At 41.8% G+C, this 227,546-nt stretch carries 219 protein-coding genes, 4 riboswitches and 1 other annotated feature (1 of these 224 cut by a window edge); of the genes, 135 read left to right on the top strand and 84 right to left on the bottom strand.

Annotated features, from left to right (window positions below; translation table 11 throughout):
* Nucleotides 1-132: 132 nt before the first annotated feature.
* Nucleotides 133-1,263, bottom strand: coding sequence for a collagen-like protein (locus JOC54_RS23510; RefSeq protein ID WP_437183534.1), 1,131 nt, complete (start codon nt 1,261-1,263; stop codon nt 133-135).
* Between the two features lie 285 nt (nt 1,264-1,548).
* On the opposite strand from JOC54_RS23510, the gene JOC54_RS10555 reads away from it, so the two are divergent.
* From JOC54_RS10555 to JOC54_RS10515, 9 genes are all read left to right on the top strand, one after another.
* Complete coding sequence (locus tag JOC54_RS10555; RefSeq protein WP_204466236.1) at nt 1,549-3,453, top strand: TcaA NTF2-like domain-containing protein; 1,905 nt, start codon at nt 1,549-1,551, stop codon at nt 3,451-3,453.
* 334 nt (nt 3,454-3,787) lie between these two features.
* Complete coding sequence (locus tag JOC54_RS10550; RefSeq protein ID WP_204466233.1) at nt 3,788-4,336, top strand: maltose acetyltransferase domain-containing protein; 549 nt, start codon at nt 3,788-3,790, stop codon at nt 4,334-4,336.
* A 21-nt stretch (nt 4,337-4,357) separates the two neighbouring features.
* A complete protein-coding gene (locus tag JOC54_RS10545) occupies nt 4,358-4,972 on the top strand; it encodes a DUF1349 domain-containing protein (RefSeq protein ID WP_204466231.1) in 615 nt (204 codons plus the stop codon).
* Nucleotides 4,973-5,064: 92 nt separating this feature from the next.
* The gene (locus tag JOC54_RS10540; RefSeq protein ID WP_204466228.1) at nt 5,065-5,211 is read left to right on the top strand and encodes a hypothetical protein; all 147 of its coding nucleotides are present in this window, start codon (nt 5,065-5,067) and stop codon (nt 5,209-5,211) included.
* Between the two features lie 266 nt (nt 5,212-5,477).
* On the top strand, nt 5,478-7,220 hold the full coding sequence (locus JOC54_RS10535; RefSeq protein WP_204466226.1) for an ABC transporter substrate-binding protein: 1,743 nt from the start codon (nt 5,478-5,480) through the stop codon (nt 7,218-7,220).
* A gap of 63 nt (nt 7,221-7,283) precedes the next feature.
* Complete coding sequence (locus tag JOC54_RS10530; protein ID WP_204466224.1) at nt 7,284-8,240, top strand: ABC transporter permease; 957 nt, start codon at nt 7,284-7,286, stop codon at nt 8,238-8,240.
* Between the two features lie 12 nt (nt 8,241-8,252).
* Complete coding sequence (opp4C, locus tag JOC54_RS10525) at nt 8,253-9,182, top strand: oligopeptide ABC transporter permease (protein WP_204466221.1); 930 nt, start codon at nt 8,253-8,255, stop codon at nt 9,180-9,182.
* Nucleotides 9,183-9,187: 5 nt separating this feature from the next.
* Nucleotides 9,188-10,177 carry an ABC transporter ATP-binding protein gene (locus tag JOC54_RS10520; RefSeq protein WP_204466218.1) on the top strand — a complete coding sequence of 330 codons (990 nt, stop codon included), beginning with the start codon at nt 9,188-9,190 and terminating at the stop codon, nt 10,175-10,177.
* Nucleotides 10,174-11,139 carry an ABC transporter ATP-binding protein gene (locus JOC54_RS10515; RefSeq protein WP_204466216.1) on the top strand — a complete coding sequence of 322 codons (966 nt, stop codon included), beginning with the start codon at nt 10,174-10,176 and terminating at the stop codon, nt 11,137-11,139. Before JOC54_RS10520 ends, JOC54_RS10515 begins: the two co-directional genes overlap by 4 nt.
* Before the next feature lie 43 nt (nt 11,140-11,182).
* On the opposite strand, the gene JOC54_RS10510 is transcribed toward JOC54_RS10515, so the two are convergent.
* A complete protein-coding gene (locus JOC54_RS10510; RefSeq protein ID WP_204466213.1) occupies nt 11,183-12,682 on the bottom strand; it encodes a UDP-N-acetylmuramoyl-L-alanyl-D-glutamate--2,6-diaminopimelate ligase in 1,500 nt (499 codons plus the stop codon).
* 168 nt (nt 12,683-12,850) lie between these two features.
* Here JOC54_RS10510 and JOC54_RS10505 point away from each other — a divergent pair, with 168 nt between their 5' ends.
* From JOC54_RS10505 to JOC54_RS10475, 7 genes are all read left to right on the top strand, one after another.
* Nucleotides 12,851-13,276 (top strand): DMP19 family protein, encoded by a 426-nt coding sequence (locus JOC54_RS10505; RefSeq protein ID WP_204466210.1) that lies wholly within the window; start codon nt 12,851-12,853, stop codon nt 13,274-13,276.
* A 13-nt stretch (nt 13,277-13,289) separates the two neighbouring features.
* The gene (locus tag JOC54_RS10500) at nt 13,290-13,880 is read left to right on the top strand and encodes a GNAT family N-acetyltransferase (RefSeq protein ID WP_204466208.1); all 591 of its coding nucleotides are present in this window, start codon (nt 13,290-13,292) and stop codon (nt 13,878-13,880) included.
* Between the two features lie 169 nt (nt 13,881-14,049).
* Nucleotides 14,050-14,319 carry a 30S ribosomal protein S14 gene (gene rpsN, locus JOC54_RS10495; RefSeq protein ID WP_204466205.1) on the top strand — a complete coding sequence of 90 codons (270 nt, stop codon included), beginning with the start codon at nt 14,050-14,052 and terminating at the stop codon, nt 14,317-14,319.
* A 62-nt stretch (nt 14,320-14,381) separates the two neighbouring features.
* On the top strand, nt 14,382-15,587 hold the full coding sequence (locus JOC54_RS10490; RefSeq protein WP_204466202.1) for a GTP-binding protein: 1,206 nt from the start codon (nt 14,382-14,384) through the stop codon (nt 15,585-15,587).
* A 219-nt stretch (nt 15,588-15,806) separates the two neighbouring features.
* Nucleotides 15,807-16,568 (top strand): class I SAM-dependent methyltransferase, encoded by a 762-nt coding sequence (locus JOC54_RS10485; protein WP_204466199.1) that lies wholly within the window; start codon nt 15,807-15,809, stop codon nt 16,566-16,568.
* A 207-nt stretch (nt 16,569-16,775) separates the two neighbouring features.
* Complete coding sequence (locus JOC54_RS10480) at nt 16,776-17,375, top strand: nitroreductase family protein (protein WP_148297829.1); 600 nt, start codon at nt 16,776-16,778, stop codon at nt 17,373-17,375.
* A gap of 619 nt (nt 17,376-17,994) precedes the next feature.
* Nucleotides 17,995-20,316, top strand: coding sequence for a GAP1-N2 domain-containing protein (locus tag JOC54_RS10475; protein ID WP_204466197.1), 2,322 nt, complete (start codon nt 17,995-17,997; stop codon nt 20,314-20,316).
* A 10-nt stretch (nt 20,317-20,326) separates the two neighbouring features.
* Here the strand turns inward: JOC54_RS10475 and JOC54_RS10470 are convergent, their stop codons facing one another.
* From JOC54_RS10470 to JOC54_RS10460, 3 genes are all read right to left on the bottom strand, one after another.
* Nucleotides 20,327-21,637, bottom strand: a complete 1,311-nt coding sequence (locus JOC54_RS10470) for an alpha/beta hydrolase family protein (protein ID WP_204466195.1) — start codon at nt 21,635-21,637, stop codon at nt 20,327-20,329.
* Nucleotides 21,638-22,207: 570 nt separating this feature from the next.
* Complete coding sequence (locus tag JOC54_RS10465) at nt 22,208-22,423, bottom strand: hypothetical protein (RefSeq protein ID WP_204466193.1); 216 nt, start codon at nt 22,421-22,423, stop codon at nt 22,208-22,210.
* Between the two features lie 155 nt (nt 22,424-22,578).
* Complete coding sequence (locus JOC54_RS10460; RefSeq protein ID WP_204466191.1) at nt 22,579-23,091, bottom strand: hypothetical protein; 513 nt, start codon at nt 23,089-23,091, stop codon at nt 22,579-22,581.
* 396 nt (nt 23,092-23,487) lie between these two features.
* Between JOC54_RS10460 and JOC54_RS10455 the strand changes: the two genes are divergently transcribed.
* The 6 genes from JOC54_RS10455 (at nt 23,488) to JOC54_RS10430 (ending at nt 28,793) form a co-directional block, all read left to right on the top strand.
* A complete protein-coding gene (locus JOC54_RS10455; protein WP_204466189.1) occupies nt 23,488-24,627 on the top strand; it encodes a dicarboxylate/amino acid:cation symporter in 1,140 nt (379 codons plus the stop codon).
* Between the two features lie 96 nt (nt 24,628-24,723).
* Nucleotides 24,724-25,296, top strand: coding sequence for a DUF2087 domain-containing protein (locus JOC54_RS10450; protein WP_035417822.1), 573 nt, complete (start codon nt 24,724-24,726; stop codon nt 25,294-25,296).
* 61 nt (nt 25,297-25,357) lie between these two features.
* Nucleotides 25,358-26,590: an MFS transporter gene (locus JOC54_RS10445; RefSeq protein ID WP_204466187.1), complete on the top strand. Its 1,233-nt coding sequence runs from the start codon at nt 25,358-25,360 to the stop codon at nt 26,588-26,590.
* A 106-nt stretch (nt 26,591-26,696) separates the two neighbouring features.
* Entirely contained in the window at nt 26,697-27,116 is a 420-nt protein-coding gene (locus tag JOC54_RS10440) for a VOC family protein (protein ID WP_204466185.1), read from the top strand.
* A 13-nt stretch (nt 27,117-27,129) separates the two neighbouring features.
* The gene (locus JOC54_RS10435) at nt 27,130-27,849 is read left to right on the top strand and encodes a class I SAM-dependent methyltransferase (protein ID WP_204466183.1); all 720 of its coding nucleotides are present in this window, start codon (nt 27,130-27,132) and stop codon (nt 27,847-27,849) included.
* Nucleotides 27,846-28,793 (top strand): RNA polymerase sigma factor, encoded by a 948-nt coding sequence (locus tag JOC54_RS10430; protein WP_204466180.1) that lies wholly within the window; start codon nt 27,846-27,848, stop codon nt 28,791-28,793. The genes JOC54_RS10435 and JOC54_RS10430 overlap by 4 nt, the downstream gene beginning before the upstream one ends.
* A gap of 22 nt (nt 28,794-28,815) precedes the next feature.
* On the opposite strand, the gene JOC54_RS10425 is transcribed toward JOC54_RS10430, so the two are convergent.
* Entirely contained in the window at nt 28,816-29,334 is a 519-nt protein-coding gene (locus JOC54_RS10425; protein ID WP_204466178.1) for a GNAT family N-acetyltransferase, read from the bottom strand.
* Nucleotides 29,335-29,695: 361 nt separating this feature from the next.
* Here JOC54_RS10425 and ectA point away from each other — a divergent pair, with 361 nt between their 5' ends.
* From ectA to JOC54_RS10365, 12 genes are all read left to right on the top strand, one after another.
* Nucleotides 29,696-30,190, top strand: coding sequence for a diaminobutyrate acetyltransferase (ectA, locus tag JOC54_RS10420; RefSeq protein ID WP_035417817.1), 495 nt, complete (start codon nt 29,696-29,698; stop codon nt 30,188-30,190).
* A gap of 29 nt (nt 30,191-30,219) precedes the next feature.
* Nucleotides 30,220-31,503, top strand: coding sequence for a diaminobutyrate--2-oxoglutarate transaminase (gene ectB / locus JOC54_RS10415; protein ID WP_204466175.1), 1,284 nt, complete (start codon nt 30,220-30,222; stop codon nt 31,501-31,503).
* 12 nt (nt 31,504-31,515) lie between these two features.
* Nucleotides 31,516-31,911: an ectoine synthase gene (locus tag JOC54_RS10410; protein WP_035417815.1), complete on the top strand. Its 396-nt coding sequence runs from the start codon at nt 31,516-31,518 to the stop codon at nt 31,909-31,911.
* Nucleotides 31,912-32,246: 335 nt separating this feature from the next.
* Nucleotides 32,247-33,848, top strand: a complete 1,602-nt coding sequence (locus JOC54_RS10405; RefSeq protein WP_204466173.1) for a long-chain fatty acid--CoA ligase — start codon at nt 32,247-32,249, stop codon at nt 33,846-33,848.
* 333 nt (nt 33,849-34,181) lie between these two features.
* Entirely contained in the window at nt 34,182-35,285 is a 1,104-nt protein-coding gene (locus JOC54_RS10400) for an ABC transporter ATP-binding protein (RefSeq protein WP_054792832.1), read from the top strand.
* The gene (locus JOC54_RS10395; protein WP_204466171.1) at nt 35,282-36,220 is read left to right on the top strand and encodes a carbohydrate ABC transporter permease; all 939 of its coding nucleotides are present in this window, start codon (nt 35,282-35,284) and stop codon (nt 36,218-36,220) included. The genes JOC54_RS10400 and JOC54_RS10395 overlap by 4 nt, the downstream gene beginning before the upstream one ends.
* A 2-nt stretch (nt 36,221-36,222) precedes the next feature.
* Nucleotides 36,223-37,035 (top strand): carbohydrate ABC transporter permease, encoded by an 813-nt coding sequence (locus JOC54_RS10390; RefSeq protein WP_204466272.1) that lies wholly within the window; start codon nt 36,223-36,225, stop codon nt 37,033-37,035.
* Nucleotides 37,036-37,053: 18 nt separating this feature from the next.
* Entirely contained in the window at nt 37,054-38,373 is a 1,320-nt protein-coding gene (locus tag JOC54_RS10385; RefSeq protein ID WP_437183533.1) for an ABC transporter substrate-binding protein, read from the top strand.
* Nucleotides 38,374-38,434: 61 nt separating this feature from the next.
* A complete protein-coding gene (locus JOC54_RS10380; RefSeq protein ID WP_204466167.1) occupies nt 38,435-39,307 on the top strand; it encodes a glycerophosphodiester phosphodiesterase in 873 nt (290 codons plus the stop codon).
* A 600-nt stretch (nt 39,308-39,907) separates the two neighbouring features.
* Entirely contained in the window at nt 39,908-40,849 is a 942-nt protein-coding gene (locus tag JOC54_RS10375) for a glycosyltransferase (RefSeq protein WP_239586664.1), read from the top strand.
* A 3-nt stretch (nt 40,850-40,852) separates the two neighbouring features.
* Nucleotides 40,853-41,533, top strand: a complete 681-nt coding sequence (locus JOC54_RS10370) for an N-acetyltransferase (protein ID WP_204466165.1) — start codon at nt 40,853-40,855, stop codon at nt 41,531-41,533.
* Nucleotides 41,530-42,768: a glycosyltransferase gene (locus JOC54_RS10365; RefSeq protein WP_204466163.1), complete on the top strand. Its 1,239-nt coding sequence runs from the start codon at nt 41,530-41,532 to the stop codon at nt 42,766-42,768. The genes JOC54_RS10370 and JOC54_RS10365 overlap by 4 nt, the downstream gene beginning before the upstream one ends.
* A 14-nt stretch (nt 42,769-42,782) precedes the next feature.
* On the opposite strand, the gene wecB is transcribed toward JOC54_RS10365, so the two are convergent.
* Nucleotides 42,783-43,868: a non-hydrolyzing UDP-N-acetylglucosamine 2-epimerase gene (wecB, locus tag JOC54_RS10360; RefSeq protein WP_204466161.1), complete on the bottom strand. Its 1,086-nt coding sequence runs from the start codon at nt 43,866-43,868 to the stop codon at nt 42,783-42,785.
* Nucleotides 43,869-44,795: 927 nt separating this feature from the next.
* On the opposite strand from wecB, the gene JOC54_RS10355 reads away from it, so the two are divergent.
* The 3 genes from JOC54_RS10355 to JOC54_RS10345 all read left to right on the top strand — a co-directional run bounded on the left by JOC54_RS10355 (nt 44,796) and on the right by JOC54_RS10345 (nt 48,536).
* Nucleotides 44,796-46,019, top strand: a complete 1,224-nt coding sequence (locus tag JOC54_RS10355) for a glycosyltransferase (protein WP_204466158.1) — start codon at nt 44,796-44,798, stop codon at nt 46,017-46,019.
* Between the two features lie 100 nt (nt 46,020-46,119).
* On the top strand, nt 46,120-47,415 hold the full coding sequence (locus JOC54_RS10350) for a nucleotide sugar dehydrogenase (protein WP_204466156.1): 1,296 nt from the start codon (nt 46,120-46,122) through the stop codon (nt 47,413-47,415).
* Nucleotides 47,412-48,536, top strand: coding sequence for a DegT/DnrJ/EryC1/StrS family aminotransferase (locus tag JOC54_RS10345; RefSeq protein WP_204466153.1), 1,125 nt, complete (start codon nt 47,412-47,414; stop codon nt 48,534-48,536). The genes JOC54_RS10350 and JOC54_RS10345 overlap by 4 nt, the downstream gene beginning before the upstream one ends.
* Nucleotides 48,537-48,611: 75 nt before the next feature.
* On the opposite strand, the gene JOC54_RS10340 is transcribed toward JOC54_RS10345, so the two are convergent.
* Entirely contained in the window at nt 48,612-49,859 is a 1,248-nt protein-coding gene (locus JOC54_RS10340; RefSeq protein ID WP_204466151.1) for a glycosyltransferase family 2 protein, read from the bottom strand.
* Between the two features lie 176 nt (nt 49,860-50,035).
* Here JOC54_RS10340 and JOC54_RS10335 point away from each other — a divergent pair, with 176 nt between their 5' ends.
* Both JOC54_RS10335 and JOC54_RS10330 read left to right on the top strand, forming a co-directional pair.
* Nucleotides 50,036-50,293: a DUF2642 domain-containing protein gene (locus tag JOC54_RS10335; protein WP_204466149.1), complete on the top strand. Its 258-nt coding sequence runs from the start codon at nt 50,036-50,038 to the stop codon at nt 50,291-50,293.
* A gap of 38 nt (nt 50,294-50,331) precedes the next feature.
* Nucleotides 50,332-50,541, top strand: a complete 210-nt coding sequence (locus JOC54_RS10330) for a hypothetical protein (RefSeq protein ID WP_054794010.1) — start codon at nt 50,332-50,334, stop codon at nt 50,539-50,541.
* Between the two features lie 238 nt (nt 50,542-50,779).
* Here the strand turns inward: JOC54_RS10330 and JOC54_RS10325 are convergent, their stop codons facing one another.
* The gene (locus JOC54_RS10325; protein WP_204466146.1) at nt 50,780-51,727 is read right to left on the bottom strand and encodes a Gfo/Idh/MocA family protein; all 948 of its coding nucleotides are present in this window, start codon (nt 51,725-51,727) and stop codon (nt 50,780-50,782) included.
* Nucleotides 51,728-52,250: 523 nt separating this feature from the next.
* On the opposite strand from JOC54_RS10325, the gene JOC54_RS10320 reads away from it, so the two are divergent.
* Nucleotides 52,251-52,598, top strand: coding sequence for a hypothetical protein (locus tag JOC54_RS10320; protein ID WP_054794012.1), 348 nt, complete (start codon nt 52,251-52,253; stop codon nt 52,596-52,598).
* Between the two features lie 37 nt (nt 52,599-52,635).
* On the opposite strand, the gene JOC54_RS10315 is transcribed toward JOC54_RS10320, so the two are convergent.
* Nucleotides 52,636-52,944, bottom strand: a complete 309-nt coding sequence (locus tag JOC54_RS10315; protein WP_035441111.1) for a hypothetical protein — start codon at nt 52,942-52,944, stop codon at nt 52,636-52,638.
* A gap of 185 nt (nt 52,945-53,129) precedes the next feature.
* Here JOC54_RS10315 and JOC54_RS10310 point away from each other — a divergent pair, with 185 nt between their 5' ends.
* The 11 genes from JOC54_RS10310 to JOC54_RS10260 all read left to right on the top strand — a co-directional run bounded on the left by JOC54_RS10310 (nt 53,130) and on the right by JOC54_RS10260 (nt 64,914).
* On the top strand, nt 53,130-54,179 hold the full coding sequence (locus JOC54_RS10310) for a 2,3-butanediol dehydrogenase (RefSeq protein WP_204466144.1): 1,050 nt from the start codon (nt 53,130-53,132) through the stop codon (nt 54,177-54,179).
* Between the two features lie 144 nt (nt 54,180-54,323).
* Entirely contained in the window at nt 54,324-55,277 is a 954-nt protein-coding gene (locus tag JOC54_RS10305; RefSeq protein WP_204466143.1) for an ABC transporter substrate-binding protein, read from the top strand.
* Complete coding sequence (locus tag JOC54_RS10300; protein ID WP_437183532.1) at nt 55,274-56,278, top strand: FecCD family ABC transporter permease; 1,005 nt, start codon at nt 55,274-55,276, stop codon at nt 56,276-56,278. Before JOC54_RS10305 ends, JOC54_RS10300 begins: the two co-directional genes overlap by 4 nt.
* 66 nt (nt 56,279-56,344) lie before the next feature.
* Nucleotides 56,345-56,668 (top strand): heme oxygenase, encoded by a 324-nt coding sequence (gene isdG, locus JOC54_RS10295; protein ID WP_035422368.1) that lies wholly within the window; start codon nt 56,345-56,347, stop codon nt 56,666-56,668.
* Between the two features lie 31 nt (nt 56,669-56,699).
* Nucleotides 56,700-57,365 carry a heme uptake protein IsdC gene (gene isdC / locus JOC54_RS10290; RefSeq protein ID WP_204466141.1) on the top strand — a complete coding sequence of 222 codons (666 nt, stop codon included), beginning with the start codon at nt 56,700-56,702 and terminating at the stop codon, nt 57,363-57,365.
* A gap of 12 nt (nt 57,366-57,377) precedes the next feature.
* Nucleotides 57,378-60,233 carry an NEAT domain-containing protein gene (locus JOC54_RS10285; RefSeq protein ID WP_204466140.1) on the top strand — a complete coding sequence of 952 codons (2,856 nt, stop codon included), beginning with the start codon at nt 57,378-57,380 and terminating at the stop codon, nt 60,231-60,233.
* 19 nt (nt 60,234-60,252) lie between these two features.
* Nucleotides 60,253-61,161, top strand: a complete 909-nt coding sequence (gene isdE, locus JOC54_RS10280) for a heme ABC transporter substrate-binding protein IsdE (protein ID WP_204466138.1) — start codon at nt 60,253-60,255, stop codon at nt 61,159-61,161.
* The gene (locus tag JOC54_RS10275; RefSeq protein WP_204466137.1) at nt 61,158-62,141 is read left to right on the top strand and encodes a FecCD family ABC transporter permease; all 984 of its coding nucleotides are present in this window, start codon (nt 61,158-61,160) and stop codon (nt 62,139-62,141) included. Before isdE ends, JOC54_RS10275 begins: the two co-directional genes overlap by 4 nt.
* Nucleotides 62,128-62,946, top strand: coding sequence for an ABC transporter ATP-binding protein (locus JOC54_RS10270; protein WP_204466136.1), 819 nt, complete (start codon nt 62,128-62,130; stop codon nt 62,944-62,946). The genes JOC54_RS10275 and JOC54_RS10270 overlap by 14 nt, the downstream gene beginning before the upstream one ends.
* Nucleotides 62,930-63,682 carry a class B sortase gene (gene srtB, locus JOC54_RS10265; protein ID WP_367617789.1) on the top strand — a complete coding sequence of 251 codons (753 nt, stop codon included), beginning with the start codon at nt 62,930-62,932 and terminating at the stop codon, nt 63,680-63,682. Before JOC54_RS10270 ends, srtB begins: the two co-directional genes overlap by 17 nt.
* A 137-nt stretch (nt 63,683-63,819) precedes the next feature.
* The gene (locus JOC54_RS10260; RefSeq protein ID WP_204466133.1) at nt 63,820-64,914 is read left to right on the top strand and encodes a D-alanyl-D-alanine carboxypeptidase family protein; all 1,095 of its coding nucleotides are present in this window, start codon (nt 63,820-63,822) and stop codon (nt 64,912-64,914) included.
* Nucleotides 64,915-64,935: 21 nt separating this feature from the next.
* Here JOC54_RS10260 and JOC54_RS10255 read toward each other — a convergent pair whose 3' ends face one another.
* From JOC54_RS10255 to JOC54_RS10245, 3 genes are all read right to left on the bottom strand, one after another.
* Entirely contained in the window at nt 64,936-65,679 is a 744-nt protein-coding gene (locus JOC54_RS10255; RefSeq protein ID WP_204466131.1) for a polysaccharide deacetylase family protein, read from the bottom strand.
* A 79-nt stretch (nt 65,680-65,758) separates the two neighbouring features.
* Entirely contained in the window at nt 65,759-66,676 is a 918-nt protein-coding gene (locus JOC54_RS10250; protein WP_204466130.1) for an aminoglycoside phosphotransferase family protein, read from the bottom strand.
* Nucleotides 66,669-67,583, bottom strand: a complete 915-nt coding sequence (locus JOC54_RS10245) for an EamA family transporter (RefSeq protein ID WP_204466129.1) — start codon at nt 67,581-67,583, stop codon at nt 66,669-66,671. The genes JOC54_RS10250 and JOC54_RS10245 overlap by 8 nt, the downstream gene beginning before the upstream one ends.
* Nucleotides 67,584-68,007: 424 nt before the next feature.
* Here JOC54_RS10245 and JOC54_RS10240 point away from each other — a divergent pair, with 424 nt between their 5' ends.
* Together JOC54_RS10240 and JOC54_RS10235 are read left to right on the top strand one after the other, a co-directional pair.
* The gene (locus tag JOC54_RS10240; protein ID WP_204466127.1) at nt 68,008-70,197 is read left to right on the top strand and encodes a type IA DNA topoisomerase; all 2,190 of its coding nucleotides are present in this window, start codon (nt 68,008-68,010) and stop codon (nt 70,195-70,197) included.
* 155 nt (nt 70,198-70,352) lie between these two features.
* Nucleotides 70,353-71,126, top strand: a complete 774-nt coding sequence (locus tag JOC54_RS10235; protein WP_204466126.1) for an SDR family NAD(P)-dependent oxidoreductase — start codon at nt 70,353-70,355, stop codon at nt 71,124-71,126.
* Between the two features lie 83 nt (nt 71,127-71,209).
* Here JOC54_RS10235 and JOC54_RS10230 read toward each other — a convergent pair whose 3' ends face one another.
* Nucleotides 71,210-72,079, bottom strand: coding sequence for a TetR/AcrR family transcriptional regulator (locus JOC54_RS10230; protein WP_204466125.1), 870 nt, complete (start codon nt 72,077-72,079; stop codon nt 71,210-71,212).
* Between the two features lie 197 nt (nt 72,080-72,276).
* Between JOC54_RS10230 and JOC54_RS10225 the strand changes: the two genes are divergently transcribed.
* The 3 genes from JOC54_RS10225 (at nt 72,277) to JOC54_RS10215 (ending at nt 75,865) form a co-directional block, all read left to right on the top strand.
* A complete protein-coding gene (locus tag JOC54_RS10225; RefSeq protein ID WP_051992009.1) occupies nt 72,277-73,722 on the top strand; it encodes a DHA2 family efflux MFS transporter permease subunit in 1,446 nt (481 codons plus the stop codon).
* 117 nt (nt 73,723-73,839) lie between these two features.
* Nucleotides 73,840-74,676: a phosphotransferase gene (locus tag JOC54_RS10220; protein ID WP_204466123.1), complete on the top strand. Its 837-nt coding sequence runs from the start codon at nt 73,840-73,842 to the stop codon at nt 74,674-74,676.
* A gap of 67 nt (nt 74,677-74,743) precedes the next feature.
* Nucleotides 74,744-75,865, top strand: coding sequence for a DNA alkylation repair protein (locus tag JOC54_RS10215; protein WP_204466122.1), 1,122 nt, complete (start codon nt 74,744-74,746; stop codon nt 75,863-75,865).
* A 137-nt stretch (nt 75,866-76,002) separates the two neighbouring features.
* Here JOC54_RS10215 and JOC54_RS10210 read toward each other — a convergent pair whose 3' ends face one another.
* Genes JOC54_RS10210 through JOC54_RS10195 form a run of 4 tightly spaced genes read right to left on the bottom strand, consistent with a single transcriptional unit; the run spans nt 76,003 to nt 79,737 of the window.
* A complete protein-coding gene (locus tag JOC54_RS10210; protein ID WP_204466121.1) occupies nt 76,003-77,070 on the bottom strand; it encodes a sulfate/molybdate ABC transporter ATP-binding protein in 1,068 nt (355 codons plus the stop codon).
* Between the two features lie 4 nt (nt 77,071-77,074).
* Complete coding sequence (gene cysW, locus JOC54_RS10205) at nt 77,075-77,884, bottom strand: sulfate ABC transporter permease subunit CysW (protein ID WP_204466119.1); 810 nt, start codon at nt 77,882-77,884, stop codon at nt 77,075-77,077.
* Nucleotides 77,884-78,711, bottom strand: coding sequence for a sulfate ABC transporter permease subunit CysT (gene cysT / locus JOC54_RS10200; RefSeq protein ID WP_035421669.1), 828 nt, complete (start codon nt 78,709-78,711; stop codon nt 77,884-77,886). The genes cysW and cysT overlap by 1 nt, the downstream gene beginning before the upstream one ends.
* A gap of 15 nt (nt 78,712-78,726) precedes the next feature.
* On the bottom strand, nt 78,727-79,737 hold the full coding sequence (locus JOC54_RS10195; RefSeq protein WP_035442075.1) for a sulfate ABC transporter substrate-binding protein: 1,011 nt from the start codon (nt 79,735-79,737) through the stop codon (nt 78,727-78,729).
* A 506-nt stretch (nt 79,738-80,243) separates the two neighbouring features.
* Here JOC54_RS10195 and JOC54_RS10190 point away from each other — a divergent pair.
* On the top strand, nt 80,244-81,137 hold the full coding sequence (locus JOC54_RS10190) for a YitT family protein (RefSeq protein WP_204466117.1): 894 nt from the start codon (nt 80,244-80,246) through the stop codon (nt 81,135-81,137).
* Nucleotides 81,138-81,182: 45 nt separating this feature from the next.
* Here the strand turns inward: JOC54_RS10190 and JOC54_RS10185 are convergent, their stop codons facing one another.
* From JOC54_RS10185 to JOC54_RS10160, 6 genes are all read right to left on the bottom strand, one after another.
* Complete coding sequence (locus tag JOC54_RS10185; protein ID WP_204466115.1) at nt 81,183-82,046, bottom strand: aminoglycoside phosphotransferase family protein; 864 nt, start codon at nt 82,044-82,046, stop codon at nt 81,183-81,185.
* Nucleotides 82,047-82,115: 69 nt separating this feature from the next.
* Nucleotides 82,116-82,340, bottom strand: coding sequence for a hypothetical protein (locus tag JOC54_RS10180; protein ID WP_054794037.1), 225 nt, complete (start codon nt 82,338-82,340; stop codon nt 82,116-82,118).
* A gap of 108 nt (nt 82,341-82,448) precedes the next feature.
* Nucleotides 82,449-82,922 carry a GyrI-like domain-containing protein gene (locus tag JOC54_RS10175; RefSeq protein WP_204466113.1) on the bottom strand — a complete coding sequence of 158 codons (474 nt, stop codon included), beginning with the start codon at nt 82,920-82,922 and terminating at the stop codon, nt 82,449-82,451.
* A 536-nt stretch (nt 82,923-83,458) separates the two neighbouring features.
* Nucleotides 83,459-84,499, bottom strand: coding sequence for a lysylphosphatidylglycerol synthase transmembrane domain-containing protein (locus JOC54_RS10170; RefSeq protein ID WP_204466111.1), 1,041 nt, complete (start codon nt 84,497-84,499; stop codon nt 83,459-83,461).
* Nucleotides 84,492-85,532, bottom strand: a complete 1,041-nt coding sequence (locus JOC54_RS10165; protein ID WP_204466109.1) for a glycosyltransferase family 4 protein — start codon at nt 85,530-85,532, stop codon at nt 84,492-84,494. Before JOC54_RS10165 ends, JOC54_RS10170 begins: the two co-directional genes overlap by 8 nt.
* The gene (locus JOC54_RS10160) at nt 85,529-86,752 is read right to left on the bottom strand and encodes a glycosyltransferase family 4 protein (protein ID WP_204466107.1); all 1,224 of its coding nucleotides are present in this window, start codon (nt 86,750-86,752) and stop codon (nt 85,529-85,531) included. Before JOC54_RS10160 ends, JOC54_RS10165 begins: the two co-directional genes overlap by 4 nt.
* A gap of 337 nt (nt 86,753-87,089) precedes the next feature.
* On the opposite strand from JOC54_RS10160, the gene JOC54_RS10155 reads away from it, so the two are divergent.
* Nucleotides 87,090-87,440 carry an immunity protein CdiI family protein gene (locus tag JOC54_RS10155; protein WP_054794044.1) on the top strand — a complete coding sequence of 117 codons (351 nt, stop codon included), beginning with the start codon at nt 87,090-87,092 and terminating at the stop codon, nt 87,438-87,440.
* On the opposite strand, the gene JOC54_RS10150 is transcribed toward JOC54_RS10155, so the two are convergent.
* Both JOC54_RS10150 and JOC54_RS10145 read right to left on the bottom strand, forming a co-directional pair.
* Entirely contained in the window at nt 87,417-87,890 is a 474-nt protein-coding gene (locus JOC54_RS10150) for an NUDIX hydrolase (protein WP_239586663.1), read from the bottom strand. The two genes, JOC54_RS10155 and JOC54_RS10150, sit on opposite strands and share 24 nt — an antisense overlap.
* Nucleotides 87,871-88,101, bottom strand: coding sequence for a helix-turn-helix domain-containing protein (locus JOC54_RS10145; RefSeq protein ID WP_035421683.1), 231 nt, complete (start codon nt 88,099-88,101; stop codon nt 87,871-87,873). Before JOC54_RS10145 ends, JOC54_RS10150 begins: the two co-directional genes overlap by 20 nt.
* Nucleotides 88,102-88,308: 207 nt before the next feature.
* Between JOC54_RS10145 and JOC54_RS10140 the strand changes: the two genes are divergently transcribed.
* The 3 genes from JOC54_RS10140 to JOC54_RS10130 are packed head-to-tail and all read left to right on the top strand — an operon-like array spanning nt 88,309 to nt 90,452.
* The gene (locus JOC54_RS10140; RefSeq protein WP_035421684.1) at nt 88,309-88,731 is read left to right on the top strand and encodes a MarR family winged helix-turn-helix transcriptional regulator; all 423 of its coding nucleotides are present in this window, start codon (nt 88,309-88,311) and stop codon (nt 88,729-88,731) included.
* Nucleotides 88,715-89,053: a DUF3147 family protein gene (locus JOC54_RS10135; protein WP_035421686.1), complete on the top strand. Its 339-nt coding sequence runs from the start codon at nt 88,715-88,717 to the stop codon at nt 89,051-89,053. Before JOC54_RS10140 ends, JOC54_RS10135 begins: the two co-directional genes overlap by 17 nt.
* A 55-nt stretch (nt 89,054-89,108) precedes the next feature.
* Complete coding sequence (locus JOC54_RS10130; protein ID WP_437183531.1) at nt 89,109-90,452, top strand: amino acid permease; 1,344 nt, start codon at nt 89,109-89,111, stop codon at nt 90,450-90,452.
* Here the strand turns inward: JOC54_RS10130 and JOC54_RS10125 are convergent.
* Together JOC54_RS10125 and JOC54_RS10120 are read right to left on the bottom strand one after the other, a co-directional pair.
* The gene (locus JOC54_RS10125) at nt 90,440-90,988 is read right to left on the bottom strand and encodes an RNA 2'-phosphotransferase (protein WP_204466101.1); all 549 of its coding nucleotides are present in this window, start codon (nt 90,986-90,988) and stop codon (nt 90,440-90,442) included. The genes JOC54_RS10130 and JOC54_RS10125 overlap by 13 nt on opposite strands.
* Nucleotides 90,989-91,007: 19 nt before the next feature.
* Nucleotides 91,008-91,523 carry a GrpB family protein gene (locus JOC54_RS10120; RefSeq protein ID WP_204466099.1) on the bottom strand — a complete coding sequence of 172 codons (516 nt, stop codon included), beginning with the start codon at nt 91,521-91,523 and terminating at the stop codon, nt 91,008-91,010.
* 105 nt (nt 91,524-91,628) lie between these two features.
* On the opposite strand from JOC54_RS10120, the gene JOC54_RS10115 reads away from it, so the two are divergent.
* The 5 genes from JOC54_RS10115 to JOC54_RS10095 all read left to right on the top strand — a co-directional run bounded on the left by JOC54_RS10115 (nt 91,629) and on the right by JOC54_RS10095 (nt 96,469).
* Entirely contained in the window at nt 91,629-92,414 is a 786-nt protein-coding gene (locus JOC54_RS10115) for a glucose 1-dehydrogenase (RefSeq protein ID WP_035421690.1), read from the top strand.
* Between the two features lie 166 nt (nt 92,415-92,580).
* Nucleotides 92,581-94,017 (top strand): N-acetylmuramoyl-L-alanine amidase, encoded by a 1,437-nt coding sequence (locus JOC54_RS23505; RefSeq protein ID WP_204466097.1) that lies wholly within the window; start codon nt 92,581-92,583, stop codon nt 94,015-94,017.
* 323 nt (nt 94,018-94,340) lie between these two features.
* Nucleotides 94,341-94,868 (top strand): DNA topology modulation protein, encoded by a 528-nt coding sequence (locus tag JOC54_RS10105; protein WP_204466266.1) that lies wholly within the window; start codon nt 94,341-94,343, stop codon nt 94,866-94,868.
* Nucleotides 94,861-95,673, top strand: a complete 813-nt coding sequence (locus JOC54_RS10100; RefSeq protein WP_204466095.1) for a pentapeptide repeat-containing protein — start codon at nt 94,861-94,863, stop codon at nt 95,671-95,673. The genes JOC54_RS10105 and JOC54_RS10100 overlap by 8 nt, the downstream gene beginning before the upstream one ends.
* A 13-nt stretch (nt 95,674-95,686) precedes the next feature.
* A complete protein-coding gene (locus JOC54_RS10095) occupies nt 95,687-96,469 on the top strand; it encodes a nucleotidyltransferase domain-containing protein (protein WP_204466093.1) in 783 nt (260 codons plus the stop codon).
* Between the two features lie 42 nt (nt 96,470-96,511).
* Here JOC54_RS10095 and JOC54_RS10090 read toward each other — a convergent pair whose 3' ends face one another.
* Entirely contained in the window at nt 96,512-96,712 is a 201-nt protein-coding gene (locus JOC54_RS10090; RefSeq protein WP_035418254.1) for a cold-shock protein, read from the bottom strand.
* Nucleotides 96,713-96,985: 273 nt separating this feature from the next.
* Between JOC54_RS10090 and JOC54_RS10085 the strand changes: the two genes are divergently transcribed.
* Together JOC54_RS10085 and JOC54_RS10080 are read left to right on the top strand one after the other, a co-directional pair.
* Nucleotides 96,986-97,360 carry a hypothetical protein gene (locus JOC54_RS10085; RefSeq protein ID WP_035418253.1) on the top strand — a complete coding sequence of 125 codons (375 nt, stop codon included), beginning with the start codon at nt 96,986-96,988 and terminating at the stop codon, nt 97,358-97,360.
* Between the two features lie 139 nt (nt 97,361-97,499).
* On the top strand, nt 97,500-98,111 hold the full coding sequence (locus tag JOC54_RS10080; protein WP_035440412.1) for a hypothetical protein: 612 nt from the start codon (nt 97,500-97,502) through the stop codon (nt 98,109-98,111).
* Nucleotides 98,112-98,210: 99 nt separating this feature from the next.
* Here the strand turns inward: JOC54_RS10080 and JOC54_RS10075 are convergent, their stop codons facing one another.
* The 3 genes from JOC54_RS10075 to JOC54_RS10065 all read right to left on the bottom strand — a co-directional run bounded on the left by JOC54_RS10075 (nt 98,211) and on the right by JOC54_RS10065 (nt 100,882).
* Entirely contained in the window at nt 98,211-98,546 is a 336-nt protein-coding gene (locus JOC54_RS10075) for a VOC family protein (RefSeq protein WP_035418251.1), read from the bottom strand.
* A 163-nt stretch (nt 98,547-98,709) separates the two neighbouring features.
* Nucleotides 98,710-100,206 (bottom strand): glycosyltransferase family 2 protein, encoded by a 1,497-nt coding sequence (locus JOC54_RS10070; protein ID WP_239586662.1) that lies wholly within the window; start codon nt 100,204-100,206, stop codon nt 98,710-98,712.
* A gap of 262 nt (nt 100,207-100,468) precedes the next feature.
* Complete coding sequence (locus JOC54_RS10065) at nt 100,469-100,882, bottom strand: YhjD family protein (protein ID WP_148297853.1); 414 nt, start codon at nt 100,880-100,882, stop codon at nt 100,469-100,471.
* A gap of 149 nt (nt 100,883-101,031) precedes the next feature.
* Here JOC54_RS10065 and JOC54_RS10060 point away from each other — a divergent pair, with 149 nt between their 5' ends.
* Nucleotides 101,032-101,931, top strand: coding sequence for an acetamidase/formamidase family protein (locus tag JOC54_RS10060; RefSeq protein ID WP_204466091.1), 900 nt, complete (start codon nt 101,032-101,034; stop codon nt 101,929-101,931).
* Nucleotides 101,932-101,965: 34 nt separating this feature from the next.
* Here JOC54_RS10060 and JOC54_RS10055 read toward each other — a convergent pair whose 3' ends face one another.
* The 3 genes from JOC54_RS10055 to JOC54_RS10045 are packed head-to-tail and all read right to left on the bottom strand — an operon-like array spanning nt 101,966 to nt 103,763.
* Nucleotides 101,966-102,607, bottom strand: a complete 642-nt coding sequence (locus JOC54_RS10055) for an ABC-2 transporter permease (RefSeq protein ID WP_204466089.1) — start codon at nt 102,605-102,607, stop codon at nt 101,966-101,968.
* Nucleotides 102,604-103,458 carry an ATP-binding cassette domain-containing protein gene (locus JOC54_RS10050; RefSeq protein ID WP_204466087.1) on the bottom strand — a complete coding sequence of 285 codons (855 nt, stop codon included), beginning with the start codon at nt 103,456-103,458 and terminating at the stop codon, nt 102,604-102,606. The genes JOC54_RS10055 and JOC54_RS10050 overlap by 4 nt, the downstream gene beginning before the upstream one ends.
* Before the next feature lie 20 nt (nt 103,459-103,478).
* The gene (locus JOC54_RS10045) at nt 103,479-103,763 is read right to left on the bottom strand and encodes a YfzA family protein (RefSeq protein ID WP_204466085.1); all 285 of its coding nucleotides are present in this window, start codon (nt 103,761-103,763) and stop codon (nt 103,479-103,481) included.
* A 374-nt stretch (nt 103,764-104,137) separates the two neighbouring features.
* Here JOC54_RS10045 and JOC54_RS10040 point away from each other — a divergent pair, with 374 nt between their 5' ends.
* From JOC54_RS10040 to JOC54_RS10015, 6 genes are all read left to right on the top strand, one after another.
* Nucleotides 104,138-105,157: an extracellular solute-binding protein gene (locus tag JOC54_RS10040; RefSeq protein ID WP_035440410.1), complete on the top strand. Its 1,020-nt coding sequence runs from the start codon at nt 104,138-104,140 to the stop codon at nt 105,155-105,157.
* A gap of 68 nt (nt 105,158-105,225) precedes the next feature.
* Nucleotides 105,226-106,320 (top strand): ABC transporter ATP-binding protein, encoded by a 1,095-nt coding sequence (locus tag JOC54_RS10035; RefSeq protein ID WP_204466083.1) that lies wholly within the window; start codon nt 105,226-105,228, stop codon nt 106,318-106,320.
* Nucleotides 106,321-106,322: 2 nt separating this feature from the next.
* A complete protein-coding gene (locus tag JOC54_RS10030) occupies nt 106,323-107,978 on the top strand; it encodes an ABC transporter permease (RefSeq protein WP_204466080.1) in 1,656 nt (551 codons plus the stop codon).
* A 67-nt stretch (nt 107,979-108,045) separates the two neighbouring features.
* Nucleotides 108,046-109,710 (top strand): sensor histidine kinase, encoded by a 1,665-nt coding sequence (locus JOC54_RS10025; RefSeq protein ID WP_204466078.1) that lies wholly within the window; start codon nt 108,046-108,048, stop codon nt 109,708-109,710.
* A 5-nt stretch (nt 109,711-109,715) separates the two neighbouring features.
* Nucleotides 109,716-110,480 (top strand): response regulator transcription factor, encoded by a 765-nt coding sequence (locus JOC54_RS10020; protein ID WP_035418239.1) that lies wholly within the window; start codon nt 109,716-109,718, stop codon nt 110,478-110,480.
* A 68-nt stretch (nt 110,481-110,548) separates the two neighbouring features.
* The gene (locus tag JOC54_RS10015; protein WP_035418238.1) at nt 110,549-110,797 is read left to right on the top strand and encodes a hypothetical protein; all 249 of its coding nucleotides are present in this window, start codon (nt 110,549-110,551) and stop codon (nt 110,795-110,797) included.
* 43 nt (nt 110,798-110,840) lie between these two features.
* Here JOC54_RS10015 and JOC54_RS10010 read toward each other — a convergent pair whose 3' ends face one another.
* Together JOC54_RS10010 and JOC54_RS10005 are read right to left on the bottom strand one after the other, a co-directional pair.
* A complete protein-coding gene (locus tag JOC54_RS10010) occupies nt 110,841-111,485 on the bottom strand; it encodes an SGNH/GDSL hydrolase family protein (protein ID WP_204466076.1) in 645 nt (214 codons plus the stop codon).
* 98 nt (nt 111,486-111,583) lie between these two features.
* Entirely contained in the window at nt 111,584-112,081 is a 498-nt protein-coding gene (locus tag JOC54_RS10005; RefSeq protein WP_035418235.1) for a L,D-transpeptidase family protein, read from the bottom strand.
* A 176-nt stretch (nt 112,082-112,257) separates the two neighbouring features.
* On the opposite strand from JOC54_RS10005, the gene JOC54_RS10000 reads away from it, so the two are divergent.
* The gene (locus JOC54_RS10000; RefSeq protein WP_204466074.1) at nt 112,258-112,965 is read left to right on the top strand and encodes a hypothetical protein; all 708 of its coding nucleotides are present in this window, start codon (nt 112,258-112,260) and stop codon (nt 112,963-112,965) included.
* A 40-nt stretch (nt 112,966-113,005) separates the two neighbouring features.
* Here the strand turns inward: JOC54_RS10000 and JOC54_RS09995 are convergent, their stop codons facing one another.
* From JOC54_RS09995 to JOC54_RS09980, 4 genes are all read right to left on the bottom strand, one after another.
* On the bottom strand, nt 113,006-113,815 hold the full coding sequence (locus JOC54_RS09995; protein ID WP_204466072.1) for an MBL fold metallo-hydrolase: 810 nt from the start codon (nt 113,813-113,815) through the stop codon (nt 113,006-113,008).
* 443 nt (nt 113,816-114,258) lie between these two features.
* On the bottom strand, nt 114,259-114,684 hold the full coding sequence (locus JOC54_RS09990) for a hypothetical protein (RefSeq protein ID WP_204466070.1): 426 nt from the start codon (nt 114,682-114,684) through the stop codon (nt 114,259-114,261).
* A 117-nt stretch (nt 114,685-114,801) separates the two neighbouring features.
* A complete protein-coding gene (safA, locus tag JOC54_RS09985) occupies nt 114,802-115,428 on the bottom strand; it encodes a SafA/ExsA family spore coat assembly protein (RefSeq protein ID WP_204466068.1) in 627 nt (208 codons plus the stop codon).
* A gap of 504 nt (nt 115,429-115,932) precedes the next feature.
* The gene (locus JOC54_RS09980; RefSeq protein ID WP_204466066.1) at nt 115,933-116,634 is read right to left on the bottom strand and encodes a metallophosphoesterase family protein; all 702 of its coding nucleotides are present in this window, start codon (nt 116,632-116,634) and stop codon (nt 115,933-115,935) included.
* Nucleotides 116,635-116,788: 154 nt separating this feature from the next.
* Here JOC54_RS09980 and JOC54_RS09975 point away from each other — a divergent pair, with 154 nt between their 5' ends.
* Nucleotides 116,789-117,121, top strand: a complete 333-nt coding sequence (locus JOC54_RS09975; RefSeq protein WP_204466064.1) for a hypothetical protein — start codon at nt 116,789-116,791, stop codon at nt 117,119-117,121.
* 92 nt (nt 117,122-117,213) lie between these two features.
* On the opposite strand, the gene JOC54_RS09970 is transcribed toward JOC54_RS09975, so the two are convergent.
* From JOC54_RS09970 to JOC54_RS09955, 4 genes are all read right to left on the bottom strand, one after another.
* Nucleotides 117,214-117,372 (bottom strand): YvrJ family protein, encoded by a 159-nt coding sequence (locus JOC54_RS09970; protein ID WP_204466062.1) that lies wholly within the window; start codon nt 117,370-117,372, stop codon nt 117,214-117,216.
* A gap of 78 nt (nt 117,373-117,450) precedes the next feature.
* A complete protein-coding gene (locus JOC54_RS09965) occupies nt 117,451-117,897 on the bottom strand; it encodes a VanZ family protein (RefSeq protein ID WP_367617788.1) in 447 nt (148 codons plus the stop codon).
* 98 nt (nt 117,898-117,995) lie between these two features.
* Complete coding sequence (proS, locus tag JOC54_RS09960; protein ID WP_204466060.1) at nt 117,996-119,435, bottom strand: proline--tRNA ligase; 1,440 nt, start codon at nt 119,433-119,435, stop codon at nt 117,996-117,998.
* Nucleotides 119,436-119,480: 45 nt separating this feature from the next.
* Nucleotides 119,481-119,676 (bottom strand) — a binding site (T-box leader).
* Nucleotides 119,677-119,812: 136 nt separating this feature from the next.
* Complete coding sequence (locus tag JOC54_RS09955; protein WP_204466056.1) at nt 119,813-121,276, bottom strand: MDR family MFS transporter; 1,464 nt, start codon at nt 121,274-121,276, stop codon at nt 119,813-119,815.
* Between the two features lie 162 nt (nt 121,277-121,438).
* Here JOC54_RS09955 and JOC54_RS09950 point away from each other — a divergent pair, with 162 nt between their 5' ends.
* Both JOC54_RS09950 and JOC54_RS09945 read left to right on the top strand, forming a co-directional pair.
* Nucleotides 121,439-122,074: a TetR/AcrR family transcriptional regulator gene (locus JOC54_RS09950; RefSeq protein WP_204466051.1), complete on the top strand. Its 636-nt coding sequence runs from the start codon at nt 121,439-121,441 to the stop codon at nt 122,072-122,074.
* 121 nt (nt 122,075-122,195) lie between these two features.
* A complete protein-coding gene (locus JOC54_RS09945; RefSeq protein WP_204466049.1) occupies nt 122,196-125,132 on the top strand; it encodes a beta strand repeat-containing protein in 2,937 nt (978 codons plus the stop codon).
* A 46-nt stretch (nt 125,133-125,178) separates the two neighbouring features.
* Here the strand turns inward: JOC54_RS09945 and rsgA are convergent, their stop codons facing one another.
* The 3 genes from rsgA to JOC54_RS09935 all read right to left on the bottom strand — a co-directional run bounded on the left by rsgA (nt 125,179) and on the right by JOC54_RS09935 (nt 126,915).
* The gene (gene rsgA / locus JOC54_RS09940; RefSeq protein ID WP_239586661.1) at nt 125,179-126,027 is read right to left on the bottom strand and encodes a ribosome small subunit-dependent GTPase A; all 849 of its coding nucleotides are present in this window, start codon (nt 126,025-126,027) and stop codon (nt 125,179-125,181) included.
* Nucleotides 125,955-126,218, bottom strand: a complete 264-nt coding sequence (locus JOC54_RS22910; RefSeq protein WP_239586660.1) for a ribosome small subunit-dependent GTPase A — start codon at nt 126,216-126,218, stop codon at nt 125,955-125,957. The genes rsgA and JOC54_RS22910 overlap by 73 nt, the downstream gene beginning before the upstream one ends.
* A 238-nt stretch (nt 126,219-126,456) precedes the next feature.
* Nucleotides 126,457-126,915: a GNAT family N-acetyltransferase gene (locus tag JOC54_RS09935; protein WP_035440396.1), complete on the bottom strand. Its 459-nt coding sequence runs from the start codon at nt 126,913-126,915 to the stop codon at nt 126,457-126,459.
* A gap of 119 nt (nt 126,916-127,034) precedes the next feature.
* Here JOC54_RS09935 and JOC54_RS09930 point away from each other — a divergent pair, with 119 nt between their 5' ends.
* From JOC54_RS09930 to JOC54_RS09905, 6 genes are all read left to right on the top strand, one after another.
* A complete protein-coding gene (locus JOC54_RS09930; protein ID WP_239586659.1) occupies nt 127,035-127,814 on the top strand; it encodes an SDR family NAD(P)-dependent oxidoreductase in 780 nt (259 codons plus the stop codon).
* Nucleotides 127,815-127,873: 59 nt separating this feature from the next.
* Nucleotides 127,874-128,911, top strand: a complete 1,038-nt coding sequence (locus tag JOC54_RS09925; RefSeq protein WP_367617787.1) for a serine hydrolase domain-containing protein — start codon at nt 127,874-127,876, stop codon at nt 128,909-128,911.
* Between the two features lie 37 nt (nt 128,912-128,948).
* Nucleotides 128,949-129,632 carry a response regulator transcription factor gene (locus tag JOC54_RS09920; protein ID WP_035440393.1) on the top strand — a complete coding sequence of 228 codons (684 nt, stop codon included), beginning with the start codon at nt 128,949-128,951 and terminating at the stop codon, nt 129,630-129,632.
* Nucleotides 129,632-130,633, top strand: coding sequence for a sensor histidine kinase (locus JOC54_RS09915; RefSeq protein WP_204466045.1), 1,002 nt, complete (start codon nt 129,632-129,634; stop codon nt 130,631-130,633). The genes JOC54_RS09920 and JOC54_RS09915 overlap by 1 nt, the downstream gene beginning before the upstream one ends.
* An 83-nt stretch (nt 130,634-130,716) precedes the next feature.
* A complete protein-coding gene (locus JOC54_RS09910) occupies nt 130,717-131,400 on the top strand; it encodes an ABC transporter ATP-binding protein (protein WP_035418218.1) in 684 nt (227 codons plus the stop codon).
* Nucleotides 131,397-134,036, top strand: a complete 2,640-nt coding sequence (locus JOC54_RS09905) for an FtsX-like permease family protein (RefSeq protein ID WP_204466043.1) — start codon at nt 131,397-131,399, stop codon at nt 134,034-134,036. The genes JOC54_RS09910 and JOC54_RS09905 overlap by 4 nt, the downstream gene beginning before the upstream one ends.
* A gap of 32 nt (nt 134,037-134,068) precedes the next feature.
* Here the strand turns inward: JOC54_RS09905 and JOC54_RS09900 are convergent, their stop codons facing one another.
* From JOC54_RS09900 to JOC54_RS09875, 6 genes are all read right to left on the bottom strand, one after another.
* Nucleotides 134,069-135,211, bottom strand: coding sequence for a GerAB/ArcD/ProY family transporter (locus JOC54_RS09900; protein WP_204466041.1), 1,143 nt, complete (start codon nt 135,209-135,211; stop codon nt 134,069-134,071).
* A 13-nt stretch (nt 135,212-135,224) separates the two neighbouring features.
* Nucleotides 135,225-136,355, bottom strand: coding sequence for a GerAB/ArcD/ProY family transporter (locus tag JOC54_RS09895; protein ID WP_204466039.1), 1,131 nt, complete (start codon nt 136,353-136,355; stop codon nt 135,225-135,227).
* Nucleotides 136,355-136,570 carry a hypothetical protein gene (locus JOC54_RS09890; protein WP_204466037.1) on the bottom strand — a complete coding sequence of 72 codons (216 nt, stop codon included), beginning with the start codon at nt 136,568-136,570 and terminating at the stop codon, nt 136,355-136,357. The genes JOC54_RS09895 and JOC54_RS09890 overlap by 1 nt, the downstream gene beginning before the upstream one ends.
* Before the next feature lie 3 nt (nt 136,571-136,573).
* Entirely contained in the window at nt 136,574-137,770 is a 1,197-nt protein-coding gene (locus tag JOC54_RS09885; RefSeq protein ID WP_204466035.1) for a Ger(x)C family spore germination protein, read from the bottom strand.
* A 21-nt stretch (nt 137,771-137,791) separates the two neighbouring features.
* Complete coding sequence (locus JOC54_RS09880; protein ID WP_204466032.1) at nt 137,792-139,294, bottom strand: spore germination protein; 1,503 nt, start codon at nt 139,292-139,294, stop codon at nt 137,792-137,794.
* Nucleotides 139,295-139,407: 113 nt separating this feature from the next.
* The gene (locus tag JOC54_RS09875; protein WP_054794076.1) at nt 139,408-140,244 is read right to left on the bottom strand and encodes a class II fructose-bisphosphate aldolase; all 837 of its coding nucleotides are present in this window, start codon (nt 140,242-140,244) and stop codon (nt 139,408-139,410) included.
* A 160-nt stretch (nt 140,245-140,404) separates the two neighbouring features.
* On the opposite strand from JOC54_RS09875, the gene JOC54_RS23370 reads away from it, so the two are divergent.
* The 5 genes from JOC54_RS23370 to JOC54_RS09850 all read left to right on the top strand — a co-directional run bounded on the left by JOC54_RS23370 (nt 140,405) and on the right by JOC54_RS09850 (nt 145,675).
* Entirely contained in the window at nt 140,405-141,250 is an 846-nt protein-coding gene (locus JOC54_RS23370; RefSeq protein ID WP_204466030.1) for a MurR/RpiR family transcriptional regulator, read from the top strand.
* Nucleotides 141,251-141,296: 46 nt separating this feature from the next.
* The gene (locus JOC54_RS09865; protein WP_204466028.1) at nt 141,297-142,664 is read left to right on the top strand and encodes a GntP family permease; all 1,368 of its coding nucleotides are present in this window, start codon (nt 141,297-141,299) and stop codon (nt 142,662-142,664) included.
* Between the two features lie 107 nt (nt 142,665-142,771).
* Nucleotides 142,772-143,677, top strand: a complete 906-nt coding sequence (garR, locus tag JOC54_RS09860) for a 2-hydroxy-3-oxopropionate reductase (RefSeq protein WP_204466026.1) — start codon at nt 142,772-142,774, stop codon at nt 143,675-143,677.
* A complete protein-coding gene (locus JOC54_RS09855) occupies nt 143,674-145,107 on the top strand; it encodes a four-carbon acid sugar kinase family protein (protein ID WP_204466024.1) in 1,434 nt (477 codons plus the stop codon). The genes garR and JOC54_RS09855 overlap by 4 nt, the downstream gene beginning before the upstream one ends.
* Before the next feature lie 76 nt (nt 145,108-145,183).
* Nucleotides 145,184-145,675: an HIT family protein gene (locus tag JOC54_RS09850; protein ID WP_239586658.1), complete on the top strand. Its 492-nt coding sequence runs from the start codon at nt 145,184-145,186 to the stop codon at nt 145,673-145,675.
* 25 nt (nt 145,676-145,700) lie between these two features.
* Here JOC54_RS09850 and JOC54_RS09845 read toward each other — a convergent pair whose 3' ends face one another.
* A complete protein-coding gene (locus JOC54_RS09845) occupies nt 145,701-146,615 on the bottom strand; it encodes a ketopantoate reductase family protein (RefSeq protein WP_204466020.1) in 915 nt (304 codons plus the stop codon).
* Between the two features lie 266 nt (nt 146,616-146,881).
* Between JOC54_RS09845 and JOC54_RS09840 the strand changes: the two genes are divergently transcribed.
* The gene (locus JOC54_RS09840) at nt 146,882-148,240 is read left to right on the top strand and encodes a DUF6612 family protein (RefSeq protein ID WP_204466018.1); all 1,359 of its coding nucleotides are present in this window, start codon (nt 146,882-146,884) and stop codon (nt 148,238-148,240) included.
* Between the two features lie 39 nt (nt 148,241-148,279).
* Here JOC54_RS09840 and JOC54_RS09835 read toward each other — a convergent pair whose 3' ends face one another.
* Genes JOC54_RS09835 through JOC54_RS09825 form a run of 3 tightly spaced genes read right to left on the bottom strand, consistent with a single transcriptional unit; the run spans nt 148,280 to nt 151,294 of the window.
* Nucleotides 148,280-149,632, bottom strand: coding sequence for an MFS transporter (locus JOC54_RS09835; protein WP_204466016.1), 1,353 nt, complete (start codon nt 149,630-149,632; stop codon nt 148,280-148,282).
* A 13-nt stretch (nt 149,633-149,645) separates the two neighbouring features.
* The gene (locus tag JOC54_RS09830; protein WP_204466014.1) at nt 149,646-150,836 is read right to left on the bottom strand and encodes a hypothetical protein; all 1,191 of its coding nucleotides are present in this window, start codon (nt 150,834-150,836) and stop codon (nt 149,646-149,648) included.
* The gene (locus tag JOC54_RS09825; protein ID WP_051991014.1) at nt 150,833-151,294 is read right to left on the bottom strand and encodes an RNA polymerase sigma factor; all 462 of its coding nucleotides are present in this window, start codon (nt 151,292-151,294) and stop codon (nt 150,833-150,835) included. Before JOC54_RS09825 ends, JOC54_RS09830 begins: the two co-directional genes overlap by 4 nt.
* Before the next feature lie 169 nt (nt 151,295-151,463).
* Between JOC54_RS09825 and JOC54_RS09820 the strand changes: the two genes are divergently transcribed.
* From JOC54_RS09820 to JOC54_RS09745, 16 genes are all read left to right on the top strand, one after another.
* Nucleotides 151,464-153,122: an FAD-binding dehydrogenase gene (locus JOC54_RS09820; protein WP_204466012.1), complete on the top strand. Its 1,659-nt coding sequence runs from the start codon at nt 151,464-151,466 to the stop codon at nt 153,120-153,122.
* 12 nt (nt 153,123-153,134) lie between these two features.
* On the top strand, nt 153,135-153,806 hold the full coding sequence (locus tag JOC54_RS09815; protein WP_054794089.1) for an MOSC domain-containing protein: 672 nt from the start codon (nt 153,135-153,137) through the stop codon (nt 153,804-153,806).
* A 17-nt stretch (nt 153,807-153,823) separates the two neighbouring features.
* On the top strand, nt 153,824-154,774 hold the full coding sequence (locus JOC54_RS09810; RefSeq protein WP_204466009.1) for a 2-hydroxyacid dehydrogenase family protein: 951 nt from the start codon (nt 153,824-153,826) through the stop codon (nt 154,772-154,774).
* 187 nt (nt 154,775-154,961) lie between these two features.
* A complete protein-coding gene (locus tag JOC54_RS09805; protein ID WP_204466007.1) occupies nt 154,962-155,690 on the top strand; it encodes a phosphoadenylyl-sulfate reductase in 729 nt (242 codons plus the stop codon).
* Nucleotides 155,687-156,829 carry a sulfate adenylyltransferase gene (sat, locus tag JOC54_RS09800; RefSeq protein WP_204466005.1) on the top strand — a complete coding sequence of 381 codons (1,143 nt, stop codon included), beginning with the start codon at nt 155,687-155,689 and terminating at the stop codon, nt 156,827-156,829. The genes JOC54_RS09805 and sat overlap by 4 nt, the downstream gene beginning before the upstream one ends.
* On the top strand, nt 156,826-157,422 hold the full coding sequence (gene cysC / locus JOC54_RS09795; RefSeq protein ID WP_204466003.1) for an adenylyl-sulfate kinase: 597 nt from the start codon (nt 156,826-156,828) through the stop codon (nt 157,420-157,422). The genes sat and cysC overlap by 4 nt, the downstream gene beginning before the upstream one ends.
* Nucleotides 157,423-157,441: 19 nt before the next feature.
* Entirely contained in the window at nt 157,442-158,929 is a 1,488-nt protein-coding gene (gene cobA / locus JOC54_RS09790; RefSeq protein ID WP_204466000.1) for a uroporphyrinogen-III C-methyltransferase, read from the top strand.
* A complete protein-coding gene (locus JOC54_RS09785) occupies nt 158,856-159,611 on the top strand; it encodes a sirohydrochlorin chelatase (protein WP_204465998.1) in 756 nt (251 codons plus the stop codon). The genes cobA and JOC54_RS09785 overlap by 74 nt, the downstream gene beginning before the upstream one ends.
* Nucleotide 159,612: 1 nt before the next feature.
* Entirely contained in the window at nt 159,613-160,218 is a 606-nt protein-coding gene (locus JOC54_RS09780; protein WP_239586657.1) for a precorrin-2 dehydrogenase/sirohydrochlorin ferrochelatase family protein, read from the top strand.
* A 10-nt stretch (nt 160,219-160,228) separates the two neighbouring features.
* The gene (locus JOC54_RS09775) at nt 160,229-162,055 is read left to right on the top strand and encodes an assimilatory sulfite reductase (NADPH) flavoprotein subunit (RefSeq protein ID WP_204465994.1); all 1,827 of its coding nucleotides are present in this window, start codon (nt 160,229-160,231) and stop codon (nt 162,053-162,055) included.
* A gap of 12 nt (nt 162,056-162,067) precedes the next feature.
* A complete protein-coding gene (gene cysI, locus JOC54_RS09770; RefSeq protein ID WP_204465991.1) occupies nt 162,068-163,804 on the top strand; it encodes an assimilatory sulfite reductase (NADPH) hemoprotein subunit in 1,737 nt (578 codons plus the stop codon).
* 320 nt (nt 163,805-164,124) lie between these two features.
* Nucleotides 164,125-164,835 carry a VanR-ABDEGLN family response regulator transcription factor gene (vanR, locus tag JOC54_RS09765; protein ID WP_204465989.1) on the top strand — a complete coding sequence of 237 codons (711 nt, stop codon included), beginning with the start codon at nt 164,125-164,127 and terminating at the stop codon, nt 164,833-164,835.
* Nucleotides 164,836-164,860: 25 nt separating this feature from the next.
* The gene (locus JOC54_RS09760; RefSeq protein ID WP_204466256.1) at nt 164,861-165,952 is read left to right on the top strand and encodes a sensor histidine kinase; all 1,092 of its coding nucleotides are present in this window, start codon (nt 164,861-164,863) and stop codon (nt 165,950-165,952) included.
* 95 nt (nt 165,953-166,047) lie between these two features.
* Nucleotides 166,048-166,953: a D-alanyl-D-alanine carboxypeptidase family protein gene (locus tag JOC54_RS09755; protein ID WP_204465986.1), complete on the top strand. Its 906-nt coding sequence runs from the start codon at nt 166,048-166,050 to the stop codon at nt 166,951-166,953.
* 188 nt (nt 166,954-167,141) lie between these two features.
* A complete protein-coding gene (gene rlmN / locus JOC54_RS09750) occupies nt 167,142-168,212 on the top strand; it encodes a dual-specificity RNA methyltransferase RlmN (RefSeq protein WP_204465984.1) in 1,071 nt (356 codons plus the stop codon).
* A gap of 133 nt (nt 168,213-168,345) precedes the next feature.
* Nucleotides 168,346-169,977, top strand: a complete 1,632-nt coding sequence (locus tag JOC54_RS09745) for a BCCT family transporter (RefSeq protein WP_204465981.1) — start codon at nt 168,346-168,348, stop codon at nt 169,975-169,977.
* Between the two features lie 44 nt (nt 169,978-170,021).
* Here the strand turns inward: JOC54_RS09745 and JOC54_RS09740 are convergent, their stop codons facing one another.
* Nucleotides 170,022-171,113 (bottom strand): metallophosphoesterase, encoded by a 1,092-nt coding sequence (locus JOC54_RS09740; protein ID WP_204465979.1) that lies wholly within the window; start codon nt 171,111-171,113, stop codon nt 170,022-170,024.
* A gap of 222 nt (nt 171,114-171,335) precedes the next feature.
* Here JOC54_RS09740 and JOC54_RS09735 point away from each other — a divergent pair, with 222 nt between their 5' ends.
* The gene (locus JOC54_RS09735; protein ID WP_204466253.1) at nt 171,336-172,058 is read left to right on the top strand and encodes an amino acid ABC transporter ATP-binding protein; all 723 of its coding nucleotides are present in this window, start codon (nt 171,336-171,338) and stop codon (nt 172,056-172,058) included.
* A gap of 63 nt (nt 172,059-172,121) precedes the next feature.
* Nucleotides 172,122-172,224: riboswitch (TPP riboswitch) on the top strand.
* A 72-nt stretch (nt 172,225-172,296) separates the two neighbouring features.
* Nucleotides 172,297-172,968, top strand: a complete 672-nt coding sequence (gene tenA, locus JOC54_RS09730) for a thiaminase II (protein ID WP_035418182.1) — start codon at nt 172,297-172,299, stop codon at nt 172,966-172,968.
* 47 nt (nt 172,969-173,015) lie between these two features.
* On the opposite strand, the gene JOC54_RS09725 is transcribed toward tenA (JOC54_RS09730), so the two are convergent.
* The gene (locus JOC54_RS09725; protein ID WP_204465977.1) at nt 173,016-174,068 is read right to left on the bottom strand and encodes an acyltransferase family protein; all 1,053 of its coding nucleotides are present in this window, start codon (nt 174,066-174,068) and stop codon (nt 173,016-173,018) included.
* A 217-nt stretch (nt 174,069-174,285) separates the two neighbouring features.
* Entirely contained in the window at nt 174,286-175,182 is an 897-nt protein-coding gene (locus tag JOC54_RS09720) for an AraC family transcriptional regulator (protein WP_204465975.1), read from the bottom strand.
* Nucleotides 175,183-175,376: 194 nt separating this feature from the next.
* Here JOC54_RS09720 and JOC54_RS09715 point away from each other — a divergent pair, with 194 nt between their 5' ends.
* From JOC54_RS09715 to JOC54_RS09695, 5 genes are all read left to right on the top strand, one after another.
* Nucleotides 175,377-176,645 carry an ABC transporter substrate-binding protein gene (locus JOC54_RS09715; protein WP_204465973.1) on the top strand — a complete coding sequence of 423 codons (1,269 nt, stop codon included), beginning with the start codon at nt 175,377-175,379 and terminating at the stop codon, nt 176,643-176,645.
* 59 nt (nt 176,646-176,704) lie between these two features.
* Nucleotides 176,705-177,586 carry a carbohydrate ABC transporter permease gene (locus tag JOC54_RS09710; protein WP_035418177.1) on the top strand — a complete coding sequence of 294 codons (882 nt, stop codon included), beginning with the start codon at nt 176,705-176,707 and terminating at the stop codon, nt 177,584-177,586.
* Nucleotides 177,567-178,436: a carbohydrate ABC transporter permease gene (locus JOC54_RS09705; protein WP_051990996.1), complete on the top strand. Its 870-nt coding sequence runs from the start codon at nt 177,567-177,569 to the stop codon at nt 178,434-178,436. The genes JOC54_RS09710 and JOC54_RS09705 overlap by 20 nt, the downstream gene beginning before the upstream one ends.
* Nucleotides 178,437-178,553: 117 nt before the next feature.
* Complete coding sequence (locus tag JOC54_RS09700) at nt 178,554-179,231, top strand: response regulator transcription factor (RefSeq protein WP_204465970.1); 678 nt, start codon at nt 178,554-178,556, stop codon at nt 179,229-179,231.
* Nucleotides 179,228-180,604, top strand: coding sequence for a sensor histidine kinase (locus tag JOC54_RS09695; protein ID WP_204465968.1), 1,377 nt, complete (start codon nt 179,228-179,230; stop codon nt 180,602-180,604). The genes JOC54_RS09700 and JOC54_RS09695 overlap by 4 nt, the downstream gene beginning before the upstream one ends.
* A 26-nt stretch (nt 180,605-180,630) precedes the next feature.
* On the opposite strand, the gene JOC54_RS09690 is transcribed toward JOC54_RS09695, so the two are convergent.
* The 3 genes from JOC54_RS09690 to JOC54_RS09680 form a co-directional block, all read right to left on the bottom strand.
* Nucleotides 180,631-181,158: an isochorismatase family protein gene (locus JOC54_RS09690; RefSeq protein ID WP_204465966.1), complete on the bottom strand. Its 528-nt coding sequence runs from the start codon at nt 181,156-181,158 to the stop codon at nt 180,631-180,633.
* A 21-nt stretch (nt 181,159-181,179) separates the two neighbouring features.
* Complete coding sequence (gene thrS / locus JOC54_RS09685) at nt 181,180-182,370, bottom strand: threonine--tRNA ligase (RefSeq protein ID WP_367617785.1); 1,191 nt, start codon at nt 182,368-182,370, stop codon at nt 181,180-181,182.
* 562 nt (nt 182,371-182,932) lie between these two features.
* Complete coding sequence (locus tag JOC54_RS09680; protein WP_239586656.1) at nt 182,933-184,447, bottom strand: Na+/H+ antiporter NhaC family protein; 1,515 nt, start codon at nt 184,445-184,447, stop codon at nt 182,933-182,935.
* Nucleotides 184,448-184,654: 207 nt separating this feature from the next.
* Here JOC54_RS09680 and pepT point away from each other — a divergent pair, with 207 nt between their 5' ends.
* From pepT to JOC54_RS09645, 7 genes are all read left to right on the top strand, one after another.
* Nucleotides 184,655-185,878 (top strand): peptidase T, encoded by a 1,224-nt coding sequence (gene pepT / locus JOC54_RS09675; protein WP_204465964.1) that lies wholly within the window; start codon nt 184,655-184,657, stop codon nt 185,876-185,878.
* Nucleotides 185,879-185,898: 20 nt separating this feature from the next.
* Nucleotides 185,899-186,747: a GNAT family N-acetyltransferase gene (locus JOC54_RS09670; protein ID WP_204465962.1), complete on the top strand. Its 849-nt coding sequence runs from the start codon at nt 185,899-185,901 to the stop codon at nt 186,745-186,747.
* A 232-nt stretch (nt 186,748-186,979) separates the two neighbouring features.
* Nucleotides 186,980-188,647 (top strand): extracellular solute-binding protein, encoded by a 1,668-nt coding sequence (locus JOC54_RS09665; RefSeq protein WP_239586655.1) that lies wholly within the window; start codon nt 186,980-186,982, stop codon nt 188,645-188,647.
* Between the two features lie 127 nt (nt 188,648-188,774).
* Nucleotides 188,775-190,487 (top strand): sensor histidine kinase, encoded by a 1,713-nt coding sequence (locus JOC54_RS09660; RefSeq protein ID WP_204465959.1) that lies wholly within the window; start codon nt 188,775-188,777, stop codon nt 190,485-190,487.
* Nucleotides 190,488-190,492: 5 nt separating this feature from the next.
* A complete protein-coding gene (locus tag JOC54_RS09655; RefSeq protein WP_204465957.1) occupies nt 190,493-191,680 on the top strand; it encodes a response regulator in 1,188 nt (395 codons plus the stop codon).
* A 14-nt stretch (nt 191,681-191,694) separates the two neighbouring features.
* Nucleotides 191,695-192,642 carry an ABC transporter permease gene (locus JOC54_RS09650; RefSeq protein ID WP_204465954.1) on the top strand — a complete coding sequence of 316 codons (948 nt, stop codon included), beginning with the start codon at nt 191,695-191,697 and terminating at the stop codon, nt 192,640-192,642.
* A gap of 12 nt (nt 192,643-192,654) precedes the next feature.
* Nucleotides 192,655-193,536, top strand: coding sequence for a carbohydrate ABC transporter permease (locus JOC54_RS09645; RefSeq protein ID WP_035418168.1), 882 nt, complete (start codon nt 192,655-192,657; stop codon nt 193,534-193,536).
* 13 nt (nt 193,537-193,549) lie between these two features.
* On the opposite strand, the gene JOC54_RS09640 is transcribed toward JOC54_RS09645, so the two are convergent.
* The 3 genes from JOC54_RS09640 to JOC54_RS09630 all read right to left on the bottom strand — a co-directional run bounded on the left by JOC54_RS09640 (nt 193,550) and on the right by JOC54_RS09630 (nt 195,843).
* Nucleotides 193,550-193,786 (bottom strand): hypothetical protein, encoded by a 237-nt coding sequence (locus JOC54_RS09640; RefSeq protein WP_051990986.1) that lies wholly within the window; start codon nt 193,784-193,786, stop codon nt 193,550-193,552.
* Between the two features lie 24 nt (nt 193,787-193,810).
* Nucleotides 193,811-194,365 carry a sigma-70 family RNA polymerase sigma factor gene (locus JOC54_RS09635; protein WP_204465952.1) on the bottom strand — a complete coding sequence of 185 codons (555 nt, stop codon included), beginning with the start codon at nt 194,363-194,365 and terminating at the stop codon, nt 193,811-193,813.
* A 176-nt stretch (nt 194,366-194,541) separates the two neighbouring features.
* On the bottom strand, nt 194,542-195,843 hold the full coding sequence (locus JOC54_RS09630; protein ID WP_035440379.1) for an alpha-glucosidase/alpha-galactosidase: 1,302 nt from the start codon (nt 195,841-195,843) through the stop codon (nt 194,542-194,544).
* Between the two features lie 163 nt (nt 195,844-196,006).
* Here JOC54_RS09630 and JOC54_RS09625 point away from each other — a divergent pair, with 163 nt between their 5' ends.
* Both JOC54_RS09625 and JOC54_RS09620 read left to right on the top strand, forming a co-directional pair.
* Nucleotides 196,007-196,885 carry an AraC family transcriptional regulator gene (locus JOC54_RS09625; protein ID WP_204465950.1) on the top strand — a complete coding sequence of 293 codons (879 nt, stop codon included), beginning with the start codon at nt 196,007-196,009 and terminating at the stop codon, nt 196,883-196,885.
* Between the two features lie 5 nt (nt 196,886-196,890).
* Complete coding sequence (locus JOC54_RS09620; protein WP_204465948.1) at nt 196,891-198,513, top strand: YndJ family protein; 1,623 nt, start codon at nt 196,891-196,893, stop codon at nt 198,511-198,513.
* A 50-nt stretch (nt 198,514-198,563) separates the two neighbouring features.
* On the opposite strand, the gene fni is transcribed toward JOC54_RS09620, so the two are convergent.
* The 5 genes from fni to JOC54_RS09595 all read right to left on the bottom strand — a co-directional run bounded on the left by fni (nt 198,564) and on the right by JOC54_RS09595 (nt 203,665).
* Nucleotides 198,564-199,610 carry a type 2 isopentenyl-diphosphate Delta-isomerase gene (gene fni / locus JOC54_RS09615; RefSeq protein WP_204465946.1) on the bottom strand — a complete coding sequence of 349 codons (1,047 nt, stop codon included), beginning with the start codon at nt 199,608-199,610 and terminating at the stop codon, nt 198,564-198,566.
* 97 nt (nt 199,611-199,707) lie between these two features.
* Complete coding sequence (mgtE, locus tag JOC54_RS09610; protein WP_035418163.1) at nt 199,708-201,075, bottom strand: magnesium transporter; 1,368 nt, start codon at nt 201,073-201,075, stop codon at nt 199,708-199,710.
* A gap of 193 nt (nt 201,076-201,268) precedes the next feature.
* Nucleotides 201,269-201,435, bottom strand: a riboswitch (M-box (ykoK) riboswitch).
* Between the two features lie 105 nt (nt 201,436-201,540).
* Nucleotides 201,541-202,266: a nitroreductase family protein gene (locus tag JOC54_RS09605; protein ID WP_204465944.1), complete on the bottom strand. Its 726-nt coding sequence runs from the start codon at nt 202,264-202,266 to the stop codon at nt 201,541-201,543.
* Nucleotides 202,263-203,204 carry a ring-cleaving dioxygenase gene (locus JOC54_RS09600; protein WP_204465941.1) on the bottom strand — a complete coding sequence of 314 codons (942 nt, stop codon included), beginning with the start codon at nt 203,202-203,204 and terminating at the stop codon, nt 202,263-202,265. Before JOC54_RS09600 ends, JOC54_RS09605 begins: the two co-directional genes overlap by 4 nt.
* Nucleotides 203,201-203,665, bottom strand: coding sequence for a MarR family winged helix-turn-helix transcriptional regulator (locus JOC54_RS09595; protein WP_035418161.1), 465 nt, complete (start codon nt 203,663-203,665; stop codon nt 203,201-203,203). The genes JOC54_RS09600 and JOC54_RS09595 overlap by 4 nt, the downstream gene beginning before the upstream one ends.
* Before the next feature lie 203 nt (nt 203,666-203,868).
* On the opposite strand from JOC54_RS09595, the gene JOC54_RS09590 reads away from it, so the two are divergent.
* Entirely contained in the window at nt 203,869-204,216 is a 348-nt protein-coding gene (locus tag JOC54_RS09590; protein WP_035418160.1) for a hypothetical protein, read from the top strand.
* Nucleotides 204,217-204,244: 28 nt separating this feature from the next.
* Here the strand turns inward: JOC54_RS09590 and JOC54_RS09585 are convergent, their stop codons facing one another.
* Together JOC54_RS09585 and JOC54_RS09580 are read right to left on the bottom strand one after the other, a co-directional pair.
* On the bottom strand, nt 204,245-205,051 hold the full coding sequence (locus tag JOC54_RS09585) for a DUF1206 domain-containing protein (protein WP_204465939.1): 807 nt from the start codon (nt 205,049-205,051) through the stop codon (nt 204,245-204,247).
* A 110-nt stretch (nt 205,052-205,161) separates the two neighbouring features.
* Nucleotides 205,162-205,665 (bottom strand): GNAT family N-acetyltransferase, encoded by a 504-nt coding sequence (locus JOC54_RS09580; RefSeq protein WP_051990976.1) that lies wholly within the window; start codon nt 205,663-205,665, stop codon nt 205,162-205,164.
* Nucleotides 205,666-205,869: 204 nt separating this feature from the next.
* Here JOC54_RS09580 and JOC54_RS09575 point away from each other — a divergent pair, with 204 nt between their 5' ends.
* The gene (locus JOC54_RS09575) at nt 205,870-207,153 is read left to right on the top strand and encodes an aspartate aminotransferase type Ic (RefSeq protein WP_437183527.1); all 1,284 of its coding nucleotides are present in this window, start codon (nt 205,870-205,872) and stop codon (nt 207,151-207,153) included.
* 43 nt (nt 207,154-207,196) lie between these two features.
* Here JOC54_RS09575 and JOC54_RS09570 read toward each other — a convergent pair whose 3' ends face one another.
* Nucleotides 207,197-208,276, bottom strand: coding sequence for a PstS family phosphate ABC transporter substrate-binding protein (locus JOC54_RS09570; protein WP_204465937.1), 1,080 nt, complete (start codon nt 208,274-208,276; stop codon nt 207,197-207,199).
* 79 nt (nt 208,277-208,355) lie between these two features.
* The gene (gene map / locus JOC54_RS09565; protein ID WP_204465935.1) at nt 208,356-209,123 is read right to left on the bottom strand and encodes a type I methionyl aminopeptidase; all 768 of its coding nucleotides are present in this window, start codon (nt 209,121-209,123) and stop codon (nt 208,356-208,358) included.
* Nucleotides 209,124-209,349: 226 nt separating this feature from the next.
* On the opposite strand from map, the gene JOC54_RS09560 reads away from it, so the two are divergent.
* Nucleotides 209,350-209,802: a flavin reductase family protein gene (locus JOC54_RS09560; protein ID WP_035418154.1), complete on the top strand. Its 453-nt coding sequence runs from the start codon at nt 209,350-209,352 to the stop codon at nt 209,800-209,802.
* A gap of 379 nt (nt 209,803-210,181) precedes the next feature.
* On the opposite strand, the gene JOC54_RS09555 is transcribed toward JOC54_RS09560, so the two are convergent.
* Entirely contained in the window at nt 210,182-210,355 is a 174-nt protein-coding gene (locus tag JOC54_RS09555; protein WP_204466240.1) for a glycerate kinase, read from the bottom strand.
* Nucleotides 210,356-210,374: 19 nt separating this feature from the next.
* Nucleotides 210,375-211,433: a DUF3900 domain-containing protein gene (locus tag JOC54_RS09550; RefSeq protein ID WP_204465933.1), complete on the bottom strand. Its 1,059-nt coding sequence runs from the start codon at nt 211,431-211,433 to the stop codon at nt 210,375-210,377.
* A gap of 217 nt (nt 211,434-211,650) precedes the next feature.
* Between JOC54_RS09550 and JOC54_RS09545 the strand changes: the two genes are divergently transcribed.
* Nucleotides 211,651-212,415 carry a hypothetical protein gene (locus tag JOC54_RS09545; protein ID WP_204465931.1) on the top strand — a complete coding sequence of 255 codons (765 nt, stop codon included), beginning with the start codon at nt 211,651-211,653 and terminating at the stop codon, nt 212,413-212,415.
* A 21-nt stretch (nt 212,416-212,436) separates the two neighbouring features.
* Nucleotides 212,437-213,108: a peptidylprolyl isomerase gene (locus tag JOC54_RS09540; RefSeq protein ID WP_204465929.1), complete on the top strand. Its 672-nt coding sequence runs from the start codon at nt 212,437-212,439 to the stop codon at nt 213,106-213,108.
* Nucleotides 213,109-213,203: 95 nt separating this feature from the next.
* Here the strand turns inward: JOC54_RS09540 and JOC54_RS09535 are convergent, their stop codons facing one another.
* Complete coding sequence (locus tag JOC54_RS09535) at nt 213,204-214,751, bottom strand: CocE/NonD family hydrolase (RefSeq protein ID WP_204465927.1); 1,548 nt, start codon at nt 214,749-214,751, stop codon at nt 213,204-213,206.
* A gap of 165 nt (nt 214,752-214,916) precedes the next feature.
* Here JOC54_RS09535 and JOC54_RS09530 point away from each other — a divergent pair, with 165 nt between their 5' ends.
* The 4 genes from JOC54_RS09530 to JOC54_RS09515 all read left to right on the top strand — a co-directional run bounded on the left by JOC54_RS09530 (nt 214,917) and on the right by JOC54_RS09515 (nt 220,076).
* Entirely contained in the window at nt 214,917-215,933 is a 1,017-nt protein-coding gene (locus JOC54_RS09530; RefSeq protein WP_204465925.1) for a zinc-binding alcohol dehydrogenase family protein, read from the top strand.
* A 489-nt stretch (nt 215,934-216,422) separates the two neighbouring features.
* Nucleotides 216,423-218,807, top strand: a complete 2,385-nt coding sequence (locus JOC54_RS09525) for a S8 family serine peptidase (RefSeq protein WP_239586669.1) — start codon at nt 216,423-216,425, stop codon at nt 218,805-218,807.
* Between the two features lie 29 nt (nt 218,808-218,836).
* Entirely contained in the window at nt 218,837-219,388 is a 552-nt protein-coding gene (locus tag JOC54_RS09520) for a signal peptidase I (RefSeq protein ID WP_204465921.1), read from the top strand.
* Entirely contained in the window at nt 219,369-220,076 is a 708-nt protein-coding gene (locus tag JOC54_RS09515; protein ID WP_204465919.1) for a hypothetical protein, read from the top strand. Before JOC54_RS09520 ends, JOC54_RS09515 begins: the two co-directional genes overlap by 20 nt.
* Before the next feature lie 52 nt (nt 220,077-220,128).
* On the opposite strand, the gene JOC54_RS09510 is transcribed toward JOC54_RS09515, so the two are convergent.
* The 3 genes from JOC54_RS09510 to JOC54_RS09500 form a co-directional block, all read right to left on the bottom strand.
* Nucleotides 220,129-220,713: a hypothetical protein gene (locus JOC54_RS09510; RefSeq protein WP_204465917.1), complete on the bottom strand. Its 585-nt coding sequence runs from the start codon at nt 220,711-220,713 to the stop codon at nt 220,129-220,131.
* Nucleotides 220,706-221,383 carry a thiaminase II gene (gene tenA, locus JOC54_RS09505; protein WP_204465914.1) on the bottom strand — a complete coding sequence of 226 codons (678 nt, stop codon included), beginning with the start codon at nt 221,381-221,383 and terminating at the stop codon, nt 220,706-220,708. The genes JOC54_RS09510 and tenA (JOC54_RS09505) overlap by 8 nt, the downstream gene beginning before the upstream one ends.
* Before the next feature lie 64 nt (nt 221,384-221,447).
* Nucleotides 221,448-221,547: riboswitch (TPP riboswitch) on the bottom strand.
* 52 nt (nt 221,548-221,599) lie between these two features.
* Nucleotides 221,600-222,412 (bottom strand): TerC family protein, encoded by an 813-nt coding sequence (locus JOC54_RS09500; protein ID WP_035418140.1) that lies wholly within the window; start codon nt 222,410-222,412, stop codon nt 221,600-221,602.
* A 45-nt stretch (nt 222,413-222,457) separates the two neighbouring features.
* Nucleotides 222,458-222,629: riboswitch (yybP-ykoY riboswitch) on the bottom strand.
* 131 nt (nt 222,630-222,760) lie between these two features.
* Here JOC54_RS09500 and JOC54_RS09495 point away from each other — a divergent pair.
* The gene (locus tag JOC54_RS09495) at nt 222,761-223,648 is read left to right on the top strand and encodes an alpha/beta fold hydrolase (protein WP_035418139.1); all 888 of its coding nucleotides are present in this window, start codon (nt 222,761-222,763) and stop codon (nt 223,646-223,648) included.
* Between the two features lie 265 nt (nt 223,649-223,913).
* Nucleotides 223,914-225,173 (top strand): GTPase HflX, encoded by a 1,260-nt coding sequence (hflX, locus tag JOC54_RS09490; protein ID WP_204465912.1) that lies wholly within the window; start codon nt 223,914-223,916, stop codon nt 225,171-225,173.
* A gap of 47 nt (nt 225,174-225,220) precedes the next feature.
* On the opposite strand, the gene JOC54_RS09485 is transcribed toward hflX, so the two are convergent.
* A complete protein-coding gene (locus tag JOC54_RS09485; protein WP_158332280.1) occupies nt 225,221-225,370 on the bottom strand; it encodes a hypothetical protein in 150 nt (49 codons plus the stop codon).
* 248 nt (nt 225,371-225,618) lie between these two features.
* Between JOC54_RS09485 and JOC54_RS09480 the strand changes: the two genes are divergently transcribed.
* Nucleotides 225,619-226,761, top strand: coding sequence for a S8 family peptidase (locus tag JOC54_RS09480; RefSeq protein ID WP_094190329.1), 1,143 nt, complete (start codon nt 225,619-225,621; stop codon nt 226,759-226,761).
* A gap of 119 nt (nt 226,762-226,880) precedes the next feature.
* Here JOC54_RS09480 and JOC54_RS23365 read toward each other — a convergent pair whose 3' ends face one another.
* A protein-coding gene (locus tag JOC54_RS23365) for a helix-turn-helix domain-containing protein (RefSeq protein ID WP_204465910.1) crosses the window boundary here: on the bottom strand, nt 226,881-227,546 show its 3' portion. 594 nt of this gene lie beyond the right edge of the window; only the last 666 of its 1,260 coding nucleotides appear in the window; the start codon falls outside the window, past its right edge; it ends in the stop codon at nt 226,881-226,883.

Genomic DNA, 227,546 nt, shown 5'->3' with positions numbered 1-227,546 from the left:
TTCCGTTCTTTTTTCCATTATAACAAGAGTATTTTTGTTTAGGTGTCTATAAATAAGAAAAAGCTGTTGAGAAATTACTTTCTCAACAGCCTGAAACTCTTCTAACAGAAGAGTTTCTTTCTTGCTCGTAACTTAAGAGTCAACCGTCAAGGCAGCAATCCATGGTGTAAGCGATAAACTTACATCAGTTGTGCTCAGTATCTCTCCACCAACTAGTGGGTTTACAACATTCTGCTCTCTAAAATTAATGGGTGATCCAGCAACTGTTGTACCATAACCAGCTGTTATCCCACCATAGGCAGAACCGTTGTCTTGGTCCTTGATAATCAAGTAATAAGGCGTATCTTCTTGGATTGCAACCGGTGTTGTAAGCGGAAGAATAAACAAACCACCAGGTAAGGTTCCAGTATAATTTGCAGTAACACCAATTATTTGGACAGTCGTTGTTGAAGTTGGAAGCCCAACGGCTAATTGAAATTGACCTGCTGTTCCAATTTGTGTGATGTAACAAGCTAAGCGATCAACAACGGTAGGAACTTCGCTATTGTAAACTAACGCACCTAAAACTTCATTATTTCCAGCTCCGACATTAAAAGGAATTTGCGTATTGACGCTACCGAGTGTGGTGGTCTGAATGAAAACAGATCCGCCACCGCCGCCACCAGCAGCTCCAGTCGGTCCAGTCGGTCCAATACCAGTGGCACCAGTAGGGCCTGCGGGACCAGTCGCACCAGTCGAACCGCTTAATCCAATCCCGGTCGGTCCAGTGTTTCCTGTTGGGCCGGTCGCTCCTGTCACACCAGTTAAGCCAGTCGCACCAGTGGGTCCTTGTGGTCCAACGGGTCCTGGTCCAGTTGGTCCAGTGGCACCAGTCGCTCCAGTAGGAGAACCAGGAACGCCCTGTGGTCCCGTAGGTCCGGTATCCCCGGTACTACCAGTAAAACCTGTTGCTCCGCTAAGTCCAATGCCAGTCGCCCCGGTACTGCCTGTAGGTCCTGTGACGCCAGTATTTCCTGTTGACCCTGTAGCCCCACTAAGCCCAATACCAGTCGGTCCAGTTGGTCCTACTGGGCCAGTTCCACCCCTTGGTCCAACGGGCCCTGGTCCGGTCGGTCCAGTCGCTCCGGTTATCCCTGCCCCAGTTCCTGGAGGACCAGTAACCCCCGTGGCACCTGTAGCACCTGTAGGTCCAGTAGCCCCAGTCATTCCAGTAACTCCTGAAGGTGTCCCGGCAGGTCCAGTCGGCCCGGTTGGACCAGTCATTCCGATTGGTCGGGCACGTGTATGCTTGTTAAAGTATTGGACATTTTGCTTGCATATGCATGCTTCAAGTTGACAGTATTGGCATCTTTTCATAAATATCAACCTCTCTGAGCTTAATCCTGTTCTATAGGTATGCGCCCTTGGTTTAGGTGGTGCACTTAATACGTAGTTAGCCCTGTAAGTAAATTTGGAAAACATAATAGTTAATTTATTCGTAATAAACGTTCTTTTTTTGTGAACGTGTTATACTTTTACCAGCATTTTGTACGTTAAGGGGGATTTATGTTGAGAACGTGTTCAAATTGTGGAGCCGAGTTAAAGACAGAAAGTCGGTTCTGCGGCAGCTGTGGTCAAGAACAAATAAAAAACACTGAAAATGATGAAACAAAGGGAAATGAACTTCTTAATGAGGACGCAAGTTCAAATGAGGAAGGCGAGTCGAAACTTGAAGAACCAGGCATAGAGGACGAAGAATCATCGGAAACAACAATTCGAGAACCGAAGTGGCGGGCGGTTTCTCCTGTAGAAGATCATATACGGAGAAAGCGGATTCTGATGGCCATTGCAGGATTTGTGGCACTGGTTGCTGTGACTATCGGTCTTTATTTTGCCGGAAAGCAGTATGTATCGGAAAGTGCAACAATTGATCGTTTTGTGCAGGCACTAGAGCGAGATAACAACCGCACGATCGAGCGGCTTTCTATTTATGAAGATGGGTCAGGCGTGCAACCATATGAAGCAAGTGGACTCACTGCTTTATATGAAACAGAGCAACAGTTAGCAGAGCTTAGTCGAGCTTTACAAAATCAAGAGGAAGGTAGCTTGTTTTCGGTTGTGCAGGAAGGCAAGTGGCTCGGAATTTTTGACCAGCATTTGATTCAAGTAACGGGAAGCTACATAACCATTGCGTATCCGCACCCTGAAGCAACGTATTTTTTAAATGAGGAAGAGTGGGTTGAAGAAAAAGAACAGGAAAACGATGGCTCCTTAACGTATGGCCCACTTATTCCTGGTATTTACAGCTTATCTGCAAGTCTTGATACCGAGTTGGGAGAAGCTGAAGCTGTGGCGGAATTTACAATGGACGGAATCAGTCAGGAAGAGTTAGTGCTTGACTATGAACCGGGTTTAGCGATTTTTGAGCGTGATGAGTTTGATTCGTACCCAACGTCAATTGTGTTTGAAGATGAGACCTATACTCTGGAGGGACAATCGCTTGTTCTGGGACCGGTCGATCCAGCAAGCGAGCATCATTTTCATATTAAGAGAGAATTGCCTTGGGGGACGTCAACTTCTGAACCGATTCAATTAGAAGAAAATCGCTACGACATCGATTACAGGGCTATCGTCTTACCTGAAGATGAGCGTGAACCGCTAGTTGAGACGGTCCGTGCTTATGGGGAACGATGGTTTGAAGCGGAAGCGAATCAGGAGTTAGGTTTTCTAGAAAATCAATCAGGTGATGGGGCAACCGTCTGGCCTAAGCAAAACTTTGGTGGACAAATTGACGAGGTCGGCATTGCGTTTGAAGGAGCGAAGGTGACGTTTCTTGACCACGATCTTAGTCAATTGCGTATTCCAGTTGTCTACCATGCTCAAATAAGTGACGCCGAAAATGAGTTAGAGCAGCATGGTTTGTACTGCCTGCTTAATGCCGATTATGTTGACGGCGAATGGTCTGTTCGTGACTGTGATCTGTACAGTGGTGAGAGGCAGGCGGACAATCCATACGAATCGTTTAGTGGATCTGATACATTTTTTGGGCGCTACCCCGGAGAAGAAGTAAGCACAGTTGATGAAAGACAATCTGTATTAAGCGATGGAGCGATCACGACAGCGTCTGATTACTTTGGCTCTTTCTATTCGATTAGCAGAGGTGGGGATGACTCAATACTTAGAGCGTCAACTACTGCTGATGGACCTGCTTATGACCAGGCAGTGACGTATATTGAACAGTTAAATGCAGCGGATATTACTGAGGAATTAATTAGTCAACCGACTTATATCGGGCAAGAACAAGTTTCAGACGGAGAGTGGCTTGTTTCAATTTACGAAGAGCTTAATTGGTACAACGAACAATCAGATGAAGATATGCAGCAAGAGAGACGAACCGAGTTCATTATTAGGAGCGTTGATGGTACCTATAAGATCCATGAGGTCATTTCGGAAGACCGCTTTGAGATTAATTAAAGATTAGGCGGGGCTGGGACAAGAGTAGATAGACAGACACAAATGACGAACATTCCTGAAAATAGGAACGTTCGTCGTTTAGTTTATACTAAAATGAGCGGAAGGAGAATCCGAAGACTGCTAGGGGATCAGCACGTGTCTGAAGACTCTGGAGTGGCTGTTTTCCACGAAGGAGGCTGAGGCAGTGCCCCCCGGAAAGCGACGAATTCTCCTGTAGTTAGTGTGTTAACAAAAGTAACGTTTTAGCAAAGGCTATTTTGCATTTGCTCATTGAAGCGGAACAACTTAAACTAATGGGGTGAAAGCACCTCATCGAAAGAAGGAGTTGGACAAGTTGAAAACAGAGAAAGAGAAAATGATCGCGGGGGAACTATACGCTCCTACTGATAAAGAACTGCAGGAGGGTCGCTTACGTTCGCGTAAGTTGATGTATCAATTTGAGCGCTCAACGGATGATGGAGAGCGTAAGGCAATTATTAAAGAATGGCTCGGCCAAACAGGTGAAGAAGTGATGTTTGAAGGAACGCTGAAGTGTGATTATGGCTACAACATTTCTGTTGGAGAAAACTTCTTTGCTAACTTTGACACGGTCATGCTCGACGTCTGTCCAATCCGAATTGGTGATGATGTCATGTTTGGACCGGGTGTTCATGTTTATACAGCCACACATCCATTGGATGCAGAGGAACGCATTTCCGGTGTGGAATACGGCAAACCCGTAACCATTGGCGACCGGGTCTGGGTTAGTGGCGGCGCGATTATTAATCCAGGCGTCACTATCGGTGATAATGCTGTAATTGCTTCGGGTGCCGTGGTTACAAAAGACGTGCCAAGTAATGTGGTAGTTGGTGGGAATCCCGCACGAATTATTAAAACACTTTAAAAGCGGAGTGAGGCGAGGCAGATGGACAAGACGATTCTGAAGGAATCATTTACGCAAAAAACAATAAGTGACAAGCTCAACTGGCTGAATGAACCATCGCATTGGGTTGTAGAGAATGGGTTAAAGATACGATCAGATGCAGACACCGATTTTTGGCAACGAACGCACTATGGCTTTCGGCGAGATAATGGCCATTTTCTTTATGCGGAGATTGAAGGTGATTTTCGGATAACGACAAGGGTGGTGACGTCTCCTGTTAATCGCTATGACCAAGCCGGTCTTATGATTCGTTTTGACGAGAACAATTGGTTAAAAACATCAAGCGAATTTATCCCAGCTGAAGCAAATAAGCTTGGTGTAGTTGTGACGAACAATGGCTACTCGGACTGGTCAAGCCAGCCCATTGAAACGATTGAAGCGATGTCGTACCGAATTACGCGAAAAAAGCAGACGTACTATGTTGATGTATCAAGCGATGAGATTCATTGGACGCAAATACGTATTGCTCATTTGTGCAGTAAGAATCAGCAAGTCCACGCTGGATTGTATGGATGCAGTCCTCAAGGGAAAGACGCGGAATTCGCTTTTCAATCGCTGGTAATTGAAGAATTTGCTGAGGAAGAGTCGGCTTATTAAACTCAAACACGACAGGAAACGAGTAGCCAACTTTTGTGAAATGACATCCCTCACAATTTCCTTTTCACTGACAAAAAATTAAGAGGTAGGACTTGTCAAATCTTTATCGTGTGGGGGACGATATGGGTTATTCTCAGCTTAAAAAAGAGTGGTCGAGAACGTGGCGGCCGTTGTCCATTATCAGACGGAAGTACTATGTTGATGAACAGAGTCAATTGTATCGAAAAGTGGAGAAATAACGGTTAATAATCGTAAAAAAACGTTCCAATAGTTGATGTGTGAAGTCGATGAAATATGAATAAGAGAAAGCTTTTCACAAATTAGTGAAAGGCTTTTTTTGTTTGTATGATGAGCTTTTTTGCACAAATAGGATAAACCGACTTTTATACTAAGAATTTAATCTCTTGTTGACTAATCGGAATAATGTGGTTTAATGAATGAAGATCACTTTTTTTACATAAAGTTGTGAAAAATCATGAGACAAAAGGGAAGAGTGGGAGAAAAGATGAAAAAACGATGGTCTTTAACGATACCTGCAGTTGCACTTACGGCGGTGCTGGGGGCCTGCAATACGGAAATGGGCAGTGATGAGCCAACGCCTCCAACTAGCAGTGACAGCGGAGAAGAAGAAGTAGCTGATGTTCAGCTTGTCGAAGATACGCAAGTGGAGGCAAGTAACCCAGCTGCATCACCTGCACTTGCAACGAACCGGGGGGAGACGGTTGTCGTTGGACTGCAAGAACCGGGTGGTGTGTTTACACCCTACTTTAATACAAGTGGCTACGATGGGAATGTGCAAGCTGTTATGTTTCCACCTTTAATTGACATTAATGAAAACGGTGAACCGTTTGGCCGCTTAGCTGAGACATGGGATGTTTCAGATGATGAATTAACATTCAGCTTCACGCTGCGTGATGATCTATTGTTTGATGATGGGACGCCACTAACAACTGAAGACGTCGCGTTTACGATTACGTTGTTGTACGATCCTAGCTATCCAGGAACAACGGATATTTCGGAAACGAATCTTGTCGGGGGGCTTGATTACAAAGAAGGCGACGCAACGGAAATAGCAGGCATTACCATCGTTGATGAACAAACAATAGAGTTTGAGGTGGAAGAGCCGAATGCGCGGGCGCTGACAATGCTTGGAGGGCAAGTGTTAAGCAAAGCTTATTACGGAGAACAGTATGAAAAAGGCGATCTCGATTATATAAGTGATTTCCACCTTCGTCCTCTTGGCGCTGGCCCGTTTAAGTTTGAGGCCTATAACCCAGGCGAAGAAATTCGTTTTACATCTAATGAGCATTATTACAATGGTGAACCAGATGCGGATGCGTTTATCTACCGGACAACCGAGGGGGATTCCCAGCAGTTCTTCCAAACTGGCGAGCTTGATTACAGTGCTTTTGCAGCAAATCAAGACAACTTTGACATGTTGCAATCGCTTGAGTTTGCCAATATTGATTTATATACGTCGTCAAACTACAGCTATATTGCGTTTAACCATGAATCAGAGATCTTCGAAGATGCCAATGTTCGGAAAGCTTTTAACTATGGATTTGACCGTCAAACCTACGTAGATATTCGTTTCCAAGGGTTTGCACAAGTAGCAAATGTTCCGGTTGCGCCTGTATCTTGGGCACATACCGATGAGATCGAGGGCTTCCCATTTGACCCAGAAGAAGCTGAGCGCTTGCTTGAAGAAGCTGGCTGGGTTGAAGGATCTGATGGAATTCGTGAGAAAGACGGAGAGAAATTGCGCGTCTATTTCTTCACAACTGAAGCAAGTGGTGCGAGTGATGTCCTTGTAACGCTGCTGCAAGAAGACTATCAGCGGATCGGTATTGATTTGCAAATTGAACAGATGGACTTTAACGCTTTGCTTGCTCGCGTTGATAATGGGGACCATGACTTAGTTAGCTTCTCGACGACGATGCAGCCAGACCCACATATTGGTGTGCAGACATTCCATTCAGAGCATACAGGGAATACCTTTAAAGCGTATGGAAATGAAGAGATTGATGCGTTAATTGATGCAACGGTAGCTGTTAGTAATTTAGATGAACGGGCTGCTGCTTACCATGAGCTCTATGAGGCACTTGAGGATGATCCACCAATGATTCTCTTAAACTACAACAAGGTGTTATCTGCGACAAATGCTCGAGTCGAAGGATTTGAACCGAACGGTTTCCGCGGCATATCTCTTAGTCTTGAAAACTTGAATGTCATTGATGTTGCAGAGTAAGGATGAACGGAGGACGGATCATCTGTCCTCCGTTTCCATTTTCACTAAAGGGGGGACCGTTCGTTGAGTAATTATGTAGTCAAACGATTGCTCTATCTAATCCCAACATTAATTGGTGCTTCTGTACTTATCTTTTTCTTATACTCACTTGTACCCGGAAACTTCATTGATGCCGATCCGAACTTGACTGCTGAACGCAAGGCCGAGCTGTCAGCACTTTATGGATTTGATCAACCGACGTTTATTCGTTACTTTATTTGGGTTGGAAACTTGTTTCAAGGGGACTTAGGCTATTCGCTACAGTTCCAGCGTCCAGTTACGGAAGTACTAGGAAATTACATATGGAGCTCATTTATTGTTGCCTTTGCTTCGCTTTTTTTAACGTGGGGCATTGCTGTTGTGGTTGGCGTTGTATCAGCAACAAAGCAGTATTCATTCTTTGATGGTTTTGTCACGTTTCTCGTGTTCGCGGCAATGGCAACTCCGTCGTTTTTCCTTGGATTGATTGTAATTAAGTTTTTTGCGGTGGACCTCGGTTGGCTTCCGGCAGGAGGAATGACTAGCTCGGGTATGAACTACAGCGGCTGGGAGCACATCAAGGATATTGCAGAGCATATGATTCTGCCCGTTCTTGTCTTAACGATGCTCGGGATTGGCGGACTGACGAGGTATTTTAGAACAAACATGCTCGAAGTCATTAAACAAGATTTTGTGCGAACCGCCCGGGCAAAAGGGCTTAAAGAAAAAGTCGTTATTTACAAACATGCTTTGCGCAATGCGCTTTTGCCAGCAATTACGCTGTTTGCGTTTGAGCTGCCTGCGCTTTTTAGTGGGGCGATTATCATTGAACAGATTTTTAACTGGCCAGGCATTGGCGCAATCTACATGCAGGCATTTTCCGTACGGGATTATCCGTTGTTAATGGGCTTTACGATGTTTATTGCGTTGCTTACCGTCATTAGCAACTTAGTTGCGGATTTGCTCTATGGTGTTGCTGATCCACGAGTTCGAGTGAAATAAAGGAGGAGCAGGATGGAAAATCGTCCAGATACCCGGTCATCGCTTGCGCTTGACCTTGAAAAAGGACAGAAATCCTCTCTCTGGAGAGAAGTAGGACGTCGCTTTATTAAAAACAAAATGGCGATGTTTGGGCTCCTTTTTCTGTTGTTTATTTTTTTGTTTAGCTTTGTCGGACCATTCTTCTCACCTTATATGACGAGTGGGACGAACCCACAAATGATTCACCAGTCACCTAGTGGAGCGCATTTGCTTGGCACCGACCACTTAGGACGGGATGTGCTGACGCGCCTAATGCTTGCTGGGCGAATCTCCCTTACGGTTGGCATCGGCGCCATGGTTCTAGCTGTATCGATTGGCGGTATTCTCGGGATCCTTGGTGGGTACTACAAAGGCATTATTGATCAAATAGTGATGCGTCTTGCTGATATATTGATGACTCTCCCTGGTATTCCACTTCTTTTTATTATGGCTGCAGTGATGTCGGAGTGGAGAGTACCGGCGGAACAACGACTTTATGTCGTGATGATCATGCTTAGTCTCGTTAACTGGCCAGGGCTTGCCCGCCTTGTTCGAAGTCAGGTGTTAAGCTTGCGTGAACGTGAATTTATGCAGGCAACGGAAGCACTTGGCTTACGAGACAGGAGAAAAGTAGTAAATCATCTTTTGCCAAACGTTGTGCCGCTTCTGATTGTGACAGCTACGTTAAGCGTTGGTGGCGCGATTTTGAGCGAATCGGTTTTAAGTTTCTTTGGGCTTGGTGTTGTGCCACCGACAGCATCTTGGGGCAATATGATTAATACGGCGAATAGTTTAATTGATTTTACCAACCGGCCGTGGCTCTGGATCCCACCTGGTGTGGCAATCTTTGCGACTGTGATCTCCGTTAATTTGCTTGGGGACGGGTTGCGTGATGCGATTGATCCGAATATGAAAGGACGTTGATGATAATGGAGAAGCAGACACCTCTGTTAGAAGTAGAAGAAGTCCGCACCCATTTTCAGACGGAAAGAGGACTTGTTAAAGCAGTGGATGGCGTCAGCTTTACGGTTGGTCAAGGTGAGACCGTTTGTATTGTTGGCGAGTCAGGCTGTGGAAAAAGCGTAACCGCATTATCAATAATGGATTTGATTACAGGCAACGGCGTCGTTTCCGGATCAATGAAGCTAGCAGGTACCGACCTGCGCACTCTCTCAAAAGGAGACATGCGTCGAATCCGTGGAAATGAACTCGCGATGATCTTTCAAGAGCCGATGTCCTCGCTTAACCCGGTGCTGACAATTGGAGAACAGCTGAAGGAAACGATTTTAAATCATACAACGCTCTCAAAAAAAGCAGCGACTCAAAAAGCGCTTGAGCTAATTGCGCTTGTTGGAATTGGACGAGGGGAGCAAATTCTCAAATCTTACCCCCATCAGATGAGCGGGGGGATGCTCCAGCGCATTATGATTGCGATTGCCCTCTCCTGTGATCCGAAAATGCTGATTGCCGATGAGCCGACAACTGCACTTGATGTAACGATTCAAGCGCAGATATTAGACTTGCTTCGTTCGTTAAAACAAGAGCGGAACATGTCGATGCTGTTAATCACCCATGACCTTGGTGTAGTTGCAGAAGTGGCTGATTATGTTGTTGTCATGTATGCCGGTAAAGTCATTGAACAAGGTGGCGTTGAAGAAATTTTTGAGAATCCAAAGCACCCCTATACAAAAGGACTGCTTGAAGCCAAACCAATTCTCGGTGCGCGCAAGCAAAAGCTTTACACGATCCCAGGTCAGGTGCCCCAGCTCGTAGACTTGCCTGACTCCTGTTATTTTGCTGATCGCTGTGAACACTGCATGGATATTTGTACAAGCAAAGCACCTACGCTAAAACAGGAGGGACAGGAGACACATGAAGTTGCCTGCTGGCTTTATGAAGAGAGGGAGGCTGTCCGATGAGTACGTCGTTTATTGAAGTGAAGAACCTCGAAAAAGTATATGCAGCTAAAGCCTCCTTCCTGAATCGAAAGCCCGAGCGGGTAATTGCCGTTGATAACGTCAGCTTCTCCATTAAACGAGGCGAAGCTTTCGGTCTTGTTGGTGAATCGGGGAGCGGAAAAAGCACAATTGGCAAGTCGCTGCTTCGCCTGCATGAGATTACGGCTGGCTCGGTTACCTATAAAGACCAAGACATTCACGAACTATCAAAAAAAGACATGCGCCGTTTACGCCCTAAACTACAGTTTGTCTTTCAAGACCCATTTAGCTCACTTAATCCTCGCTTGCGAATTGGTGAGGCTCTTGCGGAACCACTGCTTGATCATGGATTGGCTACTAAGGAAACAGTCCGTGAAAAAGTGTTAAGTGTGATGGAGCTGTGCGGTTTGCCCCATTACCACATTGATAAGTTTCCTCATGAATTCAGTGGTGGACAGCGTCAGCGAATTGGAATTGCCCGTGCCGTTATTATGGATCCGGAATTCATTGTTGCGGACGAACCGGTCTCTGCTCTGGATGTGTCCATTCAAGCGCAAATCATTAATTTGTTTCAAGAGCTACAAGAAAAGAAAAACATGGCTTATTTGTTTATCTCCCATGATTTAAGCGTAGTTGAACATTTGTGTACGCGAATTGGCGTGCTTTATCTTGGGACGATGATGGAGCTTGGTTCCCGCGATCAACTTTATCAAAACCCGCTTCATCCCTATACAAGAGCACTGCTTGCTGCCGTTCCAGTACCCGATCCTAAGCGAAGACGGGAGCATGTGCCACTAAAAGGAGATGTGCCTAATCCAGCTGATCCTCCGAGCGGCTGTAAGTTCCATACGCGCTGTCCGCTTGCGACGGAAGCGTGTGCAGCAGAAGTGCCTGCTTTTCGCGAAGTGGAACCAAGACATTATGTTGCTTGTCATTTTGCTTAATGGAAAAAGCGCTAACCCAGCTTCATTCGGATTAGCGCTTTTTTTAACAAGTTGTTATGGCATGGTGTTTGTGTAAAAAGGATTTAATTTCATCAAAATCATGGTAGGGAACCCGTTCTCCTTTTACAATTTGGAACGTTTCCATGCAGATGCCAGTGATGAGAATCAAATCGCCTTTTTCGGCTAGTGACATCGCTTTTTGAATCGCTTGTCCCCGTTTTGCCTCGAGATGTAGGTTTGCGGGTACTTCCGTGAACCCGGATACAACATCGGCCATGACGATTTCCGGATCCTCATCACCTGGATGATCGACCGTTACCACATATGCATCGGCTTTCCCTTCAACAGCTTGAGCGATCTCAGGTCGTAAATGGCGCTCGCGGATGCCAATTCCGGTAATCAGGAGAATGATGCGGTTATAAGAAAATGGTTCAATCGTCTCGAACAGCGTTTCAAGAGCACGAGGCGAATGAGCAAAATCCAAGACCAGCTGTCTATCTGGGTAGTTGTTGACCACTTGAAAGCGCCCAGGCGGCCCTTGTATCAGCGGTAAAACACGAAGAATGTTCTCGATGCCATGTCCTTGCGCTAAACAAGTCGTGACTGCTGCTAAGAAATTGGCGACGTTGTGATTTCCAAAAATCGGAACGATAACGGAATGTACCTTTCCATCAACAAGTAAGTCAAAGGAAGTACCTGCAGCTACGCTCTTCATATTTCGAGCTCTGACATCTGCATCCCGCTCCATTCCATATGTCCAAAGCTCTCCTTCAAACATCCGGATGATATCAGGAGCCATTCCGTCATCGTCGTTATTCACAACGGCTATATCGGCCTGCTCAAATAAACGTAGTTTTGCTTTTTTGTAGTCTTCCATTGTATGGTGAAAATCGAGGTGTTCGGGCCAGAGATTGGAATGAACGGCTAGATTAAACTGTATACCATGCAGACGTTCTTGATCGAGTGCAATTGAAGTAGCTTCCATAACAACATGGCTTGCTTTTTTTTCGTATAGGTGGGAAAAAATAGAATGTAGATCAGATGATTCTGGTGTTGTTGGTGTTGATTTGTTAAACTCCAACTTCTGCTGCTGATCCCAAACACCTGCTGTTCCAATTGATCCAGTCGGATTTCCAAGCGCGTTTAGGAGTGAGCGGATATATGCGGTAATCGTTGTTTTTCCATTTGTCCCCGTTACGCCTATTAAACTCATTTTTTCATGGACATTTTGATAGAAGGTCGTTGCGTAGCGAGCCAACGCTTTTTTTGTGTCTCGTACAAGCACAAAGGTTAAATCAGGTCGCTTGTAGTACCAATCCATCAGGATGTTCTTCTTGCTTCCGATAATGACATGTGCCCCGTTATGTATAGCAGATTCAATAAAAAGATGACCGTCTGATTGATGCCCATCAATACAAACAAAGCAACCGTCCTTTTCTACTTTTCTAGAATCATAGGTTAGTGCCGTAATGGGAGCAGGTTTTGGTCCAACAATAAATACAATGTTATCGAGAGCGTCTGTGTTTCCGCTGAAATGTGTCAATCAATGGTACCTCCGAAATTGGCTAGTTAGTAGAGTTAGTCGATAAAAAAAAGACTAGTCTGTACTCATACCTTTTTTTGAAGAATTTAAAACGTAAATTATTAAAATACTTATTTTCCAAGATGTGCAAAAAACGGTATGATAAGAAAAAGGATGAAGGAGGATGACGTGGGATCAGCAGATAAATGGAACGAAATGGTTGAGCGTTTAAGTGAATTAGAGCTTCCGGTAGAAAAACCACGGCTGCAGCAAACGCTGTTGGTTTATCACTACTTTTCAGAGATGGAAAGCGGAGGTCATGAAAGTGTGTGTAATTGGCTTGAATCCTATATCAAGGAAACGGGGATCGATTTTTTTGTCGCTGAGCTTAGTCTCGCACTTGAACAGATATCTGCAACGAATTATGCCGAGTTAATCCAATTTTATTTTATGCCAATTTGGCAAGCTTACGAAGCGCTAGAGAAAGACGAAACGGTTGAAGATGCCTTTATTGAAGTTGTTGAGGCGGCTGATGAGCGCTATTATCAAATTGGAACGTTAGCGCAGCTGTTAGAAGTGCATTATTTGCGTCATGAGGAAGAGTTATTTGGATAAGGAGGGATGAGCTTTGCATGTTCGGACTTATCAAAAAACAGATGAACAAGGATGGCTTCGCTGCCGTGTGCTCGCTTTTTTAAATACTTCTTATTTTGACAATGTGTTAATCAAAAAAGAAACGTACGTCAATTCGTCTATAGAGCTCGTTGCCATCATAGATGATCAGATTGTCGGATTACTTGATCTTGAATATGAAGAAAGCGATCACACTGTCTGCACGTTAGGGACTGGCAGAGGTGGAATGATCTGGCATGTGGCGATTCATCCTGATTTTAGACGAAGGGGAATCGCACAAACGATACTTGGTGAAGCCTTAAAGCGAGCAGATAAGCTTGGTTTAGCATACTTAGAGGCGTGGACTAGGGATGATGATTGGGTCCACGCCTGGTACGAAAAGCAAGGATTTACGAAACGTTCATCGTATCTTCACGTTTATGCGGAAGGGGCAAATGAAATGGATCGGTGGTTTGACGGTGTTGAGATCGAAACGAAACCACAATTTCTCTTTGCCCACTATCTCGGTGATGAAAAAGAGCAAATCAAGCAGTCGTTTCAACGTGTATATGAATGCAGCGGTTATGTCAAAACATTGCTGGACTAATAAAGTCGTCCTTTTGTAACGGACGACTTTTTTTACTAATCGTTACGTAATAAATCTGTCCTTCACGCTATGATCTGTTCGTTAATGAATAAATTGAGGTTGCCAAGGTCATAAGTAGCTGTTATAATTCGTAATCATTACGATTTGGAAAATGAGAGGAATGGTTTGGATGGCGAAAAAAGCCAAAATCGCAAAAGAACAAAAGCGACAGGAATTAGTTGAGAAGTATGCAAGTCTGCGGAAAGAGTTAAAAGAAAAAGGTGATTACGCAGCCCTGGCAAAACTGCCACGAGATTCATCGCCATCAAGGCTTACGAGAAGATGTCGCGTAACAGGCCGACCTAGAGGGGTTCTACGTGATTTTGAACTATCTCGAATTGCATTTCGCGAACTTGCGCATAAAGGTCAAATTCCAGGTGTGAAAAAAGCAAGTTGGTAAACGGTTCTTTTTTTTGTTGTTTTTAAAACGTAATAATTACGATTTGTAGGAGGGTGATTGACATGAAGAAAATTCCGGTGACGGTATTGAGTGGGTATTTAGGGTCTGGCAAAACAACGCTATTGAATCATATTTTGCAAAATCGCCAAGGGTTAAAGATAGCTGTCATTGTAAATGACATGAGTGAAGTGAACATTGATGCAGGTTTAATTGAGCAAGGAGGAAACTTTTCACGAACGGAAGAAAAACTAGTGGAGCTTTCCAATGGCTGCATTTGCTGTACGCTGCGCGAGGATTTATTAATTGAAGTAGAGAAGCTTGCCAAGCAGGGCGATATTGACTATCTTGTAATTGAATCAACGGGTATTAGCGAGCCGGTACCGGTTGCGCAAACATTCTCTTATATTGATGAAGAGTTAAACATTGATTTAACACGGTTTTGTCAATTAGATACAATGGTAACCGTTGTTGACGCGAATCGTTTCTGGACAGATTTTCGCTCCGGTGACTCGTTGCTTGATCGAAAGGAAGCTCTCGGTGAGGAGGACGAGCGAGAGATTGCCGACTTACTAATCGACCAAATCGAATTTTGTGATGTGCTTATTTTGAATAAATGTGATCTTGTACAACCGAATCAACTTGAGCAATTAGAAAGCGTGTTGCGTAAGCTTCAGCCTACTGCTCGAATCATCCAGTCAACTCAAGCGAAAGTAGATCCATCCGAGATTCTACATACAGGGCTGTTTGATTTCGAAAGAGCGAGCGAGTCTGCGGGGTGGCTTAAAGAACTAACAGCTGGTCCTGAAGCCCATATGCCAGAAACAGAAGAGTATGGGATTGGGTCGTTCGTCTACGAGCGCTATCTTCCTTTACATGCTGAGCGCTTTGTTGAGTGGGCAGATTCCATGCCTGAAGAAATTGTCAGGGCAAAAGGAATTGTCTGGTGCGGCACGCATCATGACGTCGCGCTTACGTTTTCACAGGCAGGAACATCTGTTCAATTAGAGCCAGTTACGTATTGGGTTGACTCTCGGTCTCCAGAAGAACAGAGGAAGATTATGGCTGCCAATCCTCATTTAAAGGAAGAGTGGAGAGCCCCGTACGGAGACAGGCACATCAAGCTTGTTTTTATTGGTGTTTCGCTCAATCAAAAAAAGATTGAAGCTGAGTTGGATGCTTGTTTGATGACGGAAGCGGAGCGTATCGGTCATTGGCAGCCAGGACCTGACCCATTCGGCTGGACGATTGAGGAAGTGAGTTCGAATTGATAAGACTATTCAAAACTTTCGATTGTAATTAGAGCCGTTCACCCTTAGACTAATAGGAAAGCAAGAGAGGGATGACGAAACATGAAACGAAGTAATTTCTCGATACAGTTAAGGAATCTGATGGATTCTGTATCGAGTATCGTTAGCTAACAATCCATCAGTTAACTGTATCGCCCCACATCATAAAAGAACAAAAAATTAGATGGAGGCGCTATTCAAATGAATATACAGTTACTAAAAGAAGAATGGTTAAAAAACGAACAAATCAACTTCTCGGGCTGGGATTTTTCTGCACTTGATGGTGAGTGTGAAGAAGAACGTACACCATGGAGTTACCGCACCATTGTTCGCGAGCACCTGTCCGAACAGATGGAGTTGCTAGACATGGGAACAGGTGGGGGAGAGTTTTTGTTAACGCTAAACCATCCGTATGGTAAAACGGCAGTAACGGAAGGGTGGGAACCAAACGTTGCGCTATTAAAAAAGAAAGTGGTTCCTCTTGGTGTGAAGCTGGCCTTTGTAGGTGCTGATGATTGCTTAGCATATCCGGATAATCGGTTTGATATCGTATTAAATCGCCATGAATCGTTTTCCGTGTCTGAAGTAAAGCGCGTATTGAAACCAAACGGTATTTTTATTACGCAACAAGTAGGAGAACGGAACGGAAAACGGTTGGCGGATTTGTTACTCGGAGATCATCAACCTGCCTTTGAAGGATTAAACTTGCGTAATACGGTGGAAGAACTTGAGGGAGCGTCTTTTGAAATCGTGCAGGCAGAAGAGTATTTTCCGGACCAAACGTTTTTCTCAATGAAAGCCTTAATTTACTATGTCAAAGTGATTGAATGGGAGTATCTTCATTTCAGTGTAGACGTTCACTTTGAAGGGTTAGTAAAAGCCTATAAGGAATTAACGAGCAAAGGGTTTGTGCTTAACAATCAACACCGCTTTTTAACAGTTGCCCGCAACGTAAAAGAATAACAAAACAGGCATGTTCCACTTTGGGGCATGCCTGTTTCGTGCACATACATAAGAAGAACGTTTAAGGGCATCCTAGTTTTGGTCAGTTCCATCAATTGGTATCCTAAAAGATACTAAGCCACTATCAAGTGCGTACTAGTCAAGGTCACTTGGTAGGAGTAACATGAGCATTACATACAAAGATAAAAGAAAATTAGGAGTGAAACCATTATGACAAATTTCTTCGAAGCCATTGAAAACCGTCGTTCTTCATATGCGATCTCAAAAGAGAAGGTCGTTTCAGAAGAGCGTATCCAAGAAATCGTTGAGCACGCGGTTAAATACGTACCATCTGCATTTAATTCACAAACTGCTCGCGTTCTTATCTTGCTAGACGGTGAGCACGACAAGTTCTGGAACAATACGACAGACATTTTAAAAGGTGTTGTCGGTGACGGTGATTTCACAGGAACACAAGAGAAAATGGACGGATTTAAAGCGGGTTATGGTACGGTCTTATTTTTTGAAGATCAAGAAATCATTCACGGTCTACAGGAAGCATTTGCCCTTTATGCGGATAATTTCCCTGTATGGTCGGAACAATCGTCTGGTATGCATCAATTCGCGGTCTGGACAGCGTTTGCGAATGAAGGACTAGGTGCGTCGTTGCAGCACTACAACCCACTTGTTGATGGAATGGTTGCAAAAGAGTGGAATGTTCCTGAAACGTGGAAGCTTCGTGCGCAAATGCCGTTTGGCAAGCCGTTACAAAGCCCTGGGGAAAAAGAATTTAAGCCGCTTGATGAGCGCGTGAAAGTTTATAAATAAAAAAGGAAACAGAGGTAGCTGTAGCTGCCTCTGTATTTTTTATGTCTATGCTTTCCTAGATATGGTAATCTAAGGAGGCGTTAGATTAGACCTATTTCCTCGCTTGGAATGAGATGTGGAGCCCAGCTGAAAATTAAGGGGCATGGAGTTTGTTTAATGATCCGTGGGTGCGAAACCGTGACCGCGTCTGGGAAGGTGATTACTTAGCGCCTTAAGCAGTTAAACGTCAAGGCAGGTCTGTTGAACCTAGCCCTTATAAAAAATTGAATAGAAGGAAGAGGCGGATGATCCTATGGGGGCATCTGCCTTTTCCTTGTTTTTTCATTAGCAAGGGTTCTTTATTTAGTGTATGTTAACCCCTTATGTAAGCATTATTTCTAGTACTTACTAATGAAGTCTGTATATAGAAAGATTTCTATTGTGGGTAATAAGTCATTTTCTGTTTATAAATTACGGTTTTAAGTTGTGTCTTTTGTCGTAGTCATATATACTAATTCTATTATGTGGAAATGATTCTGTTGCGGTTTAACAAGCGTTGCTTTGGAAACTGAGGAAGGAAGTCTGAACGCAATGAGTTTTCAGATTTGTGTGATGGGATCATTGGAAGAGAGGGATTTTTGTGAGGTTATTACAGCTCTACTATACGTCCTTTAATCGAAAACACTCTGCTGGAAAACGTCAACAGATTTTTTCATCATCGGAAGGTTTTTCGGACGGTGAGCTAAAAGAATTAGAACGAATTTGTCTGTATAAGCCACCAAACCATTTACCGACACAGCCAATTCGCTTTGAAATTGATGCGTATTTCCCTATTAAATTTACCTCATTTCAGTTACAGAGCGGGCGCTACGGCATTTGCCAAACGGTATATAGTGGAAAAGACTTGTCGGGAAAATACGGGAATTATTTTTCTCACGTCCTTGTGCTGGAAAAAGGAGCTTGGCCAATCCCATCGATTCAATTTTACCGTTCTTCACTATTTCGAAAAAAATTATCAATGAATGAGCTCGATTTTAGTCACAAGCCGAGACCATTGCCTGTGCTGGAAGCTTCCATACCAACTGGCTATTTTTCTGAAGATGTCATGGATGCTTTTATAAATAGGGAGGATAATGCCCTTAGGCTATCGCAGATGGTCCGTGCATTAATTGAAACGGGAGCTAGACAAGAAGCACTGTTGCTTGTTAATAAGCAGGAGGAATTGCCAACGTGGATTGCCGCAATTCAGCTAAATCTACCTGCGTCTTTGCAGCGGAAAGCGCATTTCTCAACGTATGTACATGATCTGGAGCGGGAGCGCTATCCGATCATGGCAACGCTCGGAGAAGGAACACGCTATTATCAAGAAGATATTGATCAAGGTGTATATGGTTATGTATTCGATTTTATTCAAAACCGCTTTGACACACCGGCGCAAAACGAGTATCAAGTGCAAGCGCGTAAGGAATGGCATGACTTTATGAACGAGTGTACGATTCAAGAAGTCAAGGAAGATCTTGAAAGCGCAACCTTGCTTTATCAATTTCTAAATGAACACAAACAGCTGCAATCTACTAACTATGAGCGCATGCTAACTTTTGCACGAACAAAAGCGAGTTTGGCGAGAGTAAAGCAGGTAATGGATACGATATCGGTAGATTTACTTCTCTATGAAAAACGTCATTTAGAGGATACGAAGCAATTAGCGTTATCCTTGCTTTATAGTAGTGAGAAAACAAAAGCAGACGTGCACAAGAGAAAAGCAGTATCCTACTGGGTTGAATCGTTAAAAGGGTTGCTTGTTGATACAAAGGAATCAGAATTTGATCAACTTATGGCTTATGCAGATGCCTTTCTACTCCATTTTTATGCGTCTCATAATTGGAATGAGTTGTTGTTTACCGATGAACAGCTAAAGGATAGTTGCAAACATCTACAGCAACTAAACAACGGAAAGAAGGACGTATTTTATGTGGAATTGTTGTTTAAGCAGCTGGCGTATGAAGACAATGGCAAACGTGGATTAAGTGAGAGTAAACGACGTTTAGCACAGTCGATTTTAGATCGCAATGGGCGAGAGCCTGATGCAGAGAAGCGACTACAGCTCTGGTCATTGTGTCAAGCTCACCCGGCCTTGTTTGCGAAAATGTTTGGTCAATGTGAATTGACTAACTGGACGGATGAGGGATTACGAAATATGCGTAACTCTTTTCGCGCTATATTACAGGAGCAAGCTCCAGATTTAAACTGGTCGAAGGTGCTGTTAACGGAATTAAGCTTAATACGTGTGGACGAGTTGTATCCTCATCGTTTAACGAATGAGTTAGCGGAATTGCTTTTTACCGAACTCAAAGCACGAATCGATTGGGGAGAGCGCTCGATTAATCAACAAATTGACCAGTATAAAGAATGGCTTAATCTGTCTAATCGAATGAAGCGGGATGATCCTTGTCTTGATTGTCTGATTTCAACATTTGAAGTTAACCAACGTGTGGAATTAAAGGACACGGTTGGGTTACTTCATACCATTACCATCCAGATGAAGCGCATTAAGTCAGATGAACCAGCGCTGTTTAGGCGCTACTACCACTGGGCCATGCCGCTTCTCGCAAATAAGTTTGGACAGGCAGGCGGAACGATGTTTAGACGCTTCATTTACAATGATGTAGGAATGACAATTGATTGTTTAACGCGTGAATATAAGCGCTTTGAAGAAGAGACAATCATTCATGTGCTAAGAGCAATCATCCCTGATGTATTAGCTAGACGAGAGTATCAGACAGAGCGATTAAAGCTCATCGCTTATTTTGCTGAAAACCCAGATTTATTCGAGCGAGTCTATCATCAATTAGGTGGAAAACTTGAAGCAATTGAGGCATTGAGGCAAGACATTGAGAAGCCGTTGCATCGAACACCTCGATTTTATAAAAGAATTACACTTGACCGTCTCCCAGCAAGGTGACGGTCTTTTTTTAGTTTAGTGTATCGTTAAAAAACTCTAATGTTAGTTTATTAATGAATTTATGTTGATTATCCTTACCAGTCATGCCAAACCAAGAAGTAATGGGGGATAAGAGAGGAATGTCACTGAAGTCCAGATGCATTGCGCCAGGAATAGCATGTACTTTGTCAGGACCGCTAATTGCTTCCACTTGTTGAAAATAACGGGATAGGTATTCTTCGTCTTCAATATAAGATGTGAGTATATCCTGATCACTTGTTAATGTTAAGAAAGGCTGAGTAACTCCAAGTTCAGCAGCATCTCCGTAAGGAAAACCATCCATGTTTATACCCGCGTGAAAACGTTCATCAACAGCGAGCGTGTGGCTAGCGGAAGCTCCGCCAAACGAATGGCCTAAATAACCAACTCTTGTGAGATCGAGATTGCCGGAGAATTGACTGACAAGAGCTGTATCCATGTAATGGCCTGATTCAACATCTTCTAGCCAGTTCATAACGCTTCGGGCATCTGCGCTCCATTCGTAGGCGTAGTCGTCCATGACGCTCTCATCTTCATTAAACTCGATTGACGCAACTCCTGGGTTTGACCCATCGGCAAAAACGGTGCCGGGGGAATAGTAGGTATGATCAATGGCAATAACGATGTAGCCGTGGCTAGCAAGCTCAGCTACTTGAAACTGACTTTGTCCACGATTGCTACCGAAACCATGGGAGAAAAATAAAACTGGATAAGGCTGCTCCTGATTTAACAGTGTTGCGTCACTGTGAGCATGGGTTCGTTGCTTGGCAAAAGACTGGAGTAAGAAACCGGGAATGCCATTTTCTTTTCCAAACTCGTTCATAAACAAGGCAGGGTGATTATGATAGCGGGCTTGCTCCTTTCTTGTATCATCCGTTGGGTACCAGAATTGAACCATTAGGCGACGATTATCCTCATTGTTTAACCAACGCTCTTCCCGGGTCGAGTCAACTACTTCATACGAAGAGGTACCTACGGCATACTCTCCAGTTGGTTCGCTAAATGAATACCACGGAAACAGAATTCCAGGCAAAAAAAGCGCAAATACAACGAAAGTAGCGAGGATGACCTTATTTCTAATTGTGCTCGCTTTAGCAGTGGGAATCATTTTAACCGTTACAAAAAGCGTAAGGAAGTAGAGTGGAATCATTGGCCAACGCCAGCCATAGTCAACAAACAAAGCGATTAACGTCACCCATTGTCCAATTATTGTGATCAGAATAAGCTTTTTTCGCACATTCGTCCATTGGAGGAGGATGGTGAATAAAATTAGTCCTGCAAGTACCATTTCTAAAAGAATCATTGCGTCAACTTCTTTCTATCAATTATGTATGTCTTGTTATACGAAATAGGCGTGATTTTGTTTCAGGAATAGTTTCAACATTGGCATAGTGGCTAGACAATGACAGCAAGAGTATCGTATTGACGTTTACGAATGATTTAATATGGGTAATTACGCCATGAGGTGACGATTTACATGGGTGAATTAGTGTTTATAAAGTATTGCGGGTATTGTAGCTCACCGGTGCGAAGAAAAGGTAAGTGTAGAAATTGTTTGAAGGGACCAGTCCGTCAAGAATAGATAATGGCTTGGACAGCGACGACAGACAGATGAAGCGTACATAGTGAGGGAAAAGTCCAATGACGACGTCAAAGGGCTTTTTCTTATTGCAGACATAAAAAGAAGAGGCCTGCAGGGATGCAGGACTCTAAAAAGGGGGATTACACCAATTAGCTTACTCATTTCACTTTAAAGCGTCAACGCATTCATGGGAATAAGCAGAAAATCAGGAATAAGGGCACACGAGTTAGCCAGTATGCTGTCTGATTTCTGTGAGCGTCAGCCTATGTAAAAAAGCCTGGATACAAGAGGTTAAGCACTCTCATCTTTATTGTTATCAATCAGCTGTCGCTTCATTGTAGTTAATCGAATGAAGTAATAGATTGTTGAAATGAACAGGAATCCAAAACTAAAAATAATGATTCGCTCCCATTGAATGGCATCAAAAAAGAGTGCCATAAACAATAAACTGAAGAGAAAAACGCCAAAGGTCGAAGGGATGCTTTTAACAATCGCTGCAAGTAACATGGAAAGCCTCCTAGAATCGTGTTCCAAATCTGCTATTTTTAAAAGAGAATATCAACTTCGTAAAATAACGAATCGATCTATAGTAAGAATAGCATAGCGCAAGGAGAAGGCAAATGAGTGAATGTGAAAAAGCTCCGCAGCCGGAGCTTTTATTCCTATTCTTCAATCGTTACAAGAAAGTAGAGGGCCATGCTACCGAGTATTTCGCCTTCGTCATCAGCAAAATTCGTTTGAACGATATGAAGAGCGTCTTCAACAGGATTAAACGAATAGACGTCTTCGATTGCGTACTCATCCCCGTCAATTTCAGCTGGACTATACAGATTGGAAGACGTGCGATAGCCGACGAGATGTGTTGGTTGCACGGATTCCGGTGTTTCTTCCCATACAATGTCAAAAGATACTACGTCTGTGCTGCTTACAGGAATCGGCTCAAACTCTTCAAGAGCGGCTTCTGTGTCTATTTCTCCAGTGAAATCATTGTCACAATTAAGCCAGCAAATCATTTCTGATTGATAGTCATTCATTGCTTCACCGTTTACATAGAGCTGTACTTGTGGATTTGTTTCAGGTAAATCCGTTGTTTCGTTTGGTGCATCCTCCTCATCTCCGTTGCTACAAGCAGCTAGAAAAAGAACCATGAATAAGAGCGTTACTCGTTTTCCCACTATAAAAACCTCCTTTGTTGTCTCTTACCCGCCACAATAGAAGAGTATGTGTCCAATTGGCAATATAAGTAATTTTATATTGAAAAAAGTTTTTGAGAAAAGGTTTAAGATTGATTAAAGGCGGTTATAAGAGAATTACAAATCAAAAAAGATTTGCTATCCCTTTTCCTTTTGACACATACCGAATCGTGTTTTCCCCCAAATGCGATTCACCTTAAAAATCTTTGTTTTGCAAGAAAGAGCCAGCTCGGTAGCTGGCTCTTTCTTTTTTTGTGATAAAAACGAAAAGTCTACACTTCCAACTATTTGTAAAAAGTCAATCATCTTTTATTGGTTTGTTCGTGCTATAATGACACTTGTATTCTTAAGAGGGACATCACGAGAAAGGAGAAGCAGATGAAATTAATTATTCGTATCTTACTAGGAATTGGTGCTGGGGTTGTTATTGGTCTCGTTGCGAATGAGTGGGTTGCTCGTCTAATGGTAACGATTAGTGATTTAATTGGTAGCTTTATCTTTTTTATGGTGCCATTGATCATTCTTTTCTTTATTACGGCTGGAATTGCCGGTCTTGGAAAAGGAGGAGGAAAGCTGCTCGGCTTCACGGTGGGAATTTCCTATCTATCGACGATTCTTGCCGGCCTTCTTGCTGTTACCGTTGCAATGTTTGTTATTCCGACGCTTGGCATTGGCGCAGAAGGAGTTGCTAGCCCATCTGAGCTTGAGCGTTTTGTTGACTTTGAATTAGAGCCGATCTTTGGCGTTCTAACAGCACTTACTTTGGCATTCGTACTGGGGATTGGTATTGCTGCCACAGGAGCTTCTACTTTTAAACGAGTAATGGAAGAGGGCCAAGGAATCATAGAATTGATTATTCGTAAAGCGATTATCCCTTTGCTCCCGTTTTATATCGCAGGGGTGTTAGCTGAAATGAGCTATGATGGGACAGTGTTTGAGACGTTAGGTGTATTTGGCATCGTGCTGCTACTAGCGATTTCGATGCACTTGTTCTGGCTCGTCATCCAATACAGTGTTGCTGGCGTGGTAAATGGAGCAAATCCGTTTCGGCTATTGAAATCCATGCTGCCAGCCTATATTACGGCACTCGGAACGATGAGCAGTGCGGCGACGATTCCGGTTACCGTAAGCTCCGTTAAGAAAAACAACATTCGAGACTCAATTGCCGATTTTGTTGTGCCGCTATGTGCAAACATTCATCTGTCTGGCAGTACGATTACGATCGTGACGGCAGCTACAGCGGTGATGTACGTAACTCCAGGTCTCGACTTCCCAGGGTTTGTTGGCACGATTCCGGTTATTTTAATGTTGGGTGTCATAATGATTGCCGCTCCAGGTGTTCCAGGAGGAGCGGTTATCGCAGCGACTGGAATTTTATCGTCAATGCTTGATTTTAATGAAGCGGCAATTGCCCTAATGATTGCGATCTACCTCGCGCAAGATTCATTTGGAACGGCGACAAACGTTACGGGAGACGGGGCAATAGCTTTGATTGTAAACGGCGTTAAAAAGGATTAACTAATGGAGCATCTCTACATTTTTTTGTAGAGATGTTTTTAGTGTTTCAATATCTATCTAATTAGATTATAATCTAATTAGATAAGGAGGTAGCTGATGCAGTTAAGTAGAATTGTAAACTTTCATAATACATTAGGAGACAAAACGCGAATTCGCATAATCACTTTGTTGAAATCAGGCCCTTTACATGGGCAGGCGATTGCCGGGAAATTAGGCTTGAAACCACCAACGATTTCCCACCATCTTAGCAAATTAAAAGAAATCGATGTTGTTTATCAACGCCGAGATAAAAATACGATTTACTTTTACTTGAATGAACGAAAATTAGAGCAAATGGCAACGGCCATCGTGCGAATTGGAGGATCAGAGATGTTTGAGAGCTTTGAGGTGAGCGTGGAAGAGAAGACTAGTATTATAGACAATTTTACAGACAAAACGGGGCAGCTTAAGACACTACCCGCTCAACGAAAGAAGAAATTAATTGTACTAGAATACATGCTACGTGGTTTAGAAGACGGGAAAGTCTATCAGGAAAAAGAACTGAACGAGTACATTCAACGCTATCATGAAGACTTTGCCACAATAAGAAGAGAGTTTGTGATGGCGCAGTTTATGTACCGTAAAGACGGACTGTATGAACTTAATCCGAAAGAAATGTGGCCTGTGTAAGCAGGTCATTTTTATGAGAATCTAATTAGATATATATCTAATTAATTACAGGAGGTGGATGATGCTCGGCCTATCCGTATTAAAAAAAGAAGAGAAATATAAATGGATCTTCTGGAGCTCTTTGTTAAACGGAATTGGATCTCGGTTTGCACAAGTGGGGTCGTTAGCTTTGCTCTATGTGTTAACAGAATCGGCAATGGCACTTGGTTTTTTGCTGGCGCTCCGTGTCTTGCCGACGATCTTTTTTGCGCCAATCAGTGGTTATTTGGCAGATCGTTTTCACAAGGCAAAGCTGTTATTCTGGACGGATGTTTGGCGAATTCCATTTGCCCTTATGCCGGTAGGCGCGGCAGTAGCTCAAGAGGTTTCGTTGCTCTATATCAGTACGTTTCTGATCGCAACTGGGGAAGCAATTTATCGGCCTGTCCGCTTTGCTAGTATTCCGGATATTGTTCAGAAAAAGAACTTAACCAAAGTCAATGGTTTGGAACAGACTGTGGTCGGTATGACGCTTGTAGTTGGTTCGCTTTTAGGAGGAATGACGGCCTTTTTAATAGATGTTACCATGCTGTTTTGGCTACACGCTCTTTTCCTCTTACTCGCCGCTCTTTGGGTTATACCTCTAACGAAGCTTGAAAGCACTCCGTTGGAAAAAAAGGATGTGAATTCTTCTGATAAGAGCGTTACCCTGCTTATCCAAGTTGCGCTGCTGCGCGTATTCTTATTAGTGATGTTCGTTATGCCGCTGGCCAACGGAGTCGATAACGTCATTTTTAACTTGATAGCCCTTGATGTATTTGGAAAAGGCGATTTGGGTGTTGGCATTATTTATGCTGCACTAGGTTTGGGGTTTGTTTTAAGTTCAGGGTTAACAAAGTGGATTCGGGGACGTTATCTAGCAATTGGGGTCGGTATGATTTTTTTTGAAGGGATTGGACATTTGTTTTTAAGTCAATCTCACTTTTTTATGCAAGCCGTATTTCTCGCCATCCTGATTACGTTTGTCGGTGGAATTAGCAATATTTGCTTTGATACGGTGTTAATGCGGATTTTGCCCCCTGCAAAACGAGGGCTTTTGTTTGGGACATTGACGATGATTCAGAATAGCTCAATGGGGCTTGCAATGATTGGTGCTGGCTTTTTAACCGAATGGTTCACCCCGCTTCAGTTAGCTTTCTCAGTTGGTATAGCGTATATGTGTTTGGCGCTGTTGTTTTTTGTTTTATTTAAGCGTGTTCATCTACGCAAATCATTGGTAAAGTTAAAGACGTTAAGCTACGGCTTTGAGACTTAATACAGGCATGCCGTGCTAATGAAAAACATTTTTTAAAGATAAAGTGTAACATTTTTGCTCTTGTATTCGTTCTATCTATGAATCTACTTAAAAAGGAGTGTATCATATGTTTCGCATTGGCAGTGTATTTATTCCTGTAACAAACTTGGAGAAGTCCAAGAAGTGGTATGAAAAGCATTTGCACGTAACGTTTATCGACCGTTGGGAAGGAGGGGCAGGATTTTATTTTGCCGGTAGCCGGACGCAGCTTGGTCTTGTTCAGGTGAAATCGCCGCAGCCAGCCGAGTTTGTGATTCAAGGAAAGCAAAAAAATGTGTACTTCAACTTTGTAGTCGACAATATAGACGAGGCTCATCACCGTCTTCAGCAAGCAGGTGTCGCCGTAACGCCGAATGATGACTTTGGTGGTATGAAAGGATTCGACTGTTTTGATTTAGATCAGAATGTACTTAGTATTGTCAGTGAAGAGATCGACTCTCCTTTTCATTCCGCTCACATTCAAAAAGCACAAGACGAAAACAAGTAGGAGATGATGATCTATGGATAACCAAGTAAAAGAAGCCTTTAGTCATTTAGCCACAGCGTATGCAAACACTGTTGATACCGAGAATCTTTATAACTCCGCGTATGAGCGACCTGCGATGTTGCAACAGCTTGAATCTGATTTAAGTGGACAGGAAATTCTTGATGCGGGTTGCGCGGCTGGTTGGTATAGTTCGGAATTACTTAAGCGTGGTGCCTCCGTCACGGCATGTGATGGCAGCGAAGAAATGGTTGCAGCTGCAAAGAACCGCTTACAGGGACAAGGCAACGTCATTTGCTTAAATTTAGAAGAACCACTGCCGTTTCCAGATCAATCTTTTGACACCATTGTTTCTTCACTAACGCTGCATTACATAAAAGATTGGCGTGGTTTATTTAGTGAATGTAAGAGAGTATTGAAGCCAGGTGGAACCTTCCTGTTCTCCGTTCATCATCCATTTACAGATATTCGTTTGCTGGAGAACCCGAACTACTTTGCAGTGGAGCGAATCGTCGATCATTGGACAAAGGACGGGAAAACGGTAGCTGTTCCTTTTTATCGGAGGTCGCTGCAAGAGATTGTAAATGATACAACAACATGGTTTTCGCTTGAAAAAATAATTGAACCAGAGCCGACAGAGGAATTTAGAGTTAGAAACGAGCGAACCTATGAAAAACTATTGAAAGCACCAGCGTTTTTGCTTGTGAAAGCAAGGAAGGGAGATTACCCTTCATGAATGTAGACGGAGTAAATATGGAATTGAAGAAACTTGAATTCCAATTTAAACAGACAATTGAACCGTACCGATCCGATTTATGGAAGTACTGTTTTACATTAACTAGGTCTCCTTGGGATGCAGAGGATCTCGTTCAAGAAACGTTACTTAAGGCATTTTCCATGTTGACTAAGGTTTATCAGCCAATTCAACCAAAAGCATATTTAATGAAAATCGCCACAAATCTTTGGATTGATCAATGGAGAAGAGAGCAGAAACGATCGCAATACGACCATGAACATGTATTAAATGGTGCAACTGAAGAGCAAGGTTTTACCGTTCTGGAGAATCTTGAAATACTAATGACCCACCTGTCTCCAAAACAGTATGTTGCGCTTGTTTTAAGTGATGTATTTGATTGTAAAGCTAAGGAAGTAGCAGAACTTATTGGGACATCCGAGAATGCTGTAACAACCAATGTGCACAGAGCACGACAGAAGCTTCGGAAGCAGTCAGACTGGACTGAAGTTGTTCTGCCGCCTACAAGGCGTGTTGAACCAAATAGTCGATTGTTTCAGCTGTTACTGGACGGATTTAAAAGCAAAGATCCAAAGATAATTGCTTCGGTACTTAATGAGAACGTCGTAACGGATATTATTCATTCAGGTTATGAAATGGGGAAAGATGAGACTGAAAACCAATCGTTACAAGATTGGGCAGAAATTGTGCGAAACCATCATGAGGTAAAGGCTGAGTATGTGGAACTGTGGGGCCGTTATGTATTAATTGAATACGACAAGAAAAAAGACAATCAGCTCTACCTCACCAATATCCATACATTTAATGACAACGATGGGGAAATTACGTTGTGGCGTTTTTATTGTTTCTCGTGGGATTTTATGCAACTAGCTGCAAAAGAGCTTGAAGTTGAATTAGGGGCAGCCTATTTCTACAACAGACATTGAGAAAGTACTTGCGCCATTCTTTTTAGCGCGCAAGCACTTTCTCAATGTCTGTCCAAACATAAATCTCTTCATCGAGTGTAGCTCCACCAATCTCAATTTGTTTCGTCTCGTGTAGGTCGGCCCCGTAATAGCTGTAAAACTGGCGCGTGCGATTGTCTTTCAAGACTTCAACATAGACTTTCGTACAGCCTGCGCCTTTTAAGTGGGCGAGTTGTGCCTGCAGAAGCGCTTTGCCAATGCCTTTACCGTGGTGGACATCCAGTAAATAGAGCGAAGTGAGGTCTCCCGCTTGTCCATTAGCCGTTTTTTCTCTTAGACGGGAATCGGCAAAACCAATGATTTTTCCGTCTAAGCTTTCAGCTACTGTGACGTAGCCATTCTCACTCGGAATAATCGTTTTCCACATGTCGGCACGTTTTTCATGAGATAGTTTTTGTAAAAAGGACGCGGGTACAATGCCTGCATAAGTTGTTTTCCAGCTGTCGACATGCACATGGGCAATTGCTTGAGCATCGTCAACCGTTGCTTCACGAATAATCATCTTGTTCTTCCTCCTAGAAGTTTAATCTTTCTTTCATTCTAACGTAAAAGCGATTATATGAGTGGTGGTTTTTAAATTTGTTAAGGGTAATCTGGTTTTTATGTAAGTCTTTTTCCAATTAAGGGTGAGCGCCGTCACTGCAGCTCTACAGACCTCCTAAGCATTTCGGCTTTATCGGGAGGATATAGCAGGAGAACGATGTTAAATAGGGGGAAGGATCTTCGTTATTTTCGCTTAAGCGCTTATATTCAGATATTAGACGTTTGCAGAAACGGCGTAAGCATCCTATGATTAGAAAGGGTTAAAACGTAAGAAAAAAATAAAGTGCAAAAGCGCACTCATTCCAAAAAAGGAGGATTTTATGGCTCAAACCCCCGTATTAACGCTTGAAAAGCCAACCGTTGAAGACGGAGCTGCAATGTGGCAGCTGGCAGAGGAGTCGTCGCTTGATTCTAACTCGTCATACAAGTATATAATGATGTGTGAATATTTCGACGAAACTTGTATTGTCGCGAAAGAAGACGATGAGCTAGTTGGCTTTATTACAGGTTTTATCCCGCCAAAACAGCCTGACACATTGTTTATTTGGCAAGTGGGAGTGGCTGAATCTCAACGTGGAAAAGGTTTAGCGCTCGATCTGCTGCTAACCTTGTGCGAGCGTCATGCATGTGAAGCGGTCAACTATGTAGAAGCAACGGTTACACCGTCCAACATTGCCTCTCAATCGTTGTTTAAAAAGCTGGCTCGAACACGAGGAACATCTTGTCGCATCACGGATTGTTTTGGAGAAGAGCTATTTCCGGATGAAAACCATGAGGAAGAAAAAACATTTCGCATTGGACCACTTAAGTCTTAAAAAAAGATTCTAGGGAGGAACACCATAACGTGAATAAAACAAATATGACTATTTTTGAAGATTTAGAATCAGAAGTACGAAGCTATTGTCGTGCTTTTCCAACCGTATTTACAAAAGCAAAGGGTTGGAAAATGTGGGATGAAGAGGGGAACGAATACATTGATTTCTTCTCAGGAGCAGGTGCCCTGAACTATGGTCACAATGACGATAAAATGAAACAGGCGCTTGTTGGCTACATCATGGAGGATGGCGTGACTCACTCGCTTGATATGGCGACAAAGCCGAAAGCAGAATTTCTAACGGCATTTCAAGAAATCATTTTAAAGCCTAGAAAACTAGATTATAAAGTCATGTTTCCAGGTCCAACAGGGACGAACACGGTTGAAGCGGCTTTAAAGCTTGCCCGAAAAGCAACGGGTCGTACCGATATTATCAGCTTTACAAACGGATTCCATGGAATGACAATTGGTTCTTTAGCCGTGACGGGTAATGCCTTTAAACGAAAAGGAGCAGGGATTCCGCTAACTAATGTTGTAACGATGCCGTATGACAATTTTGTCAATGAAGGTCTAGATTCACTTGACTATCTTGAACAGTTTTTAACAGAGGGTGGATCTGGAGTCGATATTCCAGCTGCCGTTATTCTAGAAACGGTTCAAGGAGAGGGCGGACTGAATGCCGCGCGTACGGAATGGTTACAGCGATTAGATCGAATATGCAAAACACATGATATCTTGATGATCATTGATGATGTCCAGGCTGGGGTTGGACGAACTGGAACCTTTTTCAGCTTTGAAGAAGCAGGTATTAAGCCAGATATTGTCTGTTTGTCGAAGTCGATTGGCGGTTACGGAACGCCGTTCGCGCTAACGTTATTTAAGCCTGAACTCGATCTTTGGGAACCGGGCGAACATAATGGGACATTCCGTGGAAACAACCACGCGTTTGTCACTGCAACAGTGGCGTTAGATTATTGGAAAGATACGACCTTTGAGCAGTCAATTAAAGCAAAGTCTGGTACGGTCCATGCCTTTTTGACAAAGCTGGTCGACACATATTCGGAAATTCAAGGGCATGTAAAAGGACGCGGCTTGATGATTGGGATTGAATCTCAAGTTGAAGGACTAGCAAGTAAGGTGGCGCAGGAGGCTTTCACAAGAGGGTTAATTATGGAAACCGCTGGGGCAAACGATGAGGTCTTTAAGCTGTTCCCTGCTTTAACGATTGATGAGGGAGCATTGGAAAAAGGACTAACCATTCTTGAAGACAGTGTGCGGGCTGTGCTCGGAGTGAAAGAAGCAGTAACAAACTAGGAGGGTATTTTCATGAAGGTAGTAAAACTAGAAGAAATCATAGGAACAGAAAGAGATGTTGACGGAGGGAACTGGACGAGTCAACGGATTGTTGTTGAGAAAGACGGGATGGGTTATTCGGTTCACGATACGCAAATTAAAGCGGGTACGGAGACGCATCTATGGTATAAGTATCATCTAGAGTCTGTTTATATCATTGAAGGTGAAGGAGAAGTTGAAACGGTTAAGGACGGAAAAGTATGGCCAGTAAAGAAATTCGAGTGCTATGTACTTGATGAGAATGATGAACATTACCTCCGTGCAAAAACGGATATGCGGATGGTATGCGTCTTTAACCCAGCCACAACTGGCAAAGAAATTCATGATGAAGACGGGGCCTATCAACTGCCTGAACATATGCTTAAATAAGCTTGAATGCGTCAAGTCCCATGACAGTAAAGCAAAACCAATCTTGACTATATGAATCGATTAGAAATCGCCTTGTTTCCTAAATGGTCGGTGTGATACCGACATTTAAAACGATAAGGCGATTTTTTTGCGAAGAATAAGTTGATGGAACAAAGGCTCAGTCATATTCCTGCGACAAGCGCGTTTTTACTATGCTTAATAGGAAACTACATTAGACTAAGAAACAAAAGTACGAATCTTTTAACAATAGTTTGCTAGTTTTACTCGTACTTGATAAAATGAGAAATAGCAAAGTGTGAAAGCGCATTCAAATATGTTGAAAAGGGGTTTTTCAAATGATGAATACACCATTAACCATTCCGCCGATGTTGGAACGTGCGGAACGCTACTTCCCAGCAAAACAAGTTGTCTCACGAACACAGGAAAAGACTCATCGATTAACCTACAAAGAAATAGGGAAGCGGACAAGAGCTTTAGCGAGTGTGTTAGTGGAACTTGGGCTGAAGCGAGGAGAACGAGTTGGAACGGTGGCGTGGAATCATCATCGCCATTTGGAAGCGTATTTTGCCGCACCTGGGATCGGCGCTGTGTTACATATGATCAATATGAGACTTTCTCCTGATCATCTGGTGTATGTGATTAATCATGCCGAAGATCGAATTTTACTTATTGACGAAGACCTACTCCCGCTGATTGAAGCAGTTCAAGACCAATTAACGACAGTGCACACATTTATCCTGCTGTCTGATAAAGAGCAGCTTCCTAAATCAACGCTTGCACCTTTATATTCATATGAATCGTTGCTTGAAAAGGGCAATTCGGCATTCCCATTTTTAGATGATATTGATGAAAATGAGCCTGCGGCGATGTGCTATACATCCGCTACAACAGGAAAACCAAAGGGAGTTTTGTACTCTCATAGAGGAATTACGCTTCATAGCTTGGTCCAAGGTATGGTCGACACGACGGCAATATCGGAACGGGATGTGTGCATGCCTGTAGTGCCGATGTTCCATGTAAATGCTTGGGGACTGCCTTTTAGCGCTACATTTTACGGGGCAACACAAGTTCTTCCTGGGCCGCAGTTTACGCCCCAACTGCTTGCGGAATTGATCGAGCAAGAAAAGGTCACTTTTACTGGCGGTGTCCCTACAATTTGGCTTGGTCTGCTTCAGGTCATAAAGAAAGGAAATTATGATCTGAGCAGCCTAAGAGGCGTTGTTTGTGGTGGTTCGGCTGCACCGAAAAGCATGATTGAAGCCTTTGAAAAAGAATTGAACATTCCATTTTTCCACGCGTATGGAATGACGGAAACATCACCAATCGTATCCTTTTCCAGCTTAAAGAGCCATCAGCTTAGCTGGGCAGAAGAAGATCGCTATAACGTCCGTGCTAAACAAGGCATGGCGGTACCGCTCATTGAGATAAAAGGTGTGAATGAGAATGGCGAGATTGCTTGGGACGGCAATGAAATGGGTGAACTGTTAATTCGTGGCCCTTGGATTGCTGATCAATACCATGAAGATGAGCGAAGTAAAGAAGCCTTCCGAAATGGCTGGCTTCATACGGGCGATGTTGTCACAATTGATGAAGAAGGGTCAATTAAGATCGTCGATCGTACGAAGGACTTAATTAAGAGTGGTGGAGAGTGGATTTCTTCCGTTGATTTGGAAAACGCGATCATGGGACATAAAGCCGTACTTGAGGCGGCTGTTGTTGCTGTTCCCCACGAAAAGTGGCAAGAACGACCTGTTGCTTGTGTTGTATTAAAAGAGGGGGAGCAGGCTACAAAAGAAGACATTAATGCCTATCTGGCAACGCAATTTTCAAAATGGTGGCTGCCGGATGATGTTATCTTTATGGAACAACTGCCACGAACATCGGTCGGTAAGTTTTTGAAACGGGCATTACGTGATCAAGTCGTAAAAGCAACTTAATGAATGAAAAACAAAAACAGGCAGCCGACTAGGCTGCCTGTTTTTGTGGTGCTAAATGAAATGTTCAACGTTATGATCGCTTTATTGAGGGTGGATAATGATTGCGCTTACATATTGTTGTGGTACGTGCATATAGTTGATTAGAAGAGTAGTCCAAATTCTATTCGTTTACACGAAAATCACTAACTTTTTGTAAAAATTGTAAACAATTTAAGTGAGGTATGTTCTCAATACGTTAATTTTAAAGAAGATGTATGGCTTCTGTAAACGAAGCAAAATTCTATCAAACTTATGTTTAAATGAACGTACATTGTGACAAGGAGGCACGGCAGCATGAAGCAAGTGGAGTTGATTGATCTAACTAAATCCTATGATAAGCAAAAAAATGTGCTTAATGAAATTAGTCTATCAATTGAGAAGGGGGAATTTTTTGTACTAGTTGGTCCGTCTGGTTGTGGCAAAAGCACGTTGTTGCGAATGGTTGCGGGACTTGAGGAGATTACAGGGGGTACGTTGCTACTAAATGGAGAAGAGGCAAACATGTTGGCTCCAAAAGACCGGAATCTATCAATGGTTTTTCAAAATTATGCCTTGTATCCCCACTTGACTGTTGAACAGAACATTGTTTTTGGGCTGGATGCAAAACGGGTGAAAAAGCCCGAACAAAAACGGCGTATGAAAGAAGCTGCAGAGATGATGGGATTAACCGACCTGTTAGAAAGAAAGCCAAAAGAGTTGTCTGGTGGACAACGGCAGCGTGTTGCGCTAGCTCGAGCTGTCGTCAGTGAAGCCCCTCTTTGTTTAATGGATGAGCCTCTTTCCAATTTAGATGCCAAGCTCCGTGCTCATATGCGAATCGAGATTCGTAGATTGCAAAGAAAATTAGGACTGACAATGATTTATGTTACCCATGACCAAGTTGAAGCAATGACAATGGGTGACCGCATAATGGTATTAAATGATGGAGTCATCCAGCAAGTCGGTAGTCCGATTGATTTGTACAATGAACCTGCTAATCTATTTGTCGCTACTTTTATAGGTTCGCCGAAAATGAACACAGCAAATGCCCTTGTGAATCATCAGTTAAATCAGGTTGAAATAGGAAACACGCTTACTCTCTCTCTACCCGACAGTCTTGCCGGATTGGGTGAGCACGTAACAGCAGCTATTCGCTCAGAGCATATTCAGTATGAGCCATTGGAAGCCGCACAGCAGCTTGATGTTGCGAGCGTGGAACAACTAGGGAATGAAACATTAATTACGTTTAGTGTTGGTGAAGAACTATGGACAGCCAAATGGCCAGGGCAATGGGCGATAAAAACAGGTGATCGAGTGCCTGTTAAGCTGGAACCAAGTCACTTCCATTTCTTTGATTCAACGACCGGGGCGCTTTTGAAATCCGCTGAAGTGCAAACCGTACAAAAGGTTCTGTTATGACGAAGACGCAGACATCCGCGTACGTTTCGCAAGCGCATTTATTTAAACAGCAAAAACGAAAGCGGAGCCGGTTAAATTTTGGGAAGGGAATGCTTTTTCTATTTCCATCGCTGCTGTTATTTAGTGTGTTTTTGTTTTACCCAATGGCGCGGACCCTTTATTTAAGCTTTTTCTTAACGGATAACCGTGGTATGGCGACCGTGTTCGTAGGATTTGAGAACTTTACGAGAATTTTCTCGTCGGATTTATTTATAAAGTCCTTAACATCGACTTTCTTGTTTGTTTTATATACGGTTCCTGGGACGATTTTAATTGCGTTGTTTTTAGCGATTCTTGCCAACGAAAAATTACGTGGCATCGGTATTTTTCGCATGATATTTTCATCTACGATGGGGATTTCAGTCGCTGCGGCTTCTGTGTTCTGGTTGTTTTTGTTTCATCCAAGCATTGGTTTCCTAAATCAAATTCTTAGCTGGTTTGGGGTTGGTGCAATTGGTTGGCTTACCGATCCAAGCTGGGCATTGTTCTCTGTTTCCATCTCAACAATATGGATGAATCTAGGCTTTACTTTTTTAATCTTGCTTGGTGGACTGCAATCGATCGACCGCTATTTATATGAATCTGCTGATATTGACGGGGCGGGATACTTTTATAAACTGCGGCGTATTACGATTCCGATGCTGTCACCTACTTTGTTTTTTGTCGTGACGGTAACGATGATTAATGCGTTTCAGACATTTGGTCAAATCGACATGTTGACGCGCGGAGGACCGCAAAATGAAACGAACTTGCTTGTTTATTCGATTTACAGAGAGGCGTTTGTCAATTATCAATATGGAACGGCAAGTGCGCAAGCCGTTATTTTGTTTGCGATTATTCTACTGATGACGCTAATCCAGTTTAAGCTTGGCGAAAAGAAGGTGCATTACCAATGATGATGACGTGGAAACGTAAATTACTGTTCTACTTGCTATTAATCGTCTCAGCGGCCGTGCTGTTCGCCCCGGCTATTTTAGCCTTTCTAATGAGTTTTATGACGAGCCAGGATACATTGACCGGCCAGATTATTCCAAGCGCTTGGACGTTTGAAAACTACATTCAAGCGTTTCAACGATTTCCGCTGATGAACTATTTATTAAATAGCCTTATTGTGTCTTTTGTTATCATGATCGGGCAGCTTATCCTATGTAGCTTAGCGGCCTATGCCTTTGTATTTTTGAAATTTAAAGGGCGGGACGCCTTGTTCTTTGTGTTTATTGCAACGATGATGATTCCTTTTGAAGCGTCAATCATCCCTAATTTCCAAACCATTCGTGAATTAGGACTTTTAAATACGTATCCAGGTTTGACCTTGCCGTTTTTTGCGATGGCGTTTGGTACATTTCTGCTGCGGCAGACATTTAAGCAAATTCCAATTGAGTTAAAAGAGGCGAGTCAAATTGCTGGAATGGGCGATTTTAAATTTTATTTGACGGTCGTATTGCCTGTTGCCCGCACAAGCTTGGTGACGCTTGGTATTTATGGATTTTTAACATCATGGAATATGTACTTATGGCCATTGCTCGCGACGACAAATGATTCGGTGCGAACGGTTCAAATAGGCTTAAAACAGCTGCAATCGCAGGAGACATTAAACCAATGGGGAGTCGTGATGGCAGGAGCCGTCATTGTTATTCTTCCGACATTAATTCTTCTGTTTTTAGGGCAGAAGAAACTTCAGCGCGGACTGGCTGAAGGAGCGCTTAAATAAGAACGAGGAGATGGAATGATGAAACGAAAATTAGGGATATTGATTAGCTCAATGAGTATAGTTGCGCTTGCAGCGTGTGGATCATCGGATGGTACAGGCGGAGATGAAAAGACGATTGTCACGTTCTGGCATTCAATGGGTGGCCCCGCGCAAGTAGCGTTAGATCAAATTGTATCTTCATATAACGAATCGCAGGATGAGGTACAAGTGAATGCAGAATTCCAGGGGACCTACGAGGAGTCATTGCCTAAATTCCACAGTGTAGGTGGAACAGAAGATGCTCCGACGATTATTCAAGTGCAAGAAATCGGTTCAATGTCGATGATCAACAGCGGTAATATTGAGCCAATTCAGCGATTTATCGATGAAGAAGAGTATGATATGAGCGGTTTAGAAGAAAATATAACCAATTACTATAACATTGACGGTCAGTTCTATTCGATGCCGTTTAATTCATCGACACCTGTTATGTATTACAACAAAGATGCTTTTGAAGCGGCTGGTCTTGATCCGGAAGCCCCTCCGCAAACGTACGAGGAAATTGAAGCAGCCGGTCAAACAATTGCTGAAGCAAATGACGGTATGCGTGGATTTGCCCTTCAAGCGTATGGCTGGTTGTTTGAAGAACTTTTGGCTAACCAAGGTGGGCACTTACTCAATAACGACAATGGGCGGAGCGATCTAGCAACAGAAGTGGCATTTGATGATGAAAAAGGCAGATCGATTTTTAAATGGGTGGAACGAATGATTGAAGATGAAACGTTCATGAACTACGGAACCAACTCTGACAACATGGTCGCAGGCTTTTTATCTGGTGAAGTAGCGATGTTTATGCAATCATCGGCTCAATCGAGGGACGTCATTGATAATGCGCCATTTGAGGTCGGAGTTGGATTTATTCCTTATCCAGAGCAGGAGGAAAGAGAAGGGGTTGTCATCGGCGGTGCAAGCTTATGGATGTCTGCTGGCAAAGAGGACGCGGAGCAAGAGGCCGCTTGGGACTTTATGAAGTACATGGCAACTCCGGAGATTCAGGCGGAATGGCATGTCGGAACGGGCTATTTTGCCATTAACCCAGCAGCATATGATGAACAGGTTGCCCAAGATGCCTACGTAGATATGCCGCAGTTGCAAACAGCTGTCCAGCAGCTTCAAGCAACAACACCTACTGTTGCGACACAAGGGGCATTAATGGATATGATTCCAGAAGAAAGAAAAATTATCGAAACGGCTCTTGAGTCTGTTTACAATGGTGAGAATGCTGACGCAGCTTTTGATGAGGCGGTTAATCAAGTTAACGCGGCGATTGAACAAGCAAATAAAGCAAGAGGCAACTAAGCAAAAAAGGGAACGGTGTCACTCATCGTCCCCTTTTCTTTTTTGAAGGGAGCGGGAACAGTTGACGAAATGGCAAATAATTGTTCTGGTTGGGTGTTGTCTCCTTGTTGGTTTTGTGCTCGCGTTTGAATTGAATACGCTCGGAAAAGAGACAAGTGGTCTGACGGAACAAGGTGAAGAAGAGCTTGTACTTAAGGACAAACCTGTTCAAATTTATGCGCATCGCGGAGCAAAGGACCGAGCAAATGAAGCAACTCTTGCGGCCTACGACATAGCGGCAAAAGACGGGGTAGACGCGCTCGAAATTGACTTGCGCATGACAAAAGATGGTGTGCTTGTCGCTATGCATGACAAAATGATTGACCGGACAACTGACGGAATAGGAAACGTTGAAACGTATACACTTGAGCAGTTAAAGCGTTTTAACACAGTAGGCGTTTTTAATGGGAGCGAAATGAGAGAACCGATTCCGACCCTTGAAGAAATTTTGCAGCGGTATGGAAAAAGGGAAACGTATTATATTGAAACACGCCTTGTTGGAGATCAATTAAAAATGGAAGAAACGCTTATTCAGCTTTTAAACGACCATGACGTACTAGCATCTCAATTCGTTATGCTGCAGTCTTTTTCAGATGCGAGCCTTGCGAGGCTGACAGAACTTGCCCCAGAGATACCGTTAACCAAACTGATTCGACGTGGGGAATTTAAGCTTGATGAAGCTCTACAATCTCCGTACCAAACGATTGGTGCGGAAGCAGGCGACTTGCATGAAGCAGACGTGCAGGCGTTACGAACTGCCGGTAAAGCAGTGCATGTTTACTTCACCGATAGCGACACGGAGAGAGAAGAGCAGCAACGAGTGAACGAATATGGAATTGATGGATTGTTCACAGACCAAATTGAATTTACAAAAAAGCTGTTAGAGACAGAATGAAAGGTAACGCTTGTTACAATAACGATAAGAATTGTGAAACAGTAGTTTGGAATGTAAAAAGGCATGCTTGTTGTTATTCATGATTCACTGTTGACGGGGTTGGATTTGTCCGAGGCATGATGCTGGAAGAAATTAAACAATATACTGCTGGAACCTAGTTAATGAGAATGATGAAAGCAAGAGCCTGGTACAAAAGTAGATAGACAGACAAAAATGACGAACATTCCTGAAAATAGGAGCGTTCGTCATTTGTTTTATATTAAAAGTAGCAGAAGGAGAATCCGAGACTCCTGGGGCCAGCACGTGTCTGAAGACTATGGAGTGGTGGTTTTCCACGAAGGAGGCTGAGGCCGCGCCCCCGGAAAGCGAGGAATTCTCCTGTAGCGGTTCAGTATCAGTATTCATGTTCTCTGGTCTAACTACTAGCTTTAGCCCAACCTGTTAACGTGTCGAGTCATCCTTTTTCTCAGTCTGTACAAAAGCTCTAAAAAATCGGACCACCCAAGTCTGTCAGAAAAGGGGCAAAGGTTGAATCGGTCAATCGAGCACAAACATACGATGGAAGAGGCAATGAAGTTGTGTGCAAACGGGAGTGAGTGAATGGCAGAAAGGCGACTGTTTCATCTATTGTTTATTGCAAAGGATACCTCAACTTATATTGATCGTAACTATTCGTATCTAGAGAGAGAACTTGCGACACATGTCCAAGTAACGGTTTGGCGAAAGTCAGGTCATCTCCAGTCTATTTTAAAGCAACTGACTGTGGTGCCTGATTTCATCATAATCGTCAATGATATCGGAAAGAAGATGGAGCCTGTTGTGCATGGACTTGCTACAACCTTGATTCCATCTGCTCTGTTTGTAAACGATGTGCATCGATTTACGGAAAAGAGACGCCAGTTTTTAAGGAAGAACCCGAATACGTATGTATTTAGTGTAACTAGGGACGCTTGCTATACGGCGTACCCGGAATTCGCAGATCGAATACGCTGGCTGCCTCATTTTGTTGAGCCTCGTATCTTTAAAGACTATCAATTAGAGAAGAACTATGAGCTGCTCTTGCTTGGGGCAGTGGGTGCGGCGTATCCATTTCGCGAGCATCTATTAAAAACATTCGCCAATGATTCCAACTTTATCTATCGACCTCATCCAGGCTATACCTTTGATGAAACAGATCGGAAAGGATTGGTCGGTAAACGTTATGCAATGGAATTAAACAAAGCGAAACTGTTTTTTACCTGTCCCTCTCTATATGGTTATCCCGTAAAAAAATACTACGAAGCCCTTGCCTGCCATACACTTCTGTTAGCCCCGAGTTTTAACGAATTAGAAGACCTCGGATTCAAGCCTGGTACACATTTTATCAAAGTCGATGAAGAAAATGTTGCTGAGGCAACTGCGTATTATTTGCATCAGCATAAGGAAAGAGAATTGGTTGCACAGCAAGGTCATTTATTTATTCATAAAAACCACTCAACGGCTGTGCGGACAAAGCAGTTAATCGACCAGATTGAAGAAATACTTTATATGAAGGGAAAATAAAGGATGACAGAAAAAGCAAAAGTAGGACGCAATGTTGTAATTGAGGAAGGTGTTGTGCTCGGAAATCATGTAGTGATTGGCGACAACACGGTTATTTTAAGTGGAACAGAGCTTGGAGATGAAGTTGAGGTGGGGGCGAACTGTGTGCTGGGCATTCAGCCGGGCGGTAATAAGCGGATGAGAAAAACAGGTGAAGGAACACGCAAGCTCGTGATTGGCAAAGGCACAAAACTTGGTTCGCTTGTCTCTGTTTATGCTGGAACGAAGCTTGGAGACCATGTTTTCGTTGGAGATCATGCAAGCATAAGGGAAGCGGTCACGGTTGGAGCAGGAACCGTGATTGGCCGGTCTGCTATCGTTGAATTAAATACAACAATCGGCGCCAACTGCACGATCCAGACGTCGGCTTATGTAACAGGTGACACGATTATTGAAGACAATGTGTTTATCGGTCCGTGCGTGTCGATGTCCAATGACAAATATATGGGAGCAAAAGCATACGAGATGAAGGGGCCACATATTGAATCGGGTGCTAAAATCGGGAATAATGCAACGCTTTTACCTGGTGTCCGAGTTGGTGCGGGAACAATTGTTGGAGCTGGTGCCGTTGTTACAAAAGACACGGGCAATCATGTTGTTGTTGCTGGAGTACCTGCGCGGCTGCTGAAGGAGGAAGGCAAGTGACAAAAGTATGCATGCTTGTGCATACCCATTCGTTTCTCGATACGCGTATCTTTCAAAAAGAGGCAAAGTCGTTACAGAAACATGGGTATGAGGTTGTCATGATTGTACCCCGAATAAAAGGGAAATTATTTCGCATCAATAAGGAACCGTTTGAAAATGAATTGTTGGAAACCTCTTTTATGTATGAAGGCATCAAAATCGTCACCTATGATTTTGAGACGTTTAAACCAACCGTTGAACATATGCAGGAATATATCGATTCTGATACGTTGTCATTCAATAATCCGCTTGTAAAGCTAGGGCTGGCTGAAAATGCTGATGTGTACCATGCTCATGAAGTCGCTTCTTTGTTTGCGGGCATCGGCATTAAACGCCTACGTAAAAAAAATGGGAAGCCTGTTAAATTGATTTTTGATAGCCATGATTTGATCCCGGATCCCTTTGACAAAAAGCCTAAATTTATCGCAATGGGAAAATTGCTTGATGATATGTTAACGGAAATTGATCAACTGATTACCGTATCGCCTTCAATAAAAGCGTATTACATTACGAAACAACCGCTTCTGCCGATCGAGATTCTGTATAATTCTCCGCCGCTAAATCATGATTATCAGGCGCGAGTACCAAAAGAAACGGAGTTGACTGTAGGCTACGAAGGGCATGTTGCTGACAACAAAAAAGGAAGCAGCGATAAGATCTATAAAATAACGGAACTTGCTAAGCAACAGGTCAATTCCTTTACGTTCAAAATTATTGGGGGCGTTTTGCATGGTCATAAGCTTGACGTTCCAAAAGATTTACAGCCTCATATCTCTCTGACTGGTTGGGTTCCTTTTGAAGGCATTGCGAAGGAGATGGCTGAGGTTGATATTGGCTGGATCGATTTTGATGATTTATCAAACTCGTTAAACCGTTCCTATGCGCTACCAAATAAGTTTTTTAGTTATTTAAATAACGGAATACCGGTTATCGTCAATAAATGCCATGATATGGAGCAGTTTATCCAGACACACCAATGTGGCATTGTATTAAACAAACAAAAAGCAACAGGAGACGATTACGCGGAAGCTGTGTTGTATTTGCATCAAAATCGAGATTTATTAAAACAAATGAGTGTGAATGCACGCAAAGCGATGGAGAATTTGTACAACTGGGAGAAAATGGAGCAACGAATGCTGCAGCTGTATGAAACGTTACTAGCAGACAAACCAAAAAGCTTTTATATCGAAAAATAAAAAACACTTTCCTTCTAACTAGAAGGAAAGTGTTTTCTTATAATCGTATAAATTTGGTTTGCGGAGTGGCCGTCACCGAATAGAGCTGGATAGACTGGCTGTTCCTTCGCCTGATGCACCGTTTTTACAATTGCTGCAGGATCACTTGCGTCAACGAGTTGGTTCCAATGAGATTCAACAGTTTCGATCCATTCTGTTTCATCGCGCAAAGTGACACAAGGAATGCGCAACATATAGGCCTCTTTTTGTACGCCACCAGAATCGGTTAAAATCGCCTTGGCTTGACTCATAAGTGCAAGCATATCGAAATAATCCAGTGGGTCAATAAAGAGTAGATTTCCCTTTTTATCAGAGACTGGAGAATCAAGTAGCTGTAATTGTTTCTTCGTTCGGGGATGGAGTGGCAGAATAACTTTCTTCCCCAGTTTTGAGAAGGATTCCATGATGGCGGCAAGCCTTGGTAAATCATCGGTATTTTCGGCGCGGTGAATGGTTGCGACATAATACTCTTTTGAAGTTAGGTTTAATTGATTAAGAATCGTTGATTGTTCTTGTGCTATGTCTTTGTAATGAAGGACGGCATCATACATAATGTCGCCTGTCGCGTATACTCCTTTTGTAATGCCTTCGCTTTTTAACTGAGCAGCTGCCGCTTGCGTCGGGCAAAACAACAGACTTGATAGATGGTCGGTGACAATTCGATTAATTTCTTCAGGCATCCGGCGGTTGAAGCTACGCAAGCCAGATTCAACATGAATAATCGGAATGTGGAGCTTGGACGATGCAAGGCTGCCAGCAATGGTTGAATTGGTGTCGCCATATACTAATACTGCATCTGGGTTTTCTTTGACAAGTACTTGTTCAAGCTCCATCAACATTTTGCCAGTTTGTTCTCCGTGTGACCCAGAACCAATTCCGAGATGGTAATCCGGTTTGGGAATATTCAATTGGTCGAAGAAGACGTCGGACATATTGGCATTGTAGTGCTGACCTGTATGCACGAGCACTTCTTGAATTGAAGCGTCTTGACGTAACCGTTTTGAAACCATACAAGCTTTTATAAATTGAGGGCGTGCCCCGATGACGGTAACGAGTTTCATTGTTGCCTCCTATTAGTTGCACCAATCAGGTGTTAGTTTCATTCGATATTAGAGGACGTTCATAAATTCCGGGAAAAATAGCAGTCGACTATCGGCGTCAGCTTGCTTCTGCGTTCCTCACGTACCAAAAACGTACGCTCCGGTACTCGAAGCTGCGCTTCCTTGATCTTCTCGGCTCTTTTTGTCCTCGTTTTTGAACCGATATTACTAGAGGACGTTCAAAAATTCCGGGAAAAATAGCAGTCGACTATCGGCGTCAGCTTGTTTCTGCGTTCCTCACGTACCAAAAACGTACGCTCCGGTACTCGCAGCTGCGCTTTCTTGATCTTCTCGGCTCTTTTTGTCCTCATTTTTGAACCGATATTACTAGAGGACGTTCAAAAATTCTGGGAAAAATAGCTGTCGACTATCGGCGTCAGCTTGTTTCTGCGTTCCTCACGTACCAAAAACGTACGCTCCGGTACTCGCAGCTGCGCTTCCTTGATCTTCTCGGCTCTTTTTGTCCTCATTTTTGAACCGATATTACTAGAGGACGTTCAAAAATTCTGGGAAAAATAGCTGTCGACTATCTGCGTCAGCTTTGCTTCTGCGTTCCTCACGTACCAAAAACGTACGCTCCGGTACTCGCAGCTGCGCTTCCTTGATCTTCTCGGCTCTTTTTGTCCTCATTTTTGAACCGATATTACTAGAGGACGTTCAAAAATTCCGGGAAAAATAGCAGTCGACTATCGGCGTCAGCTTGCTTCTGCGTTCCTCACGTACCGAGAACGTAGGTGCTGGAAGCAGAAGTTGCGTTCGTCATGTTCTCAGCTCTTTTCTTCTCTTCTCTCTTGAACATGCACTACTAATAAATGTATGGCGAATACGGTTTTATGCCACGGCATTAAGCATAAATAGATGGCTACCTTGAGGACGAAGGAGGAGACAATGAGCAAAACAATTTGTTTTCTAGTGGCGGAACATCCTTTTTTAGATGCGCGGATTTTTCAAAAAGAAGCAAAAAGCCTTGTGCGAAAAGGATACAACGTCACGATGATTATACCGAGGCGAGAAGGGTTTTTATTTGATATAGATGGATCTTTGCTAACGGATTGTTTTTTGGAAACTTCATTTATGCATGAAGGCGTTCGAATCATTGCCTATGATCCGCCACGTGCAAAACGGCAGATTGCGAGGCAATTGTATTATGCAAAATCAGGCAAACTAGACCCCTTGCCTAGTCCATTAACAACACTCGGAGTGGAGCTTCAGGCTGACCTTTATCACGCGCATGAATTCTCTTCTTGCTATGACGCGCTTATGATCAAGCGGGTACTTAACCAAAGAAAGCAACGGACTCGAATCATTTATGACAGCCATGAACTGGTGCCGGACGCGCTGGAGAAGATGAGTCGGATAACACGAGTGAAGATGACAGAACTGCTGGAGCAAATGTTTAAGGAGTTAGATACGGTCATTACTGTATCCAAGTCGATCCAACAAAGGTACGAGCAAATGAACGCTATTGTGCCGGTTGAGGTGCTTTTTAATTCTCCTTTATTGTCACCATTCGAACAGAAAAACAAAGATGACCATTCCCCGCTTGTTCTTGGCTATGTCGGGCGGATGGATGAAGATAAAGGCAGTTTAGCGAGGTTAATTCAAATCGTTGAGTATGCGAATCGTTTTATTAATTTACGGGTGAAAGTGATTGGTGGGCTAGCAGAACCAGCCAGAAATAGAGTGCCTGAACATATACGGAAGAAAATTGATTGGGTCGGCTGGGTCCCCTATGAAAAACTGGCGGAAGAATTACGAGATATAGACATAGGTTGGATCGACATAAAAACGGAAAACTCACTTAATCGGATGTATTCGATGCCTAATAAGTTTTTCAGCTATTTAGAAAGAGGCATTCCTCCACTTGTTAACCGAGGGAAGGATATGAAAGCATTTATCAGTGAGTACCAGTGTGGTTTTGTGCTAGAAGAAAATGCTTCACCAGTCGATTTTGCTAAAGCGCTGATTCGATTAAACGAAGACCGAGCACAAATCACAGAGAGAGGTTTGCGTGCGAGGAAAGTGATGGAGGAAAGGTATGGCTGGGAAAAGATGGAGCAACATCTCTATGAGATTTACGAGCGACTTTTGTCAGAACCAGCGAAAAGATGAATTTCCACTTTTCTCTTGATTTAGTAGTCCAGTCATCTAAAAAACCCCTACATACAGTAGGTAATGAAGACTGGAATCAATCGAGAAGAGGAGACGCTTTATGAAAAAAGTACAGAAGAGAGAGACCGTGGCAGTTGTCGGTCTAGGGAAAATAGGGCTGACAATGGCTGCCATTTATGCGAGCAATGGCTTTGATGTTATTGGTGCTGATGTAAATCAAGCAGTAATTGAGTCTGTAAATGCTGGAATATCACATGTGAAAAATGAGCCAGGACTTGATGAACTTGTTATACAAGGTCACCAAAACAAACAATTGAGCGCAACACTTGATACAAAAACAGCTGTTTCCCAAGCTGATATTGTCGTTGTTGTTGTACCAGTTCTTATCTATGAAAATAATGATGTGGACTATACGTATATGGACGCCGCTGTTGAACAGATTGCGGCAGGTTTAACGAAACATACAACGGTTATTTTTGAAACAACTTTACCAACCGGAGATACAAGAGATCGATTTGGTGTGAGGTTGGAAGCTGTTTCTGGCTTAAAAGCAGGAACGGATTTCTTTTTAGCGTATAGTCCAGAACGAGTTTATTCAAATAAAATCTTAAGTGACTTAAAAAAATACCCTAAAATTGTTGGTGGTATAAACGCTGAGAGTTTACAGCGTGCTTCAGCGTTTTATAAGCAAGCGATTCAAGCAGACATTATTGAAGTAGAGTCTACTGAAACAGCTGAGTTTGCTAAAGTAGCAGAATGTGTTTACCGTGATGTGAACATCGCTTTAGCGAATGAACTAGCTGTTTACGCTTCAGAAAAGAACGTCAATATTGTTGAAGTAATTCAAGCAAGCAACACCCAACCTTATTCGCATATTCATTCACCTGGAATTGGTGTTGGAGGCCATTGCATTCCGATTTATCCATACTTTTTTATGAAACGAGGTTTGTCTGAGGGACTCGCCCATTTAGCGAGGGAAGTAAACGATGGTATGGCCGGTCGTGCGGTCAAAGAAATCGATGATTATATGGACGGGCTAAAAGACAAACGAGTGCTGATTCTTGGTTTGTCGTATCGCGAGAATGTAAAAGAAGAAACAAAATCAACGACTTGGTTATTGGTAGACCAATTAAAGCAAAAGCAAGCAGACGTTTTTGTGCATGACCCAATGTTTACTGATGCAGAAACAAAAAAACGAGCACTCACGCCGTTTTCGTTAACCGAAGAAGCAGCGAAAGAGATCGATGTCATTATTGTGCAGGCGTTCCATGATGAATACAAAAGTTTGGACTTTGGCTGGTTTACTCAGTGTAAGCTCGTATTTGACGGTCGAAATGCACTTGATCAACATGCAGTAAAAAAACAGGGAATTGCCTATAAAGGACTAGGCCTATGAGTGGGCAGGAAAAACGGACGCCGATTCCAATGGTCGATTTGCAAAGCGAGTTCTCTCTGCTTAAACCTATGCTCCTCAAAGAGATCATGGAGGTGCTTGAAAGTGGCCATTATATATTAGGTAAAAAAGGCCAGCTGTTCGAACTGCGCTTGGCAGACTATGTGGATGCAGGATTTGCCAGTGGTGTTGCAAATGGGACGGATGCGCTTTATATCGCGTTAAAATCGCTTGGAATCGGCGCTGGTGATGAAGTAGTGACAACCCCGTTCACTTTCTTTGCGACTGGTGAAGTGATTGCCCAAACAGGGGCTACCCCGGTTTTTGCAGACATTGAAAGCGATACGTATAATCTCGACCCTAAAGAGATAGAGTCAAAAATAACCGATAAAACAAAAGCAATTATTGTGGTCCATCTATTTGGGCAGGCAGCAAATATGGATGCGATTCAAGAAATAGCGAAAAAGCATCATCTCTATGTGATTGAGGATGCCTGCCAAGCAATTGGTACCGAATTTAAAGGGGAGCGCGTTGGTGCACTAGGAGATATCGGCTGTTTTTCCTTTTTTCCTTCCAAAAGCCTTGGTGCATTTGGTGATGCAGGGATAATTGTAACCAATCAAGAATCATTGAGTCATAAAGTCACGCAACTGCGAAACCACGGAAGCACGAGTAAATATATGCATGAGTCGATTGGTCAAAACAGCCGTCTTGATGAGATTCAAGCAGCCGTTTTACTTGTTAAACTAACGTTTCTTGATTTGTTTTTGCATAAACGAAAGGAAATCGCCAAGCGGTATTCTGAAGGATTAGTTGATTCAATTAAAAAACCGATTGTTCCAAACTCGCGAGCGCATACGTTTCATCAATATTGTATTGAGCTCGACGAACGGGACCAGCTAGCCGACTATTTAAAACAAGAAGGAATTGCGTCAGCTGTTTATTATCCTGTGCCGCTTCACTTACAGAAGGTATTTGCAGGACTTGGCTATAAAAAAGGAGACTTTCCAGTGGCGGAACAGGCAGCGAACCGCATCTTAGCCTTGCCAATTTCGCCCGAGCTATCAATCGATGCGCAATATACGATTATTGAATGTGTTAATCAGTTTATAAAGAAGGGTTAAGCGTTCGCGTTCAAAAAATGTAAAGGCGAAAGGAACTAAGTTGAAGTAGACCCTAAAAGCCATTTAACCTGAACTTTAAGGGTCTAGTTGATCAAGAAAACCATTCCATTTGGAGTGGTTTTTTTGCGTAATGCTTTCCATGTGGTCACGCACATTATAAATCGTAAAGTCTTTGTAGAGAAGTGGACCCACTTCAAGGAGTCGATCAAGAACAGCCACATCTTCGTATAGACGTCCTTCCTCGTAGGAGGAAATTGGGAAGCCGCCTACTTCTTTCAGGGCGGAGGTCCGATAAATGCGTGGTCCAAGCGGAAAACGATAGCCGAGCAAATCCTGCTTTGTTTGGATTTGTCTACCTTTTGTGATTCCTTTATAACGCACTTGATTGAGGTTTTCGGCTTTCCATCTGCGGAAATTTCCGTAGAGAAGTGGTGATTCCATAGGCATATCAACCAATTCATTAGCCAAGATGGAAAATGCATCTGGGTCAAGCCAGTCATCGGCATCGAGTTCAATAATGTAGTCACTTTTGACAAAGGGGAGCAAGCGGTTTAGCGCACGGGCTTTGCCTTCATTATGGGGATTAAAAAGAATATGGATCTTGTCTACGTTCCATCGATTTAATTTAAATACAGAGTCATCGGTAGAGCCATCGTCGACCACAAGAATTTGTTCAGGGATGGAAGGTCCAATAAGGCATGATGCAATCGCGTTGTCTAAATAAGGATGCTGATTGTAGTTTGCAATAAGTACCGTTATTGAGAGTTCAGAACTGGTCTCTGAGGTCAACGCATAGTTATTGGTCCATTCTTGTTTTTGTCGCACGCTTGTTTGTTTGGAATGATTTGCTAGACGAGCCCATTGCTCATTTTGTGCGAGGCATACCTTTTTGTCACGAGGCAGCAAAGAAAACCAGAAAGGCAACAAGGCTTCTGGAAAGGGAAGCAGGTCTTGGTCAGGAAAAGGATAGCGCACATAAGTAGCTTTAGGAATGAACAATGCATATTGATTCCCAACTGCGCCGCTTGTTTGATTTATGGTTGAAGAAATATCAACCGTTGTGGACAAGGATGCGCCAGAACGAAGCAGAAGAACGTAAGAAGCGTTTAAATGACGCAGGAGATCATTTAACGTCATACCAATGTCATCACCCTTAACGGGGTAGGAAATGCAGTTTGAATGATGTCTTGGCAAGTGGTATTCAGGGGGATGAACAATCGCTATCATTTGAAGATGTTTCTCCAGTTGTTTAAGCGAGGCAAGCGTGTGCCAAATCGAATCACGGCTCTCATGGACAATGATGATAGCGACGATGTCCTTCATGTTTAGAAACCTCCTTATAAATAGAGTTTTAAATAAGATATGTGGCGGTTGATCATTCAAGAAGGCTTAGATTAGCGAGACAGGACACGGATGGAATTCGCGAGGCTACAGGGCAATCTAACAAGCAATTTGAATTTGCATGCATTTACTAAAGGAGATACAAAGGGAGGGATAAAATGTTGATTAAACGTTTTTTGTATGCGATAAAATCATTTTTTCTGTTTTTGCTATTTCCAGTACTTTGGCGCTTTCCTGCTACAAAAAGAGGCCTATTAAAAAGCTTGGTTGGAGAGCAAATTGAAGTGTCAACGCCATTTGGATTTGTTTCAGGCACACTGCTTTCAACGAAAAAAGACTATATCGTACTAATTGATGAAACCGAGACACAAGTCTTTGTGCGAATTGATAAAATCGAAACGATTCAATCATTTTAAGAGACTAACAGAAAATAGAGGCAAAGGAGGAAATCGTTTTGTTCAAGCGTCTTTTTTACCAAGAGCTTTCAGACCGACTTGGTGCACGTGTAGAAGTTGCAACAGATACAAACTTAATTGAAGGTTTAGTCGTGCGAGTCACACCAGAGTTACTTGAGGTTACTATAACCGATGGCTATGAATCCGGCACAAGCCAGTTTATATCGATTGATGCGATCAACTACGTGAGGTTCCCGCAAACCATATAAATTTCGCACTAAAAAGAAGCCCAAATATGTGCTTCTTTTTTTAGTGTTTAGCTTCTGTTTTTCTAGAATAGAAAGAAGAGTAGCTTTAAATTGTAGGAGAGGTTGAGCGGCGGGATTATACTTCATCAGCGGAAAAGAAAGTCAATGGCTCGTCTTATGTTATCAAGCAATATCTAATAAAACTTTTACAAAAAAAGATGCCCTTCAGATGCGCAAACGGCAACTGGGACATCTTTTTTTAAGCGTTTTTATTAGCTAATTGAATAGACTCACTAATGTTTGTGGCAAGAGCGAGGGCTTGAATGCCATCCGCTGCTGTTACAAAAGGTCTGCTCTGTGCTTTAATGCATGATAGAAAAGCCCGTAGTTCTAGTGCTAGTGGCTGGTGAAAGGACGGTGCTTGAATGATTTCCGTCGTTGAACGGGAAAAGCTCCCAAATGGTTCGGTCGATCGTGTAATAGCAAGTTCGTTCGTTAATAAGTTTGCTACCATGTAGGCGCGCTGCGTCAACAAATGAATCGATCGCACATTTTTGTTTGATTGATAACTAGCGGTCAGTTGAAGAGCAATTCCTTTGGTTGATTTAGCAATTGCGACCGCATGTGTCGGCATCCCTTTTGCTAGGTGACCGACTGTCTGGACTTCTTGAATGCTGTCGTTCGCAAGAAGCGTGTTTAAAATATAAAGGTCGTGCAGCATTAAGTCTTGCACCACATCGACCCCTTCGATCCGTGCGCTAAATGAAGACATCCGATGCGTTTCAATCGCAATGACTTCCTCATCTTTTATGGCTTCTTGCAACGCTTTCACTAGCGGATTAAACAGTTCAATATGTCCAACTTGAAAACATAGATTTTCTTTTTCAGCCTGCAGCTTTAGTTGCTGTGCTTGTGCAAGGGTTGAAGCAATTGGTTTTTCCATCAAAATATGGACTCTATGCTTTATGCAAGCAAGACCAATTTCGTAATGGAAGGCGGTTGGCACGGTAATACTGATGGCATCTACTTCCTTAAGCAAGGTATCAATAGTTGGAAAGGCTTTTACATGATACTTGTCCGCTATTTCGTTACTGCGGACTTGGTTGACATCGAATAATCCAATAAATTGGCATTCTTGTGTTAATGATAAATAAGTGCGAACATGGTTTTCCCCCATTTTTCCAGCACCAATAACTCCGACTTTCATTGAATTCTCCTCACTTTACAATATGAACATTTATAGATAATGAATAGCTATACAAACTAGTTTATGCAAGAGTATGCAAGTTGAATGGACGTACGTAACGCTATCGTCAAAATGAAGCAAAAGACACGGGTTTGCGATAGTCTTTCCCGAGGTGCAAGGTTGTGCTAAGGCGGAAGTGTCTGCAGTAGAAGGCTTGAAAGTGAGCATCGATGGTCGCAGTTTTGAGAGTGCTGGATGAATCATCTCTTTCAAATGGTTAGCGAAAGGGGTTAGGCTGAAATGAAGTTTTCCTATGTCGATCATCCTTCTTATTTGTATTGGATGGTTGTTTTGCACGAACATGGACAAGCTATTGCACATTAACTGTAAAAAGCAGGTTTATAACTATGCAAATCGGTTATACAAGAAAGACAAATCAAACGAATTGATTTGTGCATTGCCCTTTTCCCTATATTTATAGAACCGTGTCTTCCCCCAAGACACGGTTCACTTATTAAGTCTGACACCTGAGAGGATGGGGTTTATGAGCGGAAATCAATTTGCTGAAGTGAAAAAAGATACAGCTCAATCAAGTTCAGGCATACAAGTGAAACATATTACGGATGAGCTTGATCATGAAGGTGCAAAAAAACTTATTGCCGTTCTGCTGAATGATTTAAAAGAAGAACATGAAACTGTTGATTTGTACTTGTGTAGACCTACTGATGAGGTTGAGTCGTTTAGTTGGTATAGTCACGCTCGCTGGTCGAGCGCATCTGATGAGGCGGCATTTGCGACATGTGATACCGTTATTGCCGATGGAATTTGTATTAGATGGCTTACCTTTACGGGTACCTTTGACGAAGTCATTGCACATGATCATACAGCGTAAAGATAGATAAAGCGCACCATAGCCTGTGCGCTTGTTTTTATTCGTCAATGACGTTATCAAAAACCAATCCTTCATCGCCTTCGTGCGTGTGGATGATTTTTAGTCGTTGTTCACTTAAGACATAAACGGATTTGTACATAACGTCTCCATCTGTCTCATACAGAAGAACACGACTATTGCCTTGATCGTTTTCAACAGAGACATTGTCCCAGTCGGAGCCGATTTCAGCTTCAACGACCGCAAGTTCAGGCCATTCGTCTCTTTGTTCTTCGAAGCTGTTTTGATTGCTTGAACAGCCACTAATAAATAGGACAAGCGCGATAATCGTAATTTGTGCTAATTTCATGATGATGCCTTCTTTCTATTTTCTAATTGTTCCAAGTAAGTATGAACCTCTCTTTACATTTCCGCAATGGCGGGATTTTAAACTGTTTTTTTAAAAAAGACAGTTACGTTTGGTTGAATAGCTTATAGGGTAAAGCAGATACTACTTTATAGGTTTTTTAAAACTGAAAGAGATGGAGTGGGAAGATGAAAGCAGCAAGAATTTATGGAGAGAAAGACGTGCGTGTTGAAGAAGTCGAGGAGCCAACTGTAGAAGCGGGCATGGTGAAAGTGAAGGTAAGTTACGCGGGAATTTGCGGCAGTGATTTACACGCCTATCATCATGGCTTATCCATTCCACTTGACGGTCCAGATGTGCTGACAGGAAAGGAAGTCCCGCTTACGCTTGGGCATGAATTTGCCGGAACGATAGCAGAAATTGGCGACGACGTAACCGGGTTTGAAGTGGGCGAAAAAGTGGCGATTGAACCGCTCCTTTTCAAAGAAGATGACCCATTCGTAAAAGAAGGAAAATACAATTTATCCAGCCAAGTCGGTTTTGTTGGTTTAAATGATGATGGAGGTTTTGCCGAATACGCTGCCGTTAAAGCAAGTATGCTGCATAAACTGCCGGAAGGGGTATCACTCGAAGAAGGTGCGCTTGTGGAGCCGGCTGCTGTATCGGTACAAGCAGTAAAAGAAAGCCAGCTAAAAATTGGACAAGCTGTTGCTGTTTTTGGTGTTGGTCCGATAGGTCTTCTCACTATTCTTGCAGCAAAAGCGGCAGGAGCTTCGCAAATTATTGCCATTGATGTTTCAAAAGAACGACTTGCAAAAGCAATCGAGTGTGGAGCAACTCATACAATTAACAGCATGGATGAGAAACCGGTGGAGAAGATTTATGAGATTGTGCCTCGTGGGATAGACGTTGCGTATGAAGCAGCCGGCGTACAACCCACGTTTGAAGCAGCGTTGCAATCGTTGAAAAAAGAAGGTCAATTAATGGTCATTGCTGCCTTCTCTAAACCAGTAACGGTGGATATGGTTCAAGTTCTGATGAAAGAAATTTCCATTACGGCAACACTCGCATACCGCCACATCTTTCCAGACGTTATTGCTTCGATTGCATCTGGTAGCCTTGATGTAAAGAAAGTGATCACGAAAAAAATTAAGCTCGATGATGTTGTTGAGAAAGGGTTAGAGCTATTGCTTGAAGATAAGAGCCAGGCAAAGATTTTAATTGATTTAACGAAATAAACCATTCGTGAAAGCAGGTGACCGTAGTCATCTGCTTTATTTGTTTTTTCATCTATCTGTTAAAAAAACGTTTGACATTGATAATCATTATCAATAATATAAAAGTAAATGAAATTGATTCTCATTATCGATAGGGGTATGAAAATGAATAAATCCACCTTTTTCGGCGCTGTATGTCTTGTCATCATGCTTGCAGGTTGTCAAACAACTGCGCAGGAAAAGCCAGTTAACTCAACGAGTGAATCAGCAGCGTACACTGTTACAGACTTTGCTGACCGTGACGTAACGTTCGCAGACGTCCCAGAACGAATTGCTGTGCTAGGAAATGGTGAACTAGACATTGTTTATGCATTAGGAGAGGAGGTTGCAGGAAGACCAACGGGCCATCAAGCCTCGATTGTATCAGCGGCAGAAGAAGCTGTTCAGGTAGGCTCTTATCATGAGGCAGATAGTGAACGTTTAATGCTTGCGAAGCCAGACGTTATTTTTGCTAATTATCCGATGAATCTGAAAGACGTGCAAACGCTTGAAAGTTCTGGCGCGAAAGTCATTTTAACAAGTGCGAATTCCGTTGATGAGATTAAAAATCAAATCGAGCTTATTGGCGAGGTTGTTCAGAAATCGGCAGAAGCGGAAGAGCTAATCGATTCAATTACAAAAAAAGAAGAGCAGCTGCAAGAAGAGGCATTACATAGCGAAACATCCGCGCTGCTCGTTTATGGCGCACCAGGATCGAATTTAATCGCCTTACCGCAATCATTGGCGGGGAGTGTTCTTGACGGGGCAGGTGGCGTCAATACAGCGGCCACGTTTGAGCAACTACAAGAATATCCCCAGTATGCGGCGTTGTCGCCAGAACGAGTAATTGAAGAAGACCCAGATGTAGTCCTGTTTATGGCGCATGGTGATCCGACAAATGTGCAAGACAGCTTTGAACAAGAAATGAATCAACATGCGGGTTGGTCGCAGCTTCCTGCAGTACAAGAAGGTCGAATGCACATTCTTCCTGCTGATCTGTTCGGCACGAATCCTGGAACACGAATCATTGATGCCCTTGATTATATGTATGAAAAGCTGAAAGACGTTCAGCAAAATTGAAGCCATTAACAATTGAACAGCGATCGAGACGCAGAAAAGGGCTAAGTTTTGGTTTACCACTGTTCCTGCTAATGGCAATTGTAAGTGGGCTTTTGTTTGGAGCGATTGTCTTTTCAACATCGGATGTTGTTAGTGCCCTGCAAAATCGGGAAGAGGCGCACTCGCTTATTTTGTTTAATGTCCGGCTCCCGCGCATTTTGGTGGCAGCACTTGCCGGAGCCTGTTTGGCCGCATCAGGTGCCATTTTACAAGGAGTGATGAAAAACCCCCTTGCTGATCCAAGTATTATCGGCGTGACGGCAGGAGCTGGGTTGGCTGCAACGATTGCCATGGTAGTTCTGCCGCAATTCGGCTACTTAACGCCTGCCTTTGCTTTTGCGGGCGCAATTGTCGCAGCGATTGTGATTTATGTGCTCTCATGGGAAAACGGAGCCTCACCATTAAAGCTTATTTTGGCCGGTGTGGCTGTAAATGCTCTTTTTGGGGCTCTTCAAAGTGGTCTTATGATTTTGTATAGCGACCGAGTGCAATCGCTGCTTCCGTGGCTTGCAGGTGGATTTCAAGGAAGAGGTTGGTATCATTTTGACTTTATGCTTCCTTATGCCATCGCTGGTTTATTATTAACGATCTTTGCCATTCGTCCGATTAACTTACTACTTCTCGGAGACGACACGGCAAAATTACTGGGCGTGTCAGTCGAGCGCTCTCGCTTTCTCCTATTAGGACTTGCGAGTTTACTAGCTGGCGCGGCGGTTAGTGTCGCTGGGTTGCTTAGCTTTGTTGGCTTAGTCGTGCCACATATGATTCGATTGTATATTGGCAGTGATTATCGCTTCTTGTTGCCTTTTTCAATGATTGGCGGAGCAGCACTTGTTGTTGGAGCCGATACGGTTGCGCGAGCGGCCTTCGATCCATTGGAGTTTCCCGCAGGAATCTTACTGGCCTGTTTAGGTGCACCATTCTTTCTTTATTTAATTCGGAAAAAAGGAATGAATCTTTAATTCTTTAAAGGAGGTGAAGAGAGGTTTACTCGCTTTACAAACTAACTATATCTAGGGGGATACAAAATGATTATCGTAGCAAACAAAACGCTTATTGAAAAAGGGGAAGGCCATAAGCTTGTCGAGCGCTTTAACAAAATCGGAAAAATTGAATTTGCAAAAGGGTTTTGTGGTTTGGAAGTACTTGTAAATACGAAGGCAAAAGAGCGTGATGAAGTAACGATCAGTACACGTTGGGATGCGATTGAAGATTTTAAAGCATGGACAAAGAGCGAAGCATTCCGTGAAGCACATACAGGAAAAAATGCACGTCCAGATTACATTATCGGAAACGAAATTGAGTATTACCAAGTAGAAGTCGTTCGGATGCCAATCGCACAAGCACAATAACTCTCACATTTGTAGAAAAGAGGAAAGGTTTATGATGAAAAGCCTTATCCGTGTGGCAATTGCCCTGTTCCTAGTGCTCTCATTTTTCTCAGCGCCAGCGCATGCTGCACTTGAAGATGGGACATATACAATTGACTACACGGTGATGCATGGAACAGACCCATCTGCATCGATTGCAAATGATTACTGGGAAAAGCCAGCTACCCTCCAAGTGGAAAATGGCGCAATAACAGTGGAGATGACGTTGAATCATTACGCTTGGATCACTGAATTTAAAACACCACGCAACGGTAGTTTTCAAGATGTAACGGTTTTATCAGAGGATGCAGCAAATGATAAAGCCCGCGTTCAATTCCCACTAACAGGTATTAGCGAGATGACTGAAGCAAAGATTCATGTAGTCGTACCTGACATTGATTACGATCATGGCTACACGGTCCGCTTTGATTTTGATGAAAGCAGTTTAACACAAACCGCATCAGCAGCAACCGAAGCAGCAACAGAAACAAATGACGACGAGCCGCTTGGGGCAGCTCAATCGTCGGAAGACAACAGCAATACAGCGAATCAACAAGAAACCAAGCAGGAGAACAATCCACAAACAAGTGATGCAGCTCCAGTTGCTTTGCTCATTGGCATTGCCATCATCAGTGCTATTGTACTCCTTATCAACCGTAGAAAACAAGCGTTGAACTAAGGAGGAGACAAAGTGAAAAGTATAAGAAAATGGCTAAATAGTACGTTAGCGTTTCTGCTTGTATTCGCGCTGGTTATGCCAGCGGCAAGTCAGCAGGCACAAGCTGCAGAAACGCTTGCAGATGGTTTGTATGATGTTCCTTTCACGGTTTTAAAGAAAGGTACGAGTGAACCGTCCGTCATGGATGGTTATACACAGAAACCCGCACAAGTCCAAGTGAAGGACGGTGCATACGTAACCGATTTAACAATCACGAATGCAAGCTGGTATAAAGAGTTTACGATTGAAGGAAAAGCACCGGAAATCGTTGAGGAGTTAGAAGCTGACAATAAGCGTGTTGTCCGCTTTACGAGCAATAAAGAAACCGTTGATGCATGGGTACATATTGTCGTAACAGGTATCCCAGGCTTTAATTATGACAGTCAATACGAAGTTGACATTGCCTTTTATTTCGCAGAAGCAGAAATTATTGAGCTTGATCAACCAGAAACAGAAGAACCGGGAACAGAAGAGCCAGGAACCGAAGAACCGGGAACTGAAGAACCAGGAACTGAAGAACCAGGAACAGAAGAGCCAGAAACAGAAGAACCAGGAACTGAAGAGCCAGGAACTGAGGAACCAGGAACAGAAGAGCCAGGAACAGAAGAGCCAGGAACGGAAGAACCAGGAACAGAAGAGCCAGGAACCGAAGAACCAGGGACTGAAGAACCTGCCCCACTAGAAGCTGGTACGTACACGATTGGATTTGCAGCGAAGCACGCGACGGAAGACCGAGATTCATCAATGAGCCGCTATCTAGTCAATCCTGCAGATTTAACTGTGAAAGCAGGAACGAACACAGTTGAATTAACCGTAAAAGATAGCCACCAAATTACGTCGTTGCAGCTTGAACAGGCTGGCGAATTCATAGAAGGCGAAGTTGTAAACGAGAACCAAGCAGAAAACACAAGAACGTATGCGTTTGAAGTCGCAGATTTCTCAGAAGCGGTTCAAGCAAAGGTATCTATGCGCGTGGCATTGCCGAACGGAAGTGTCTATGAAAATACGCAAGCTTTTCGAATTCTGTTTGATTTAGAAACGGTTGAGTTAGTTGAAGCGCCGGAGGAAGAGCCAGAAACAGAAGAACCTGCATCACTAGAAGATGGTACGTACACAATTGGCTTTGCAGTGAAGCACGCGACGGAAGACCGCGATTCATCAATGAGCCGCTATCTAGTCAATCCTGCAGATTTAACTGTGAAAGCAGGAACGAACACAGTTGAATTAACCGTAAAAGATAGCCACCAAATTACGTCGTTGCAGCTTGAACAGGCTGGCGAATTCATAGAAGGCGAAGTTGTAAACGAGAACCAAGCAGAAAACACAAGAACGTATGCGTTTGAAGTCGCAGATTTCTCAGAAGTGGTTCAAGCAAAGGTATCTATGCGCGTGGCATTGCCGAACGGAAGTGTCTATGAAAATACGCAAGCTTTTCGAATTCTGTTTGATTTAGAAACGGTTGAGTTAGTTGAAGCGCCGGAAGAACCGGGAACAGAAGAACCGGGAACAGAAGAACCAGGAACGGAAGAGCCAGGTACTGAGGAGCCAGGAACGGAAGAGCCGGGCATTGAGGAGCCAGGTACTGAGGAGCCGGGCTCAGAAGAGCCAGGAACTGAGCAACCAGGAACGGAAGAACCGAACAATGACGAACTTGTAAATGGCAAGTATGAAGTTGATTTTTCTGTTCTGAAAAAAGGAACAACGGATTTATCGGTAATGGATCAGTATACAGAAAAACCTGCATCTCTATTTGTGAAAGATGGCGAGATAACGGTTGATTTAACACTGCTTCACGATAGTTGGTACAAAGGATTTGAAATCAATGGTGAGACCGTTGAGACAGTATCTGTTAACGAAGAAGAAGACAAGCGCACCGTCCGTTTTGACATTCAAGATTTAGCAGACGCGGTTGACCTATGGGTGCATATTTCAGTTGAAGATATCCCGGGATTTGAGTACGACAATCAGTATGATGCGACATTAGCATTCGATTTAGATTCTTTGATTCTAATTGAAGAGGACCAAGTCCCTCCACCAACGAGTGGCGGAGAAGATCCGAATGGAAACGATGGAAATAACGGTAACAACGGAAACAACAATAATGGTAATAACGGTAACAATGGTAACAACAATAATGGTAATAATAACAACGGAAACAATGGTGGTCAGCCACAAGAACTCGTAAATGGAGAGTATACAATTGACTTCTCTGTTTTGAAAAAAGGAACAACGGAAGTTTCCGTCATGGATGGTTATACGAAAAAGCCAGCTACCGTTTTCGTTAAAGGTGACAACTATACAGTTGATTTAACGCTTACAAATAGTGACTGGTACAAGGATTTCACCGTAAATGGCGAGCGTCCTGAACTTGTTTCAGAGAATAACGAGACGCAAGAGCGGACCGTCCGTTTTACGACGAATTCTCTAGCTGAGAAAACAAATGCATGGGTTCATGTTGAAGTAACTGGAATTCCAGGCTTCACATATAACAATGCATACGATGTGGAAATCGTTTTTGATCCGGCAAGCTTGGAGCTTGTTGAAGCAGAAAAAACACCTCATCCAGCTGTACCAGGTGATGGAAATGGCTCAAACGATGGGGGGGACAACAATCAAGGCAACAACGATGACAATAACAATGAAACTCCGCTTAGCTTTGATCGCAATTCGGGCAATGGAACAGGCGGTACTTCAGCCGGAACAAATGCTGCGAACAACCCGCAAACATTTGATTCAGCAGCAATTGGTTTTTATTCAGCTTTGTTAATCTTGTCAATCGCTTTCTTCGGCTGGAAATGGAGTAGAAGAAAGAAACTGGCCAGTGAATAGGTAGTAAAGGAGCTTAACGATGAAGTATAAAAAAGAAGCACTTTTATGTGCGGCTTTGGCTGGCGTGCTTGCTGCATGCCAGCCTACTTCTGAACGTTTTCAAACAGAAGAAGAGCCTCAGGCGTCAGACGAACAAGAGGAGCGTATTGTTGCGACGACCGTCTCCGCAGTAGAACTTGCCGATGCACTTAATCTAGATTTAGCAGGTATTCCAACGAGCTACAAGGATTTACCTGAGCGCTACAAAGAAGTAACGGAAATTGGGAATCCGATGAGTCCCGATCTTGAACAAATTCGCCAGCTGCAAGGGGATGTCGTCTGGAGCGTCACGTCATTACAAAGTGATTTAGAGGAACCCTTTTCACGTGCCGGAATTGAGGCGGAGTTCCTTGATTTTCAAAGTGTCGCGAGCATGAATGAAGAAATTAAACAAATCGGGGCCAAGTATGGACGCGCAGAAGAGGCGGCTCAATTGGTTCAATCGTTTGAAAAACGAGCAGACGAACTTGCTAGTCGTGCTGAAAATGAGGAGCCGCCAACCGTGTTAATCTTGATGGGCGTGCCAGGCAGTTACCTCGTTGCGACGGAACATTCCTATGTTGGCGATCTTGTTAAACTAGCCGGCGGTGTAAATGTCATTGAGGGTGAACAAGAAGCAGAGTATTTGGCCTCGAATACAGAACATCTCCAGAAAGCGAACCCGGACATTATCTTGCGAGCTGCGCATGGTATGCCTGACGAAGTTGTTGAGATGTTTAATGAAGAATTTAAAACAAATGATATATGGAAGCACTTTAATGCAGTTCAGACAGGGCGAGTTTATGATTTAGAGGAACTGCTTTTTGGCACGACTGGGAATATTGCTGTTATGGAGGCAATGGATGAGCTAGAGCAGATGTTTTATGGAGAGGAAGAGCAGCCTTTATGAAAAAGGGATTCGTGTTTTTCGTTTTAACGGTGCTCTTTCTTGTTGTTCTTTATTGGGCGACGATGAGTGGCAGTATTGCTGTCTCATTTAGTCAATTAGTAGAAGGGGTGCGCACAGGGCTTGATGAAGAAGTGAACGTCATTTATGATTTGCGGTTTCCCCGCATTATTGTGGCAACAATCGCTGGTGCAGCACTTGCTCTTGCTGGAGCTTTAATTCAAGCCGTTATGCGGAATCCGATTGCTGATCCAGGAATTATTGGTATTTCGTCGGGCGCTCAATTTGTCGCAATCTTATTTGTAACGATTTTTCCGCAGCTCTATTTTTATATGCCGCTGTTTGCTTTTGTTGGCGGAATGACTGCGTTTTTACTCGTTTATTCCTTTGCTTATAAAGGCGGGCTGAGTCCATTAAAGCTTATTTTAATTGGGGTTGCTGTCCATGCCACGTTTTCGGGTTTAACGGAAGTGTTCCAATATCGGGGGAGTTATTCTGTTACGAGCATCTCAACGGTTACATCATCAACCTTATCGATGAAAACGTGGACAGATGCCAATGCGATGATGTTGTTTGGTGGAATAGCCATTCTACTAGCATTATTGTTAGCCCGTGCTTGTAATGTACTTCAGTTGAGTGAAAAAACCGCTGCTAGTTTAGGAATGCGTATTACGGTTGTCCGAATGGTTGTTTCCGTTGTTGCGGTTGTTTTAGCTTCAGTCGCAACAGCTCTAGCAGGGATGATCGTTTTCCTCGGATTGCTTATCCCTCATATTGGCAGACAGCTAGTTGGAAATGATTACCGGGTACTTCTGCCGTTCTCAGCACTTGGTGGCGCCTTTTTGTTGTTACTGGCTGATACGCTCGGTCGTTTAATGATTGCACCGAATGAATTACCAGCTTCCATTCTTATGTCGGTTATCGGTGGGCCCTTTCTAATCTTTTTATTGAGAAGGAGTAAATTTGCCAATGGAACTTCATAATGTGTCATTCTCCTATCAAACGAAAAAACCATTGATTGAAGCTTTGTCAGGGGAAATTAAAAAGAACAAAATAACGACAATCGTCGGTCCGAATGGCAGCGGTAAGTCAACGATGCTTGCTATGCTGGCGCGACAGCTTGCTCCATCAAGGGGAGAAATTCGTTTTAATGGGAAAAAGTTAGCTCATTTCAAAGGGAAGGAGCTGGCACAACAGCTGGCGGTTGTTTATCAAAGGAATGAGGCACCGCTCGATCTTAGTGTCCGCAAGTTAGTTTCCTATGGACGCCACCCCTACCGGACGATGATACGTTCTTGGACGAGTGAAGATGAAAGGGCTGTTGATGAGGCGTTATCCGTCACAAGATTAACGCATTATGCAGATGTATCTGTAGACTCTTTATCCGGTGGTGAGCAGCAACGCGTCTGGCTGGCGCTTGCCCTCGCTCAAGAAACGGATGTGATTTTGCTTGATGAACCGACAACATATCTTGATTTGTATCATCAGTTTGAGATACTAGAGCGCGTGCGTCTGCTAAATCAATCAAAGGCAAAGACGGTTGTGATGGTTTTGCATGATTTAAATCAAGCGCTACAATACAGCGATGATGTCTGGGTTATGAAAGCTGGCAGGCTTGTGGCAAAGGGAAGTGCAGCAGAGGTCCTAACGAGTGCATGCATTCGCTCCGTATTCCAAATTGAAACGATCATACATTCAAATGAGCAATCAGGGAGCGTCCTGGTGCCAATTGGAACAGCAACTGGAGCACTAGTGAATGGAGGAGAAGCATGTGAGGTGGGTAAATAAAGGCATCACCTTTTTATTTGCAGGATTATTCATTTATGCAACCATTCACCTTCTGCTTATTGGTTATGACTATTGGAACAACCGCCAAGTGTTGCAAGACGCACAAGAGTTGTTTGATCAAAGAGACAGGAACGCTATAGATAAACAATCGGTATCAATTGAAGGTCAACAAAAAGCATTTGCTCCGCTTCAGGATCTTAATTCGGATATTGTCGGCTGGATTGAGATTGAAGGCACCTCGATTGACTACCCTGTGCTGCAAGCGCAAGACAATGAGTATTATTTACGCAGGAATTACAAAGAAGAGAAGAACCGGGCAGGCAGCATTTTTATGGATTACCGCGTTCGGGACGTAGCAGAAGATCGACATACCATTCTCTATGGCCACGAGATGCGTGACGGCTCAATGTTTAGCGGGTTATCAGCGTTTACGGATCAAGCGTTTTTTGATGAGCAGTATGCGTTTTTGTTTGATACACCAGAGAAATCCTATCAAGTCGAGGTCTTTTCCGTTTATTACACGACAACTGATTTCTACTATATTGAAACGGAGTTTAACGATCAGGCACATTACAGTTCTTTTATTGACGACATTCAAGGCCGTTCAATGTTTGAATCAGCTGTTGAAGTAAATGAAAACGATCAAATTATGACTTTATCGACTTGTGACGCTAGCCAAGCTGGCAAAAATGGTCGCTTTGTTGTCCATGGAAAATTGGTTGAACAGACGGGTTAGAAACAGCTTAAAAACGTTTTGAGTTTAAGCTGTTTTTATTTGTTATCAAATTGTGATTTGCATGTGATTGCCTGTACATCTTTCTATGTTTTAATGTAGCTTGGGGGAATTCTATCAAGCTGGAAAAGGGGAACTACATGAGAAAGATCGTAATTAGCACAATGGGGACAGTGCTCTCCCTTGGATTGCTTACGCAAACTGTCGCGGCCGAAGAGCCTACTGTAACAAGCGAAACGGCCATATTAATAAGTAAAAAATCCGGGGAAGTTCTCTATGCAAAACAAGCGGACAAGCAAATGTATCCCGCTAGCATAACGAAAATTCTAACGGGAATTATGGCTATTGAACAAGGCGATTTGGATGAGGTTGTCACTGTAAGCGAAGATGCTGTTGATGTGATTGGAACAACCGTTTTTTTGCTTGAAGATGAAGAAATGGAGCTCGAACAACTTATCCAAGGACTGTTGATTAACTCAGGAAATGATGCCGGGAGCGCAATTGCCGAGCATCTTGCTGGCAGTGAAGAAGCATTTGCTCAGGAAATGAATGAGTTCTTAGAAGATGAAATTGGCGTTACAAATACACATTTTACGAATCCGCATGGTTTATACAATGCAAACCACTATACAACGGCCTATGATATGGCAAAAATTACGCAATACGCGCTGAATAATGAAACGTTTCGGGAGATAGTTGGTACAGAAGAACTTGACTGGGAAGGGGAGAGCTGGGAAACAACGCTCTATAACCATCATCAGCTCGTTCGCGATCACGATGAAATTACTGGTGTGAAAAATGGATTTGTTTCTCAATCTGGCTTTACATTAGTCACCTCAGCGGAAACAGAAGATGACGAATGGATTGTTGTGACGCTTAATGCGCCGAGTTCGCAAGCGGCTTACAGCGATGCAAGAAGCTTACTCAGCTATGGAACAGAGCATTTTTCTACGAATGAACTGGAAGCTGGTAAAGTGTTTGAAGATGAAGATGGTCAACAATACGAACTTGAGCAGGATGCTTATGTGACATTTGGCGATCGTGATGATTTGGAAGTAACCGTACTCGGACAGCGCCTCGTTATTACAGAAGGAGAGACCATTCGCTTAGTTGAGGAATTAAGCCTGATTGAAGAAGAAAAAAAAGAGGCTGAAACGGGCACAGATGTAGAAGAGGCAATTGACACGTCTGAGCCCAATTTCCTAGATCGTCTTTTACGTTTTTTCCATTTTTAAATGAAGAAAAGTCCCGCTCTTCTATGAAGAGGCGGGACTTGGCGTGTTGCTATGAAGCAATTGAGAAGCAGTCGCAAATGAATAACCACGATGTTTTAAAATCGGGATAATCCGGTCAACGGCTTTTAGTGTTTCTTCTCGATCTCCACCACCGTCATGCAGAAGAATGACGTCGCCTGGGGTAATTCCGTTAAGGATATGCGCTGCGATTGACTCCATTCGTGGACCCGCCCAGTCACGTGGATCTTGGTGCCACGACCAGAGTAACACATCTTGATTCAAGTCGATCGCTGCTTCAATAATCTCATCTGTGTAGTAGCCACCAACGGGACGGAAAAATGTTGGTCTGAACCCGAGCTCTGATTCGAGCAGGACATTTGTTTTCTCGATTTCATCCATGAGCGTGTCTTTAGAGATTTGTTCGTCATAATTGTGGCTGTATGTATGGTTGGCAATTTCATGTCCTTCGTCTACAATACGGTGAGCCAGCTCAGGATAAGCATCAACCCATTTACCAACCACAAAAAAAGTAGCATGGACGTTATGCTTCTTGAGTAAATCAAGAAGCTCAGGTGTATTAGCCGGATGGGGTCCATCGTCAAATGTCAGTGCTACGAGCATTTCATCCGTCTGCGCTTCCCAAAAAACATTACCGGTCCGTTCGTATTCATGACGCTCCTTAATTACCGCGTGACTCACTTCTGATGGAAGAAAAAATGTCAGGAGTAATACAAACGTAAACAATAGTCCACCTTTTGTTTTCATGGTCGATTCACTACTTTCAACAAGGATGGACTTAGTATGTGATTTTACAGTCTGTTTATACATCGTGTTTGAGGTGTTCCTAATCAGGTGAATTTCCCTTGTACCAGATTGGAACGAGTCGTTCAAACCGATGATGGTCCTGCAGAACTGTTGAAATTCGCTTAAGCATGGAGTCCATCTCAGCGGGCATCACTTTTGCTGTCCAGACAATTGAAGAAAAAATGGCCATGGCAGTATAAAGTCCGTATAATTTCCAGAACTGTTCATCAGGATCTTGGTTCAGGTGGTACCCTTGAATGAGACCGGTCGAGAATGACGTCGAAAGGTGCCGGGTAAACAAGCCAATTTTGAGAAATTCATGTACGGGATCGCCCCAATCAAATCGTTCAAAATCAATTACACCAGCAACATGACCATTTTTTACGATGATATTGTTTAAATGGTAATCATCATGCTGAAACATAGTTGGACGACCAATCATTAAGTGTGCTTGTGATTCAATATATTGTGAGATCAAATCAGCATCATCTATATGAGTAGAACCATTGCCATATTCATCAAGGTAGCGCTGATGCTTAGCATACTTTTGTTCATACCAACTAGGCATGGTCGTGGGCGGGCGCAGTTCATGCATTTGCAGTAGTTCATGACCAGCTTCTCGTCCTAGTTGCAGTTGTTCTGTTGGAGAAAGCTTTTTAACCGCCTTCTCACCAGATTCCCCTTCAATAAAAGATACAATGGAATAACCAAGCTGTAATGTAGGAATGGAGCCAATATCGATCGGCAATGGCGCTTTCACCTGTAAATTTTGTAATTGAGTTAGTAAAGCAAACTCAGCTTGTTTCTTATCTAGGTCTTTCAGCTGAAAAATACGGACAAGATAGCTTTGTTGATCTTGTTTAGTCAGTTTGTATTTTTGATCGGCCGAATGACCCCCGTCTAGCTTCGTAATCTGATCGCCTTCTTCAACAAAAGCGATCTGCTGCAATTCATCCATCGTTTTCCCTCCAGTTCAGTTCATCTTTCCTTGTCGACCTTCGTGTCACATTTCCATAAAATATACCAGCAAAGATAATCATAACACCAAACCACTGCAGCGGAAGAACCGTTTCCTGGAGCAAAAGGATCGAGAAGAAAAGGGCAACAGGTAATTCGGCTGTTGACAGAATGGCTCCGAGACCAGACCCAATTTTCGGCATACCGATAGAAAACATTAGCGGAGGAAGAACGATACCAAAAAAACCAAGCAATAAGGCAATCCAAATAAACGATGGCTCAAGTCCGCTGAATTGGAGGGAGCCGAGTGTAGGGATGAAGACAAGGACCGATGTCGCCAGCCCGCCAATTGAAATGATAAAGCTTTTTTGTACAACAGGGACATCTGTCCCTACGACACTGGTTAAATACATAAATAAGGCAGAACAAAAAGCACTTAACAATGCCCAACCTGCGCCAATCCAGTCAAATTGAACTGAAGTTTGCAAGACACCTGCGGCAAAGATCGACCCAATTATTAAAATGATGATCGAAAAAAATCTTCGCGGCGTTACTCGTTTTCTCGTAAAAAGAAACTCATAAAGGGAGCCAATCCAAACAAACTGAAACAAGAAAATAACTGCGAGTGAGGCATCCAGTGTTTGCAAGGAATGATAGTAAAATACACCTGTAATCGCTGTTGGAATTCCGCAGGCAAGCAGTTTGCCAATCATAGCGAGGGACAAAGATGTTCGTTTTGTAAAAACAAGCATTCCTCCAAGGATAACAAGACCGATAACAAACTGTGATAAGACGATGTGCGTCAAGCTTGCTCCAGCAGCGTATCCTAATTTAACAAATGTCGATAAGATACCGAAACACGCACCGCCTATAAGCACGGCAAGTGAATACAACCAAGTTGCTTTCATAGTTAATCTCCTTTCTACATAAAAAAAGCCACACCGACCCTAGGTCGGCGTGGCGGAAAAAGAGCAAGGCTCTGAAAAGATCCACAAATAGATTTTACGTTACAAGCTATATTCTTCGTTCTCGATTGTACAGGAGAAGGGGGCGTTTGGCAATTGGTTGTAAATAAAACAGGCTCAGGTATCTGTCGAAGCTACAAAGAAACTTCCTCATCTCGCATACTACCAATACGCCAAAAATGTATTAACAAAAATACAGCAAGCACGGAGAGAATCACTTAATTAAACGTTTGATTAAAGCAAGATTCAATAAATGAAACAGGTATCTGAGCCCTTTCAACCTGTCTCTCCTAATTTGTTTCCTGTATAATAGACTACCAGTAGATTTGGTCACAGGCGACAGGACAGGAAGTAGGAGGAATGAGCAGTGACAACGGTTATCTTAGCGGAGAAACCCGATCAAGCACGGAGCTATGCGTCGGTTTTTGCACAGACAGCGAAGAAAAAAGGGTATATGACGATAAATGATTCTCGCTTCTTTTCGGGAGAAGCGATTATGACTTGGGGGATTGGCCATTTGGTCGAGCTTTGTTTGCCGGGTCATTATAAAAAAGAGTGGGAACGCTGGAGCTTGGCGGGGTTGCCCATTTTGCCTCATGCCGTGGAGTTTCAAGTTCCTCCGAGTAAGCGCGAACAGTTTACGATTGTAAAGCACTGGCTTTTGCGAGCAGACGATATTATCATTGCCACCGACCCGGACCGAGAAGGGGAGAATATTGCCCGCTCAATTATTAAGCATGCCGGAGTGCGAGATACAGTTCCCATTAGACGGCTCTGGATTAATTCACAGGAAACGGACGTTGTGAGAGAGGGCTTTCTCCATTTACAGCAAGGGGAAAAGTTTGAACGGATGTACGACGAAGCGAAAGCACGGCAAGTAGCCGACTGGTTGGTAGGGATGAACGCCAGTCCACTCTATTCATTATTGCTGCGAGGGAAGGGCATTCATGATACGTTCTCGGTTGGACGCGTGCAAACGCCGACGCTTTATTTAATTTATTTGCGTCAAAAAGAAATCGAGCAGTTTAAGCCTGAACCCTATTTTGAACTTTCGGCTAAAGTGAAAGCGCAACATGGGACATTTACGGCAGCCTATAAAAAACGCTTGAAAACGAAAGAAGAGCTAGCTCAGTTAGTTGCAAAGCACGGAATTGAGAAAACGAATGACGCGCAGATTGCAAAAGTAGATAAGAAAAACAAAGAAATGCCATCGCCCCCTTTGCATAGCCTGGCGACGTTACAGGCGAGCGCGAACCGAAAGTGGAAATACAGTCCATCAAAAGTGCTCAGTTTGATGCAAAAGCTGTACGAGCGCAAGCTTTTATCCTATCCAAGAACCGAATCAAACCATATTACGAACGCGGAGTTTGCTTATTTAAAAGCGAAATTGAGCAAGTATCAACAAGTGGCTAATCACGCATTTGAGCCAGCTTTTCTCTATCCGCGCAAACGCTATGTTGATGATGCAAAAGTACAGGAGCATTACGCGATTGTTCCAACGAAAACGATCCCAACACCAGCTAAGCTTGCTAGCTTACGGCAAGACGAGCGCAACATTTACAATGAAGTGCTGTTAACAACGCTGGCGATGTTTGCTCCAACCTATAAGTATGAAGAAACGAACGTGCACGTCGATGTAAAGGGACTTCCATTTCATGCAACGGGAAAAGTTGAGCTGGAGAAAGGCTGGAAAGTCCTTTTTGCAGGGAAAAACACAAGCGCTAAAACGAAGGATGAAGAACAATTGCTTCCCCCGCTCACGCAAGGGGAGGACGTCATTGCGGAAGTGAAATCAAAAGAAGACCAAACCAAACCGCCTTCTCTCTATACGGAAGGTCAGCTCATTCCCTTAATGAAAACGGCTGGAAAGTTTGTTGAAGGAGAGGAAGAGCAAGCAATCTTAAATGAGGTAACGGGAATCGGTACAGGTGCGACGCGGGCAAATATTATCGAGACGCTGAAAAACCGCGACTATATCGTAGTTGAAAAAAATAGAGTTCGCGTTACGGAGAAAGGGATGATTCTCTGCCAAGCCGTCCAGGGCAATTTGTTAAGCAAAGCGGACATGACGGCGCAGTGGGAGCTTTTCTTGAAAAAAGTGGGCCAAGGCGAGAAGCAAGCTGATACGTTCATTGCTAACATTCATGCGTTTGTACAAAATCTATTAACCGAAGCGCCAAAAAGCTTAGGTTCAATCGAGCTAAACACCCCGAGTGAAGGTGCACCTAGCGGAAGCGGGATTGGAAACTGTCCTTTATGTGGAGAAGCGGTCATTAATAAAGGCAGAGTTTATGGTTGTTCAGGTTATTCGGCAAAGAACTGTAAGTTTGTATTGCCAAAAACGCTTGCGCGCAAAAAACTAAGTGAAGCAACTGCAAAGAAACTTTTAACAAGTGGGAAGTCCGGTGTCCTAAAAGGGTTTAAAAGCAAAGCGGGCAAATCATTTAGTGCCGCTCTAATTTTAAAAGATGGCAAGATTGAATTTGATTTTAATCAAAAAGCACCTGTTAAACGAAAAGCAAAGCGACGTCCAGTTAAGCAAAATCCAACTGGCTAAGGTAAGAATAGCGAATAGGGATAATAAGGCGAAGGGTTCATCTTAAATGAACCCTTCGCCTTTTACATGTGTTCGATGTTCTCCTAACCGTCTTAATAAAAAAGATTTTTTGGGGCATCGTAACGATGAAAATGCAATGAAAGGAGAAATGGAAAATGGATTTGTTTTCAGATAAAGTTGTCTTGATTACGGGAGGCGCTGGAGGCATTGGGATCGCTACTGCAAAAGCCTTCGCAGCAGAAGGAGCTAAGCTTGCGCTTGTTGATTTAAACAAAGACGCATTGAGTAAAGCAGCGAAGGAAGCTAATCTTAATGATGCCCTATTACTTGAAGCGAACGTAACGAAAGAAGAAGAAGTTGAGCGTTATGTTGCTGCGACTGTTGAAAAATATGGCAAGGTTGATGTGTTTGTTAACAATGCAGGCATTAATGGAGCCTTCGCAAACATTACGGAGCAAACGGTTGAGAATGTACAAAACGTCTTTAATGTAAATGTTGTCGGAGTGTTTCTTGGCTTAAAGTACGTGATGAAAACGATGATTGAGAAGAAAAGCGGCGTCATTGTCAACCTTGCTTCCAATGGAGGCTTGCTTGGAGCACCCGGTATGAGTGCGTATGTGGCTTCAAAACATGCTGTGACTGCCTACAACAAAACAGCGGCGCTAGAAGGTGCGGAGCACAATATCCGTTCAGTTGCTGTTTGTCCATCGGGCGTAGACACTCAGATGATGCGCTCAATCGAGACGAACTCAATGCCTGGTAAAGAGGGGGATGCGAAAGTCGCATTTGAAGCTTCGGTTCCGATGAATCGCTATGCTAGGGCGGAGGAAATTGCGGATTTGATTGCTTTTCTTGCTTCTGACAAAACTTCCTTTATCTCCGGCTCTTATCACCGAATTGATGGTGGTCAGGCAGCGACTTCGGTATAATCTGTTAGAATGATTGTTTTTAGGGAGTTAGTGTATAGGAATAAGAGGAAAAGGGATGCAGATTAACTGAGCATCCCTTTTTGTTATTGTGAATGGATATAAAACCAAACTAAATTAGCGAGCGTTTTTGCATCGGCTTCAAGTGGCGTTTTACTAAATGATGAACGAAAAGGTTTGATCAAGGATAGCAAAACCACTTTTCGCAGACGGTCTTGTTGCAGTTCATTTGTAATGGCATCGACGAGATCTTGTTGCTCCTGTGATAATTGCGCGTTTTGAAAAGGCTCTAGGCTTGAAGTAATGTCCGAATAGGTAACGGTTTTTTTATCAACCTGTGCTCTGAATTGATTAATCGCTTCTTTGTTGAGCAGCATTGTATTCTCCTGATTCATTGTGGGAAGGATGAGTTCTAAATAACCTAACAGCACATCAATAATATGCTTCAGGTTGTACTGATTGTTTGTGTAGCGGTTAACAAACAGAATATGCTGGAGCATTCCTGTGAATAACACAGCAGCTTCAAACGCGTATGGCCGGACGTTGTCACCTTTTACCTCGGTTAGTCTCGTAGTGAGCCACTCAATATCATGGATGCGATGCTGTAAAACAAGTTTTTTTAAGTCTGCTTCATGTGAGTGAAGAATGGCTTCAAACAATCGATACAAACGGCGTTCTTCTTGTAATTCGATCAGGATTGATATTTGTTCAACAAAAATAGCGCGATCTTGTTTATCTTTGCCAATCTGGGCCGCAATGCGTCGTTGTCCCGCTTCTTCGCGCAGGTTTTCTAAAATCTCGGCAACACAGTCATTTTTAGATGAGAAGTGATTATAAAATGTGCCTTTTGAAATCGTTGCGGCTACCAATATGTCTTGCACCGACGTATGCTCAATTCCCTTTTCTTGAAAGAGTGCTAAAGCAGCATCGGCAATCTGTTTTTTTCTTTCATTCATCCATAAGAGCCTCCTAAAAGGGTGTTGGTGAGGTAAGTATAAATTTATTAATGGCAAAATACAATGGAATTATACTGTGAGTTCAATATATTGACTAAAGTAGACGGTGAGTATATTATTACGAAGTGATAGTAACTTCCTGAAAAGGGTGAGGGTACGTGGAACCGAATATTGAAACCAAAAAACCTCCCTATCTGATGATTGGGATCTTATTTGTTGGTGCATTTGTTGCATTTTTAAACAATTCTTTACTAAATGTAGCTTTACCAAGTATTATGGTCGATTTAGGCATTGACGATTATTCTACCGTTCAATGGTTAGCTACAGGATATATGCTCGTCAGTGGGATATTAATTCCTGCCTCTGCCTACTTGTTAACACGCTTTACGAACCGAAGTTTGTATATAACAGCGATGGCTGTTTTTACATTAGGGACTGCGGTCGCCGCATTTGCGCCGAACTTCGCAATCCTATTAACCGGGCGTATGGTGCAAGCGGTTGGCTCGTCCGTAATGGGACCGCTATTAATGAACGTGATGCTCGTAAGTTTTCCACGAGCGCAGCGTGGTACAGCAATGGGGATCTTTGGTCTTGTTATGATAACCGCCCCAGCGATTGGACCGACCTTATCTGGCTACATCGTTCAAAACTATGATTGGCGCCTTTTATTTGAAATGATTCTGCCTCTTGCCATTATCAGTCTTGTATTATCAATCTGGAAACTTCAAAATGTCATGCCACAAAACAAAGAAGCGAATCTCGACTACTTATCGGTTGTGCTTTCAAGTCTAGGGTTTGGTGGTTTATTATACGGCTTCAGTTCGGCCAGTGCTGATGGCTGGACAGATACATGGGTATTGACGACGTTGATTGTCGGGACAATTTCGCTTGTTGCCTTCATCATACGACAATTAAAAATGAGTGAACCGTTACTCGATTTGCGAGCTTACAAGCATCCGATGTTTGCCCTCGCCTCCATTATCGCGATGGTGAATGCCGTTGCGATGTTCTCTGGAATGATTTTGACGCCTGCGTATGTGCAGAGTGTTCGGGGAATTTCTCCGCTCGATTCTGGTTTATTAATGCTACCGGGAGCGATTATCATGGGCGTGATGTCGCCGATAACGGGACGCTTGTTTGATAAATTTGGACCAAGGGCGATTGCTGTGATTGGATTGGTTATCACAGCAGTATCAACGTATATGCTCGCTAATTTGCAGTTAGATACTCCTTATATGACAATTGTCTTTATCTATAGTTTACGGATGCTAGGGATGGCGCTGGTTATGATGCCCATTATGACAAACGGCTTAAACCAGTTACCGACGCGATTAAATCCACATGGAACCGCGATTAACAACACAGCTCAGCAAGTATCCGGTTCAATTGGAACAGCCATTCTTGTAACGATTATGAACAGTGTGGCGAGTACAGAAGCTGCGAACTTGCTTGCAGGAGTCGATCCAGCAACGATTACGGAAGCGACGTCAGCAGCCGTTATGCAGCAGTCACTCCTTAGCGGAATTCAATTTGCTTTCTACGTTTCACTTGCCATGAATCTGATTGCTCTTGTTTTAGCATTCTTTGTGAAACGGGTGGATACAAGTATTGAAGCGGTTCGTAAAATTGAAGAAGAAGGATAAAGCAAAAGCCTCTGCCAAATGATTTGGTGGAGGCTGTTTTTGTTCGTAAGGTGTCGCTTTTTACTAAGGAAGGAATATGGTAGATTTAGTTTACGATCGTTTAAGGAGGAATCCTCGTTGAATGTACCGATAGAACTGGAGCAATTCTTTAGGAAAACTGTAATAGAAGAGCTTGTTCAAGTACTCCAAATAGAGCAAAGGGTAACGTGGATGAATGAAGCTTATTTTGTAAAAATAGCTAGCAATGATGGAAGTGTTTTTTTCACTTCAATTGTGCATGAAATAAACGTCTACAAGCAGTTTAATGGAAAAGAGAATATACCTGTATTGTTGTATAGCCATGTTGATTCAACGCAGGCAATCCTTGTTTTAGGGCGCATTCAGGGCTATACGTTAGCTCAAAAAAGAGATGCATTTATGATTGGTGAACAGATTAATAAAGCGAAACTACTAGCACAAATAAACGAAGTAGCAAAATGGCCAATCCCCTCTAGTTGGATGTCTAGCTACAACCGTGACGAAAAACTAGATAGCTACTTAAAGCAGCTTCGCTCTCTGCTACCAGATGAAGATCTAAAGAAACTAGAGCAGTTAAGAGGAACGCTACATCGGGATTGCCGCATGAGCTTAAGCCATGGTGACCTCTTGCCGATGAATATCATTCAGGGCGACAACCACTACGCTTTTCTCGACTGGGAATGGGCAGGTGTAAGACCGGCATCATTTGATCCTGTCGTTTTTATTTTATTCGCTGGAGAACCTATTGAGCAGATAGATACATTCGCTGAACTTACAACTTTTTGGGAGGAAAAGGAACTGTATCGAGATGCTCTCATCGTTGGTTTACGCGAAATGAAAAACGGCATGCATCTTCACGCTCAAATTAAGAAAGAAGAGGCAATCAACCGATGGAAACAAGTGGTCCAGCGCACATTGAGAAAGCTTGAAACTTAGAGGGGAACGTACTTTCTATTTTCATGGTATACTTACAGAAATATCAGTGGAAGAGGAAGTGAAGCACATGGCAGAGCCTTTAAAAGAAATGTACAATCCACACGTTCTTCAACAATTTGCTGAAAAAGTAAAACTCGTTTACGCTCCTTTTGAAATAGACTCTTTTCTAAGTACGATTTTTGATTCAAGCTGGGATGGATTATCGCTAAAACAGCGTATGCGTAAAATCACGGTTGCTTTAGGTGAGCACTTGCCTACTGACTACCCAAAGGCGCTTGACGTATTACTGACGCTTGGGAATGAAGCGCAAAAAGGCTTGTTTGTTGTGTTTCCAGACTTTATTGAGGTGTACGGACAAGAGGAGTCAGATTGGGATCTCTCCATGAAGGGACTAGAATATTTTACGCAAGGTTCATCGGCTGAATTTGCTGTAAGACCGTTTATCCTGAGTCAGCCCGAGCGGATGATGGCGCAGATGAAGGAGTGGGCTGTATCTGACAATGAGCATGTGCGTAGGCTGGCAAGTGAAGGCTGCCGACCACGCCTACCGTGGGGACAGGCGCTCGTTCTTTTTAAACAAGACCCAATACCGGTTCTCGACGTGCTTGAACTCTTAAAGCAAGATTCGTCTTTGTATGTAAGGAAGAGCGTTGCCAATAACTTAAATGATATTTCAAAAGACCACCCAATGCTCGTACTAGAAACGGCTAAAGACTGGAAAAATCAGCATGCTCATACGGACTGGATTATCCGACACGGCTGCCGCGGCTTATTAAGGATGGAGAAGCCAGAAGCATATGCGTTGTTTGGGTATGCGAATGTAGTTGAAGAGAAACAGCTAATTACAAATGGGGAGTTGGCAATAGAGCCGAGCGTCATCTCAATTGGTGAATCAACAACGCTGAGCTGGGGGCTGACGATTAATGAACAAACCGATAAAAGGATCAGGGTTGAATACGCTGTAGATTACATAAAAGCCAATGGCAAGCAATCACGAAAAAAATTTCTACTTGTTGATCATCATTTTTCTAAGCCAGAACGAATAAACCGTTCTCGTACAATTCATTGGGCTAATTTATCGACGCGCACCCATTACCCTGGTATGCACCAGATCTCCTTAATTGTAAACGGGGTTTCTATTGCGGAAACAAGTATTGAATTAACAAATGAAACGAGCCACTCCTTATAGAGTAGCTCGTTTTTCTGTGGATAACGATAATTTGGCGCAGGGGAAGCTGCATCTTAAATGTGAGTATGTGCGTAAACCATGTGTATAGTTTGGTGTTCTGTGGATAATAGCAAAAAAGTTCGCTCTTTTTCCACAGTTTAGATCACATAATCATCTACTTGAAAAATGCCGATCTTTTCAGGGCGAATATACATTGTATCACCTTCATTCAAATTAAGTGCAGACCAGACTTTTTTTGGCTGCTGAATATCGATAATGTCGTTAGAACCAGGTTGAGTCGCTTCAATAAAAATGATGGGACCAACGGGATGAATGGACTGAACGACCACTTCTAAATCGGCATTACCCTGATAGGACTTTGAGACAACAAATTCATGCGGGCGGGCAAAGCCGACGACATCCTCATTATCAAAAGCGGAAGCGGTTTCCCACTTAGCGTTTCCTACTTGTATTGATCCTTCATTTGAGCGCCCGTTAAAGCGGTTAGCATTGCCGAGGAACTGATAGACAAAAGGTGTTTGAGGGTCTTCGTATACTGTAATAGGTGAGCCGACCTGTTCAATCTGTCCATCACGCATCACAACAATTTTGTCAGCAACGTCAAGCGCTTCTTCTTGGTCATGAGTAACGAAAACGGTTGTAATGCCCGTTTGTTTGTGCAACGTTCGCAACCAGCGCCGGAGCTCCTTGCGCACTTGTGCATCAAGGGCTCCAAATGGTTCATCCAGTAATAAAACATCTGGTTTAATAGCCAGTGCTCGTGCAAGTGCGACCCGTTGACGCTGTCCACCTGATAGTTCAGCTGGGAAGCGATTTGCAAGACCGTCAAGTTTGACGAGTGTGAGTAAATCGTTAACCATCGTTTCGATCTCTTCTTTTGAAGGGCGGTCCTTACGTTTTTTTACTTTCAAGCCGTAGGCAATGTTGGCGGCAACGGTCATATGAGCGAACAGCGCATAGTGTTGAAACACAAAACCCACCTTACGCTCTTTTGGCGATGTATTTGTAACGTCCTTACCTTTAATCGTCATCTTGCCGGCATCGGCAGATTCAAGTCCGGCAATCATTCGTAGTAACGTCGTTTTTCCTGAGCCCGACGGACCGAGTAAAGCAAGCAATTCGCCTTGTTCGACTTGTAAATCAACTTCCCTTAGTACTTGTGTTTTTCCAAATGATTTTTCGATTTTTTTCATTACTATCGTCAATGTGCTACTCCTTTCGTTGCTTTGATTCAACAAGCTGCTTAATCAGAATCGTTGTTATAGCAAATAAAGACATGAGGGCGGCAATCGCAAAGGAGGCTGTAAATTGATATTCATTGTATAGAATCTCCACATGTAAAGGCATGGTGTTGGTCATTCCGCGAATTTTTCCCGATACAACAGATACGGCGCCAAACTCACCAATCGTTCGAGCTGTACAAAGAATAACTCCGTAAAGCAGTCCCCATTTGATTGACGGTAGCGTAACTTTTAAAAACGTTTGCCAGCCGTTTGCACCGAGGGTAATCGACGCTTCTTCTGCTTCAGATCCTTGTGCTTCCATTAAAGGAATGAGTTCACGGACGACAAACGGAAGCGTCACGAACATGGTTGCTAAAACGATTCCTGGCAGAGCAAAAATAATTTGGTAGCCATTTGCAACAAGCCATTCCCCGAAGAACCCATACACGCCATAGAGCAAAATAAACAAGAGCCCAGCAATGACTGGAGAAACAGCGAATGGAATATCAATTAGCGTAATGAGAAGCTGTCTTCCTCTAAAGCGAAATTTCGTTAAGGCCCAAGCAGCCATTAATCCAAATAATGTATGCAGCGGCACGGTAATAACAACAACGAGCAGAGTGAGTTGAATTGCCGATAAGGCATCAGGTTCGGTTATCGCTGCTACAAATACATTCAATCCTTGGTTAAAGGCACCTGCGAAGATAACAACCAAAGGTAGAAACAGAAAGGCTGTTAAAAACAAGCAAGCGATTGTAATGAGTCCATATTGCATCCACGTTTTTTTAGTTTTCATTATGTGATCCTCCTTTGCCCGAGTTTCCGCATCAACACCCACTGGAACGCGTTAACGAGCAGCAAAAGCGCAAAAGAGAGGATAAGCATGACAAGGGCAATGGCTGTTGCGCCACCGTAATCAAACTGTTCCAGCTTGGTCATAATCAATAGCGGGACGATTTCGGTGCGCATTGGCATATTTCCTGCGATAAAAACAACGGAACCATATTCACCTAGCGCCCGCGCAAATGCAAGCGTCATTCCCGTAAGTAAGGCTGGGGCAAGAACAGGAAAGATGATTTTACGAAACGTTTGGAAGGAAGAAGCCCCGAGCAAGGCTGAAGCTTCTTCCTGTTCTTGCTGTATTGTTTTTAAAACAGGCTCAACCATCCGCACCACGAAAGGAAGTCCAATAAAGGTCAGCGCAATCGTTACGCCAAGAGGGGTGAATGCGACTTGGATTCCGAGCGGTGCAAGCAAAGAGCCAATCCAGCCGGACTCTGTATATAAACTGGTTAAAGCAATTCCTGCTACAGCTGTCGGGAGTGCGAAGGGAAGGTCAATCATCCCATCCATAATCCGTTTACCAGGAAAGGAATAGCGGACAAGAACCCAAGCAATCAATAAGCCAAAGATCCCGTTAATAAGTGCTGCAATAAAAGATGCGGTGAAGCTTAACCGAAATGCTGCGAATACACGGGGGTCATTCAGTGCGTTCCAAAACGTTTCCCAGCCATTATCGACAGTAAAAACAAGCAGAGCGGCTAGTGGGATTAAGACGATAAAGCTTAGGTACAGCAGAGTAAACCCTAAACTAATGCCGAATCCTGGTAAAACACGCTTCATACGTGACTCCGCTCGTTAAGGTTGATAAATGGCATCAAAAATCCCTCCATCGGAAAAATGCTTTTCCTGTGCTTCTTGCCAAGAGCCGAATTTTTCATTAATTGTGAACAGCTCAACTTCAGGGAACGTATCGCTATACTCTGCTAAAATATCCTGATCTCTCGGGCGGTAGTGATGATCGGCAATTAAGCGCTGTGCTTCCTCTGTATAGAGAAATTCTAAATAGCCTTCAGCGACTTCACGTGTGCCTTTGCGATCAACAACTTTATCGACGATAGCAACAGGAGGCTCCGTTAAAATGGACATCGACGGTGTGACAATATCAAACTCATCTTCTCCTAATTCATTGGCTGCAAGAATCGCTTCGTTCTCCCAAGCAAGTAGAACGTCACCTATTCCTCGTTCAACAAACGATGTTGTCGCACCACGAGCTCCAGAATCAAGCACCGCAACGTTTTGGTAAATATCATGGACGAATGTTTGGGCTTCATCTTCTGAACCGAACGTTTCCTCTGCATATCCCCAAGCAGCTAAGTAATTCCAACGTGCTCCGCCAGATGTTTTTGGGTTTGGTGTAACGACTTCAACATCTTCGCGGATAAGATCATCCCAATCTTGTATATCTTTTGGATTTCCTTTGCGTACAAGAAAATTAATCGTTGAAGTATAAGGTGCAGATTGTTCTGGAAACTGAGATTGCCAGTCGGCATCAAGCAGTTCTCGTTCCTGCAAAACGTCAATGTCATAGGCAAGCGCAAGCGTAACGACATCTGCTTCAAGTCCGTCTAAAACCGAGCGAGCCTGACTACCCGACCCTCCGTGAGAAACGCTAATCTTCACGGTATCACCCGTTTGCTCTTGCCAGTAGTCAATAAAAGCATCATCGACATCTGCGTATAGTTCACGAGTTGGGTCATAGGAGACATTTAGTAGTTCAATCACACCTCCATCTCCACTAGAAGACTCAGATTGACAAGAAACAAGAGCAAAGATTGATAAGGTAAGAGGTAAGGCTAATTTTTTCAAAAGAAAACTCCTCCTTTATAATATTATGTAATCAGATGAAAATAGTCGGGATTTAAGTAAACATGAACACGCCGTTAGTTCAGCATATAATGTTTTCACTATATTATTCTTATAATTCCGATCTGTCAATAAGTTTTTTATTGAAGAATAGAACAATTTTTCGAGGTGTTTTACGTACAACTTTAACCTTTATATTATCTTAATCATTCTTTTATCTCTTCTTTAAAGAAGACGCATATGATGAGAAGACATCCAACGTATGTAGTTAAAACGTGAGGAGATGAATGTGATGATTTTAGTCGTTAGCTTACTAACCTTGTATGGTGTCGTAGCGGTAATTTTATTACGTCATCCGGCAAAAAACGCTGTTCAGCTTAAAGAAATGAAAAAAACAATGTAGCCACAGCTGGCTTCATTGTTTTTTACTGTTCATTAAATAAAAGATTTCAGTTTTGCTAAAAAGGGAATGGAGTCTATGCTTACCCTGATTCGAAAGGCAGTGCTGAATGAGACACTATGTGTATATGGTAATTGGAACGTTCTTTTTTGCTTTTTCTGTTGCCGTTTTTGCCATGCCGAATTCGCTGGCAGAAGGTGGGATTCCAGGTCTTGCATTGTTGCTTTATTTTGCTTATGGTTTCTCACCGGCAGTTGTTACGCTAATCGCAAACGGGATAACCTTGCTAATCGGTTACCGCTATTTACCGAGAAGCATGATTTTGAAATCGATTGTTACGATCCCGCTCTTTTCCTTTTTTCTTTACTTGCTTGAGGGTCGCGTAAATGCGTTTGGTGATCAATTGTTGGCAGCTCTCTTCACCGGAGTTTTTACAGGCATCGGGTTTGGCTTTATCTTTAGGTCAGGAAGTACGACCGGTGGTTCTTCTACAATTGCAAGAATGCTTAATTATAAGTTTGGCTGGGAATTAACTGGGACGAATTTTGTTCTCGATGCGCTCATTGTTGGTGCAGGTATTTTTGTGATTGGCCCTCTTTATACGATGTACACGGTTGTTGCTCTCTTTATTGGAAAACGAGTGACCGACTATGTTCTTGAAGGGTTTGAATCTAAGAAGATTGTGCATATCTTTTCTGAGGAAAATGAACGGATTTCTGCTTCAATTCGTCACAATCTGGGGGCACACACGACAACGTTAAGAGGAGATGCCAATGAGCAGGGCGAGGCAGAAACACTGGTTTATGTCGCTGTTTCAAAACAGCAGTTGTTTTACTTAAAAAAGCTGATTAAAGAAGTCGATGAGCAAGCATTTACCGTTGTTCATACAGTAAAAGACGTGAGTGGAGGCTCTTTCGCGACGGCTCATTATCCAACACAGAAAACCTTTAGAAACGAGAAGAAAGAAAAGCACTATTATAAGAAGCAGGCAAAAAAAGAATAACCCTCGAGCAAAAAGACAGCCACGCTTAAAAAGCGTGGCTGTCTTTTACAATTTATCGTCTGAAAGCAGTGCTTGATACGTTGATCGTGCAAACTGTTTGACGGTGTTATTGTCATCATGAAACGTAATGAGCGCTTTCCAGAGCGCCCAGCCACGAGCACGGTCCCATGTGTCCTCATCAAGCTGCAAGGCATTCTTGAAAATCTGCCTTGAATCCTTATTGAAATAGGTCCAGGCAATGGTCAGATCGGATGCTGGATCTCCCACACCCATTGTTCCAAAATCAATCACACCGACTAAATGACCGTCTGAAGCAATTAAATTTCCCGGTGCAACATCACCATGAATCCAGACAGGGGATTTATTCCAATGACTTGAGCGTGCTTGCTCCCAAATCTCATGACACGTATCAACATGAACGTCTTGTTTCAATTTACGGAGGGCAGCTTGAGTCTCTTCATGATAGACGCTCAAATTACCACCACGGTAAAAATTATGAGTGCCGGCAGGAGGTCCCTCTCGTGCATCAATCTCATACAGTTCGGATAAAAAAGATGCTAATTCACGGGCAATCGTTTGTTTATGTACCTCTGAATGAAATAAGGTTGCGCCCTTGACCCATTTATTTATCGACCAATCAAGTGGGAAAAGCGGACTAGGGTGCCCCTTTACAAGGGGTTCAGTAATTGGTAGAGATAGATGCTGGGCAAGGTAAGGAAGCCATTTTGCTTCTTTCTGGACTTGAGGCTCATAGGCCGGATGACTCGGTAAGCGGACGGCCATCTCGTCGCCAAGATGGTAGGTGCGGTTATCATGTCCGCTATATTGCACTGGCTTGATTGGTAGATGACTCCATTCTGGGAATTGTTCGTCAATTAACTTCTGGACGAGTCCTTGATTAATATCCAATTTTGTTTCCTCCTTGATTAGTGCAAAAAAGTGAAGCTGAACAGCTTCACTTTAGATGGGATGTTCATTCTATTTTGTTCGATTCGTTGTTTGGTTTGTTATTTGGGCAAACTCCATCATTGTTGCTTCTTTGTAGTCGCGATCAATTAAATGAATGGCGCCAGGTTGTTGTTTTAGCAAGTGTAAAACGGAAGCTGCCATTTCTTGATCTTCACTTGGTTGTTCAGTCGCCATTGTTTTTAAAGCGTGTAAAAATTGCTGATTGAAGAGATCATACTCGATGGCTTGTTCCATAATTATCACCTCGTAGTCTTTCTGTTACTAGTGTGTACCTTTTTTGTTCGTTTGGCAAACATCCTGTTTAATTTTTAATTACATTGAGATGACTGGTTTTCTTTGCACCTACACGTTTCTGAATTGGGATCCAAATCTCATACTGTTGATACTCTGCTTGAAGAGGATAATGTTCATGTTTAATCGGAAGCGTGTCATAGTAGGTAGTCCGGGCATCTGTGTATGGTTTATAGGCGATTTTAAGAGATAATTTTCAAGAGATTGATAGACTTCATACACATTATCGTTAACTGAAAGAGTTGCTTTCATGTAGGTGAGTGCAGGAACTAGCATATCAACCATTCCTTTTAATAATGGTTGTTCTGGATAAACTTTAAAAGCCGAATAGTGGACAAAGCCATTTGGGTGGAGATGATAAGAAAGGGCTAAATGGGTCGTCGCATCTTGAATATAGTCAAACTCTTTTACTCGCTCCTTAATTGAGTGCATACCTTCTTCTAAGCCAGAGATGTTGTCATACATGACTTCTGTTTTTATGCCCATTGCTCGATAACCAGGCATTGATAGGATCTCGTAGCTCATAAAAGCGCACCTCCATTCAACTAGACTATGTACTATGTATATGATTCGGCATCTTTTACTTGTTTCCTTCTTTAAGATTGATAAAAGCTGCACATTGAAAACGAATGTTGACGCTTACTCAGAGTGAATTAAGATGTTTCCCAACCTCAAAAAAGCAGGAATGGCGTGAAAAACAGCAATTGAATGCCTTGTTTTATGAACATCAAAGCTTTTTTAATTTTTCTATCTGCAAAATTGTAAAGTTAACCATTTGCAAACAACGGATCAAAGGAATATTGATAGCAAGAATTGAAAGAACTGTTCGAACTATCCCAATAGAAAAGCAATATAGATCGTGTTACACTAACTGTAACGAAATGGTCTAACGTTAAGATGTTTTTAGCGTAATACGAATCATTTGTCCTCCCCCTTACAAAGATGCTCTGGAGATACCAGGGTATTTTTTATGCGAAACTTTCTCCCGTTAAAGCCCTGCTTTCAAGCTCTTCTTTATAGTAAAATGCCCTCATCCGTGTAAGGACAAGAGCAAGTAAGTATTAAAGATCCCGGTTACTAATGATTTGTTGTTTCCAACTTCTCTTTTTTCGGGCGCTGAGTCCTGTTAAAAACACGCCAATGAAGACAGCTAAATAGGCCGTGATCACGCGCCAAAAAAGAAGAGACAGTACAAGCTGTTCTGCGCTCATATAGGGGCGAAACAAGCCATTGAATGTAAACTCCGCTGCACCGCTGCCGCCTGGCGTCGGGACAACGGACGCGAACATCATGATGAAGGCATGATAAGACGTACTGATAAACAGCGATATTGACTCAACGTGAAACGCTTGGAAAATAAAAAAGGGCAAACTGAAAAAGAAGAGGAGCTGTGCACACGTAAGTAAAGATGCGAGCAACAGCCTCGTTTTATTTCGCATAATGACTCGGCTTTGCTCATGGTATCGGTGTAAGGACCCATCAAGTTTTGAGCGCCAGTCCTGTGCTTTTGCCTTACTAAACAGAGACACAGGTTTGAGCAACGTACGTGCTAAAAACGATGCCAAGCGCTGGTGAAGCACAACGAGTAAAAGCCCAACGATAATGCTCGCATGAATGACATAGCCAATCAAAATCAAATAATGCATATTCGGCAATGCCTCAGCAAGAGAAGAATAGGCGAACAGCAAGATGACTGAAAACGAAGCAACTAAGACAACTTGAAACATGAGAAATTTAATGACGAGAATGGACGTAGCTCGTCCTGCATGGACGCCTCGTTTAACAAGTACATAGAGTTGTGCAGGTTGTCCACCTGTGGCCAATGGCGTAATTTGATTAAAAAGCTGGCCGATCATCGTTGTATAGAAAATCGTTTTAAAAGGAAGTCGCTCGTTTTCCTTCGTTGTTAGTGCTAGTAGCGCCAGCGCTTCAAATACCCAAGTAAGAAAAACAACAATAAAAGCGAGAAATAGCCAGCTCATGTCTGCTTGTTTCAGGCCGTTCCACAACAGATTAAAGTTGATTGAACGAGAAAAATACCAAATGGAAGCAGCCCCAATCGCAAATACGAGAACGAGCTGCCAGATTGATTTTTTATCCATAGGAAGGTGCCTGCTTATTCGAAGCCATTTGTTGGTAAAAGCCATTCCAGATGTCCGTTAACCGTTCTTCTGAATAAAAATAAGCACCTTGCTGAGCTTGGCTAACGGCTTTTTTGTAAAAAGTAGTATCCTTCAGCAAGCGATCAATCACGGTAAGAAAACCGTCATTTGATGATGCCTTTTGATAATAGTGAAAGAGAATATCTTCATATAAATCCAGGTCGCGTAACAGCAAAGGCTTTTCACAGCTCATTGCTTCTAAAATGGTCATGGGAAACAACTCATTGTAAGAGGGCGAAAAAAACAAATCGGCTGCATTGTAATAGCGACTCATCTCTGACCGTTCCACTATGCCAGGAAAATGGACATTGGCTGGTGGATTCTCCACAACCCGCTTTAGTTCAGCATAACCCGCAGTGATTCGTCCAAACGAGAAACCGCCTGCCCAGACAAAATGAACCTCCGGTCGAGCTTTGGCTACCTCTATAAAATCAAGCACGCCTTTTCGATGTTGAATCTGACCAGCACCAATGATTACAAAGGCGTCTGCTGGTATTCCTAATTCTGCTCGTAATGCATGTCGGTCTTGATCGCTGCCCTTTGCGAACGTGTCTTTAGAGACGAAATTAGGAATGTAGTGAATGCGATCTTTGTCCAACCCAAGAGCGACTAGCTTAGGAATGAAGGAAGGATTCACAACGACTAAATGATCCATTCGTTTATAAAAGGAGACCAGATAGCGATAGAAAATCGTTCGAAACAGTTTAGGAAGCTGAAGGCTTTCGTCGACCGTTTCAGGTAAGAAATGAACATAGCCAACTTTTACGCCCGTCCGCTTAAAGAAAGTTGTTAAGTAGAAAGGAAAATCAACCGTATGGTAGTGCGTAATATCAGTACGTCGGTAGTTGTTAATCGCCATATCATACGTTTGTTGTGTTTGTGAATGGAGCAAGTTAACCAGCTCACGATAAGCCGAGGCAACCCCTTGGCCTTTGACTTTTTCTGCTGAAGAAAGCATCGTTAATTTAATCATGAAGACCTCCGCATCCGGTAAAATAGCGACGATTGTTTACGTTCATAGCGTTCAGAATACTGTTGATTTCGAAGTTGGACAAAATAAACGCGTTCGAGCTTACGACCGAATGTTTCCGCTGATAATGGCTTAACATGGCGGTTTCCATTTTCTTGTATGCGAGCGAGCAAGTCTGGGTTAGCCCAGATTGACTGGAGCACATCCGCAAGATCTTCGTCCTTCTCAAACACGAATCCAGTTTCTTCGTGCTGAACAATCGATTCAATGCTCGGATCGGCTTTTGCTACGACCGCACAGCCAGAAGCCATTGCTTCAATATAGGTTAAGCCTTGCGCTTCAGTGGTTGAAGCACTTACAAATACCTTGCTGAGCTGATAGTAGTATTGAATCTGTTTCCAATCAACTGCGCCGACAAAATGAACAAAATCTGTTACGCCAAGTGAATGAGTCAAGGTTTCCAGTTTTTTACGTTCTGGTCCATCGCCCACAAGCACAAGTTGAAATGGCTTTTTGATTGCTTGGCTTTGCTTCACTGCATGAACCAGAGCCTGCATGTTTTTTTCTTCTGCCATTCTTCCAATAGAGACAATGATTCGATCGTTAACAGTGAAACCAAGTTTTTCTCTTAATGCATTGGTTTTCTGTGTTGTTTGGTTCGTTCGCTTGAATTGTTTCAAAGAGATACCCGTTGGAACAACAGAAATTTGAGCGACTACGCCATACCGTTTTAATGTCTTTTTCACTTTTTCAGTCGGAGCAATGACGAGATCTGCTCCTCTGCAAAACCATTTTGTCAATTTTCCAACCATATAAGGCGTGAGCAGTTTTCCGCGCGCTACATAATGGACATAATCTTCATACATTGTATGGTAAGTGTGTATAAAAGGTAGTTTATGTTTCTTCGCTAAATATTTTCCAAGGCAGCCCATTGAAAATTCGGTATGCGTGTGAACCACATCGATTTGAAGTTTCCGCACCAATTGAGATGCCGTTCGGACGCCGCTGTAAGCTAATCGTCGTTCAGGAACAAACATTGATTTGAAGCTTGGTAAACGAAATACTTTTCCAACTTCATTCGCTTTGTTCGCCGCCTCATCTGTCGATGTAAAGATATAGACGTTATGACCTAAAGCAGTCAGCTCTTTATCAAGTGTTGCAATTGAAGCTGCTACCCCACTAATTTGTGGGAAATAGGTGTCCGTAAAAATGCCTATGTTCAAGTTTTCCGCCCCATTCCTTTTCAATAAAAAGTAAAGCTATGCCAATAATGAATTATACGACTTTTCTTAAAAGAAAAACGCAAATCGCTCATTTCTTTAGAAAAAGTTTATAATCCGTTCTATTCAAAAATAGCATAAATCAGAACCTAAGAAACCACTCTGCGGGTGGAAGAGTAACTAGGTCTCGAGACTGAGAAAAAAGCAGCGGTGCCCGATGATTTCTGGAACGGATATGTATTCAACAAAAAGGGGATAAAGCCTGCTTGCACAAAGATTAAATTTATTTCTGGGAGTAATTGTGTACAATGAAATAAACGCAAGCAAGGGGGAGAAGTAAATGGATTGTTTTTGTGATGGAAATACAACGAGTTTAAAGCTCGAAGGAGATGTCGGTGCAGATCCGTTCTGGTGTATGGAATGCGGGTGTAATCTTGAGCTTGAAGATCTACCACTTTCAGGAGAATTAAAAGCAGCGTTAGCGCAGTGGGCAGAGCAATACGGGAATTGGATCGATTGGAATAAAGATCAGCTGCTGCCAGATGGTGTTATGCGAGAGGACCACCACAATCAAGAAGGAAGGCGCCTAAGTGCCATTATTAAGGGAGAGCTTAAAAATCGCTATGACCTTCAATTTATTCCTTCTTCAATGGCCAGAATGTACGCTTCACGTTCGAAGCCTAGGAAGTAATACATAGAAGGGGATTAGGGTTTTGTTAATGAAATGCTTCTCAATAAAGGAAAGGACGGCATCGTTGCCAGGCAAACAGACTCGTTTTTTTGCTTCTGTAAATGAAAGCCATCTGTAGTCACTATGTTCATGATTCAACTCGATCTGCTGATCTTCCTTGACAAACCCAACAAACACAGGCGCGAGGTAGATGTCATTCTGGTGCGGTCGATAAAATTGATCAAATGTATTTGAAACGTACAAATCAAGCGCTGTAACTCCTGTCTCTTCTTCGACTTCGCGCAATGCCGCTTCCCACGCTTTTTCCCCTTCTTCAATTCCCCCGCCAATGTAGCACCATTCGCCGTTTAAGACGGATGTGCTTCGCTTTAATAAAAGCACTTCGCTCCCGTGCTCACGCTTTCTTATTAAAACAACGGAAATGCCGCTGCTAGTTATTGCTATATTCATATTCATTCTCCTCCTTATATTCAAGTAAATCGCCCGGCTGACACTCGAGAATGGCACAGATTGCTTCTAATGTAGAGAAACGGACAGCTTTGGCTTTATTGGTTTTTAAAATTGATAGATTAGCCATAGTAATTCCTACTCGTTCTGATAATTCCGTTACGCTCATTTTTCGTTTGGCGAGCATTACGTCAAGATTAACAATGATCGGCACTTTATCACCTCAGACAGTTATTTTTCCTCTATCGTTGTCTTGTTTTGTAAACAAGTCTACTCGGTCGTAGTAAGAGAACGCTTTGTTAGTAGCGTAACGAATCTTTTATTGTTTTTCAATAAAGAACAATAAATTAGCTGTTCAATTTGCGATTTATATCGTATAATCCATTTATATCTTATCTAACGATATAAATGGAGGGTGAGAATGAGTAGCGATATTCAGAAAGTCAATGAGCTATGGACAGATATTTATTACGCATTACGTTACGATCACAAAGAAAAAATGACGCACCAACAGATTCGCGTACTGCAAGCGGTTGATAAAGAAAGGGAGGTTGGTGTGAAAGAGATCGCCCAAGCCATTAACACATCTCAAAACACAGCATCAGAACATGTAAAAAGACTAATTGAGAAACGGTATATATCAAAGGTAAGAAGCAAAGACGATGAACGAAAGGTGCTAGTAGAGCTAACCGAAGAAGGGAAGTTAACGCTGCATCGACATACAAGTTTGGATGAAGCTAAACTTGAGACCATTTTGCAAAGCCTAAAGCCGGAACAAACACAGCTGGTATTAACTGCTTTGACAATGTTGAAGGACGAAGCAGCCAATGTTCACAATCGTTAAAATCCTCCTATCTGCCGTTATTATTGCCTGCATTACGGCTCTGGCAGGTCGTTTTCCCACTTATGGAGGAATTGTTGCAGCATTGCCACTTGTCTCGTTGTTAAGCATCTTATGGCTTCATCTTGGAGGTGCTGCTTCAGACTCACTCTCGCAGTTTGTGTTCGGCGTAGTCAAAGGTCTACCAGCAACAATTGTCATGATGCTAATCATTGGTTATTCTCTTCAATCCTCATTGCACCTAATCATTTCTCTGTTATTAGGCATATGTGGATGGTTTCTTGTACTATTTTTTCAACAATGGTTTCTGATGATTATTAATTGAATGTGGATAGAAAGGTTCATGCACACAAACCCTAGCAACAAAGAGGGGGATGTGTATGAAAAAAGAAACAGCGAAAGCGAAGGGATTAGCGTGGTGGCAGCTGTCCTTGTTAGGAATAGGCTGCACGATTGGAACAGGTTATTTTCTCGGTTCAAGCATTGGCATTAAGCTTGCCGGACCATCTGTGCTACTGGCGTTTCTTTTAGCTGCAGTAGGTACATATATCGTATTTTTAGCGCTTGCGCAAATGACGGTAAACGACCCTCAAGAAGGCTCGTTTAGTTACTATGCAGAAAAAGCGTTCGGGGTAAAGGCCGGTTTTGCTTCGGGCTGGAATTATTGGATGACAAATCTATTCATTATTGGCAGTCAGTTAACGGCCCTTTCCCTCTTATCTCAATTCTGGTTTGAAGATGTGCCGCTTTGGTTATTTGCTTGTGTCTATTCAATTCTGGCGATTTTCGTTGTATTGATGGGAACAAGTGGTTTTGATCGTGTTGAAAACGTATTATCACTTATTAAAGTAGCTGCGATTTTAATGTTTATTGTGTTGGGCTTGTTAGCTGTATTTCATCTGTTGGAAGGAGCAGGGCAGGAACCGAGCTTGCCACAAACAGGTACGGCGTTTTTTCCGAATGGGTTAACCGGCTTATGGGGGTCACTTATTTATGCGTTCTATGCCTTTGGTGGGATAGAGGTCATTGGCTTAATGGCCATTCAGTTAAAGAATAAAGCCGATGCACCTAAGGCAGGAACAATCATGCTTGTTGGAATAACAATATTGTACATGGTTTCACTTGGGCTTGCTGTCAGCATGACGTCGTACCAATCGTTTAATGAACAAGAAAGTCCATTTGTTACAGCCTTAACTAGTTATTCACTTGCTTTCTTTCCTCACGTATTTAACGGGGCAATTATTGTAGCAGGCTTTTCTGCAATGACCGCATCTTTATTCGGGGTCACGACGCTGTTAGTCAGTTTGGCAAAAAATAAGCATGCGCCAGCATTTTTTCAAAAACGAATAAACTATCATCAGCTGCCGCTTGCTTCACTTACTTTAGCGATCTGCGGTTTAATTGCTGTAATCGTAGCTGCGTTGCTCCTACCTGACCAATTATTTGAATACATTACAACGGCGGCTGGAATTTTAATTTTAGTAAACTGGATTGGAATGATTATCTCGAATGAAAAATTGCTGAAGCATTCTATTCTACGCCATGTAGTAAACGGTTTTGGGATCGTGTTGATGCTTGCTGCGATCGCTGGAATTGCCCTTGAAGCGACAGGACGGCCAGGGTTGTATCTAAGTGGTTCCTTCTTAATCTGCTTAATTCTATTGACTAAACTGGTAAAGAAAACGACGTATAAGCGAAAAGAGTGGAATGGTTATAAAAAATGATCGCTGCAGCTAAGCCAATCGGGTTTGATTATCGCGCAAAGCCAAATCCCATCCTTAATGTTAAAAAATGACGCTTTCTCAAATAGCGCTCGCTCTGTATTTATTGTCAGCACAACCTTCTCCTCTTGAGGTCCTTTCGCAAATGATCGAGCCACTTCAGCTTGTTCAGCAAGATAGACGTACGCCCGGCCCATTGGAAGAATGCCATTTTCTACTAAATGTGGCCTCGTGGACAAGCTTGTTCCGTGGTATAAACAAGCTGGCGGATGAGAGGGCTCGTAGTTTATTTTGATAAATGAATGGCCATAACGAGCACGAATAAAACGACTGTTTATCTCATAGCGGCGATTGTGGCGGAAATGATGAATAATATCTGCTGCAGTTAAGGTCAACCGTTCAGTTGGGCTTGAATTTTTCAAGAGAACAACTAAGTGTTCGAGTTTACAAAAACCTGCTGAATCAACGCGAATCGGATAGGTTGGTGCTGTATGTCTTAAAATACGACACATGTCTTGTTCCAGTAATTGAACGTCCACGCCCTTCCCCTCCCTGTGTTTATTTGGAGTGATCTTTTGCCCAAATAAGAGCTCGTCTTTCGAGCGCCTGCACATAAGGCTTTTTGGCTTTGCTGTATTCTTTTGTTTGGGGATAAAGCGCTACCAAACCTACCTTCAGTTGGTTATAAGCATCAACTTCTTTTGGATGAGCCCTTAAAAAATCCCTAACAAGTAGATGTCTGTCAACTTCAGGATGGTCCGATTGATACACGTGGATGTGGTGGCTCCGTTTGTCCCAGCCTTTGCGAAAGAGACGTCGTCCGGGAATGCCCCATTCACCTGCAATATCATATCCATGGAATTTCATCGTGTCATTCAAAAGATCAATTCGATTGATGTCTTGCACAAGAACAATCATATCAACAACGGGCTTTGCTTTTGAACCAGGAACAGCTGTGCTGCCAAAATGCTCAATTCTTATTAGTTCGTCGCCGAATAAGCTTTGCAACCGCTTCGCCTCTTCAGTAAACGAATGCGCCCAGAGATCGGTGTAATCCGTTAATCTGACATCCATCTGTTCCCCTTCTTTCCTTAAATCTATCCTTAGTATAACGTAAAGCGTGATAAAAGCTTCAGAATAGGGTATAGCTAAATTATTCTAAGGAAAAGAGGCCTCATCATGAAAAAACGTTTTGAAGAGAAAGTGATCCTACTAACAGGTGGAGGATCTGGATTAGGACATGCCGCCGCAATGCAATTAGCAAAAGAAGGAGCTACGCTTTCCTTAGTTGATCTAAATGAAGAATCGCTGGAGAAAGTAGCGAACGAAATAAAAAAAGAGGTACCGGATGTAAAGATCCTCACATTAACAGCAGATGTTTCCGATGAAGAGGCTGTGAAATCATTTGTGCAGGAAACAAAACAGCAGTTTGGTAAGATTGATGGTTTCTTTAACAATGCTGGGATTGAAGGAAAGCAAAATGAAACGCAGAACTATGGTATTGATGAGTTTCGTAAAGTAGTCGATATTAACTTGAATGGCGTCTTCTTTGGCATGAAATATGTGCTAGAGGTTATGAAAGAACAGGGCTCAGGCTCGATTGTTAATACTGCCTCAGTTGGCGGGATTCGTGGAGTTGGAAATCAATCAGGATATGCAGCCAGTAAACATGGAGTCGTTGGCTTGACCAAAAACTCAGGGATTGAATATGGGCAGTATGGCATCAGCATCAATGCGATTGCGCCAGGAGCAATTTTAACGGCAATGGTTGAAGGGTCTCTTAAACAAATGGGTGGAGACGATTGGGAAGCGACAGGAGAAGAGTTTGTCAAAGCAAATCCAATGAAGCGTTTCGGAAAGCCAGAAGAAGTGGGGCATCTGGTGGCGTTTCTGTTATCTGATGAATCAAACTTTATTAATGCAGCAGTCATTCCAATCGATGGCGGACAGTCAAACAAATATTAAGCGTAAATGAAATAAAAAAAGCATCTAAGAAGCGCGAGTAATCAGCTCCTTCTTAGATGCTTTTGTTGTCTTTCTAGTTCATCTGCACAGATTTGTTAATAATCAGCGTTTGCCGATCTCTTTTATTAGGGACTTGAATAAACTAGGAATATGGGAGGAGGATAAAATGAATATTATTCAAGACTTAATACCAGTATCTAACGGTAATCGCCCTCGTCATGCACTCACGCCAACCTTCATCACCATTCATGAAACGGCGAATACCAGTCTTGGAGCGAATGCAGAAATGCACGCGCGCTATGTAAAGAACCCAACAACTGCTGCAAGCTGGCATTTTACAGTCGATAGTGGAACGACGATTTATCAACATTTGCCACTTAATGAAAATGGTTGGCATGCAGGTGATGGTCGAAACGGCACGGGAAACCGTCAGTCTATCGGAATTGAAATATGTGTAAACCGCGATGGTGATTTTGAAAAGGCAAAACAGAATGCAGCGATCTTGGTTCGGCAACTAATGGATCAATTCAGCATTTCAATTGAGAACGTTGTAGCGCACCAGCGCTGGAGTGGGAAACGCTGTCCGGCAAACATCATTAATACCGGTGGAATTGAAGCATTTCGACGCCTAATACCTGCTAATGAAGCAGAAGCACCTGTTGAATTACCGAATGAACCAGCACCGACTCCGCTACCACCTGTAACTGAGGGCAGCATCGTCAGCTGGATGAACGGGCAAGGACTTGATTCGTCGTATGCGAACCGGGCGAGGCTGGCTGCGCAGTACGGAATTGCTGACTATCGAGGAACGGCTGAACAGAATACTCGCTTATTGCAGTTGTTGCAAAGTGGACAGCTGCCAGTTGAAGAGTCACCAAATTCACCGGCTCCGACACCAACCCCACCTGCGAGTGGAGGAAGTATTGTCAGCTGGATGAATGCGCAAGGACTCGATTCATCGTATGCGAACCGTGCTCGTTTAGCAGCGCAGTATGGCATCACAAACTATACCGGAACAGCGGCGCAGAATACGCGCTTGCTTGAATTATTACAGAGGGGACCAGCGCCAACCCCAACCCCACCTGCGAGTGGAGGAAGTATTGTCAGCTGGATGAATGCGCAAGGACTTGATTCATCGTATGCGAACCGTGCCCGTTTAGCAGCCCAATATGGCATCACAAACTATACCGGAACAGCGGCGCAGAATACTCGATTACTTGAACTGCTACAAAGAGGACAAGCGCCTAATCCGCCGCGTGGAAACCAGAATACAACGAGCATCGTGACGTATTTGAACAGCATAGGTGTTGATTCAAGCTATACAAATCGCGCTCGGCTTGCTAGTCAAAATGGCATACGCAACTATAGCGGGACATCAGCGCAAAATACGCAACTATTAAACCTGCTGCGGAGCGGTGGGTCAACCGTACCGGGAACAAGACCACCGGCGAGACAAGGAGAAGGCATTGTTTCCTATCTAAATCGTGTGGGAATTGATTCTTCCTACGCCAATCGGGAACGTCTAGCTAAACAGTACGGCATTGCGAATTACCGCGGTACGGCAGCGCAGAACAGTGAGCTGCTCAATCGTATTTCTGGATAAAGAGTTAACCGGAGTTACTCATTACTTAATGAGTAGCTTTTTTCTTATGAAAATAGTTGATAGAAGAGACGCTTATACAGGTAATTTTGCATGAATGGAATATGTTGGAGGAGGAACGATCGTGGTTGGGGTCTATTCGAAAGGGTATCAAGAACAAGTGAGTGATGTTTTTGTGCTCGATGTCGAAAAGTAAATGAAGAGCCTCTATGCAGAGATTTTTTATATTTTTGAAAAAGAGTGATCAATCTATTATCCAATGATAAAGTAGAATTAGGTCATTAGAGTAGGTTCTTTTTAGGAGGCTAAAGAAGATGTCTCAAAGTATGAATCGAGTTGTTTTAATTGGCTCTGGCGGTTCAGGTAAATCGACATTGGCTCGTCAGATTGGCGAGAAACGAAAGCTTCAAGTTTGGCATTTGGATCAGCTGTTCTGGAATCCAGGCTGGGTACCAACGAATAAGGAAGAACAACGCCTGACTCAACAATCGCTTATGGCAGAAGAGCGATGGATAATGGACGGCAATTACAATGGAACGATGGATCTCCGCTTAGAACAAGCCGACACCATTATTTTTATCGATTTGCCAAGAGTGGTTTGTCTATACCGAGTGTTAAAAAGAAACTGGCAGTACCGTAATAGAACGAGACCTGATATGGCGGAAGGTTGCGAAGAAAGACTTGATCTAGGTTTTCTAAAATGGGTCTGGTCTTACCCGACAAAGCATAGACCCGTTATTCTGAATCGTCTAAGAAACTACGCTCATGAAAAAACAATTATTGTTTTAAAGAGTCGCAAAGACGTGAGGCTTTTTTTGGCTTCATTAGTGAAAGAGGAGGAGCTATATGAATAGAGAGTTAGCATCTAATTGCAGTCAATGTGTGGGTCTATGCTGTGTTGCCTTGCCCTACGCGAAGTCCGCAGATTTCCCCGTGGATAAAGATGCTGGTACGCCTTGTCACCACTTGAAAACTAATTTCGCCTGTGCGATCCATAACTCACTACGCGAAAACGGATTTAAAGGGTGTGTATCCTATGAGTGTTTTGGTGCAGGCCAGTACGTGACGCAAGTTCTGTTTGAAGGAAAGAATTGGAGAGACAGCAGCCTGGCAATTAAACAAGAGATGTTTGCTACCTTTCCGATTGTGCAACAACTTCATGAGATGCTGGCCTATTTAAACGAAGCACTAAAGTTAACGGAAACAGAAGCGATTCATTTGCAGCTTCAACAAGCTGTTCAAGAACTAACAACGCTTACGCAACAAACGCCGCAGGACATCCGTCAGATTGATTTAGCACAACAGCGGATTAAGATAAAGCCGTTGTTTATTCAATCTAGCAGTCTCTATCGTCGCTCGTATCGTTCTCAAAAGAAAACAAAAAAGCGGTCGGATTATTTAGGGGCGAATTTGAAAGGGCGGAATTTACAAGGCAGGGACTTTCGCAGCGCTTTGCTCATAGCCGCTGATTTACGTGAGGCTGACCTGCGCGGAGCTGATTTAATTGGAGCTGATTTAAGGGACGCACAACTTAATGATGCAGATTTATCCGAAGCCTTGTTTTTAACCCAACCGCAAATAAATGCAGCAATAGGGAATGAGCGCACGCGCTTGCCAGATCATTTAGTTGCCCCTGCTCATTGGAAAACGAGATGTTAGGAGGAAAAAGCGTATGAGCATACAGGAAGAGGCAGTTGAGATCATTTCTGCTCATTTAAAAAAAGATGAGCGTGTTCAGGCCATTTTTTTAAAAGGATCAATGGGGCGTGATGAACATGATGCATACTCTGACGTTGATTTGTACGTTCTTGTTGATGAACTACAGCTCGATTCATTTCTAAATGACCGCCTTACATTTTTAGAAACGTATCGCTCAATTTTATTTTACGAAGATTACTTTATTATTGCTCCTCAAATCATCGCTGTATTTGATAACTTATTACATATCGATTTATTTACTGTAACGGAACAGACATTTACAGAAAAAGATTTTTTTAAGGTTGTTTATGATCCAAATAATAAATTACAGCGGTTTGAAGCTAGTCAAAGCCTGAACTTAACAGAAAGTGAGTTTAGCGACCATGCGTACGATACGGCGTGGTTCTTATTTAAATACAACAAAGCGCAGCAGCGAGGGAATGACGTTTGGGCGGTTGATTTGCTGAGACATGTCTATGATCATTTCGCAAAAGTATTGATGCAGCGCTATCAGCCTGATCGGGCACAGCTTGGTTTAAAGGTCGTTCAAACGAAACTACCAGCTGCCGTTATGACCTTAGTCAAAAAAAGTATGATGAATGCGACGCCTACGAATCATCGCGTAGCAGCGATCGAAGTGGTAAAATTGCTCGAAGGTGAAATGGACTGGATTGAAGCTGAATTAGGGGAAAGAGCGCAAGCAGCTGCTTTTTTAGAAAGAATGATAAAGGAAATACGAGGAATAGAAGAGAAATAAAAAAAACAGACTTTCCTTGGAAAGTCTGTTTTTAAAAAGCTATTAACCTTTAGTTACGTTAGCAGCTTGTGGTCCACGAGCGCCGTCTTCGATATCGAAAGAAACTGTTTGACCTTCTTCTAACGTTTTGAAGCCTTCGCCTTGGATCGCTGAGAAGTGAACGAATACATCGTCGTTACCTTCGCGCTCGATGAAACCGAATCCTTTTTCTGCGTTAAACCATTTTACTGTACCTGTTTCCATGATTGTTGCCTCCTAGTGCGTAATCGCACAATGTATTACTATCCTTGCTCAAAGCGAAACTCAAGACGAAGATACTCATACTATCCTTTGCACCGAACAAAAATAAGCAATCCTAATCATAACAGATAAAGTTTAAATTGGCAAGGGGTCGGTGGTTTTTTATTTGTTTTAATGTTTCTTCATTGGAAGTGCGTGGATTTTGACTGATTTGTGTTCTTCTGCATCGTCCTTAAGAAGGTAGTGGGTACAGAAAAGTAGGGAGGAAATAATTGGATGAAAAAATGGTGTGTCGTACTTCTAATCGTTTATTTAGCTGGTTGTACTGAAGCTGCACCTGCAACTGATCTGCACGATGCAGAAACCGATTACCAACCGTTTGTCGTAATTGAACGTAAAACGTACCAAGGGCTCTATACAAATAACGGGACGCTGGAGATTGAAGAAAAAATAGGGGAAGTTACAAACAAAACGAGAATCAATCAAACGCCTAAAACAGAATTAGAGTCGAATGTACTTGAGGAAGGCACCGCCATCTATTCTGTGAAAACGTATGACCACTACTTTATCGCAGAGCTGGGTGGAGAGGAAGTAATTTTTGTTGCGCCAGGTGATTTCGAGGAGCTCGGTATATTAATGAAGTCTGAGTAACAGAGGTAAGAGTAAAGGAAGACTATTACAATTCCTTTACGAATGCTCAAAGAACGTGGAAATTGTCCGTATTGCTTTTCAGTCTGTAAACGGCTGTGGTACCATCTGAACTATGTTTAATGATGGAGGTACGTGAACGATGAAAAAGCAGTTAATGATGAGCGGATTAGTGATTGGTGTCTTTCTTGGAGCATGTAGCAATGATGAGGGTGCCTCGGAAAATCAAGGAGACGAGCCAAACGAAACAGCAGAAGAAGTTGTTGAAACGGAGCCTCTTGAAGTAATTGAAGTTGTGGAAAAAGAAGAAGGGACGTTTGAAGCGTTGAAGCGAGTGGATGAAATTGAGACGCAGGAAGTCGGTTCAATGGTTGTTAATGTGGAACAAGTGGAGCTAGGTGCAGCTCAGTTAGATGGGTTAATCTCAGCGTTCACCGGTGAAGAGAACATTCACTATGTGCAGCTACAGTTAACTGTAGAAAATCAGTCTGATGATGATGTTCATTTCTCATTTGGGCACACAAGCTTGAAGACAAACACAGGAGAAGAAGTAGAGGTGCCAAATGTAGTCCTTAGTGACGAAACAGATCACTCGTTTGCCGCAAATGAGTCGAAGCAAACGACACTGCTTTACCCGGTTGAGTCGGTGGAAGGGCTAAATGAAATTGAATTGAGCATCGAGGGACCAAGTGAAACGGCTCAATCCGACGCGTTAACAGATGATCTGCAGTTTACCATTCGTGTAGATGGCTAGAAAGGCTTTACTAAAATAAATGCGGAAGGATGATTGGAAATCCTTCCGCGTTTTTTTGGATTAGAGCGGTTTTTGGAATTGCTTTTACCTCAGTTCTTTTTAGCTAATTTGTTCAATAATTTCAATGATGTTGCCATCTGGATCTCTCATTTTAAAATAAAGACCACCTTGTTTATTAATCGAGAGTTTCCCAATATCACTTAACTCTTTTATACTGACGACTTCTGGGAGATGATCTTTTAAATTGTTGACGTAAAAACCGCAGTACATAATCGGAATTTCCTTTTTTTCGATTAAAAATAAATCAACTTCGCCATTTTGGAGCGAGACCGACGTTTGATTTGATTGAATGAGCTGGAAGCCTAATCGATTGGTATAAAACTGGACACTTGATTTTAAATTAGAAACAGGAAGACTCGGGATAGCGCCAATCATAGAAATGTACCCCATTGTGCAATAAAGCATTCATTCTTCATCATATGACCTCACTAGTAATAATCTATTTTCCCAACATCAGTGCAATAAAAAAGGTTGACAACTAGTATGTACAGAGTATATCGGCTGAAAACAGATTTTTTTAACAATTAAAACAGGAAATTTATGCTTTGTAATTCCGGCGTAAAGTCCATAGCTGATGGATCATAATACATGTGGCTAGAATGGTTAAATAAGTGAGCAGAATCCAGCCAATTTCTAAAAAAGGTGAGACGGTCATTTTTACAGAAGTACTTGTGAAAAAAGAACGGTTATAGATTGCAAATCCTACTGCTGCAGCAATGAGCAAAGTGATCAAAATGACTCCCTCAACTAATCTGCTTTTTGTTTTGCCTTGTTCGGCACTGTATTGATTTTGCCACCCGTCTTTTCGATTCTGCGAAAGTTTATCGAGCCAGACTTGTAAGAATGTGATGAGGTTAGCCCATAAATAAATCTCGGAACTAATTAAAGTAGAAGACATCACCACGTCAATGGGCCTTCGCATCGGTGTTTTTAAAGCAAGAACAAGGTTTAAGATAACGGCAACGGCAATCGGGATAATCCAAAGCCAGTTCCATGAAAATTGGTCTGTTACTAAAGCGATTGTAAGAAGGGTGATAAGCATGATGCGGATGGTTAGGTCAAGTAATTTTCTACATTCTGATCGCCAAAGTTTCAGTCGATGAGGTGTACGCAAACCGAGCTCTTGATTTGTCATTAAGTCTAAAGTGCCAGATGCCCACTTAATCCGCTGCTGTCGAAACGTGTGATAAGATCTCATGGCATCTACATAGCAGCGAGCTGTTGGGCTTATTAACGTTTTCCATTTTGCTTTTTGAAGCTGCCATGTTAACAACATATCCTCAACGTCACTATCATCTTGCCAAGGGCCATCTAAGTTGTTTCGCTGGACAATATCGTGCAGAGCAGCCGGACGAAAGAGTGTTCCTTGCCCACCTAATACGTAGGTGCTACCGCCTTTGTACTGCAATGCCAAGAGCCAACTCGTCATGTCTTGCTTTTGTTGATGCGTCCACCAGCGTGTTATTTGACTGCCATAGTTTCCACTTTCCAATTTCACTTCGTAGTGGGGATCGTCAGGGGAAAGCTCGCTCATTTTTCTCGGCATTCGCATTGTGTACTTTGCCATGACGCCACCAATGTTACGCGCACTCATCAACCCATCCCATAAATGCTTTAGCGCACCTGGAGCAAGCCTGCTATCCGCATCCATTCCTAAGATTGCTTTTACCGATTTGTTATAAATCTCTTGGTAGGGGCTCAATTCTTGATCGTAAATGTCTAGTAAATCACCATACAAACTTTTCCATGCAGCGTTTAATGCACCTACTTTTCGTTGTTTGTTGTTCTCTGTTTTAATGACCATTACATTTAAATGCAATTCTTGGCCAGAGCACATGGCAACTTCTGCGGTGCGATCATGACAATTGTCAGCAATTACGATGATATCTAGTTCGATGCTTGGTGGCAGATCTTGGTCTGCTAATCCTTCTAAACAATCTCTAATTGATTTTTCCTCATTATGCGCTGGAATGAACGCAACAATCCTTGGCCTCATAAAAGCGTTTCTTACAACAGGAATGAGTGCTTCCTTCATTACTTGAATGCCTCCAATAGGTTGCTAGGTATAAAGACCTTGTATTTTCAATAGCAACCGACTTTATCCTTTTCACAATAGGTCTATTATAAGGCTCGTGATTTCAAAAATGCAACAGTAATTAGGATTAAAAGTTCAATACAAAAGATACGATTATTTTACATTAATTAGGTATTTATCTTTTTATACGACAAAAAAGGATCTAATTTAACAGTTAATCGATGCAAATCATTTCGGTTTTTGCCGATAATTGTCGGACGAATCATCGCTTTAACGGAAAAACGTACATACACATCCTTGCTTTTACTTCTTTATTTAAAGTTTCTTTGCGAAAATGAACTCGTTTTTCTGTTTGTTCCAGCCTCATCGTATGTGAAATGGTTTGTTGCGTTCGTTGTGTGGCTCGCTCATTAATGGTTAGGTGAAGCTGTTCCATATATTGTTTAATATCGTTCAAATCAATCGTAAGGCGCTTTAGTCCGTCGCGAATGGCCACTGCGTATACATGTGGAAATTTAACGAGAGAATCAGCATAAGATTCAAAGATGTTGAGCTCTTTTCTCAATAACCGATCTGTATAATACGTATAGATGTAAATTCGTGATGTATTCAGTGCTTCTTGAAGTCGTTCCTCTGCCTCATGATCGTGCATAGAAAAGGGATGTGTGTGCCTCATTTGAATACCTCCATGATGTTATTCCGTATTATATGCGAATATATGTTCTCTAATCAACTGATAGAATAACTAAAGAATTGTTTTTTATTGCATTCTTTTGAATAGTGTTGTTTGATTAATGAAACAACTTGAAGAAGAGGTGTAAGCAAATGTTCGTAAGTAAAGAAATGCATCTGTACCAGTTCTCACAACAGGCAGCTGCAACAGTTAAGGTGGAGAGTGGAAGAACGGTGAAAGTGGAGACGCTCGATGCGTTTTCAAATCAATTAAAAGACGAACATTCAACCTTTAATGAAATAAATATGGCGCGCGTCAATCCAGCGACGGGACCGATTTACATTGAAAGCGCAGAACCTGGAGACACGCTGAAAGTAGACATTCATAAGATTGAATTAGAAGAAGAGGGCGTTATGGCTGTGGCCCCAGGTTTAGGTGTGCTTGGTCAGCAAGTTGAGACGTTCTCATACAAGCGAATGAAAGTGGATGAACATGGCGTTCATTTTTCAAAGAACATCATTCTACCATTAAGGAAGATGATTGGCGTGATAGGAGTAGCACCTAGCGGCGAGCCTATCTCATGTGGGACGCCGGGAGATCATGGCGGAAACATGGACAACACGCATATGACAGAAGGGGCAACGGCTTATTTTCCAGTTGCTGTTAAAGGAGCGCTGTTTGCCTTAGGTGATGTACACGCAACAATGGGGGACGGAGAAGTATGTGTAACCGGTGTTGAAATTGATGCGACGGTATCAGTTACGCTTACAGTACTGAAGAAGAAATCGACTATGCCGTGGTTAGAAAACGAACAGGAGATTGAAGTGATTTCATCAGCATTAACAATTGAAGAAGCTACGGAGCGAGCGGTAAAAGAATGGGCAAATATCCTAACAGAACGGACTCCCCTAACGTTTAATGAAGCAACAATGCTTCTAAGTGCGAGTGGAGATTTAAGCATTTGCCAAGTTGTTAACCCACTGAAGACGGTCAGGTTAGCTATGAGTAAAGCACTGTTGAAACAAACGGGCTTAATCGAATTTCCAGGGTAATTAAAAAAAGGTGCGGAATCTCCGCACCTTTTTTTTAATACTCTTTTTGATTAAAAATATTGCTTGAAATCAAGCATGAAAGTAAAAAGAGAATGCAGGAAATGATCAGAAAGAAAAGCGAGAAGATCAAATCAACAGAATCGCTTGAGCTCGATGTAAATAAAGAAAATACGATTGAGCTTGCGAAGAAGAGTCCAACCGAACTAATACTGCTAATGATGACGATTGAGTCAGATTTTTCAATTCCCAGTTTGAACGTTAAGGGATAAACAAGCGCAGCTATGATTAAAACGATGCCCATTCCTCTGAAGAAAAAGAGATAAAAAGTAAGGATCGTGTCAAAGTCAATCAAAAGCTGAGCAAGGAGAAATAAGCCTAGAGAAATAATGGCAGCACTTCCAATTAGAATCAGGCAAAGAAGGTAGTGGCTTTGAACATAAGTAGCCCGCTTAATAGGAAGCGTGATGACGAATTTATGCCAACCTGATAGCGCATCATGTTTTAATACTTCGAATGCAGGTTGAATAAGAAAGAGGAAAGGAACGAAGCCTGCTCCTCTTAATGCAAGTGAGTGACCTGAGAGATAAAGCGCTACAACAATAACAATCGCTAGTAAACCATAGTTTCTGATCGTTTTTTCTGTAATAAATACATGGTTCAGTAGAAGCCCCTTCATACAACCACTCCTCTCATTAAAATGAGTGATACATCGTCAATCGAAAATGGTTGTTTGGTGAAGGTAGCAGGAAGACCATCAGTTGTTGATACAAGCACGTCAATTAAATCGTCTCTTTCAAAATAAGCAACGATGTTTGCCTTGTTTAGCTGCTCAAAATCATTTCTCGTGCAGGAAAAAATGCCATGTTTCTGTAGCAGCGTTTCTTTCATCACGTTCAAGACAATTTCACCATCTTTAATAAAGATGAGTTTGTCTGCTATCTTTTCAATATCGCTCGTAATATGCGATGACATTAAAATCCCGCGCTTTTTTTCTTTAACAATTGCCACGCATACCTCGAGTATTTCAGCTCGACCAGCTGGATCAAGGCCTGCTGTTGCTTCGTCTAAGATAAACAGCTTTGCATCATGGGACAAGGCAACTGCCAAGGACAATTTCATTGACATTCCTCTAGAGAACCCTTTTATTTTTTCTTTGGCTGGTAGGGAAAATAACTTGAGGTAATGCCGATACATTTCTTGATCCCAGCTTTTATAAAGGAGTCGCATCACTTTCCCTAGTTGGATTGTGTTTAAGTTGTTTGAAAAGGTCATGTTATCAAACACGACACCAATCTCTTCTTTTAGTGCGGGTTGTTGTAAAAATTCTTCTCCGAAAACATGAATGGTACCAGAGTCTTTTTTTAATGTGCCAATGATTGTCCCCATTGTTGTTGTTTTTCCCGCCCCGTTTGAGCCAATAAAGCCGACAATTGATCCATTGGGAATCGTAAAGGATACCTCGTTTAGTTTAAAGGACGAACCCTCATATTGTTTACAGACGTTTTGAAGTTCTAAAATAGCTGTCATCATTAACTCCTTTCCGTTTACTAACGATTAGTTTTCCTTAATAGCGTTGATAATGCTGTGCATAAACAGACAACAACGATGATTGCTGTTGAGAAATTTAACATTGGCGTCTGATAAATGGTGATCCATTCTGTGAAAAGCCTTGATTCAATAAGGCGTCCTCCAACTGAACCAGGACTATACCCAGGGTTCAGTAGCCATGTATCTTCAAACAAATAAAAGATGAGCTGAGAGAGAATAAGGATTCCTAAAGGAATGAATACGCCTCGCCACTTTGAATGAGTGTTCTGTTTAGCTGCAGCCATGCTAACCGCCTCCTATACATGTTGTTAATCAAACGATAGCTGGTTTTAACCTGTCTTTCATCATAAAGAGGGTAGAAGGAGCTAAATTCACTGTGAGTGGTGCTCAATTCTACATATAAATGAGGCTAGTTGGTACAGAGGCGTCATTAAATAACGACAGAAAACGTGGAATTATTTCCAGGGGAATAATTCCACGTAGAAATTTATCGAACTGACGCTCTAGAGGAATTTCCTCCTAAAGCCAGTCCTTTTTTTATAAATAGAGCAAACATCGCGTTTTTCTTATACGATTTCGGATACATTTTAATAATTTTAGGATTACGTAAAAGCAGAATTGGCTTTACGATAAAGCTATAGAACAAGGAGGGGTTATTATGAAAGCGCTTAAATATATGGGGGTTTTACTTGGAACAGCGATTGTGGCAACAGGGTGCGGCAGTGAATCTGGCTCAGACGACACGTTAGTTGTCTATACAACCCGAAGTGAAAATTTAAACGATGCCGTTATTCCTAAGTTTGAGGAAGAAACAGGTATTAAAGTTCAAACCATTTCAGCAGGAACTGGGGAAGTGGTTACACGGGTAGAATCAGAGCGAAATAATCCACAAGGTGACATTTTGTGGGCAGCTGATATTACCATGCTTCATGATAAAACAGATTTGTTTGAAGAGTATGTCTCGCCGGAAGATGAATTTATGATGGAGGGCTTCAAAAATACTACAGGATTTATTACGCCAGCGTTTTCTGATCCGACTGTTTTTATTGTTAATACGGATTTGATTGGGGATGTTCAAGTCGAAAGCTTTCAAGATTTGTTGAATCCAGAATTAAAAGGGCGGATTGCGTTTGGTGATCCAGTCAACTCAAGTTCGGCCTTTCAATCGCTTGTAGCTATGCTGTATGCGGCAGGTGATGGCGATCCGTTAGCTGATGAGGCGTGGGAATTCGTAGAAGCCTTCATGGAAAATCTTGATGGCAAAGTACAAGGTAGCTCCGGTCAAGTACACCGCGGTGTCGCTGATGGTGAGTACGCGGTTGGTCTGACATGGGAAGACCCTGTTATCCATTACATCGTAAGTGGCGCAGCTGTTGATGTGGTATTCCCAGAAGAAGGAGTTGTCTATCCTGGGCAATCTATTCAAATCATCAAGGGGACGGATAATCTAGAGAACGCCCAGAAGTTCATTGATTATGTGCTTTCAGAAGAAGTTCAAAGTCGAACCGGGATGGAATTAACTGTGCGACCGCTACGTGAAGGGGTTGAAGTTGCAGATTATATGACGCCACAATCAGAAATTAAGCTGTTTGAAGAGTATGACGAGGACTACATTATTGAAAATACGGATGAAATCACATCACGTTATGTAGACGTGCTTGAGCGTTCGATGGACTAATAAACAGAGGCATGCAGAGTCTATCCAGTACACTGCATGCTTCTTTATTCAGCTAAGGGGGAGAAAACATGAGCGTTGCAATTAATATTGATAAAGTAGTAAAGAAATATGAGGATCATACGGTCATTGATGGGCTATCATTACACATTAAACCAGGTGAATTGTTTACGCTGCTCGGACCTTCTGGTTGTGGGAAAACTACTTTGCTGCGGATGATTATTGGCTTTAATTCAATTGAAGGTGGAGCAATTAAGCTCGATGAGCAAACAATAAACGACATCCCGACGAACAAACGAAAAATGGGGATGGTGTTTCAAAACTACGCAATTTTTCCTCATATGACGGTCGCGGATAACATTGCTTTTGGATTGAAAGTGAATAAAGATGACAAAAAAGAAATGAAGAAGAAAATTGATCACATTATGAAAGTCGTTCGAATTGAAGATCACCATTCCAAGAAGCCAGACAAATTATCAGGTGGACAACAGCAGCGTGTAGCGCTAGCGAGAGCGCTAGTCATTAATCCAAAAGTATTGTTAATGGATGAGCCCTTATCCAACTTAGATGCCAAGCTTCGAGTGGAGATGCGAAACGCAATTAAAGACATTCAACAAGAAGTGGGCATTACAACGGTCTATGTAACGCATGATCAAGAAGAGGCACTTGCGATTTCCGATCGAATTGCGGTCATGAATAAAGGGGTGATTCAGCAAATCGGGAAGCCGGAAAACATTTATTTACGTCCAAACAACGTATTCGTATCTCAGTTCATTGGAACGTCTAATGTGGTGAAGGCTGTTGTCGAGAAGACAACTGATGGCGATTACATCATCTTTAACGATCACTATCGTGAAAAGATGACGAATTTACGTGATGACGTTCGCGATGGGCAAGAGGTGCTTGTCTCAATCCGACCGCAGGAATTTTACGTTACGCCTGATAAACAGGCAATTGCAGGTGTTGTTAATAACACGATGTTTCTTGGAATTAACACGCATTACTTTGTGACGTTGGAATCCGGTGAAAAAGTTGAAGTCGTCCAAAACATTGAGGATCATTCGATCATTCCAGAAGGAACGAAGGTTCTCGTTAAGGTAAAACCAAAGCTGATTAATGTGTTTGATGCCCAGAGCGAAACGACGCTGATCAAGGCAGGTGAGTAATCATGTTGCGCAAAGGCCTCACTGGTTGGAATATCATTACGCTTGTCATTATGCTGTTCTTCGCTCTCTTTATTATTTTTCCCGTCATTTTAGTCTTAAATAAAAGTGTTTACGATGCTGAGGCAGGGCGACTGACATTTGAACATTTTGCTCATTTTTTTGATCGGAAATTTTATTGGGTAACGCTCTGGAACAGTGTGAAGGTCACAGTCGTTAGTACTCTTCTTGCTGTTATTATAGGGTTGCCGCTTGCCTACATGCTCCGACGTGTCAAGATTTTCGGAAGCAAAGCTGTACAAATTATCATTATTGTCTCTTATATATCACCACCATTTATTGGTGCGTATGCTTGGATTCAGTTACTAGGACGTAGCGGTGTTATTACGAAGTTTATTAACGACACTTTTAACATGAGTTTTGATGGAATCTACGGTTTTGCGGGGATTGTGCTTGTTCTCACACTACAGTCATTTCCACTAATATTTATCTATATTTCAGGTGCACTAAAAAACGTCGATAATTCCTTAATTGAAGCAGCGGAAAGTCTTGGCTATTCTGGAATTCAACGCGTCATGAAAATCGTTGTTCCGTTAATAACACCAACGATTCTAGCAAGTTCTTTATTGGTATTTATGCGCGTTATTGCAGATTTTGGAACGCCAATGTTAATCGGTGAGGGGTACCGAACAATCCCTGTTTTAATATATACTCAGTTTATGAGTGAAGTAGGCGGAGATGCAGGATTTGCAGCTGCGATTGCGGCAATCTTTATTATAGTCACGATTGCGTTGTTCTTAGTCCAGCGAATCATTGCGCGTCAATACTCCTATTCGATGTCCGCGCTTCGACCAATGGAAACAAAGAGAAGCACAGGGGTCAAAAACGTCATAAGCCATGGTATTGTATACGTTGTCACGTTTATCTCAATCTTGCCTCAGCTTGTTGTCGTGTACACGTCGTTTTTAGAAACAGTTGGTGGGCAAGTGTATACTGGACGATTTTCACTACAAAACTACGAAACGATCTTGTTTAATCGTGATCTATCGATGATTTTGAATACGTATAAATTCGGTTTAATTGCAATCGCTGTCATCGTTGTGATCGGGATTTTAATTGCTTACCTAACCGTGCGAAAACGCAATGCGATTACTTCCATGCTTGATACGATTTCAATGCTGCCGTTTGTCATTCCTGGGTCGGTTCTCGGAATTGCGCTCGTGTTTGCGTTTAGCGATGCACCGTTTTACTTAACCGGATCTGCGCTTATTCTCATTCTTGCTTTTGTAATTCGGAGGATGCCGTATACGATTCGTTCGAGTACGGCGATTGTGAGTCAAATTAGCCCGAGTATGGAAGAGGCGGCCATTAGCCTTGGAGCATCCGAAAGACGAACGTTCTTTAAGGTTGTTGTTCCAATGATGATGCCGGGAGTATTGGCTGGAGCGATTATGAGCTGGATTACGATTCTTGGTGAATTAAGTGCCTCGATTATCTTGTATTCTAGCAATACGCAAACATTAGCGGTATCCATCTACACTGAAGTTATCCGTGGTAATTTTGGGAATGCCTCGGCATACTCTGCGATACTTACAATTACGTCAATTTTGTCATTGTTGCTCTTCTTTAAATTAACAGGTAAGAAAGAAATGAACCTATAACAAGGAGGACTGCCTTACATTAGAAAGGCAGTCTTCTTCAATGAGTAACAGGATTGGAGCGATAAAGATGAAGCATAGAAAAATGAAAGAAGATATTAAGCAGACATTTCTTTCTTATGCTGCTGTCATTCTACTTGCGATTCTCTTGTTTTATTTCCTATCGCTCTACCTTGTATTTTATTTATCGATTGTTCAACCAAATAAACAGTTTAATGAAGAGCTAACCGAGTCACTAACTGCGCAATTTCAATCGTACCGCGATGGGACGGAACAACTGGCTAGTCATGATACAGTTGTACAGTACTTGCTAGAAGATGGTCCTGCTAATGAGGCATACCGTATTCTTTATGATTTTCGCAATAAGCAAGCGATTCACTCTCAGTTTGTTCTACTAAACAATGAGGAGGAAATGGTAGCGACAAGCTTTTATCAGCCAGTAATGGAAGCATTTGAAAGCGAAATGAGAATTACGGATTACATAAAAAAAAGCGAAGGTGGTTTGTATGAACAACGTGTAACCAAGCAATTCACGTATGCAGACCAAGGTTTATCTTATCTGTTTGCCGCGGCAGTTGTTGCAGATGGAGAAAGGCTTGGCACGCTACTCTTTATGCTTGATCACGAGCTTCCGGCTAAAAACAACTTAATATATATGGTCACTGATCGATTTGATAACCTTATTTTTCAAAGCCAGTCCCATGTATTCGGAATTGATTCTCTTGGCAAATTGATGATTAATACAGAAAAGAGCTGGCTTCATAATGATGGAGACTACTATTACCAAGTACAGTCAACAATTGATGAGCAAGGTATACAAGTGATTACATTGGCATTTAGTAATTCTTATGCGATTTTGTTCATTTATGGGATTGTCACGATGATTGTTGCAAGCATGATCGTGATGTTAATTATCTATCTCGTTACGCCGAAAATCATTCAAAAATCACTTGAACCTTTTAACAGTCTTGTAACTTTAATTACAACCAAAAATCACAACAGTCATTTCCGAAATAAGAAGATGTACGATGAAGTGTGGTCGATTTATGAAGAATATCAAAGCAAAATTACCGAAATTCACGCGTTAGTTGATCAAAATCAAGCGATTCTTGAAAAAAAGCGTTTAAGCGAAATTAGTCATCTCGAAGCAAAGTTTAATCCACATTTTTTATACAATGTCCTTGAAATGATTAAATATGAAACGCTTGCTGATCCCAAAAGCGCTGCGGATATGATTGTAAAGACAGCAAAGTTGATGCGCTATAATGCTAATTTCGGCAGAACGACGGTACTGTTTGAAGACGATTTAGCTTATGTACAGGATTATTTTTCGCTACAAAAAATGAGGTACGGCAAGCGTCTTCAGTATCAATTAGAGATTGAACCAAAATTAGTAAAAGCGCGAGTGCCGAAGCTGTTGCTGCAACCACTTATTGAAAACGCAATCAAGCATGGTGTTGATCAAATGCCTGAGTTGTTTATTTTAGTAAAAGCAAGCTTAATTGATGAAGTGATTCAAGTTGAGGTCAGCGATAATGGAATGGGCATTGAGGAAGAAAAACTGAAAGAAATAGAGCTGATTATGAGCTGTGTGATGGCTGAGGCTTCACATACAGGCTTAAAAAATACGCATCAAATGCTCCAACTTCTTTATGGTAACGCGTATGGAGTTGAGCTTAAATCGGAGTATAAAAAAGGGACGACGGTGCGACTGACAATTCCATATGAGGGGTGAGACATATGTTAAAAGTTGTGCTCGTAGAAGATGAACCGATTCTCTTAAAGGGACTACAGTATCGAATGGATTGGTTAGCAAATGGCTGTACCGTGGTTGGTCTTGCTGAGAACGGTGCAGATGGCCTTAAAACAATTGAAGAAACGAAACCTGATATTGTGATAACAGATATTCGAATGCCCTACAAGGACGGCCTTACCATGCTACAAGAAGCAAAGAAACGTTACACATTTGAAGCTGTCATTCTTTCTGGCTTTGGAGAGTTTAATTACGCAAAGCAAGCAATTACTATAGGTGTTCATGACTATTTGCTGAAGCCGGTTGATTTATCTGATTTAGAACTGACGGTAAAGAAGCTTGTCGAAAAGTTGGCGACAAAACAAAAGGAGGATCAACTGAATCAACAAGTGAAAGCTTATTCCGATTTATTAAACGTGCAAGTGGAATACCCTTCTTCCTATGTCGGCAAAACGATGGAGTATATCCAACAATCCTATTGTGAGAAAATAACTTTGAAAGACGCAAGTGAAGTACTTGGATTATCATCGGTTAGTTTAAACATGAAATTAAAAGAAAAAACGGGATATAGCTTTAGCGAACTACTAACACGCTACCGGATCACGAAAGCCCTTGATTATTTACAAGATGAAAAAATGCTTGTCTATGAAGTGGCGGAGAAAACAGGATTTAGCGACTATAAATATTTCAGTCACGTCTTTAAAAAGTATACAGGGATGTCTCCCAAACAGTTTCTAAAACAATCGTTGTAACGTGATGGTGTTTTGATTTACGGCAACGGGGAATGACATAGATTAAGTTAATGCCGAGGAGGAATTCGATGGATACGATTGACCATGAATTAAAAAAACAGATGTATGATCTGATTGCCAATGATAAAATGCGCGCTCAGGAAGATGTAGTAGAACAAGCGGTAGCGATGGGACATAACGAAGATGCCGTTCGCTTAATCCTTGCAGAATGCTTTGAAACAGGTGCGCTAGTAGCTTGTCCGGTGGAATTACTCCCTGGTAAAGTAAAAGATTTTGAACCGAATGAAGAGAAATTAGAGCGCTTGCTTGCTAAATGAACCCGTCCTCAATTGGAAGGGTTCATTTTTTTATCATGGTTCATTAGCTCCATTGAAAGCCGACCTTCGTAAGAAATGCTTTTGTAAGAACCATATGACCTCTAGCATTTGGGTGAACGCGGTCTTGAGCAATCGCACTAGGATGCAAACAGGACAGTAACGGTTCAAAAGCTTTTTGGGTGTCAATAAACAAAGCGTTTGTTTCGCTAGCGATGTCTTGCATAATCTTACCGTACTCATCCATTCGCTGGCGCATGCGGTCCTGATTATTCGGCTCAATGTAAAAGGGTGTCATTAATACCAGCTTTGCTCCGCTGACTTCATTGATTAAACGGTAAATCGTTTCTTCGTACTCTTCGCTATGGATGTGGCTTTCCGTTTGGTATGGCTTACTAAACTGGCGCCAAACGTCGTTAATGCCAATCATGAGCACGAGCCAATCAGGGCTTTGCTCGACCACATCAGCATGCCAGCGCGCTTCTAAATCTCGCACCGTATTTCCGCTAATCCCTTTATTTACTACGCGAATCGAACGATCAGGGTAGACACTTTGCAGCAGGGCATCGACATAAGAAACATAGCCACTACCGAGGGAATCACCAGTTCCTTCACCAAGAGGTCGGTCCCTCCCACAATCGGTAATGGAATCTCCGACAAATAATAGCTTTTCACCTTGTTTAATCTCCAAAAAAGTCCCTCCAAGTATTAAGAAATAACATCTATCCTTAATAGTTTAATTAGTGTGATAGTTTTACGCAAGCAACGTTTTTGGGAAAAATAAGGATGTTATGGCTGTATCGTGACCTTTGTGCCAATAGGAATTGTAGCAGCAAGTTCTTCAACATCGGCATTTTGCATTCGAATGCAGCCATGTGAAACAGAATGTCCGATTGAAGACGGATCATTGGTTCCGTGAATACCGTAGTGTTGTTTAGAGAGCGACATCCACATCGTCCCAAACGGACCTCCAGGATTAGGTGCTTTGTTGATGATGACATAATCTCCAAGCGGTGTTTGTGTCAGCATTTTTCCAACGGCAATGGGATAGGTGTGAACCAGTTGATTGTCTTTGTATAAGCGTAATGCATGTTCCGATAAAGAAATGATAATCTGGTACGGTAGAGTGGCCGGATCAGGTAAGTTAGGAATGACGATTTGTTCATTTGTGTATAGTAGATTAGGCTGTGCGCGTGGATTGGCTTGTAAAAGTGTATAAAGCGGTATGCGAAAATCTGCAGCAATCGATGAGAACGTTTCTCCAGGCTTGACGATGTGGATGTACATGTCTTACACCTCATTTTTATGTGATAGTGCACAGTATGTTCTTCAGTATGAAAAAATGATGTAAAAATAAGTGATCGATTGAAAAAAAGACAGAAAAAGAGGTTTGGCTCAGTAAGGGAGAAGGTATTCTAAAAGTAAGACTAGAACAAAAATGACAAGCGAATGGGGCGATGACGATGAGAAAAACAATTGGAGCGACAGGGTTTGGACTTATTTTACTGATCTTATCGATCGTAATCATCCCGCTTTTATCTACTACATATAAGCCTCTGGCGGCAGAGCAATCAGTCACTGCCGAAGAAGCTCTTACAATCGCAACAGAGGGCTATGCAGACCTCGACAGTTTATTGATGAATGCAGGAACGAACTTTAATTGGTGGGGCGCGCAAGACATTCAGCTAGACGTGATTGAAGACGAATTACAAGCAATCGCGCTAGATGAAGTCGTGGATTTAATTAAGAACGATGCTTCGCACATTTTTTGTGAGTGCGATGCTGGTGTGTGGGTTCCAATGAAAGAGACAAACCGCTTTCAAGTCAATGATTTTAATGATGAAAAAATAGAAGCTTCTTTTTACCAATTTTCCACAAGCACAGTGCAGGCTGGGACAACGCACCTGACCTTCTTAAAAGAAGAAGAGACGTGGAAACTAGCTTCAATCGATTGGGATTTTAACAACATTCAAGTGACGGAAGCGGAAGTGGAGGCACACCTTGCTCGGTTAGGTCAGGGTCAAGTAGAAGAATTAACGAAAGGGACAGTGAATGGAGAAGCGGCATTTTTGTACCGCTTCAAAGATCAAACATCGTATTCAACTATTTCTGTAGCGACAGGGCAGCCACTTGAAGACGTTTCAAGCGAGTATCTGGAACAGAGTGAATAAGCAAAAAACGAGCAGTAGGGTCTACCCTACTGCTCGTTTTTTAAGCGTGATTAATGATTGATTGAATAATATGTTTAGAATCCCATTGGCCGTAAGAAAAGAACGTAATCGGATACTTTCGTGGAAATAAGCGACTTTGTATTTCCTTAATTGGTAAACCTTGTTCATGAAGCATGAGAACATGTTCTTCCGTTTCTTTTAAATAGGCTAGCTTTGCGACGAGTCGTTCTCTCCCATTCTCCAAGTAACCAGCATGACAACAGAATACATCTTTGAAGTCATAGGTTAAGACCGTTTCAAGCGACTGAATAATTTCTGGAATGGATTCGCTTTCCATGGCTACTTTTGTTTTTGTCTGCACATAAAGATCACCTGAAAAAAGCTGACCTGTTGTCTTATTTAATAAGGCAGTATGGTCATAGGAATGTCCGGGCGTGTAAATACTTGTCCAATCCTGTGTTCGACTAGAAAAATGCTCAGGCATGGGTTTGGGGTGGAATGGCTTACGTTTGCCCCAGTATAATTTGCGATAAATCGGGTATTTCCCCGGTCTTGTAGCTTCTGGAATGGAACGTTTGTTTAAATAAATTGGAACAGCCAGCTGATTCTCGAACCAGTCTGCACAGCCTGTATGGTCTTCGTGAATATGCGTACAGTACAATGAATCAATCGATTGCTTCTTCCAAAAATCAAGAAAGTGGGAACGGAGTGAGGACCCTCCTGCATCAATAATAAGACCATCAATCGCAAAGCTATATGTATTAAGCTGAATTTGACGGAATGTCACTTTGCCATTCGCCATCTGAACAGAACCAACCGTTTTTTCGGACATTGATTTAGAAAATAGCATAGCATGGGACCCTCTCTTTTAAAGAAATGAATAACTATTCATTTTTTCTAGTATAGGCTATTTAGCCATGAGAAAGCAATATATGAATAGTAAAAAGGAAGCGAAGGCGGTTCGCTTCCTTTAACAATTGGAGGTCCTTTAACATGAAAATGCAAGATGGGTTGCCATGAATAATTGAAAAAGCTGAGGTTTGTAAAACGATTAACGAATACCTTCTCCCACTAAAGGATTTACTTAGATAAAGTTTTAAAACACACATACTCTTTCGTGGATTTTTGGCGGTAAATCCGATCATTCATTTGTAAGTCATACTTACATTAGTACTATATGTTCTAAAATGACAATTGAACTAACAAGTACCTAATAATTCAAAAAATAAGACAAGCGCCTAAAACAGCGCCTTTTTTTATTCGTTTAAGTTTCAGCAAAAAGATAAGGCAAAATCATGAAGGGATTGAAAAATCAATTGCCTGTAGCAAGGAATTAATATCGCCATCGAAATATAAAAAGATTGATTGGTTTTTTTCATTTATTACCATAAAAGAAGGGGAATCTTCATCAGTGATTACAAAAATGGCCTGATTGATCGATGACTTGATCCATGGATTGTTTAAGGAAAAGGATTCAGTCAAAGGCACTTTAATTAAATAACCGGTCTTAGGAATGGGGTCAATTTTTGTTACTAAACCCTTTGCTTCATTAAGCAGCTTGGTCGTTTCGCTTTCAATTCGTTTGTTTATTGACGTACTGTAAACAACTTCTTCCTTTTCAATAGTAAAAACCTCAACAGCAGAGGCTGCTGTTGCAGATTGAACAAAGACTAAACTAAAAAAAAGGGTAAGAACGATAAGGAATGTTTTATTCATCATTTAAGTTCACCTCTCTGTTAAAGTGCCCGTTTGAAGGTCGGCTATGCGTTGTTATAGGATGAAATCAGATAGCGAAAAAAAGACAAGAAGGTATAATCCTTCTTGTCTTACTTATGGTTAACGATTAATAAACATTTGAGTCCAGTAATGACCGTATGATCCTCCTTGAGAATAACCAACGCCAATTTCTGTATAGTTTGCAGATAAGATATTTTGGCGGTGACCTGAGCTGTTCATCCAGGCATTAAATACGGATTGAGCGCTCGTTTGACCAGCAGCGATATTCTCACCTGAAGCACGATAACTAATCCCGAAGTCGCGAATCATCTGGTGAGGACTTCCATATGTAGGTGACGTATGGCTAAAGTAATTGCTGTCGCGCATATCATTTGATTTAAACCTGGCTACTCGAGAAAGCTCCCAGTTTTCTCTTAAAGGTTGGAGACCATGTTTGGCACGCTCGGCATTTACAAGTGAAACCACTTGCTGTTCCATTGATTGGTGATTTGAATTCTGACCTGGTAATTGAATTGTTTGACCAGGGTAAATCATATTTGGGTTCGAAATGGATGGATTAGCATCAATAATTTCAGAAACCCCTACTTGATAGCGAGCTGCAATTTTCCACATCGTATCCCCTGAAGAAACGGTATGTGTTGACGCAGCATGGGCATCAGTAGAAAAACTAATGGCAAAAGTGACGGACAACAAAATAGTAGTGAGTAAAGAGAATAATGTTTTCATAAGTAGTATCTTAATGTGGTTGAGTATGAAAAAACAGAGGGGATCATTGGGCAAGTTTGAAAAAGCGTGAAAAAATGGGGAAGAAAGGATTTTACATTTCAGTTTGTTTACAACAGTGTAACACATGATTTACAAAAAGGCGATTTGTATGGACGAAACCAAATATTGGTACCAATCCGTTCGTTTTTTAAAATGGAGGGAGGACAACGGATAGTCCCTTTCCATCAAACAGACATAGCTTTTTTTAAGAAAGACCTGTTAGGAAGAGGAGTGAGAAAATGGCTATTGGTATTCCGGTACCTGGTTTAGGTAGTGTAAGTGTATTAACGAGGAATGAGGACCTTGTTCGAATGACATGTCGATCCACAATCGCTCTCGGTCTTTGCGCTTAAAGAAGTATCCGATGGCTCTCTTCTCGCAGCAACTTGTGAGACGAGTAGGCTGTCTTACAACTGGAGCAGCTTTTAGCGGACAAGGAAAAAAAGAAGGTCCCTCCTAGTTGAACTAAGAACGACCTTCTTTTTTATGAATGTGATGCCAATGAAATTGTCCAGATTGATCTATTTTTAACCCGTGAAGAGTTCCACCGAATACAAGACCACCGTCAATTCCAATCTTTGTTTGACAAGCCGAAAACCAAGGTTCTGTACTTGGTTCAGGGTGGAGCATTTGAGTTGGCGTGTGACCAAATACAATGGTTTTACCTGTTTGATTTTCGTCGTTGTGGAATGGCTCACGAATCCATAGAAAGTCTTTCTTAGAGGTTTTTCTCCAATCATCTAATGACAAATTCACCCCGGCATGAACAAATAAAAAATCGTTCCATTCATAATAGAGCGGCAGTTTAGCCAGAAATTGAATCTCTAATGGAAACGCTTCCATCATCGCGCGTCTCTTATCGGGTTCGTCATCGGTCCCAAGAAATGATGTAATTGTCTCTTGTCCACCGTTACGTAGGAAACGTTCAACATGTCGTTCATTGATCCAATCAATTAGCATCGCTTCATGATTACCTTTTAAGGCAATAGCACCATGTTCTTGAACAAGAGAATGGACAAGTTTTACAACGGAAAATGAATCATTTCCCCGGTCAATATAGTCGCCAAGAAAAATGAGCTGTTCCTCTTCTTTATTCCAAAAATCAAGCATAGTAAGGAGCTCTGAGTAACATCCGTGTATATCACCAATTACAAAAGCTTTGTTCAAACCAATCAAACCTTTTTTCTTTTTAGTATATCAAATTTAAGTTGAGACAACAGCTAATTACGCTGTTTTTTTGAGTCAAAGAATGAAGTGGGTGTTCATTTTGATAAAATAAGAATATAAGAAGTAACCAAAATGAACGATGGGGGAGAAGAGAATGATTACATATCAATTAGTTAATTCAAATCTATTCAAGTTAAAACCGTTGGACCAAGAGATCATCTGTGAAGAGATTGAAAAAATTGTGCATGCGTCTGGGCTGGATCCTTCTAAACGCATGACGTTACGTACAAAAAAAGGGTCCTATCACTGGCATTTAAAGAAGCAGAAAGAAAAAGGAGTTTTAGAAATAACCTATTGGCCCTCGAAAGAACGGCTCTTATTAGAAATTCATCAAAACAGGCGAGCGAACTGGAATGAAGAAATGATTGAAACCTTGTCAGCTCTTTTTGAAGACGCATTTGGTGGGGTGGTTATTAAAAACGTTTAGTTAGAATGAATTACTGGTTTTTCTCTGAAAAAAACCAGCTAGCTTTAGGCTAACTGGTTTGTACAATTCCTGCAGACATAGCTGCCGTTCGCTCAACGCTTATCTTTTTTTGTTAGCGTGTTTTTCAACTCATTAATGACGGCTGTTAACACTTCAATCTTCTTCTCAAAGCGTATTAATAAGTAGCCAGCCACAACAACGGGGAAGCCGAAATTCCCAAGAATAAAAACCCATTCATTTAGATTTGTCATTCTCCTCACCCTCCTTATAGTAGAAAGAGGATGAAGTTCGTAAAAATTAACGATATCTACGAAAGTTATAGACCAAGCTTACGGCCAATAGCGTTTTTTAAGTTGAACAAATAGGCTGTAACACGCAATTCCTATTGCACTGCCTAAGCAGTCAATCAACACATCCGTTACCTGACCACTTCGTCCAGGGATAAAAAGTTGATGAACCTCATCAGAGATGGCATAGGCCAAGCTGATAGCAAATGTCATATACACGCGCCGCTTACCAACGATAGCCAGCTGTCCAAACGCATTCATTACTAATAAACTTAGAACGAAATAAGCACTAATATGGGCGCCTTTTCGCAAGAGTGTATGAACAGTTTGATTTTCTAATAGGTCAAATGGAAGAATGCTGTTAAGCAAAGCCATCAGACCACCACTTAGATCTGAAGATTCTTCTCCAGGCTGGTGCGATAAATAAAAAATGAGAATCATCCATAAGACCACAAGGAGCCAAGAGAAGAAAGGGCGATATTTTTTCACATAAAACTCCTTTCATACTTTTAAATCGACATTATTCCCCAGGAAATAGGAAATTAGGAGAAATTCGCGATCCTCCCGATTTTTTTATAGACCTAACTTTAATAGGCTTTTGCCCAATAAACTTCTTTCTGTGCTTCTTTACCACAATAAACACAGTGCTCTGATAAAGAAGCTTGTTCAAACGGGATACACCGAGCCGTTGCGCCGGTTTGCTCTTTTATCGCTTTTTCGCAAGCGGTTTCTCCACACCACATTGCCCGGATGAATCCTGGGTTTGATGTTAACGAAGCTGCAAATTCTACAAATGATGAGACGGATGTTGTTTTCGCAAGTTGTTTTTCTTTTGCTGTTTGATATAAATCTGACTGTATCGTTTCAAGCAATTGCGTTAATGCTGTCGGTAGCGCTTCTAAGGAGACAATGATTTTCTCACGAGTATCTCTGCGTACGAGCACGGCTTGATTTTTTTCAATATCTTTAGGACCTAGCTCAATTCGAATAGGGACACCTTTCATTTCATGCTCATTAAATTTCCAGCCAGGTGTTTTATCAGAATCATCAAGCTGTATACGAATATGTGGTGTCAGCTGATGAAGTATCGCTCTAGCTTTATCGAGTACGCCGTCTTTATGTTGAGCAATTGGAATAAGAATGGCTTGAGTTGGTGCGACCTTTGGTGGAAGCACAAGCCCACTTTGATCACCATGAACCATGATGAGTGCACCAATCAATCGTGTTGTAATCCCCCACGATGTTTGGTGAACATGGTTTTGAGTCCCTTTTTCATCCAAGTAGGTTATATTAAATGACTCGGCAAACCCTGTTCCAAGATGGTGAGACGTACCTGATTGCAAGGCTTTTCCGTCATGCATGAGGCTTTCGATCGTTAATGTATAGACGGCGCCGGCAAATTTTTCATTTTCTGTTTTTGTTCCGCGAATGACAGGAATCGCTAGCTGGTTTTCAACAATTTCGGTATAGACATCAAGCATTTGTCTCGTCTCTATCTCTGCTTCTTCATGCGTAGCATGTGCTGTATGTCCTTCCTGCCATTGAAACTCCAATGAACGCAGAAAAGGGCGGGTTGTTTTTTCCCAGCGAACTACGTTAGCCCATTGGTTATAAAGCATTGGCAAATCTCGGTATGAATGAATGTTGCGTGCATAGTAATCGCAGAACAACACTTCTGATGTAGGGCGGACCACTAATCGTTCATGTAATTCTTCAGAACCCCCGTGCGTAACCCAAGCCACTTCTGGAGCAAACCCTTCAATATGATCTTTTTCTTTTTGAAGCAAGCTTTCTGGGATAAAAAGAGGGAACTGAACATTCGAGTGCCCAGTTTGTTTAATTCGATTGTCGAGCACATCGCGAATATGTTCCCACAGCGCATAGCCATAAGGCTTCATGATCATGGTTCCTCGAACTGGTCCATAATCAATTAAATCAGCTTGTTTAACAACATCGGTATACCACTGGGCGAAATCACCGTCCATGTCGGTAATCTGTTGTACAAACCCTTTGTTTTTCTTGGACATCCTCGTCACCTCATTTTTTTTAAAACACAAAAAAGCCTCATCCCTGTAAGGGACCAAGCTTTGGCGGTACCACCCTCGTTTACACAATAAACATGTACACTCTGATTGATAACGGTGTAAACACCGCGCGGAATCCGCGAACTCCAAGGCAGGTTCAAGCGATTTCCTTAAGAAGCTCGCAGCGTACGCTTCCTCTCTGTGTAAGGTCCTATGCTTTACTAATCCTTATCTTCGTTGTAAATATTTCTAATAAAGATAGCGGTTTTTGTATGGAAAGTCAAGGTTCATTTTGTGAGATAGCTTAAAGAGAGGAGATCTCATTCTTCAAGAAAAAAACGATACGCGAGAGCGTATCGTTTATAGAAATGAAATAATTCTTACTGTTTCTTTTGTTGACTACGTTTAACTAGTAAAGCAAGCACAACTGCTGCGAGCGCTAAGTAAAAGCCGGTCGAAAAGCTTTGTTGCGAGCCGTACGTTAAAGCATCAATTGTTTGTTGTTCCGTTGGATTTACGATGTCATTCGTATCAAGATAGGTTTGTTGACCTGTTTCCATTACAGAAATAAATAGAGCTGCTCCAATCGCACCAGAAACTTGCATCAGCGTATTCATAATCGCAGTACCATGAGGATACAGTTTTTCCGGTATTTGATTCAAGCCATTTGTTTGCGCCGGCATCATGATCATCGCAACTGCAATCATTAGAATCGCTTGTTGAACAACAACAATCCAAACAGGAATTCCTGGAACAGTAAAGCGATAAGTGAAGACAATTGCTGCAAGAATAATCGTACCAGGGATAAGCAGGGGTCTCGGGCCAAACTTATCAAATAAACGACCCATTATCGGAGACATTGCCCCATTCAATAACCCCCCTGGAAGCATAATCAAGCCTGTTGTAACAGCTGTGAATAACAATGCACCTTGCATATAAATCGGCATGACAAGCATCATTGCAAACATCGTCATCATAACGAGCATGACAAGTAAGAGTCCAATTAAAAACATGGGATAGCGGAATACGCGTATATCTAGCAAAGGGTTCTCTAGCTTTAACTGGCGCCAGCTAAACAATGCGATTGATACAAATCCTATTATTAGAAAAGAGAGTACAAGTGGATCTGTTAAACTTGCATCGCCCTTACCAGAAGCGCTAAAGCCGTAAACAATGCCCCCGAATCCAAGTGAAGATAATAAGAAGGATAGGACATCTAATTTAGGTTTAGTTGTTTCTGAAATATTCGTTAGTACCTTCATTCCGAAAAACAACGAGCCAAGTGCAATCGGTAAAATGAAGAAAAACAACCAGCGCCACGAAAAGTTGGAAACAATCAACCCTGATACGGTTGGTCCAATCGCTGGAGCAAACATAATCACTAAACCAACCATACCCATAGCTGCACCACGGCGTTCAACTGGAATAACGGAAAGAATAATGTTAATTAATAGCGGAATCATAATCGCTGTACCAACTGCTTGTGTTAAGCGACCAATTAATAAAATCGAAAAAATAGGACTTAATCCTGAAATTAGCGTTCCAATTGAAAATAGGGACATGGCTGTAATAAATAACTGCCTCGTCGTAAATCGTTGCATAAAATAAGCTGAAATTGGCACGAGTATACCAATTACAAGCATGTATCCGGTAACTAACCATTGTGCGGTGCTTGAGAAAACACCGAAGTCATCCATAATAGCATTTAGGGCGACATTCAAAATGGTTTCACTTAAAATCGCCACAAATGCTCCTGATAATAATACGGCAATAACCGGAATTGGGTTAATGTCTGGTCTGCTTGTTTCTTTAGCAGCATCACTTTCTTGACCAATAACCGCCATCTTTTAACCTCCACTCATAAAAAAAGAAATATAGAACGTCTGCGTTCAGCTACGTTATCTTACCACCATGAATTACGAAACGCAATAGGTCCGTATTTGTAAAAATAAGGCTGAGGTGCTAAGCTTGTAAGTAATAACCTGAATAGGGCAGGTGCTATTTTAATGAACGCAGAACAGATTGACCAAGATGAAAGCAAGCGCGGTAGACCTCTTGATCTCTCAAGAAATGAAGTGATTTTAACTGCCACACTGGAATTACTAGCTGAGAATGGCTATGAATCCTTAACAATAGAAGCTGTTGCCGCAAAAGCGAAGGTTGGAAAAGCAACAATCTATCGGCGCTGGTCATCAAAGACCGCCTTGGTTATCGATGCAGCATCATCGATAAGTCCATTTAAAACACTTTGTCAGACGCTTAATCGAGAGAAAGCGTTGAGAGATCAATTAATTGATATGCTTTCGCTTGTTTTTCAAAATGAACAAGCCAATTATCAAAAAGCACTGACAGCAATTGGTTCGGCCATGCCTCATCATAAAGAATTAGAAAAAGGGCTTCATAATGATTTCTATTACCAGCATCGAGCAACGATTGAGTCAATTATTCAACCGTTTTTAAAAGAACAGCATGCGTTGACCGATCCAGAGCTAGATTTGCTTGCTGACATCGGTCCCGCTTTAATTACCTATCGTGTCTTTTTAATTGGCAAAGCATTTGACCATGCATATGTTGTTCGGATCGTTGATACATTAATGATGCCGATCTTAGATAAAGCTCTTAAGGAACCAACTGCTTACTAAGCGGTTGGTTTTTTCTAGATCCGTTCATCAATTTTCGCTAGTCGAGTAACCTGCCTCAATCATATGAAGACTAAGAAACATAGACTACAAGAGCAGAAAACGATGAAAGGAAGATAATGAGATGGTTCTTGTAGCAAATGAAGCTCAACTATTAGCTGCTGTTGCAGCACAACAGTCGCCACTAGAAATAACGGCAAGCTTCCAAATAAGCGCGCAAATTAATGTGAATTACAGTACGGTTATTACGAGCCAAGGTCCAGGGATACAAACGTTATCTAAAGTGGCCAATTTCCCTCTACCAGGGTATATGTTTAATGTAATTAACGGAGCAACCGTGACGTTTCAAAACATTACGCTAGATGGCAATTTAGCTGGTAATCCGGAAGGGATTATAACCAATCGAAGTCTCATTAGTGCCCAAGGTGGAACGGTAATCTTAGATACAAATCTCACATTGCAAAATAACTATGCCTTTCAAGAAGGAGGTGGATTTTATTTAAGAGGACTTGTAGGTACACCAAGTGGCTTCATTATGAGGGCAAACGCCACAATCACCGGTTGTATTTCACGTACAAGTGGTGGCGGCGTCATGATCGCCCGACGTAATGTAGGTGATAGTGTAACGATTTCAGGTAGCGCAGCCATTGTGAATAACAGAGCCCAACAAGGGGGCGGGATTTTCTCTAGCTGTTATGTTGATGGAGTAGGTAGTGATTTAACAATTGGTGATTCTGTTCAAATTGCCAATAACACGGCGATCGGTAATGGAGGAGGGATCTATTATACAAATCTAACCAACAATTCGGTACCTGTTTCTCTCTTAATTACAGGTAATGCCTTGATTTCAGGGAATCAGGCTTCTGGAGGGGCTGGTGTGTTTTTTTTAAGCACAAATAGTCTTGATCAATATACAATAACGGCTGCTCCAACATTTACGAATAACACTGCTGTTGGCAACGGCGGAGGCTCTCTGCTTGTTGCTAATACTGGTGGTGCAAACCTTACTGTTACAGGTGGAGTTTTTACAGGGAATAGCGCATCGATTGCTGGTGGGTTAGGCGTGTCGACTCAAATAGGCGGTACGGTGAACATCACTGGCGCTCAATTCCTTAATAATCAAGCAAGAGCAGGGGCTGGAGGGGGCTTCTTTTACAACAATACATCAACAACAATTCCTTCAACGGTGACGATTTCAGCGATTGATGCAACAGGAAATCAAGCAGGGTCCAACGGCGGCGGAATCTTTGTGAACGGTGGACCAAGTTTATTAACATTTAATTTGGATAACTCCACAATCGATCAAAATCGTTCAGGTCAAAGTGGAGGCGGCGTCCTAATAAACAATGATGCCGGTGCAAACGCGATTGTGACGAATAATAGGATCACGAATAATCAAGCAGGTCAAGCAGGTGGCGGTTTTTTCTTTGCTAATCAACAAGCCGGGCAAAGCACGTTGCAGTTAAGTTCAAATACGCTAACCACGAATACCGCTCAAGTTGAAGGTGGAGGCCTTCGCCTTACTGGCGGTCTCGGGGTATTAAATACAACGATTCAAGATTGTACGATTGAGGGAAATGTCGCAACAACAGGAAATGGTGGCGGTGTTTGGTTTTCGAACGATACGAGTCATTTAATTGTTACTGGATCAACGTTCATTAATGCCAATCGCTCATTAGCGGCAAATGGCGGTGGTATTTACTTTAATACGAGTCCTGCTGGAACCTTGACGGTAAGTGGGGATGTTGTCATCTCAAATAACCAAGCTGGAATGGCAGGTGCACTGGTGAGCGCGAATGGTGGAGGCGTTTGCGTTATTACGGGCAGTTCAAATGTAGAGGCATCTGTTCAAATTATTAACAATCAAGCTGCTCGGAACGGTGGTGGCTATTTCATCGGTGGTGAAGGGGCACACACATTCTCAGGAGGGACGATCTCTGGAAATGTGGCTGGCTTATCTGGAGGAGGGATTATTCAATCAGGTGATAATCAGGTTAATCTTTCAGGAGGAATTATTAGCAACAATCGCGCGAATGCCAATGGAGGAGGCTACTTTGTTACGGCAAACGGAGTTGCTAATCTGGTTGGAGGATCAATTACAGCTAACAGCGCGTTAAATGGAGGTGGTCTCTATATAAGCAATAACGGGACGGCTACGTTAAGTGATAGAAACATTCTAGCGAATAACACGGCAGATGCGCTTGCGCCTGGCGTATTCAGTGGGGGTACCTTGAATGTAGCTGGCAATCGTGAGTTATCAAATGGGCTTTATATCCTTGGCTTACCGAATGTCGCGCAAATTATTGGGCCCTTAGCTGGTTCGGTCATTCAATTGAATGGAACGCCATACGTCTCAACAAATCCACAAGGCACGCCAATTGTAGTAGCAATAGCTACACCTGCATATCCAACATTAACACAGGCTGATGCAGATGCGTTTCTTAAGCCGCCGGTAGGGTTTGACGGGTGGGAAGTAAGATTAGAGGGCACGACTCAGGTCGTTATTGCACCAATCGTCTATACAATTACGTACGCAGGACTATTCCCTGGGCAAGCAAACCCAAATCCGCCAACGTATACGGTCACTGATCTTCCGATTGTATTGCAAGATCCAGAGCAAATTCCAGGTCAACAGTTTTTAGGTTTCTTTGATGAAGCTGGAAACAGAGTGACGGTAATACCGGTAGGAACAACGGGCAATCTCGTTTTAACTGCTCGATTTGCAGAAGATCAATTTTTATTAACGTTCTTTGCCAATGACGCTGACGGACCTCCGGCAACGAATATTCCTGATCCAATTCCGTTTGCGCCAAATCAAATCATTACGATTCCACTGCAAATTCCCTTAAGACCAGGTTTTCGTTTCATAAGCTGGAATACAGCTCCAGACGGAAGTGGAATGACCTATTTACCAGGGCAAAGCTTCATTGCGCCAAATTCGGACTTGAACCTGTTTGCTCAATATATTCCTCTAGGCAAGCCTGATTATTATAAGCGAGCAGAAAAATGCCGGAGACTAAGAGAAAAATGTTGCGATTACGATAAAAAATGTAAGGATTAGCAAGCGGAAAGAAGCACTGTACATTCGTACAGCGCTTCTTTTTTCATTACTTATGACGTTTTCTATTTGCGGTTTGCTTCTTCCATTGTTTCTTTTGTTCAGATGCAAGTCTCGCGCTCTGCTTCCGTTCCGCATGCGCTTTCTCACGCTGAAGCTTAAGATAGTTATTCCACCTACCTTGCTCAAGCGTTTGGTCAGCTAATGCTTGCGAAACCGCACAGCCTGGTTCTGAGGTATGGGAACAGTCGGAAAATCGACACTGTTGTTGTAAGGAGACGATATCAGAAAATGAGGCATCTTCACCGGAGTTGTCACTAGACCAGAGCTGCATTTCTCTCATTCCTGGTGTGTCAATTACAATACCGCCGGTTGGCAAGACATGTAACTCTCGGTGGGTGGTTGTATGTCTGCCCCGTTGATCATGCTCGCGGATCGCACCGGTCTTTTCTTTTTCTTCAGCAAAAAGTGCATTAAGCAAAGTCGATTTTCCTACTCCAGAAGAACCCATCAAAACAATGGTATCAGCAGGGTGAATCAACTCATACAAGCCTGCTTTACCAACTTCCGTCTCAGCACTCCATAATTCAACAGGACTGCCATGCGCAAGATCGATTACTTCCTGTTTTATCTCTTCAGCTGCCTCTGATAAATCGGCTTTCGAAAGAACTACAACTGGTGAAGCACCTGAGTCCCACACGACTGAAAGATAGCGCTCTAGCTTACGTTTGTTCAGTGGTTCAGCGCTGCTGATCACGATGAACACTTTTGTCACGTTGGCTGCAATAATTTGCGCCTCTGTTTTTAAGCCAGCGACCTTTCGCGTTATCGCGGAAAACGGGGAATTAATCGTTCGATCATAGCTTGACCATGGGCTTGAGGCGTTATTTCTACCCAATCACCTACTGCTGGCAGTTCAAGGCGCGACTGCGCTTCATGGTGCAGTCTGCCACGAACAACGGCTTGGTAAGTGGCTTCTGTTGACTGAATGGTATAGTGTCCTTTATGTTCACGGATAACGCGAGCTAAATATGTTTCGTCACCGTCATATGCAAGTTCATCTCTATAGCCTAAATCAATTAAATTCAATAAAAATCCTCCTAATAGATAGATGCAATACGTACAAAAAAAGCTCGGACATGTTCCATCATCCGAGCTTACGTAAGCATGTTCTATTAGCGGGACTTTGCTAAAAAAGTGCGCACGAATAGAAGGATGATGGAATGAAAATAGAAACGATCGTTTGTCTTTTTGTCATAGCCATCACCTTCTCTCTTCTAGTTAATCAATAGTTTAACTTACTACTCTATTCATGTAAAGGCTTTCTTTACTGCTTTGCCAACATTCCTTTATACATGCCGGGGGTTGAATCAGGAATGAGCGTTGCCCCAAGCGCTTTTTCGTAAAAGGCAGCCGGTCCAACACCACCAATGATTCCGTATCCGTAACCAGCTTCCTTCATTGAATGAAAAGCCCGGAGCAACAGCGCTTTTCCTGCGCCTAACCCTCTAGCTTCTTTTTTTACACCTGTTGGGCCAAAGAAGTTTTTGAGTGTCGCGTCATAACAGGCGAAGCCCAGAAGCTCTTTGTCTCTTATCGCAATGTAGCATGTTACGGGAGATTGACTAAAGGCCACGTCGCATTCATCGGCCCAACCTTGATTAAAATGCGTTTTGACCCAATCAAGCACAATTGATTTTTCGGGAGCTAAGGCCCGACGAATCACAAAATCATTGCTGTCGTTTTCTTGCGGTAATCGGTACAAGGGAACAAGCATATCACTCATATAGGTACACCTCTCTTTCTTTGTGTCTTCGCGGTAAAATGTAAAATTCCTTTTTTCATTATCATTTTTCGGAAAAAAGGTACACTACTAACTGTAAATTGATTACACTAAAGAGAGGTTTGAGTAAGAAGACATTTCCAGTAGTAGAAAACAAAGTGGCAATCGTAACAGGAGCAGCAATGGGGATGGGCAGAGCAACTGCAATCTTATTTGCTAAAGCAGGAGCAAAGGTTGTTGTAGCCGATATTAATGAAGAAAAAGGGCAGGAGACTGTTGCTGAGATTAAAGAAAGCGGTGGAGAAGCTCATTTTGTTCAAACAAATATTGCTGACACGAATGACATTCAAGCATTAGTACAAGCAACTGTTTCGACTTATGGAAGATTGGATATCGCCGTTAATAATGCAGCCATTACGCCTGATAATAAACCAGTTGCTGAATTTGATGAAGCGTACTGGGATAAGCTGATGTCGATTGATTTGAAAGGTGTTGCGTTGTGTATGAAATACCAAATTCAACAATTTTTAAAACAAGGAGACGGTGGCTCAATCATCAACATTTCATCGGTTAGCGGTTTTCGACCACAGCCGAACAACATTGCCTATGTCGCTGCCAAACATGGTGTAGTAGGGATGACTAAAGTTGCTGCGCTCGAATATGGAGACAAACAGATTCGCGTGAATTCGGTAGCACCGGGGGCAATTGATACACCGATGTTACGAGGTGCACTTGAAGAACATGGGTTAAATGAAGCAGAATATGCACTTCAATTAAGCTTGCTTGGACGGTTCGGCAAAGATCGAGAAGTAGCAGAAGCGACGCTCTGGCTGGCCTCTGATCAAGCTTCATATATAACTGGAACGACAATACATGCAGACGCAGGTTATACGAGCAGGTAACAACATGAGAACCAGTGTTTACTGCTGGTTCTTTATTCTACTAAAAGGGGAGAATGAAAGTGACGTTCGATTTATCCCAATGGATTCAACATGAAGTTAATCAACAAACAATTCCCGGTGCCGTTGTTGGAATATACAAAAAGAATCAACTGCTTTACCGGGAAGCCTTTGGTTATGCGGCTGTATATCCAGCAAAAGAAAAGATGACGGTTGATACAGTTTTTGATGTAGCCTCTTTAACCAAAGTGGTTTGTACAACACCGCTTATTTTGCAGCTAATTGGCAACGGTAAAATCCATCTGCATGATCGTGTCAGCTTCTTTTTACCAGCATTTAATAGAGACGATAAAAAAGACATCACCATTTATCAATTACTAACGCACACATCAGGAATGCGGGCCCACTATCCTTTTTATGAGATGGCAGATAAAGACGTGCTTAACACGATAGCAGAACTTCCATTACATAATGCTACTGGAAAGCAAGTCGAATATAGTGATTTAGGATTTATTACGCTGTATTATCTCATTGAAGCAATTTCGGAGACCCCTTTTGCTGAGCATGCTCAAACTCACTTATTTGAGCGGCTAGAGATGAGTCAAACCGGCTTTTTCCCGCAAGCGGAGACTTGTGCTGCTACGGAATATGATCCGATAAGCAAGCGTTGGTTAAAAGGAATTGTCCATGATGAAAATGCTCGGCATTTAGGTGGGATTAGTGGGCACGCGGGTTTGTTCTCGACCGTAAAGGATTTAGGAAACTTTATGTCGATGATCACCAATGATGGTGTATATAAGGGAAAGCAGATATTGGCGACACCTGTAGTAGAATTAGCACGAAGTTGTTTTACTGAAAATATGGGAGAGCGACGTGGACTTGGCTGGTTATTGAAATCAAGCGGACCATCGACCTGTGGCGATTTATTCTCGCAATCTAGCTATGGTCACACCGGCTTTACTGGAACAAGCATCTGGGTTGATCCGCAAAAGGATCTCCATGTCATTGTCTTAACGAATCGCGTGCATTTTGGACGTGAAAATCAAATCTTACGTTTTCGATCAAGATTGCACAATCGTATTAGTACCCAATTTACGTAATCCCTTTCATAGGACTGATGAAGAAGGACGGATAAAAATGAAATTGCTTTTAGTGGAGGATGATTTGACGATAGCTAGTGGTCTGGAGTATTCGTTGATGCAGGACGGATTTGAACCAATCTTATGCACAGACGTTGCTTCGGCCAAGAAAGTTATCGAGAGTCAAATAGAGACGATTAGCGTCTGTGTATTTGATTTAACTTTACCTGATGGAAGCGGATATGAGCTATGTTCACTTGTAAAAGAGAACCACGATGTACCTGTGTTGTTTCTAACAGCAGTTGATGATGAGGGCAATGTGGTAAAAGGGCTTGATATGGGGGCTGATGATTACATTACTAAACCTTTCCGACTGAGGGAGCTGCTGTCGCGCATTCGCTCGGTTCTGCGTCGCTATGAGAAAAAGACAGAGAAGCAAGCGGTTGTTGAACTGCAGTCAATCCGTATTCATGTACGAGAAGCAAAAGTGTACAAACGAGACGAAGAGATTCTAATGACAGCACTTGAATACCGCTTGCTGATGATTTTTGCCAATCACCTCGGACAGACACTTTCTCGTACGCAATTACTGGAGCAGATTTGGGATGTGGCAGGAGATTTTGTCAACGACAATACGCTGACCGTCTATATTAAACGCCTCCGTGAAAAGCTTGAAGACAATCCTCAGAAACCAACGCTGATTCAGACCGTTCGCGGGCTGGGCTACAAGGTGGACAACTAATGCTACGGAATCGACAGTTTGTCCGCTCATTAATCGGAATGAGCATTGTTGCTGTAATAGGGACCATATTTGCTTTCTTTATCTCAATAGAAGCGGGGCTCGTCACAGCTGGAACGGTACTGTTCGTTATCTCGATTAATGTATACCAATCAACATGGCGTTACAGAGAAATTGGAAAACTGTCTTCATACTTAAGAAAGATCGGTTCATCGAAAGAAACGTTTGATTTAAGTGATCATGAAGAGGGCGAATTGAGCATTTTAAAGAGCGAGATTTACAAAGTGACAAAGCTGTTATCTGAACAAAGCTTTCAACTGAATTCAGACAAAACGAAATTGGCGGATGCCATTGGTGATATCTCCCATCAGTTAAAGACACCATTAACGTCAATGACCGTTATGGCAGATTTATTAGCTGATCCAAATTTGCCAGTAGAAAAGCGCAAGGAGTTTACAAAAAGCCTCACGCTTCAACTAGAACGAATTGATTGGCTTGTTTCCTCCTTATTAAAGCTGTCAAAAATGGATGCTGGCACGATTGTGTTTAAGAAAGAAACGGTGCAAGTAAGCTCCCTAATAGAAGAAGTGATTGAACCACTCCGTATCCCAATGGAATTAAAGAATCAGACGCTACAACTTGAAGGGCGAGAAGACCTCCGTGTGATCGGCGATTTTCATTGGATTAAAGAAGCCCTTATTAATATCGTAAAAAATGCAGTGGAGCATACACCTGCAAACGGACTTATTTCTCTTACATATGATGAGAATGCGTTGTTTACAGAGATTATTGTGACCGATTCGGGCAAAGGAATACCAAGACAGGAGCTGCCGCATCTATTCAAACGGTTTTATCGAGGCAAGGATGCAGGTAGAAACAGCGTGGGGATCGGCCTGGCGATGGCGCAAAGCATTATCACGAATCAAAACGGAATAATTGAAGTCATTCCAAATGAATTAGGGACAAGTTTTCGTGTAAAGCTTTATAAATCAATTAGAAAGTGACGATATTGTCACTTTCTTTGTCACGGAGCAGTCACTTTCGCGATTTATACTTTAGTTAACATCAAATATTGGAGGAATGTCCGGTGGATATTTTAAAAGTAGAAAATCTCTCAAAAGTGTACGGCAAAGGTGACACGGCGGTAAAAGCGCTTGATAATGTCTCATTTTCGATTAAAAAAGGTGAATTTACAGCAATTATCGGTCCTTCTGGATCTGGTAAATCTACGCTGCTTCATTTATTAGGTGGAGTTGATCGGCCGTCTAGTGGAAATGTGTTTGTGGACCAAACGAATATGTATGAGTTGAATGAAACGAAACTAGCAATCTTTAGAAGACGTCAGATCGGACTTATCTATCAGTTCTATAACTTAATTCCAATTCTTACAGTTGAAGAAAATATGACGCTACCACTGCTGCTTGATAGCCATAAAGTTGATCAAGCGCACTTTGCTTCCCTTGTCGATTCATTAGGGTTAGAAGGGCGTCTTGAGCACTTACCTAATCAGCTTTCAGGTGGGCAGCAGCAGCGCGTTTCAATTGGACGGGCGTTAATGAGTAATCCAGCAATTATGCTAGCCGACGAGCCAACCGGAAATTTGGATAGCAAAAACAGTGGCGACATCGTTGATCTGTTACGAATGTTTAATAAAACATTAAACCAGACGCTTGTTGTCATTACCCATGATGAACGAATTGCATTGCAAGCCGATCGAATTATTACAATTGAAGACGGAAAGGTAGCTAAGGACGAGGTGATTCGTCCATGAACATTGTCAATAAACTGACCGTGCGCAATTTGAAGCATAACAAAAAGCGCACGCTCGTTACGATGTTTGGAACAATTATCTCCGTTGCGATGATTATTGCTGTGGCAACGATCGGTGTGTCGTTTATGGACATGCTGCAGCGCACGACGATGCAAAGCACAGGTGAGTGGCATGTTTCGTATGAGGATGTATATAAAGAGCAGATTGAGACGATTGAAAAAGACGAACTGACCGAAGCGGTTTCGCTTGTAAAAGAGTTAGGATTTGCTCCGCTTGGCGAGGAAGGAACTGATTCGAATCCCTATATGTACGTAAGGGAAATGGATCAGGAGGGCTTTGAACGTTTTCCTGTTACTTTAATTGATGGGCGCTTACCGGCAGCAGCCGATGAAGTCGTTTTGCAAGAAGAATTCGTCCAATTAAATGAAGGGCGTTACGAAATTGGCAGTACGATTCAGTTAGAGATAGGAGAGCGCTACACAGAAGAAGAAGGGTATGGAGAGCTAGATTTAAACAGCTGGATTATAACCGATTCGAATGGAGAAGTTGCTGAATCGGTTCAGATAGAGACAGAAAGAGACTACACGGTTGTTGGAATTATTGAACAGCCAAATTGGGTTCCTATGTGGGGACCGGTCTATTCAGCGATTGGTTATACAGACCGAGACCTTTTATCCGAAGATGAACAAGTCACTGCAATGATTGTGGCCAGTCAAATTAATGGTTCGATCTACGAGAAAGCAGAAACATTAGAAGAGAACATCGGAAACAAAAGCACGTTTAATACAGATCTGCTTATGTATCATTTAGTGACTGGGAATGAAGGGTTTCATACAGTCATCTATGGCTTATTGTCCATTATTATTACCGTTATTGTAATTGGTTCAGTGGCTCTCATTTTCAATGCGTTTGCGATCTCCGTATCTGAACGCTCTCGTCAGCTGGGCATGCTTTCAAGCGTCGGGGCAACGAAGAAACAAAAGCGCAACTCGGTTTTCTTTGAAGGCTTTTTAATTGGGATCATTAGTATTCCAATTGGTCTGCTTGCCGGAATCGCCGGGATTGGCATTACCTTTTCCATTATTAATGGAATCTTGGAAGAAAGCTTTGGCTTGCCAGAAGCACTTCGCTTAGTGGTGACGCCAACGTCATTGCTCATTGCAACAGGTGTATCTGCTTTAACCATTTTCATTTCGTCCTATATACCGGCTCTAAGAGCATCAAGAATTACCGCAATCGATGCGATTAGACAATCGAATGATATTAAGCTGTCTAAACGAAAGGTGAAGACTTCGAAACTAGTCCGTTCCCTGTTCGGAATGGAAGCCGAAATTGGCTTGAAGAACTTGAAACGTAATAAGCGACGTTATCAGGTCACGGTCTTCTCGTTAATGATCAGCATTGTGCTATTTTTGACGGTTAGTTACTTTACAGCGAATTTGACGCGGTCGTTTGAGATGACGCAGGATGAGATGCAGTATGATGTATCTGTTTACTCAAATTTTGAAAACAGTCGTTTTATTCAAGAACTGCTTGAGAATGATCAGATTATGGACTTAGTAAATGATTTTAGCTTTGAAAATCGTGTAAATGCAGATATAGCAGCTGCAATTGAGTATGAGCGTATGGCTGATCGTTTCAAAAATCAAATAGGGAGCACACCAAAGAATGATCCGGATGGTCAATTTCTTGAAGATGGACGCTATCCGTATTACGTTGAGCTAATCACTATGAAAGAAGAATATTTTGAGCGTTATGCTGATCAGATTGGGCTAAATTTGGATAATTATCAAGACGTGTTGAATCCTGCGATTGTCGTAAATCAAATTACTTATCCAGACGATATTGATGGTCAATATGTCGAGACAGACGTGTTAAAGACCAATGTTGGCGATTCAATTGACTTAATTCACCGAGAATGGGGAGATTCAGGAGTTACTGAACAGACAGAATTAGCAACTACAGAAATTATTGCACTAACAGATCAGGCACCAATTAGCGTTAGCTTCTTCAGCATTTCCTCGCTGGTTATGATTGTTCCCGAAGCGAGTGTAGAAGAAATTTTTAGTGCTCATCCTGACAATTATCTAAGTCAAAAAGATGGTGCTTTGTACTTTACGAGTGATGATCCGAATGAAGCTGCAACGGTAATTGAGGAATTTGATACACGTGGGCAATTGAGCATTAATAATTTTCATGAAATGAAGCAAAGTGATCAACAGATGGTTGTTGTTATCTCAATCTTTACGTATGGGTTTATTACGTTAATCACGCTCATTTCAGTGGCGAATATTTTTAACACGATATCCACAAGCATTGCTCTGCGAAAACGGGAGTTTGCAATGCTGAAGTCAATTGGAATGACGCCGAAGTCCTTTAACAAAATGATATACTTTGAAAGCATCTTCTACGGCTTGAAATCACTCCTGTACGGTCTGCCACTAGGAATTGGTGTGATGTACTTGATATATTGGCGCACACAGACGATGTTCTCGTACAGCTTTTCACTACCGTGGATTCCAATCGCGATCGTTATTGTTGCCGTCTTTCTTATTGTGGGGGCAGCGATGATGTATTCAATTTCTAAGGTGAAAAAAGAAAACATTATTGATGGGTTGAAGCAGGAGAATATTTAATGGAAAGCAGGGGCGCATTAGCTCCTGCTTTTTTATTGGTTTTGTTCCGTGGAATGTTTTGGGTAGAGCTGTTGATTTTTGGCTTTTCGTTTAATAACGCCTACGCTTACAAGCAAGAACGGAAGGACAAACCCAGTGAGTATTGATTGAGGAATACTAACATAGCGGTAAAATTCTCGTTCTTGGACGACGTTTGCAAACAAGGTTACCCCGACAAATAGCAGGATTAAGCCAAAGGGAAGAATTAACGGTTTGCTTTCTTTCAAGCGCCAAAAATGCTTAAATCCCTCAACTAAAGCAAATAAATAAAGCAGCAAATTAAAATAAATGGAGATAAACCAAAGGATCGTGATTGTCGCCTCAATTCGTTCTAGAAAAGTCCCGAGTTCAATGCGTTGCGCAAGGGATAAAGCTGGGTAAAAATCGCGTGCCGTTACTTCCGGTGAAAGGACGGTTATACAGAGAAATGTAATCACAATCAAGATGAAACAGCCGATGCTGTAACCTACCCAAAGACCTCTTTCACCCGTCTTCTTATTGCCTAAGTATTTCGGAAAGATACTTAGTTGAATGACGACGTTACAAACGACATTACCCATAAAAAAAGCGAGTGCTTCCCAGCCATCCCTTGTAAGGGCTGTATGAGCAAAGGGCTGCATCTGTTTTAAATCGATATCGGGCAAGTTTAAACCAATTAAAATCACGAGTGGGACAATAAAAAAGAGGCTAATCAAGGTGGCGGTTCGAGCAATCGCTTCAATTCCAGAAAAGACGCCAAATAAGATTATTGTTAAACAAAGCAGAAAGATAACAAAAAATGGAGTTGAAGGCAGTAGAAAATGAGTGATGAAGCTAATGCCATATGAATTAATAGCCGGGAAGTGGAACAAAGGAAACAGGACATAGACAAAGGTAGCGACTTGGCCAAGCGGTCTACCCAAAATCATATCATTCATCTCAAATATATTTGCTTTAGGTGCCCAGCGTCCTAAAACGGTGTAAAGAAAAACAACACCAATACCTAATGTACTTCCGATAACCGGAAACAGCCAAGCATCTTGATTGACTAAAGCACTTAAAGAAGACGGGATGCCAAGTAAAGCCGTGCTGCATGTCGCATAAATAACAATAAACGTAAATGAAAGTGAATTAATGGTTTTGTTTTGCGTTGGCATTTCCACACCTCCTTTAATTGCTTTCGATCGAATGTCTTGGGAGAAGAGGCTGTTTTTTCTTTTTTCGCTTGACTAATCCGATTATGAACAAGCCAATCGGCAACAGCCCGCCGATAAGTAAGGATAGCCACATTGCAGGTCCGACGTAAAACTCGTAATCCTTCGCTGAATTGTCGAAAGCCTGTAATGGAATAAAGACGAATAATAACGCAATCGGGAGAATGAGTGTTTTTGTTTTTTTGATGTTAAAAATAAAACTAAACCCACGCACGGTTGCGTATAAATACAGAGTGATTTTAAAGAAAATGGTGATGAACCAAATAATCGTTAAGAGCGCTTCAACTCGTTGTGCAAAATCGCCAAAAGAGACGCGCTGAGACAAGGTAAACATGGGGAAATAGGATGCAATCATTAGTTCTGGCCCAAGCACAGTGATGCAAAGTAAGGTCACTAAAAATAAAATGAGGCAAGCGATCAGAAAGCCCTGCCAAAAAGCTCGTTCCGCTTTTTTCTTATTTGAGACATTGCCAGGATAAATTGATAGCAAAATAATGCTGTTGCAAGCTGTTATCGAGATGTAGAAAAGCAAAGCACTAATATAATCGGCTGTTTCTCCCCTATAGATGGGAAGCATTCTTTCGAAATCGGCTTCAGGCCATTTCATAACAAAAAGTAAAATTAGCGGTGCGAAAAAGAAAAAGGTCGTTAATTCTGCTGTTCGTCCGAACGATTCAATTCCTAACAAACATGCCATGGCCACGACAGTCATACAAAGTCCTACAATTATAACGGTCGGTGTACTGACTAAGAGGTGAGTCGTAATAAACGCGGTTGAGTAATGAAGTTTAGTTGAAACAGTTAACAGGGGAAGCAATGTAAAACAAATAGCGCATAATAGCCCTAACTTCTTACCGACAATTGCTTGACTCATATGGAAGAACGTTTTTTTGGGATACCAACGAGCTAATGTAAGAAGCATGAAGATGATCGGTGCTCCTAAAAGCGTACCAAGCAGCACGATCCACCATGAATCACGACCAGACATTGACCCTAAAATAAGTGGCATACTGAGAATCGACGTACTGCATGTACTATAGAGAACAAGCATCCGAAACTGACTGCTGGTTATTCGTTCAACTGCCATTATGAAATGCCCCTTATGTTTTTAATTAGCTTGGTTAGTCCATTGGCAACACTTGGAATTTGAATCTCTAAAATATAGGCAGATCCATACAGGAATCCGATGGTAAGCATTGTGAAAAACACAAATGATAATTTGCGATCGCCACACCAGTTCTTTTTTTGACTAAGCGCAATAATGATTACAGTTCCAATTAATAAACCAAACTTTAACACCATAGATCATCTTCCTCTTTTTGAAAACGAGTTAATAATACTGCCGCTATCTGTTAAGTTAATTTCAACTTGAACATCGATGTCCATTTCTGCAAAGATTGCGGGCCAATCCTCACGATGAGTTTCCCAATAAGTTGGATATTTACGGTAAATCGCTTGACCAATACCAAAAGCATCGCTTTTCAGAGCTTGAGTAGCTTGGACTGTTTGCAAGAGGGAATCTCTAAATTCGTTTTCCGCTTTTGATTGAATCTCAGCGAAATCTGAAGAACTTGCTAAATCAAGACCTTGACAGTCCACTTCAGAAATCGATGATTCGATCGTAAAGGAGTAGGTTGCTGATGGCGTATCATTCGTTAAGTGAACGTCAAGCTCTCTTTTTGTCTTTCTTGATTCCAACGCAAGTTCACCGCCTGAAGGGCACTTAATACTTGTAACACTATCGCTTATATTTTCAGTTAAATAATCGAGTCCTTTACTATAATCTTCAGTGAACCAGTCGATCAGCTTGTTGTCTTGGAACAAAGCGATTCCGTTAATACGCAACTTTGCGGCAGCTTGATTTGTTTCCGCGTTCTCTTTAGTTTTACCTACTTCTAAATCCCCTTCAACGGTAATGCCCATCACTGTTGGTTCGATGCCCTCCGCCATCATTTCCTGATAAAGTTCATCCATTGTAATCGCCTTTGTGCCAGAATAAGAACGTAGTGAAAATCGGATAGAGTCATAAATACTCTGCGAAGGCAGTGTTTCAAGCGGCGTGATTACCTGTAAAATTTCCGATGCTTTGTTATCGCGAGCGATTACGATATAAAAATCAGAACGAACTTCATGATCACGGAAGAAGAAATCTAAGACATGTTCCAAACCTTCTTGAGCTACTTCTTCGCTTATGATTAAGACTTTCAACTGTGAAATAAATGAACGTCTCGGTGATTTTTGCACCATTTTTCGAAGCGACTCATGGATTGTTTCAGATTTCTCTTGTACATTCATTGCTTGAGCATAACCTCTGCCCGTTTCCTGAGAGGCAATCTCTGATGGGTTCATCGCCTGCATCGTCAGAATATAATTTGTATCATCCTTATCAATAGCCATACCAACAATTAATGATAATTCATTTAATTCCCAGCGATCCCAACAGCCTGATAATAAAAGGAGAACAAGTAAGGAGTTGAGAAGTCGCCGTATCTGTTTTCGCATCGTCTACATGTCTCCAATCCTTTAATTTTCAGAGCTAGGGCGCTTTCCACGCTGGCGGACAGCATTTAATTGATCCTTTGGCATAGGTCGAAGATTCATCATCCACTTCGGTGCTCGAAGCATCATGTCTTTTTGATTGCTCAGGATAAAGGGTGAAAAGCCATCCATATAAGGCTTTCCAAATGACTTTAAGCTAGATAAGTGCAGGAGCATAGCAGTAAACCCGACGCAGATCCCCACCAATCCAAATGACGCTGCTAATCCCATAAAGCCAAAGCGAAGAATTCGAATGGGGATACCAATGTTGTAACTTGGAAAGACAAAGCTAGCAATCGCTGTAATTGCAACAACAATAACGACTGCAGCGGATACAATCCCGGCTTGAACGGCGGCTTGACCAATAACAAGTGCGCCAACGATTGACACCGCTTGACCAACAGATTGCGGCATACGTATTCCAGCTTCCCGTAAAATCTCAAACGTAATTTCCATCATAAGTGTTTCAATGAAGGTTGGGAACGGCGTCCCTTCTCGCTGTGCTGCCAAGTTGCCGAGCAGGCCCGTGGGAATCAATTCCTGATGAAATGTTGTAACTGCAATATAGATAGATGGTCCAAGTAAAGCGATAAAGATCGAAAAAAACCGCAAAATGCGAATTAAGGTTCCGATATCAGCTCGCTGTGTGTAATCTTCTGCGTTATGAAAGAACTGAACAAATAGAGCAGGAATAATAAGGACCATTGGTGACCCGTCAAGTATAATCGCAATTTTTCCTTCAAGTAGATGAGAGACGGCTGTATCAGGTCTTTCGGTTGTATAAACGGTTGGGAACGGAGTGTAAAATGCATCTTGAATTAACTCCTCAATTTCTCCATCTTCTAGTATTTCATCTGTATCAATCCGGTCTAGTCGTGTGTAAAGTTCATCAATAAGGGATTGTTCAACAATGCCATTGACATAGGCAATCGATATAGTCGATTTTGTACGCTTACCAAGCGTTCTTGTTTCAATCCATAAATTTTCATCAGCAAGTCGTCGTCGAATTAACGAGGTGTTAACCCGCATATTTTCAACAAAGCCTTCTCTTGGACCACGCACCACTGTTTCTGTTGTTGGTTCAGTTACGGGACGCTCGGTAAACTGGGGAATCGCAACCGTTATACAAGAAGAAAAACCATCTATCGCGCAGATACAATTTCCTTTGAACAACCGATTAAGCATGGTTTCATAATCAAGTGCCTTTTCAGCGTGACCAATTGCTTCAAGTTCAGCTTGAAAAGTATGGAAGGGAAGCTGGTCTTCATTAGCTTGAAAGGTCTTAGCTCCTAAAAGGATTTTTTGGATTGCTTTGCTATCAACAAGACCGTCTATGTAGATTAATGAAGCTTGGTAGGTGCCAAAGGTGAATGGACGAACAACTAAATCATCACTTTTACCAATTATTTCTTTAATGAACGTAATTTTTTCATTCAGTTTCTTTGCAGGTTGGACTTTTGCTGTTGTTTCATCAACTTTAGTGCTCATCCGATTCACTCCTTTCTACTCGTTTGAATGCTTCTTATTATGTCAGTTGACTAAAAAAACATGCATCAACAAAAAAAGACTAGAACACAAATTGTGTCCCAGTCTTAATAAATTTACTTATTAGCAAACGTTTTAATGATACGAGCCATATGGTCAATCATTTCGTTTTGCGCATATTCCATAACATAACTCAAGTGTGTGTTTGGATTGTCTTGAAGCGTTTTGTGAATGGATTTTACTGCCGTTAATGAAATCTCGGTATTTACATTAATTTTGCGAATTCCTTTTGAGATGGCTTGAAGAACTTGTTCTTCTGGCGTGCCAGAGCCACCGTGAAGGACGAGTGGAACAGGGGTTAACGCTTTAATTTGATCGAGGAGCTCTAAGCGAATATGGGGTTCCCCTTCATACATGCCATGAACGGTGCCTATGGATGCTGCTAAGAAATCTACTCCTGTTTGTTCCACAAATTCTGCGGCTTCTGCAGGATCCGTCAAACGACCATCCCCTTCTTCCTCATCAGAAAAAGCTCCTTTTTCCATTGACCCGATTTCAGCTTCGACAAAAACGCCATGGGAATGGGCAAACTCAACTATTTCTTTAGTTTGTTTTAAGTTTTCTTCTAATGGAAGAGCAGAGCCATCGAACATAACAGATGTAAATCCAGCGAATACAGCACGTCTAATGGTTTCAACTTGGTAGCTATGATCAAGATGAAGCGCTACATCAACCGATGCTTGTTCAGCTAAAGCTTTAGTGAAAGAAGCAAATGCTTCCAAATTCATATAATCTTGATAGCGCTCCCCGTAGGCGATGATCACAGGTTGACTAGTTTTCTCTGCGGCACGAACAGCTGCTTGAATCGTTTCAGCATTGTAACAGTTAAACGCAGCTACTGCGCTGTTAGTCATTTCCGCGTTCATAAGTACTTCTTTTGTTGTAGTAAACATAACAAAACCTCCAATTGATGTAGTTAAACTACAATATATACGTATAATATGCTCATATTCAATTCGAATCAAGTCGAATTTTGTAGAAAAACTAAAAATAATGGTTGTGTAAGCGTTATTTGTGTAGTAATATTACTAACGTGGATAGGGGGTGTCCTATGTGATTACATTTGAAGAGCGGATTGAAAGTAAAAAGAAATCGCTTACAGCTACGGAAGAAAAAATTATTATTCAACTCAAAAGTCATGAAAAACCATTCTTATTATCTATGAATGAGCTTGCATTTCTGAGTGAAGTCAGTGAACCAAGCGTTGTTCGTCTATATAAAAAGCTAGGCTATAGCAGTTACCAAGAATTAAAAGTCGCTTTAGCGCAAGAACTAGCTGAAATGAAACCGTCTTCTTCACAAGCGATTGATATTGCACCAAGTGATTCGGTTGATGTTGTTTTTGAAAAAATAGGCGATCAATTTTTTCAAGCAATGTCTTTAACAAAAGATCAGCTCCAGATTGATCAAGTTGAACTTGCTGTGAAACGGATGCAGCAATCGAAAAGACTTTATTTTTTCGGGCAAGGCTTATCTGGAACAGTAGCTGAAGATGGTGCACATAAATTTATGAGGCTTGGTGGAATGACGTTATCTGTTAAAGACCCTCATTATCAAGCGATTTATGCCAGTCATATGAATGATGGAGACATGGTAATTGCCATCTCTCATTCTGGTGAAACAATTGATATTATTAACGTCTGTGAATTGGCGAAACAGAGCGGAGCCTTTGTACTGGTTATTACTTCAAATCAAATGGCGACGCTTGCACAGTGTGCGGATATTTGCCTTATTACGCAAGCTCATGAAACATCTCGCCAATCTGATGCAATGATTTCAAGATTGGTTCAACTAGCATTACTGGATACACTTTATACGCGCGTTGCCTCTGAAGCAGGAGGGATTGGTAAAACCAATATTAATCGGTCACGCCTCGCCGTTACCCGTATGAAAAAATAGATCTAAGCAAAATATATACGTATTAATTAATTATAGAGGTGACTATATGTTAACTGGAAACGGACTTATCTTAGGCTTTGTCGTAGCCTTAATCCTATTATTCGTATTAATTATTAAGTTTAAGTGGGATGCATTTATTGCACTATTGGTAACCGCAATAGGAATTGGTTTAGTTTCAACGATTCCTTCTCGTGAAGTACCAACCGTCATTGCCGAAGGATTTGGAGCTACGCTAACAGGTGTGGGTATCTTAATCGGTCTAGGAATTATTTTTGGGCAGTTTTTAGCTGCTTCGGGAGCCATTGAAAAAATTGCAAGTTCAATGTTACGCGTTTTTGGAGTGAAAAATTCGCCATACGCACTTGCTGCAACATCAACAACAGTCGCTATTCCTGTATTTTTTGATGCAGCCTTCATCATTTTAAATAAATTGGTTCAAAGTTTATCGTTAAAAACAAAAATCTCATTAGCAACCTTTGTCGCGATATTAGCGATCGGTTTAATTGTCTCGCACAGCTTAATTATTCCGACTCCAGGTCCGTTAGTAGTAGCGGATCAAATGAACACGGACATTGGTGTGTTCTTCTTATATGGATTGTTAGTAGCGATTCCAGCGACTCTTGTCGGCGGGGTCATGTACGGTAAATTTATTGGAAAGCGCATTCCCAATGGGACTCGCTTAGATGATGCGGAAGAAGAAATTGAAGCAGGCGCAGAAACGACAAGTTCAAAAGAAATTCCAACTTGGCTTGCTTACGCAACTCTTGCGCTTCCAATTGTCTTGATTTTATCGAATACGGTTATGAATAACGTCGTTTTTCGTGACAATCAGGATGCTTTATTACCATCAATCTTTGCAACAATTGGTGATAAAAATATGGCGCTTTTAATCAGCGTTATCGTTGCGATGTTTGTTTTACCAAAATACATTAAAGAATCAAATGCAACGGTGTTTAAACAAGCATTTGAAGCATCGGGAATGGTTGTATTAATTACCGGTGCTGGTGGTGCATTTGGACGAGTTGTACAAGAAACAGGTTTAGGCGACTTGTTAATTAATTTAATGCAAGGATTTAATATGCCTGCCCTTCTACTTGGGTTTGTGTTTGCGCAAATTCTACGTGCATCACTTGATAGTGCAACAGTGGCGCTTGTAACAACTGCAAGCATACTCGGACCAATGGTTGTTGAATTAGGTGTATCGCCAGTTCTTCTTGGTTTAGCAATTTGTGCTGGTGGTATTGGGCTGTCCCTTCCAAACGATTCAGGTTTCTGGGTTGTTTCAAAGTTTGGACGTCTTACGGTTTCAGAAACACTACGCGTCTGGAGCATTGGTGGATTTATCGCAGGTTTAACTGCGCTAACCTTTATTTTCTTATTAAGCGCAATTTCTGGTTTCTTACCAGGTCTATAAAAACAAATAGCTAGATAATACGTATTCTGTGATTGGAAAAAAACCGACTTCATTTTGCAGTTGGTTTTTTCCGACTTTAGATTTTAGATAAGGGTGGAGAGACAAAAATGAAAAAAAGAGTAGGATTTATCGGACTAGGTATTATGGGAATGCCAATGACTAGAAATTTAATCAAACACGGCTTTACAGTAACTGCTTTTGATTTAAATACAGACGCGGTTCAAGCGATTGCCAGTGAAGGTGCAACCGCAGCAACTTCGGGAAAAGAAGTCGCTCAAAACAGTGATATTGTGATTACGATGCTTCCAAAAGGCGAGCATGTGCGCGCGGCTGTATTTGGTATTAATGGCGTAATTGAAGGTGCAGAAGCAGGTTTAACGATCATTGATATGAGCTCCGTTTCTCCTGTTGATTCGAAGCAAATGGCGAAACATGCTAGTGAAAAAGGCGTTCATTTTCTTGACGCGCCTGTGAGTGGGGGAGAACCGAAAGCAATTGATGGGACGCTCGCGATCATGGTCGGTGGAGAAGAAGCGGTGTTTGAAGCGGCAAAACCAGTCTTGGAGGCAATGGGTACGGATATTGTGCTAGTCGGTGATTCGGGTTGTGGAACAACAGCGAAATTGGCTAATCAAATTATTGTCAACTTAAATATCGCAGCGGTATCGGAAGCTTTAGCACTTGCATCAAAAGCAGGTATCGATATTGATAAAATGTACCAAGCCATTCGTGGCGGATTAGCTGGAAGTACAGTAATGGATGCAAAAATCCCAATGATCTTGGATCGTAACTTTAAAGCTGGCGGACGAATTGATATTAATATGAAGGATTTAACAAACGTCATGAACACAGCTCATGAGCTACATGTACCGCTTCCTCTTTCAAGTCAATTATTAGAAATCTTCCATTCTCTTTCTGCAGATGGGAAAGACGCCTTAGATCATGCGAGCATCGTGCAGCACTATGAAAAAATGGCGAATATCATGGTCACACGAAAGGGGAATGAAGCGTGAAACCACTAAATGCAAAAGAAGCTTTTAAAGCAATACCTGATGTTGAACGAGAAGCGACAAAAGCCGCTTTAAAAGCGGAGTTAGCTCATTCAAATCATAAAATTGTCGTGCTTGATGATGATCCAACCGGAATTCAAACCGTTCACGGCGTTTCCGTTTTTACAGATTGGGATAAAAGCTCGATTCAAACTGGATTTCAAGAAGACCAATCGATGTTCTTTATTTTAACAAATTCCCGCGGCTTTACTGAAGAAGAAACGAAAAAGTGCCATCAAGAGATTGCCGAGCGCGTTCAGACCGTTTCTGATGAAGTTGGCACTCCATATGTACTTATTAGCCGAGGTGACTCCACATTACGTGGTCACTATCCACTGGAAACAGAGACATTAAAGCAAACAATTGAAGCCCATATAGAGACTCAGTTTGCCGGAGAGATCATTATTCCATTCTTTAAAGAGGGCGGCCGTTTTACGATTGATAACGTCCATTATGTACAAAGCGGAGAGGAGCTTGTCCCAGCGGGTGAAACTGAGTTTGCTCACGACCGGACATTTGGTTTTGCTGCTTCTCACTTAGGCGAATGGATTGAAGAAAAAACGGCAGGACAGTATACAAAAGAAAACACGATCTATATCTCACTCGAGGACTTGCGTGCACAGCGTATAGATGCAATCAAAGCACAGCTAATGGAAGCAAGTCATTTTCAAAAAGTAGTTGTGAACGCAGTTGGTTATGAAGATGTTGAAGTCTTTTCTACAGCTTTTATGCAGGCTCTTAAAGAAGGAAAGCAATTTATTTGCAGAAGCGCCGCGGCGTTAACAAAAATTCTTGGTGGTATTAGCGACAAGCCTTTACTTACGAGAGATGATTTAATCACTCCTGGAAATACAAATGGTGGGATTATCGCAGTTGGCTCACATGTACAAAAAACAACAGAACAACTAAAACATCTACTGGACAGTGGCGTTGTGAAAGGAATTGAATTTGACGTGCATCTTGTTCAAGACGCTGACAAATTCCAAAAAGAAACAGAACGCGTGCGCCTTGCATGTGAAGAAGCGATTCAACAGGGGCAATCTGTGGTCTATTACACGCGCAGAGAGCGACTTGATCTTGGTGACAATATGAAAGAAGAAGAATTAAAACAATCAATTAAAATTTCGGATGCTGTCACAAGCATCATCCATGATTTAACGGTTGAACCGAGCTATATCATTGCAAAAGGCGGAATTACGTCAAGCAGCATCGGTACCGTTGGCTTATCCGTTAAACGAGCAGAAGTAGCTGGTCAGATTAAGCCTGGAATTCCTGTTTGGAAAACAGGAATGGAGAGCAAGTTCCCTGGAAAAGCCTATGTGATTTTCCCTGGAAACGTCGGTCAACCGGAAACGTTAAAAGAAGCCGTTGAAGTACTTGAAGGATTAAAATAAGCAAAAGCCTTAGCTCAGTTCAAACGAGCTAAGGCTTTTTTCTGTTAAACTAAAAGAAATGAAAGGAGTGAAAAAAATGACGCAATTTAATGAAGACTGGAAAAGCGATCGGATTGGATCTGCTCTTAGAGGTGAGAATCCACTGGTCATTACTGAGATGAGCAGCGGTTTTGCCGTTATGGGAGATACGCAGTTCCTACCCGGTTATTGCGTGTTCTTACCGAAGAAAACGGTAGAGTCCCTTGAAGCGTTACCAATGCCCGAAAGAACGGCGTATTTGTCCGATGCAAGCTTAGTCGGTGAAGCTGTCCTACGAGCAACGGGGGCAAAGCGTATTAATTATTCAATCTATGGAAACACAGACGCATTCTTGCACACGCATATTTTTCCGCGCTATCATTCAGAGCCACCGGAGCGCATCAGTCGTCCTGTCTGGGATTACCCAGCTGAGCACTGGAAAAGTAACGATGATTCTTACAAAGAGGAGCAGCACGGTCTATTAAGAGACAAAATTGCAACCGCATTAACTCAATTAATGGAAGAGGCTTATCTAGAGAAAGACGTGTAATCATCAGTTTTTATTCGATAGCTTTTTAACGATTCAAGTTATAAATTAATACATTTTGATAAATGGTCGTTAGGAGGGGGACATGAAGCTTATGCTTGTCGGCAAGTTGCAATAAATGGCCCTGCAGATGATCTCCCTCTGTCTCTGCACCGCGCTCCATATCGCGCAACATCGATGATTTCATTGAATGGGAAATGGATTCAAATGTCTTCATGTGGGTTGCGACGATTTCCTCACTTATTGGCGCTTGTTCATGTGTCATAATTAAAGCGCATTCAGCTAGAACCGTTCTGATATAATCATAGCCTTGTTCGGAGTCCCGAATCGGACCGATTGCTGAGCGGAATAGCGTTGTAACTCCAGATGCAACTGTAATAAATAAATACTTATGCCAGATTTCCGTATCAACTTGTCCACTGTATACAAAGTCTGCTTTCGTACCTGAAAAGAGTTGCTGAAGCTGCTTCATTCGTTCAGTTTCCTGGCCATCCCATTCACCGTAGGCGAGTCGGTGAATTTGACTCTCTTGTAAAATGGAACCATCATCTGCAAGCGATGTTTCAATAAAACAAAGTCCACCAATCACACGGTCTCCAAATGCTTGTTTTAATTGGTCGAAATGAGCTACGCCGTTTAACAAAGGAAGGATAATGGTTTTCTCATGGACAAATGGACGTACATCTTCAATTGCTTGCTGAAGCTGATAGGATTTCGTTGTAAATAAAACAAGGTCAAACGGACCCTGGTCTTGATCAGCTGCAGTAACTAATTTTGGTGAAAAAGAATAGTCGCCATGAATACTTTTAACGGTTAAGCCGCTTTCAGCTAACTGTTTTCTTCGCTGTTGTCGCACAAGAAACGTTACATCTTCGCCTTTTTCAACTAATCGAGCTCCAAAATACCCACCTATTCCTCCAGCACCTACTGATAATATGTTCATACGTAGTCTCCTTTACCATTGATAGTACAAGTATAAATCATTCTGACTGGTCAAGTAAGCAATATGAAAATCAAATCTGCTTCATACATATCTTTCTAGAAGCCTAATGAAACCTTTATGAATAAAGGTCGTATGAAATAATACCGATAAAAAAGTAAATTAAAATAAAATAGTCTGATAAAACAGGATTATGTGTGATTTGGTTTGGGTAAAGATAGGTGTAATTCATTAGCAAATACAGGAAGTGTAAAGGGGAGAATAGAAATATGAGGAAATATTTATTGACTTTAGTTGGGTTCAGTTTATTAGTTGCCTGCAATCAGGATGCGGAAGAGACGGGGGGAGATGAGGAGCAACAGGAAGATTTAACAGTTTCAGAATTAATGGCATTAATTGAAGAGAATCATGGTCAGTTGGAATCGTTGGAAGTAGCATTTAATCATACTGGAATGTATGGAATGCAAAAAGAAGGTGTAGCTTCCTATGATTTTACCAATGGTGTTACACATATTGAAGAGGAATACGGAACGATTGCTTACAAGGATAGCGAAGATTTTATGTATATAAGCGAAATGAGTTATCAGGATGAAGAGGAAGAAGAAAAAATTCTGGATGGCTGGCGTGAAGAGCATCAAAATCCAATCGCTTACTTTAAGCAGTTTGACGAAGCCTTTTTTGAACGATTTGACCTAACGGATAATGATGGTTCATACCGCCTGACGTATAATGGAGATGAAGAAGCACAAGAGCTACTTGTTCCGGCGTTTGCTCGTGAATTTATTGAATCTGCAGCTTTTATTATCTCAGAAGAACCTGAAGATGTTCCGTTAGACCAAGCGACCATTAATGCATTTGAACTCTCATTTGACGTTGATGAAGACACGAACCGAATTATGAGTTATCAATATGTTGCTGATTATGAGTTACGTGTTCAAAGTTACGAACAAGAGATGGAAATTGAAGGAAGTCATTTATTTTCATTATTTGATGAAGTTGCGGCAATTGAAAAACCAGATAAAGATCTCGTTGCTGTTGGAAACTTGTCTTATGATCAACAGGAGCAGTATGAACAAGAATCACAGGACTATGTTGATGCCCTAATTCAAGCAGGCGTTTTTCAAAACGTCGATGAGTATGTTGAGCGTGTTCCAGGTGAGGAAGAAGAGGATGAGAAAAGAGCGTCAGGAGAAGACTATCAGCAAAGTTTTCGAGATGAGTTTCAGCTAGGTCTTAGTTTAGGCTTTGAAGGTTTGGATTTAAGTGATGAAATTATTAATGATTATGCGGATGCATTTCTCAGCCAGTTTGCAAAAACAAACTACCTCATCCTTGATTCAAGCGCTATGTCAGAAGACACATTTATGGTTGAGGTTAGTATTGAAGGGCTAGACATGTTGGCTATTGATCGAGAGCTTGATTTGCTCTTAACGGAAGAATTGAGCAATGGGAATTATGACGAAAACATTACCGAGGAAGAGCTTATTTCTGTTCTTGTTGAAGTAATGGATCGGATTGATGGAGAATCATTAATGCCGGCAAGAGAAGTTACGGTTGAGGTTAATCGTGCAGGTGGAGGTTATCTGTTATTAGATGAGGAACCACTTATCAGCGCTTTTATTCAATAATAAAACAACGTCTCTCATAAATATGAGGGACGTTTTCTGTTAAGAAGCTTGCTCCGTTCTTTGGAAACGTAATTGTTTCATTAATTTTTTCTCTCTATTACTAATGATACCGCCACCGCTGGCAAAGAGAATTAACAAGATTCCACATAGAGCAAAAGCAGGCTGAACGCCGATAGCAGAGACGAATAGCGCTCCGAGTAAAGGAGACATGAAAACAGAGGCACTTGTTAATGTTTCAAATATTCCAGCTACTAAACTGACTTCATTTTCTGCCGGAATCGTTTGAATGATGTAGCTCGATAAAATGAGCGCAATACCAGTGCCAAATCCACATAGTACCCCTAAGAGCAGCAACAGATAGATAGAAAAGCCTGCTTGCAAAAAGCCTAAACCGAGAAAGGAAAGAGCAATAAGCAGTTTAGCCAGGCAGACCCAGATTAGAGGACGGTTAAATGCTTTAAAGCGGTTAAGGAAGGTCATCATTAGTAAAGCGCCTAAGCCAATTGATGTAATTAGCCATGTCAATACTTCTGGACGATTGGGCAGAAGTTCCCGAAACAGAACTGGAAACATCGAATCGACTAATTGTATCGCACTGATCCCGATTAACATTAGTAAGAGAGGCCAAAGCAATAGCTTGTTTCTGAATAGAACAACCCAGCCTCTGCGCCACTGTGTAAAAAAAGGTGGGGCGTCTGATTCCTGTTTACTCGCTTGTGCCTGTTTTGTCGGTCTATAGCTTTTTGTTATTGAAAGAAGAATAAGCGCTGATAGAAAAAATGCAGACGCATTTAGTAACAACAGTAAATGAGGCGTTGTAAATGCGAGCAGTGCTCCACCTGCGAGTGGAGCGATTATTTTGGCTGCTTGGTTGACGCCACCAATCCAAGTAACCGCTTTAATGCGTAAGCTTGAAGGGACTAGCTCACGAACTAAGCTTTGTTGTGCTGGATAATGAACGACGGTCACTGATGCTCTTAAGGATAACAAGATAAGCGCTATGACCGGTGACGGTGCAAAGAATAGCCCGATCGTTAGCGGGACGGTTAATAAATCCGCCCCTGCCATTAGTTTAAGCTTATTAACCCGCTCAGCAAAGACGCCAGCAAACTGACTAAAGAGAACTTTTGGCAAAGCATAGGCGATCGGGATAAGGGCAAGCATGAAGGGACTAGCTTGCCAAATATAGCCGAAAATAACCATAAGGGCAATCATGTCAAACCATTGCCCAATCGTTGAAATGCTATAAGAGATTAATAGTTTGTTAAATCCATGCACTTGCCAAAGGGATTCAGGTTTCTTCTCATGCTTGTATTGCCTGGCTAAAGCCTCATTTTGAGCTTCTTCACGTAGTTCTTCTATCTGGCAAAGCCGATCTTCTCTTGTTTGCACAGTAGGCTCCTTTCTAGAGCGTAAGCTGCCCCATGTTGGCTAAAGTGTGATCCTCTCCTTTTTCCGAAAGGTCAACAATGACACCATTATTGACGGTAATAAACGAGCGAATGGCAGATGCATAGGATGGATCAGGGATATGAATTTCGCCAAGTAAGATGATGGAGATGTTTTTCTGCTGAAGCAGCTCTAACGTAACATCACGAAGCGTTAATGTTTTAGCAACAACAATAAGCGTATGATCGCTAATGGCTTCGAGCTCGGCATTGCCCCATTCTTCTTTTTCCACATACTTTAGGTGATGCGAATACGTGAAAACGTCGGTTTCGAGTTGATCAAGGGCTTCATACGCTAAATCCTCCAGATTCTCATGACAGATGAGGTAAGAAGAAGAGTCGATTGCTTTGAAAGCTGAAGAAAAGGCTTCACGCGTCACATCACTTTGGATAATTAGTGGCTTCGATGCGTGGACTGCTTGGTTTTTAAAGCGGCGAATGCTCCGGTTTGTGAGCTGCATCGTTGATTTTAAAATCGTATAGTCTGTAGGAATGATGGTTTGTGTTCCATTAATCGTTGTTCTCGACATCACTCCCGCCTCTTGATTTTGGTAACATAGTAGTCCACCATTAACAATTAAAGCGGCGATTTTCGCAGAGAAATGATTAAAGTCGAGATCAGGTGAAAGGCTCAAAGAACCGTTGACGACAAAGGTGCTCTGATCAGTTAATGATTGCAGTAAGCCATTTGTTAGTTCCACTTCTCCCGCGCGAAAAATCGGTTCCGTGTTCTTGTATCCAGTAATGACACCTGTATGTTGTTCAATAAGTAAATTGACGTACCCTTTTAAGTGATTTGGAGTAAACGTTACACCGACAATAATGACGCGGCACTTCGTTGTTTTTATCAATTCTTCTGTTACATCTGCGGCAAAAGTGACAATACCTGTGACAACTAAAGTGAGTGGTTCTGTTGCTGCTCGAAGAAAAGCGGCATCAATTGTAAACATCCCCGTTATTAAACGGATATCTTTACCTGTACAAATGGATTCACCTAAATTTTTAATGTTTAACATCGGTATAAGATGGGCTGTCTCACTCGAATAAATCACAACGCCGACGTTTTTTATCGCCTCAATGTTTTCAATACTTTTTTCTGTAGCATTTAATAGATTTAACACACCGATATTCTTCAAGGTTCGTTTCATTTCAATTCCTCCTTTAATAATGAACGCAATGTTTGAATGGCGTTTGCTAGCTGGTAACGAACAGTTGATGCAGGAATTTGCAGCTGTTCGCCAATTTCTTGACTGGAGAGACCAACCCAATAACGTTTAAAAACAATCGAGCTCTGTGTAGGCGTGAGGCTTTCTAATAGCTCAATCATTTCTATTGCCGAATAGCCACTGACAATAAAAACGGGCTCATCTCGTTCATCCGTGTAGGAGCTTTCTTTCGCTTGTTTCCGTTTTAAATCAATCAATTGATTTTTCATCACGCGGTAAAACCACGCTTTTTGCTTGTAGTAAGGCCATGTTTCAATGTCTTGCACATATAAAGCTTTCTCCCAGGCGGACTGAATTAAATCATCCGCTTCTTGCTGATGCCGTGCAATAGAAGCAGCAAATCGGCGTAAATCATTTTCTATTCTGCGGTAAAACTGCATGAGCATCATCCATTCCTTAAAGCCGGTTTCATAGAGATAACGTTTCAGAAGCAGAAACTGTTGGAGAAATGTTTGAGAAATCTAAACTTTTTTTAAAACGCACTTTTAGTTGCATTTTACAGGAAAACGACTGTGTGATGTAGTAGTAATGCTATGAGGAGTGAATGCGATGAAGTATGATGCAATAATTGTAGGGGCAGGCTTGGCAGGTCTTGTCGCAGCAACAGAGATAGCAGAAGCGAATAAACATGTATTAGTGCTTGATCAAGAGCCAGAGGCTTCAATAGGAGGACAGGCGTGGTGGTCGTTTGGCGGGCTGTTTCTCGTAAATTCACCTGAGCAAAGAAGAATGGGCATTAAAGATACGAAGGAGCTTGCTTGGCAAGACTGGCTGGGGACGGCAGGTTTTGATCGCTTGGAATCGAGCCAAGGTGAAGATTTCTGGGGACATAAATGGGCAGAAGCTTATGTTGATTTTGCTGCTGGAGAAAAACGGAGCTGGCTACATTCGTTAGGGATTCGGTTCTTCCCGGTTGTTGGTTGGGCTGAACGAGGCGGTTCACTTGCCGACGGGCACGGGAATTCGGTTCCCCGCTTTCATATTGTCTGGGGGACAGGACCAGCCATTCTTGCTCCATTTCTACATAAATTTAACACTTTTCGCAAGCAAGGCATTATCAAATATCGTCCTCGTCACCGTGTCGACCAGATCCTTCTTCAAGGAAATAAAGCAACGGGTGTAGCAGGGACAATTTTAGCAACGAGCAATGCTGCTCGTGGAGAACCAAGTAACCGTGACGTGCAAAGTGAATTTGAATTCTACGCAGAACATATTCTCGTCACAAGCGGCGGAATTGGTGCTAATATGGAACTAATCAAGAAAAATTGGCCTAAGTGGCTAGGAGAGCCGCCTGGGCAGATGATTGCCGGTGTTCCTGCCCATGTCGATGGTCGAATGATCGGCATAGCTGAAGCAGCAGGGGCACGAGTTGTTAATCCCGATCGGATGTGGCACTACACAGAAGGCATTCGTAATCATACACCTGTCTGGGATAATCATGGTATTCGCATTCTACCTGGCCCCTCCTCCATTTGGCTTGATGCAACAGGAAAACGTTTCGGTTCGCCGAATTTTCCTGGTTTCGATACATTAGCAAGCTTAAAGGCGATTCAAGATACGGGCTACAGCCACTCGTGGTTTATTTTATCAAAAGCAATGATTGAGCGGGAATTTGCGCTATCAGGCTCGGAGCAAAACCCAGATTTAACGAATAAGAAGATTAGCCATGTGTTAAAGCGTATCTTACCTGGAGCCCCTGATCCGGTACAAGCCTTTATTGAGAAAGGAGAGGACTTCGTATCAGCCCACTCGCTTTCTGCACTTGTTCACAAAATGAACAGCATGGGTGAAGGTCCCTGGCTTGATGAAGCGTTTATCCACAAGCAGATTGCTGCTCGAGATCGGGAGCTGGATAATCGGTTTTCAAAAGATCAGCAGCTAATGGCGATTCGTCAGGCGCGAACGTATCGTGGTGACAAATGGGTTCGAGTTGAAAAGCCACATCGCTTATTAGATCCAAAAAACGGTCCGTTGTTTGCCGTAAAGCTTCATCTTGTTAGTCGGAAAACGCTTGGTGGTCTTCAGACGGATTTATCTGCTCGTGTTATTGGAGCAGATGGGAAGCCACTGGACGGGCTGTTTGCAGCAGGAGAAGTAGCAGGATTTGGAGGGGGTGGCGTTCATGGTTATCGCGCGTTGGAAGGAACATTTCTAGGTGGCTGTCTATTTAGTGGACGGGTTGCCGGTCGATCAATTGCAAATCAATAGAGGAGAGACACTATGAATAATGAACCGACTATTCATCGTTTAGCAGTAGGAAAGCCTAAAAAGCTAAGCTATGGTGCCGGAAAAACGATGGAAACTGGAATTGGCAAAACGAGCGTGAAGGAAGCATACCTTCTGAAGGAAGGCTTTGAAAACGATGGTGTTGCAGATAAGAAGAATCACGGAGGACTTGAAAGGGCCGTTTGTTTTTATCCGTATGAGCACTATGACAAGTGGGAAAAGGAATTAGGAAAGCCTCTTCCTCTACCTGCTTTTGGTGAAAATATCACCATCTCAAATATGCTAGAAAAGGATGTTTACATCGGAGACATTTATCAAGTAGGACAAACCGTTATTCAAATCACTCAGGGAAGAGTACCTTGCAGCACGATTGATCGTTATGTTGAAGCGAATACGTTATTAAAAAGAGTCATTGAAACAGGTTTAACAGGTTACTTAGCAAAGGTAATTGAGGAAGGGAAAATAGAAGACACGTCAATGATTAAGCTTATTCAACGGAATAAAGAAAGCATCTCCATATTAGCTTGTAACAAAACGTATTTTGAAAACAAAGATTTGAAGGCGATGTACAAAATTCTCTCAGTGGATGCGTTATCATTAGAGTGGAAGAATCGAATTGAGAAACGAATTCTTCATCTAGAAAGACCAGCTAGAAACAACAACTAGAAAGCGAAGTGAAGCAAATGGCTCAGATTTATATCTCTGGTGAAATTCCAGAAGCTGGCTATCATAGGCTCAGCGACTATTCGTATGACGTGTATAAAGGAGAACAGCTCATCTCCGAAGCTGAATTGATAGAGCAAATCAAAGAGGCAACAGCATTGCTTTGTCCTCTTTCTACCAAAGTAAGTGCTCGTGTAATAGAGAATGCTCCTCATTTAAAGATTATCGCTAATTACGGTGCTGGTTTTGATAACATTGATGTTCAATCAGCAACTGAGCGGGGGATCGTTGTGACAAACACCCCGAAAGTATCAACGGACGCGACTGCTGAACTTGCGTTAGGCTTAATGCTTAGTTTAATGCGACGAATTCCAGAGGGCGATCAACTTTGCCGCACAACGGGTTTTAATGGATGGGCTCCACTGTTCTTTTTAGGAAATGAACTGAAAGGAAAAACGCTTGGCATCATTGGATTCGGAAAAATTGGCCAAGCTGTAGCAAAGCGAGCTAAAGCATTTGATATGAATATTGTTTACACTGCACGAACACGCAAACAAGAGGCAGAAAGGCTCTATCAGGCGACGTACATGCCGATCGATGAATTGATTGAAACATCTGATGTGATTTCAATCCACACGGCTTATACGAAAGAAACGCATCATCTATTTAATGAAGACACATTCCCTAAGATGAAAAAAAGCGCGGTTCTCCTTAATTTAGCGCGTGGCCCGGTTATTCATGAGGAAGCACTCGTCCAAGCATTAAAAAAGGAACAGCTTGCTGGAGCTGCGCTTGATGTGTTTGAATTTGAGCCACAAATTAATGACGAACTAATACAAATGAACAATGTTGTGCTTACACCTCATATTGGCAATGCAACTGTCGAAACACGCAACGAAATGGCAACCCTTGCAGCCGCTAATATTAAGAATGTATTAGCTGGAGAAAAGGCGCTTACACCCGTAAATTAAATGAGAAAAAGCCCTTTAGCCACATCTGAATCAGCAGATGTGGCTTTTTGTGATGGGTCATTGTAAATCTCGAATAGTTCAGATTGTTTGAAATCAATCGTTGACAGGGTGAAGAATCACGAGTAGAATTTCTTTAAAACATATCAATTTACAAGGAATTAATGACGAGTGAAATGAGGTGTAACAAATGAGCTTGTCGTATGATCAATTAACGAAACAGGATTTCGAGCAGTTAAATACTGATTTAATTGGTCGGGATAGCTTGGATGTTTTGCGCTATGCTGCGAATGAATTTAAAGGAAAGCTGGTTTATGCCTGTAGCTTTGGAGCCGAGGCAATGGTTCTGCTTGATTTATTGTCAAAAGTCCAAAAAAACGCACAGATCTTGTTTTTAGACACCGATTTCCATTTCACAGAAACCTATCAATTAATTGAACAAGTAAAGAAGCGCTATCCTTCTTTTCAAATTAACATGGCAAAACCGAGCCTCACGCCAGAAGAGCAACGGCTGCAGTTCGGTGACCGGCTCTGGGAAAGAAATCCCGATCAATGCTGCCAACTGCGAAAGCTTGATGTATTAGAACGTGAGCTCCAACCTTACCATGCGTGGTTATCCGGCTTACGGAGGCAGCAATCACCTACTCGTGCTACTACGCAATTCATTAATCAAGACCATCGGTTTAAAAAGATTAAAGTGTGCCCACTTATCCATTGGACTGAGGAAGAAATTTGGATGTACATCGAGCTTCATCAACTTCCTTACAATAAGCTTCATGATCAGCAGTATCCAAGCATTGGCTGCACGTATTGCACCAGTCCAGTTGCTGCTGGAGGGGATGAAAGAAGTGGACGCTGGTCAGGTAGTGGAAAAACTGAATGCGGCCTGCATGCGCCGATAAAAGGAGATGAATCATGACAACAGTGCAACGTACATCGCTTGTTGACCGTTATAATCCAGCTGTAGCTATCGATCATATTAAAGAAGAAATTGAGCTCGATGCTTTTGCACTATCGGATTTAGAGCTAATTGGCAATGGCGGTTTTTCACCGTTAACAGGCTTTATGAATCTAGCAAACTATGAATCTGTTTGTGAAAACATGCGTCTGCAAGATGGAGAACCGTGGAGCATTCCGATTACTTTACCAATTCCATTCGAACATGCTGCTCGCTTAGCACTTGGAGACGAGGCAAAGCTTGTCTATCAAGGAGAGGTTTACGGCGTTATTCAAATCGACTCTATATATGAACCAGATAAACAGAAAGAAGCGAAACTCGTCTATCAAACAGAAGACGATCAACATCCTGGAGTTGCCAAATTATTTGAGCGTTCACCAATTTATATCGGAGGATCAATCGTAGTGACGAAGCGAGTGGAACATGATCGTTTTGCGGTTTATTACTTAGATCCAAGTGAAACGAGGGCCATTTTTAAAGAAAAAGGGTGGCAGTCGATTGTCGGTTTTCAAACGAGGAACCCTGTCCATCGCGCGCACGAATACATTCAAAAAGCGGCATTGGAGACGGTTGATGGCTTGTTTCTCAATCCCCTTGTTGGCGAGACAAAGAAAGGCGACATTCCTGCTGGGTTACGAATGGAAAGTTATGAAGTGCTATTAGAGCGGTATTACCCTAAAAACCGGGTACACTTATCTGTTTTTCCAGCAGCGATGAGGTATGCGGGACCGAGAGAAGCAATCTTTCATGCCATTGTCCGGCGCAACTATGGCTGCACTCACTTTATTGTTGGACGCGATCATGCCGGTGTAGGTGATTATTATGGTACTTATGATGCGCAAAAAATCTTCGCTCATTTTCCGAACGATGAGCTTGGGATTAAGCCAATCTTTTTTGAACATAGCTTCTATTGCAAGGCTTGTGAAAATATGGCTTCACCAAAAACATGCCCACATGGAGCAGAAGACCATGTCATCCTCTCAGGGACAAAGGTGAGAGAAATGCTACAAAATAAAGAGCTGCCGCCAAAAGAATTTAGTCGAAAAGAAGTGGTCGAAGTATTAATGCGTGGTGCTGATGAACAGGGGGACAATGAATGACACGCAACATCGTCTGGCATCAAACAAGCGTAAAAAAGACAGAGCGGCAAAAACAGCTGAAGCAAAAAAGTTGTGTACTCTGGTTTACCGGTCTATCAGGATCTGGAAAATCAACGCTCGCAAATGCCCTAGATCATCAACTTTTTAAACAAGGAAATTCCTCGTATGTATTAGATGGAGATAATATTCGACACGGCTTAAACAAGGATTTAGGGTTTACGGATGCTGACCGTAACGAAAACATTCGCCGGATTGGTGAGGTTTCTAAGCTGTTTGTAGACGCTGGAACGATTGTGTCTACGGCTTTTATTTCACCTTTTCAAAAGGATCGAGATACGGTTCGCGCGCTATTTGAGCAAGGGGAGTTTATTGAGATTTACGTCAACTGTTCATTAGAAGAATGTGAAAAAAGAGATGTAAAAGGCTTATATAAAAAAGCAAGGGCAGGTGAGATCTCCCACTTTACTGGAATCAGCTCTCCCTATGAAAAGCCGGATGCGCCTGAGCTGGTTATCGAAACCGATAATCTATCGGTTGATGAGGCTGTTCAGACAATCTTAACGTATTTAAAAGAAAAACAAATTCTGTTCTAAGAAGAGAGGAAGCTTGCTTATGGTCGATAAAGGCACCGTATATTTGGTTGGCGCAGGTCCCGGCGATCAAGGTTTAATTAGCGCAAAAGGACTGGCGTACCTTGAGCAAGCCGAAGTTGTTTTGTATGACCGTCTCGTTAACCCATTATTGTTAGAAAAGACGAAATTCGATGCAGAGTTGGTTTACGCGGGAAAGTTGCCACAGCGGCACTTTCTTCGACAAGAAGCCATTCATGATGAAATGGTGCGCTATGCTCAGGCAGGTAAATCGGTCGTCCGATTAAAAGGCGGTGACCCTGGCGTCTTTGGACGAGTTGGTGAAGAAGCGGCTTTTTTAGAGGAGTACAACATTCCTTATGAAATCGTTCCGGGAATAACTGCTGGGATCGCAGCGCCTGCTTATGCCGGTATACCTGTTACACATCGACTTTATGGAACGAGTTTTGCGGTGGCAGCGGGACATCGCAAAGGCAAGGATGAATTAGAACTTGATTGGGAAGCTCTTTCCAAACTTGATACGATTGCCTTTTACATGGGTGTAAAAAATTTACCAACTATTGTTGAGAATTTGATTCAGAATGGCCGGTCTGAATCTGAACCTGTTTTAGTGATCCAGTGGGGCACAACAACAAAACAAAAGACGGTAAAAGCAGAGCTTGGGACGATTGTCGCCACGGTTGAACATGAAAAACTATCCAATCCTGCGATTACGCTTGTCGGAGAGATCGCGTCAGAGTATACAGGTAAGAGCTGGTTTGAAAACAAGCCATTGTTTGGCTCCTCTCCACTGCTCTTAAACGATGAGCTATCAGAAAATGTAGCCAAACAGCTTGAAGCAGAGGGTGCTGAACCGTTTTTATATCCGCGCTGGCACAAAACGATGCTCCCCTTACCTCAAATCGAATTTGACCACTATGGTGAGGTCGCTTTTCAGGATGCAGAAGATGTAACGGTATTTTTCAAATGGCTCGAGGAACAAGAAATCGATATAAGGCAGCTTCAAGCTGTATTCACGGCGAAAACAGAGCGAGCAAAAGCCGCTTTACACAGCTATGGCATTCGACCTCAAGCACAAAGTAACGCAGAGGCGAAGTTGCTCTTAGCAAATGATGCCCGTTTTTGTGAAGAAGGCTATGCGTATCAACAAACGATGCTTAAAACAAAAGTGAACTCCTCAAAAATTGTGCTGAATCGTTTACTAGAAGAAGAGAATCTAACGGAGATTATTGTTCCTTCAGTAGCGGCATGTGAGTTGTTACTTGAGCTTTACAGTGATTATCCAGCTTTGCGAAAACTGAACCTGCTTGCTTTATCTCCTGATGTAAAACAGCGATTACTATCACTTCATCGTCCTTTCTCTGAATCAGTAAATACAGATGCTTGGCCAATGACTAACTGGCTCAATCAATGGTTTGAAGGGCAGGTGGATGCAGTTGCAGGCGATTTTGTACATCGGTCACGGCAGTCGAGTGGAACAGGGGAACAAGCAGTTTCTGCAGTTTATTGAGCAAGTGAAACCTGCGTTTCCTGTTTTGCAAAGAGAGGCATACATTGAATTGGCTCGGCCAACGATTCAAGAAGCGATAGATGATATTGTAGCAGAAGGGGCGACGAAACTAGCAGTTGTTCCTGTTTTGCTACTAACGGCATATCACGCGACTCATGATATTCCCGCTGAATTAACTAAAGCGCGCGAACGTCATCCTCGCTTAGAAATAACCTATGGGCGTCCGTTTGGAATTGAGGCAGATGTGATCGACGTCGCTTTGAAACGACTGCAAGATGCCGGTCTACCTCGCTTAGAAAAAGAGCGTAAAAACGATACAACGGTTTTAGTCGTCGGCAGAGGTTCTAGTGATGGAAATCAACCGAGCGATGTTGCGAAAATTGCTCGATTGATTTACGAAAAAATGGCGTGTGACAATGTCGAAATTGCTTTTTTAGCGGCCACTACACCGACGCTTGAACAAGGCCTGGTCAAGTGTGAACGACTCCAGACTAAAACGGTCTATGTTCTGCCTTATTTGCTGTTTACTGGAGTGTTAATGGAAGAACTTCGTGCAGCGATTAGTGAAAGAGAAAGCAGTACACAGTTTGTTCTATGTGATTTTCTCGGTTTCGATCATGATTTAAAATCCGTGCTTATTCGCCGGGCAAAAGAAGCGTGCGCCGCAGAAAGATTTGCATAACATGTTGCTTCAATGGCAAGGACGTAGCTGCGTGGTAATCGGCGGAGGCAGCGTTGCGCTAAGACGGACGCGTACTGTGATCGAGGCGGGAGGAAGTGTCTATCTAATTACAGGATGTTTAACAAGTGAGTGGACAGCGTTAATTCCACACCCTAAAATCACCCATGAAAAACGGATGGTTTCTAAAAGGGAATGCTTTTTAAGTGATGCCTTGTTGTTGTGTACAAATGACAAGAACCTGCATGATGCATTAATGAAAAATCGAGCACCACGGCAACTCGTCTATCGAGCGGATAATGCCAGTCGCAGTGATATTCATTTTCCGGCAATCATCAGAAAAGGACTGTTAACGATTGCGCTATCTACTTCTGGCGCTAGTCCAGTTTATACGAAAAGACTGAGGAAAAAAATCGTAAACCAGTTATCCGATACAACGGAAGAAGATCTACTTTTTTTAAAACACGCGCGAGAACGCATTCTTAATAGTCGAATACATTCAAGCGAGAAACGGTTTTTAGTAGATGCATTGGCTTCAACCGAAGTGCTTACGCGTGTTGATCGTGAGAGTTGGCTATCAAAACAATTAGATGAAATGGGTAAGATCTGAGGTGAGTGAGTTGACATTACAAAGTACAAATAGTCCGTTTAATGAGCAGCAAGTAGAGCTGTTAAATTCACTGCTACCCTCATTAACGAATGAACAGAAACAATGGCTGAGTGGGTATATGATGGCAGCAACAACTGCTGGAACCGGGGCAAATCAAGAACATGATTTAAATGCCGGTACGGCAGGAACAAGCCCTGGTCAAGCGCCAGCTGTGAAAAAGCAGATAACCATCCTGTATGGCTCCCAAACAGGGAATGGTCAACAGCTTGCTGAGGAAGCAAAGCGACAGCTAGAAGGAGATGGGTTTGCGGTAGAGCTGTCATCGATGCATACATACAAAGCAAAAGAGCTGAAGACTGTTCACCGTTTACTCGTGATTGTGAGTACACATGGCGAGGGAGAGCCACCCGATAACGCAATGGCCTTTCATGAATTTCTCATGGGGCGTAAAGCGCCGAAATTAAATGACCTACAGTATGCGGTGTTAGCTCTAGGCGACTCTTCTTATGAATTTTATTGTGAGACGGGGAAACAGTTTGACCAGAGGCTTGCTGAGCTCGGTGGAACGGCAATAACGCCTCGAGTCGATTGCGATATAGATTTTGATGAAGATGCAACAACTTGGCTTGAAGCTGTTCGGTCCAATTTGCAAACAGATACAGCAGAAGTAGTGCAAGCAACGCCACAACTAGAATTAAAACAAGACAGTAATTATTCACGAACAAACCCGTTTCATGCGGAGATTTTGGAAAACATCTGTTTAAACGGGCAAGGCTCGTTAAAAGAAACGCGTCATCTTGAGCTCTCGCTTGAAGGGTCTGGTTTTCAGTTTAAGCCCGGTGATAGCGTTGGAATTTATCCAGAGAACGATGAACAGCTCGTAGATGCGCTCTTAAGTGAATTAAATTATGATGGGACCGAATTTGTTTCAATTAATAAGAAGGGTGAGCAGCTTGCTTTAAAAGAAGCACTTACGAAAACGTTTGAAATAACCATTGTGACAAAACCTGTTCTAGAAAAACTAGCTGCTTTTTCATCGTCCAAAAAAGTAAGCACGCTGTTAGAATCTGCAAACAAGGAAGAGCTGCAAGCGTACATTGATCGGCGCGATTTACTTGATGTTGTGCGGGATTTTGGACCATTTAAAGCAACTTCGACTGAATTTGCTTCGGTCTTGAGAAAGATTCCACCACGGCTTTACTCGATTGCGAGCAGCTACGAGGCAGAGCCTGATGAAGTTCACCTTACTGTAAGTGCGGTACGCTACGATGCCCATGGTAGACCACGTGCTGGCGTGTGTTCGGTCCAATGTGCAGAACGGAAGAAGCCCGGCGATACGCTGCCAATCTTCATTCAGCGCAACGATAACTTCCGCTTACCTGAAAAGCAAGACACACCGATTATTATGGTAGGACCAGGAACTGGTGTAGCTCCTTACCGATCGTTTATTGAAGAGCGTGAGGCGCTCGGAACAACGAGTCCGGCGTGGCTGTTTTTTGGAGATCAGCACTTCACAACGGATTTCTTATATCAGCTTGATTGGCAGAGATGGTTACAGGAAGGCTTTCTCACGAAAATGGATGTTGCTTTTTCAAGGGATGGTGTTGAGAAAGTCTATGTGCAGCATAAAATGCGAGAGCATGCTTCTGAACTCTATCAATGGCTCGAGCAAGGAGCTGCGTTTTATGTATGTGGGGATGAAAAGCAGATGGCAAAAGATGTTCATGACACCCTCCTTGCGATTATTGAGCAGGAAGGCAACAAGACCGCGGAACAGTCGCTCGCTTATTTAACTGAAATGCAACAACAAAACCGCTATTTACGCGATGTATATTAATGGAGGTAACCGATGGCACAACAAAATGATAGACTCACCCAGCATGGACCTCCTAGTGATGTAGAGCGTATAAAGGATGAGAGTAATTACCTCAGAGGTTCGTTAACAGAAGCACTTCAAGAACCGTTAAGTGCAGGCATTAATGACGACGACAATCGCTTAATGAAGTTTCATGGCAGTTACTTACAAGATGACCGTGATTTACGAAATGAGCGGCGTAAGCAAAAGCTTGAGCCAGCCTTTCAATTCATGGTGCGCGTCCGTTTGCCAGGTGGAGTCGCTACTCCGAAACAATGGCTTGCAATGGATCAAATCGCGCAAACGTACGGAAACAACACGCTTCGTTTAACAACAAGACAAACTTTTCAACTCCACGGCATTTTAAAATGGAACATGAAAAAAAGTATTAAAGCGATTAATGATGCACTAATGGATACAATTGCGGCTTGTGGAGATGTGAACCGTAATGTAATGATTACGCCAAATCCGTATCAGTCAGACATCCATACCGAAGTTTATGAATGGTCAAGAAAACTAAGCGATGATTTACTCCCGAAAACGAGAGCTTATCATGAGATATGGCTCGATGAAGAAAAAGTAGCTGGTACAGAACAACAAGAAGAAGTTGAACCGATGTACGGAAAACACTATTTGCCAAGAAAGTTTAAGATTGGTGTAGCCATTCCGCCAGCAAACGATGTGGACGTTTTTTCACAGGATATCGGCTACATCGCGGTTGTGGAAAATGGTACGCTGCTAGGCTTTAATGTTGCGGTTGGTGGCGGTATGGGCATGACTCATGGCGATACAAACACGTATCCACAAATTGGCCGATTAATTGGATTTTGTAAACCGGAAGACATGGTAAAAGTTGCGGAACAATTAATTACGATTCAACGTGATTATGGAAATCGCTCAGAGCGAAAATATGCGCGATTTAAATATACGATTGATCGGCATGGCTTGGACTGGCTTAAGGAAGAGTTAACGTCCCGCTTAGGACGTTCCCTTGATGATGTGAAAACGGTTGATCAATTTGAGCACAACGGTGACCGCTATGGCTGGACAAAAGGGATAAAGGGACGTTGGCATTACACGTTGTTTATTGAGAATGGCCGAATCAAAGATGATGGTCCCCTCCAGCTTATGACTGGTTTACGCGGGATTGCGGAAATTCATACAGGTGATTTTCGCTTAACTGGGAACCAGAACGTTATTATTAGCAACGTAACGACCGCCAAGAAAAAGCAGATAACAGCGTTGCTCGAGAAACACGGCATGTCAGCTGGTGAGCATACTTCGGCGCTCCGTCGTAGTTCAATGGCGTGCGTCGCAATGCCGACATGTGGTTTAGCAATGGCAGAATCAGAACGGTATTTGCCGTCGTTAATTACAAAAATTGAAGGAATACTGGATCAATCTGGTTTAAGAGAAGAAGAGATTACGATCCGCATGGCCGGCTGTCCGAATGGCTGTTCACGTGCGGCGCTTGCAGAGATTGGTTTTATCGGAAAAGCTCCTGGAAAATACAATCTCTATTTAGGTGCCGGTTTTGCTGGGGATCGCTTAAGTAAGATGCATAAAGAAAATATTGGAGAAGCAGAGATTTTAGCAACGCTTGAACCAATTATTTCTGCCTATGCAAAAGAGCGCAAAGCTGGTGAACACTTTGGCGACTTCGTTATTAGAAGCGGCTATATCGAGAAAACCGAATCAGGACTCGATTTTCATCAATCGTTAAAATTGTGACCGTGACAAAAAGATATGAACAGAATGAAAAGGCGAACAATCCTAGTTGGATTAATCGCCTTTTTGATTTTAATCCGAGAGTGAGAGTCTGGCATTCCTCTTGGCTAACGCGAATCAGAAGCTTCTATTTTATGTAAGTAAACGCAAGCGACTGAGGGCGTGCTCGCTAAGAGTGGAAGATTCTACTGAAGTGGTTTTGCATCAGTTTTGAAGATGTTGTTCCAGTCGATTTTCATGTAAATGGATAAAAAACCCTAAACGAGTGGACCCTTTTTCCGCTATACTTGTTCTATGAGTAAAGAAAAGAAGGGGTTCTGATTGTGTCAATTCAAATTTTAGTTGTTGATGATGAAAAAGAAATTGCGGATTTAATTAAGCTGTATTTAGAGCTAGAGCAGTTTACGGTACATGCGTATTATTCAGCAACGGATGCATTAGCTCATATAGAAAACGAAGAAATTGATTTGGCAGTTCTGGATGTGATGATGCCGGATATGGATGGGTTCACACTCTGTCGAAAAATTAGAGAAGTAGCTCATTACCCAGTCATTATGCTAACGGCAAAAAACGATGAAGTCGATAAAATAACCGGGCTCACGCTAGGCGCTGATGACTACATGACAAAACCGTTTCAGCCGCTGGAGTTGGTTGCTCGGGTGAAAGCACAGCTCAGGCGTTCGAAAACATACAATCAATCAGATTCAACTGAGCGCAAAGAAGAGGAGAAAACCGACCATATCATTACCATATCTGGTTTAACGCTCGACAAACATTCCCGTAACTGTTTTTTGAACGAAAAGCCGCTAAACCTAACGCCGAAAGAGTTCTCAATCCTTTGGTTTCTTTGTGAGAATCAAGGCAGAGCAGTCAGTTCTGAAGAGTTATTTTACGAGGTTTGGGCGGATAAATACTATAGTAGCAACAATACCGTAATGGTGCATGTTCGTCATTTACGTGAGAAAATGAACGCAGCCGCAAAGAATCGTTCATACATTAAGACTGTCTGGGGAGTAGGTTATATGATTGAATAAGCAATTCAGCCAGTTAAAACGAAAAATGATTGGACAAGTTATTGCTATTTCGATTGTTACTGCTGTTCTTGGACTGATCATTTACTATATCTTTATTGACGGAATATTACAGGCACCCTTCGCAGAACTGTTTGTCATGGGGTTGCAAACATTCTGGGACATTGAGTATTACGAAGCGGTTGGAGTCTATGCGACAATTTTTAGGCAAAACAAAACGCTTTGGCTGGCGTTTGGCTTTATTGTGTTATTGCTGATCGTTTTCTATTTTGCTCTATCCCGCTTTAAATCGTATTTTATTGCAATAAGCAAAGGGATTGATGCCCTTGCTGCTGAGTCAACTGAGCGAATTGCTTTGCCTGATGAACTCGATTTTATGGAAAGAAAGCTTCAGTCTGTGAAAGATACACTAAAAGAGAGGGCTGTGCTTGCTCAGGAAGCAGAACAACGGAAAAATGATCTTGTTGTCTATTTAGCACATGATATTAAAACACCATTAACATCGGTAATTGGCTATTTAAGTTTGCTTAATGAAGCGAAGGATATGCCAATTGAACAGCGAGCTAAGTATGTGGATATAACACTTGATAAAGCACATCGGTTAGAACAGTTAATTGACGAGTTTTTTGAAATCACGCGTTTCAACCTACAAACAATCGTTCTAGAAAAAGAACAACTCAATTTACCCTTTATGTTGATGCAGCTTGCTGATGAGTTTTATCCACTATTTGAAGCAGGTCAGCTTCAAGCGGAAGTAGATGCGGTTGAAGAATTAACGATTCCGGCAGACCCAGATAAGTTGGGCCGCGTCTTTAATAATATTTTAAAGAACGCCGTTGCCTATAGCTCACCAAACAGCGTGATTTATTTACGGGCTCGTACAGAGAAAGACAACGCGATCATTACAATTGAAAACACGGGAAAGCCCATTCCCCCATCAAAACTGGAGCGTATCTTTGAAAAGTTTTACCGCTTAGACGCTTCAAGAGGTACACAAACAGGAGGAGCAGGGCTCGGACTAGCCATCTCTAAAGAGATTGTTGTTGCCCATGGTGGTACGATTTCTGCAACAAGTTCCGACAATAAAACGGTTTTTTCGGTTAGATTGCCTTTGAATTAAAAAACTTAAGAAAAAGTTAAGGTTTTACTCATTTTTTATTAAAAAACACCCTTCTTTTACATGGTTTAATACAATTATAGAGGAGGGTGTTTTACATGCGTTCATACACTGCAAAAGAAAAGATAGCAACAGCCATTGTGTTGGTTATTGTTGCTTGTACCTTATGGGTAATGGAGAGTTCCTACTCCTTCACGGGGGGGTTCAAATCAACTGACTCGTTTCAAAAAAATATACATAGTGAACATGGGATTTTAATGGAAAGGGGTACTGGAACCATTATCCATGAAAAAAATGCAGATGAACGGATGTATCCTGCTTCGTTAACGAAAATAATGACGGTCTTGGTTGCCATTGAACAGTCAGATGATCTAAATGAAGAAACAATCGTTACTGGAGAGATACACGCTCAGTTAAGCGGTACAAACGCTGCAATGGCAGGGTTTGCTTCGAATGAGCAAGTAGAGCTCATTGATTTAATGTACGGAGTGATGTTGCCTTCTGGTGCAGAAGCTTCACTGGCCCTGGCGACTTATCTAGCCGGTAACGAGACTTCCTATGTAAAACGAATGAATGAAAAAGCAAGTCAGCTTGGACTAAATGATACACACTTTACAAACGTGACTGGACTCCACGACACCAATCACTATACAACTAGTCGTGACATGCTCCTCCTTCTAAACGATGCGATGAACAATGACGTGTTTCGAAAAGTGTTCACCGCTGCGATCCATACAACTCAACCGAGTTTTTATCATCCTAACGGTTTAACCCTTACAAGTACGTTGTTTTCCAAAATCCCTGAAACGTCATTTTCCGATGGAGCCTTACTAGGCGGGAAAACTGGTTATACAAAAGAAGCAGGCTTGTGCCTCGCAAGCCTAGCGTTAATTAATGGCAAAGAGTATCTTCTAATTACTGCGCAAGCAAAGGGCAATCATCATACCGATCCTTATCATATTGAAGATGCTCTCTATGTATACGGGAACTTAATTAGAAATTAATGTTCTTGGAGAACTTCCTTCACTCTCTCTTCCTAATCATTACTCCCTCTTGAAGCTTTATTAATAACCCCCTTTCTTTTTTTGTAACAAGTCTGCTATAATAAAAGATTGTAGAACGATTATTTTTCGCAGCTTAAAAAAGCGAATGTACCTATAGCAGAATTCAAAAAATGAAGAGAGGGTTATTTATGGTAAAAGAATCAATTTACGGGCTCACGATGGAGCAGTTAACAAATTGGTTAACGGCGCGTGGCTTCAAAAAATTTAGAGCAACACAAGTATGGGACTGGCTCTATCGAAAAAGAGTGACGTCGTTTTCTGAGATGAACAATGTGAAGAATGACTGTTTATCTCTTTTAGAAGAACATTTTACGTTAGGAACGCTTGAGGAGCATGTGCGTCAAGAATCAAAAGACGGCACAATTAAGTTTCTTTTTAAGCTGCACGACGGCAATTTAATTGAAACGGTATTAATGCGTCATAAGTACGGGCTATCAGTCTGTGTGACGACTCAAGTTGGTTGTAATATCGGCTGTAGTTTCTGTGCAAGTGGACTACTTAAAAAGAACCGTGATCTATCAAGTGGAGAAATTGTTGAGCAAATTATGAAAGTCCAATTTCATCTTGACTCCAAAAAACAAGATGAGCGCGTCAGTCACGTTGTTGTAATGGGTATTGGGGAACCATTTGATAACTTTAAAAATACGGTTGATTTCCTTGATGTTATTAAAGATCACAAAGGACTTGCGATTGGTGCGAGACATATCACGGTATCAACAAGTGGTTTAGCGCACAAGATTAAAGAGTTTGCTGACCTTAAAAGCCAGGTTAATCTCGCCGTATCCTTACACGCGCCAAACGATGAGCTTCGCACAAGCATCATGAAGATCAACAAAGCATTTCCAATTGAAAAGTTAATGGAATCCGTTAACTACTATTTAGACAAAACAAATCGTCGCGTAACGTATGAATATATTTTAATTAAAGACGTGAACGACCACGAAAAAGAAGCGCTAGAGCTTGCTGAGCTTATCGGTGATAAGCGTCACCTTTCTTATGTGAACTTGATTCCGTACAATCCCGTTGATGAGCACGGCCAATATCAACGAAGCGAGCCAGAAGCCATTCGGACATTTTTTGAAACATTGAAGAAGAAAGGCATTAATTGTGGGGTTCGCTTAGAACAAGGAACTGACATCGATGCAGCTTGTGGGCAACTACGAAGCAAGCAAGAGAAGAAGAAAGAAAAAGCAGTTTAATGAAGAACCCTTTTTTTAGCAGTAAGCTAAAAAAGGGTTCTTTTTATGTTTGAAATGTAGAAAAGTGTGGGAAAGTAAATATGTTGGGATAACTATTGATGTGATTCCTAAATAAAGACAAGGGGGAGATCAGTTGAAAAACAACACATTAACGCTCGTATTTTGGGTATCACTTGCAATTGCAAGTGTGTTTATTTTATGGGGCATCTTTTTACCTGAGAATGTCGATGCCGTTTTAGGACTTATTGATGGATTTTTAGCATCGAATTTTGGCTGGGTTTATATCCTGGCAACAACTGCCTTTGTTTTACTTGCTCTCTTTTTAGTATTTGGTCCTTTTGGGAAAATTAGACTTGGAAAGCCAGATGAAAAGCCAGAGTACAGTTATTTTACGTGGTTTGCATTTTTGTTTACTGCTGGAATGGGTGTAGGGCTTGTTTTCTTTGGTATTGCAGAACCATTGACTCATTTATATAGCCCGCCTTCTGCAGAAGCAAATACCATTGTAGCAATGGCAGAATCAATGCAATATACGCTGTTTCATTGGGGATTTCACCCTTGGGCTACATATGCGATTGTTGCGCTAACTCTTGCTTATTTTAAATTTAGGCATGACGCGCCAGCGCTCATCAGTTCTGCTTTCACTCCACTGTTGGGAAAACGAGCACAAGGCGGACTTGGTCACAGCATTGATATTTTAGCTGTATTTGCAACTATTTTTGGCGTTGCTACTTCACTTGGTTTAGGGGCTTCTCAAATTACAGCAGGATTGAGCTACAGTTTTAATGGAATTGAGAATAGCACAGTGACGAATCTCATTGTTATTGGAATAGTAACGGTTCTTTTCTTACTATCGGCAGCAACGGGTTTAGATAGAGGAATTCGTTATTTAAGCTGGACAAACATTGTGGTAGCTATAGTGTTAATGATCTTCGTCTTTTCGTTAGGTTCAAGTGTTCGCATGATTGAGACGTTCTCTACTACAATGGGAAATTATCTGCAAAACTTGCCGAGCATGACATTTGGAATGAATGCATTTACTGGAGATCGAGAGTTTCTCAATGATTGGACGCTGTTTTATTGGGCATGGTGGATTGGCTGGTCTCCTTTTGTTGGAACATTTATCGCCCGTGTTTCTCGAGGAAGAACGATTCGGGAATTTGTTATCGGTGTTACCGCAATACCGGTTATTTTCAGTGCGATCTGGTTTTCTATTTTTGGAGTCGCAGGTATGGAGGCGGATGCTTCGCAAGGAGGCGGGTTGTACCAACTTATTGCTGATCAAGGAAATGAAGTCGCACTGTTTGCATTTCTAGAGTCCTATCCATTTAGTATCGCTATCATTGGAATCGCCGTACTCTTAATTGCTTCGTTCTTCATTACATCTGCTGACTCGGCAACATTAGTATTAGGGATGTTGACAACAGGCGGTCGATTAAACCCAAAAACAAGTGTGAAAATTATTTGGGGCTTAATTCTTGCAGGAACGGCAGCAGCGTTACTGCTTTCAGGAGGATTACAAGCGCTTGAGATGGCCATGCTCATTGCAGCCTTCCCATTTGCGATTGTAATTGTACTCATGAGCGTTTCATTGTTAAAGGCACTTAGTAGTGAATACGACATTCTTCGTTTAGAGAATAAACATAAAGAATGGGACCCGAATTTTCAAAAAGAATCCCAGCAAGAGCTTGAAGTAATGCGGGAGGAATTTGATAAAAATATCCCAGATGGTGATCTCTCTGAAGAGACAAATGATCAGAAATAAATACAGACAAAGAGGACAGCGTAATCGCTGCCCTCTTTGTCTAGTTAAAATTGCAAATCAACAACCATCACTTCAGAGCGACTGCCAATTCGAAGCGCCGGCCCCCAAAACCCGAATCCAGAGGTTGTAAATGAATGAAGCTGATCAAATTGTTTGTAGCCCCAGTCATTTTCGTAAAGCTGTTGAGTAATCAAGTGTCCTGGCCATAGCTGAGCACGATGGGTGTGTCCTGATACAATTAAATCAACACCGCTGTCCCTTGCCTCAGAAATGTCCCGAGGCTGATGATCAAGCATAATAATTGGGAGTGCTGAACTTGTTTCTTCAATTAACTCCTCAATCGAAAGTCGGTCAGGATCGGTAAAGTCTTTGCGACCGACAATGGTTAGCAGTCCATTAACGTCAACTTGCTGATCCATTAAGAAGTGGATGCCTATTTCTTGAAATTCATCTTTCAATAACAGCAAATCACCTCCGTAATAATCGTGATTGCCTGGTACAACGAACACTCCAAGAGGTGAATCAATTTCTTCAAATAAAGCAACTAAATTTTCTTCCATAAACGTATCAATTGTATTATCAATAATATCACCGGCAAGCAGCACGAGGTCAGGCGCTTCGTCTTTAACAACATCTACAAAGCGCTGCACATGTTTTTCACCAATCTGGTTACCGATATGCAAGTCGGCAGCAAGCAAGACGCGTAGTTCTTCCGATTGGACAGACCGGCTCTCGTTGTTAAGCGCTACTTCATAGTGCCGAACTACTGGCGACCAGGCATTAAACGACCCATAAATAAGAACAAAGGTAAACAGGGCAGAAAATGTGTATCCAAGCGTAAGGAGAACAGCCTTCTTTTTCTTGGATAAAAAATAAATGATGTTTGCGATTGGCAGCAGGAACAAGCTGTAGGCGAACAGTGCCAGCCAATAACCACCAACGAGCTCAAGCCAAGCGAATGGTACGAAGTAAGAAAGTATGTATGCACTTGCTAAAAATGAAAGAACAAAGAAGTAACTTTTTTTATAAGGGAATGAGAAACTTGTATTAAGCCAACGCCAGCCGTTATAACTGACATAAAAACAGGCGAGTGCATAGATGAGTAAAGCGAGAGTCGCAGTAAGTATGGTTGTCATAAAAAGAATCCCCTTTTAGTGAGTACTGATTAGCTCTATCATATCACGCACAAGAAAATGATGGATATTAATAAACAAATTGGATTTCTGGCTGTAGGTAAGGGAGCTATCGCTTGATCTTGCTTTAGACGACTCAGATTGCTTATGATAAGAAGAGTGTTCGTACGAAGAAAGGAATGCCAGCAGATGAATCAACTAGCAAAAACAGATCAATCCCAATGGATGATTACATGTGAGGGATTAAATAAATACTTTGGTGAATTACATGTGTTAAAAGATGTTTCGATTAAGGTCAAGCAAGGTGAAGTTCTCTGTATCTTAGGACCATCAGGCTCAGGAAAATCGACTTTTATTCGAACATTAAACGGAATTGAATCGATTAACTCTGGAACGATTACTGTCGATCAGAAGAAACTCACCCATAAACAAAAAGATATTGACGCGATCAGAAAAGAAACAGGGATGGTTTTTCAACAGTTTAATTTATTTCCGCATATGACGATTAAACAAAACATTATGCTCTCTCCTGCTGTTGTGCGTAAGTGGTCAAAAGTAAAAGCGGAACAAAAAGCCGAGTCTTTACTCAAACGAGTTGGAATTTATGAGCAAGCAAATAAGTTTCCAAGTCAATTGTCTGGAGGGCAACAGCAGCGTGTGGCGATTGCTCGGGCGCTGGCAATGGAGCCGAAAGTAATGTTGTTTGATGAACCGACATCCGCGCTTGATCCAGAGATGATTAAAGAAGTGCTAACTGTTATAAAAGAGCTTGCTCAAACGGGGATAACTATGCTAGTTGTAACCCATGAAATGAACTTTGCAAGAGAAGTAGCGGACAGAGTCGTATTGTTTGATGAAGGATGTATAGTTGAAATGGGTACGCCAGAAAATTTATTTGAGCGACCTCAACATGAGCGCACGAAATTGTTTTTATCAAAAATTTTATAATCTGTGAAGACGGTTTCTTGCGAGGGTAGAGAGACTATGATAGGTTAAAAAAGAGAACAGAATAATTACCACTAGGGGTGCTTTAAGTAGCTGAGAGAGGATTTGCCTTAACCCTTAATGACCTGATCTAGTTAAAACTAGCGGAGGGAAGTGGGCATCGATCAATAGCCATGGATTATGCCACTTTCTTTGAGTAGAAAGTGGTTTTTTGTTCAATAAAATGTAGAGGAGCAAAACAATGACTTTTTCAAAACGCATACGAGAGCGGGCAGATTCAATTTGGGCAGCTAGTCATCAACATCCGTTTGTACAAGGGATTGGTCATGGAACACTGCCGTTAGATTCATTTAAATATTACATGCGTCAGGATTATAAATACCTAATCGACTATGCGCGGGTAATGGCTTTAGGAAGTGTACTTGCGCCTGATCTAAACACAATGTCAGGCTTTGCAAAAGCTCTAGATGAAACGCTAAATACAGAAATGGAGCTGCACAGATCGTACGCAGCAAGGCTCGGAATCTCCCGACAAGAGCTTGAAGAAACGGTCCCTGGTCCTGTAACGCTAGCATATAGTGGAGTGATGATGGCGGAAGCTCAGAAAGGATCGATTGCTGAATTAATTGCTTCCATTCTACCTTGTGCGTGGAGTTACTATGAAATTGGAACGGAACTTGCAAAAATTCCTGGAGCTACTGAACATGAATACTATGGCGAGTGGGTTAAGATGTATGCTTCTAAAGAGTTTGGGGCAATTGCCGAATGGTTAATCGAAACGCTTGACGGTCTAGCTGAGTCAAAGTCTGAAGAAGAGCTAAACCGAATTGAGCAGATCTTCCTAAATACGAGCAGGTATGAATATATGTTCTGGGATATGGCTTACCACCAGCAAAGCTGGCCGGTTGAATAAAGACGTTTTAAGACTGTTTACTATTAGTTCTAGCAAAAAAGCCACTCTTAGAGAGCGGCTTTTTTCTGTAAATGAAACGCTTTTTGAGGCGCGTCATTGGTTTGTTTTGGGGGCTTCCCGAGAAACCAAGGAAAACGATTAAACAGGAATATGAATGGAATTGTAAGCAATACAGTGGTTGCTGTAAACAGAATCGTCCACGGCAATGTATTCGCAACGCTTAAATCAATTCCTAATCCGTAATGAAAGACAGCGCGAACAACGTTTAGTATCGGCATATGCAAGACAAGAATAACAATTGAATTTTTGCCGAGGAATAAAAGCGAACGAGAATGATCGATTTTTTGAACAAAGAGCAAGAATGCCGTAATTCCTATTAGCGCTGCTAAATAGAAATAGAACCCATCTCCTATAATATTTGCGCGCATATCAATTCGTTCTGCATTTAATGACTGCACTGTGTATACAAGAAGAAACAGCACGGTTACAACAGGTATTGTCATTCTCCATGAGAGACTGCTCCAGATCTGTTTCGTTTTATAGCCAAGACCATAAAAAACAAGAGCAGTTAAAGCAACAAAGCCATTCCATGGTAAAGCGTACTCAAGAAACGTCGTCGCATATCCTGCAACCCCTATGAAAAGAATAAAGAACCATAAGCCTTGTCCTTTGCTTACTTTATGATAAAGAAAGAATACAAGCTCAACAACGAATAAACAGGTTAAAAACCAGATTGCTGGATTGTAAGTCAAGCCATAATTTTCAGGTGTGGAAATTAGGATGCCTGACAATGGATCAACTGGATTAACCCCTTCACCTGGTGAAAAGGAGAAATGTCGGACGATAAAATACCAAAATACATAAGAAAGCGCTGAAAAGAAAAAGTAGGGCAATAAGAGCGATCGAGCTTTCTTTTTTATAAATGACCATGTGCTGATGCTTTTCGGACGAAAAACCGCACCGGATAAATAGAAGAATAAAGGCATATGGAATGCAAATAAAAAGGCTTTGAGTTCAGGGTTCATGGGAGCGTGGCTCATGACAACAAGAAGAATACCTAAGCCTTTTGCCACGTCTATCCAATTTAATCTCTGCTCCATATTAAGTCACGTCCTTTCTCATCTGTGATGACTGTGTAATAGAGTATACACGGATGATGGGAAGACGAAACCTTGTTAAGTAAACTTACATAGAGCTAGGGAACTGTGCAGGAAGATCAAGATGTTTTGCCATAGTTTTCGTTAAGTATTACAGGAAAAGAGATCTAGTTGTTACGTTTGTAATAAGAGGATAATGTCCTTAACATCTCGTTCCTCATTATCTTTTTTGCGTTTTGCTAGAAAATAGTTGTGATAAATCCCCGCTTTTTCGAAAGTGACCAGCGCTGAGACCGGTATAGCGCTTAAATACTTTATGGAAGTAGTTATCGTCTTGAAAACCAACTTCTTGAGAGATGCGTTTAATCGGGCGATTGGTATGGATTAACATGGAACAGGCTTTGCGAATCCGTAATTCGCTGACAAAGTTCATCGGCGACCGATTTAATTGACTTTTAAATAAGCGAATTAAACTGTAGCGGGAGATTCCAATTTCGCCAGCAATCTCATCAAGAGAAAGGGGTAAATGATAGTTTGCTTCAATATAGGTGATCGCCTGTTGATAGTAATAAGAATCACCCTTTGGTATTTCTTCAGATAGAACGCGAAAGCATTCTAGTAGAAATTGGTACCCTTGGGCTGCAGCTAGATAAGGATCTCGAAGCCGGTCGGCTTGGGTTTCCGCATAGATAGAAAAAAGCGAACGAATTAACGATGAATCGATCGGCAACGAAAAAACAGGGCCTGAGTAGCGCGTCAGGCGGTGACAAATATCTTCAACCGTTGGTCCTTGAAGTGCAATATAAATGAACTCCCACGGTTCGGTTGCGTGTTTTGGGTAATAATAGCGATGAGATCCTGGCACAGATACGAGAAAAGCTTGGTTTTGTGTTAATTCATACGTTTTTTCCGAGATCTCTAACATGCCTTTTCCAGCTAGAGTATATTGGAAGATCAATGTATTGTGGTCAACGTAGCGTGTGCGACCATCCCAGTAATAATGGGGGTTCATTTGAACTTCCCACCCTATGTTCCACATGCTTAACAAACCCGTTTCAGGTAAAAATTGAAACGTGAATGAATGTGCGCCTCTCGTAAAAGCTGGTTTTTCGTCCATAATCAAACGCCTCCTAAGTCAATTAGTGGAACAACCGACTCGCAATAAATTACCCTTTATCGCAAAAATCTTACCAATTAAAAATGACTTCTTTCATCGTATAATGAGAGAAAGACATTTGTTTTATCTAAATATTTACCCTATTTTCATAGTATAACTTGAAAACGATTACAATCAAATAGGAGGATAACAAAATGAAGAAAAGCATGGAGTATGGACTTGTCTCAACGATGGCGATTGCATTACTAGCAGGCTGTAATCAAGGTTCATCAGGTGGGGAAGATGTGGTTGAACTTTCCTTCTCTGCATGGGGGAATCCTGCCGAATTAGAAGTGTATAATCGCGCTGTTGATGCCTTTAATGAAGAACAGGATGAAATTCAAGTGACGTTAACAGGTATTCCAAATGACAACTATTTTCAAACGTTAACAACACGGCTTCAAGGCGGGCAGGCACCGGATGTGTTTTATGTTGGGTCTGAGAACATGTCTACTTTAATCGCCAACGGCACAATTGAACCGATGTCTGACTTCATGGGAACAGATGAGTCATACGTTCAAGAGTCTGAATTTACTGACGATATTTGGGGTCCGTCCAAACAAGATGAGATTGTTTACGGATTACCGGTTGATTGCAATCCAATCTTGATGTACTACAATAAAACGTTGCTTGAAGACGCAGGTATTGAGTCGCCGCAGACGTATTTTGAGCAAGGCAATTGGAATTGGGATACGTTCGCAGAAATAACCGGGAAGCTAAAGGAAGCGGGAAATCATGGTTATGTGCAAGAAAGTGGCCACGGCAATCTCATTAACTGGGTATGGACCAACGGTGGCAACTTTGCTACGGATGATGCAATTGTCGCTGATACGGATGAGCTTACACTTGAAGCGTTTGAATATGTGGATGAGATGGTTCAGGCTGGTAACTTTACCTATGCTGGAACAATGCCAGATGGCCAAGGCATTGAGGGAATGTTCATGACGAATTCTGTCGGTTTCGTTTCTGCTGGACGCTGGCTCACGCCAATGTTCTTGCAAACAAGTCTGGATTTTGATTATATTCCTTTTCCATCTAACACGGGTGAGCCAATTGAAACGGCAACAATCGCAACCGCTTACATGGCTGCTAACTCTAAGAGTGAACACGTAGAGGAAGCGCAGAAATTCATCTCATATTACACGTCAATGGAAGGTCAACGTGTTCGTCTTGATGGCGAAGGAAATGCCGTTCCATCTGTTGAAGGTATTGATGATATTGTGCTCAATCAGGATAGACCAGAACACGGTCAGTACTTGCTCGACGCGAGAAGCGTAGGCAGAGTCATTAATTACGAATTTACATCGCCGGGTTTAAATAATGATCTTGATGAAATTTATGAGTTGATGCTGCTAGGTGATATGACTGGAGAAGAAGCTTTAGATGAAGCAAGCAGGGTGGCAAAAGCAGCTTTAGACGAATAATAGAAAAGCCAGAGGAGCTGTAGCTGGGCTTCTCTGGCGCTAAATAAGGAGGGATACGCATGTATTCAAAGCGAGAGAAATGGTGGGGTTATGCATTTATCGCCCCGCAAATGATTGGAATGGTGTGCTTCTCGCTGCTCCCACTTCTGTTTGCTTTAATGATTAGCTTTATGCAATGGGACGGATTTGGTGAACGTACATTTATCGGATTTGAAAACTATATTACGCAATTTCAAGACCCGAATTTCACGACAGCGTTACGTAATACGACGATCTATTCGTTGATGGTTATACCTGGTGGAATTATTGCAGCAATGCTTGCTGCGCTTGCGTTAAACAAAGTAAAAGGGAAAGATTTTTATCGAATGTTCTTCTTTATGCCAGTTGTCACAAGCTCCGTATCTATTGCGGTAATCTGGATGTGGCTGTTAAACGGTGACTTCGGCTTGATTAACCAGCTTCTTGCGATTGTAGGGATCGATGGGCCAAACTGGCTTACTGACCGTAACTTGGTGCTGCCTTCTATTGCGATGCTCAGCATTTGGTGGGGCTTAGGTACGAATATGGTTATTTTTTTAGCCGGACTACAGGGAATCTCAAGGAGTTATTATGAAGCTGCTGAAATCGATGGTGCAACAGGTTGGCAGAAGTTCCGGCACATCACGTTTCCGCTCTTGTCGCCAACGACATTCTTTGTCGCGATCATGACCGTGATTGGCTCGTTTCAAGTATTTGACCAAGCATACGTTATGACACAAGGTGGTCCTGGTAAAGCTAGCTACACCTTGGTTCTTCATATTTTTGATGAAGCCTTCACACGTCAGTCATTTGGTACAAGTACATCAGCAGCAATGATTCTGTTTATCATTATTTTAATCTTTACATTGATTCAGTTTACGGTTTCAAGAAAGTGGGTGCATTATGAAGACGGCGGTCGATAAGCAAGTTCATTATCAAAAACCAAAAAAGAAGCTTCGGCTCTCGCGCATTTTGCTCCATTTTGCCTTGATTGTTGGTTCGCTTGTCATGGCTGGTCCATTCATTTGGATGGGGCTAAGCAGTTTGAAATCATTTGAGCAAATGTTTGCAATACCACCTGAATTCATTCCGAGTCCAGTTATGTGGAGTAACTTTACTGATTCACTACAGGCAATGCCCTTTGGAAGAGCATACTGGAATAGTTTTTATATCTCCACGATCGTTGTGGTGAGCCAAGTAGTGACCTGCTCGATGGCCGCTTATGCTTTTGCAAAATTGAAGTTTCCTGGATCTAAGGTGTTGTTTATTGCCTTTCTTGCAACGATGATGGTACCGATGCAGGTTACACTCATTCCTCTTTACTTGATTATGGATGGGCTAGGCTGGGTGAACACGCATTTATCAATCATCGTGCCTAATGCGTTGTTTAATGCTTTTGGTGTGTTTTTATTGCGCCAGTTTATGCTTGGAATTCCAAAGGAGATGGAAGAAGCTGCCGTTATTGACGGAGCAAACCCAGCGTTTATTTACTTGAGAATTATGGTGCCTCTTATTAAACCGGCACTTGCGGCATTTGGGATCTTCTCATTTATTGGAATTTGGAACAACTTCATCCAACCGCTTACATTTTTAAGCGATACGGACTTATTCACGGTCCCACTTATGTTAGCAATGTTTAAAGGGTTATACGTAACGCAGTGGCCGCTTTTAATGGCAGGTGCAACGATCTCGGTTGTTCCGGTATTAATTGTTTACTTCTTTGCGCAACGTCAAATTATTGAAGGAATCGCTCTAACAGGCGTTAAAGGATAGTCATAGGAGGAGATGAACATTGTCTGTAGATGTTCATCTTTTTTGTGTCCATTCTTGATTTTTAGTAACGAACGGGCAATAGTAAGAGGAGGAATGAATGCTTGGGGGTACGAACAAATGAGAGAGAAGATTCTTGTAGTTGATGATGATGCTTCCATCCGTGACGTAATAAAACGCCAGCTAGAGTTGAATGACTACCATGTCGTAGAAGCGAAGCATGGAGAAGAGGCCTTAGATCTACTGGCAGAAAATGAAATTGATTTAGCGGTTGTGGACTTAATGATGCCTTTTTTAGATGGATATGAGCTTTGTAAAGAAATCCGAACAGATTTTGACATACCAATTCTGATCTTATCAGCTAAAGATCAGCTGCTGGATAAAGAAAAAGCGTTTATAGTCGGAACAGATGATTATCTAACAAAACCGTTTGAACCGAAAGAATTAATTTTTCGCATAAAAGCATTGCTGCGTCGCTATCTAAGAGAACAAGTAGAACGACGAACGGTTGGCCAAACAACAATCGATCGTACTAGTTACGAAGTCATTATTCATGATCATGTCCTGATGCTTCCTTTAAAAGAATTTGAGCTACTAGATTACTTAGCGAGTCAGCCGGGGCGAACGTTTACACGGACGCAGTTAATTGACCGTGTGTGGGGAATCGATTTTGCTGGTGATGAACGTACCGTAGATGTCCATATTAAGCGTTTAAGAGAACGATTGAACGGGAAAAATTCTGGACTAATGATTGAAACGATACGGAGCGTAGGGTATAAAGTTGAGGTGCAGGATTGAAAACATTGTATGTGCGAATTGTTCTTACAACGCTTGCTGTGATGGCACTTAGTAGTCTCGTTTCGTTTCTGTTGACGAATGTATATTACCAACTTTATTTAAAACCCGAGAATGCAGAGCGCTTAACGGAAATAGCGACTGAAGTACAAACGTTTGTCAGCGCAACCGACGTAGAAGCGGAACTGTACTTGACGCATCTTGGCGAACTCGGTTATCAACTAGCTATTTTTGATGAACAAAGCCTTAAGCCAGTCTTTTATGGAGAGGCGTTTCGAGAGCAAACGTTACAGGCGTCGAATGTGCAAGAGGTGTTAGCGGGCGGCACGTATTCTGGAGTTTCTAAAAATGAAGGGCAATTATTCGTAACAGGCTTCTTTAACAACGAGCTTAGCAATTCAATTGGTGTCCCAATTACGATTAATAATGAAACGTATGCCCTCTTTATTCGACCAAGCATTGAGCAGCAGCTTGGCGAATTCCGCGAGTTTTTAGCAATTTTGATTACGTTTATCATTCTTTTTAGTATTTTACTGGTGTTTGTTTCCACTCGGTATATCGTGTCGCCGATTGAACAACTTACGAGAGCAACAAAGAGGTTGAGTAAAGTACAGTTCGACGTTGTTCTACCGACGAATCGTAAAGATGAGATTGGACAACTGGCATTGCAATTTTCGAAAATGATGAAGGAATGGCAACAGTTAGAGGGGATGCGACAAGAATTTGTCGCAAATGTATCTCATGAAATTCAGTCTCCTTTAACAACCATTCAAGGGATGACTACGGCACTTGCTGATAAGGATTTAAGCATCAAACAGAAAGCGTATTATCTTGAACAAATTAACCTTGAATCAAAGCGATTGTCATCACTTAGTCGCCAGTTATTAACGCTTGCGTCTTTAGAAAACAGTGGTCCTGAGATGTCAGAGGTTTCTCTCAATCAACAGTGGAAGGAGGTTTTTCAGGCGACGGCTTTCAAGTGGCGTGAAAAAGAGCTATACATTGAAAGTGATTTGCCAAGTCTCGAGGTTTCAGCAGATGCGCAGCTTCTCTATCAAGTCTGGCTTAACTTATTTACTAATGCGCTGAAATTTTCTCATCACGGCGGTACTATTTCCATTGAAGGTAGGCGAACTAGCTCTCATACCGAAATAAAGATAACGGATAACGGACAAGGCATTAGTGAAGCCGCACAACCGTATATCTTTGAACGATTTTTTAAAGAAGATCAAGCAAGAACAAGTGAGAAGTCAAACAATGGTCTTGGGTTAGCAATTGTCGCTAAAATCGTAAAGCTTCATGGCGGCACCATTGACGTGACAAGTGAGAAAGGAAAAGGAGCAATGTTTATTGTGCGATTGCCCCATGAAAAATGATCATTCGAATATCACTCGAGCACCCTTTATGTATAAAGCGTTTTGTATTCTTCGTCTGTCAGTACTTCAACGACATTTGACCAGTGAAAAACAGTCGCAATAAACTCTGGAACATCGAGCTGCGGCATCTCATAAACGTCACCATTATTAACAGAAGAGACGGCTTCTTCGAGGTATGTGACTTTATAACCTAACATATGCGAGGCAACGGTTGTAAACATGCAGCAAAATTCGGCGTTAAAGCCGGTTATAAATAAGTGTGTAACGTTTTCTGCTTCTAAAGCAGCTTGCAGTGATGTTTGATAAAAAGCATTTGGCGTTTCTTTTTTGATGATTTGCGTCGCATAAGGTACAAGTGCCTCTACGAGTGAGGCACTTGTTTTTTGCTCATAAAATGGACTTGTTTCATCCTGTGATACATGTTTTAAGAAAATCACCGGGGATTGGTCTTGTTGGAATTGCTCGCATACTTTTGCAATAAGCGAGACTTCTTTAGCGAAGTCACCTTGTGAAATGAGGCCAACTTGAACATCAATAACGAGTAAAGCTTTCAATCAGTACAACTCCTTTCCTTGTTAAGATAAGCTATCCTCCTGGCGTTGTGCCAAAAAATCAACAACTGTCTGGTTAAGTTGATTTTGTGCTCTGTCCTGAACAGAGACGGAAGCGGAATCTTTTTCGTTATTGCCGATAATGAACAGATAAGGAACTTTCTCTTTCTTTGCTTTGCGAATTCTCGCTTTAAAGGATTGATCCGGTTTTTCTAGTTCAACTCGAACACCGGCAGCCTTTAATGTTTCTTGAACAGATTGTGCGTAATCGAGATGAGATTCGTGGATTGGAAGAAGCACAACTTGCACTGGTGCAAGCCAGTACGGGAAGGCACCTTCATAATGTTCAATTAAAACTGCCATAAACCGCTCAATAGCTCCATATATCGCGCGGTGAATTAAAATCGGTGTTTGTTGTTGATTCTCACTATCAATGTAGGAACAGTTGAATTTTTCCGGCATTTGAAAATCTAATTGGATTGTTCCGCACTGCCAGCTTCTTCCTTTTGAATCCTTAAGATGAAAGTCAATTTTTGGTCCATAAAAGGCACCGTCGCCTGGATTTAACTGATAATCGATCGTTTTTGCTTTTAAAACGGATTCGAGTGCTCTCTCTGCAAGTGACCACTGTTCGTCTGAACCCATCGAGTTAGGGGGGCGAGTAGAGAGCTCAACATGGTAGTCAAAACCAAAGTGGCTGTAAACCTGCTCAACGAGCTTTATGACGTTTGCAAGCTCTTCTTCAATTTGATCAAGCCGAACAAATAAATGAGCATCATCTTGCGTAAAGGAACGGACGCGTAACAACCCGTTCAAAGAACCAGACTGTTCATAACGGTGAACAAGGCCAAGTTCAGCATAGCGTACAGGCAGTTCTTTATAGCTTCTTCTTTTTTGATTATACAATAAGACCGCGCCAGGACAACTCATTGGTTTTAAGGCATAGGAGTGCTGATCAACTTGTGAGAAGAACATGTTTTCATGATAATGATCCCAATGTCCTGATTGTTCCCAAATATGCTGCTTCATCATGATGGGTGTACGAATTTCTTCGTAGCCGTTTTGTTGATGCAGTGATTTCCATAAGGACTCTAATTCATTACGAATGACCATCCCTTTTGGTAAAAAGAAAGGCATACCTGGAGCTTCTTCAAGCGTCGTAAATAACTGTAATTCCTGCCCAATTTTTTGGTGATTCTGTTCTTGTTCCATCATTTTTTCTCCTCCTCAAACGAATAAAAGACCACACTCATCCCAATACAAGGGACGTGTGTGGTCGTGGTTCCACCCTACTTTTACAATGCGTCGAAAGGCATTGCTCTTAAACGAGATAACGGTACGACCGAGTGCGCATTTCCGCACACTAGCTTCAAGGTGGTACTACATGAATTCAAACACAAGGTTTGCAGCCGAGACCTCGTTCTCTGTCGAATGAATAATCATGAAGCATATCCTCTTCAACGCTTTTTTTTCCTTAACAATCAATAAAAAAGACCACACCCATCCCTGTACAAGGGACGTGTGTGGTCGTGGTTCCACCCTAATTCTTACAATGCAATAAAGCAGTGTTCTTAAGCGAGATAACGGTTCGACCGAGTACGGATTCTCCCCGTACTAGCTTCAAGGTGGTAATCTAAAAGGGTTTTCTTCAAGGTTCTCAGCCAATGACCTTGATTCTCTGCTTAAGAAAACGAGCTTTTACATCATGTCCTTCATAAATGCGTTTGCTTATTTTTTAGAAGTATAAGCGATGAAAAAAGAAATTGCAACTCTCTTTTTAAACTTGTGAAAGCTTTGGTTTTAATTTTGAGAGGAAGAAAACGGTCATAATCATTAAAGATAGAGCTATTAAGAACACGAGCGAGCTTCCTGTAATTCCAGCCAGAATAAACGTGACAAAGGCAATCAAGCCATTCATTACGGCATAAGGAAACTGCGTCTTAACATGATCAACATTGTCGCAACCTGCGCCAGTCGAAGATAAAATGGTTGTATCAGAAATAGGTGAGCAATGATCACCAAAGATCCCGCCTGAGAGAACCGCACCAATACAAACGGCCAGATGGGCATCAAGACCAAAAGCCATTGGAATAGCAAAGGGCATCATAATCGCAAACGTTCCCCACGAAGTGGCTGTTGCTAAAGAAATACAAACAGCAACAATAAACAAGATTGCTGGAACGAGATAGCTCGGTACGCTGTCCTGAAGAAGTTCAATGACGTAATTAGCGGTCCCCATTTCACTAATGACCGTTCCAAGCGCCCATGCGAGAACAAGTGTTGCCAGAACAAATACCATTTTCTGCATTCCCTTTGTATAAAGCTCAAAAGCCTCTGAAAAACGCTTTACTCTTAAAAGAACCATCAGACCGATAAGAACGATACTAGCAAACAGATAAGCGGTGCTTAAGGCAACGCGAAAATCTCCCCCAGCAACGGGTTCAAACGGGAAACCATATGTATACAAAAGACCGAATAGAGTAATAAACAGCGTGAGTAATGGGAGCCAAATAAGAATGGCATAACTTTTTTGATTCTCATCGATTTTTTCGCTGTATCGGAGTGGGCGAGAGTTTTTCCAATAAAGTTCACCTGTTTCTTCAACCCTTTTTTCAGCTCGTGCCATTGGACCAAAATCTAGCTTTGTTAACGCAATTAACGGAACGATCGATACGGCTAAAATTGGATATAGTTGAAAAGGAATCACCTCTAGAAATACTGTAAACTCCGACATGTCGGAACCGATGTTTTCAAATTCCTGGCGTATCAAGCCCATAATGTATACACCCCAACCAATAAACGGAATCATAACGGCTAAGGGAGAAGCGGTTGAATCAATAATCCACGCCAGTTTTTCACGAGAAATCTTTGCTTTATCAAAAATCTTTTCAAAAATAGGTCCAACAATTAGCGGAGAACCTAGATCGGAGAAGAAAATCATTAGTCCACCAAACCAGGCGGCCATTTGTGTTTTTGCTTTTGTTGTTAAGAAGCGGACAGCTTGTTGTGCTAAAGCAGCAGATCCCCCAGACTTCTCTATTAAACCAACAAACCCACCAATAAATAGGAGTAAAACAAGTACGGCTGCATTATAGCTGTCCGTTAATTGAGGGAATAAATATTCACCGATTGTCTCAGTTGTCGCAGTGATCGGATTTCCACTAGTTAATAAAAGAACGCCTGCAAACAATCCTGTGAATAGTGAAACGAGTACATTTTTTGTAATAATGGCTAATCCAACCGCTAAAAGGGGCGGAATTAGTGAAATAAAGCCCATATGTTCGATGATCATCACCCTCACTTCTTAGTTGTTCGTCTTTTTTATTTTTAAAAATTTGTTTTTGGTATAAATTTATAATTATGCATGTATATGAATATATCATAAATTGATGATTAGAGCGATGACTTTTTATTTTTTTGAAATGCGAACGCAAAACGTAGATAATCCCTCATTCCTTGCTATACTATTGGTAACATAATTAGAAGTGAGGTCTATGATATGAAAAAACAATTGATTGAGCGCTTAACAAAATATGCACAAGTCAACACGCAGTCATCTGAGGAAAGTACAACGGTTCCAACAACAACTGGCCAATTAGAGCTTGGCCAAATGCTCGTAAATGAATTAAAGGAATTAGGGTTAACGGAAGTAACAATTGATGAGAACGGCTATGTTATGGCAACTCTTGAAAGCAACTCCGAGAAAGAGGTTCCTGTTGTGGGTTTACTAGCCCACTTGGATACAGCGACTGATTTCACCGGGGAGAACGTCAAGCCGCAAATCCATGAATATCAAGGGGGAGACATTAAGCTTAATGATGAAATTACGTTATCGCCAAAACAATTCCCTGAGCTAGAGTCATACAAAGGACAAACATTAATGACGACAGATGGTACAACTCTACTTGGCGCAGATGACAAAGCAGGCATTGCAGAGATTATGACAGCACTGGATTATCTAATTACTCATCCTGAAGTGAAACATGGAAAAATTCGAGTCGCTTTTACGCCTGACGAAGAGATTGGTAGAGGACCAAGTCACTTTGATGTGGCGGCATTTGGCGCTGATTTCGCCTATACACTGGATGGAGGTCCACTTGGAGAGTTTCAATTCGAAAGCTTTAATGCAGCGGCTGCTAAAGTATCGTTTCAAGGCGTAAGTACGCACCCTGGAACAGCAAAGAACAAAATGGTTAACGCGATGAAGCGGGCAATGGAGTTTCATGCGCAGCTGCCAGCGGAGGAATCACCTGAATTTACTGAAGGCTACGAAGGGTTTTATCATCTATTAGGAATGACTGGCGATACCGATTTTGCTGAACTGAAGTTTATTATCCGCGATTTTGATCGCAAACAGTTTGCAGCTAGAAAAGCGAAGATGGAAGCGATTGTTAGACAGATGCAGGATAAGCATGGAAAAGACAATGTTTCCATTGAAATTAGAGATCAGTATTACAATATGCGTGAGAAAGTCGAACCGCAAAAAGAGATCGTTGAGTATGCGCTTGATGCCATGAAACAATGCGAGATTGAACCAATAGTGGGACCAATTCGTGGTGGAACAGACGGGTCCCAGTTATCGTATAAGGGGTTGCCTACCCCGAATCTTTTTACCGGTGGACAGAATTATCACGGACGCTATGAATACATTTCAATTGACCATATGAAAAAAGCGGTTCAGGTCATTACAACGCTTGTTTCTCTAGTTGAAGAGCGTGCTTAAACCGTCAGAAGGAGGTTTTTATGAACGTCATTACGTATAAGAGCAGTCACTCTTTTTATGAAGATGTCCGTTGTATGCTTGAGCAGAACTTACTAGAAAACAATTTGCTCATCGGCCTCCTCTTGCAATCAATGAAAAATGGCAATGAACCGCTCTTAATGGCGGTCGCGTATAAAGATACTATTCCGGTTTTGGCTTGTCTGCAAACAATTCCTGAGCAAGCAATTGTCGCCTTTGACATAAAACAACCTTCACTTGACTATAAGCCGTTGGCAGAGCTACTTGCGAAAACAAAAATTGAAAGAGTGATCGGATTAAAGCGTGAGACGATGCGATTAGCTGAGACGATAGCGGAGGAACGGAATACGACAACAAGCGTGCATATGCAACAGCGGCTTTACACATTAAAAGAGGTCAGCCATACAGAAGCACATAAAGGAACATTAGTGAAGATGACTCCGGAAAACCTGCCGCTAATTACAGAGTGGATTTCTGATTTCCAAACATGTATCACACCTGGAAATCCGTTGCCGCTTGAAGAGGCACGTAAAGCCGCGGAGCAACAGCTAATCAAGAATGGGCTTTATCTATATGTAGTTGACGGTGTGCCTGTTTCAATGGCAAATTTAACTAGGCCAGTCGATAAGACGATTACGATAAATCTTGTTTATACACCAGTAAGTGAACGAAAGAAAGGCTATGCCTCAGATTGTGTTGCAGCTTTAAGCAAACACTGTTTACAGCTGGGGTATGAGTCACTTCTTTTATACACGGATTTGTCTAACCCAACGTCGAATCATATTTACCAACTGATTGGTTATAAGGCGTTAGCTGATTCCGTTTCCATGCAAATTGGAAGGAGAGCTTGATTCAGATCAAGCTCCTCTTCCCTTTTTTATGACTATTTATGTAAGCCTTTTCAAACAAGTAGAAAAAGTACTATAAATCTAAAAGAAGTAGCATTTCTAAATGTGAAAAAAAACGGTATATTACTTATTGAAAAGGCTTACATTACGAATTATTCCGTCATCCATTTATAGAATGCCTTTTCGTTGCAATACGTTGGGAGAAGATGAGACGAAATTAAAGGGGGAGCACTTTTTGAAAAAGTATAGTTCCATTTTGTTGACGAGTGTAGCAGCAGTTGTTTTAGTTGGCTGTAATAATGACTCAGGACCGAGAGAGAGTACGTTAGATGCGGTCGGTTCAGCAGCTGAATTACCGGAGCGCTTTGAAGAGCCTGTGCAATTAGATTTAATTAAACACGTATCTGGAGATATTTTCTTTCGTGAAGGAGAAACCATTCAAGACAATGTTCATACGGATTGGGTTAAAGATACGTTTAATATTGATTTAAATTACATCTGGACTACAAGTGGACCAGGTGAAACATTTGAAACGAAGCTACAGCTTGAAATGACTAATAACCAGCCATTCCCGTCAATATTGGCTTTAAGAAGTGGCTTAACGCAAGATATTATCGATTCAGGCAGAGTGATTGAGGTCGGTGAAGTATTTGAAAAATATGCTTCAGATACGTGGAAACAAGCAATGGCGGATGATCCCCATGCCTGGGACCCGTATACACGTGAAGAAGGTCGCTTTGCTATTCCAATCTTAGATTATGAAATGAATGGTGATACGGTTTTATTCATTCGTCAAGACTGGATGGATAATTTAGGTCTAGAAGCACCTGAAACACTTGAAGATATTGAGAACATTATGGATGCGTTTGTGAATGGAGATCCGACTGGAACGGGCGAACAAGTCTACGGAGTGGCAGCAGGCTTTGCCAACCAGTTGAATACTTGGATGTCGACGCTTGACTGGGTGTTTGGTGCATATGGTGCAATGCCAAACCAGTGGAACCTTGCTGAGGATGGCACACTTGTAAACGGTGATATTCAGCCGGAAATGAAAGGTGCACTAGAAACTTTGAATCGCTGGATGGACGAAAAGTATTTGCATCCAGAAGCAGGACTGTGGGATGAAGGGAAAGCAGCAGAGCTATTTACGGCAGGTAGAGCCGGAATTATTGCAGGTCCGCACTGGATGCCTGATTGGCCATTAGCAGAACTTCATGAGAACGTCGATGGTGCTGAATACAAAGCATACGATATTCCTGCAGGTCCTGATGGGTTAAAGGGTCGTGCAACAGGGGTTACTTCGCAAAACGGTTCTGTCATGATTAGTGAAGATGCTTCAGAAGATGAGATTCAAGCATTCTTTGTTTATCAAAACTACTTGTTTGAGAATTATGCTAATCCCGAAGCTGGTGGAGAATTTGAATACGGTTTTGCTGAAGGGTATGACTACGTGATGGAAGACGGTGAAGTCAGCTACGATGACGATGATATCCCTGGCGGCGGTATTGACCCGGTTAAATATACGTTAACGTACGATGGGGCAAGAATTCCATCGCTCTATATTAATACGCTTGCTGGATTTGCGCGCGGGGAAGAGCCAACAACGCCGTTTGAACAGAAAATGTACTTAAACTATCCTGAACAAGCTTGGGCAGGTGCAGAAATTGTTGTTGATGGTGCGGAAGACCAGGTTGCAAGTATGTTCACTGGAGCGCCGACCGATACAATGGTTAGCCGTGGAGACGCCTTAGACACCATGCTTAGTGAAGGCTTTAACAAAATGATCTATGGAGAAACATCCGTTGATCAATTTGATTCATTAGTCGAGCAATGGAAGACGTCTGGTGGAGAAGAAGTTGAAAAAGAAGTAAATGAATGGTACGACATTGTTAGCGCGAATTAATATTTGAAAACTGAAGGCAGCGTCTGATTTACGCTGCCTTTTTTATGTCTATCAACGTGATATTAACAGAAAAACCTTTCTCCCTCGAGGCTTGTTGGGTAGAATAACGCAAGGGGGAGGGATTCGATTGAAGCAGATTAGTCTTTTTCATAAGATGGTTATCAGCATTATTCTATTGTTAGTACCTGTGGCGTTATTGTATACATATTCAAATTATGTCAGTGAACAAGTAGTTCGAGATGAGATCGACACCCGTAACTTAAATCGTCTCGAAGTGACCATGAATCGGTTGGAAGCCGATTTATGGCAAGTGTCCCAATTTCTCGTTGCATTAAGTATTGATCCGGACACAAGTCGGTTGCGTAATATTGATTTCCTCAGCCCGTATGAATCAATCGAACTTCAAGGCAATGTGCAGCAGAAAATGCTCTTGTACCAGCAATTAAGTACGGTATTAGTAGATGTCACTATGTTTTTGCCTGATGGAGATCGTCGCTTATCAACGATGGTTTCTTCACCTGACCGACCTGATACATTGTCCTCTTCGTGGACGTATATAAAAAGCGCGAACGGAAATGACTCAGATCGACCTTACTTTGTTCAGCATGTGCAATTTCCAATCCACGCTGAAACAAGCGAGAATGCCGTCATTATTGAGGCAAGACTTTACACAGAGGCGATCCAGGAGCATCTTAATGACTTAGAATCATCTGAAGGCGGTTATGCCATTCTTTACAATTCATCGTTTGAGCCAATTCAGCCTACAGGGATGTCTGTTGATCCATTTTTAGAAGATGGTTTTTCTTTAAATTCAGACGAAGAATACCGGGGAACTTATCGCTTAGAAATCGATCAAAAAGACTATACGGTGACATACATTGAATCACCAAGCTTAGGATGGACGCTGGTTGATTTTGTTCCACTTGAAGAAGTATTAAGCCCACTCTCAACAACAAGAACATGGTTTTATATAACGGGGATAGTGTTATTGTGTTTAGGCGTAGCAGCAGCTTGGTTATTATACACCCAAATTCATCGACCAATCGATCGGATAAAAGATGCGATTCTCCAATTTAAAAAAGGGGACTACGGAACACGCATGAGTGTTCCAGAACAAAAGGAGTTTGCGATTGCAATGAGTGGTTTTAATGAAATGGCGGACCAAATTCAGACGCTAATTGAAGAAGTGTATGAAGAAAAAATTCGGTCGCAACAAGCATCACTAAAACTATTGCAAGCCCAAATTGATCCTCATTTTCTGTACAATTGCCTCTTCTATATTAAGAATATGGCGAAAGTGAAAAATACAGATGCAGTTGAAGCGATGTCCTTGCATCTGGGAGACTATTTTCGGTATCGGACGAAGGTTGAACAAGAAGAGACTACGATTGAGGAAGAAATTCAGCTGGTTAATAACTTCCTAGCAATCCATGCTCTGCGCAAACGGCATTTACGTTATTCCATTGATGTGCCCGAGGATTTACTAACTCGGAAGATTCCCCGTTTGCTACTGCAGCCTATTGTGGAAAATGCGATTGTTCATGCGATTGACCATGTTGATGGGGTTGGAAAGATCATCATTACAGGTGAAATGGTCGGAAACTACTGCAAGCTAACTGTCGAGAACAACGGTGAACAGCTCAGTGATCAACAGCTGGAGGAAATGCGAGAAAACCTTGATTCAGAAGAAGTACTATCTGAAAGTTATGGAATGAGAAATGTACATCAACGCTTAAGAAAACGATTTAGTGGCAAATCTGGACTACTCATTTCACATTCAGATTTAGGCGGCTTACGAGCTGATATTATTTGGGAGTTTAATGAGACAGAAAGGAGATAGGTAAAATGTATCAATTGCTATTAGTCGATGATGAAGAAGCAACGTTGCAAGGTCTGGCGAGTCTGAATTGGAGTCAGTTGGATATTAACCACGTTTACTGCGCTTTTTCAGCGAGGGAAGCATTGAGCTATCTCTCAACGGAACCAATAGATGTTGTCGTAACCGATATCCGTATGCCAGGAAAATCCGGAATTGATTTGTTAAATGAAATGGTTACTGGTGAGGTGAACCCGAAATGTATTCTCTTATCTGGTCATTCAGATTTTGCCTATGCTCAAGCAGCCATTAAAGCCGATGCAGTCGATTACCTATTAAAACCTGTTCGTGATGAAGAGCTTCTTGAAACAGTGAAACGGGCCTTGCAAAAACGAAAAGAAGAGCTAAACGATCGCTATATTCATGATCGTTCAATTGAGGCAATTAAATCTCACATTGACTATATCGGTCAGTCAATTTTTAAACCTTGGTTGATTGGTGAGAAGGATAGGAAACACATGAGGGCGGAACTCGAAGCATACGACATACCTTCCTCAGACGATGTAAGAGCAGTATGGCTTTCTGTACAATTAGCTGAACATGGGCCTATGTTTGAACAATTATTATCGATCGTGACTGCTCATTTATCTGAGAAGGCTGTAATAATTCGGCATCAAGACACGCCTGATAGCCTGTCAATGATGCTCTACCCTCTGTATAAAGAGGACATTCCATTCTTTCAATCGATTGTGCAGGAACGAATAATCTCATTAAAAAAAGAAATTAAAAAAATGATCCATCATTCTGTGCATATTCAATTAGGTGAATCGGTTTTATTTTGGCGTGATGCCCAAAGTGCTTTTCAGACCAAGGCAGTTGTGCCGCTAAAACAAGATGAGAAGCAAGAGCAGCTTGCTAATCGCGTCAAAGATTATGTCGAATCCCGCTTGTTTGAACAGCCTAATTTACAAGAAGTAGCAAACTTCCTTTATATGAATCCAGCTTACATTTCTAAGCGTTTTAAAGAAGAGACAGGGGAGACCTTTACAGATTACACACATCGGCTACGCATGAAAAAAGCAGTTACATTATTAGCCGACACGAATTACAAGGTTGGTCGAATCTCAAAAGAGTTAGGCTATAAAGACTCGTCTTATTTTATTCGCGTATTTAAAAGAGAGTTTAATCAGACACCTCATGAGTTTAGAAATCGATAAGGGAGTGATTAAAAATGGTGCAACCAAAAGCAAATTCGTTGCCGCATGTTCCACAGAAAAAAAAGCAAAAGTGGAACATGAAGCGGAACTGGCCTCTGCATGCTCTAGTGATGCCTGCAATTATCTTTGCAATTATCTTTAACTATATTCCACTAGGCGGAATAATTATGGCATTTCAAGATTTTAAGCCATGGCACGGGTTCTCTAATTCAGAATGGGTTGGGTTAGAGAATTTCCGGCGGATCTTTGAATTTCAAGAAGGAAGACAAGTCATCTGGAATACGCTTGTTATTTCTACATTTAAAATTATCTTTCAGTTAATTGTGCCAATTATGTTTGCTCTACTGCTTAATGAAGTTCGTATTATGGCTTATAAACGCTCGATTCAAACGCTTGTCTATTTGCCACATTTTCTATCATGGGTAATCTTAGGAGGAATTTTACTAGACCTACTTTCGGTTGATGGGGGATTAGTCAATCAGTTTCTAGGAGTCTTTAATATTCAACCGATTTTCTTTCTTGGGGATAGTGACTGGTTCCGCGTAACAGTTATTGTATCTGATGTTTGGAAAGATTTCGGATTCTCGGCCATTATCTTTTTGGCAGCGCTTGCCGGAATTAATCCTAGTTTATATGAAGCGGCAATTGTCGACGGTGCGAATCGGTTACAGCAAGTTCTGTACATTACGTTGCCGGGATTGCTACCAATTACGATTGTTGTAGCAACGCTTGCACTCGGAAATATTCTAAACGCTGGGTTTGATCAAATCTTTAACTTATATAATCCACTTGTTTACGACAAAGGCGATATTATTGATACGTATGTTTACAGACAAGGGATTTTAGGACAAAACTTTAGTTACGCAACCGCAGTAGGTGTGTTCAAATCGGTTATTGCCTTTATCTTAATTGTAACGGGTTATCGCTTAGCGTATAAATACGCAAACTATCGAATTTTCTAGGAGGGGTGGCATATGCATCATCGAAGTCGTTCGTATAAAATTTTTACCGTATTTAACACTATCTTTTTATTGTTGCTCGGGATCCTTTGTATTTTGCCACTCGTCCACATCCTAGCGGTCTCATTCAGTGCATCAGCTCCAGCGAATGCAAACCTGGTGCGCTTTCTGCCAGTTGACTTTACCGTAGCTGCCTGGGGACAGACATTAGGAAATGAAAATTTTCTAAGAGCCCTTTGGAACGGTGTGTTTCGAACAATTCTTGGTACAGTGGTCAGCTTGACGGTAGTAACATTAGCTGCTTATGCGCTGTCTAAAGAAGACCATGAATTTAAAGGAAGAAAGCTTTACGTTTATGCGCTCGTGTTTATCATGTTATTTAACGGTGGTCTAATTCCTACCTATATTCTAGTCCAGAATCTAGGATTAATTAATACCGTTTGGGCACTCGTTTTACCAGGAGCGGTTAATGTTTTTAACATGATTTTGTTGCTGAACTTCTTCCGGACGGGTGTGCCCAAATCACTTGAAGAAGCTGCACTAATTGACGGAGCAGGGCACTTCAGAATTCTCTTCAAAATTTATTTACCAATATCACTACCGGCGTTAGCGACAGTGGGATTATTTACAATGGTTGGACAATGGAACTCGTGGTTTGATGGTTTAATCTACTTAACGGACTCTGCAAAATACCCACTGTCGACTTTCTTACAGACAATTATTGTTCAGAATGATTTCTCACAAATAAATGTCAATCCAGATGAAATGCGCGCTTTATCAGAGAGAACGGTTCGTTCAGCCCAAATCTTCATTGGCGCATTACCAATTATTTTGGTTTACCCGTTTTTGCAAAAATACTTCGTAAAAGGAATCGTTCTTGGTTCAGTGAAAGAATAATGAGGGCTCCTCATTATTCTTTTTTTTGTTGGAAACGATAAACGGCTTCTTCTTCAGCAACGCAAGCTGATCCGTAAACAAACTCATAAAAGCCAGGTGCTTCAATGTTTTGGATTACGGCTAGTTTTTCGTATAGCTTTATTTTAATTTCTTGTTCCAAGTCATCACGGTTGTTCGGAGTTGTTTGATAGAGGCTTTTTTTGATTTTAGCATTGAAATCAACTAGGATTGATTCATATTCTTCATACATAGCGATCCCCTTCCCCTCACATAATTACGAACGAACACTTTGTTGCAAAAGCAATAGTGCTCTATTTTTATAATAGGAAATGCGTTGTTCTGACACAGCTAGTTCTTTCGCAATCTCTTTGTTTTTGTAGCCGTAATAGAATGAATAGATGAGTACTTTTTGTTGAACAGGATCTAATTGGTTGAACGACTTGGCAAGCAGCTTGTTTTCAAATAATTCGTCGGTGTTTCCTTGTTCATCGTTTACTCGAACGCTATCAGTATGAACGTCAGCGGACTGAATGAAATAATCTAGCGTCGAGTGATCCTCTTCATTAATATTAGAGTCAATGGAGAGGAAGGCTTGTCTCTTTCTTGTTCGCTTATCAAAATCAATGGAGTAACCTTTAATTAACCGGCTAATGTATTGAACGACTTTTATTTTTGTGAAAAAAAGCTTGAAGGCTTGATCAAGTGCTTGTTTATTTTTATTAGTCGGTTGCGCGTGTGCCCGGTCATATAAGCTCTTATGTTCAGGTTCTTTTAAGAACAAGTCAACCATTCTCTCTACTGAAGCGGCGGAAGGGCTACTTTTCTTCATGATTTATTCCTCCTTTTAAAGAGATTGAAGATTAAAGAGACACGAACAATAGAAAAACAAAAAACACGAACAAATATTCGTGTTTTGAGTATATCGAACTATTCAATTGATTACAATCCAGTGCAGATTGGGAAACTCATTTCAAAAAAACCAACTCAGTAGAGTTGGTTTTGAGATTAGGAGTAAGTTGGCAAATAATCGCCGTGCGCTTCAATTAATTCGTCACATAAAGAAACGATATCATCAATCGATAGTTCCGCAGACGTATGTGGATCAAGCAGAGCAGCGTGATAAATATGTTCACGTTTTTGCGTTAAAGCCGCTTCAACCGTTAACAACTGTGTATTAATATTCGTACGGTTGATTGCTGCTAATTGTTCAGGTAAATCGCCAACATGCGTCGGCGTGATGCCAGAACGATTTGCAATACATTGGACTTCAACACACGCTTTTTGTGGCAGATTTGATATAAGTCCGCCCGTATTCATCACGTTGCCACCGAATAAAAATGGTTCACCTGTTTCCATCGCTTCAATAATACGGGAACCATACTCAATCGAACGGTCATGGGAAATCGACGCGTTGTCAACAAGATCTACCTTCATCTGTTCCCAGCGCTCAATTTGGCTGACGCATCTTCTTGGATACTCATCTAGCGGTATGTTAAAAGCATCAATTAATTCTGGATACTTCGACTTAATAAAGTAAGGGTGATATTCGGCGTTGTGTTCAGATGACTCCGTTAAATAGTAGCCAAAACGCTGCATAAGTTCATAGCGAACCATATCGTGATGTGATTCCTTGCTCTTTTCTCGTGCACGGCGTTTTATTTCGGGATAGAGATCAACCCCATCTTTTTTAACTTCTAGTAACCAGGCAACATGGTTGATTCCTGCGATTTTTTCTTCAATACCGCTGTGATCCATGTCTAGGTGCTTAAATAAGTCTCTGGTACAAACCTGTACGCTGTGACAAAGCCCAACGTTTTTAACAGCTGTTGTTCGAGAGATAGCGCCAATAAGAGTAGCCATTGGATTTGTATAATTTAATAGCAACGCTTCAGGAGCAACTTCTTCAATATCTTTAGCAATATCTAAAAGCACTGGAATCGTACGAAGCGAGCGGAATAAACCGCCGATTCCAATTGTGTCACCAATCGTTTGACGCAAGCCATATTTCTTTGGGATTTCAAAATCAATCACGGTACTCGGTTTGTACCCGCCAACTTGGATTGCGTTAATAATGTATGAGGCACCTTTTAGTGCTTCTTTTCGATCGTCATATGATTTTATTGTGACAGTTGAACGCACGTTTTCTTTTAGATGGGATAACAGCGTATGCGATTCTTTTAAACGTACAGGATCGATATCGTACAAGGCAAACTCAAACTGTTGCAATGCCTCGACATGCATGCAGTCACCTAGTACATTTTTAGCAAAAATCGTGCTTCCTGCCCCGATAAATGTGATTTTTTTCAATGGAAAGCCTCCTTAACCTTAGTAAGCTAAGTATAAGAGATCGATTGGAGAAAGAGGTAGAAAATTGCTGTTCCCTTTATGGAAATAATTGCGCTTTCAAATTGCGCGTTTCATTCTTCTAATCCCTCATGTATACTGAATAATAGAGAGGGGTTACGTGAATATGGAACAAAAAAGGGGTTCATATGGCTTTAGATTTCAAGAAAATCCATATCCTTTCGTAATGAATTTATGGAATGTCGGATGGGAGATAGAATCAGATGGTTCTTATCATTGGGACGGAAGAAAACGTCTTGAAAATGAAAAAATTGTCTTTCAATACACGCTTTCGGGCTTAGGGAAATTAACGTATGAGAATAAAGAATATGACATTGGGAAACATCAAGCTTTTTTTGTTTCAGTGCCAAGCGATCATCGCTACTACTTTCCTCCCGATTCTAATGAAAACTGGGAATTTATTTACGTGACGATGGAAGGCAGTGAAGCAATTCGAATGCATGAACATGTCTTAAAGAAATACGGGCCGGTACTCTCGATCCAGCGAGAAGCAGAGCCGATTAGACTTTTACTAAAGCTCTTATCAGAAACGGCGGCAGGAGATATTCATAATTCTTATATTGGCTCACAAAAAGCGTACGAGTTTATGACATCAATGCTCCATTTTCTTGAAGCACCTTCTAAGAAAAGATTAAAAGCGCCAATAGCTAATGCTGTTCAGTATATTGAAGAAAAAGCTGCTGATCCAATTCACTTAGAGGACATTGCCCACCATGTGGGGCTATCAAAGTATTATTTTATTAAACAATTTAAAATTGAATTAAACATAACCCCAATGCATTATGTTACAATCGTCCGGATGAAAAAAGCCGCTTACTTGCTTGCCCAAACCGATGATACGATTGCAGAAGTAGCGCATCAAGTCGGAATTGACGATCCGAATTATTTTACTAAGCTGTTCAAAAAAACGGTGGGTGTGTCTGCAAGCAAGTTCCGAAAGAATGAAGATACGCATTTAATTGATTACATCATAACGGAGTGGTAAGGAAGATGAGAAAGGATCTATTGTCCTGGTTATTGCTCGCGGTCTGGATTTTTTTCTTTCGACCGAATGGCATAGAATTAGCTCTTGGCTTTGCTGTGATGATCATTGTTCCTTTAACAATGAGGGTACTGTTACGTCATTCAAATACGAGTATTCGTTTTTATGATCAGATGCTAAAAAAATTAAACGATTGGATTATTTGCTTCTCAATCGCTGGCTTACTTGCATTGTCTCTTTCTGAAGTGTGGCTAGCACTAGGTTTTGCACTTATTTGGGTCGCTGCTACAGTCGTTATTGCGCTTCACGGATTCAGTCAGCTAGCCTTAAAAGGCTTTCGCGATGCTGAGGAAGTGTTAATTTACATCGGTTGTATCTATTTAGCAGTCGGCGGTGGCTGGTTTCTCTTATCAATTGGAAAGGCTAGCTCGTTTTTACACTACTCGCAAACTATTATTGACTTGACGGCTGTCCACTTTCATTATTCTGCTTTTGTCTTACCAATTGTCTGCGGCATGCTTGGTCGGTCATTAAGGAGAATGGGATCGTCTATGAAATCATTCCCGCTTTTGGCGACAGGCATCATTGCTGGCCCCATACTCGTTGCGTTAGGAATTGAATTAGGTCCTCCAGTTGAACCAATTCTTGTATTGGTTTATATCTTTTTTGTATTCTGGTTTGCGCTTATTACCATTGCATATGGGCTGTCTTTAAAAGGGTTTAAGAGAGTTGGACTTATTTTATCAAGCTTAATCTTAATGACAACGATGGTATTGTCTTATCTATACAGTGCAGGTCTTGCCTGGGCACCTGTTCGGCTCACGATCCCTGATATGGTTCGCTATCATGGGATGGCCAATGCTTTTGGCTTTGCTCTGATTGCCTTGTGGACCTGGAATGCCCTTGCACCTAAGAACCTACATTCTGTGCCGCTTGTACCTGTTAGTTCGCTGAGAGGTGCGAAATATGTACAAGACAAGTTGCTCGTAAATGCTTCAGTTAAACAGACAGATGCATTAATCGACTCTTGGGAAACGTACACAAATAAACACTTCGATTCAACAAAGCTTGCCCCACTCGTTGCAGAGTTTCATGAACAGACTCATCTTTTTACGATGGAAGCTGAAGTCCAATGGCACAAACCATTTAAATGGGTGCAGAAACCAATTAGATTGCTAACAAAAAAGATGAAACAATTACATATTCCAACTCATCATGCTGCTATGGATGGAATGATTTATACAGTATTGGATGATATGAATGGAAGACCTCAATCGAACGTCTGGATTAGACGGACAAAAGAGGGCGAACCTATTTTTACTGCTGCTTATTCGAGTCATATAAGAGAGGGAATTCGATATAACAATATTGGACTGCCTTTACCTGGGGGAATCATGACAGGTGTTTTAATGCCTAAGAATGATGAGCATAACGGTTTGCTGCTTTTAGGTGACGGAGGCAGTGGAGATGCAGGGGTTTATCTAAGCTTTGGATCATTCACAATGAGAACCCCGATTGAAGAAACGCTCCATTTAATTCAAGTTAATTCAACAACTTTGCGTGCAAACCATCGCTTGAAGGTTCTGGGATTATCCTTTGTAACACTTGATTACACGATTATAAAGAACTAGAAAAACATCATCCGTTCGGGTGGTGTTTTTCTAGTTCTCAAATAAAAGGGTTACCTTTGTGAAAAAGCGCTTGTTTCAATTCCACGTTCATGCAGCCAATGATGTGTTTTTCCGGATATAACGAAGGGTGCCGATTGAAGCTGAGTTAAATTGCTAACATTTAGCGCAGCTAGAATGTAGGTAAGCTCAGTCTTCAATTGCTGTAAATAGGAGATGACGTAATCAAGACCGTCATTCACAAGAAGTTGAATCAGTTTACCTGACATGGCCGTCATTGAAGCGCCAAGGGCGATCGATTTTGCGACATCGAAACTAGAAGTAATACCGCCTGACGCAATTAGAACTGGTGGCTCTTTTAAAGACGTAGCCTCTGCAAGTGCGATCGGAGTCGAGATCCCCCAATTGTTAAAAAAGGACATGGGCTGATTGCGGCGAGCATTTTCAATTCTAGAGAAATTGGTTCCCCCTTTGCCACTCACATCAACGGCAGCAACGCCAATCTCTTTTAGAGCTGCAATTGATTCTCGAGTCATCCCAAAACCAACTTCTTTCGCAATGACGGGAACAGGACTTTTATGGACTATGCTCTCTAGGTTGTGCAGTCGTTTTGAGAAATTACGATCACCTTCTGGCATTGCTAATTCTTGGATGTGATTAAAGTGAATTTGCAAAGCGTTGGCTTCAATCATTTCCACTGCGCTTAACGCATCTTCAGCTGTTGCTTCAGCCCCTAAATTTGCAATTAGAAAATTCGAAGGTGCTTTTTGACGAATCACTTTGTACGTTTCTGCTTGTGAGGGGTCTTTTATTGCAGCCATTTGAGAACCTACAGCCATTGGAATGGAATAGAGCTGCGCAACTTCAGCTAGCTGTTCATTAATTTGCAGTGTTTGAATACCGCCTCCACCAGTCATAGCATTAATTAAGAGCGGCATAGGAAAAGAGTGACCTAAAAAAGTTGCTTCAAGTGAACAAGTCTGAACATTGGATGTTGCAAGAGCCTGATGAATAAAGGTAATGTCTTCAAAAGGGTAATGTGTCTGTTCTTGATTTACTGCTTCAAAGATATGGTCCATTTTCCGTTGTTCTCTAGACAAATTGAAATCCCCTTTATACATAAACGTTTTTTCAATTTTATTCCCGTAAATGTCTGTTTTTAACCATAAAAAAGATAAGCTAGTTAGCTTATCTTTTTTAAAGTCGATCTAATAGTGAAGTGGCAATTGAAAAGTAGATCATCAAACTAATAATGTCATTAAAGGTTGTAATAAACGGTCCTGAGGCAACTGCCGGATCAATTTTAAATTTGTTAATAATGATTGGGACCGTTGCTCCAATAACAGCAGCGACGCTAAGTGCCGCAAATAGTGAAAACCCAACGATAAAAGCAAGTGTAAAATCATTGTCGTAAAATGTATAGATAATGGCCATCAATACGAGCATACAAATCACACCAAGCATAACACCTGTTCCAAGTTCCCGCTTAACGGTTTTCCAAACACCACCTCGTTCAAATGAACCTGTGGCAAGTCCACGTACGGCTACAGCTAATGACTGAGTTCCAGTATTACCTGCTGTACCCATGATGAGAGGCATGAATGCAGCTAAAAGAACAACTTGTTCTAATGTATTTTCAAAAATACCAATGATATTTGCTGTTACTAAACCAAAAAACATCAGGATAATTAACCATGGAGCTCTTTTTTTAGCCGCAGTATAAGCCGTTAATGATAAGTCCGTCGCGCCGCGGGAAGCGGAAAATTCATCAAAGTCTTCTGTTGTTTCTTCTTCTAGAACATCAATTACATCATCGACTGTAATGATACCAACTAAGCGCTTGTCCGGTGTTACAACGGGAACAGCTAAGAAATCATACTCTTTAATGAGTCGAGCAACGTCTTCCTGATCTTCATCTTCATTAACAGAAACAACTTGCGTACTCATAATGTCTTCAACCGTCATTTCGGGCGTAGAAATGATTAAATCACGTAAGGAAACGACTCCAGCTAGTCGTTGCTGCTGGTCGATTACATATAAATAATAAATGGTTTCCGCGTCAGGTGCTGTTTCTCTCAGCTCTGCGATAACATCTTTTGCAGTTGACTCAACAGATAAACGGACAAATTCTTTGGTCATAATCGCACCAGCTGTTTTTGGTGCGTACGCCATTAATTCTTCTACTCGTTTTGCTTCTTCCAAATCCATGGAACTTAATATATCTTGAGAACGATCCGTATCAATTTCTGCTAAGAAATCAGCCACATCATCGGCAGACATCGTATTGAACATTGAGACCGCATATTGGTAACTTAAGCCTTCAAAGACCGTTAGTTGATCTTCAAGCTCAAGCCCTTCAAACAAGTCGGCAAATTCAGCAGGACTTAAGAAAAGCAATACTTGCTTTTGTAAAGAACGCTCAATCTCGTGAAACAACTCAACTTGATCAGTTGGATGGAGCTCGAGAAAGGTTTCACGGAAGCCACGCAAATTACGAGAAACAAGGTAATCAACAATTTGTTTTTTGTATTCATTCCGTTTCCGGTCTGTTTTTAATTTATCCACTGTGTTCTCCTCCTTTTTAAGAAGAGGACCATTCCACCGATGTGGGACGGAACCCCTCTGTCTGTTGTATAAAGCCTATCCTTGGATTGGGTATACTATCCATCCCACACCACCACCTTTTAAGCCAAAATAAAAAACACCTAATCCTGTTGGAGGTGTTTAAACGCATGCGTAAAAAGAGCGCAGAAGAAGCGCGTATCCTCCAATCGTAGAGCTTTAGCACTGTGCGGCATAGGATTTAATCCAGCTACATTAAAAACCACCTTATGTCGATGGTTTCTGTTGACCCATTGGCGTCTTTGGACATTTTTGGGTAGCAGCGTATCTCCTGCACAGGAGCCTCACCTAACGAGGACATATAAAATTGTTGCAAACTTCACTTTACATCGGGAAGCTATACTTGTCAAACGTTTCTTTTAGAATGGAGAAACGGAAAAAAACTCGTGAAGCCCTATCACGAGTTTTCTATGATCGAGAAACAAGCAGACGTTTTTCTGCTGTGTCAACTTGTTTCTTATTTGGATATTCAACTGGCTTACCAAAGGGCATTTGGGCAATTAACTTCCAAGAGCTTGGTAAGTTCCATTTGTCTCTCACTTGGGTATTAATTAAAGGATTAAAATGCTGTAAGGATGCACCATATCCTTCCATTTCAAGCGCTGTCCAAATCGTAAATTGGAGCATACCGCTTGATTGCTGAGACCAGCTTGAAACATATTCCTTATATTGAGGAGTTTCCGTTTTTATTTGCTCTTGTTTCGCTTCATCCTCAAAGAAAAGGATCGTCCCATATGCATGGGCGAACATTTCGAGCTTTGCTTTTGTATTAACAAAGGTATCTTGATCTTCCAGCGTTTCTAAAATAGAGGATGTCATAGCCCATAAATCTTCATGTTCATCGTGTAGCAGCAGTACCATTCTACTTGTGTGAATATCCTTTACTGATGGAACATGGATACTTACGTGCTCAAGCATTTCATGCAGCTCTTCATCCGTCAAAACAGGGTCTTTACTTAAGGCATAAATAGATCGTCTATTTTTAATCGCTTGTAGATACTCTTTATTGCTTGTTTCTGATGTTGTTTTTTGTACGGCAGGGGGTACTGGATTCTCAAAATAGGATTCTTTGTTAGAGGCTTTTTGGGACGATTTATTACGTGAAAAAAGATTAAATAGGCTAATGTAAATCACTCCTTATCTGTTTTTGAGGTAAGGGATATAGTAGGTAGTGCATTCTCAATTTCTGCTCTTTTTGGTTCATACCATTCAGGCAACATCAGTTTTTTTCCTAGTTGTTCATACGCTTCATCGTGGGTGAAACCAGGCGGGTCTGTCGCAATTTCAAAAAGAATGCCTCCTGGCTCTCTGAAATAAATCGCATTAAAATACTGTCGTGGTTGAACTGGTGTGACGGACTGATTAAACGACTCAACATGCTGTTTCCACTTTAATTGGTCAGCGTCATCTTTTGCACGAAAGGCAATATGGTGAACCATTCCCACACCAATTGAGCCTGGAGCAGCATCGGTTTGCCAAATGTCAATTGTGTTTCCAATCGATGCTTCTGATTGAAATCGGAGAAATTGATTTTCTTCTCCTACGTATGAGAACCCCATTATTTCTTCAATTATTTTATTCGTTTGTTCATATGAGGCAGATAATAAAACGGCACCAGCAAAACCTACTATCATCTTAGTGGCCGGTATGTCATCTACTGACCAGCTGCTGCTTTTAGGTGCATCAGACTCCGTTAATTCAAGTTGTAATCCATGAGGATCAGTAAAGGAAAGTGATTGTTCATTGAAACGAGTGGTTACACGGTATGGGACAGCGAATGTATCTAGGCGCTCTTGCCAAAAAGAATAGGAACCTACTGGAATGGCAAACCGTGTTGTTCCAACTTGACCGGCACCAATTGTTCCTTTTTTGGCATTTTGCCAAGGAAAGAAGGTCATAATTGTCCCTGGGGTTCCCTCATCGTCGCCAAAATAAAGATGATAAGTGCCCGTGTCATCAAAATTTATCGTTTGTTTAACAAGTCTTAAACCAAGAAACGTTTGATAGAAATCGATGTTCTCCTGGGGATCACCTACGATGGCAGTAATGTGATGGATGCCTGCTGTTTTCATATACGCTCGTTCACTCCTTCTTTGGAAAGTTTATCTGCATATAGCCCAATTTCTTTTAATTGTTGGATGAGACGTTGTTTTTCATCAGGATCTAGAGGAGCAAAGACTTGTTCAAGTGCTTCAGCGTGTTTTGGAAAAACAGCATCCATCCAGGCTTGCCCTTTTTTTGTAATTGATACGAGGGTAACACGACGATCATTCGGGCTTGGTTTTCGGGCAATCATTTCTTTTTTCTCTAATTTGTCGACCACATATGTGATGCTACTGCTTGCAATCAAGACTTTGGCTCCAATCTTCTGAACAGCTTGATCCCCCTTGGAGTAAAGCAATTCCAATACGGCAAATTCAGTCGGATTAAAACCATGCATTTTTATATCTGCTTCAGCTCGTGCTTTGACTGACTGGAGTGCACGAGTAAGAACAGTAAAGAGCTTAAGTGAATCTCTTTGATTTGTGTTCATCAAAATCACCTCGAAATCATTTATCTCGAATTTGAGATAATAATAACGTAAAAAGCCTTGCGTTGTCAAACTTCTTGTTTTGAGCAATTATTTAAAGAATTCATTGGAATCAGCTGATATTTTTTCACAAAACCTTTATACTGGTTATAGGCAACAAGGTTATGAGCACGGAAAACTTATTGGATTTTGAAAGGATGAACAGAATGAGAAATGTATCAGTTGTCAAAGAACAGCGCAATATTCTAAGAGAAGAATTAGGCAAGTGTATTAATAAGGTTAAAGAGATGAAAGTAGATGAACAAAGCTTTAAGCAAATGAATCAACACGATCAGCAAGTTTACATCTACCTTGATCGGACAATGCAGCGCCTACGTACGCAAATTAACACATTAGAATTTGTCTTAAATGAGGACAGCCAGTTAGCTGACCCTTATGCTGATCGAGCTGCTGAAAAATTAAATATTAACCGCAGCAGTATCTTTGAGTCAAAGCCGGCTAAATCAGAGAACGGTGATTACGATTTAGACATGACTCGAGTAGATAACCATTAAAAAGAAGAGGCAAAGTTCCTCTTCTTTTTTATTTTAGTGAAATCGTTTCATACTTACTGCGGACAATTGCAAACAAGCCATAGCTTGCTAGACCAATTGCTACAATTGATAGAGCAAAAGATCCATAAGGCTGCTGCAAGATAATCGCTAATGCGCCATCAAAACCAACCGTTTCATCAGGATCTTGCTGCCAAGCGGTTATACAGACAAAGTACCCCATCAGTAGAAAGACAATTCCTCGTGCTACATGCCCGAATGTCCCAATTGATCTTGTTAGTTTTTTTTCTTTTACACTCATTCTATGTAAATCAAATAACTGCATAAAGCTCCGTTTAAAGCCGATGACAATTTGACCTATACCGCCTCCAATAATAGCGAGCCCCCCTATACCAACAATCCACTGACCAAAAGGCTGACTTAATAATGTCGCTGACCATGTTTCAGGTGAATCTCCCATCTGATCACTATTCATTGCAAAACGAAAAGCATTTGCGGCAATAGAGATATACATTGCGGCTATCCCTAAATAACCAATCCGTTTCATCAGTCCAAGCTTATCTTTTCCTGCATTTCCAGTGTCTTTAATCGATTTCATAATCATAAGGAGAATGAAGGCGATTAAACCGAAACCAATTAACCAAAGCAGGAGCTGACCAAAAGGAATTTGACCTAAAGATTGGAGAGCGCCATTCATATCTTCCGTATCTTCGTTGATCCCAAAAGCGACCATTAAAGCGAGCCCACCCATTAATAGGAAAACAAAGCCCTGACTAATAAAGCCGAACCGTGTAAAAGTGACCATAGAAGATTTTATGGATTGTTTTTTAACTGCCATCTACGTTTACCTCTTCCCGTATATTTGCGCTTCTTTTCCCTATAATATGTCTCTACAAACGTATCAGAATAAAAAAAGTCCTTATTCAGAGCTGAACAAGGACTTTTTTATTAAATCGTTTTCTCAAAGCCTAAAAAAGCCGTTTCTTTTCCTGGGAAGTAGAATTCACCAGTGTTGGTAAAACCACAACTTTCAAATAAGCGCTGAGCTTTGTGATTAATGGAATACGTATCAATCTGAAGAGCTGTGCAGCCATGTTCTTTGAAATAAGATTCAGCGAACGTAATGAGGGCTTTAGCTGTTCCCTTTTTACGAACGTCCGGATCAACAAGTAGGCGATGAAACGTACCCGCACTGGCTTGAGGTGTGTTCCACTTCAGTGTAGCTGCACCGTATTCAGGGGAAAAAGATTGATCAATAGTGATTGAGCCAATTAGTTTTTCATCATGTTCATAAACATAAAGTGAACCGAGATGAATGTCTTTTTGAAAATGTTCAGTCGTCGGATAGGTTTTATCCCATTGGTCACTACCTTCCGCATTCATTCGCTTTGTGGCACGGACAGCCATGTCATGTATGTGAAAAAGATCGTTTTGAGTTGCTTTACGAATCATGATTTACCTCCTAAAGAAAAGCAGTTTTAAAATAGCACCTTCATTTTTTAGCATAAAAAAAATGGTATTGCAAGTCGGAAGCTAGAATTTCTGAGAGCAAAATAGATTTCCTTGAATTGAATGAGCTTGAACAGTAAGCATATTGTGGTCTACAATAAGCATGAGTTTAATTGAGTGCAGCGCTATAAAGGGAGAGTTGAAAACGTGAGTCAATTAAAAAATATGTCACTGTCTGAGTTAACACGTCATCAAGAAGAGTTGCAAAAACAATATGATATGTACAAAAATGAAACAATTCGATTGGATATGTCTAGAGGAAAGCCAAGTCAGGAGCAGCTTGATCTTTCAATGGATATGTTAACGGTTTTAACAAATGAATCTCATGTAGTTGATGCAAATGAAACGGATATACGAAACTACGGCTTACTTGACGGGATTCCTGAAGCAAAAGAATGGTTCGGCACAATGTTTGAAATGGCTGCTGATCAAATAATTGTTGGTGGGAATTCCAGTTTGGCTTTGATGCATGATACCGTGGCTCGAGCCATGCTTCATGGTGTTGATGCGGATGCAACGCCTTGGGCTAAACTACCTAAAGTGAAGTTTATTTGTCCAACACCTGGCTATGATCGGCATTTTTCTATATGTGAGCTATTTGATATAGAAATGATTTCAGTAGAAATGACAGAGGACGGACCTGATATGGATCAAGTCGAGACGCTAGTAGCTAACGACGAAGCCATTAAAGGAATTTGGTGTGTCCCTAAATATAGCAATCCAGAGGGAATTACGTACTCAGATCAAGTTGTCCAACGGTTGTCCAAGATGGAGACAAAAGCAACAGACTTTAGGATTTTTTGGGACAATGCTTACGCTATTCACCATTTAACTGACACACCAGATGAGTTACTCGATATTGTTAAGCAATGTGAGCATGCAGGTGTTCCGAACCGCGTGTATCAGTTTGCTTCAACTTCCAAAGTAACGTTTCCAGGTTCAGGAATTTCTGCTTTTATGGCATCAAAAGAAAACATTCAGTTTGCCAAAAAATTAATGGGTATCCAAACAATTGGTGCAGATAAAATCAATCAATCAAGGCATATTCGTTTTTTTGAACAAATAGGTGGCGTTGAGAAATTGATGAAGCAACATGCTGCTATTATTAAACCTAAATTTGATCAAGTTCTTTCGACACTTGAGCAGAAGTTAGCAGAGAAAGAGATAGCAGATTGGACAACTCCGAACGGTGGCTATTTCATTAGTCTTAACACTATGGAAGGCTGTGCAAAAAGGGTTGTGTCGTTAGCTGCTGATGTAGGTGTGACATTGACAGGAGCGGGCGCAACCTATCCTTATGGCAAAGATCCTGTTGATCGTAACATTCGAATAGCCCCGACGTTTCCATCTTTAGGTGAGCTGAAAAAAGCGATGGAAATTCTATGTTTATGTGTGGAATTAGCTGCTGTTGAAAAAGTAATAAAGCAATAAGGAATAACCTATAACCGAGGGTCAGATCTGACCCTCGGTTGTTTTAATTTAATGGTAAGAAGCCTGACTGGCTAACAATGTCCTGACCTTCATCTGAAAGCATCCAATTAATAAATGAATGCAGTTCTTCATTCGAGCCTTTTTCTGCTGAGTAAACGGCATGAATAGGAACCGCTAATGTGGACTCATCTTCAACCTCTAGAAGTTTAATTTGAATGGAGTCAATGACCGGAACTATGTTGCTGTAAAAGGTAAAACCGAGTGCATTTTCAAAGTTCTCGTAAATCGCGATTTGTGATTGGTCAGAAAGGATATTGATGCGGCTATCTTCGATTGGATTGATGAGCGTATCAACATCTAATAGCTGTACAAAAGCTGCTTGACTATCTTGTATTTGAGGTCTCTGGTAGGCGCGAATAGCAAATGCCTCTCCACCAACTTGGGACCAGTTCGAGATAGAGCCAGCATAAATATTTCTAATTTGCTCTAACTCTAATTGACTTAATGGATTAGTCTCATGTACAAAAAAGACTAAACAATCATTAGCAATATGTTTGGTTTCAATTGATTCTAATTCAGGTAATAAAAAGTCAGGCAGGAATACAACTTCTGCTTCTCCTCTTATTAATGAATCAAGCGGATCATCACTAGAAACAATCGTCACCTCAGATTGTGTGTAAAGCTGCTCTGAAAAAGTGACATGGGCAAAGTTTGCATATAGTGGGTAAAGGAACGACTGTCCATCTAATGGAAAGAGTTGCTCTGTTAATTCGTATTCGATTTCTGCTGAATCAAGGGGATGATCTGCTTGAAACGGCTTATGCTGATCAAGTGATGCGTATGGCTCGTCAATTGTCTCGATTTGCGCTTGTCTTTGTTCATATGTATACACACTAATCGCTCCAACAATGAGCATGCTGAGTAAAAACATGCGCCTAAATCCAGGGCGATGCCATTGATAAAACATTAGACTGACATAAATCCATAAGCAAATCGTACATCCAATTATGACTGCCAAATAAAAATAGGACGTTTCTATAAGGATAGCGACGATTGCTGTGCCAATACCAATTAATAGAAGAACGGATAAGATAATAATTCGGAATACTTTTGAAACAAACATAGACATCCTCCTTTTCACATATCCTATTCCCATAATTGACCAATAATAAGCAAAAAACCAAAAAGAAAAGCCAGTTTGTTTACGTAAACAAACTGGTTTCACTTTGATCCGTTAATATAATAGGACCGTTTTTCGTAATCGCAAGAGTATGCTCAAATTGAGCAGAGAGAGAGCCGTCAGAAGTACGCGCAGTCCAACCATTTGCATCAAGTGTACTGTTGTAGCGACCAGTATTAATCATCGGTTCAATGGTGATAACCATTCCCTCTTTAAGACGTAGTCCTTTGCCAGGCATACCGTAATGAAGGATTTGCGGAGCTTCATGTAAACTAGGGCCAATTCCATGTCCTGTAAAATCACGAACAACGGAGTAGCCTAGAGGTTCCACAAATGATTGAATGGCATGACCAATGTCACCAAGACGGTTGCCTATTTGTGCTTGCTCAATCCCTCGATACAGTGCCTCATATGTCACTTTAAGCAAGTTCTTAGCCTGTTCAGAAGGCTTCCCAATTGCATAAGTCCAGGCAGAGTCAGCAAGTGCACCATTCAAATTAAATACGGAATCAATTGTGACAATATCACCGTTGTTTAGTGGTTTTTTCCTCGGAAAACCGTGACAAATTTCATCATTTATTGAAGCACAAGTTGCAAATTCATACCCTTTATAGCCTTTTTGCTCGGGTGTTGCCCCATGGTTAGCTAGAAACTGCTCAACAAACTGATCAATTTCATAAGTCGTAATCCCAGGCTTCATGATTTTTGCAATTTCTTGATGACAGCGAGCAAGTAATTCTCCTGTTTTTTTCATAAGTGTTATTTCACGTTCAGATTTAATTGTAATCAAGTCATCGCCTACCTTCTTTTCATAACATATGCATAATGAACCAATTTGACTTTGTTCTCTGTTTTTAGTTTACCTTAATTAAATGCTTAAATGAAAGGCGTGAGAACCAGCGCTTTAAGAAAGGAAACGTAGCAGTGAAGCACGATTGTTGCACCGTTTAGAAATTCTGTTTATTATTTTAAGTGGAGTGAGAATAATTATTAGTTATGTAGAAGGAGGGGATTATGTGGACGATCGTTTATTTAAGACAGCAATGGGGAAGTTTGCGACTGGAGTTACGGTTGTTACAACTGAGTGGGAAAATGAAAATCATGGCATGACAGCAAATGCGTTTATGTCTGTTTCACTTGATCCTAAACTGGTTTTAATATCTGTAGCGAATAATGCTCGGATAAAACCAATGATTGAAGATACAAAAGCATTTGCTATTAGTATATTAGCTGATGATCATGCAGATGTGTCCATGCACTTTGCTAGGCAGAAAGAAAAAGAAGATATCTCGTTTGTCAATTTTGGTGGAGTACCTACAATTGACGGTGCGATTGCGACAATCGTGTGTGACCTACATGATACGAGTTTGCAGGGGGATCATACATTGTTTATTGGAAAAGTACGAGATGTGGCTGTTAATGACCGGAAACCGCTCGTTTATTATCAAGGAAGCTATAAACACATTTAATAGATGAAGCGGGTTGATATCAACCCGCTTCTATTTATTTTTTAAAAGTGAAACAAGCCACCACGCTCTATATGAAAAAAGAATGAAAAAAGTAAGAAGAGCAAAGGTGTGATGGTGACAAGGATACCTGCTATACGCGTACGTTGGTGGAACTGTAGGCAATACCCAATGAACCAAATTCCGCATAAAAGATAAAGACTTCCTTGCACTTGGGCCTCTGCATTCTCTGGGTGCGTGTGGATATAAAGAATAGCTAATAAAATAAGTAAAGCAGCTGTTCCATTAAACACATGTCTCATAACCGTAAGTAATATAAAAATCCCCTCCTGCTAAAGCGTATGCGTTTTAACAGGAGGGGATGCGAAGTTGTCCAACTCGATCACGACATTTTATAAAGCTTGGCGATTTGTTCAGCAGTAGTCGTTAAGAAGTCTGAAGCGTTATCTAGCGCTTCAGTAAGCGGAATGGCACCAGGAACAATAGAAAAGGCAGCATCAATTCCATGATTGTAAATTGATTCATGTCCGTGACCTAGTTGACCAGCAAAAGCAATGACAGGTAGGTTACAGCGTTTAGCGAGTTTTGTTTTTTAATCTCGCCGATACTGCATCAAACGACTCTGGTTTTAGAAATTCAATGGGAGATACATGCTTATCAAATTGAACTTGATCTGCTTCAATAATGACAATGTATCGATCTCCAAGTTTGGCTAAGTGGACGTTTTCGCCGAATTCAGCAATGGGTGTCTGGACATTCGTTTCACCTAATTTTAATTGCGTCTTTACATCGGGTGAATGGGTAATGAGTTGAGCCGATGCTTCCATAACTTGATGCTGATTAAGCTGTTCTTGTAATTCTCTTGTTTCACTAGCCGCCCAATTCTCGATTTTCTCTTCAAAAATTGTTCGTTCCTCACTATTCTGCTGATACGTTTCTTTCCCATGCTCTTCAAGAAACGATTGTACTTGGTTTTTTAACACAAAAGGAATTGGATCTCCGTACTCTACGTGAGGAAGGAAATCCTCAAAGTATCTGGCATGTGAGGATTGATGAATTTTCAAAACATGCTTTTCTACCATTCCTTCTTCAATCATATGAGGGTATTGGATTGATTTCATATTCTTTGTCGTGATCGCACGCTCTACTTTTTGGATAAGTGTATTCGCATCACTTAACGTGGCGATGTTGTCTTGAAAATCACATTTTAATAGAAAAAGGAACGAATCACTGTAATACTTTTCTGGTTTTGCTTGGCAAACAAGAAATACCCCTCCACGAACAGCGCTTGTTTTTAAATATGTGTTTACAAATGATTCACTTTCTTTGTTAAAGGACTCAACTGTTGTTGCTGATAAAGCTCGTTGAAATAAAGCGTAGTTTGGATTTGAATCAAGGGGGTGTTCGCCCTCTACAACGAATCGTCCAAGCTTTGTTGGGACCTGTTCACTACTAGGGTGATGATCCGCTTTTCTTTTTACAATTTTTTTGAGTTCTCCTTCTAGAAAGGAAGCCATTGGACTTTTTTCAAATGCTGCTTCATCAAGTGTTTGATAATGTGTATATGATTTCTTGTCTGTTTCAGATTCAACTTGGATGACGTAAAACGACATAAATGTTATTGTAAACTCCATTTTCACTTGCCTCATTTCTGACCGTTTAAGAAAACGACTGACTCTATTTAAAAGTATAGCACGGAGTTATTTTTTGAAACAAACGTCTTAAAAATTGGAACTATGTGCTTTTGTCAAATTGGTTGTGTGATATTAATGAAATCGAACTGCAAGCTGAGCGTAACAAGAAATTATAGGTTATACTAGGAAAAAAGGAGCAAGAGAGGTGTGAATTTCGTTGAAGCAAGCACGATTTGCTGTATATACGCTTGCGGTTTGTTTTCTTGTAGGATGCGGACAAAACGAGCGGATTACAATTAGCGAAGACGATATGGTTGCAACTGACGGTACCATAACGGACATCGAGTTTGAAGGAGACTATCAAGCGAGTATAGACGGAAACACCAATTCTGTTTTGAGTGAAACGGAATCACCGAGCGTGACGTCTTTTGATGTGGATAGTAGCCCTGAAACGAATGTACTTATCAGTGGTCGGACTGAAGTGTATGTGAAACATTTAAAAGATTATTTACGTGTAAATCAATCGTATTTAAAACCGAATATAGATGTAACGGTTTACGGTGAAGTGACGAAGGAAAACGGTGTTGATGAAACCGTAGCGACCAAAATTGTTATTCAAGCCAAAGATATTTCTATAAAAGGAATATTATCGAGCATTAATCAAGAAAGAAAAACGCTCTTTATTTTAGGAGAAGATGGCTACTATGAGACAGGGACGCAGTTCTCTTATGATCCTGCTACCGAAATATTAACACTTAATGATGAGGAAGTTCTCGAGCCATACAAGGAAGAGTTAGCTTCTGGGCTTTACGTGGAAGTAGTTCCTAGAGGTGCAGTTGAAGAGGGTGTACCGGCTCAAGCGGAAGCTGCAAGAGTCATTGTGCATGAAGACGACGAGTTAGAGGCGTTAACTGATCACGCAGCTGATGAGTTGGATGAAAACTTAGAAGAAGAAACAATTGAAAGCGGAATTGAAGATTAGTGAAGTGAGGGATTTTCAAGTATGAAAAAATGGATAGTAATTCCACTGTTAATGCTGTTGTTGCTTGCTGCTTGTGGGACATCTACAGATCCAAATGAAGCAGATCAAAATGAAGCAGAACAAAATGAACCAGCTGAAAGCGAAGTGCCAGAAGATGAGACGACAGCCGGTCAAGGTGTTCCAGAAGTTCCTGTAGAAGCTGATGATACTCCTATTGTCACGATGGAGATGGAAGACGGGGATATGGTTGTGATGGAGCTTTATCCTGACGTTGCTCCTGTGACTGTGAACAATTTCGTGTCTTTAATTGAAGATGGTTTTTATGATGGACTTTCATTCCACAGAATCATCCCAGGTTTTATGATTCAAGGTGGTGATCCGGTTGGGAATGGAACCGGTGGTCCAGGTTACGGCATTGAGGGAGAATTTACAACAAATGGAGTCGAGAATGATGTATCCCATGAACGTGGCGTTCTTTCTATGGCGCGTTCACAAGACCCGAATTCGGCTGGGTCTCAATTCTTCATTATGCATGAAGATTCCTCACACTTAGATGGTAGCTATGCGGCTTTTGGAAAAGTGATAGAAGGCATGGATGTTGTTGACCAAATTGCTGGAGCAGAAACAGATAATAACGACAAGCCTGTCGAAGGAGAAGAACAAACCATTAAAGCAATAACGGTCGAAAGATAAGAAAAAATGCGGTTTGCTCATTGCAAACCGCATTTTTTAAGACAATTTCCCGGGAAATTGTCTTTTTGTGGTTTTTAGAAAAAATTAAAGTCGAATTAACTCAAGGGATTTGAAACAACAGGTAAGCTAAGAATCGCTTTTGTAAGGATTATGTTTATTGCACTTCCTTGTTTATTTCCTTTTTCTACGTGATATTCGTATTCTATCGTAGAGGTTTGACCAATAGCTACTGCGATGCGGTGCCCTTTTTTAAAGTGATTAGCAGTTGGACTTAAGCGTATCGTCACTTCTTGTGGTGTCCGTGCTTGCTCAATTGTGACAGTTCCTTCAGTTAGAAAATGATAGTCTCCATTGGCAGTAATATCATATAAAGCCGCAGATAAATGGATGCTTGTTTCTAGTGAATCGACCTGAATGATCACATTTGTTTCCCCAATAACTTCCAAAGCTTCATTAAGGCAAGTCGTTTGGTAGCGATGAAAGGTCTGGTCAAGATAATTTGCTGCAGCTTGCTTTTTGTATATCGTAATAGAGTCGTTGAAATGGGTAACTGGGTTTTTTAACAGCTGATTCTCTTTATTGCAAAAATGTAGCTGAAGTTCTTGGAGCCCAACGGGTGGCCATTGTGTTTCCTTTCGCCATTTATTAATACCCATTACAAAGAACTGGACAGGCGCTTCATGCTCAATCCCGTTTTCTTCTTGTTTCAACCACCGATCAAACCAGCGAAGGTGAATATCGGTTAAACTGCCTTCGTTTGAAATGGAATGAAGCGATGCAGATGTGCCAAAATTTCGTGTGCATAAGTCTTTATTAATTGCTCCCGTAGACCAAGGTCCAATAAGAAGTGTATGAGGAACATCTTCTTGTTTTGATGAACGTGAAAAAGCTTCTATTGTGCTTTCTAAGAAAGAATCGAACCAGCCACTAACAAAATAAGATGGGGTATCATTTGCTTCGATTTCAGTAACTTGCTCTGACTGCTTTATTAAATCATAGAAAAATAAGCTGGCGTTCAACATTTTAAATAACGGAGCTTTTTTTGGTTCATAATGATAAAATCGCTCTACATTGTCCGTATAGGCTTTCCAATGCATTAAATAATCTTGGCCAGTTTGTTCATTGTCTTTTCTCCTTATTTCATCCTCTGCAAGATAAAGTGCCCAATCCAGTGTTTTTGCTTTTTTAAAAAGCCCATTTTTATGTGTAAATTCTTCTTGACTGCTAAAAGCATGAATGGGGAATAGCGCCTTAAGCGTTTTTAAGCCTGCAGACGCTACTATCTGCTGAGAAAAGGCGCTATATGCATCACCAAACATACCGATTGCACCATTTGAATAGGGGCGTGAAGCAGCCCAGTTTATAGCGTCTTTCCCATCGGTAAGCTCATGATAAAACGGTGTGAAGGTTCCGTCTGATTGATGCCTACCTCTAACATCTTGCAAGATAACAACATAACCAGCTTGTACGACCTTTAACAGGTCTAGATAGCGGAACCGATGAGAATCTTTTCCATCAATAAGTCTTGCTAAAAGTGTTGGGTACTGCCCTTCGGCAGAAGGACGGTATACATCAGCATAAAGGATAGTGCCATCGCTTAGAGGACAAGGTATATTTTTTTCAATTAAGATGGTTGTAGTCAATGAGATTAACCTGCTTTTCTATTTGAGATAGTAATAAAGTAAATCTTTTTCTTGTAAAATGCAATTGATTGTCGATATTCTAAGAAGAGGAAATGTTTTTCTAGGTATCGAATGTGTTTAAGAATCGTGTTAAGTTCTTTAATCTAAACGAAAAGGGGAATGGGAATGAAAGCAATTGGTCTCTATGAGTATTTACCAATTAAGGATAGTAACAGCCTCCTTGAAGAAGAAGTTGCAACACCTAAAGCAACTGGAAGAGATATACTAGTTGAAATTAAAGCTGTTTCTGTGAATCCAGTTGATACGAAACAAAGAATGGCAAACAAAGAGAGAGAGGCCTCATTACGTATCCTTGGCTATGACGCAAGTGGGATTGTAAAAGAGGTTGGTGAAGATTGTCTCTTATTTAACGTAGGAGATGAGGTCTATTATGCGGGTGATGTAACGCGTCAAGGATCAAATGCAGACTATCAACTAGTTGATGAACAGCTTGTCGCAAAAAAGCCTGAATCATTTACGTATTCACAAGCAGCGGCAATGCCGCTTACCTCCATTACAGCATGGGAATCTTTATACGACCGGATGAAGATTACCGAGGAGGATGCTGGAAAGAGTATATTAATTATTGGAGGAGCTGGTGGCGTTGGTTCGATCGCGATTCAGCTTGCAGCTCGTTCACGGTTAGAGGTAATTGCGACGGCATCAAGACAAGAAACGATTGATTGGTGTCATGTAATGGGAGCGCATCATGTCATTAACCACAGTCAGCCAGTTCACGCTCAACTTAGAGAGATTGGCTATGAACATGTTGACTATATCTTGTGTCTAGCTGATACAAATGAGCATTGGGATGCTATGGCTGATTCCATTAAAGCGCAAGGAACCATTTGTGCGATTGTAGAGAATAAAAAACCCATTGATATGACAAAAATTCGTGCGAAGAGCGTGACGTTTTGTTGGGAATTTATGTTTACACGGTCAATGTTTCAGACGGAGGATCAATCCGAACAACATCGAATGCTAACAAAAATGGCAGCAATGTTTGATCAAGGTGAACTTAAACATACGATGACAAATACACTTTCACCGATAAACGTGAACACCTTAAAAGAAGCGCATCGCATTCTAGAAGATGGACGTATGATTGGCAAGTTAGTTATTGAGAACGAAAGAAATCAATAAGACTCATTAAAACACCCTCAAAAACAAGACAATCGTCTTTTTTTTGAGGGTGTTTTGCGTTTAATAAAATAATAAGAGCTTTAAAGTGAAGACGTTTCTTTGTAAACAACTTCTACTAAATGTCTTCAAGACTATAAGGAGCAAGCTGGAAATGTAAATGCTTAAGGGAAAACTATCAGGAAAAAAGACTAAATGTCTTGTTAATTTTTCCAATAATATGGGGATAAGCATGCGATAGACTGTGAGTATATTGAATTGTTTTTCATTTCCTAAAGTTAAGGTTAACAAGGTTGGGAAATAAATAGCCTGTTGAAAAAATGTGTGTTTTTAGCAATTTCTAAATAAAAAAATGATTCTTTAGTCATGCAATTGCTGAGAACGTTAATCGTGTAAAAGTTACGCAGAAAGTAATTGTTGTTTTCTGTATCTTCGTTATAATTCGGTTAAGCACGACAAATTAACCGAGAAAGGGTGTTTTTATTGAAAAAAATGCATCGGACAAGCTTCTCTAAACCTGTTTCGCTTGTCGCATTATCACTTTGTATGGTTGGAAGTTCTTTTACAGGATCACCGACGCTCGTAAAGGCAGAACAAGACAAAAGTGCTACGCTTCTTCTTCCGGATGACTTTGATTTGTCTAGTAATGAAGACGTATCAATTATCGTTGAATTAGAAGAACTCCCGCAGAAGGTTGCTTTAGCAGTAGCTGAGGAAGAAGGGACATCTCTATCCGAGGAAGATGCTCAGCAAGCAGTTGATGAGTCGCAAGAAATATTTATGAACGAACTAAATGAGTCTGTTAATCCGACAAGTAGATCAGCTAACCCATTTACGATCGAACACACATATACAACTATTTTTAACGGAGTGGCTTTAACTCTTCCAGCTAACAAAATTGCAGAATTAGCTGAATACGATGAAGTTAAAGCGATTTACAATGATGAAATAGTTGAACTCATCAAGCCGATTGAAGAGAAGTCAGTTGATGAGCCAATTGAAGCGTTAATGGCTGACAGCATCCCTTACCTAGGAGTCAATGATCTACATATTGATGGCTTCACTGGAGAAGGAATAAAAATTGGTGTTTTAGACACAGGTGTAGACTATAATCATCCAGATTTAAAGAGCGTCTATAAAGGTGGATATGATTTCGTTGATAACGATGACGACCCAATGGAGGCTACCTATGAGGATTGGCAAGCTTCAGGATTGCCAGAGTTTAATGCGAATGGGAGTTCCTACTATACGAGCCACGGGACCCATGTGGCAGGCACAACGAATGGTACAGGTGAGAATGATTCAGAGTATGCAGTCACTGGCGTCGCACCGGATGCTGATTTATACGCATATCGCGTGCTAGGGCCATACGGTTCTGGAGCAACTTCGGGGGTAATTGCAGGTATTGAGCAGTCTGTTGTTGATGGAATGGACGTTATTAATTTGTCCTTAGGCAGTGCTACAAATAACCCAATTGCTCCAACAGGAATTGCGACAAATAATGCCGTACTTGCAGGTGTAACGGTTGTTACTTCTGCTGGTAATAGTGGAAGAAGTGGCTTGTACACAATTGGAGCACCGGGATCAGCAGCGCTACCGATTTCAGTAGGTGCTAGTAATGTCCCATTAACGATTCCAGAATTTTCGAGCAGCTATTCGTTAGGTGAAGAACAATTAAACGGCGATCTTCGTTTAATTGCTGAATCCTATGAAACGAATTTAGAAGAGTTTACGGACGAATCGTTTGAACTTGTGGATGTGGGGTTAGCTAGAGTTCAAGATTTTGCAGACAAAGAGATGGACGGCAAGATTGCTTACTCGGTTCGAGGAGAGTTAGCCTTTGTTGATAAGATCGCTAATGCAAAAGCGAGTGGAGCAGCTGGAATAATTATTTATAACAATCTACCAGGAACTGGTCATAATCCTGTTTATGTTGGAGCTTCCAGAGCTTATATTCCATCTTTCTCATTGACCTATGAACAAGGAAAAGCGATTGCGGATTTGCTTCAAGAGGGTTCGACAATCACATTTGGTGATTTAAGTGGAACGGTTACAACCGGTGACCTTCTTGCAGATTTCAGTTCAAGAGGACCGGTAAATTATACAGCAGCGATTAAGCCAGAAGTAGTAGCCCCAGGAGTAGATGTATTATCGGCAGTACCAAGCTACATTGCTGGTCCGGAATACATTGGCGATTATGAATTTTCATACCGTAGATCTTCTGGTACCTCAATGGCATCGCCACACGTAGCTGGAATTGCCGCGTTAATGCTACAAGCTGATGCCAGTTTGACACCAGCTGAGATTAAGACAAAACTAATGAACACAGCCGACCGGATGTCTGCTGATTATAATGTATTTGAAGTCGGAGCAGGAAGAGTTAACCCTGTAGCGGCAATCGAATCTACTATGATGTTCCAATCAACGATGGACGGACTTCATGTTGAAGATAGTTTGTTAACGCTTGTACCCGATAAAACAGGTGCAGTGAGTTTTGGTCCTGTTAGCACACAACCAGGTAATATTCGTGAGCGTCATAGTTTACGCATTACAAACAGTGGCCCGGAAGCAAAATCATTTAGTGTGAATGTGTCGTTTGAAGCGGTTAACGGTACATTGCCAGCAGCAGCTAGCGGAATGGTATTGCAAACAAATTCGTCAATCACTGTACCTGCTGGTCAAACCATTACAAACAACGCTTTCTTAGTTTCACCAAAAACAACAACGCAAGGTTTGTACGGAGGCTATATCATTTATACTAACAAAGCCGATCAATCGGAAGTGTATCGCGTTCCTTTTGGCACGTATGTATCTCAAGAAGCCATTGCTGATTTACCAATCGGTAGTCCGGTTATTGCTTCAAACCCAGCATCTTAAGAGTAAAGATTTGAACAAAGGAGGAAGCGATGGTTAAGAAGGGGTTAGCAATCATAAAGGTCCTGCTTACAGGCGTTTTCTCCTTTGTTTTTTTCCTTGTCATTCTTCTTTTCTTACAAGGGGACTGGAAGGAAGGCAGGGGGCCAGAATTATTTGGCTGGACGTCCTATACCATTTTATCAAACAGCATGCAACCGACTTTTAGTGCTGGTGATGTTGTGATTATGAAACCTGTTACTTCATTAAAAAATCAAGACGTTGTTACGTACATGACACCACAGAGACAGTTCTTTACACACCGAATCATTGGATCATCTCAAACAGATGGGCAACTTGTTTACGAGACACAAGGCGACAACAATCAAGTGCCTGATGAAGATACAATTGTGAAGGAGCAAGTTGTAGGTGTACATGCGTTCACAATACCTTACTTAGGAACTGTGGCTGCTTATATTAAGCAACCGATTGGCTATGGAACCGTTATCATTTTACCCATCTTTATATGGATCAGTTTAACGTTATACGAAAAATATACGAAAAAACGCCGGGAGGATTCTTGTAATGAAAACAAAATCATTTAAAGTAGCAATGGTAGGTACAGCTTTTGCAGGCGCGTTGGCATTAACAATCAGCTCAACAGGCTCATTTTCTTGGTTTACAGGAGAAACATCAGCGAGTGGCGAAATTCGCAACGGTACGTTAGAGATTAATAACGGAAATGAAATGAATGGATCAATTGTGGAGGCAACCTCCTTTGCGCCATCTCAGCTGATTTTCGGAGATTGGTTGTCGGTAGAGAATACAGGTACACTTGATACTCATCTAAAAGCAACCTACTCGCATTCAGTTGATTTAGAAGTACCGATTGATTCATACAAAGTTGGCTATATCGCCATTAAATATTCAGTTGCACCTGGAAGAGACGTGTATGAGGATGCTCAGTATAAGCTAGACCAACTGTTTAATGGTGTAACAAATGAAATCCAGACGTTTTCTGCTGCAGCAGAAGAAACGGATGGGGTAGAGATTGTCGCAATGTTAATTGATGAAGAAGATTATGCAGAAAATGCAGGTGAGTTTATCCTTGGTGATGGAGCGCTTACTGGAGTTGATAATGCATTCTGGGAACTGGATGAAGGGCAATACATCGATATAAACTTCGGTGTGAAATTAGATGAGAACGCAGGCAATGAATATCAAGGTGCGGTTTATCAAGCTCAATTGGAAGTGCTTGCTAAACAAACAGATGATGGTGCACAGTACGAATAATTTCATATTAATAAAAGATGACTTTACGAAAACGTAAAGTCATCTTTTTTTCTTATTCTGGATAGCGTGAAGTTAAATATGCCAGAGCTCGTTGACGAGAAAGACCGAGTTCCTGAAGTCCTTTTAGAATGACTGATTCATACGCTTGAGAGGGGCGGTTTTCTTCAACGGCGGACCAATCAAGAGGTGCTGTAAACGTAACAATAGGAAGAGATTCCTTAAAACCCACTAATAGGAGGCGACCATACCAGTTATCAAGCAAATCAAGATAGCCTTGCTTAAGGAGTAGCTCATAATCCACTTTAATTGAACGTACTTGATTTTCCTGACAGACAACATCTTCGAATTGTTCCGTCGTAACTAGATAAGCTTTTGAATGAGTTGAGATCTCGGAATTCTGCATATTTCTAATAAACGCAACGCCGCCTTCACCCCATTTACTTCGTTCCTTAGCAAAGTATAGTTCATGTCTAATTGAATAAGCCATGCTTTTTAACGGCGGAGAAGTATCCCGTGCTCCTTGTTCCGTTTCTGATGAACCTTCTAATCGGCCACCTTCAATATAGCGCATAAAGCGATTATAAAGCAGGTTAGAGCCATAGCTCGCATACCAAATATAGTCCATCTTATTAGGCAAGAGAAACCGGCCATTTTTCTTCGGTAAAGGCCATTTCCCAAAAAGCATACTCTAATTGACAGCTTTTAATGAAATGGTCAATCATCCGCTTCTTTTCATCCCTTGATGCGTGTAAAGCCAGTTGGTCCAACCGGTCACAGAACTGTTTGGTAACGCTCATTTCGCCACCGGAACGATAAAACGATATCCAGTCGTAAAACGGGTGGTCTTCAGTTGGCTGTACCGTTTCATAAAGATGGTCGCCAATGACTTGATATGTCCACGGACATGGCAATAATACAGAAATAATTTCTGCTAGCGTGCCTTTGTTTGCGACGTCGAGCATATGACGCGTGTAGTGATGAGCGGTAGGTGCTAGTGGCTCGTATTGTAAATCAGAATAGGCGACACCAGCTACTTCACAGAAATTATTATGTGGATGAACCTCGCTATGTAGCACAAATGAAATTTGCTCTGTGAACATCGCAATGTCCTTGCGAGATGTGCTACGGCTAATGGCAACGCCATAAATCTGCATAAACGTATTCAAGTATTCAAAATCCTGTTTCACGTAATGAATGAGTGCTGGAGCAGGAAGTGAGCCTTTTCCAATACCTTGGACAAAGGGATGCTCTAAAATGGCTTCAAATACGGGGTTTGCTGCTTGACGTAGTTCTTTACTAAAACTCATCTAAATCTTCCTCCTTTTTTCCACAAGGAGAACCTGTTTGATAGAGGAGTGCTGCATAAAAAAAAGAGTAGCTACTCCACTTCCCTACGCTGGTATTAACCAGATCAGGTTCAAAGGGTCAAAGCAAGGCTTTTCTCAGTCAAAGGACTCCCCTAGTGGTTCTACTCTTAGTGAAACATATTCAGATCATTCTTGCAACTAAAGGAGAGGGCTTTATTATCCCTCAACTTTATTTTCAGCACGTTTTTCAATTTCTGTTTTCTCTTCTTCCCCTGGCGCTGGTTTTTTGGAAAGGAACCAACCACCTAGAACGATTAAGACTAATACGCTATAGAAAAATACTTTCCAAACGGTTGAGTGAGGGAAATCATGCGGGATAAGCGCAATTGAATCATGTGCAAGCACCTGTACAGCTAGTTTTACCCCAACCCAGCCAACAATGATGAAAGCGGCGGACTCTAATCCAGGTCGCTTCTGTAAGAGTAGTACAAATTTAGAAGCAGCAAATCGCATAATCAACAATCCAACAAATCCACCGATAAAGACTACAGCAAATTGTCCAACGTCCATGCTACCGACCGTGCCTAACCCTGTCGGTGTAAGAGCTGTCGCAAGAGCGACCGCAGCTAAGATCGAGTCAACCGCAAATGCAATGTCGGCAATCTCAACTTTAAATACAGTCATCCAAAAGCCACTGCCTTTTTTTACTTTTGTGAAGCCAGCAGCCTGTTCTTGTTTTCGAACAACATGTTTTCGAAACAAGTGGTTCAACGCGATGAATAGTAAGTATAGGGCACCAATTGCCTGAACCTGCCAAAAGTCAACGAGTAAAGAAATAACAAATAATGAAGCGAAGCGGAAGACGAACGCACCAGCAAGACCATAGAATAGAGCCTTCTTCCGTTCTTTCTCTGGCAAATGCTTAACCATAATAGCCAAAACAAGAGCGTTGTCGGCTGCCAATATTCCTTCCAAAGCGATTAAAACAAGTAAAACCCAACTGTACTCAATTAATAAGGATGCATCCATTCTGCAACCCGCCTCTCTTAATATACACCCCACACTGTTTTCACCAAGCGAGGAAGAGAGAACATAAAAAAGACCTCTGCCTTGGTTTTGAAAACGAGGCAAAGGTCTTGCTAGACATAGTATGTATCATGCCAAACAAAGCCGGTGGATAGTATCCACGTAATGACGACTTTGGTTCAAGTGTTTAAACTTGCAGCTACTCCCCTTTGAAGGAATGCTATGAATTTATCAATAGTATATGACGAGTAAAAAGATGCGTCAAGTGTTTTTAGAAAATAGTAAAAGCATGGCATGATCTTTTTGCAGCTGGGGTACATACTTATATTAAGGAAAAGGACGTGAGGATAAATGAGGTATGAGCATCGTATGGTGGAAGCGAATGGACATACATTTCATATGGTCTGTGCAGGGCCAAGGAATGGAGATCTTGTGTTAATGCTACATGGATTTCCCGAGTTTTGGTACGGTTTTAGACATCAAATCAATCAACTTGCAGAAGCGGGCTATTACGTTGTTGTACCTGATCAACGAGGCTATAATAAATCGGATAAGCCGCAAAAGATCGAGTCCTACACATTAGATCAGCTTAGAGATGATTGTGAGGCGTTTATTGATGTGTTTGATCGAGAACAGGCCGCTGTTATTGGGCATGACTGGGGAGGAGCAGTTGCTTGGCATTTAGCAGCAACAAGACCAGAGCGAGTGAAGAGATTGTTTGCGATTAATATTCCCCACCCAGCAGATATGCCGAAGATATTTATGAAGAAACCAACTCAAATCATTAGAAGTGCTTACATGATGTTTTTTCAGTTGCCAAAAGTTCCAGAAAAGCTTCTTGCAACGAACCACTTTAAATACATGGCGAAGGGACTGTCTTTAACAAGTAAGGAAGGCGCTTTTGCAAATGATGATTTAAAAAGGTATCAATCTGCTTGGTTAAAGCCAGGTGCGATTACGGGTATGCTAAACTGGTATCGTGCATTACGCATTCAAATGAGGCGCGGATTTGATGAAATTGATTTGCACGTGAATGTTCCAACGACGATTTTGTGGGGGATGCAGGACCCTTTCCTTTCAAAACGTTTGGCTAGAGAAAGCGCAAAGCGATGCAAAGAGGTTGATGTAGTCTTTGTCGCAGATGCAACTCATTGGGTTCATCATGAAGAGCCCGAGATTATTAATTATTTGATCTTAAAGAAATTAAAAAACGAAAAACAAGGAATTAAACCCATATAATACAAGTTAGTCGCATTGCATTTCTATTAATAGGGTGATACGATACGATTATTCTGATAAGGAGGTTTCGTCATCATGATCAAGTATGTGACAATCATCGGCTCACCCGCTAACTAAATAGCATGACTCTTCGAACCTAGTAAACGGGAGTAGTCTGTCTCATTCTTTGAAGACGACCTTAATTATATAGTCCTCGTTTGCGCACAGGCGAAGGCGTGTGTATTTTGTTGCGCCTAAAAATAGCGAAACAAATGGAGGAACGTGTATGCATGAACAACAAACAAGAAAAACAGTAGATACCATTATTATTGGGGTAGAGAAACAGCAGGATGTTGATTTTTCTTATTCAATGAAGGAATTAACCAATCTAACAGAAGCGCTTGATTTGCGCACCGTCGCCCAAGTCTCACAAAAATTAACTGTACCAAATCAAGCCACGTATATTGGATCAGGCAAGGTAAGTGAAATCAAGATGATGTGTGAAGAGATGGACGTCTCACTCGTGATTTTTAACGATGAATTAACGCCTTCTCAAATCCGTAATTTAGAAAAGTTGTTAGAGGTCACGGTTTATGATCGAACGATGCTTATTCTTGATATCTTCGGAGAGCGCGCAAAGACGAAAGAAGCACAGATGCAGGTGGAAGTCGCTCGACTAAAGTATTTATTGCCACGACTGGTTGGCATGAGAGCGTCTTTAAGTAGACAAGGAGGAAGTGGAACAGGACTTGCAAACAGAGGTGCTGGTGAAACAAAATTAGAGCTCGACCGTCGTAAGATTGAAAGTCGAATCAACATGCTTGAAAAAGAACTAGAAAGCATTGTCAATCGACGCGACATCCAACGAAGTCAACGAAAAAAGCAACAAATGCCAGTGGTCGCCCTCGTAGGCTATACAAATGCAGGAAAATCATCTTTATTAAATGCCATGCTGACTGATGATCAAGAAAAACATGTGTTTGAAAAGGATATGTTATTTGCGACGCTTGATACATCGGTGCGACGCGTTGAGTGGAAAAAGAATTTACCATTTCTGATGGCGGATACAGTCGGGTTCGTTTCTAAATTACCAACTCATTTAGTGAAGGCCTTTCGTTCAACCTTGGAGGAGGCTCGTGAAGCGGATTTACTATTGCATGTTGTGGATTACTCACATGAATATTATAAAGAAATGATAGAGACAACGACGGAAACATTAAAATCCATGGACATCGAACAACCGATGGTCTTTGTTTACAATAAGATTGATTTAACAGATGAGAATGAACCGCGAACACAAGCAAATGAGTTATTTGTGTCAGCCTCGAAAAAATTAGGATTAAATCTACTTGCTGATGCGATTCAAGCAAGTATCTTTAAAGAGTACCGCGTTCAAAATTTACTCATTCCATATGATGAAGGAGCTGTTCAAGCCCGGATAAACGAACAGACTCATGTAATCAAGCAAGAGGAACGAGAAGAAGGTTGGTTTATCAAAGCCTTTTTCAATGAGCAAGATCGACTTGCATTTGAGCGTTTTCTGTAATCAAACAAGACTGTAGGCGTTTAACGCCTACAGTCTTGTTTTGTTCGTTAGATTAAGTGTTTTAAATCAGCTTTTGCGCGTTCAATTGTTGCAGAATCATACCAGTGACTATACGTGAGGATGTGACGAGAGAGTCTGGGGTTTAAAATCTTCGTAAAATCCGCTCTTTTTGAGTATGTTCGAGTTAATTGATCCATTTTTCGAACCTCCTTTTTTAATAGTTTGTACTTTTTTCCCATTCTTTAATCAGGACTGAATGCGATAAAACCAACGTTTTTTTAAAAATAATGGTAAAATATACCGTTTAAGGAAGTGTAGTTAACTGCTAATTTACAACTGTTTCCCAATAGAGAAAGTAGTTTCCCAATACAAAAGAGTGACAATCTTTGATAATTTAAATGTACCAGCTGCGCAGGTTGGAACTATATTTAGGAGGGGAAACGAATTGAATAAGAAAATGGGGAAAATTGTAGCAAGTACTGCACTACTCATCTCAATTGCATTTAGTTCATCGATCGCACAAGCTGCAGAAGAGGCTAAAGAAAAATATCTAATTGGATTCAATGAGCAAGAAGCGGTTTCAACCTTTGTCGAGCAAATGGAGGAAGATGCTTTTACAATCCTTGCTGAAGATAAAGAAGAGGTTGATGTTGAACTTCTCTATGAATTTGAAACCATCCCTGTTTTATCAGTCGAATTAAGCCCAGACGATGTGGCTTCCCTTGAGTTGGACCCAGCAATATCTTATATTGAAGAAGATTTTGAAGTAACCACGATGGCTCAATCAGTACCTTGGGGAATTAATCGAGTGCAGGCGCCAATTGCTCAGAACAGAGGATTTACTGGTGCTGGTGTAAGAGTGGCTGTTTTGGATACTGGGATTTCAACGCATCCTGATTTGAATATTCGCGGAGGCGTAAGTTTTGTTCCGGGTGAACCTACCATCGCTGATGGAAATGGTCACGGTACACACGTAGCGGGGACAATTGCGGCGCTAAACAATAATGTAGGTGTGCTTGGTGTGGCTCCTAACGTCGAGCTTTATGGTGTTAAAGTTTTAGGTGCAAATGGTTCAGGTTCTATCAGTGGTATTGCCCAAGGTCTTCAGTGGGCTGGTAATAATGGCATGCACGTTGCTAACTTAAGTCTAGGAAGCTCTCAACCTAGTGCAACGCTTGAGCAAGCTGTAAACCAAGCTACATCACAAGGTGTACTCGTTGTTGCTGCTTCTGGTAACTCAGGTGCAGGGACTGTTGGTTATCCAGCTCGTTATGCAAATGCCATGGCTGTTGGCGCAACAGATCAAAACAACAACCGTGCAAGCTTTTCTCAATATGGACAAGGGCTTGACATTGTTGCACCTGGCGTTGGCGTTCAGAGCACATACCCAGGTAACCGTTATGCAAGCTTAAGTGGTACTTCAATGGCTACGCCTCACGTAGCTGGAGTTGCCGCACTTGTCAAACAGAAAAATCCATCTTGGTCAAATGTTCAAGTTCGTAATCACCTTAAAAACACAGCTACTAACCTAGGAAACACCAATCTATACGGTAGTGGACTAGTAAACGCTGAAGCAGCTACACGTTAATTTGCATAAATAAGAGCCTTAAGAAGATTTCTCTTCTTAAGGCTCTTTGTTTGTAAGGATGGAAATGCTCCCTAACACTAAAAAGAAGTAGTTCTTAAGCAACTACTTCTTTTCGGTTATTATACAATTGACAATTCCCGTCTTTTTGTCTCCGTAACGTATTTGCTTAAAAACTCGTTGGCTTTTTCATGTTCTCCATTCTTTTGGTACCATTTGGCTAACTCTAAAGCATAAGGAATCGGTTCATGTTTATTTTCAAGTTTATCTAGATGAGGAAGTAGCTCGGCTTCTATAAAGCTGTACATTGCATCGTTTGCTTCTAGTCGATACGAGAAGTACCTAGCCTGAAGTTTCATTTTTTCAAAACCTCGCGTTACGCTAATCTTAAGAATTTCATCTAGATTCATTCGAATTTGATTCTGCTCATTTTCCATGTAAAACAAGACTTCCACATCTGCTAATAAACTATAAACATAGTTTTGACTTCCTGCTTCATAAAATGAAATACATTCTTTAAAACATTGATGACTACGTTCATATTCCCCAATCTTCTTTAATAAAATTCCATTGTTAAAGGTTGCTTGATAGTAAAGGGAATCGTGTCCAAAGAGTCTCGTATTCCTTAACAAGATTTTATAAACACGGGTTGATTCTTCGACCATATTTAATTGGGTATAATTAATTCCAAGCAGCATCTGTGAATGAAACGCTCGAATATAATTATCTTCTTGTTTAAAAATAGTGAGTGCTTCTTTTGCATAAATAATGGCTTTCTCCGGCTCATT

It is taken from the genome of Shouchella xiaoxiensis (assembly GCF_016907895.1).
In the GTDB taxonomy this organism is placed as follows: Bacteria; Bacillota; Bacilli; order Bacillales; family Bacillaceae_D; genus Shouchella; species Shouchella xiaoxiensis.
The sequence above is the reverse complement of the archived record's forward strand: the minus strand, read 5'-3'. Positions and strand labels throughout refer to the sequence as shown.

Bases quoted from the DNA above. Each gene is read 5' to 3' on its own strand.
- JOC54_RS10305 (WP_204466143.1), top strand. From the start codon at position 54,324: ATGAATAAATCCACCTTTTTCGGCGCTGTATGTCTTGTCATCATGCTT.
- JOC54_RS09935 (WP_035440396.1), bottom strand. From the start codon at position 126,915: ATGAGTGATATGCTTGTTCCCTTGTACCGATTACCGCAAGAAAACGAC.
- ectA (WP_035417817.1), top strand. From the start codon at position 29,696: ATGGCTCAAACCCCCGTATTAACGCTTGAAAAGCCAACCGTTGAAGAC.
- JOC54_RS09625 (WP_204465950.1), top strand. From the start codon at position 196,007: ATGGAACAAAAAAGGGGTTCATATGGCTTTAGATTTCAAGAAAATCCA.
- JOC54_RS10025 (WP_204466078.1), top strand. From the start codon at position 108,046: ATGAAGCATAGAAAAATGAAAGAAGATATTAAGCAGACATTTCTTTCT.
- JOC54_RS10105 (WP_204466266.1), top strand. From the start codon at position 94,341: ATGAATCGAGTTGTTTTAATTGGCTCTGGCGGTTCAGGTAAATCGACA.
- JOC54_RS09735 (WP_204466253.1), top strand. From the start codon at position 171,336: ATGATTACATGTGAGGGATTAAATAAATACTTTGGTGAATTACATGTG.
- cysI (WP_204465991.1), top strand. From the start codon at position 162,068: ATGGCACAACAAAATGATAGACTCACCCAGCATGGACCTCCTAGTGAT.
- JOC54_RS09525 (WP_239586669.1), top strand. From the start codon at position 216,423: ATGCATCGGACAAGCTTCTCTAAACCTGTTTCGCTTGTCGCATTATCA.
- JOC54_RS10320 (WP_054794012.1), top strand. From the start codon at position 52,251: ATGAGCGGAAATCAATTTGCTGAAGTGAAAAAAGATACAGCTCAATCA.
- JOC54_RS10005 (WP_035418235.1), bottom strand. From the start codon at position 112,081: ATGTACATCCACATCGTCAAGCCTGGAGAAACGTTCTCATCGATTGCT.
- thrS (WP_367617785.1), bottom strand. From the start codon at position 182,370: ATGATGGAACAAGAACAGAATCACCAAAAAATTGGGCAGGAATTACAG.
- JOC54_RS10165 (WP_204466109.1), bottom strand. From the start codon at position 85,532: ATGATTAAATTAACGATGCTTTCTTCAGCAGAAAAAGTCAAAGGCCAA.
- JOC54_RS10405 (WP_204466173.1), top strand. From the start codon at position 32,247: ATGATGAATACACCATTAACCATTCCGCCGATGTTGGAACGTGCGGAA.
- JOC54_RS09995 (WP_204466072.1), bottom strand. From the start codon at position 113,815: ATGCTATTTTCTAAATCAATGTCCGAAAAAACGGTTGGTTCTGTTCAG.
- pepT (WP_204465964.1), top strand. From the start codon at position 184,655: ATGAAAAAACAATTGATTGAGCGCTTAACAAAATATGCACAAGTCAAC.
- cobA (WP_204466000.1), top strand. From the start codon at position 157,442: ATGGTCGATAAAGGCACCGTATATTTGGTTGGCGCAGGTCCCGGCGAT.
- JOC54_RS10140 (WP_035421684.1), top strand. From the start codon at position 88,309: ATGAGTAGCGATATTCAGAAAGTCAATGAGCTATGGACAGATATTTAT.
- JOC54_RS10035 (WP_204466083.1), top strand. From the start codon at position 105,226: ATGAGCGTTGCAATTAATATTGATAAAGTAGTAAAGAAATATGAGGAT.
- JOC54_RS10250 (WP_204466130.1), bottom strand. From the start codon at position 66,676: ATGGATGAATTGCAGCAGATCGCTTTTGTTGAAGAAGGCGATCAGATT.
- JOC54_RS09595 (WP_035418161.1), bottom strand. From the start codon at position 203,665: ATGAACACAAATCAAAGAGATTCACTTAAGCTCTTTACTGTTCTTACT.
- JOC54_RS10050 (WP_204466087.1), bottom strand. From the start codon at position 103,458: ATGACAGCTATTTTAGAACTTCAAAACGTCTGTAAACAATATGAGGGT.
- JOC54_RS09820 (WP_204466012.1), top strand. From the start codon at position 151,464: ATGAAGTATGATGCAATAATTGTAGGGGCAGGCTTGGCAGGTCTTGTC.
- JOC54_RS09720 (WP_204465975.1), bottom strand. From the start codon at position 175,182: ATGGACGAAAAACCAGCTTTTACGAGAGGCGCACATTCATTCACGTTT.
- JOC54_RS09755 (WP_204465986.1), top strand. From the start codon at position 166,048: ATGCGTTCATACACTGCAAAAGAAAAGATAGCAACAGCCATTGTGTTG.
- garR (WP_204466026.1), top strand. From the start codon at position 142,772: ATGAAAAAAAGAGTAGGATTTATCGGACTAGGTATTATGGGAATGCCA.
- JOC54_RS09530 (WP_204465925.1), top strand. From the start codon at position 214,917: ATGAAAGCAATTGGTCTCTATGAGTATTTACCAATTAAGGATAGTAAC.
- JOC54_RS10315 (WP_035441111.1), bottom strand. From the start codon at position 52,944: ATGAAATTAGCACAAATTACGATTATCGCGCTTGTCCTATTTATTAGT.
- JOC54_RS09540 (WP_204465929.1), top strand. From the start codon at position 212,437: ATGAAAAAATGGATAGTAATTCCACTGTTAATGCTGTTGTTGCTTGCT.
- JOC54_RS10445 (WP_204466187.1), top strand. From the start codon at position 25,358: ATGCTCGGCCTATCCGTATTAAAAAAAGAAGAGAAATATAAATGGATC.
- JOC54_RS09815 (WP_054794089.1), top strand. From the start codon at position 153,135: ATGAATAATGAACCGACTATTCATCGTTTAGCAGTAGGAAAGCCTAAA.
- JOC54_RS09600 (WP_204465941.1), bottom strand. From the start codon at position 203,204: ATGAAAACAGCAGGCATCCATCACATTACTGCCATCGTAGGTGATCCC.
- JOC54_RS09805 (WP_204466007.1), top strand. From the start codon at position 154,962: ATGAGCTTGTCGTATGATCAATTAACGAAACAGGATTTCGAGCAGTTA.
- hflX (WP_204465912.1), top strand. From the start codon at position 223,914: ATGCATGAACAACAAACAAGAAAAACAGTAGATACCATTATTATTGGG.
- JOC54_RS10115 (WP_035421690.1), top strand. From the start codon at position 91,629: ATGAAAAAACGTTTTGAAGAGAAAGTGATCCTACTAACAGGTGGAGGA.
- JOC54_RS10260 (WP_204466133.1), top strand. From the start codon at position 63,820: ATGAGAAAGATCGTAATTAGCACAATGGGGACAGTGCTCTCCCTTGGA.
- JOC54_RS10225 (WP_051992009.1), top strand. From the start codon at position 72,277: ATGATTGGGATCTTATTTGTTGGTGCATTTGTTGCATTTTTAAACAAT.
- safA (WP_204466068.1), bottom strand. From the start codon at position 115,428: ATGAAAACATTATTCTCTTTACTCACTACTATTTTGTTGTCCGTCACT.
- isdG (WP_035422368.1), top strand. From the start codon at position 56,345: ATGATTATCGTAGCAAACAAAACGCTTATTGAAAAAGGGGAAGGCCAT.
- JOC54_RS09590 (WP_035418160.1), top strand. From the start codon at position 203,869: ATGAGAAATGTATCAGTTGTCAAAGAACAGCGCAATATTCTAAGAGAA.
- JOC54_RS10230 (WP_204466125.1), bottom strand. From the start codon at position 72,079: ATGAATGAAAGAAAAAAACAGATTGCCGATGCTGCTTTAGCACTCTTT.
- JOC54_RS10085 (WP_035418253.1), top strand. From the start codon at position 96,986: ATGAAAAAATGGTGTGTCGTACTTCTAATCGTTTATTTAGCTGGTTGT.
- JOC54_RS09905 (WP_204466043.1), top strand. From the start codon at position 131,397: ATGAACATTGTCAATAAACTGACCGTGCGCAATTTGAAGCATAACAAA.
- JOC54_RS10020 (WP_035418239.1), top strand. From the start codon at position 109,716: ATGTTAAAAGTTGTGCTCGTAGAAGATGAACCGATTCTCTTAAAGGGA.
- JOC54_RS10390 (WP_204466272.1), top strand. From the start codon at position 36,223: ATGACGTGGAAACGTAAATTACTGTTCTACTTGCTATTAATCGTCTCA.
- JOC54_RS10070 (WP_239586662.1), bottom strand. From the start codon at position 100,206: ATGAAGGAAGCACTCATTCCTGTTGTAAGAAACGCTTTTATGAGGCCA.
- JOC54_RS09485 (WP_158332280.1), bottom strand. From the start codon at position 225,370: ATGGATCAATTAACTCGAACATACTCAAAAAGAGCGGATTTTACGAAG.
- JOC54_RS10310 (WP_204466144.1), top strand. From the start codon at position 53,130: ATGAAAGCAGCAAGAATTTATGGAGAGAAAGACGTGCGTGTTGAAGAA.
- JOC54_RS10325 (WP_204466146.1), bottom strand. From the start codon at position 51,727: ATGAAAGTCGGAGTTATTGGTGCTGGAAAAATGGGGGAAAACCATGTT.
- JOC54_RS09810 (WP_204466009.1), top strand. From the start codon at position 153,824: ATGGCTCAGATTTATATCTCTGGTGAAATTCCAGAAGCTGGCTATCAT.
- JOC54_RS10465 (WP_204466193.1), bottom strand. From the start codon at position 22,423: ATGTTACTTGCAGCGATTGTTAAAAGCATCCCTTCGACCTTTGGCGTT.
- JOC54_RS10030 (WP_204466080.1), top strand. From the start codon at position 106,323: ATGTTGCGCAAAGGCCTCACTGGTTGGAATATCATTACGCTTGTCATT.
- JOC54_RS10055 (WP_204466089.1), bottom strand. From the start codon at position 102,607: ATGAAGGGGCTTCTACTGAACCATGTATTTATTACAGAAAAAACGATC.
- JOC54_RS10245 (WP_204466129.1), bottom strand. From the start codon at position 67,583: ATGAAAGCAACTTGGTTGTATTCACTTGCCGTGCTTATAGGCGGTGCG.
- JOC54_RS10135 (WP_035421686.1), top strand. From the start codon at position 88,715: ATGTTCACAATCGTTAAAATCCTCCTATCTGCCGTTATTATTGCCTGC.
- JOC54_RS09830 (WP_204466014.1), bottom strand. From the start codon at position 150,836: ATGAAACGAACCTTGAAGAATATCGGTGTGTTAAATCTATTAAATGCT.
- JOC54_RS10375 (WP_239586664.1), top strand. From the start codon at position 39,908: ATGGCAGAAAGGCGACTGTTTCATCTATTGTTTATTGCAAAGGATACC.
- JOC54_RS10370 (WP_204466165.1), top strand. From the start codon at position 40,853: ATGACAGAAAAAGCAAAAGTAGGACGCAATGTTGTAATTGAGGAAGGT.
- wecB (WP_204466161.1), bottom strand. From the start codon at position 43,868: ATGAAACTCGTTACCGTCATCGGGGCACGCCCTCAATTTATAAAAGCT.
- JOC54_RS09705 (WP_051990996.1), top strand. From the start codon at position 177,567: ATGAAGACGGCGGTCGATAAGCAAGTTCATTATCAAAAACCAAAAAAG.
- JOC54_RS10350 (WP_204466156.1), top strand. From the start codon at position 46,120: ATGAAAAAAGTACAGAAGAGAGAGACCGTGGCAGTTGTCGGTCTAGGG.
- JOC54_RS10090 (WP_035418254.1), bottom strand. From the start codon at position 96,712: ATGGAAACAGGTACAGTAAAATGGTTTAACGCAGAAAAAGGATTCGGT.
- JOC54_RS09515 (WP_204465919.1), top strand. From the start codon at position 219,369: ATGAAAACAAAATCATTTAAAGTAGCAATGGTAGGTACAGCTTTTGCA.
- JOC54_RS10270 (WP_204466136.1), top strand. From the start codon at position 62,128: ATGGAACTTCATAATGTGTCATTCTCCTATCAAACGAAAAAACCATTG.
- JOC54_RS09620 (WP_204465948.1), top strand. From the start codon at position 196,891: ATGAGAAAGGATCTATTGTCCTGGTTATTGCTCGCGGTCTGGATTTTT.
- cysW (WP_204466119.1), bottom strand. From the start codon at position 77,884: ATGAAAACTAAAAAAACGTGGATGCAATATGGACTCATTACAATCGCT.
- JOC54_RS10235 (WP_204466126.1), top strand. From the start codon at position 70,353: ATGGATTTGTTTTCAGATAAAGTTGTCTTGATTACGGGAGGCGCTGGA.
- JOC54_RS09680 (WP_239586656.1), bottom strand. From the start codon at position 184,447: ATGATCATCGAACATATGGGCTTTATTTCACTAATTCCGCCCCTTTTA.
- JOC54_RS10170 (WP_204466111.1), bottom strand. From the start codon at position 84,499: ATGGATAAAAAATCAATCTGGCAGCTCGTTCTCGTATTTGCGATTGGG.
- JOC54_RS09585 (WP_204465939.1), bottom strand. From the start codon at position 205,051: ATGGCAGTTAAAAAACAATCCATAAAATCTTCTATGGTCACTTTTACA.
- JOC54_RS10355 (WP_204466158.1), top strand. From the start codon at position 44,796: ATGAGCAAAACAATTTGTTTTCTAGTGGCGGAACATCCTTTTTTAGAT.
- JOC54_RS10045 (WP_204466085.1), bottom strand. From the start codon at position 103,763: ATGGCTGCAGCTAAACAGAACACTCATTCAAAGTGGCGAGGCGTATTC.
- JOC54_RS10015 (WP_035418238.1), top strand. From the start codon at position 110,549: ATGGATACGATTGACCATGAATTAAAAAAACAGATGTATGATCTGATT.
- JOC54_RS09915 (WP_204466045.1), top strand. From the start codon at position 129,632: ATGCTACGGAATCGACAGTTTGTCCGCTCATTAATCGGAATGAGCATT.
- tenA (WP_035418182.1), top strand. From the start codon at position 172,297: ATGACTTTTTCAAAACGCATACGAGAGCGGGCAGATTCAATTTGGGCA.
- JOC54_RS09825 (WP_051991014.1), bottom strand. From the start codon at position 151,294: ATGCAGTTTTACCGCAGAATAGAAAATGATTTACGCCGATTTGCTGCT.
- JOC54_RS09725 (WP_204465977.1), bottom strand. From the start codon at position 174,068: ATGGAGCAGAGATTAAATTGGATAGACGTGGCAAAAGGCTTAGGTATT.
- JOC54_RS10150 (WP_239586663.1), bottom strand. From the start codon at position 87,890: ATGAATATAGCAATAACTAGCAGCGGCATTTCCGTTGTTTTAATAAGA.
- cysC (WP_204466003.1), top strand. From the start codon at position 156,826: ATGACACGCAACATCGTCTGGCATCAAACAAGCGTAAAAAAGACAGAG.
- JOC54_RS10520 (WP_204466218.1), top strand. From the start codon at position 9,188: ATGGAGAAGCAGACACCTCTGTTAGAAGTAGAAGAAGTCCGCACCCAT.
- JOC54_RS10065 (WP_148297853.1), bottom strand. From the start codon at position 100,882: ATGAGGCACACACATCCCTTTTCTATGCACGATCATGAGGCAGAGGAA.
- JOC54_RS09760 (WP_204466256.1), top strand. From the start codon at position 164,861: ATGATTGGACAAGTTATTGCTATTTCGATTGTTACTGCTGTTCTTGGA.
- JOC54_RS09740 (WP_204465979.1), bottom strand. From the start codon at position 171,113: ATGACAACCATACTTACTGCGACTCTCGCTTTACTCATCTATGCACTC.
- JOC54_RS09945 (WP_204466049.1), top strand. From the start codon at position 122,196: ATGGTTCTTGTAGCAAATGAAGCTCAACTATTAGCTGCTGTTGCAGCA.
- JOC54_RS09495 (WP_035418139.1), top strand. From the start codon at position 222,761: ATGAGGTATGAGCATCGTATGGTGGAAGCGAATGGACATACATTTCAT.
- JOC54_RS09500 (WP_035418140.1), bottom strand. From the start codon at position 222,412: ATGGATGCATCCTTATTAATTGAGTACAGTTGGGTTTTACTTGTTTTA.
- JOC54_RS10075 (WP_035418251.1), bottom strand. From the start codon at position 98,546: ATGATTGGCGCTATCCCGAGTCTTCCTGTTTCTAATTTAAAATCAAGT.
- JOC54_RS23505 (WP_204466097.1), top strand. From the start codon at position 92,581: ATGAATATTATTCAAGACTTAATACCAGTATCTAACGGTAATCGCCCT.
- JOC54_RS10450 (WP_035417822.1), top strand. From the start codon at position 24,724: ATGCAGTTAAGTAGAATTGTAAACTTTCATAATACATTAGGAGACAAA.
- JOC54_RS09635 (WP_204465952.1), bottom strand. From the start codon at position 194,365: ATGAAGAAAAGTAGCCCTTCCGCCGCTTCAGTAGAGAGAATGGTTGAC.
- JOC54_RS09580 (WP_051990976.1), bottom strand. From the start codon at position 205,665: ATGATTCGTAAAGCAACTCAAAACGATCTTTTTCACATACATGACATG.
- JOC54_RS23510 (WP_437183534.1), bottom strand. From the start codon at position 1,263: ATGACTGGTCCAACCGGGCCGACTGGACCTGCCGGGACACCTTCAGGA.
- JOC54_RS10340 (WP_204466151.1), bottom strand. From the start codon at position 49,859: ATGAAGGACATCGTCGCTATCATCATTGTCCATGAGAGCCGTGATTCG.
- JOC54_RS10120 (WP_204466099.1), bottom strand. From the start codon at position 91,523: ATGGATGTCAGATTAACGGATTACACCGATCTCTGGGCGCATTCGTTT.
- JOC54_RS10435 (WP_204466183.1), top strand. From the start codon at position 27,130: ATGGATAACCAAGTAAAAGAAGCCTTTAGTCATTTAGCCACAGCGTAT.
- JOC54_RS09710 (WP_035418177.1), top strand. From the start codon at position 176,705: ATGTATTCAAAGCGAGAGAAATGGTGGGGTTATGCATTTATCGCCCCG.
- JOC54_RS09885 (WP_204466035.1), bottom strand. From the start codon at position 137,770: ATGCGAAAACAGATACGGCGACTTCTCAACTCCTTACTTGTTCTCCTT.
- JOC54_RS09895 (WP_204466039.1), bottom strand. From the start codon at position 136,355: ATGGCAGTTGAACGAATAACCAGCAGTCAGTTTCGGATGCTTGTTCTC.
- JOC54_RS09845 (WP_204466020.1), bottom strand. From the start codon at position 146,615: ATGAACATATTATCAGTAGGTGCTGGAGGAATAGGTGGGTATTTTGGA.
- JOC54_RS09970 (WP_204466062.1), bottom strand. From the start codon at position 117,372: ATGACAAATCTAAATGAATGGGTTTTTATTCTTGGGAATTTCGGCTTC.
- JOC54_RS10275 (WP_204466137.1), top strand. From the start codon at position 61,158: ATGAAAAAGGGATTCGTGTTTTTCGTTTTAACGGTGCTCTTTCTTGTT.
- JOC54_RS10400 (WP_054792832.1), top strand. From the start codon at position 34,182: ATGAAGCAAGTGGAGTTGATTGATCTAACTAAATCCTATGATAAGCAA.
- JOC54_RS10060 (WP_204466091.1), top strand. From the start codon at position 101,032: ATGTTCGTAAGTAAAGAAATGCATCTGTACCAGTTCTCACAACAGGCA.
- JOC54_RS10535 (WP_204466226.1), top strand. From the start codon at position 5,478: ATGAAAAAACGATGGTCTTTAACGATACCTGCAGTTGCACTTACGGCG.
- JOC54_RS10470 (WP_204466195.1), bottom strand. From the start codon at position 21,637: ATGATTCTTTTAGAAATGGTACTTGCAGGACTAATTTTATTCACCATC.
- proS (WP_204466060.1), bottom strand. From the start codon at position 119,435: ATGTCCAAGAAAAACAAAGGGTTTGTACAACAGATTACCGACATGGAC.
- JOC54_RS09880 (WP_204466032.1), bottom strand. From the start codon at position 139,294: ATGAGCACTAAAGTTGATGAAACAACAGCAAAAGTCCAACCTGCAAAG.
- JOC54_RS10545 (WP_204466231.1), top strand. From the start codon at position 4,358: ATGGACAAGACGATTCTGAAGGAATCATTTACGCAAAAAACAATAAGT.
- JOC54_RS10455 (WP_204466189.1), top strand. From the start codon at position 23,488: ATGAAATTAATTATTCGTATCTTACTAGGAATTGGTGCTGGGGTTGTT.
- tenA (WP_204465914.1), bottom strand. From the start codon at position 221,383: ATGAGTTTTAGTAAAGAACTACGTCAAGCAGCAAACCCCGTATTTGAA.
- JOC54_RS09650 (WP_204465954.1), top strand. From the start codon at position 191,695: ATGGTGCAACCAAAAGCAAATTCGTTGCCGCATGTTCCACAGAAAAAA.
- JOC54_RS10490 (WP_204466202.1), top strand. From the start codon at position 14,382: ATGAAGAAAATTCCGGTGACGGTATTGAGTGGGTATTTAGGGTCTGGC.
- JOC54_RS10395 (WP_204466171.1), top strand. From the start codon at position 35,282: ATGACGAAGACGCAGACATCCGCGTACGTTTCGCAAGCGCATTTATTT.
- JOC54_RS09700 (WP_204465970.1), top strand. From the start codon at position 178,554: ATGAGAGAGAAGATTCTTGTAGTTGATGATGATGCTTCCATCCGTGAC.
- JOC54_RS09670 (WP_204465962.1), top strand. From the start codon at position 185,899: ATGAACGTCATTACGTATAAGAGCAGTCACTCTTTTTATGAAGATGTC.
- cysT (WP_035421669.1), bottom strand. From the start codon at position 78,711: ATGAAGCGTGTTTTACCAGGATTCGGCATTAGTTTAGGGTTTACTCTG.
- JOC54_RS10095 (WP_204466093.1), top strand. From the start codon at position 95,687: ATGAGCATACAGGAAGAGGCAGTTGAGATCATTTCTGCTCATTTAAAA.
- JOC54_RS09920 (WP_035440393.1), top strand. From the start codon at position 128,949: ATGAAATTGCTTTTAGTGGAGGATGATTTGACGATAGCTAGTGGTCTG.
- JOC54_RS10440 (WP_204466185.1), top strand. From the start codon at position 26,697: ATGTTTCGCATTGGCAGTGTATTTATTCCTGTAACAAACTTGGAGAAG.
- JOC54_RS09780 (WP_239586657.1), top strand. From the start codon at position 159,613: ATGTTGCTTCAATGGCAAGGACGTAGCTGCGTGGTAATCGGCGGAGGC.
- JOC54_RS10385 (WP_437183533.1), top strand. From the start codon at position 37,054: ATGAAACGAAAATTAGGGATATTGATTAGCTCAATGAGTATAGTTGCG.
- JOC54_RS09875 (WP_054794076.1), bottom strand. From the start codon at position 140,244: ATGTTTACTACAACAAAAGAAGTACTTATGAACGCGGAAATGACTAAC.
- JOC54_RS09950 (WP_204466051.1), top strand. From the start codon at position 121,439: ATGAACGCAGAACAGATTGACCAAGATGAAAGCAAGCGCGGTAGACCT.
- JOC54_RS10215 (WP_204466122.1), top strand. From the start codon at position 74,744: ATGGCAGAGCCTTTAAAAGAAATGTACAATCCACACGTTCTTCAACAA.
- JOC54_RS10345 (WP_204466153.1), top strand. From the start codon at position 47,412: ATGAGTGGGCAGGAAAAACGGACGCCGATTCCAATGGTCGATTTGCAA.
- JOC54_RS09840 (WP_204466018.1), top strand. From the start codon at position 146,882: ATGAGGAAATATTTATTGACTTTAGTTGGGTTCAGTTTATTAGTTGCC.
- JOC54_RS09900 (WP_204466041.1), bottom strand. From the start codon at position 135,211: ATGCCAACGCAAAACAAAACCATTAATTCACTTTCATTTACGTTTATT.
- JOC54_RS10410 (WP_035417815.1), top strand. From the start codon at position 31,516: ATGAAGGTAGTAAAACTAGAAGAAATCATAGGAACAGAAAGAGATGTT.
- rpsN (WP_204466205.1), top strand. From the start codon at position 14,050: ATGGCGAAAAAAGCCAAAATCGCAAAAGAACAAAAGCGACAGGAATTA.
- JOC54_RS10190 (WP_204466117.1), top strand. From the start codon at position 80,244: ATGAGACACTATGTGTATATGGTAATTGGAACGTTCTTTTTTGCTTTT.
- isdE (WP_204466138.1), top strand. From the start codon at position 60,253: ATGAAGTATAAAAAAGAAGCACTTTTATGTGCGGCTTTGGCTGGCGTG.
- isdC (WP_204466141.1), top strand. From the start codon at position 56,700: ATGATGAAAAGCCTTATCCGTGTGGCAATTGCCCTGTTCCTAGTGCTC.
- JOC54_RS09865 (WP_204466028.1), top strand. From the start codon at position 141,297: ATGTTAACTGGAAACGGACTTATCTTAGGCTTTGTCGTAGCCTTAATC.
- JOC54_RS09990 (WP_204466070.1), bottom strand. From the start codon at position 114,684: ATGATGAATAAAACATTCCTTATCGTTCTTACCCTTTTTTTTAGTTTA.
- rlmN (WP_204465984.1), top strand. From the start codon at position 167,142: ATGGTAAAAGAATCAATTTACGGGCTCACGATGGAGCAGTTAACAAAT.
- JOC54_RS09640 (WP_051990986.1), bottom strand. From the start codon at position 193,786: ATGTATGAAGAATATGAATCAATCCTAGTTGATTTCAATGCTAAAATC.
- JOC54_RS09550 (WP_204465933.1), bottom strand. From the start codon at position 211,433: ATGGAGTTTACAATAACATTTATGTCGTTTTACGTCATCCAAGTTGAA.
- JOC54_RS10080 (WP_035440412.1), top strand. From the start codon at position 97,500: ATGAAAAAGCAGTTAATGATGAGCGGATTAGTGATTGGTGTCTTTCTT.
- JOC54_RS10040 (WP_035440410.1), top strand. From the start codon at position 104,138: ATGAAAGCGCTTAAATATATGGGGGTTTTACTTGGAACAGCGATTGTG.
- JOC54_RS10000 (WP_204466074.1), top strand. From the start codon at position 112,258: ATGAGAAAAACAATTGGAGCGACAGGGTTTGGACTTATTTTACTGATC.
- JOC54_RS09645 (WP_035418168.1), top strand. From the start codon at position 192,655: ATGCATCATCGAAGTCGTTCGTATAAAATTTTTACCGTATTTAACACT.
- JOC54_RS09975 (WP_204466064.1), top strand. From the start codon at position 116,789: ATGATTACATATCAATTAGTTAATTCAAATCTATTCAAGTTAAAACCG.
- JOC54_RS09715 (WP_204465973.1), top strand. From the start codon at position 175,377: ATGAAGAAAAGCATGGAGTATGGACTTGTCTCAACGATGGCGATTGCA.
- JOC54_RS10175 (WP_204466113.1), bottom strand. From the start codon at position 82,922: ATGAGCTACGAGATCCTATCAATGCCTGGTTATCGAGCAATGGGCATA.
- JOC54_RS10485 (WP_204466199.1), top strand. From the start codon at position 15,807: ATGAATATACAGTTACTAAAAGAAGAATGGTTAAAAAACGAACAAATC.
- JOC54_RS10255 (WP_204466131.1), bottom strand. From the start codon at position 65,679: ATGAAAACAAAAGGTGGACTATTGTTTACGTTTGTATTACTCCTGACA.
- opp4C (WP_204466221.1), top strand. From the start codon at position 8,253: ATGGAAAATCGTCCAGATACCCGGTCATCGCTTGCGCTTGACCTTGAA.
- JOC54_RS10430 (WP_204466180.1), top strand. From the start codon at position 27,846: ATGAATGTAGACGGAGTAAATATGGAATTGAAGAAACTTGAATTCCAA.
- JOC54_RS10180 (WP_054794037.1), bottom strand. From the start codon at position 82,340: ATGGAACAAGCCATCGAGTATGATCTCTTCAATCAGCAATTTTTACAC.
- JOC54_RS10425 (WP_204466178.1), bottom strand. From the start codon at position 29,334: ATGATTATTCGTGAAGCAACGGTTGACGATGCTCAAGCAATTGCCCAT.
- JOC54_RS09890 (WP_204466037.1), bottom strand. From the start codon at position 136,570: ATGGTGTTAAAGTTTGGTTTATTAATTGGAACTGTAATCATTATTGCG.
- JOC54_RS09955 (WP_204466056.1), bottom strand. From the start codon at position 121,276: ATGGCGGTTATTGGTCAAGAAAGTGATGCTGCTAAAGAAACAAGCAGA.
- JOC54_RS10155 (WP_054794044.1), top strand. From the start codon at position 87,090: ATGGATTGTTTTTGTGATGGAAATACAACGAGTTTAAAGCTCGAAGGA.
- JOC54_RS10100 (WP_204466095.1), top strand. From the start codon at position 94,861: ATGAATAGAGAGTTAGCATCTAATTGCAGTCAATGTGTGGGTCTATGC.
- sat (WP_204466005.1), top strand. From the start codon at position 155,687: ATGACAACAGTGCAACGTACATCGCTTGTTGACCGTTATAATCCAGCT.
- JOC54_RS10130 (WP_437183531.1), top strand. From the start codon at position 89,109: ATGAAAAAAGAAACAGCGAAAGCGAAGGGATTAGCGTGGTGGCAGCTG.
- JOC54_RS09850 (WP_239586658.1), top strand. From the start codon at position 145,184: ATGACGCAATTTAATGAAGACTGGAAAAGCGATCGGATTGGATCTGCT.
- JOC54_RS09570 (WP_204465937.1), bottom strand. From the start codon at position 208,276: ATGTTTGTTTCAAAAGTATTCCGAATTATTATCTTATCCGTTCTTCTA.
- JOC54_RS09520 (WP_204465921.1), top strand. From the start codon at position 218,837: ATGGTTAAGAAGGGGTTAGCAATCATAAAGGTCCTGCTTACAGGCGTT.
- JOC54_RS10515 (WP_204466216.1), top strand. From the start codon at position 10,174: ATGAGTACGTCGTTTATTGAAGTGAAGAACCTCGAAAAAGTATATGCA.
- JOC54_RS10335 (WP_204466149.1), top strand. From the start codon at position 50,036: ATGTTGATTAAACGTTTTTTGTATGCGATAAAATCATTTTTTCTGTTT.
- JOC54_RS09655 (WP_204465957.1), top strand. From the start codon at position 190,493: ATGTATCAATTGCTATTAGTCGATGATGAAGAAGCAACGTTGCAAGGT.